The organism is Lysinibacillus sp. GW823-FHT02G10 (assembly GCF_058797135.1).
This window is the reverse complement of the sequence record NZ_JBXAJI010000004.1, coordinates 1-230,686: the sequence shown is the minus strand read 5'-3', so window position 1 is coordinate 230,686 and position 230,686 is coordinate 1. Positions and strand designations below refer to the sequence as shown.

Below are 230,686 nucleotides of genomic sequence, written 5' to 3'. Positions count from 1 at the left end.
GATTAGAAGAGCTAGCTGTACAGTTGAATATTCAGTTAGTTGACATTGATATTTTATATTATGAAGCCATCGAATGGGCAGAAAAATCATTTTAAACCAAATCAAAAAAGCTATCTTATTGAATACTGTAAGATAGCTTATTTTATATCTTCCTCAATCTAGTATCCCTTCATCATGATGAAGTTCTCAATGCTAAAAGTATTTGCTATAATCATCTCGTCTTTAAAAAATTCTGATAGTTGAAGTGGGCGTGGGGAAATGAAACATGATGTGAGAGATAGCATTGTGGAGTATGTGTATGTCATTGTAGGAGCGGCAATAATTGCTATTGGTTTTAATGTCTTTTTATTACCAAATCAAGTCGCTTCAGGTGGGGTAAGTGGAATAAGTACGATTTTGCATGGTTTATTTGGTTGGAATCCGGGAATTGTTCAGTATGCATTTAACATTCCGCTTTTTATTGCTGGTGTTTTATTATTGGGCAAAAAATTTGGAATAAAATCCTTTATTGGGACAATTACATTACCTTTTATCGTCTTATTAACAAATAGCTGGGAGCCGTGGACTGATAATCCTTTATTGGGTGCTCTTTTTGGTGGAATTGTTGTTGGCCTAGGAATAGGACTGGTCTTTAAGGGGAATGCTTCAACTGGTGGCACTGATTTACTGGCGCAAATCATTACGAAGTTTACAGGATTGTCGCTTGGAACAAGTGTGCTGTTAATAGATGGCGTTATCGCAATTAGTGCAGCAATTGTTTTTGACTTAGAAAAAGGTTTGTATGCTCTGATTGGACTTTATGTTACCACAAAAACGATTGATATTATTCAGCTAGGTTTTAGTCAGTCAAAAATGGTCTATATCATTACATTGAAACAAGATGAGGTAAGGGAAGCCATTTATGCTGAAATTAATCGTGGTGTAACGAAGTTACCAGCAATTGGAGGGTATACAGGAGAAGCACGACCAGTTCTGATGGTTGTTGTTTATCAAACAGAATTCACAAAGCTGAAACAACTCATTAAAAGCGTTGACCCATCAGCGTTTGTTATCGTTTCTGATGCATATGAGGTATTAGGAGAAGGTTTCAAACGTGCATAATTTTGGTATAATGGCGGCGTAAGATATTTATTATGAGGAGGGGTACTAATGAAAAAAGCAATGTTAACATTAGTGTTCGGATCAGCAATCTTCTTAGCAGCATGTGGCGGCGGAGATAAAACTGCATCTAATAATGGTAATGAAACTGCTACAGAGCCAGATGGCGAAGCAATAGCGATGAAATCTTGTGTTACTTGTCATGGTGGCGAGCTACAAGGTGCAAATGGTCCAGCATTAAATGATGTAGGTTCACGTTTGTCTGAATCAGAAATTTTAGATATTATAAATAATGGTAAAAACGGCATGCCTGCAGGATTAGTAAAAGGTGCAGATGCTGAAGCTGTTGCTAAATGGTTAGCAACTCAAAAATAATTGCTTTTTAAAAACTAGCGGGCTGGAGAGCCGCTAGTTTTTTTAGTGCAAGTAAACGCTGTATTGAGAGTAAATACATTTCTTTTACACATAGACATGCTAAAATAAGATGAACCTTATCCATTGATTGGAGGCTTTTTCATTGGTCGTAGTATTAACAAGAGATGTTATGGAGAAATTTAAATTAGAGTTATTAGCTGGTGAAGAAGGAATAGGCAGGACAATTGTGACAAGTGATATCTCAAGACCAGGGCTTGAGATGGCAGGATACTTTACTCATTATCCAGCAAATCGAGTACAATTGCTTGGCAAGACTGAACTTTCCTTTTTTGAAATGCTACCAGCGGATGTTAAGCTTGAGCGTATGCGTTTACTTTGTTCACAGGATACACCTGCTATTATTATTTCTAGAGATTTAGAAGTACCAGAGGAACTTATTCAGGCCTCAAACGAAAAGCATGTACCTGTGTTTAAAACACATATGACAACAACCAAATTTTCGAGTAGATTGACGAACTACTTAGAGGGGCGCTTAGCTCCAATGACAGCAGCACATGGTGTACTTGTCGATGTGTATGGCATTGGTGTGCTTATAATCGGTAAAAGCGGCGTAGGTAAAAGTGAAACAGCACTTGAGCTTGTAAAAAAGGGTCATCGTTTAGTTGCTGATGATTGTGTTGAAATTCGTCAAGAATCAGAAAACCTATTAATTGGAAGCCCTCCACCTTTGTTAGAGCACTTATTGGAAATACGAGGCATCGGCATTATTGACATTATGACACTCTTTGGTGCAAGTGCAGTACGCCCCTATAAACGTATTACCCTCATCATTGAGCTCGAAATATGGGATCCACAAAAAGTTTATGATCGATTGGGCTTAGAAGAAGAAAAAATGAAAATAATTGACACGGAACTAACAAAACTAACAATTCCAGTAAGACCTGGACGCAATGTCTCCGTTATTATTGAAGTGGCAGCGATGAACTATCGTTTAAAGAAAATGGGCGTCAATGCGGCAGAGGAATTTTCAAGACGTTTAGATGAAGTGATTTCATCAAATGATGTGTTAGACGATTAAAAAGCGAACAACATTGTTCATGACATATTGAGAGGAGTAGAAGATGGATTTATTACTATTGCAAATTGACCCGATTGCCTTTCATTTAGGACCAATTCCAGTTCGTTGGTATGGATTGCTAATTGTGTCGGGAATCATTTTAGCCTATATTGTTGGGCAAAGAGAGGCCGTTAAGCGAGGTCTGCCTGAAGACTTTCTTGCAGATTTATTATTATGGGCAGTTCCTATATCCATTATCTGTGCACGTATTTACTATGTGTCAATGCGATGGGATTACTATAGTGAAAATCCAGGCAAAATCATAGAGATATGGAATGGTGGTATTGCCATCCATGGTGCACTCATCGGGGCATTTGTCACAGCTTACATATATACTCGTATAAAAAATGTAAGCTTTTTACGAGTAGCAGATATTGCAGCACCTAGTATTTTAATCGGGCAGATTATTGGTCGATGGGGCAACTTTATGAACCAAGAGGCCTATGGTGGCGAGGTATCGAAAGCATTTTTAGAAAACCTAATGCTACCAGACTGGATTATTAATCAAATGTATATTGAAGAATTAGGTTCATATGTTCATCCCACTTTTTTATATGAATCGATTTGGAACCTAATTGGGCTTATTATTCTATTAGTTTTGCGTAAAGTGAACTTACATCGTGGAGAAATATTCTTTAGCTATTTAATTTGGTATTCAATTGGTCGTTTCTATATCGAAGGAATGCGCACAGATAGCCTTTACTTAGTGGGAGATTTACGTTCAGCACAGGTTGTATCCATTATCGGTATTGTAGTTGGTCTAGGTGCAATTATTTATCGTAGAATAAAGGTGAAACCAGCCGTAAAATACTTGGATAATAAATAAGGGGTTGTAAAAGATGGCTGTTAAGGCACTACTATTTGATTTCGATGGGACTTTACTAAATACAAATGATTTAATCATTCAAACATTTATGCATGTATTAAATGAGCGATTTCCCGGGCAATATTCGCCAAAAGATTGCCTGAAATTCATTGGTCCATCATTGAAACAGACATTTAATGACATTGCACCAGGTGAAGAAGACGATTTGATAGAGATGTATCGCGCTTGGAATATTGCACACCATGATGACCTAGTCAGCCAATATCCTGATGTTGTGTCAACTCTAGAGCAGTTAAAAGCTCAAGGTATAAAATTGGCTATTGTTTCGACGAAACGTAATGAGACCATCGATCGTGGACTTGCTATTCTTGGTGCAACGCATCTATTTGATGTGCGTATTGGTACAGATGATGTGAACAATGTGAAGCCTGATCCAGAGCCAGTATTGCTTGCGTTGGAACGATTAGGGATAGAAAAAGACTATGCGATTATGATTGGTGATAATTCGCACGATATTGAAGCTGGACATCGTGCTGGTGTAAGAGCAGCGGGTGTTGCTTGGGCAATTAAGGGAGAGGCTTACTTACAGCAGTATCAACCAGAATATATGTTGCAGCATATGTCAGATTTATTTGATATTGTGAAAGAGGGGTAAGGTAGATGGCGCGTAAGACAGAACGTTACCGTGTCGAAGGAGCCAATTCACTTTGGAATATATATGACACGGTGTCCTTTTGGAAGGTGATGAAGTGTTTCATTATCATTCAAATTGGACGCTTCACACCATTTTTACGTGTGAAAAACTGGCTATATCGTACTTTTTTAAACATGACTATTGGTAAGCAAACGTCATTAGCCTTAATGGTCATGCCAGATACCATGTTTCCTGAACGTATTTTCATTGGAGACAATACTGTGATTGGTTTTAATACTACCATTTTAGCGCATGAATATTTAATAGAGGAATATCGCTTAGGTGATGTTCATATCGGAAAAGAAGTAATGATAGGGGCAAATACAACTATTTTACCAGGTGTAACAATTGGTGATGGTGCCATTGTTTCAGCTGCCACTCTTGTACATAAGGATGTGCCAGCAGGCTGTTTAGCAGGGGGTAATCCAATGCGAATAATATATACTGCTGAACAAATGGCTGAGCGCAAACGTAATGAGGCTGTAGAGTGGTGTACACCAAAGAAATAATAAAAACTCACGTAGTATAGTGATATACTTCGTGAGTTTTTTGCATAAAAAGCTACTCCCAAAAACACTAGTTTTTGGAGTAGCTTTTACTGTTTAAGCATGAGCTGCGTCATAATCTGATTTGAATTCACAAGTGTCATGATCACCTAAGCAAGTTGTTTCAACAAAAGTTGATTTAATTGCAGTCCCATCAATGTCTTCAATTGTGTGAAGTGTTACCTTGTCACCAGGATAAAACTCGCCTTTACAAATACTAACGATCATTTGCTCACTAATTTGTACGAATGGACATGCCATAATAAATCCCTCCAATGCGTAGTGTATGTGGTTCTTTTTGTTATTAATGCTATTCTATATTAAGTTTTTTGAAATGTAAAAAGTAAAATAGAATGAGAGTAATAATCAATAAATGTATTGATATAAAAGTATTATTGATGATAATGAGATTGAGAATCATTTTAAGTGATTGGCTAAAAATAATTATATAGATATAATTATTGGATTTCGATATTGAGAATACTCTATTGAAAACTCTTTATTTTTATCAATGATTTGTTAAGAGAGAATCATTATCAATTTTTAGCGAATACTTAAAGTGATTAAAAATTGGTTTGTCACAATTTAGACATATTCTCATTGTCACTAAAGTATTTTGTCAAATTATAAGTAAAATGAGTCATGCTTTTTTTGGAAGTCTTTGCAATTCAATGTGTATAATTAACAGAATAATAAGTATTTAAAGATTTCGATAATTAATAAGGATATCGTTGACTGTATTAATGAAATAAGTTAAAATTCTTTCATAATCTAATTCTCTAATACTCTAGTGAATTAAAGTGAAATGTGAGGAAGTGTCCATATGTCGTCGATAAAAATGTTTGAAAAGCCACTTGGAATGCGCGATACATTCCCGCAAATCTATGAGAAAGTTGAAGCAGTTAGACATGCGGGCAGAGACTTTTTATATAAAAGGGGTTATGAGTTTATTAAAACGCCTGCGGTGGAGTATTTCGATACAGTGGGGAAGGCTTCAGCGATTGCTGATGCTCATTTATTTAAGCTAGTGGATAGCCAAGGAAATACGTTAGTGCTGCGACCTGACATGACTACACCGATTGCTCGAGTAGCTACATCGAAACTATTAAAGGAAATGATCCCACTACGTCTTGCCTATTTTGCAAGCGTTTTTCGAGCTCAGGAAGCAGAGGGAGGCAGGCCTGCTGAGTTTGATCAAATGGGGATTGAGTTAATAGGTGATCAATCAGTTTTTGCTGATGCAGAAGTTATTGTAACAGCAATGGAGCTATTAAAGCATTTTAAATTGGAAGAGTTTAAAATCACAATTGGACATGCTGGTATATTAAATTGCATTTTACAAGATTACACAGAGAGTATCGAACAGCAAACAACGCTTAGAACATTGCTTGTCCAACGAAATTACGTAGGGTTTGAAGAAGCAGTAGAGTCATTTCATCTGCCTAAAGCTAAATCCGATGCCCTCTTACAATTTATTGAAGAAGCCATGAATGTCAGAGATATACGAGATATTGAAAAATATGTCCGCAAAAATGATGCATTAGAATATATGCAACAACTTGCTCAACTACTTGAAATGGCTGATTTAGCTGATTATGTAGCTTTCGATTTCACACTTTCGAGTCATATGAGTTATTACACGGGTATGCTATTTGAAGTATTTGCTGTGGGAAGTGGCTTTTTATTAGGAAATGGTGGTCGTTATGATGGCTTGTTAGAAGTTTTTGGTTCAAAGGTTGGTGCTACAGGATTTAGTATTCGTGTGGATCGTTTATTAGAAACATTAAACGGGCAATCAGTGAAACGACAGGAAGCAACAGTTGTTCTTTTTGAAGAAGAACAATTTGAGGAAGCTTTACTAAAGGTTAAAAATTTACGAGCAGCAGGAAAATTAGCTACTTTGCAGTTACGTAGTAGTCTAGTCGATGAGGCGGCCTTTTTAGCATACTTTACAGAAGTGGTGGTAGTTGGACAGGAGGAAGTTGGCGGTGAATGAATTAACGATTGCAATGCCCAAAGGAAGAATCTTTGAAGAGGCATATCAAATGTTGTTAGAGGCAGGTTTTAATTTACCAGAAGAAGTAGAAATGTCACGTAAATTAATGATTGAAATACCAGAGGAAAAAATTCGCTTTATTTTATCAAAGCCAATGGATGTTCCTGTCTATGTTGAACATGGTGTTGCTGATATTGGTATTGCTGGTAAGGATGTTTTGTTAGAGCAACAGCGAGAAGTGCACGAATTACTTGATTTGAAAATTAGTAATTGCTATATCGCTTCTGCAGGCCTACCAAACACCTCCATGAATGAGATTGCGCCTAGAATTGCTACGAAATATCCGAATATTGCCATGAAGTACTACAAAGGCATTGGAGAGCAAGTGGAAATTATCGAGCTCAACGGTTCTATTGAATTAGCACCAATGATTGGCTTAGCTGATCGAATTGTCGATATTGTTTCTACAGGTCGTACATTAAAAGAGAACGGCTTAGTAGAATATGAATTTATTACTGCTGTCTCTTCTCGATTAATTGCAAACCCTGTAAGTTATCGTATGAAAGGTGAGCGTATTATTGATCTTGTGAGGCGGTTAAAGAAATGTGTAAATGAGCAGAAAAAGTAATCATTTGTAGCTACATATGAAGGACTAAAGGGGATTAATCCTATGAAAATAACAAAGCTTGAAAAAGGCATTTCCTTAAAAAGACCACTTGAAGGAGGAAATGAAGAACAAATAAAAGTTGTACGACAAGTGCTTTCGGATGTTAAGACACAGGGAGATGCGGCTTTACGCACCTATACTGAGCGATGGGATGGCTATGTCCCTAAAAATTTACGTGTCTCTGAAGAAGAAATACAAGAAGCAGTAAGTGAACTCGATCCTCAACTATATAAGGACTTAGCGGAAGCAGCAGAAAATATTCGTTTTTATCATGAACAACAGATACGTTCAGGGTATCACCTAGAACTGGGAGATGGTTCTTGGTTAGGCCAACGGGTAACAGCTTTAGATGCAGTAGGACTATATGTTCCAGGTGGTACAGCTGCCTACCCTTCATCAGTCTTGATGAATGTAATACCAGCGCAGGTTGCAGGGGTGAAACGTATTGTTATTACTTCACCTGCAGGGCCAAATGGGAAACTACCAGCAGGTGTACTTGTGGCGGCTCACCTTTTAGGGATTGATGAGATTTATAAAGTTGGTGGGGCACAAGCAATAGCTGCACTTGCCTATGGCACGGAAACAATTCCCCCAGTCGATAAAATAACAGGTCCAGGAAATATTTATGTGGCACTTGCCAAACGAGAGGTATTTGGAGAAGTAGCCATTGATATGATTGCGGGACCGAGTGAAATTGCTGTGCTGGCTGATGACACAGCCTATCCTGATGAAATTGCTGCAGACCTTTTATCACAAGCAGAGCATGATCCACTAGCTTGTTCAATTCTTGTCACAACCTCAGAGCAATTAGCCAAAAAAGTAGCTGAGGAAGTAGAGAAGCAGCTGCTGAACTTACCGCGTCAAGAAGTAGCTCGTGCTTCCATAGAGAAATTTGGGGTAATTTATGTAGCTGAAACATTGGCAGATGCAGTGGAAGCCATTAATTCATTAGCACCAGAGCATTTAGAAATTGTGATGGAAAATGCGGAGGCGTTAGCTGAGCAAATAAGACATGCTGGTGGTATTTTTATAGGTCGGTATAGTTCTGAGCCAGTTGGTGATTATTTTGCAGGGACCAATCATGTACTTCCAACTAATAGTACGGCTCGTTTTGCAAGTGGCTTAAATGTTGATGATTTTGTGAAAAAATCAAGTATTGTTTACTATAGTGAAAAAACCTGGAGAGACAACGCACCAAAAATTGCACGTTTAGCGCGTATGGAAGGCTTAGAGGGCCATGCTCGTGCAGTGGAATCACGTGGATGGGAGAAGGAATAGGACGATGGCAGAAAAGAAACGATATGCAAAGATAGAGCGTACAACGAATGAAACGCAAATTTCTGTAGCAATTGATTTAGATGGTGAAGGCAAGGCAGATATCCAAACAGGCGTGGGGTTTATGGACCATATGCTTGACTTATTTATTAAGCATGGACTATTTAACGGCATAATACATGCAAATGGCGATACTTATATTGATGATCACCATACAACAGAGGACCTTGGTATTGTATTAGGACAGGCTGTTCGAGAAGCACTTGGTGATAAGAAAGGCATAAAACGCTATGGTAACGCCTTTGTACCGATGGATGACGCACTAGCTCAGGTAGTGGTCGATTGCTCGAATCGACCTCATCTAGAGTACCGTGTGCCAGCATTAAAAGAAAAAGTAGGAACGTTTGATACAGAATTAGTGCATGAATTTTTATGGAAATTTGCCCTTGAGGCAAGGATGAATGTTCATGTAATTGTACCTTATGGACAGAATACACATCACATTATTGAGGCAATTTTCAAAGCATTAGCACGTGCGATTGATGCCGCAGTGGAAATTGACCCGCGTGTTAAAGGCGTACCATCGACTAAGGGGCTGTTGACATGAAAATAGGTGTCATTGATTATGGAATGGGTAATTTATTTAGTGTGGAGCAGGCATTAAAAAGGCTAGGCTGTGAAGTTATTATAACTGCTGATGAGAAGGCATTAGATACAGCTGATGCACTTTTATTACCAGGGGTGGGTGCATTCCCTGATGCCAGAAAGCGTTTAGCTGAAACAAACTTAGATCAATATTTACAGAAGGCACAAAGAGAAAACCGTCCACTTTTAGGAATTTGTCTAGGTATGCAATTATTATTCGAGCAAAGTGATGAAGTAACCCCAACAAAAGGGCTAGGGTTTTTCAAGGGGTGTATTAAACGCTTTAGTGGTAGCCAAGAGGGCCAAGCATACAGAGTACCACATATGGGGTGGAATGAACTAATTGTGACAAATCGTCCTGCATGGTTACACAATGAAGTATCAGCGAAGCATGTCTATTTTGTTCACTCCTTTTATGCAACAGATATCGTAGAATCAGAGCTTGTTGCCTATGCTGATTACTTCGGCATTCAAGTACCTGGTATTGTGATGAATGGTTCTGTGACTGGCATGCAATTTCACCCTGAAAAATCAGGGGAATTAGGTGTTTATTTATTAGAGCAATGGTTGGAAGGTGTGAAGGCATGCTAACAAAACGTATTATTCCATGTCTTGATGTGAAAGAAGGTCGTGTTGTAAAAGGTATACAATTTGTCTCTATCCGTGATGCAGGAGATCCAGTGGAGCTTGCGAAGTTCTATGATGAACAAGGAGCAGATGAGCTTGTATTTTTAGATATTTCTGCATCACATGAAGGTCGAGAAACGATGGTAGATGTGGTTCGTCAAACAGCGGCTACGCTTGCCATACCCTTTACTGTTGGCGGAGGTATTCGTACGTTGGATGATATGAAGCGTATTTTACGAGCGGGTGCTGATAAAGTTTCAGTGAATACATCCGCGCTGGAAAGACCTGCCCTTATACAGGAAGGCTCTGATTACTTTGGCGCACAATGCATTGTTGTAGCAATCGATGCTCGCTATAGTGAGGAAGATAGCACATGGATGGTTTATACACATGGTGGTCGCAACAAAACCCCTTGGTCAGCCATTGAGTGGGCCAAAGAGGCTGTACGCTTAGGAGCTGGTGAGATTTTATTAACAAGTATGAATCAAGATGGAGAAAAATCAGGCTTTGATTTAGCCTTAACCAAAGCAGTGCGTGAAGCTGTGACAGTCCCTGTGATTGCTAGTGGTGGAGCGGGACATGCCGAACATTTTTACGAAGTATTAGCACAAGAGGTAGATGCAGATGCTGCACTAGCAGCCTCTATCTTCCATTATAAAGAAACAAGTGTAGCGCAAGTAAAGGAATACTTACGTGCAAAAGGAGTGGCAGTAAGATGATAGAGAACATTCAATTTGATGAGAGAGGTCTTGTTACAGCTGTAGTACAAGATGCCAATACAAAAGAGGTATTAACAGTAGCTTATATGAATAAGGAGTCATTAGCTAAAACAATTGACTCAGGGGAAACTTGGTTTTATTCTCGTTCCCGTCAAGAGCTTTGGCATAAGGGAGCAACAAGTGGCCATACACAACAGGTGGTTTCAATCAAAGCGGATTGCGATCAAGATGCTTTAATAGTGGAGGTTCTACCGACAGGGCCAGCATGTCATAATGGGACAATTTCTTGCTTCACTGAGGTTATTCAGCAAAAAGAGAAGGTAGGCTCTGTGGACATCGTTTCTAAACTTGCTCGTGTCATCGAAAAGCGAGAGCAGGAAATGCCAGAAGGAGCGTACACTACATATTTATTTGATAAGGGCATTGATAAAATCTGTAAAAAGGTTGGGGAAGAAGCAACAGAGGTGGTCATTGGTGCCAAAAACCGAGATGCTGAGGAAGTAAAATGGGAGGCAGCTGATTTAATTTATCACCTACTCGTATTATTACAAGAACAAAAAGTAAGCATTTATGATGTTCTGCATGTGTTGGAAAAACGTCACGAGGAGAAATAACAGCATATTATTGATTGTGTGGTATAATAGGAGTTAATGTGTAAAGGAACGTAGAATACGTTCCTTATTTCTTGTTTCGGAGGAAATATATTGGAAAAGAAACGTCAAAATGAGACTCAATCGAATATAGTGTCGTTCATTCCAACAGGCGACTATTATTATAAGAAATCAATTCAAGCAATGAACAGTGGACAAATGAATAAAGCCTATAAATATTTACAGCGTGCGGTAGATTTAAGTCCCGACGATCCAATGATTATCTTGCAGTTAGCCATAGTAGAGTTAGAAGGTCAACGTTTTGAGGAAGCGTATGACCTACTTCGTCGCGCCTATCAAATTGATCCAGATAATCCAGAAATCATATTTTACATGGCAGAAGTATCAGGGTGTGTAGGAATCATGCATGATGCAAAACGCTTTGCAGAAGAATATTTAAAGCTAGAACCTGAGGGTGCTTATGCCGATGAAGCAGCAGAAATATTAGAGTTTGTCGCTTTTGAGCAAGATGATTTTGAAGAGCTTGAAGGCTCTGGTGAGGATTTATATCGTCAGGAGCAAGCTCGTCGTTGTATGGAAAAGGGAGATTTTCCTGAAGCTATTACTATTTTAGAAGATTTAATTGAAGATCGACCAGCATTTTGGTCAGCCTATAATAATCTAGCACTCGCTTATTTTTATGTTGGAGAAGAAGAGCAAGCAAAGGCTCTCTTGCATACAGTGCTACGTGAAAATAAGGGCAATCTACATGCATTATGCAATTTAACGGTAATTGCGTATTATGAAAAAAATGAAGATGATTTACAAGAACTGTTAAATGTTCTTGTTAAAATTCAACCCTATACTTGGGAGCATCGTTATAAACTTGGTGCTACCTTAGCCTTAATCAGCCAATATGAATTAGCCTATAAATGGTTGCGCAGCATGCAAAAGAGAGGCTATGTAGGAGATGCAGGATTTTACTTTTGGCTGTCACATGCTGCTTATTTCTCAGGACATGAGGAGATTTCGAAAAGTGCGTGGGATCAGCTTCTAGAGCTAGACCCAGACAAAGAGGGCTTCGAACCTTGGCGCCAACAAGAAAATGAATTTGGACTTGATGCATTGGAGCATGATCGTGATTTTATCGTTGAAAAATTAGAGAGCACTTATACGAGTGAGCGCATTTTTGGTTTATTTTTACTGAAAGGTACAGCGCATAAGCAAGAAATTATCGCCCATCCGAAATGGATTAATATTGAACAATTAGGCTCTTTTGAAAAATTGTTTTTAGCTTATGCACTTGGACATGAATTTGATAAGAAAAATAAAGTAGAAGCAAGCTTTTTACGATCAGTACAGGTCTCAGAAATTTTATTGGAACAATATGGAAAGCTATCATCATTAATTGTACCGCTGTTTCAAATGTGGTTTGTGCTATGTGAACAAGCTTTAATAGAAAATTATCGTTTTACAAATCCAACAGCAATTGCAGGAGCAAATGATTATTTATTCAGATCTTCACAAATGCTTAAAGTGACAAAAAAGGAAATTGCGCAGCAATATGGAGTTTCTGTATCTACTTTATCAAAGTATATTGACGAAATCTTAACGTTTTTGCCAAACAGTCATGATTAATGTGTGAGCAACATAGTTGAATAACTTTATACTTTCACATACGATGAACATACTAACGCTATCACCAATTTTTCCTTAGCGTCATTGATCTTCTTCTATAGATGACGTTATATGTATTGGTTGAATGAAGATAAAAAGTATTCTGTTTAGGGGGAAGTATTTATGTCGGAAGAAAAAATTTATGATGTAGTAATTATTGGTGCAGGTCCTGCTGGGATGACTGCTGCTGTTTATACATCTCGTGCAAATTTGTCTACTTTAATGATTGAACGTGGCATTCCTGGTGGACAAATGGCAAACACAGAAGAAGTAGAAAACTACCCAGGTTTTGAGACAATTTTAGGACCAGAGCTTTCTACAAAAATGTTTGAGCATGCTAAAAAATTTGGTGCTGAATATGCCTATGGTGATGTAACGGAAATCATCGATGGAGAAGAATATAAAACAATTAAATCAGGTGCAAAAGAATATAAAACACGTGCCATTATTATCACCACTGGTGCTGAGTATAAAAAAATGGGTGTGCCTGGTGAAAAAGAGCTTGGTGGCCGTGGTGTCAGCTACTGTGCAGTATGTGATGGAGCATTCTTTAAACAAAAAAATCTAGTTGTCGTAGGTGGCGGAGATTCAGCTGTTGAAGAGGGTGTTTATTTAACTCGCTTTGCTGATAAAGTGACAATTGTCCACCGTCGTGATAAATTACGTGCACAAAAAATTCTCCAAGATCGTGCCTTTGCCAATGAAAAAATTGATTTCATTTGGAATGCAACTGTAAAAGAAATCAATGAAGCAAATGGTAAAGTTGGCAGTGTAACACTACAATCAACTGTCGATGGTACAGAATCTGAATTTGCTACAGATGGTGTTTTCGTCTATATAGGTATGCTTCCTTTAACGAAACCATTTGAGTCATTAGGTATTTTAAATGAGGCTGGCTATATTTTGACAAATGAAACGATGGAAACAAAAATTCCAGGTATCTTTGCAGCTGGAGATGTTCGTGAAAAATCACTTCGTCAAATTGTAACAGCAACTGGTGACGGTAGTATTGCCGCGCAAGCTGTTCAACATTATGTAGAAGAGCTATTAGAGAAAATTAATGCCTAATAGGGCTATTTTAAGGAAAAAAATACAATTTTAATGTGGTTTTAATATTGCTGTAACTTGAATGACATATAAAAGGTGTATGATTAAAAATGTAATTAGCAATCCCCCTTTTATTTTGTTTAGTAGGTTGTTTCCGCCTCCAATAGGTGGGAGCAACCTATTTTTTTATGTGTAAAAAATCAAATAATAATATCACGATAAACGTAAATTTCGCCCAAGATGAAATGGTTATCTTTGAATAGAACTAAATTGTTAATTGTCTGCGTACAAGAGTTGTAAATGAGGACAAAACTTACAAGGTCTTGTTATAATGAAGAGTAGAATGCAAAAGTGATTAGAGGTGTGCCTATGCAAAGAATTGCAAATTTAATTGCCGTAAAAGACGGTAAAGTATTATTACTTCAGAAACCAAGACGAGGCTGGTATGTAGCTCCAGGAGGGAAAATGGAGAGTGGCGAGTCAATCTTCGAGGCTGCTATTCGAGAGTTTCAAGAAGAGACAAACGTCATACCTTTACATGTTCATTTAAAGGGTGTTTATACGATGATCATTAAAGAAAACAATGACGTAGTGGATGAATGGATGCTCTATACATTTGTTGCAAAGGATGTAGATGGAGTACCATTCGAAGAAACAAGAGAAGGCAAACTTGCATGGCACCCAGTAGAGGATTTAGCACATTTGCCAATGGCTGAAGGAGATCGAACTAATTTACAATTTGCTGTTTCGCAATCAGGCATTCAGTATGGCACGTTTGACTATACAACGAATTTTGAATTACTTCATCAGAAAATACAAATTTCAAAAGAACAATAAAGGAGTTGCATGACAGTGGTGGTTGAAGGCCAACAAAGTACACATGAATTGGTTATTATTACAGGAATGTCTGGGGCTGGGAAAACAGTAGCTATTCAAAGCTTTGAGGATTTAGGGTATTACTGTATTGATAATTTACCACCTGCGTTACTTACAACTTTTTTAACCTTATTAAGAGATTCTGGTAAAAACAGTACCCGAATTGCAGCAGTAATGGATATGCGCGGAGGCGACTTTTTTGATGCTCTAATTGGCGCATTAGACCATATACTAAAAGAAGGCGATATTGTTGCTCGTATTTTATTTTTAGATGCAGATGATGCCACATTAGTCAGACGGTATAAAGAAACGAGACGTGCACATCCATTAGCAGTGAATGGTTTACCTCTAGATGGAATTAAACAGGAACGAGTACTTTTATCTGAAGTAAAGGGTCGTGCCAATTTTGTTTATAACACATCTAACATGAAACCAAAGCAATTACGTGAGAAAATCGTCAAAGAATTTGCAAGTGAGGCAGATAATATTTTTACCGTTAACATTATGTCCTTTGGCTTTAAACATGGTATGCCGATTGATGCGGACTTAGTGTTTGATGTTCGTTTTCTTAAAAACCCATACTATGTGGAGGAGCTACGTCCAAAAACGGGTCTTCAAACAGAGGTATCTTCTTATGTGTTAGCGTTGGAAGATACGCAAATCCTTATACAAAAACTGACGGATTTATTAGACTTTATGATTCCTCTCTATCGACAAGAAGGTAAATCACAGCTTGTTATTGCTTTTGGTTGTACTGGGGGCCAGCATCGCTCCGTGACATTAGCAGAATTTTTTGGTGCATATTTTGCGGGCAAGGAAAATACGGTTATTACGCATCGTGATATTAATCGTAGAAAGGAATGAGTGAATGGGGAAAAAGCAAACAAAGCTTGTGGTAATTGGTGGTGGCACAGGGCTCTCCACGTTACTTCGCGGTCTGAAGCATCACCCATTTGATATTACTGCTATTGTAACAGTAGCAGATGATGGTGGATCTTCAGGTCGTTTACGTGATGATTACGATATCCCACCGCCTGGCGATGTACGTAATGTGATTGCAGCATTATCAGATATTGAGCCCCTTGTAGAGCAAATGTTTCAATACCGTTTTTCGGCATCTGAAGACTTACGAGGTCACTCCTTAGGGAATTTAATGCTTACAGCCCTTACTGATATTACTGGTGATTTCAATCATGCTATCAGTGAGATGGGAAAGGTTTTAAAAGTTCATGGTCGAGTTATTCCAGCAGCTAATAAAAAAATCACCTTACATGCTGTGCTTGAGGACGGTTCAATTATCGAGGGAGAATCAAAAATCCCGACAGCGACGAAACGCATTAATCGCGTTTTTTTAGTACCTGAAAATGTGCAACCGTTGCCAGAAGCTATTCGTGCAATACTTCGTGCAGACTATATTTTAATAGGACCAGGAAGCTTATATACAAGTATTATTCCGAATTTGCTTGTTAAGGAAATAGGTGAAGCAGTTGTTAAGGCTAAAGGAAGAAAAATATATGTTTGTAATTTAATGACACAAAAGGGTGAAACCATTTCCTATACAGCAGGCGATCATGTAACAGCCATACATAAGCATGTTGGCCATGATTTTATCGATTCCATTTTAGTAAATGATGAAGAACTCCCTAACCCTGTAAAAGAACTGTATAAAGAAGAAAGAGCGGAACCAGTAACATTTGACGTAGCAAAGCTTGAAAGTATGGGTTTAGAAGTTATCAAACGAGACATTGCTACAATTCGACCAGATGGAACGGTTCGACATAATGCTACAAATGTTGCAGAATGGCTGGTAGATTATGCTGATATTTACCATCAAAAAGTAAGAGGACCAATAATAGAAACATAATGGCTTTATTGTATATGGTAAGATGAACATATACATAGAAATCATGATTGAAAGGGGGGCGTGATATGTCTTTTGCTTCTGAAACAAAAAAAGAATTGACACAAATAGAAGCGGACAATCATTGTATGAAAGCAGAAGTTTCTGCCCTAATTCGTATGAATGGTTCATTATCCTTTGCAAATAAACAACTAAGCTTAGACGTGCAAACCGAAAACGCTGCAATTGCCAGAAGACTATATACGATTATGAAAAAATTGTATCCGTACAATGTTGAATTACTTGTTCGTAAGAAAATGCGATTGAAAAAAAATAATGTGTATATATGCCGTGTAAGAGAAGGAGCGCGTGAGCTATTAATTGATTTAGAAATCATCTCAGACGACTTTCAATTTAACCATACTATCTCAAGAAAGCTCATTCAAAAGAGCGGCCAAAAAAGAGCTTATTTAAGAGGAGCCTTTTTAGCAGGAGGTTCCGTCAATAATCCAGAAACATCGGCTTATCATTTAGAGGTTTATTCTTTATATAAAGAACATGGTGAGGCATTAATGGATTTGATGAATGAATTTGAACTCAATGCCAAAACAATTGAACGTAAAAAAGGCTTTGTAACTTACTTAAAAGAAGCAGAAAAAATTTCAGATTTCCTTAATATTGTTGGAGCGCATCAGGCTATGATGAAATTTGAAGATGTTCGGATTTTGCGAGATATGCGTAATAGTGTCAACCGTATTGTGAACTGTGAAACTGCCAATTTAAATAAAACCATTGGAGCAGCATTACGGCAGGTTGAGAATATTCGATTTATTGAAAATTCAATTGGTCTTGATCAACTACCGGAGAAGCTTCGTGAAATAGCACGTCTCCGTGTTGAATACCAAGATGTGACATTAAAAGAGCTTGGTGAAATGGTATCTAGTGGAACGGTTAGTAAATCAGGTGTTAACCATCGATTGAGAAAAATTGATGAGATTGCGGATGCATTAAGGCGTGGTGAAAAAATAGGTGGTTAAGTTATCATACTTTTCAGGTATGAATGTCATGCTAATCGCTTATTGTTCTTTTGCCAGTAAGTAAGGTAAGATAAAACTAATAGACGAACGGTAGTGAAGGGGAGTTTTGAGAATGATTGAGAGAAGAGTCCAGGTTAAATTAAAATTAGGACTACAAGCTAGACAAGCAGCACTATTTGTGCAAGAAGCAAATCGTTTTAGTGCTGATATCTTTCTAGAAAAAGATGAGAAAAAAGTAAATGCCAAATCCATTATGGGTGTTATGAGCTTAGCAGTTGCTAAAGGTACCGAAGTGACTTTAAGCAGTGAAGGTAACGATGCTGAGCAAGCGGTTACAGCATTGGCAACAATTATTGAAAATGAAGATTAACATTCATTAAATACAAAAGGCATCACAGAGCAATTCTGTGATGCCTTCTATTTTTTATTTATTATCGCTACGGTGCATAATATGATCGATTAAACCGTATTCTTTTGCACGTTCAGCAGTCATGAAGTTATCACGATCTGTGTCTCTTGCAATGACTTCAAGTGGTTGACCAGTGCGTTCAGATAAAATGCCATTTAATTTCTCACGTAAGAATAGAATACGTTTAGCAGCAATTTCAATTTCTGTCGCTTGACCTTGTGCACCACCTAGTGGTTGGTGAATCATGACTTCAGCATTTGGTAAGGCAAAACGTTTACCGGGTTCTCCAGCTGCAAGTAGGAAAGCACCCATTGATGCAGCCATACCAATACAAATTGTTTGTACCTGTGGTTTAATGATTTGCATTGTGTCATAGATAGCCATACCAGCCGTAATGGATCCGCCAGGTGAGTTAATATAAAGAGAGATATCTTTATCTGGATCTTCTGCTTGTAGGAAAAGAAGCTGAGCGACAATGGAGTTAGCAACATTGTCATCAATAGCACTTCCTAAAAGGATAATACGGTCTTTAAGTAGACGTGAATAAATGTCATATGCACGCTCACCACGACTAGTTTGTTCAATAACTGTAGGAATTAAATTCATGTTAAATCCTCCTTAAAAAGCTAAATTCGAATACCTTTGCTGAAAATTTTCCTTTGTATTTCAGCTGTATCCTTATCATACACATTATAGTCAGGGAAGGTCAAATATTAACCCTGCTAAAGTGAAATTAAAAAAAATAAATTGTTTTTGCATTCTATGGTTGAATTATATAGGATAGGCTTGTATAATGATTAAGGTTATAAGGTTTAAAGTACAGGACACTATTTTGCAGGTATGCTTCAAAAATGAGGGTTATCTACATCATGCTTTTCGTAAGCCTAGAGTGAGTACTTTTTTTTTGTGTCTTTTGCCCTCGTGGTGTAATGGATAACACGTAAGATTCCGGTTCTTGCACTGGGGGTTCGATTCCCTCCGAGGGCGCCATTTTACTGATCAATTGATATACTGTTATAGCTCATCTCCTAATAAGTAGTTTAGCAGCCTGCTTACTGGAGATCGAGAGGAAGAATAAAGGGAATACTGTCCTAGTTGGCATTATTCCCCTATTTATTCCTTTCAAACCTTCAAAAAAGCAACAACTCCAAATTATTTTTTAGTGAACATACTGTACGTGAGACTAGTAATAGTCGAAAAAAAAGAATCCTATCTGAGGGGATTCTTTTTTTTTGCCTAAATTTATCGAAATTTGGCATGGTTCTTATTGTATATATATTAGTTTTAGGTTAATTTTCTTGTTATTTATACATGTTTTTTCAAATTATATGAATTTATTATAAATTTATATGAAAAAATATTTAATTTTATGCGAAAAGTTGTTGTCTAAATACTATAATGTTAATATAATTGACCTAATAGTCTAACATTTCCGAATTGCGAAAAATAATACGTAATTCGGAAAATTATCGAACTAGGGGGAAATACAATGAAAAAAACAGGTTGGATGTTACTGATGATTATTGCAGCTTTAACATTAGCACTTGCAGGTTGTGGTACAAAAGATGATGCATCTTCAGGTAGCTCATCTTCAGAAGATGGTGGAGATGGCAAAAAAGTTTACAAAGTAGGTACTGAGGCAACTTTTGCACCATTTGAATCTGTTGACGATTCAGGGAAAATTGTAGGGATTGATGTCGATATTCTACAAGCTATCGCAGATGAGATGGACTTTGAGGTTGAGTGGAATAATATTGGATGGGAGCCAGTGTTCCAAACAATTAAGAACGGTGAAACAGATATCGGTGCTTCTGGAATCACAATTACGGAAGAGCGTAAAGAATCATTTGATTTTACAGAACCGTATTATGAGTCTCAGTTATTAATTGTTGTGAAAGAAGATTCAAAGATTAAATCTCTTGATGAATTAAAAGATAAAAAAGTATCTGTACAAATCAATGCAACTGGTCATATGGCAGCGAAAAAGCTACAAGGGGAAGCAAGTACAAATATTATGGCTTTTGAAAGTCAGCCAATCGCTATCCAAGAGATGCTAAATGGTAATGTTGATGCAGCTATCGGAGATAATGCAGTAGTTTATGAATATATCAAAGCTCACCCAGATCAAAAACTAAAAGTAATTGAAGATGATGCATTCGAAAAAGAATACTATGGCTTCATGGTTCAAAAAGGGAATAAAGAATTGCTAGATAAATTAAACGAAGGTCTTAAAAAGATTAAAGAAAACGGTAAATTAAAAGAAATTACAGGCATTGATTTTCAATAAAAATGAATGAAATGATGCTACTAACATAGTAACTTTGCTAACAGCTCATTTATTAATTGTAATTTAAAGGGGAATGGGGTTTTCGGATGGACATCTTTGACTTACGCTGGGACATTGTCTGGAACTACCGAGATATGTTTATACGAGGTATTGGCGTAACACTTATTTTGACACTTAGTGGTTATTTTGGCGGTATTCTATTAGGACTATTTTTAGGCCTTGGAAAATTATCGAGTAAAAAATGGATTTATTGGCCATCTAAACTATATATCGATTTATTCCGTGGAACACCGATGCTTGTACAAATCTTGTTAATTCACTTAGCAGTTATTCCAACAATTTTTGGTCATTCTTTAGGTTATATGGTATCAGGGATTACAGCGCTTATTTTAAACTGTGCTGCTTATAATGCGGAAATTTTCCGTGCAGGGATTCAAAGTATTGCAAAAGGGCAAATGGAGGCTGCTCGCTCTCTTGGATTAACGCATAACCAAGCGATGCGTAAGGTCATTTTACCTCAAGCATTTAGACGTATGATTCCGCCATTGGGCAATGAATTTATTGCATTATTAAAAGATTCTTCACTCGTAACTGTAATTGCAGCACCAGATATTTTATACGCTAGTAAGGTCGTAGCTGGTGCAAGCTTCCGCTTCTGGGAACCGTATATCGTTGCAGCATTATTATATTTAGTGTTGACATATGGTGTAACGAAGATTGTAGCATTTATCGAGAAACGATTTAGCAATAGCTATGTCCCTCGTAAAGCTAAGGTAGAAGGGCGGGAAGCTAGATGATAAAAATTGAAAACCTACACAAATACTTTGGCAAGCTTGAAGTATTAAAAGGAATCGATTATGAAATTCAAGAAAAACAAGTTGTCTGTGTTATTGGGCCGTCTGGTTCAGGAAAAAGTACATTTCTCCGTTGCATCAATATGTTAGAAGAAGTAACGGATGGTGCTATTTATATTGAAAATGTAAAAATTAATGATCCTAAAACGAATATCAATGAAATTCGCGCTGAAGTGGGTATGGTGTTTCAACAATTTAACTTATTCCCGCATATGACAGTTATCGATAATGTCACGATGGCACCTATGCAAATTCGTAAAATGAATCGTACAGACGCAGAAGCTTTAGGACATGAGCTATTAAAAAAGGTCGGGCTCGACAGCAAGGCCTATAATTATCCTGAGCAGCTATCAGGTGGTCAGCAACAACGTGTGGCGATTGCTCGTGCCTTAGCAATGAAGCCAAAAGCTATTTTATTTGACGAGCCAACTTCAGCACTTGACCCTGAAATGGTAAAAGAGGTGCTAGATGTTATGAAAAATCTAGCAGCTGAAGGGATGACAATGGTAGTTGTGACACATGAAATGGGCTTTGCTCGTGAAGTAGGTGATCGAGTAGTCTTCATGGATGGGGGCTATATTGTAGAAGAAGGGTCTCCAGAGGAACTATTCGGCAATCCCCAAAGCGACCGTACGAAAGCGTTTTTAGGAAAAGTATTATAAAGCTGAAAAAGCGAACGACATGCTCGTTCGCTTTTTTTGTGCTTTTCTTATTTAATGAAGGGGATTAGATGTTGTGTCGAATGCATTCAGCATCGTTTGCATATCCTGTTGGGAATACTGAGGCACCTGATAATAGCCGTGTTTATTTTGATAAATGGATAATTCGTATCCCATTTCAATACAGTTAGGAATACTATCCGCAACAACGCGACGAACTACAGGGTTTGTTGTCTCCAACGCAGCAGTTGTCATACATTTCGCTGCTCCTTTTTGAGCTCCAAGTAAAAATCCAGAAATAGCTTCATCATTAATTTCATTAGCGTTTTGCATCGGCTTTTTTGGTTGACCAGGATTTAGGCCATATTTGAAATCATTTCCTGTTTCCATTTGGTAGCGTCCTGTTGGAACAGATGGATCGTGTCCTGTTTTAAAGGACTCTACGATCGTATTGTACATACCAAGAGTGAAATTATATTGGCGATCCAAAATGTTGAGTAATTCAGGATCTTTTACATGGGGACGCAAAATAATCGCTTGGTTCATACTTGCAATAATTTCGCCAATTGTTTCATGCATGTCCATCATTTCATGTCCACCATGATTTAGGCTATGTTGTTGATTTAAATTTGTTTGGTTTGATGATTCATTGTAAAACGATTGTGACAAAAAAAACGCCTCCTCAATAATTTTTTGTTGCAGTATTTAGTATGTCGTGTCAATTCAATTTCATACGGTATAAATGTAAAGGTAAAAATGTAGACTAAAGATAGAAGGAAAAGCAAGTCAAGGAGGATTAAAATTGAAAAAGTTACTTGGACCAATTGGAATAATTGTCATCATTCTTGTTGTAATCGCCTTATTATTTATACCTAAATACAATAGTCTGGTGACAGCCGAGGAAAATGTTGATTCTAAATGGGCACAAGTTGAAAATCAGCTCCAACGTCGCTATGATTTGATTCCCAATCTAGTGGAATCTGTGAAAGGCTATGCGAATCATGAGCAAGAGGTGATAGCGAATATTACGGAGGCACGTGCACAAATGGGAAGTGCAAGCTCACCAGAGGAGCAAGCTGTTGCCAATGATGCTTTAACTGGCGCTCTTAGTCGTTTACTAGTAGTTGTAGAAAATTACCCAAACTTAAAGGCAGATGCAAACTTCCGCCAGTTAATGGATGAGCTAGCAGGTACAGAAAATCGTCTGGCAGTAGCACGTGAGGATTACAATAATGAGGTGCAGCAATTCAATAAACATGTTAAACGTTTCCCGGGGAATTTGATGGCAGGGATGTTTGGCTTTGAACAAAAAGAATACTTTAAAGCCACAGCAGGAGCGGACAAAGCACCATCTATCGATTTTAGTCAATCGGGTACACAATAATGAAACGTTGCATTGTACAGATGATCATCGTTTGTTCGTTGCTTCTTTTTTTCTCGAATCTAGCAGAAGCAACAATGCCATCACCGATGAAAAATACGTATATACATGACTTTGCCAATGTAATTTCTGCGAATGTCAAAGAAGAGATAAATCAATATTCTGAGCAGTTGGATCAAGGCACGGGTGCTGAAATCATAGTAGTCACAGTTGATAGTCTTCATGGACAAGAGCCGAAAATGTATGCGACAAAATTGATTCGGTCATGGGGCATTGGTGACAAGGAAAAAAATAACGGTGTCCTGATTTTAGCTACCTTAGGTCAAGGGGAAGGAAATAACGACGTTGTAATTGCCGTGGGTCAGGGATTAGAAGGAGCATTACCAGATGGTAAATTAGGACGCATTTTAGATAATGCATTTTATCCCTCAGCAAGTGCTGGTAATCTAGACCAAGCTTTTCAAGCAACCTATTCTGAAGTTTTCCGCGCTGTTGCCCAAGAGTATAATTGGAACGGTGATTTGCCAGCGCAAACAAAAGAAGAGGATGACATACCCACTTGGTTAATTATCCTAATCATTATCGTTGTTATTATTATCTATTCATTCTTTTCGAAAGGCGGCGGAGGTCCTCGCTCTGGAGGCTATGGCGGTTATCCAGGAAGTTTTGGTGGAGGTTCGAGTAGAGGGGGCTTTGGCGGATTTGGTGGCGGATCTTCTGCTGGTGGGGGAGCAAGCAGGAAATTTTAATAGAGGTATGGCGAACTATTCTATATAGTTCGCTTTCATTTTGGCGTAATTAAAAACCTCTCAATTATTGACAATAATGATAGAATTGTTATAATTTAAATATATCGACAAACGATATAGCGTAAACTGATATAGGGAGGAATCATTTTGAAAAAAAGATTTTTATCTGCATCGTTAGCAATTATTTTAACAACCTCTGTAGTTATTCCTGCAACAATGCAAGAAGTCCGTGCTGCAAATGAAACTAATAGCACAGTAACAGCACAAGAAGAACGTGTGTCAGCGCAGGAATTTTTGAATTTAGCTGTAACAACTTTAACATTCCAACACGGTTCAGATTCAATGCGTCAACAAATTATTGATAAATGGGTCAAGGCTGGAGAATTCACAGATTTAAGTTTGACAATTAAACGTGATGAAGCGGCTCGTATTTTAGTTAGAGCGTTAAATAAAGAAGAAAAAGAGACTTCACTTGCTGACTATTTAGAGAAGGCCAATAAGATTGGCTTATTTAATGGCTTATCATTAAATACAGAAGCAATTTCAAAACAAGATGCAGTAAAAATTTTAAACAATGCGAAACAAATAAAAAATGGTTCTAATCATGAAGGTGTAAAGGAAATTTCAGTTGAAGACTTTATGAAAAATCCTGGTAATTTCGGTTATGAACTTTCGCCAGATGGCAATTACATTACTTTTTCCTCTGCTTGGGAGAATAGATCCAATGTTTTCGTGAAAAAGATGAATGATGATAGTGAGCCTGTTCGTGTTTCCAATTCAAAAGATCGAGACGTTGCAGGATTTTACTGGAAGGATAATAATTTACTCTACGTAAAGGATAAAGGTGGAGATGAGAATTTCCATATTTATTCTACAACATTTAATGGCTCTGAGGAAAAAGATCTAACGCCATATCCAAACGTCACAGTTGGGATATTAAGTGGTCTACAGGGTGTTAAAGATGAAATTCTTATCATGATGAATAAGGAAGATGCAACAGTTTTTGATGTCTACAAGTTGAATGTAAAGACTGGGGAAACAACTCACGTTGCAAAAAATCCGGGTAATATTACGAGCTGGCTAGCAGATCGCAATGGAAATGTACGAATTGCCGTAGCCTCAGATGGTGTGGAAGGAACGATTCTTTATCGAGATTCTGAAAAGGATGAATTCAAGCCATTTATTGAAATGGAAGCTGGAGATGAAGTAATGCCACTAGCTTTCTCAAAAGACAATCAATACATTTACGCTACATCTAACAAAGGTAGAGACAAAGTAGAAGTTGTGAAATACGACTTAAAAGGTAATGAAGAAGTAATTATGTCTAATGATCAAGTAGATGTTTCTGGTGTCTTATATAGTGCCGAACACGATAAATTGCTATATGGTGCGTATATAACAGATAAACCACATTACCAATTCTTTGACGAGAACTTTGAAAAGCTTTTCCGTAAAATCCAAAGCAAGCTGAATGTGCATGAAAGTGAGCTTGGTATCAATGATTACAATAAAGAAATGACCAAATTTATTGTGAGTGTTTCAAGTGATACTGTCTATGGAAAATATTATTATTACGATTCTACGACAGATGAATTAACCGAGTTGGCCACTTTAAGCCCTTGGTTAAATCCGAATGAACTGGCAGAAATGCATCCAATTTCATATAAGAGCCGAGATGGTTTAACGATTAATGGCTATTTAACTTTACCGAAAAATAAAGAAGCAAAAGATCTCCCTCTTATTGTTAATCCTCATGGTGGGCCTTGGGCACGTGATATGTGGGGCTTCAACCCAGAAGTACAATTATTAGCTAATCGTGGCTATGCAGTGCTACAGGTGAATTTCCGTTCGTCAACTGGATATGGTAAAGAATTCCTTCAGGCTGGTAATAAGCAATGGGGTCTGAAGATTCAAGATGACATCACTGATGGTGTCCAATGGGCAATTGACCAAGGCATTGCAGACCCTGATCGCATCGGTATTTATGGGGCATCATTTGGTGGTTATGCAACATTAGCGGGTATTACGTATACACCTGATTTATATGCTGCTGCAGTTGATTATGTAGGGGTATCTAACATATTTACATTATTAAATACCATCCCTCCTTACTGGGAAACTATGCGTAACATGTTTTATGAGCGCGTAGGTCATCCAGAGAAAGACAAAGAATTGTTAACTGCTGTTTCACCAGTTTTCCATGCAGATAAAATCAAAACACCATTATTTGTCGCACAAGGAGCAAATGACCCACGTGTAAACAAAGCAGAATCCGATCAAATTGTGGAAGCCTTACGCGCTAGAGGTGTGGATGTAGAGTACATGCTAAAAGATAATGAAGGACATGGCTTTGCAAATGAAGAAAATAGAATTGAATTCTATAATGCCATGGTAAAATTCTTCGATAGTCATTTAAAATAATTTAAAACGAAAGGCATTGATGTGTAGCTTGCTCACAATCAATGCCTTTTTTTATTACAATAGGTGAATGGGATTTGGATAGCGCATTTTACGTTCAAATGATGAAATGCACAGTGCTAGTTCCTCAATACCAGTATAAATTAATGGTTCATCTACCTGAGAAATACTTAAACGAATAAGATTATCCTTTTTAAATTCTGGTAGATACATTCTAGCAGCGTCATCCATCAATATATTTTTTTCCTTTAATAAATGAACCACCTGCCTAGCACTTACATTATCAGGAAGAATAATGGAAAGATAAAAGCCTGATACTGGTTTCGTATAGTTAGTAGAGGTGGGAAGTAATGATTCGCAAGCCTCCTGTAAAACGCTCATTTTTCTTACATAAAGCTCTTTAATCTTTTTAATATGACTATTAAACATACCGCTTTTTAAATAAATGTCTAAGGCACCCTGCGAGAGCACAGAGCTATTGAAATCAGCACTAAATTTATAACGTAGAAAATGATTTGTCATTATAGTGGGAAGGACGACTGTCGCTACTCTTAAACCCGGAAGAAATACCTTTGAAAAGCTTTTAATATAAATAACCCTGCCAGTGGGATTAAAAGAAAAAAACGGATCCGCTTTTTTATTAGGATCTAAATCTCCTAAAAAATCATCCTCCACAATATAAACATCATATTTTTCTGCTAATTCCACAATCTTTCTTTTTTCGTCATTTGTATAGCTATGACCAAGAGGATTATGGAATCTCGGCACAGTATAAAAAAACTTAATGTCATTATTGCGAAAAATATAGTCAAGACGATCTAAATCAATGCCCTCCATTGTTAAATCAATCCCAAAAGTTGTAGCTTGTTGCAGATGGACAGATTCTATAAAACCAAAATAGGTAGGCTGTTCTATTAATATATTATTTTTACCATTCGGAAAAGGCATTGCCGCTAGTAAATGTAATGCTTGCTGTGAGCCCGAGACAACAAATAATCGATCAGGTTCAGTAAAGACCTGTAAGTCCTGTAGATACTTAGCCAATTGTACACGCAGCGAGTAAAGCCCTTGCTGATCACTATAACTAAATAATTCTTCTTTATATGTGTCAATAGCTTGATTGATGCAATGCTGAAATTCAATATAGGGCATAATGCTTTTGTCTGGGCCAGCTGATAAAAAATCAATAACTTGTTGGTTTGTAGTTGGTTGCTCTATGTTATTCACAACATAATAGCCACTTTTGGGTTTGGAAAAAATAAGATGCTCCTTTTCTAATTCATTATACGCTCTTATCACTGTATTTTTACTGCAGGAAAATTGCTCAGACAGTTGTCGAACGGAAGGTAGTTTACTGCCTGCAAGGAGCACACCATTAGCAAGCTGCTCTTTAATGTCCTCTACAACTTCTAAATATTTTGCAATCATCATCCTTCCTCCTTTATCTGTACCAGGACAGTTGGTAGAAAATTCTGTTTATTTTTGAGATAGCGCCACTTACTATGGATTATACCAGGGACAGATGGAGAGGAAAATGAAAGGATGAGAACATGCAGGATAAAAGAAAAGAAAAAATAGGTTTGCTGTTAGGATTTGTGGGCGTAATTTGCTTTAGTCTAACGTTACCCGCAACAAGTACAGCTGTACCATATTTTGGAGCGACGATTGTAGGATTGGGGAGAGCTGTCATTGCGGCGTTCATCGTAGCCATTGTTTTACTTGTAAGAAAAGAAAGACTACCGACTGCTAGACAATTTAAAAGCTTGATAATAGTATCCTTTGGCGCTGTATTAGGGTTTCCTTTACTTACATCTTGGGCAATGATAAGGTTACCAGTTTCTCACGGAGCGGTAGAATTAGCACTTTTACCTTTAGCGACTGCGGGCTTTGCTTTATTCAGAGCAGGTGAACGTCCCTCATTTAAGTTTTGGTTATCGAGTGTTATTGGGGCTATAGCCGTTATTATTTATGCTAGCTTTTTAGGCTTAGGCCAATTACATATGGCAGATCTAGCATTATTAGCAGCAGTTGTAATATTAGGTCTTAGCTATGCAGAAGGAGGACAGTTAGCGAAGGAATTAGGGAGCTGGCAGGTGATTGCTTGGGCTATTTTGATGGCGGCTCCCTTTTTTATTGTCCCTGTCATTTCCCAATTTTCCTTGGAAATGCTACATGCCCCTCTTACAGCGTGGGTTAGCCTGTTATATTTAGCTGTTGTCAGTCAGTTTTTAGCATATGTTGCTTGGTATGGGGGAATGGCTTTAGGAGGTATTGCAAGAGTTAGTCAGATCCAATATTTACAGCCATTTTTAATGATTCTTTTTGCTACGCTATTTTTAAATGAATCCATCTCTTGGTTTACGATCGTCGTGGCAATGATTGTCGTGATTTCCGTCATTGTTGGCAAAAATACAACCATTACAAAGAAGGATGCTAAGACAGCTCAAATAAACATCATCAAAGAATAGTAGCCATTTCTACATTGCCACATCGTTTATAATAAAGGAGGAGGTGCTATCTATGAAGATTCAATTTTTTAGTCGGGCGAATTGTCCTTTATGTGTAGAAGGATTACAGACATTAAAGCTTGTTCAGGAAGATGTTCTATTTGATATTGAAATAATTGATATAGAGCAGGATGATCGTATACATGAAAAATATATGCTAATGATTCCGGTAGTTGAAAAAGAGGGTGTCGTCATTCAGTATGGTCATTTAGATTATGCCACGTTAATGGAGCGATTAGGCAGTTAATCTACTGAAAGTATAAAGAATTATTAACGGTATAAATGACTTTATTATTAGCTGTCATTCTCACAATTCACAAATTGTTCAATGAAAGCGGTTTGAATTTGAACAGTTTGTGAAGACCTTCACATTAGACTTTCTTTTCCTAAAAATCGGAGTAGAATAGGTATCAAGTAAGAAGTTGTTATAAAACAGTTTAGCAAATGTATCACAAATTTTAGTGGTTGTTATATTACAAAAATGAATGATGTGAAGGGAGATTTTACAATGTGGGTTATTACAGTATTTGAGAAAAAGGACGTTCGTATTTTTGAATTTACAAATAAAACTGAAGCAACAAAAGCTTTAGAAGGTTTTAAAAAGAATGCGATTTTATCTTTCACTAAATAAGTTCAACAAAGTCTTGTAGCTGTTTTTAGAGCTATGAGGCTTTTTTTTATCCAGAACAATACAACTACTTGCACTTTAAAACAATGCATATTATAATAAAAGCATAAGTGGGACACAAAATAATTAAGTGGGTTAAAAACAAACCCACCACTATTAATTAGGGGAGTAGATAGATATGTTAACTGTTCCAGAGGCACAGCAAAGGCTACTTCCTGAAATGTATCCGCTTCTGCAAGCAAGATATCGAATATTGCAAGCCGTTCAACTTATGCAACCAATCGGGCGACGTACACTAGCTGATTCACTGAAAATGACAGAAAGAGAAATACGCAAAGAAACTGATATTTTACGTGAACAAGGGTTATTAGATGCGCAAAAGTCGGGTATGGTATGTACAGATGATGGTGATATAGTCATTGAAAAATTAAGAGCTATCGTTTATGAATGGTCTGGTTTAACCCAGCTTGCAAAAGTGCTTGAAAGCCACTTTGGCATTCAACGTGTAGTCGTAGTTCCTGGTGATTACAATGAGGATCATACAATCCTAAGCATGCTAGGCAAAGAAGCAGCATTGCAATTTATGTCGGCTGCTTTTGATGAGCAAGTTGTAGCTGTCACTGGTGGAAAATCTGTTGCCTCACTTGCACAGTTTTTACATCCTTTAGACGGACAAAAGGATATCACTTTTGTAGCTGCACGTGGGGGGATTGGACATGAAATGCAAATGCAGGCCAATACACTTGTTGCAACATTTGCCATGCAAATGGAAACACAATACCGTACTTTATTTTTACCAGAGCATTTAAGTGAGCAAGCTTATCAAGCGATGCTAACAGAGCCGATGGTAACAGAAATGATGGCCTTCTATGATCAAGCAGATTGCGTCATTCATGGGATTGGCTCTGCAGAGGAAATGGCGATTCGTCGCAACTCATCTCCTGAGGATTTGCGAATTCTTGAGGAAAAAGGCGCTGTGAGTGAGGCTTTCGGTTATTATTTCAATGCCGATGGAGAAATAGTACATCGTATACGGACAATTGGTATCCAGCTTGAGCAGGTACAAAACAGTGAGCAGGTCATTGCTGTTGCAGCAGGAAAACAGAAGGTCAATGCAATGCTTTCTTATTTCAAAGTAGCACCTAAGCAAACCATATTTGTAACAGATGAAGCAGCGGCCAAAGCAATTGCTGCTAAAATATCTTCTATAGAAAATAAGCATCTTGAATGATGGCAAAGTTGTAAACATGTCACTCGATCTCAGAAAGTGCTAAAGCATTTTTTGAATGAGCATAAAGTAAATTTTGATGTCTCTATTCATAGAGACAGACATCACACATTATTGGAGGAATTAACAATGGCATTAAAATTAGCGATTAATGGATTTGGACGTATTGGACGTTTAGTATTTCGTGAGGCAATGAAGCATGATGAATTTGAAGTAGTAGCCGTAAACGACTTAACAGATGCTGGTCAGCTTGCGCACTTATTGAAATATGATTCAGTACACGGTATCTATGATGCTGAAGTCAATGCAGATGAAGATTCTTTCGTAGTAAATGGTCAACGTGTAAAAGTATATGCTGAAAAAGATCCTGCCCAATTACCATGGGGCGAATTAGGCGTAGATGTAGTGCTTGAATGTACTGGTCGATTCCGTTCAATGGAAGAAGTAGGCAAGCATATTGAAGCAGGGGCGAAAAAAGCGATTCTATCGGCACCAGCAAAAGGCGCAATGCCTACATTTGTTATGGGTGTAAACCATGAGGATTATAACCCAGCAACTGATGATGTGATCTCCAATGCTTCTTGTACAACTAACTGTCTAGCACCAGTAGCTAAAGTGCTTGATGAGAAATTTGGCATTGAACGTGGTATGATGACAACAATTCACTCTTATACAAATGACCAACGAATTCTAGACTTCCCACACTCTGACCCTCGTCGTGCACGTGCTGGAGCGGTGTCTATGATTCCAACAACAACAGGTGCAGCAGTAGCTGTATCAAAAGTATTACCACAATTAAAAGGTAAGCTAGATGGTTTCTCTATGCGTGTGCCAACACCTAACGTATCATGTGTTGACTTAGTTGTAGAGCTAAAAGCAGATGTATCAAAAGAAACAATTAATGCAGCATTAAAAGAAGCTTCTGAAAATGAATTAAAAGGCATTTTAGATTACAATGAGCTACCATTGGTATCAATTGATTATAACGGTAACCATTATTCTTCTACGGTAGATGGCCTTTCAACAATGGTGTTAGAAAACAAAATGGTGAAAGTTTTAGCTTGGTATGATAACGAAATTGGTTACTCTACTCGCTTAATGGACCTAGCTTTATACATTGCTGAACAAGGCTTAAACCATAAATAAGTATCATATTTCGACATTTTGAGTAAAAAGTGTGACATATTACTGCTTTTTATGCACAAAAAGTATAGCCTTTATAATATCGAATAGATATAATATACAAGGGTATTGGGAGTAAGGGATAACCCTTACTCCTTTTTTTCTAGATTCAGCAGAAAACCCCACCTCTATAGGTAATGAGATGATTACACAAATGACTCTCTTGATTCATTGGTGTTCAATCACCGACTGAATCAAGATAAAAGCCTCAGCGAATGTCACAGATTTTGAAGAGGAATGTTTCGAGCAAGTTCAAAAAAATCTGGACGCAATTACGCTGAGGCGTAATTGATACATGTTGATTGCAAGACATAACAGTTAACTTTTGCTACTATAAAAACAAGTATTAGGGTTCATTATCAAAAGTTGGAGAATCATACTTACACGAGATAGTGACGCTGAAAAATTACCAAAATGACTATTCAATTTAGTAAGCATGGTGTAGAGCCAAGATGGGTAAAACACAAGGGTGTAAGACTAAAACAAACTTTGAAGGGAGTTTCTTCATGTTAAATAAGAAAACAATGAAAGATATTGATGTTAAGGGTCAACGCGTTTTTGTACGTGTAGATTTTAATGTACCAATGGCAGACGGTGCTATTACCGATGAGACGCGTATTCGTGCAGCTATTCCTACAATTGAGTATTTAGTAGAGCAGGGTGCTAAAGTTATTCTAGCTTCTCACTTAGGTCGTCCAAAAGGTGAAGTAAAAGAGGATATGCGTTTAACGGCTGTTGGCATTCGCTTAGCGGAATTAATGGGCAAGCCTGTTACGAAGCTTGATGAATCCATTGGGCAAGCGGTGGAAGAAGCCGTTGCAAACATGCAAGATGGAGATATTCTACTGCTTGAAAATGTACGCTTCCATGCTGGTGAAGAGAAAAATGATCCTACATTAGCACAGCAATTTGCTCAGCTAGCAGATATTTATGTTAATGATGCTTTTGGTGCAGCCCACCGAGCTCATGCTTCTACAGAAGGAATTGCTAAGCATATTCCAGCTGTATCTGGATTCTTAATGCAAAAGGAATTAGATGTACTAGGTAAGGCATTGTCTAACCCTGAGCATCCGTTTACAGCCATTATTGGTGGTGCCAAAGTAAAAGATAAAATTGGTGTTATTGAAAGCCTTTTAGAAAAAGTAGATCACTTAATTATCGGTGGTGGTTTATCCTTTACATTTATTAAGGCACAAGGCCACGATATCGGTAAATCATTGCTAGAGGAAGATAAAATTGAGCTAGCAAAGTCCTTTATTGAGAAGGCAAAAGCAAAAGGTGTGCAATTACATATGCCAGTCGATGCTGTTGTGGCAAATGAATTTTCACAGGATGCTGAAACACAAATCGTTGATGTAGATGCTATTCCAGCTGATTGGATGGGTCTAGATATTGGACCTAAAACGGCTGCAAACTATGCAGAAGTTATCAAAAACTCTAAATTAATCATTTGGAATGGACCAATGGGTGTCTTTGAAATGGACAAATTTGCAAACGGCACAAAAACAGTTGCTGATGCAATGGCAACAACAGCTGGCTACACAGTAATCGGTGGCGGTGATTCAGCTGCAGCAGTTGAAAAATTTGAAGTAGCAGATAAGATGGATCACATTTCTACAGGTGGTGGTGCTTCCTTAGAATTAATGGAAGGCAAAGAGCTTCCAGGGATTGTAGCACTAAACGATAAATAAGCTAATCGGAGGCAAAATGATGCGTAAACCAATTATTGCAGGTAACTGGAAAATGTTTAAAACATTTGAAGAGGCTATTCAGTTTGTAGATGCTGTACAAGAAAAACTTCCTTCCAATGACAAAGTAGATGCTGTTATTTGCGCACCAGCTCTTTACCTACCTACACTTGTGCAAGTTGCTAGTGAGTCAGAGCTGGCAATTGGTGCACAAACTATGCACTATGAAAATGAAGGTGCTTTTACGGGTGAAATTAGTCCAGCACAGCTAGCAAGTGTGGATGTTGACTATGTCATTTTAGGACACTCTGAACGTCGCGAATACTACAATGAAACAGATGAAGCGATTAATAAGAAGGTAGCAGCAGCACTTGCACATACTATCGTACCTATTATTTGCTGTGGCGAAACACTAGAAGAACGTGAAGCAGGCACAACAGAGCAAAAAGTGGCTGGTCAAATTAAAGCGGCACTTGCTGGGTTTGAAGCACAGCAAGTTGAGCATATGGTCATTGCGTATGAACCGATTTGGGCGATTGGTACCGGTAAAACGGCTACGGCAGACGATGCAAATCAAGTATGCGGAGCGATTCGAGCAGTAGTAGAAGAGCTATATAATGCTGAAACTGCGAATGCTGTGCGCATTCAATATGGTGGCAGTGTTAAGCCTGATAACATACAGGAGCTTTTATCTAAAGAACATATTGATGGTGCTTTAGTTGGTGGAGCAAGCTTACAACCAGAATCTTATTTAACATTATTGGAGGCGGCAGCAAATGCCTAAAAAGCCAGTAGCATTAATTATTTTAGATGGCTTTGCATTTCGAGATGAAACATTCGGGAATGCAGTAGCACAGGCGAATAAACCAAATTTTGATCGATATTGGCATCAATTTCCTCATGCGACATTAACAGCTGCAGGAGAAGCCGTTGGATTACCTGAAGGACAGATGGGGAATTCTGAGGTGGGGCACTTAAATATTGGTGCAGGACGTATCGTCTATCAAAGCTTAACACGCTTAAATAAATCTATTCGTGATGGAGATTTCTTTACGAATCAAGCCTTTTTAGATGCAGTAGCACATGTGAAAGCTCATCAGTCAAAGCTACATGTTATGGGCTTATTATCAGACGGTGGTGTTCATAGTCATTATGAGCATATGTTTGCACTATTAAAGCTAGCTAAACAGCAAGGGTTAGAGGAAGTTTATGTACATGGCTTCTTAGATGGTCGTGATGTTGGTCCAACAACAGCATTAGACTATATCGAAGAAACGGAAATGCAAATGGCTGAAATAGGCATAGGGCAATTTGCTTCTATTCATGGACGTTACTATGCAATGGATCGCGATAAACGTTGGGATCGTGTGGCACTGACTTACAATGTACTGGTGGATGGCGTCGGTCAAACAGCAGAAAGTGCTAAAAGTGGTGTAGCAGCATCCTATGAGCGTGAGGTAACAGATGAATTTGTCATCCCATTTAGCATTCAAGAGCATGGTGAGCCAGTAGCAACAATTGGCGATCATGATGCAGTGATTTTCTTTAACTTCCGTCCCGATCGTGCCATTCAGCTATCAACAGTTTTTACAAATGAAGCATTCGATGGCTTTGCTATATCTGCAAATCATCCAAAGAATTTAAAATTTGTGTCCTTCACACACTATAGTGATGAAGTCAACGCACAGGTTGCTTATGAAAATGACAACTTGAAAAATACAATTGGTGAAGTATTAGCGACGAATGGGAAAACACAGTTGCGGATTGCGGAAACTGAAAAATATCCACATGTTACATTCTTTATGAGTGGTGGACGTGAGGAAAAATTCCCTGGTGAAGAACGTATTTTAATTGCTTCTCCAAAGGTGGCGACATACGATTTAAAACCTGAAATGTCTGCCTATGAGGTGACAGAAGCCTTACTTGCAGAAATTGCGGCTGAAAAATTTGATGGCATTATTCTTAACTTTGCCAACCCTGATATGGTTGGTCATAGTGGAATGCTGGAGCCAACAATTAAAGCCATTGAAGCAGTAGATGAATGCTTAGGGAAAGTAGTAGACGCACTCCTTGCAAAAGGTGGTGCAGCTATTATTACAGCTGACCATGGCAACTCTGATGAAGTGTTAACTTTAGCAGGTGAGCCAATGACAGCTCATACAACAAATCCTGTTCCAGTAATTGTGACAAAACCAAATATAATGTTAAGAAATGGTGGTATTTTAGCCGATTTAGCGCCAACCATGTTAGAATTATTAGAGGTGTCACAGCCTACTGAAATGACAGGACAATCATTAATTGAAAAAGAGGAGAATTAATTATGCCATTTATTACACAAGTTTATGCGCGCGAAGTTTTAGACTCACGTGGGAACCCAACAGTAGAGGTTGAAGTATTTACAGAATCAGGCGCATTTGGCCGCGCAATCGTACCATCAGGTGCATCAACAGGTGAATACGAAGCGGTAGAATTACGCGATGGTGACAAATCTCGTTACCTAGGCAAAGGTGTATTAAAAGCAGTTGAAAATGTAAACACAATTATTGCGGAAGAATTAGAAGGTAACTATTCTGTTCTTGATCAAGTAGTCATCGACAAAGCTTTAATCGAGCTAGATGGCACGGAAAACAAAGGCAAGCTTGGTGCCAACGCAATTCTAGGTGTATCCATGGCAGTTGCACATGCTGCGGCAGATTATTTAGATGTACCTCTTTATCAATATCTGGGTGGGTTCAATTCTAAGCAATTACCAGTACCAATGATGAACATCCTAAACGGTGGTGCTCACGCTGATAACAATGTAGACATTCAGGAATTCATGGTTATGCCTGTTGGTGCAGAATCATTCCGTCATGCATTACGTATTGGCGCGGAGATCTTCCATAGCCTAAAAGCTGTTCTAAAAGCAAAAGGCTACAACACAGCAGTAGGTGATGAAGGTGGTTTTGCACCAAACCTAGGCTCTAACGAAGAAGCAATTACAGTGATCTTAGAAGCGATTGAAAAAGCAGGCTACAAACCAGGTGACGAAGTGAAACTTGCAATGGACGTAGCATCCTCTGAACTATTCAATAAAGAAGATGGCAAATACCACTTAGATGGTGAAGGTGTTGTCAAAACTTCTGAGGAAATGGTGGATTGGTACGAAGAGTTAACAAATAAATACCCAATCATTTCAATTGAAGATGGCTTAGACGAAAACGACTGGGCTGGACACAAGCTATTAACAGACCGTATCGGCAATCGTGTACAATTAGTAGGTGATGACCTATTTGTAACAAATACGAAAAAATTATCAGCAGGTATTGAGCAAGGCGTAGGAAATGCAATTCTGATCAAAGTAAACCAAATCGGTACGTTAACTGAAACATTTGAAGCGATCGAAATGGCGAAACGTGCAGGCTACACAGCGGTTATTTCTCACCGTTCTGGTGAATCAGAAGATGCGACAATTGCTGATATCGCTGTTGCAACAAATGCTGGTCAAATTAAAACAGGTGCTCCATCACGTACAGACCGTGTAGCTAAATACAACCAACTTCTTCGCATCGAAGATCAACTTGGTTCAACAGCAGAGTATCTTGGTTTAAATTCATTCTATAACTTAAAATAAGTATTTGATTGAAGAGAAAATACTTTGAACTTAGTAATACACAGCTTTTATATTTGAACCATGTTGTACATTTAGGCAATACTTATGTATTGCTTAAACCTCTGATTTATAAGTGTAATAAAACACTTGTAGATTGGGGGTTTTTTATTTGCTTATCTAATTACAGAGTAAGCTTATTCAATTAGAACAACCGAAAGCGGCGGACATTAAGTATCTAACCATTGAAACCTATTACAACATTCTGTTATTATTTAACCTAATTAACTAATATCAACCATATTTACATAATGATAAAAAATTACTGAGGGGTAATAACATGAAGAGAAAAACCAAATCGGTTATTAGTATCATTGTAATATTAATTATTTTCGGTGGAGCATTTAGTTACATCAAATTCACTGAGCATATGAATAAATCTACTCCCGAGGAAGAAAAAACAATCGCTGGATATGTTGAAGTAACTTCTAAGGATGGAACTGTTCTAAAAAAAGAAAATGAATTATATCCAGATGACCTAATAGAACACAAAATGAACGAAACCATTCATAGTATGTCTCATCAGAAGGTTGAAGCGGAAATAAAATGGGGTCACGAGCAAATAACACAAGAAAAGGTTGACCGATTGTTAGCTATAGCCAAAGAAAGCAATTATAAATATAAAGAGCTTTACATTTCAATATTGGAAAGATGGTCGAAGGGTGATTTTTCAAATGCAGTTGACGACCACAATTCCATATGGGAAATGCAAGGTGGCGATGAAGAAGCTTCAGGGAAAGCAATTCGTCTATTAACTCCATCTGAAGAGCAAGCTTATATTCAACACAATTTAGAATATGACTTATATTGAATACCATTTTGCGAAAGATAAATAGGCGAATTTCAAAAAATGCCTCAAAGTTAATTCAAACTTTGAGGCATTTTAACATATAAAAAAGATTAACGTGAAGCGGCATGAGCAGGCCAATACGGTACAGGTTTCAACATCGTAGCGCTAGAGGTAAGGAAGCTTTCTAGTGAGACAGCTACAGCAAGCAACAGAACAAATTGTAACCTCACTTAAAACGATCACGAGTAATATTCAAGCACTTATGGAAAGCATGGAGCAAATTGAAGCAGCCTCTAATGATCAGGCAGAGCAGGTTCAACAATTTAGTGAAGCTATTGAAAAACCTGAATGAGATATAAGTGAGCAAATGGCACTTTACATAAAAGGTCTCTTACGATAATAAGAAAAGACAGTCTACTAATATTAGACTGTCCTGACTATTGTTATGGCTGTGACCAATGCTGATCTAGTTCTTGATCGAGATAGACCCAGCCCTTCCAGGCAATATGAATCGTATCCATAATAAAGTAAGGATCATATTCATGATCTGAAAAATCAACATAGGCAACATTTGCATCCTTTAATACTTGCTCCATTTTATCGTAATACTTTTGACGACGTTCCTCAGGATAGCCATTATAATCATACCAATAGCCATTAACTGGAATGGAGACGAATAGTGGTTTGGCACCTGCATCCTTTAAAACATCGATAACTAGTTGGAAATCCTCATATTCAGGAGAGTTTGTATAATCCTCTTTTTTTCGTATATCTTTAAACTTTGAAAATTTAGCATTTACAAGTCGCTGATAGGCGCGATCTTCAATCATATAGTCGTTGGATACACGCTTCTCCCCATATGCCTCTGCATGCTGCAATTGTTGCTCAAAGCTTTGATTGGCAATGAGCTTGTCATTACTTTTTAATGCATGACCTTTACGTGGGAAAAGGGAATAATATAAATCCTTCTTTTCTAGTAACTCCTTGTGGAAACGCCCCGCGACCATGGCCATACGTCCAGTAATTGGTTTTTCCTTGCCGTTAGACATTTGATATTGGTACATGGTCTTTAAGAGGCGATCTCGTTTGACAGTATCAAATTCAAGTAGGCGCTCCATAGCTCTTTTACGAAGGTTGGCATCCATCTCCTGATTAAAGGCTAAATCATAAGCATGTAACATGGAATAATTCGGTGAAAAGTGAAATTCACCCATGCCCTTCTCTGTAAACCACTGCGGGGAGATGATAAAGACCACTTTTTTATCCTTTAAATTCTTTTCTTGTGCTGCGAAATTCAAGAAGTGGGTAATGGACTGCATGCCTCCACGCCCAATCATAAATGTCGAATACGGAGCATCAGTTGCTCGCGTATAATTGTATGGATGGAACGGATCAAAACGGTTTAATTCCGAGGAGCCATAAAGTGGCATGGAACTAGGCTCCTGCAACATTCGCTCCTGTAAATAGGTTCCCTGAAATACAAGTGGAGACATGTTCGTTTTGGCTTGCTCCACATCCTCATTGGATATCCATGCTTTAATCCAAGCATTAGGAAAAAAGACAAAGCCAGTAAAAAGAGCAAATGCAATAAATAAAGAAAGAAAGCCTTTTTTGATCATTGTCTTTCAGCTAATTTCCCTGCAATTCGATTAGGCGTATTCCATTCTTCACGATTGAAATCAGTAATAGGGACAGAAATATTAAAACGATTTTCAATTTCAACCAATAAATTAATTGTCCCAAACGAATCTAGTAAACCTTCTTCAAATAAATCAATATCTGGGTTTTCTACAATAATTTCATCTTCACATAACTCGACTAGCATTTCTAAAACTTGTTGTTGATCCATTAATAATTCTCCTTTAGTGAACAGGCTCTTATAGCCCTTTGTTTAAAATAATGTGCCAGAAAAAATATAGAAGCCAAAGCATACAGCATGAAACGTAATGATTACGCCAATAGCATGCGTCCATTTATTTTTTGGCCAACGCTTATGCTTTTTATTCCAGCGTTCAAATTTATCAAAGCTGATAATCAATAGGGCATGATAGAGTCCATAGACCACAAAGTGCCATTCCAGACCATGCCAAATACCCATTAAAAAGAATAGTAAAAAGAAGCCTATATACGAAATAGCAAATTTATTTTTTAGCCATTTTTTCTTTGTCATCCAAAGGACAAAGCGCATATAGACATAATCCCTAAACCAGAAGGAAAGGCTCATATGCCAACGATTCCAAAAATCTTTAATATTGCGGCTGGCGAAAGGGCGATTAAAGTTAATCGGTGTTTGGATACCCATTATCCGGCTCACACCAACAGCAAATGCACTGTAGCCAGCGAAATCAAAGAATAAGTAAAAGCTATACATATACATATACGCTAGCTGTCCCTGAAAGGGTGTCAAATAGTTATACGTATGGTTAGGTAAATAAATAAGCGTGTAGTTGTAAATTAAATAAGCCAAAATAAACTTATATAAAAAGCCAACAAAAATATAGTTAATGCCACTCAATAGCAGCTTTTGGTAATCCTCCGAGGAAGGTACGGTATGAAAATCCTTTGTAAAACGACGCCAACGATCAATAGGTCCCGATGATACGGTAGGAAAGAATAATAAGAAATAGACTAGCTCTACTACCGAAATTTTCTCTTTCATCAAGCCATCACGAGTTTCTAAAATCATTTGCACCGCTTTAAACGTAATGTAGGATACACCTAGGAAGCCAAATACATGATGTAACCCGAGAATCGGCAAAACCTTCACAAGAATCAGGGGTAATATGGATAAAAGCACTGCTATTATAAAAATGGTTCCACTATTTTGCTGAAGTCGGTAACGCTGATAAGCCACAATAAGTACTACCTGAAAGACAGTAAATAATACGAGCGAGATGGTCCCATTCATTGAATGTCCGAAGATTAATGCTAAGACAATGACCGAAACAAAAAGATTATAGCGTTTCGAAGATTTGCCTCGTAACCCTAGGAGGATGGTAGGTAGTAATAAAAGTCCGATGATCACAAAAAATGCTATATTTCCATAAGGCGTCATACTGTCTCCATAACCGCCAATCCTTTACGATCTACCTTACCATTTGGATTTAGTGGTAAAGCGTCCATATATTTAAACGTTTTCGGTATCATATAGGCAGGTAAGTACGCCGATAAAAGTGCCTTCAATTGCTTTGTTGTTTTAAAAGCAGCGTCTGTTAATGGCTCACGTAAAACAATATGGGCACTAAGAGAAATGATTTCCTTCTCTTTATAAACAGGTACAACAACACAACTTGAAACAGGTGGCAGGTTATTGATTTGTTTTTCAATCTCTTCAATCTCTAAACGATAGCCATGTAATTTCACTTGGAAATCCTTACGACCTGAAAAGAACAAATAACCATCCTGCTCATAGCCTATATCACCCGTTTGATAGATGCGATCGCCATCCACGATCGAGAAAGCCTTCGCTGTTAATTCAGGCGCTCCCAAATACCCTGCGCTAACGGTTGGCCCTGAAATAATAATTTCTCCATCTTCTGCTACAGAAACGTTTGGCTCCGTTATAGGGGCAATTGGTAATTGTTCGAAGTGTGCTGCTAGCTCTTTTGTTACTTTTACATAGGATACAGCGACGGTTGTTTCTGTAGGACCATATAAATTATAAATTGTTGCCTGTGGAAAACGAAGCATTAACTCGTTACATACCGCTATCGGTAAAACCTCTCCGCAAAATAAAAAAGTATCCAATGCAGGCATGAGTTTTTGATCCCATTCTTTGTTCATCAAACACATCTTGGCAAAGGAAGGTGTAGAAGTCCATACACGAGTATTTGACATCGCTAATGAATCAAACAATACTTTTGGATTAGCAATTTCTTGCTGTGTAATCGCATAAAGCGTGTGTCCACCAACAAGAGCTGGGTAGAGATCCATAACAGATAAATCAAAGGAATAAGGTGCTTGATTTAAAAATACGCCTTCTTGCTGTAAAGGGAAGTGCTCCTGCATCCATCTAACAAAGTGTGTTAGATTACTAGCTGTAATTTGCACCCCTTTTGGTTGACCTGTTGAACCAGAAGTGTAAATAATATAATGGATATCCTCATCTCGAACCCATGTTGCGGATGATAGGATCACGTCCTTTGAGGAGGCATCCAGAATATCATGCACTGCCATAACTGGCAGGTTCAACTGCATCTGTAATAGCTCTGTTGTCAATACTAAACCTGCTCCAGAAGCTTCTGTAATGAGCTGTAATCTTTCTGATGGTGTTGACAAATCAACAGGCACATATGGATGGCCAGCTTTTACAGCTCCGATAAACGCAACAATTTGTAAGGGGGACATATGTCCATAAATGACAATAGGCTGTTGTCTCCGCAACTTAAGCTTCATTAAATAATCGGCAAGACGATCTGATAATTGCCAAAGCTCACTATAAGTTAAGGAGGCATTGTGTGTCTGATAAGCAGTTTTTTGTGGCTGCTGGAGGGCCACACGTTCAATAGCTGCCAAAATACTTAACATATTTTAATCTCCTTTATTTAAAATTCCGTATATATAAATGGTCCGGCGTTCATATCATGGAAGCCATGTATAAGAAACAACAGTACCAAAACAATCAAATAAAACAACGTGAAGCCAATGAAGCGTAGATACTCATTATTTTTGATGGATTGCATTTGTCCACCTCCAATGAAAAAAAGTATAGGATTAAATTTTCAAAAAATAGTAATTTACTAGTTAAAAATCCTTACCTTATGTTTTTAACACTGATTTGACGGAATGTGGAGAAAAATGTTGCTGAATTAAGATGAATTCAGTAAATCATAAGATTAATTTAAGGTAAATTTAAGGTTTTGGGGGGATATATAGAGTTTACAAATTATTGGCTGGTTTAGTTATGTAAAAAAAGCACGAACATAAGGGAATAATCTCAACTTATGTTCGCGCTATTATTTTTATTTCACTTCATTAATAACTTTTTTAGATACATAAAATTCAGAGCCATTGTAGACATTGATTGTATCAAATGTATGAGTCTTTGCCGTGTTTGTTGAAGTTTGTTCATAGATCATCGTGTTTTTATTGACTGGAATTTTCACTGTAATATCTGCTTTTTGTGCAATAAATGTTGGGTTTTCTTTATTCGATAAGTCAATTTTTGTTGTAAATCCTTTTTCCGTAAATGCCTTCGTTGCAGGCACATATAAATCATTTGTTAATGTGTTTAAGTCAAAGCCCATAAAGCGTGCCATTGTATGGGCTAAATCAGTGTTTTCTACTAATCCTGTCAATTTAGAAGGACCAAATGAATATAAGAATACATCTTCACCCGTATGGCCACCTGTTGTATAACCAATGTTTGCACGATTGGCTAGCATTTTTACCATTTCATTGCCTAAGTCTTTAGCAGACTGTAATGTTTTAAGTTCGTCCTCCGTTAATGAATCTAAGCCATAAAGAGCAGCGACCTCAACTAAATTCGAGCGATCTTCTTTTAGTTGGCTTAAAGCTCCTTCAATGGTCATTGTAGCTTTTTTTAACGGGTCGATGTACGCAGAGACTGGAATGCTGGAATAGGTACTAGTTGTGTTAGCGTTCCCCATCGTAATGCCACTATTTCCATGATCAGTTACTGCGATGACTAAAGTATTACCATCTTCCTTCGCAAAATCAACCGCTTCTTTCACTGCATCATCAAATGATAAAATATCGCTAATGATACCAATAGTATCGTTGGCATGTGCAGCCCAGTCAACCTTACTACCTTCTACAAAGAGGAAGAAGCCATCCTCATCCTTTTTCAGCGTATTGATTGCTTTATTTGTCATTTCAGCAAGTGTAGGCTCAGATGCTCTTGTTTTGGCACGATCTAAATCATAAGCAAGTGCACTTGACGCAAAGCTTCCCCAAATTTTTGAGGATTGACTATTAAATAGCTCATCGCGCGTTTTAACGAGATCATAATTTTTTTCATTCAAAACCTTGATTAAATCCTCGCCATCTTGACGAGCGTTTTTCGTTGTGCCTGGTGAGAGTGATTCCAGTCCACCACCTAAGACAACATCAATATTTTGGTAAACCTGCTGCTCTGCTATATCACCATATTGACTTCTATTGTTGACATGGGCAGAAAAACCAGCTGGTGTAGCATGTTGAATTTCGGAAGTAGAAATTAATCCAGTGGCCTTACCTTGCTGCTTAGCTCCTTCTAGCACATTGGCTACAGGTCGGAAGGCATCTTCCTTAGCGATTTGCGTTAATCCAGGGGAGTTGATCACAGAGGGCAGCACACCTATATATTTATCGTTCGATTTATGCCCAGTTGCTAATGCTGTCGCAGCAGGCGCGGAATCGGTAATGGCAGATTCAGCAGAATATGTGCGCATAGCACCCGATAAAATTTCATCCATTGCTAGGCTTTCACCTTTATACCAGCGAGAAAGGGTGACAGCATTATTACTGCTACCATCCATCACAAGCATAATGACATTTGTCGGTTTCTTTACTTCGGCTGCATGTACCTCTTGCTGTGGGATACTAACTGCGGATAAAGTCACTGCACTTGCTAAGAACAATGAAGTCCATTTTTTTGCGTATTTCATGATTTTCCTCCTTTAGGTGAATTCAATTGTAAGTGTAAAGGAATGGTGTAAAGCTAGCGTTAAAGGTTTGTTAATGGGATATGGTAATTATGTAAATATTGGGGAAGGAAAGAATCTGTGTAAAAGTCACACAGATTCTTTTGGGGCATTACAAATTTTCCTGATGTTGTGCGCCATCAATTGTTTCATAATATAAAATGTCTTCTTCAATGTACAAATTGAGGACTTCATCTTCAAGTAAGACTTCTTCCGAACCGTCCTGGACATTAATTTTTGTTAAATAACCAGCATTGTCATAGTCACTGCAATAAATGAAATCATCATAAGTAGCTAAATAATAGCATGCCGTTTCTGTAATTTGATTGTTTTCATTTGTGTCTAAATTATAGGAATAGACCATATTATCATTGATACTATTATAATAAATCACATCATCCACAGTACTGGCATACCACATATCATGCATAAAATCATAATTGTTATTTGTAGCAGTAAAATAATTTTCATTTACCCATAAATGATCTTGGCTTAGTTTTTCATCACTGACTAAAAAGTATTCATAGGAAATCGCATAAGGCTCCGCTGAATCCACATCATTCCACGTTGTATCAAGATGATACCAATTGCCATCGATACTGACTAAATTCCAAGCATGCAGCTGATCCTCACTATAGCCATATACGTATTTAGCTTCTACATTCGATGCTAATAGTAGGCGATAAGCTAGTAGAGCATAGGCTTGACATACCGCAGTTTCCTCGTCTATCAGCTCAAAAACCGTTTGTCCCTCAGTAGAGCCTTGTTCTGTATAAGTGGCTAACTGTACAACCGTATCATTAATGATTTTAGTACGTTCAAAATCTGTCATATCTGTCGTAATATACTGGTCAGCAAAAGCCTCTACATATTGATCGACCTTTTGCTCCTTTTTGGCATCTGTTAAGTAATCAATCGACAACTCTACCAAATAGCCATCCTCGGTTTCCCAAGCCGTCCATTCATATGTAAGAAAATAACCAGCTGTATAGGGATCAACGAAAGAAAGCAGGCTATTTAAGTCATTCAGCTGCACCTCAAAATCTTCGAAGTTTAGCTTCCCGGTATAAGGGACTTCAAAGTGCTGTTCAAACTTTGCTACTTGTTTTTCGACTTTTTTAGTGAATTGTAGTAAGGCAGGATCATCCTTAAATAATGAGGTTGAAAAAAGATCATTAGGTGAAAAAGAGGCAGATAACGCTTTACTTTCTGGCTTCTTCATATCATTCTCTGTTTCTTCTGCTAAGGTCGTAGTTGTTACATCCTCTTCCTCAAGAAGTAGGTCAATGGCCTTTGAGCATGCAGTAAGAAACGGAATCATGCAGCATAGCACAAGCAGCGCTGCTATTTTTTTATTCATTTTCCCACCCTCCAAAAAAATTCATTTTTGCCATTATAGTTTAAATTATAGGGAGTGACATCCACAAATAGTAGCATAAGTCGACAAGGATGGAAGCATGAGGCGGAAAATTTCCAGCAAAACATAAAGCGAAGTTTGTCATCGTAACCTTTTTTTGTTATAATGTAGTCTGTTGTGATGTTTCAAAGTTCGGGAGGTGCAGTGAATGCATACAGTAGTATTAGTTTCATTAGTTATCGTATCATTAGCGTTAATCGTTGTGGTATTACTTCAATCTAGTAAAAGTGCAGGCTTATCAGGTGCCATCTCGGGTGGAGCTGAGCAACTATTTGGAAAGCAAAAAGCACGTGGTATGGATTTAATCCTTCACCGTGCAACAATTGTGTTAGCTATAGTGTTCTTTTTATTAGCAATCGCTATTACAAAAATCTAATAGTTGAAGATATATCGCCTAACCGAATTGGTTGGGCGTTTTCTTTTATCATTGTTAAATGGTAAATTCTCTCTCTGGAGTAAAAAATGAATGGTAATGCAATAACCAATGTCATCCGCTGGGCATCATTGAGATGACGAGAATGGGTATAGTATGTATAAGTGTTTTAGAATGAAGGAGTGCTTACAGTGAACAAATCATTATCACAGCCATTTTTCTTTCAGGCAGGACCACGTGCTGTTTTATTATTACACGGCTTCACAGGAAGCTCTGCAGACGTACGAATGCTTGGTAGATTTTTAGAGAAAAAAGGGTATACTACATTAGCACCTCACTATAAAGGTCACGGTGTGGAACCAGAAGAACTAATCACAACAGGTCCAGCAGACTGGTGGCAGGATGTTATTGCCGCCTACAAACAGTTACAGGATGCTGGCTATCAGGAAATAGCCGTTGCTGGCCTTTCATTAGGCGGTGTTATGGCATTAAACGTTGCATTAAATAATCCTGTTAAAGGAATTGTGACAATGTGTGCCCCTATGACAATGCGTACAACCGACGTTATGTTTGAGGGTGTCTTGAAATATGCAAGGGACTATAAAAAGTTCCAAGGGAAACAGGAAGAGCAAATTGAAGCTGAAGTTGCAAGCATTGCTGACAAAGGCATGCCATCTCTACAGCAGCTACGAGAATTTATAGCTCGCACTCGTCAAGAAATTGACATGATTTACGCGCCTATTTTCGTCGTACAAGCTACAAATGATGAAGTAATAGAGACAGAATCTGCCAACATTATATATAATCAAACTGAGTCACTTGAAAAGCACATCAAGTGGTATGAAAACTCAAAACATGTTATTACATTAGATCAAGAAAAAGATCAATTACATGAGGACATTTATCGCTTTTTAGAAAGCCTAAATTGGGCACAATAATTATAAATAGGATTTTCTCATGAAGGAGGGAATATGTATGAAAGATCAAAAAGATACACTACAAAGTCGTTTACTCGATTTTTTCAGCAAAGATGATTATAAACCACTAACCGTCGGTGAAATCGAGGATGAATTCGGCTTTGAGGATGCGGAGGAGTTCAAGGAGCTTGTGAAAACACTTGTCCGCATGGAAGGGCAAGGCTTAGTTGTACGCTCTCGCTCCAATCGCTATGGCCTACCAGAGCGTATGAATTTGCTAAGAGGTAAATTTATCGGACATGCGAAGGGCTTTGGCTTCGTGACACCTGATGTCGAGGGCATGGATGATGTGTTCATTCCGCCGCATGAAATTAACGGTGCCATTAACGGAGACATCGTTCTGATTCGTGTTTTAAAGGAATCATTTGGTGATCGACGTGAGGGTACGGTTACAAAGGTCGTTGAGCGCGGTCAAACAAGCTTTGTCGGCACATTTCAGGCTAACCGTGGCTTCGGCTTTGTTGTCCTAGACGATAAAAAGCTACCAATGGATATCTTTATTGCCAAAGGAGATACATTAGGAGCTGTCGATGGACATAAGGTTGTTGTTGAGGTAGCAACATGGCCAGAGGATTTAAAATCCGCTACAGGCTATATTACAAAAATTTTAGGGCATAAAAATGATCCAGGTGTGGACATTTTATCCATTTTATATAAGCATGACATTCCACCTGAATTCCCAGATGAAGTCATTGCTGCTGCACAGCGCGTGCCCGATGAAATTACCGAGGCCGATTTAGTAGGTCGTCGTGATTTACGTCATGAAACGATTGTGACAATTGATGGGGCAGATGCAAAGGATTTAGATGATGCAGTAACCGTAACGAAAAATGTAGATGGTACGTATAAGCTTGGCGTACATATTGCAGACGTAAGTTATTATGTAACACAAGGCTCAGTCATTGACATTGAAGCTTACGATCGTGCGACAAGTGTTTATTTAACAGACCGTGTCATTCCAATGATTCCACATCGTTTATCAAACGGCATTTGTTCATTAAATCCACAGGTTGACCGTTTAACACTATCCTGTGAAATGATTATTGATGCGAATGGTAATGTGGTTGCACACGAAATTTTCCAAAGTGTCATTAAAACGACTGAGCGTATGACGTATAAGGACGTTTACAAGATTTTAGAGGAGCAGGATGAGGCACTAATTGAACGCTATGAGCCACTTGTTCCAATGTTTAAAAACATGGCTGAGCTATCTGGTATTTTACGCCGTAAACGCGAAATGCGAGGAGCTATTGACTTTGACTTCAAAGAATCCAAGGTGATCGTAAACGAAGAAGGATGGCCCGTTGATATTGAATTACGTGAACGAACAGTAGCGGAGAAATTAATTGAAGATTTCATGCTAGCTGCCAATGAAACAGTGGCAGAGCACTTCCACTGGATGAATGTACCGTTTCTATACCGTATTCACGAAGATCCAAAGCCTGAAAAGCTTCAACGCTTCTTTGAATTTGTCACGAATTTCGGGATTTTAATTAAAGGTACTGGTAATACCGTTCATCCTAAGGCATTACAGGATGTTTTGAAGGCAATTGAAGGTATGCCAGAGGAGCCTGTTATCTCAACGATGCTCCTACGTTCAATGCAGCAGGCGAAGTACTACCCAGAAAGTCTTGGACACTTTGGCTTATCAACGGATTTCTATACACACTTCACATCACCAATTCGTCGTTATCCTGACTTAGTTGTACACCGTTTAATTCGTACGTATTTAATTAACAAGGATACTTCGAGAGAAACCATTGCACAGTGGAGTATGGCAATGGATGAAATTGCTGACCACACATCTGAGCGTGAACGTCGTGCAGTTGATGCAGAACGTGATACAGACGCACTGAAAAAAGCACAATATATGTCCGACAAAATTGGCGAAGAATTCGAAGGAATTGTTTCATCCATTACAAACTTCGGTATTTTCGTGGAGCTACCAAACACCATCGAAGGACTTGTCCATATTAGTAATATGACTGATGATTACTACCGCTTCGATGATCGTCAAATGATTATGATCGGGGAACGAACAAATCGCCAATTCCGTATTGGGGATGAAGTGACAGTTCGTGTGGCAAATGTCATTATTGAGGAGTCATCCATTGACTTTGAAATCGTTGGAATGGTAACTTCATATGGACGAACACGCAAAGCAGCACCAACTGTTATTCATGCACGTAAAAATTACAGCGATAACAAAGGTGGACGCAGTCGCCGAAGCACACGCAATGATGAGGAAAAAGGCGGACGTGGTGGCAATCGTAGAGGCGGCCGTCAAGAGGATGATCGTGGAACTCGTAGCTCATCAAAGCAAGGTGAACGACGCGAAAGTGACCGTGATCCACGTGGACGCCGCAAAGATGACTCAAGCCCAGGTCCAAAAAAACGCGTGAAGCAAAAGCAAAAGTTCTATGAGGGCATTGCCAAAAAAGGCAAAAAGAAAAAAACAAAACGTAAATAAGCCTAAGCGAAAGTATCCATTGAAAGGGTGCTTTTGCTTAAGCTCAACCTTTTAAGTAGAGGGTGAAAGATATGGCAAAAGGTTCTGGTAAAGTATTAGCACAAAACAAAAAAGCAGGCCACGACTACTTCATCGAAGAAACAATCGAAGCAGGCATGGTCCTAACAGGTACAGAAATCAAATCCATCCGTGCAGGCAAAGTTCAACTGAAAGACTCCTTTGTCCGCGTCCGCAATGGCGAAGCATGGATCAACAATATGCACGTTAGCGCCTTTGAACAAGGCAACCGCTTCAATCACGATCCACTACGCACCCGCAAGCTGCTGCTCCACAAAAAGCAAATCGGCGAGCTAGTCGGTGCCGTAAAACGTGATGGCTACACAATCGTTCCACTGAAAATGTACATCAAGGATGGCTACGCCAAGCTTCTAATCGGCATTGGTAAAGGGAAAAAAGACTACGACAAGCGCAGCGACATGCGCAAAAAAGAAGCCAAACGCGAGATGGAACGTGTCTTCAAGGAACGCCAGCGTTAAAAAGGCAGATGAGAAAGCAGGCAAGTGCCGAACTTTCTCATCTGTTTTTTTCTATATTGAAGCAAATTTGTTAGAAGCTGTTTGGATCTATCCAACAGCTTCTTTTTTTGGTCCTATAACACAAAAAAATTAAAATATAATCCCCTTTTTTATCTTCCAAGACATATGTTTAGAAAATTCAAACAATTAAAATTGTAGTAACTACATAATTCATTTCGAGGTGAGTCTTATGAATAAAACAGTTATCGAAAAAATTACGCACATTGTTGGTGAAAAATACATTAAAAACTCAACTGCACAGCTTTTAGCATATTCCTATGATGCAACGGCAAATTTTCAGCGCTTACCTGATCTTGTCATTTCACCAGGGAATGCAGAGGAAATTGCAGAGGTAACTAAAGTATGTAATGAATATAGAATTTCAATTATTCCGCGAGGTTCTGGAACAAATCTTGCAGCAGGAACGGTGCCTTACGATGGGGGCGTAGTGATTTTATTTAATAGAATGGATCAAATTTTAAATTTCGATAAGGAAAATTTAACGATTACAGTCCAGCCTGGCATTATATCTGAGAATCTTTGTACATTCGTCGAAGCACATGGTTTATTTTACCCTCCTGATCCAAGCTCCATGAGAATTTCTACGATTGGTGGCAATGTTAGTGAAAACTCAGGTGGCTTGCGTGGCTTAAAATATGGTGTAACAAAGGATTATGTCAAAGGTCTACAAGTTGTTTTACCAAACGGGGATATTTTAGAAACAGGTGGCAAACTAGCAAAGGACGTAGCGGGCTATGACCTCACATCATTATTTGTTGGAGCAGAGGGAACATTGGGTGTCGTAACAGCGATTACTTTAAAGCTTATTCCGTTGCCACAATATAAAATGACGAGCATCGCATACTTTGAATCCTTAGAGGATGCTGCGAGAACAGTCTCTAGTATTATTGCCAATAAAATCATTCCCGTAACGCTAGAATTTCTTGATAAAAAAACAATTAGCGCCGTCGAGCAATATATGAAAATTGGACTCTCAACAGATGTAGAAGCAATGCTATTACTTGAGCAGGATGGTGAAATGCATCAAGTAGAACAAGATGTCAAAGAAATGGTACGAATCGCTGAAGAAAGTGGAGCTCTCTTTACGCAAATTGCAAAAGATGCACAGGAAGCGGAGCAAATTAAAACAGCAAGACGTGTCGCATTATCAGCATTAGCAAAATTAAAACCGACAGTTATTTTAGAGGATGCCACAGTACCACGATCAGAGCTGGCCAAAATGGTGATGAGAATTAATGATATATCCGAAAAGTACAATGTCAATATTGCCACATTTGGTCATGCAGGGGATGGAAATTTGCATCCTACATGTTTAACAGACTTGCGAGATGAAGAGGAGATGCACCGTGTGGAAGCGGCATTTTCGGAAATTTTTGAGGCAGCACTGTCGCTAGGTGGCACGATTACAGGGGAGCACGGTGTAGGTGAAATGAAAGCACCTTATTTAGAATGGAAAATTGGTCCTATCGGTATCAATGTAATGAAAAACATTAAGCAAACTTTCGATCCTAACCATATTATGAATCCTGGCAAAGTCTTTGCTAAAGAAACGAAGAAAAGAGTGGTGGTACATGGTGGTAACTAACGTACAACAGCAAATGCAGCAATCCTTCCAGACACATGTCGATGAAAATCTATTGCTCGACTGTATGAGATGTGGCTTCTGTTTGCCAAGCTGTCCGACCTATCTTCACATGGAGCAGGATGAGGCACAATCACCACGTGGACGCATTGCCTTAATGAAGGCAGTACGTGACGGGATTGTACCTTTCGATGCATCTGTAGAACAATCATTCGATTTATGTTTAGGATGTCGCGCATGTGAGCCGGCATGTCCAGCTGGTGTACAGTATGGTGCTTTAATTGAGCAAACCCGTGAAGCCGTACAAGAAGTGAAGCAATCTTCCTTCGTAGAAAAAACAACAAGAAAAATTGTTTTCAATCATCTTTTCGTCAAGCAAAAAAATATGGAGCATGCAGTTAGTCTAGTGCATCTTTATCAAAAAACAGGTCTACAAAAAGCTGTACGGAAAATTGGCTTTTTAAATTTATTCCCAAAGCATTTAAAAACAATGGAGGCATCTTTACCTCCCGTAGCTAAAAAGGTACAGCCATTAAAGAAGGTAAAAACAGCTTCGATGAAGGTGGCCTTTTTTACAGGCTGTCTAATGGATACACTTTATAAGGAAACAAATGAAAAAACGGTGTCCTTGCTACAATTGCTTGGTGTTGATGTCGTTATTCCAGATAATCAAAGTTGCTGCGGAGCACTCCATGGACATAGTGGTGAACTAAAGCGTGGTAAGCAAAACTTAATTCGTAATGTAGAGTTATTTGATTCAGATGATTATACCTATATTGTTAATAACGCAGGTGGTTGTGGTGCTTTCTTAAAGGAATATGAAAAGCACTTACATAGTGATGAACGCTATCGTGAAAAAGCAGTTCGATTTTCAAAGAAGACAATTGATATTTCAAGTCTGCTTGTCAAAGCTGGGCTACTGGATTATTTAGCAACCTTGCCACAACAAGTAAACAAGACTCTTGTAACCTATCAGGATTCCTGCCATTTACGCAATGTTAATAAAATCTTCAATGAGCCAAGAATGATTTTACAGGCCCTACCGAATGTGCACTTTAAAGAGCTGCCAAATGCCAATACATGTTGTGGTTCAGCAGGAATATATAATTTATTGCAGCCTGCATCAGCAGATAATATTTTAACTACAAAAATGGCTACGATTAAGGCGCTACAGCCTACAGTGATTGTCACAGCCAATCCTGGTTGCTTGCTGCAAATTCAATCTGGTATCCATAAAGAAAATCTAGAAGCAAGCATGCAAGCCGCACATATTGTTGATTTTATCTACAAGAGCATAGAAAACTGTAGTAAAATAGCTAAAATATACTAAATTTTCGGCATAATCAGTATATTAATCTTTATGGGGGGTGGCACAATGTTTGATTTGCAAATAATTGGCACAAAAATTGTAAGAGAGCTTGGTGAGTTGATTGATCAAAATGTTGTTGTAATCGATCATAATGGATTTATTATTGCCAGCACAGACATGTCGAGGATGAATCAATTTCATGAGGGTGCTTTAATAGCCATGAAAAACAAAGAAGTCATGCATATGACGAAGGAACTGTCGGTTCAATTGAAGGGTGTGCGTGAGGGTCTTGTCATGCCATTAGTTATTGAAGATACATCAATCGGAGTAATTGGTGTTACTGGACAACCTGTGGAAATAGAAAAATACGGGAAGCTTGTTCAGAAAATTACACAGTTTTTTGTGGAAGATTTTTTAATGCACCGTAAAAAAGAACGAGAGACTAAAATGTTTGAGCTCTTCCTGCTAGATTTATTAAATGGTCAGGTAAATCAATTGTTGCTAGAGCAACGAGCAGAAATGTTAAATATTGATACAGAGCTCTACAATCGAATTATTATAATTCAATTGAATAGGAGAATCGATGAGAAGGGGGTGGATTATTTGCGTGCAATTCAAATAATCCATCCTCAATTACATATTTTTCAATGGAGCTTTGATAAGCTAGTGCTGCTTGTCCCCAAAATAACGCGTATTCATTTAGAGCAAACACTTCATTCATTTAACCGTAAACTGATAAAGCTATATGATGACGATATATTTATAGGCGTCGGCAACTCACATTCCTTCTTTGAGCTAAATGCATCCTATAATGAAGCAAATATAGCGTTAACGGTTGCTATAGAAAATAGACAAATAGTATTTGAAGAGGATTTGAAATTAGAGTTACTATTGTCCGACCTTGATGAACAAAAGGTTGGCCATTTCATCGGCAGAACAATTGGTTCTTTAATAGAGGAAGAAGAACTAATATACAATCTAGAAATGTGGCTAAAAAGTAAAGGAGGCTTACAGGAAATTGCTGATGCCCTTCATATTCATAAAAATACATTAAAATATCGCTTAAAAAAAATAGAAAAGCTTTTAAAGATTGATATTAATAATAATGAAAACAAACTGGAATTAATGATTGCTATTTTGCTGTTTCGAAAAAGAAAAAGCATCTAATTAAATACTTAAAAATGCTGTTATTTGTATGTTTTTTATTTATTAGAGACAAAAATCACTCAATTATCATGTAACTTTTTATCCCCTAAGAATATATATTTAGATTTTTCGGAATTATAAAATAATTATAGAATCTAATATAAAAAGAGTAGGGGGATATTTTATGAGGAAATTTTTAAAAGGGAGAAATCTTCTCTTGGCTATGCTCTTGATCGTATCAGCAATACTAGCTGCCTGTGGTGGTAGCAGTAGCGGGGATGCTGATGATAAAGAAAAGTCATATAAATTAAAAATGTCTGTCACAGTATCAGATTCATCAACATGGTATGAGGCAGCAAAAAAACTGGCAGATGATATGGATAAAGAAACAGATGGTCGCATTAAAATTGAAGTATTTACGAATGAACAATTATCTGGGGGAGATTCTGGTAAGGCTGTTGAAGGCTTAGCAAAGGGTTCAATTGATTTAACATTTAACTCTACGATTATTTATTCGATTTTAGATCAACGTTTTGGTGTGACAAGTGCACCTTTTTTACTTAAGGATCATTCAGAGGTAGATAAAGTGTTTAATGGAGAAGGGGGAGAAAAGCTTAAAGGACTTTTAGCTGAAAAGGGAGTACAAGCTTTAGGCTATGGAGAAAATGGTTTCCGTCAAATAACGAATAGTAAGCGTGAAATTAAGCTACCAGAAGATTTAAATGGATTAAAGATTCGTATACCTGGTATTACCATGTACACAGATTTATACCGTTCATTAGGAACAGATCCTGCAACAATGACATTCTCAGAAGTGTTTACAGCATTGCAGCAAGGAACGATTGATGGGCAAGAAAATCCTATTGATGTTATTGCTTCGTCAAAGCTAGATGAAGTTCAGGATTACTTAACATTGTGGAACTATTCATATGATCCATTAGTGTTAGGTATGAATAAAAAGCTATATGATTCTTTAAGTGATGCAGACCGTGAATTATTTGATCGACTAGGTAAAGAGGCAGCTGCATATCAAGTGAAAATTGCACGTGAAAAAGAAGCATCACAAATTGAAGATTTAAAAGGTAAAGGAATGAATGTTTATACGCCAACAGATGCAGAATTGGAAGCGTTTAAAAAAGCTGTTCAGCCTATTTATGATAAATACACAGATATTTGGGGAGAAGATTTACTGAAAGCGTTTACGCCATAAGGGGGAAACATATGAAATTCTTAGACTACTTTGAAGAGATTATATTAAGCGTTACATTTGCAGCGATTACATTTATAACATTTGTAAACATTGTTTCTCGTAATTTAGTCAACTTATCCCTTTCTTTTACAGAAGAAATCACAGTTAATTTGTTAGTATTGCTTACATTTGTTGGGACAGCATTAGGTGTGCGGAGATACGCACACCTTGGTTTTACCTTATTGTTCGATAAAGGGAACAAGCTGACAAAAAAGGCGATTGTCATTATTTCATCAGTAGCGAGTGGTGTATTGTTTGCAGTATTACTTTATTACGGCATTGATATGGTATTGTTCCAAATGCAGATTAATCAAACAACACCAGCCTTAGGGATGCCGCAGTGGATTTTATCTTCGGCATTACCACTAGGTGCATTACTGTGCTTAATTCGTACAGTTCAAGCAATGTTAGAAGAGTATAAAGCAGTGAGTAATGAAGGGAATGGAGCGAAAGGGGATGAGCTCGTATGATAGCATTATTACTTTTTGGCTCCTTTATATTGCTCGTATTTTTAAGGGTACCAATCGCTGCTTCCTTAGCGGTAGCCTCAATGGTAGTCCTATTTACATCACAAGGACTATCTGGTTTTGAGGCATTAACAGATATTATGTATACGAGCGTGGCAAAGTTTACGCTATTAGCGATTCCATTCTTTATTTTAGCTGGTGTCATTATGGACCATATCGGAATTTCTAAGCGTTTAATCGACTTTGCACAAACATTAGTAGGACATCGTAAAGGTGGAATTGTACTTGTAACGGTATTAGTAGCGATTTTCTTCGCTGCTATTTCAGGGTCTGGTCCAGCCACAGTTGCTGCAATTGGAGGTATTCTCATTCCAGCAATGGTGAAAAACGGCTACCGTAAAGAAACTGCTGGTGGATTAGTGGCAAGTGCGGGTGCGATAGGTATTATTATTCCCCCATCGATTGCATTCATTATTTTTGCAGTAGTAGCAGGAGATCAAATCCCAATTACAATTAACCGTCTTTTTATGGCAGGGGTTATACCAGGTATTTTAGTAGGTATCGGTTTATTTATTGCTGGGATGTATGTCCGCAAACGTGATATTCAAAAGGGTATTTTTAATGACTCTGTGGAAGCAACTAAGCAAAAAAGTACAGGAAAAGAACGTTGGGATGCATTTATAAAGGCACTACCAGGATTAATGATTCCTGTCATTATCTTAGGTGGTATCTATGGAGGGTTTTTCACACCAACAGAAGCGGCAGTTATTGCGGTTGTATATGGACTAATTGTCGGACTGTTCATTCATCGAAAAGGCTACATAAAAATGATGTATCGTATTTTTATTGAGTCGGCGTTACAAACAGCTGTTGTAATGATTATCGTAAGTGCCGCCTCTGTCTTTGCCTATATTGTCACAACAGAGCAAATCGCCTCTACTATTTCAAATACGGTTTTAGGTTTAACAGATAATAAAATCATTATTTTACTACTAGTAAATATTATTTTATTAATTGCGGGTGCATTTATTGATGCCATTTCTGCGTTTTATATATTCGTCCCGATATTACTTCCAATTATGTTAATGCTCGATGTAGACCCAGCTGTATTTGGCGTGTTTATGACAATTAACTTAGCAATCGGCTTATTTACACCACCTGTTGGCTTGAATTTATATGTTGCAGCAAGTATGTCAAAGGCTAATATCATTCAAATTTCCAAAGGAGTGGTCCCGTTTATTGTTGCTTCGGTTATCGTTTTATTACTTGTAACCTATATACCTTCTCTATCAACATTTTTACCAGATTTATTAAATATTAAATAGCAAAGGGGAAAACTATGATGACATTAAAAGATGATGTAGCGATTGTTACAGGAGCAGCAAGTGGGATTGGACAAGCAGTTGCGGTCCAGCTTTCAAAGCAAGGGGTACATGTTGTTTTAGTTGACTTAAATTCATGTGAGAAGACAATTGAAAAACTAGCACATGATAGCTATTTAGAATGCTTAGGAGATATTCGTGATGCAGAGTTTGTGAAAGCAACAGTCAATCGCACAGTTGAAAAGTATGGAGAGATTCATATTTTGGTGAACAATGCTGGGACATGTAGTCGCAAAAATATTGAAACAATGACTTTTGAGGAATGGTCGCGTGATCTTGATACGAACTTAAAAGCAACATTTATGTTTACCCAGGCATGTGTGTACCCACATATGAAGGATGCTCAATATGGTCGGATTATTAATATTAGCTCAGTTTCAGGTTTAAACGGTGGTGTTACATCTGGTGAAGATGGTACAGGTCGATCAGGTCCAGCTTATGCTGCATCAAAAGGAGGGGTAATTGCCCTTACGAAATGGGTAGCAAAAGAGCTTGGCCCACTTAATATTACTTGTAACTCCGTGGCACCAGGCGCAACCTTAACAGGTATTACAACAGGGGTTCCATACAATTTAGATCAGCAGGTTATTAAGCGTATCGGCACACCTGATGATATTGCAAGTGCTGTCTTATACTTTGCATCGAGGGAGGCTAGCTATGCAACTGCTCAGGTGTTAAAGGTAGATGGAGGGATTAGTATTGGATAATTCTCGTTGGCAAGCTTTGTATGACCGACCTACGGATAGAATTATCGGAAGATTGAAAGCAGGAACAGATTTATTTACTGGGATGAAAGAGGTTTGCAATCACTTTGGGGTAAAGGGAGGGCAATTTCAATGCATGGGATCCCTAAAGCAGGCTACCTATGTCCAAGTTCAAAGAGGTGAAAAGCAAGGGACCATTGTTTATTCACCAAAACGGCAAACTACCTCTCCGGTCGAACTTATTTCTGGTTTAGGGTTTATTGGGATAGATATGGAGACGAATGATTTAGATATTCATTTCCATGGATCTTTTGTCGATTGTGATCAACATTTTACTGGTGGTCATTTTCTTGAAGGAGAAAATGAAATCGCTATCACAGTCGAATTCATCCTCTATCCATTAAGAGAGGCGATACCGAAAAGACGGAAGGATCAACAATTTGGGGTTCTAATTTTTCATTTTGATGAATAGGGGGAAGATAAATGAGTACAATTGGCCAATTAGCACTGAAATCGGCTCGAGCGTATCCAGATAAAATAGCAGTTAAATTCAAAGATCGTGCGATTTCCTATGCCGATTTGATGGAACGGGCCTATGCTCTAACAGCTTATTTTAAAAGCCTTAACTTACAAAAAGGAGAGCGCGTAGGTATTTTAATGTCAAATAGATTAGAGCATATAGAACTTGATGTAGCTGTTTCTTTATATGGTCTTATTAAAGTCCCACTTAATTACCGCTTGCATCCGAAAGAACATGAGTATCAGGTGAAGGATTCAGGTATGAGTCTGATGATTGGTGAAAAATCATTAATTGATCCGCTACAAATTGACTTTCCTATTCTTTATTGTGGAGAACCGTATGAGCTAGTAGTAAAACAGTTTAAAGGGCAGTCCCATGAAAATGAAGTGGAAGAAAATGATACGATGGCCATTATGTATACTTCAGGAACGACAGGTAATCCGAAAGGTGTTATGCTGTCACATCGCAATATGGTTAGTGGAGCCCTATCCTTAGCAATAGCGTGTGAAGTTGACTATACGGATATGCTCGGTCACGTCGCACCACTGACACACGGGGCAAATTTTTTAAGTCATGTGGCATGGCTCTATGGCTTAACACAAGTTATTTACGATAAATTTGAGCCAGAGCAATTTGTTCATTTATTAGAGCAGGATCGTATTTCAATCATTTTCCTAGTCCCAACGATGGTCAACCTTATGATTCAGCACGATCAGTTCGACCCGCAGAAGCTTCGTACCATTAAATCGATTAATATGGCAGGCTCACCGATCGCTGCTGCTAAGTTGCAAGAGGCACTAGATAAAGTAGGAACAAAATTTGTAGAAACCTATGGTCAAGTAGAGGGACCGATGTGCATTTCGATGATGCCACGCGAGGATTTACCATCCCGCCTTGATTCATGTGGTAGAATTGGACCTTTTGTTGATGTGAAAATCGTGGATGCTGAGGGCAATGAATGTCCAGTAGGAGAAATAGGCGAAATTACAGCAAAGGGCCCGCTTATTATGCAGGGCTATTGGAATAACGAAAAGGCGACAGCAGAAACATTGCGTGATGGCTGGCTTCATACAGGCGATTTAGGCAAGCTAGATGAGCATGGCTACCTATCGATCGTGGACCGTAAAAAGGAGGTCATTATTTCAGGTGGTGTAAATATCTATCCGCGAGAAGTAGAGGAAGTGTTGAACAAGCATGAATTCGTCAAGGAAACATGTGTGATTGGTATTCCAGATGACAAATGGGGCGAATCCATTGTCGCCTATGTCGTGCCAAACGGCCGTGGGGAAATTGAGAAGGCTGCCTTAATCGAGCTTTGCCAGCAACATTTAGCAAGCTTTAAAAAGCCAAAAGAAATTTTCGTAGTTGAAGCCCTACCAAAAAGCTCCTACGGGAAAATATTAAAGCGTGAGCTAGTAAAACAGCATATGGAGGTGACGCAATGACGGTATATGTTCATAGTGTAAGCATGACGAAGTTCGGTAACAATGAAAATGCTTCATTGAAGGATTTAATGCTCACTGCTAGTAAAGAGGCGCTAGATGAGGCAAGAGACTTAAAAATCGATGCGGTTTTTGTTGGTAACTATATGGGAGGTAGCTTAGCCAATCAAGAAATTCTAGGTGCGATCGTAGCAAATGACCTAGGGCTCGGACCCATCCCTACAGCCAAATTAGAGGGTGCCTGTGCATCAGGTGGTATTGCATTACGACAAGGTATTTTAGGTATATTAAGTGGCGAATATGAAAGCGTTTTAGTTGTTGGTGTAGAAAAAATGAAGCATGCCCCAACCGCCACTGTCACGCAATTTATTAACTCTGCAATGGATCAGACGACAAACGAACGTTATGCGGGTCTAACTTTCCCAGGATTTTTTGGCGTAGTCGCAAACCGCTACTTCCATGAGACAGGTGCAAATAAATCCCATTTAGCAAAATTAGCGTTGAAAAACCGTGAAAATGCATTGCAAAATCCATTAGCCCAATTCCAAAAACCAGCAACACTCGAAGAAATAATGAACGCACGCATGATTACAGATCCACTTGGCTTATTCGATTGTTCACCGATTACAGATGGCGCAGCAGCAGTTGTGTTATCTCGTAAGCCATCGGATATTAAAATAGTAGCATCTGCACAGGCTTCAGGACCGACAATGATGCAGGATGCCATTGATTTACTATCATTACCAGCGATCCGCATTTCAGGTCAGCAAGCCTATGAAAAAGCAGGGGTTGGTCCTGAGGATATTGATGTTGTGGAAATTCACGATTGCTTCTCTATGACAGAAATGCTGGCTATTGAAGAGCTTGGTTTTTTCCCGAAATTAGAAGGCTGGCTGGCTATTGAGCAAGGAAAAACGCGCGTGAACGGAGAAAAGCCTGTCAATACAAGCGGAGGGCTTTTATCAAGAGGACATCCTATTGGCGCAACAGGTGTGGCGCAGTTTTACCAATTAGTACTACAATTACGCGGACACGCACCAAACCAGCTAGAAAAACGACCGCGATTAGCACTTGCACAAAATTTAGGTGGCACTGGTTCTTATTCGGTTGTCCACATATTAGAAAGGGTGTAGCAGATGAAGGTTTATGAATGCTGTGGTGTAGAGTCAGTAACGAAAAAAGTGTATTGCAGCACCTGCCGCCAAGAAATTAAAAACGAACGAGAAGTCCCAGATGAGGGAACCGTGTACAGCTTTACGGTCATTCATATTGCACCAGCAGAATATGCCCATTTGGCACCGTATACTGTTGCACTAGTACAGTTAAAGGATTCAACAGCCAAGCTAACAGTGCGCATTCAAGAAAATGTCCAAATCGGTGACCCCGTACAGCTTGATGAAATGAAAGATGGAACATACATTTATCAAAAGGTGAGAACTGCTTAAGGATGGGTATGAAGTATGGTAGGCTGTTTGGAAGGCGATGTCTTTCCTAGCGGCCTACTTTCTTATGAATAGTCTACTAGACTTATTATAAATGCTCCATTATTGAGGCAAATTTCAATATGGGTCCTGCTGCAGATGTTAGCCTGTTGTCCCATTGAACATAGAAAGGCTACTTATCTTGCGATCGAATAAAACAGGAGGTGATGACTTGGCAAATGCAAAGGTTTATTCCATTTTAGTTTTCGTTATGTTTCTTTGGGGCATGAATGTTACATGGTTGAAAGTAATTGTTTCCAATGGCGATCCATTAACGATACAAACGGCGCGTATTTTTCTTGCAGCTATTACGATTTTTATTATTTTAAAGCTAACGAAGCAACCGCTTTATGTAAAAGGAATGCCATTTAAGTACATATTCATTGGTTGTTTTTTCGGCGTCATTTGTCACCATGTCTTTTTAGCATATGGCATCGTTCAAACAACAGCCATGAAAACAGCCATTATTAGTGGCTTAAGTCCACTTTTTACGGCACTCATTGCCGTACTATTTAAAGACACGGTTATGACAAAATCTAAATTAATTGGCTTTGCACTTGGTGGAGTTGGCGTGCTATTCGCAGTGGTGGACGACATTACCGAGCTAACGAATTTACAGCTAGGTGATTTTCTCGTCTTTATGTCATTCTTTTTGCAGGCCTTTAGCTTTCTTGCCATTCGCCGTGCCACGAAAGTCATCTCTCCCATGCTGATGACAGGCTGGATGCTTCTCATAGGCTCATCACTCTTATTAATTTTCACATTCGCTACAAGCTTCCGAAGCTACTGGGCATTTTTATCATTCAGTCCGTTCATATGGCTCGTATTTTTCATGTCTGCTATTTTAGCTACTTCCATCGGACATACACTATATAATTTATGTATAAAACACATTGGTGCAGCGGAATCCGCTATTTTTGTGAATTTCAATACCATATTCGCACTCATTGGAGCGGCCTTATTTTTGCATGAAATCATTACACTGCAACAATTTATCGGCAGTTTAATTATTATTTCAGGCGTTATAATCGGCACAAGCAATTTAGAGGAAAGACTTCTTCAAAGGAAAAAAAATCGCGATAAACTAGAATGTTAGAAAAGTAGAGATGCTTAACTTTTCCTAGGCTTCTATAAGAACGCTGATCCAACTTATAAAGTGTCTCTACTTGATGTTTTAAGCTATTTATTTTATAATAGTAACACATGCCAGTGAGCATCTACTCATACGATGTTCATTTACAACCTGCACTATGCAGCGTTGTCCGAACGGTTTATAACCGGATTATATCCGGGGACGTTACGGATTCGACAGGGATGGTTCAAGCTTTGGTCGCGCGTCGGAGGGCTCGGCTCCGTCATCAACGACAGTTATATAATAACTGGCAAACAACAAAACTTAGCTTTCGCAGCCTAAGCTCGTAAGCGCTCTGCCTCTCTATCGCCCATGTAGAGAACGTGGGGCCCAACTTTAGTGGGATACGGTCGATGGTGCCACCTGAGTCATCGGCAAGAGATTTCCAGGTTAGCGTACAGGACGCCTGTTTGTCGGCATAATGTTACGTGAATCGTAAATAGGCAAACTACACGCGTAGAAGCTGAAGTATTGGAGTTTCTGGACGCGGGTTCGACTCCCGCCGTCTCCATATACTTAATTTCATTTAGTCTTATATAGGCTCAAATGAATGTCTCAAACCCTTGTGTATCAAGGGTTTTTTATTTTGTACTCGCAAATAACCTCATACATCCTCAGTATAAAAGTTGCCAATATAGTTGCCAAAAAGTTGTCACGGTTTTTGACAACTTTTATTCATTAACATCGCTCTTAATGAAGTTCAAATAGTTTTTCGTACTATTCGCGAGTGATTGTCGAGTAACGTGTGTATAGATCTTCATCGTCGTTTCTAAATCCGTATGACCTAATCGTTCCATCACTTGTGCTGGTGTAAAGAAGTCAGATTCGAATAACAATGAACAGTGAGTGTGACGTAGGCCATGAGTAGAGATTTCTCGAAGATTATTTTTCTTCTGCACATTACGAATCCAAGTACTCGTTTTAGATGGATGCATCAGTTCATTTTGACCATTCGGGAATAATAGCTGCTTGTTATCAGCTTTAACCTTCAGCCGCTCTTTAGAAAGTTCTAATCGCTGCGTTTCAGCCCATTTACGCAGGATGTTAAGCGTTTCCTCATCTAAATCTACAACGCGCGGTTTTGACGTCTTTGTGTTCTTTATATGCAACCCTCGAGTTTTAGAATATCCGACTGCTTTATTTACGCGTAAAACAGCCGTTTCAAAGTTCACATCGGCCCAAGTCAGCGAGAAACATTCACCTTTACGTAATCCACTATGAGAAGTAAATGAAATGTAGTATATTTTAGTGGCGACAAATCTTTTTTACAGCAAGCTAGAAATTCTGTTAATTCCTCACGGCTATAATAATTCTCTTTAAAAACCTCATTCTCATGCTCGAACTGATTTTTCTTTTCAGAAGGAAGCTCAACACCAGACATCGGATTTTTCGGAATCAGATCCATTGTCCTCCAATTGTGCTTGTGGAGCAAGCAGTATGGAGATTTTTAAATTATATACCAAAAAATCTATTAGTAATTCAATACTTTTGTAATTATAAGTTATAGTTGTTTTAATTTATAATAAAAAAAATTGAACGAAAGTATTTTAAGGTTTAGGCATCATTGTATTAATAAATTATTTATTAGCCTATATATATTCAATGTGCTATCTGTATAAAAAACCATTTTAGTTTTACAGTATAAGGAAGTATAATGTGACATAATGTGTATGTAAATGTAATTAAATAATGTTAGGAGTTGTGACAATGTCAAAAGAAAATATGAATTTATTTTTAGAAAATATAGACGTCGAAGGCACATTGGATTTTGATGAGTTAGAAAGTAAATTAGAACACGAAATTGAACTGCATATGTCTGATTTACATTTATTAAAAGAAGAACAAAAGAAAATAGGTAATGAGGATAATTTAGGGGAAATTATTAAAGGCGTAGTTTGGGAACAATTTATGAATCAAATTGCAGCAAAAGCTGGAACAGATTTTATTGGTGAAAATCATGATTTAACGCTAGATCTTCGTAAAGATGCGCATATCCAAACGACTGAAAATTTTGAAAAGGGTAAAATTGCAACACATAACAAACAAACGATAAAAGTTGAGATAAATGGAAAGATACAGGAAGAGACACTTGATTATCAAAAACGGTACGACAATTATCAAGCTCGCTTTCAAAAAGATGAAAATGGAAATGTAAAAACAAGAATCGACTCAAGAACAGGGAAAGAAATAAAAGTTTTAAATAAAGATGCTCGTGATGATTTTGATAAAGGGCGAGATAAAGGCTCAGCTAGCGTTCATAAAGACCATACTATTCCTACTGCGGAAATTAACCGTGATGCTGCAGCTAATGCACATTTAAGTCGAGAAGAACAGGTTGCATTTGCAAATAGTGACAAAAACTTAAATGATTTAGACTCAGCTGCTAACCAGTCAAAAAATGATAGTTCTATGAAAGACTGGTTAAAAAGTGAGAGGGATGGGAAAAAACCAGAGGAACGATTTAACGTAAATGGGGATGAATTAAGAGAACAAGATAAAGTTGCTCATGAAGAATATGAAAAAAGAAAGAAAGAAGGAGAGCAGAGATCTATTGAGGCAGGAAAACAGTCTCGAAAGGAAGAAGCTTTCCGCATTGGAGGCAAAGCTTTAAGATCTGCCATTATGTTGCTGTTTGCTGAGTTCACTAAAGAGGTTATTAGTAAGCTAGTAAAATGGTTAAAGTCAGCACAAAAAAGTTTAAAAACTTTAATGGAGTATATTAAAGAAGCTGTAAAATCGTTCATTAGCAATTTAAAGTTACATTTAAAAAATGCGAGTAACAATGTATTAACGACAATAATGACGGCGATTGTTGGACCAATTTTCGCAACTATAAAAAAAGTATGGATTTTTTTAAAGCAAGGTTGGAAGTCTCTTAAAGAAGCTGTGAACTATTTAAAAAATCCGGATAATAAAGATCAACCTCTTAGTATTCGTCTATTAGAAACGGGGAAAATTGTCATGGCTGGATTAAGTGCTGTAAGTGCTATAGTGCTTGGTGAAATAATCGAGAAAAGCTTAATGACTATACCGTTCTTAGCTGTAGAAATTCCTCTTTTAGGAAGCTTAGCAAATCTAATTGGTTTATTTGCAGGTGGTTTGACTGCTGGAATAATAGGTGCTATTGCGATAAATATAATTAATAAAGCTGTTGAGAAAAAACAAAAAGAGATCAATTTAAGTGATCAAATCGAAAAGAGTAACGAAATATTAGATACGCAAGCACAATTGATTATGGTTAGTGGAGAAAAGTTTTCCAACAAAAAAAATTCAGTAAGAGATTCAATAGCTAAACGACATGCTATGGCTCAAGATGAAATGGAGAATTCATTAAAAAATATTTTTAGTGAAGGTGAAGCAGATTCCAATAATAATGATGATTCATTTGATGAAATGGACCAAATTATTAAAGGCCTTTTAGATTAAGTCTTATTGAAGGAGCTATTGACGATGAAATTTAAATCATTTGTAAAGTTTATAACTGGAACAGTTGTAATTGGCGCAGCAGCTATAACATTGATGAATACATTACAAAAAAAGAGTGAGTTAAATAACCAACACGATGTAAAAAACACCAACGTAAATGTTGTTAACCGATTAATAAGTGAAGAAAAATATAACGAAGAGCAAAAAAAGACTACACTGTTAAAGAAACAGTGGGAATCGTAATTGTAGAGCGACATGAAAAAGTCTCTGAAGTTGTTAAAGAGGCTCTATTAAATATTAATAGTATGGAAAACCAAAGCAATGACCGTGCATTCGAGGATTTAACAAAAGACATTGAATCATTAATGAGATAGAGGTAAAACATGACGAATATAGTTATTAAAAAACATAATTTTGACAAAGCAAAAAATAATATTAAGCAATTTTCTTTAACGAAACCAGACCAACTAGCATTAAAACAAGTAGATGTGAGTGGGGGATTATTTAATTGGTTTGACCATAAAGTAACTGGTGCTGAGTTAAATAGTTTAACAAGCCAAGTACAAGATTACTTAATTAAATTTAATAACTTAAATTCTAAATTTATTAAAGAGTTTGGTGAAGTTTATAATGCATTAGAAGCTTTAGACAATGAATATATTCAAGGTATTTTAGTATCTGTAAAAGCAGCTGAGAAGGCAAGTATGAAAGCGAAAGAAGCTCAGAAAGATATAAAAAAAACGATTGAAGTTCAGAAAAAGACTCTTAAGATATTAGGGGATTTTAAAGACAAGCTCGATAAATTTAAATACCTAGAGAATATTGACGAAGTTTGGGAGGATACACAGAGATTTAGTAAAGAATTAAGGACTATTATTAGTAAAATCCAAAAACTGGATGATGACGCTTTGCAACAAAGTGAATCTGTTAAAGGTTTAATGAAATTTAAAGCCGACTTGAGTAAACAAAGGCATTTAAATTCCATCGATGTATTATGGGACAACGCACAGGAAGCTAAGCGAGGTATTAAATCTATCGAGCAGACGTTGAGTAGCTGTACTATTTCTATTGAATCTCAAAATAAAACGATTAGTAAAATTAAAAGTTTTACGGATAATTTAAATAAGCTTGAGCATGTTTTACAAATTGATGAGGTATGGGAAAATACTCAAACTTTTAAAAGTGATGTAGAACAACTAGGCGAACAAATTATTGAAATAAATAAAAATGATTTAACAAATGGTCATCGTATTGATTTATTAATTAATTTTGTTGATTCATTAAAAAAACTTCAACATCTTTATGATATCGACCAAGTGTGGGAGGATATCGAAGAATCAAAAGAAAAGTCGAGCGTACTACAAGGCGAAGTAAAATCTTTGGAAGAAAAGCTTGTTGTAATTAATACGCAAATGAGTGATCAAAAGAAACAATACGAAAATGAAATACAACTATTAACGAAAAAAAATAAAAATACTATGTTATTAGGTGGATCTTCATTGGGATTAGTAATTATTTTGTACGTCTTAAATATTTTAGGGATTGTATAAATGAGTAATAAATATGTAAAAGAATTATTAGATTTTGCTTCTAAGTTAGATGCAATTGTAGGTGACAGTGGTGAAATTACAAAGTTAGCTTTAATTGTAACTGAAATTCAGGATGAAGTTGCAACGATTGCTCTATTGAAAAAAATAAATGCTGTAGTCGATTCGAAAAATTATAGCTCTGAAGTAAAAATGATGTCGAAAGTACTAAAAGAACATTTGATAAAATATTACGGATACTTAACTGTTTTAGATATTTGTAATAACGAAATTCAAACTGAAGATAAGCGTTCACTGCAAGAACTATTATCTGACTTAGAAGCATTAATTGGACTTGGAAAAGTAAAATCACAGGTAAATAAATTAATTGCTTATCAGAAAGTGCAGCAAATGCGTAAAGCTCACAATCTAGTACAAACCAAAAATACACTGCATTTAGCATTTTTAGGTAATCCTGGTACTGGGAAAACTACAGTTGCTCGTATTGTCGGTCATATTTATAAAAAAATTGGATTACTTTCAAAAGGCCACTTTTTAGAAGTATCAAGGACAGATTTAATAGCAGGTTATCAAGGTCAAACAGCAATTAAAGTTAAAAAAGTTATCGAAAAAGCAAAAGGTGGCGTACTCTTTATCGACGAGGCATACAGTATTACGGAAAATGACCAGAGTGACTCATATGGTCGTGAATGTTTAACTGAACTGACAAAAGCGTTAGAAGATTATCGTGAAGATTTAGTAGTAATAGTAGCTGGTTATATAGAGCCGATGAACAAATTTTTTGAATCAAATCCAGGATTAAAATCACGCTTTAATACATTTATTGAATTTGAGGATTATTGTATTGAAGAACTAGAAGCAATTTTAATTTCAATGTGTAATGAAAATGAATATATTTTACACTCAGAGGCTAAAAATAAAATTAAAATTACTTTAACAGAGTTAGTAGAGAAGAAAGATGAAAGTTTTTCAAATGCCCGACTTGTTCGTAATATATTTGATGAATTATTGATGAATCATGCTAAAAGAGCTGCGCAAATTGAAAACCCTACTAAAGATGAATTATCAATTATCCTTGCAGAAGATTTCCAAGGTATTTGAATAAGAAGTAAAGAATAATTCTATAGAATAGTAAATCAAGTTCAATAATCCAGTTGGAAATGTATTATTAAATGCAGCTGAATTTAGGCTGCATTTTATTTTTTTTATTGTTTCGCTACATAGAAACTGTGCTGGTTTAATACTCCACATACATATCTGCATTCTTCTCCATCGATTCCGCTGTGACATGGGTATAAACTTCCAACGTTACTTTAATATCTTTATGCCCTAAACGATGTATCACTTGCTGAATCGTAAACTTTTGGCTTTCAAGCACTAATGTGCAGTGAGTGTGTCGAAAACTATGGGTAGTAATTTGTATGCTACTTCTTAAACATTTAATTCGTAAATCTGAAAATTGTAGAAGGAGTTCTTACTTACCCCTAAATATTTAGCAGTTGTTTTTAAGTTCAACCATTCTTCATTAACGAGGTTTGTATTATGATTCTTCTTCAAGGGCTATGAGTAGAAGTTTAATGGAGCTAGGGAAAAGAAGTACGTTTGATTTTCGTTATAGGCACAAAAAATAGTGGTCAAAAGATAAATTTAAGAAGATACAATTATACGCTTTCTTCCATATGAATAAAGCGTGTTTGCTTTGGGGGTAGAAAAATATACGGCAACAATCAATAAAGTAGAGGATTATTCAGCATCAAAATTGAAATATAAAAAAGAGCAATATAATAAATTATATAGGTGAATTTAATGGTGAATAAAAATCATAATGTATTGGATGCATGGATTACTGTAGAACAGCTTTCAGAAGGCTCTATAAGTAGAAAAGATAAATCGTACAACTTACTATATAGACCAGAGCAAGATTGGAAACAATTTTTTACTACGTATATAGAACAACAAATAAGAAAAGATCCATTTGCTAGATCGAAAAAGTTTAAACCAGGCATAGTTATGTATTTTGGAATATTTGACTTTGAGGAAGTCGTTGAAATTTTACGTAAAAAATATAAAATCAAAAAAACAAATGAGGATATAGCTAAATCTGAAAAATTTACAATTGCGCTTTATTTTAATCATGAATTGCAATTTTTAGATGATTTTTTATTTCTAACAAGTAGTGGGTATATTCGCAATAAAAGAGATTTCCCTGAAGACTTACGTAAAGTTGAGAATGAATTTAAAGAAATTTTGAGCCGTCGTTTTGAAGAAAACTTTAACGGGATGTTTAATGAGCTTTATACTCGATACAATGTGACGCAAGATAATTTTCGTTATAAATATTTGACGGATATCGAAAATGGGGATACTAACCTTCATTCATTTTTTATTTCAGATTTAAACCGTGCAAAACAGCTTAATAATCGTAATTTAAATCAATATATAAATGGCTTTACTGGCACAAAAATTAACTTAGATAGTAACAAGAATTCGGATTTGTTTAACCCAACAGTTTTTGAAGAAGAGGTTATGCAGCCGAAGTATTATCCATTAGGGAGATTTCCAAGTAATACAGCGTTTGCTCTATCTTTTATGCAGCAGGCGGCGGTTAATTTAGCACTTAACCAAAAAAATTCAATTTTAAGTGTAAATGGCCCACCTGGTACTGGTAAAACAACGCTGTTAAAAGATATTTTTGCGGATTTAATTGTTCAACAGGCAATTGATATCGTTTCAAGTGCTATGAAAAACGTAGATCGAACGATTGTTTACAAAGATAAATATAAATTTGGTCGATTACCAACATCAATTGCCTGTAAAAATATTATTGTAGCTAGCTCCAATAATGGTGCCGTGCAAAATATCGTAAATGAGCTGCCAAAAATAAAAGAAATCGATGAAAAGTTTATTGAAGAGATACAAAATGTAAATTATTTTACGTATATTTCAAATTGTCATCTTGAGAAAAAGTATGTCGACAATAGGTATGAAGTGAACCCGACATTTAAAGGACAAGATAACTGGGGTACGTTCTCTATAGAAGGTGGCAAAGCTTCAAATATGGAGCAGTTAAATTTAACAATTGAGCTAATCACCAAGGACTTAAAGGAAAACTACATTCCGGAGCCACAAGTATATGAGGAATTCAAAAATTTGTATAAAACTGCAAGTCTTGAACGTCAAAATATGCAGCATCTAAGTGAAAAATATTATAAGCTTCGTAAACTAAAGCCGGAATTAACACAAAAGGAACAACACCTAAAACAAAGAGAACAAGCGAAAAAACAAGTGCTTGATGAGTTTTTAAACGACACAGACCGCAAAATGGATGAGCTACAAGTGGAGCTAAATAACCTTAATAACGAGCATCTTGTCACAGCTAACCAAATTGCTGAATTAGATTTAAATCGTGCGCAAGCAGAACGAAATTATGCGCTAATCCAGTCTAAAAAACTGAGCTTCCTGTGGCTACAAAAACTATTATTTAGAGCTAAAGTCGAGCGCTATTTTCTACAATTAACGAACGCAAATGAAGAGCTTAAACAGTTACTAATAAACCGAAACAGCCTTCTTAAACTGAATCAACGAAATGAACAAAATATTCATTCAATCAAAAATGTATTACAAAAGTTGACGAACGAAAAGCAGTCTAAAGTTGTACAATTTAATAATTGGATTACTGCTGAAACAGAAAAATTAAACAAACTAAAAAAACAAATTTGTGATTTAGAAACCGAATTAGCTAAGCATGATATAAAAGGTTTACAATTCGATTTGCCGTATGAGGAATTACAAAAATCAAATCCATGGTTTACTGAAAAATTCCGTGAACTGCAAACGAAGCTTTTTATTCAAGCTTTGAGAGTACGTAAGCAATTTTTATATGACAACGTCGATCATCTATTCGCCTCCAAAATTATATGGAATAGTCGTGGTGAATATGAAGGTAGAGAAACAGGTCAACTAATAGTTAGAGAAGCTTGGTACTGGATAAATTTTGCGATTCCTGTAATTAGTACAACCTTTGCGAGCTTTAGCCGGATGTTTCATTCAATTGACGAAAATAGTCTTGGTTATTTATTTATCGATGAGGCAGGTCAAGCACTCCCACAAGCAAGTGTTGGCGCCATTTTTAGAAGTAAAAAAGTAGTGGTTGTTGGCGATCCATCACAAATCAAACCTGTATTAACCTTAGATTCCAATGTTTTAAATTTAATTGGTCGTCATTACAAGGTGAATAATAAATACGTATCATCTGACGCCTCAACCCAAACATTAATGGATACAGCAAGTCAATTTGGCTACTACAAAACTGAGAACGATTGGGTAGGTGTTCCACTTTGGGTTCATAGAAGATGTAATGAGCCAATGTTTTCAATATCAAACACAATTTCCTATAAAGGTCTTATGGTACAAGGGAAGGAAAAAAACGAAGCAAAAGGAAAAGCGGTTTGGATTGATGTGAAAGGAAATGCACGCGATAAATACGTAAAAGAGCAGAGCGATATCCTTAAAAGTTTAATTAATCTTCAATTAACGAAGACGCCTGAATTAGCAAATGAAATTTATGTCATTACACCGTTCCGGAATGTAGCTAACCGTTTAATTAAAGATTTAGATCAAATCCATTTTACTAAGCGTGAAGAAGGTAGAGTTATAAACGTAGGCACTGTGCACACATTCCAAGGTAAAGAAGCAAAAATTGTTTACTTAGTACTCGGTGCAGATACAAATAGTAAAGGTGCAGCTACTTGGGCAGTGTCAGACCCAAACATCATGAACGTAGCTGCAACACGTGCCAAAGAAGAATTTTATATCATTGGCGACAAACAACTGTACGCATCCTTAGGTAGTAGGGTAGCGGATGAAACAATTAAAATTATTGATGCGTACCAAGTTCAAACAATTGAAAAATAACAATATCATGCAAAAAAACGCGTTTTTCAACCTCGAAGAATGTGTTTTTTTGTATCTATGAAAGTTTTATGAGAAACAGATATTGTATATGATGTAAGATATAGAGAATAGGCTGTAGAACGGATTAAGGGGGTACTTTAAAGTGAGTAATTGGAAGACGATTGATGATTTAAGAGCTATTTTTATTGAAAAATATACAGATTCAAAATTGAACAATGAATTAGAAAAAGCTTGTAGCGAAGAGTTTGAGCTAATGCGAGATTATAACGGTCGACAAATTTTGGAGCTTTTGCAAAACGTTGACGATGCATATGGGGAACTAAAAAAGCTTGGAAATATTCATCATAATGAAGGTGTAGAAGTTCAAATTACATATAAAAATCAAATTTTAGAAGTTGGAAATACAGGTACAACTTTTACAAAAGAAACGATCGAGCGATTATGTCTTGGTAGGGCAAGCAATAAATCTAGTCAAAATATCGGAAATAAAGGAACGGGTTTTCGATCTTTATTAAATAATGCAGAATGGGTTAAGTTATATTCGGGGGAGTTTGCCATTCGATTTAGTGAAGCCTTTTCAAAAAGTTGTTTTAATCAGTTTCGTCATAATGAACTTTTGGTAAAACAGCTCTTATCATGGAAAAAGGAATATCCGTTATGCTTTCCAGTTATGAATTGCCCTGAGCAAATTGAACCTATTGAAACAAATTTTGATACACTCATTCGAATAAAACTTAAAGACAATAGCACCCAAAATGAAAATAGTATAAGTCGCCAGCTAGAGCAGCCATTTTATAAATCACTGCTATTTTTACCAAATATAAGTAAAATTTTGATAACTGTGGATGGAGAGCAACGAATAGCTGAAAAAATAGGTACTTCTAATAATGTCATTATTCAACAAACTGTTAATGGAATAATTGAACATAAAATGCATTATTTTGTGGCAAATAAAGTAGTGCAAATCGGAAACAAAGACGCAACGCTTGCGATTGCTGTGCCAAAATATAAAGATTATGATTTTAAAAAAGAGAAGCTATATTGCTATTTTCCAATTCGAGAGTTTCCAACACCAATTAATGCTTTAATTCATGCTCCTTTTATGACGAACAGTTCGCGGGATAATATATCGAGTGATAGTGAAGGTATAAATAAACGAATATTTAAGCACGTTCTCCACTTTATTAAAGAAATTGCAGAACAATTAGCGCAACCTGAATACGGGGATTTAGCACTTAATTTTGTTATACCAAAAAGTGAGCATCGTTTATGGATGGGTGAGCTGTTTGATTTATATGACGACTATTTACAACTTTTAAGTGAAGCGAAAATTTTGCCGACAATAAATGGCGAATTTTTATCGATTCAAGATAACCCAAAAATAGTAAGCAAAGCGCCTAAAGAATTTAAAGGTAGGCATTTTAATGCATTACTCAATTTAAAGGAAGCTGACCATTTCGAATTCGTAAATGAATTAGCGGCTTTCATTGACTATACGGAAATAGAATATACTCCTGAGCAACTTGTCGATAAAATAGATACACTAAAAGTTGATTGGGATATTGCGACAATTATAAAAATCTTTTTATGGTGGAGTAGGGACTTTTCGGATGCAGATGTAATGCCAGAGCTGTTACTTGATACAAGAAGTAACTATATTCAAAAAACAGACAAAGTATTTTTACCAACGGAAGGCGGGGTATCGTACCTGCCAGAAGAATTAAATTGGGTAAAGCTTTGTGTCATAGAGCAAATGTACGTGGATGAGCTAATTAACCAAATAAAAGCGAATTATCCTGAGGAATGGCATAACATCAACGAAAAATTTAAGGCCGAAAAAACAAGTGATAAACGTTTACTAGCTGCTTATAGTACGAATTATTTAGCTGTAGAATTTACCGAACAAAGCAGCTCGGATTTAATTATCGGGACAATTAATCGCCAAATTGATACGGCAGGAAAAGCAAAATCGTTCATAAGTTGGTTTTTCAAAAAATATGAACATAGACTACAAAGAGGTAGTGAGCTTTCAAAGCTTTCGTATCAGTTGCCAGATGTACACGGCGAAATTAAGCCTGCCAATAAACTGTTTTTTGGAGAACATTATGGCCATCCATTAGGTGAAAAGTTATTTGATAACACTACATATACAGCGTTACCGGAGCCAGCAAAGCTTTACGTTGGACACGATCTTGAAAGTTTTAAGACGTTCATTGAAAGATGTGGTGTTTTAAAGTATCCACTCATTGTTACAGGTGAACCTTTTAACCGTAAACAATTTAATGATTTCCTAAAGCTAAAATATCTAAAAGAAATCGATTTTAATATTAACTATATTAAAGTGAAAAAAATCGAAAATTTTGAAAAAATATTGAACGAATTAACAACTGCTGAAATTGTTGAATGGATAAATCATGATGAAAATTTACTAGAGCTACTTCATTCTGTACGCAGAGAATCAAATGTTAGTCAGCAATCAAACTGGACGGGCTTCAATTTCAAATCAAATGAGTATTTAATTTATCTCCTAAATATAACAGCTTGGATTGAGTTGGGCGGCCATAAATACACACCGCAGCAAATCGTGATGTATGACAAATTAAAGGCGAAAATTCCTTCATTATATGGGATTAGTGCACAGGAATTAACGGAAATTGTCGGCGACACAGTAATTAAATTACTGGATTTTAAGGAATCAATGGCGCAATTAAAGGATAAAGAGATTAAGCAAATTTTAATGAAGTTACCGAAGTTCGATAAAGGTGAGATTAGTCGTAAATTATACGCGGATCTTATTAAGTACAAACGTGATCAAACACCAACGTATACATTGGATGATATTCAGGTGCTTGCTACTGACGGCAATTTTTATTTGAACAAAAACGTGAAATACGCGGATCGTAAATTGCCGAAAATTTTAGAGAAAGAGCATCATCTTATTCATATTCACGTGAAGCAAAATATTATGACAATCAAAAATTGGCTTGGTGTTGAGCGCTTTAACGTTCAATTTAAGCTGCTAAATAGTATTGGAATTGAACAGAGCGTCGAGCATTTCACTGACGAAATAAATGATATTAAAGTGGCGGTTTTATCGACAATTGATTTAAATAAAACGAATGTTGATAAAGTGAAACGAATGCATATTATTCCTTGCCGCGAAGTAGAGGTAGAAGATATTGAACGGAATCACCAAATCTTTTATTTAGAGGACTTTTATTTTGTAGAGGATACGAGAGATTATTATTTAAAGCTCCCAAGCACAATCCAATCTGTTGAGAAATTGCGAGTTTCTGAGGGCTTTGCTAGTGCAATTATTGAGATGTTTAAACAGCTATTAACGCTTGAAATTGACTCTAACTTAATCGAACTATTAATTTCTAAGGACATAATTCATAAACGGGAAAAAATTGCTGAAGCGTTTGGCATCGATCGCTGGAATGAAGCGTACGAATTATTATTCAAGGAAAATGCTACGACAAAACTTGTGCTAAATTATTTCGATAGTTTAGGCACTAGTGAAGACACTTTAAAGGCATTAAATATGATTGATTTCACCTATGTTAAAAAGGATTCAGAGATTGTAATGATTATGAATGCGTTGAAAGAAGTTAAGAAGGATGTTGAACAATTAAATAAACAATCCGAATTAATTCGCATTGACGTTCGAGAATATTGGCAAAGAAAAATAAAAGACCACATTGGAAAAACAAGTGAGCAGTATGCGAATAAATTGTTCAGTAAGCTTGCTGCAGCAGGGGATATTGGAGAGCAAAATACTTACTTAGAAAATTTTTATACTTATCAACAATTTTCGCTTGCGTTAAACGACATTCCTAATTCATTGGCCTTTGATTATGTAAAAGTAATTGAGGAGAAATTCCCTGTATTAACTGAAAAACTCGTTGAGAGAATTGCAAAAGCAGAATATAACTCGAACTATGATTCAATGAATCCTCAAAATGAATGTATAGATGAAATTGCGAATAATGACAAAGTTAAATTAATGATTTATTTTAATCGAAAAAATGAATTTACAAATTGGTTAGCGGAAATGAAGCAGAAATTGAAGCAAGCTGAAATGAAGAGCGGAAATAATATTTATCAAAAATTTGTAAATGTTGTTCCGAAAAAAGTGAATATTACTTTTAGTGAGCAAAATTCATCCACTACACCTCCAACTACAAGAAAAGGAAAATTTTCGTCATTCACAAAAAGTGGCGAAGAGAAAATGAACGCGGCTAAAAAAATTGCAGGTAACAAAGGCGAGCTACTTATTTACAACTTACTATGTAATGATTTTGGCACAGAAAATGTCTCTCCTATATCAGAAGCGTTTGTTGATTTAGGTATTTTAAAGCCAGGCCAAGCTATTTCAGGGCAGTATGATTTAAGCTATAAAGATAAAAGCAACAACTTGTTTTACGTAGAAGTGAAAACGAGTTCTGGTAATTCATTTATTATTACTCCTGGAGAATTAGCATTCGCTAAACAAAACCCAGATAAGTTTAAATTATACTTAGTAACAGATATAGACAGCGATGCGCCAAGCTGTATGGAATTGCCATCACGATTTTGGGAACAGCCATCAAAATTCAAAATGAACGAGGTTATTTCTAGGATTGAAGTAGAGTTTTGGTTGAAGTGAAATAATTGAAGATTTAGCTATAAAAGATTTGAGTGTTTTGTAGATAATGAGTATGTTTTCTAATCAATCAGTATAAATTCTTTGGAAGTAAGAAAGGTGTGCAATTTTGCACACCTTTCTCATTAAAAATTATCTATTTAGTGACCGCCAATTACAGGCTGCATTTTGCTTTGTTTAAACTACTCTTTGAGTAAAGGTGAACTATTCGCTTTTAAGTAATCTAAATATAAATCTGTATTATTCTCCATCGTATCCGCAGTAACATGTGTATACACCTGCATCGTTATTTGAACATCTTTATGGCCTAAACGGTGCATGATTTCAGGGACAGAGAACTGACGGCTTTGTAAGGCTAGTGTACAGTGAGTGTGCCGGAATCCATGTGCCGTTATTGGTCTTAGATTACTTGCTGAATAAATAGAAGAAAGCCAATCACTTGCTCTAGAAGGATCGGAAAATTCGTTTTTCTGATTCTCGAAAATAAATTGTTCATTATCAGCTTTTACAGAGTTGTTACTATACGATAATTTCATTCGTTGAGTAGCCTTCCAATGTTTTAACTCGTCCATAGTATCTTGATCCACAGGCACTTTTCTACTTTCATGATTTTTAGTAGCTTTAAGGTGGAGCTTCTTTTCTGTTGAATAAGCAACAGATTTATTAACCCGGATAACCTTCTTATCAAAATCAATATCACTCCATTTTAGTGCAAAAGCTTCGCCCCGACGGAGTCCTGAATGAGCGAGTAATAAGAAAAATGTATGAACCTTTTGAGTACAATATTTTTTTGTGTATGCAAGAAATTGCATTAGTTCATCAATATTATAATAATTTGAGAAGAATACATCTTCTTCCCCCGCGATTATCTGTTTTCGTTTCACATCATTATTAGTAGGAATACGAACCTTCTCCATTGGATTTTTCTCTAGAACGTCCATATTAACTGCGTCTTGTAACATTGCTTTAAAATAAACTAAAACTTGCCTAGATGATGAATGGATTTTCTTAGATAAAGGTTCTGCAAAGTTCCTACACATTAGCGGAGTTAAATCTTTTAATTTAGTTTCTCCAAAATGAGGTAGTATATGATTCTTAAAACAGTTAAACGTTTTATCGTTAGTTGTAGATTCATTGCCTTTAGCTTTGTAAGTTTCCCAATAAATTTCGAAATATACCTTTACTGTTACATTGGCATTAATAACTTCTTTTTCAGTGTCCTGTCGTTTATTAACTATTGTTCAGGATAGATACCCTCTGCTGCGCGGCTTTTTAAAAGCATATATTCAGCCATTGCCGCTTTTCGCGTTTTAAATCCTCTTCTTCTAGTTACAATAGATTTGTCCCAACCCTCTGGTTTGCCTAAATTAATAGCAAATGCATACGTAGTAATTCCAGTTTTCTCATTAAAGATTTCTTTAATATAATTTTTCATTGTTATATCCCCCGAATTAATTTGAATTCTTTTTAATAAAGCGATCTAAATCAGTTTTACTGACGCGCTTTACATTATCGATTTCTAGTATTTTTAATCCTCGAACACGGAACTTGTATAGAGTGTTTTCACTTACTCCTAAATATTTCGCGGCTGTTTTTAAATTCATCCATTCTTCAGTTGTAGCGGCAGTTTCAATTGGTGGTAGCTCAATTTTTTCTTGAACAGCTTTTACAATTGCTGATACTAAGCGTTTTTCGAAGCTTGAGTAGATTTGATAAATGAGTTTTTCCATGATGATATCTCTCCTGTTGTTAAAATCTAACTAAATTCATCTTTAAGGCGATGAAGTAAAAGTATTATATTCGGCAATTCTCAGAAGGCAATAGTTTTGAATAAAAACTTATAAAAAAATTTGACTAAAGCGAAAATCTAGCTATATTTTAGTTGCTCTTGAAAGGAGTGATTAGATGTATATAGATTATGAAAGCGCTAATGAAGTCAATGGATATATAGAATTGGAAGATGATGAAGTTGTTGCGATTCTAAACTTTATTAATGAGAAGGAATTAATTTATAATGGCGAATGCTATAGCTATTCAATGGATTATGAAGAAGCATGTTCAATCTTTGATAAGCTAGATACAGAAGCAGATATATTAGTAAATACTGAAAAAGAATTTGAATATGAAAAGGTACTTTCAAAAGGAACATTTGAGTATACAACGACTATTTTAGAGCTTGTAGAACATTTTTCACATTTAGTGAACGAGAATATTACGTTCGCAACGCTTTATATTTCAACAGAAAATTTTGTAGTGGAACCTGCACTTCAACTAAAACGAAAGGAAGCGACTGAACAACAGCGATTAGTAAGTGAGGTAATAGATGCAAGTTATTATGATCATTCAATAGATTTACCTTTTTCTGTAGAGAAAGATTACTTCGATAAAATTCGGTTTCAGCCTGGATGGGGAATCGCATATCTACAGGCGAAAGAAAAACATTTAAATAAGTACTATATCCCTTTAAAAGGTTATGAGGTAAGTGTTGAAACAACTGTAAAGTCTTATTTTACAGGTGCTTGTGAAGTCACATATAGTGCGTATCATATTTATCGAAATCAAAAGGATCATAGATATTCGTATAAAGTGAAACGAGCGCAGCGAATTGTTCCTTTCCTTATTAACGAAGGGATTGTTGAGTATGTAAATTTAAAAAACGAAGAAGAATATTTCAAACGTGTGCAGAGAGCGAATGAACTATTAGAAGCATCGTGTCAACAAGCTGAAAAAAGCGTGGAAAGATTATATAAATTGAATGAAGCAATTGTGAAGCCATTTCTAAAGAATCAAAATTATTATGATCGAATGACATCGGAAGTAGCAAATTTTTTAGAAAGTGACTATGCAACGATTTTAGAAACATATTTCTTATTAGGGATTATTTCTTCAGATGAATATTCGTTTCATCATCATTTACAAGATAGATTACGAAAAATGATTTCAGAGATTGAAGTCATAAAACAACTAAATGATGGAGAACGACTTATTACAAAACAAGCATTATTATTGCGTTCCTTTTTAGCAAATACAGAGCTTGCGCCAATAGCGGGAGTAATTCGTGATGGTAACTGCATCCAACGATCGCTAATACAAATTGAGAAGGAACGTTGTTATTCAGAGGAATTCAGAAATACCTCCTTCAAAATATGCATAAGATAGGACGCGCGAATTTTTCGAGTAAACATTTTGAATTAGATGTTTTAAATAGAAATTTAAAATCCATTTCTAGTAGTCAGCAGATGAATGCAGTAATTGAAATGTATCTTCAGCTCGAAAGCAACTTACAATTATTTAATTTAGACAACTTGTTTAATTTAAATTAAAATGTTGATTTTAAAGAGGAACGAATTGAATTATATCAAAGTACTTTCCAAAATATTTATAAGGAAGAAAAGAAAAAGATACCTGAAATATTGCAAAATCCTCGTCAACTATTTTTAGACGATAAAATTATAGATGTATCAAAGTATTCATTTCCAGAATATGAGTTACAATCTCCTACACCTAAAAAGGTGGTAGCATAACGGTTACTCTTGATGACTTATTTATTGCAGCTCAAGAAATGGATGAAATACTTGAACGTCAAACGATCGAAAAGCCCCAAAACTATAAAGACCGCATAGCTAAATTTAAAGTTAGTTTAAACAACAAATACGGAATACATGAAGTTGATTCCATCACAATAAATGAAGTTTGTAACATTATTGGTATGGTAGGTACAGGGAAATCTAACACTCATTCATGTTTTAGTTTATTATTTATCCAAAAATGGATATCGCTCGATGGTACTTTTTGAAACGGTAAAAGATGTGTTAGATAATGTGTCTTTGTTTGAAGCTTTAGGTATTGATTCAACAGCTATAAACGGGCAAAGAGATCAACAAAATCGAATTCAAAAAGTAATCGCATATGATGAAATGATTATATCTGAAAAATACGCAAAACACTTAACAGGAAATTGCTATATTACAACTATCTGATGGAGCATATGATGGATTAGACATGTATGGGAATGAGCCTTGTTATAAATTGAAATCAAATAATAAACCAATACTTTGTCCATTTTATTCATTATGCCCACGTAAAAGAAATATAAGAAAATTTACAGATGCATCGGTCATTTTTTCAAATATTAATAGTTTCCTTTCTAGTAAAACTGGATTAATTCAAAATAAAGGTCAGATGCCTTTACTTGAATATGCATTAGAATATATGGATGTTGTAATTTTTGATGAAGCAGATGCAATTCAAATTAAATTGGACTCGGTAATGAATGAATCAGATTATTTAGAGGATATATTAAATCGAAATAATAATGAAATTCAAAATTATATTAATGAGGTAATAAGAATTCAGGACTACGATACAATAAGGGATTTAAATCTACTTCAAGATTGTTATGAGTTCCTTATCGAATATAAAAAAACTCATAAATTATCATGTGATTATCGAAAAGTTTTCTGCCATAAAATATGGGCAGTGGTTTTCTGCTTTTGTTTTAATCAACTCTGTTGATTTTTTACCTCAAAAATTCAAAGAAGATTATCTTGAATATGTACAAAATAATCAACCAACATTTTCTGAGCTTGAAAACGCATTAACATCAGATGTTCAAAATTTATGAATAAAATATGAAAAATTATTTGAAAAGTATGGGATAAATAAAGATTTACAATTAATCGTTAAATTTTTATTAGCATTAGTTTTTGCAGAAAAATACATCTTTAAACTGCAATATGAACTTGAACAAGTACAGTCAAAATCAAAATCACTACCTAATATTTTCAAAAAAATAAATGAAAGTATTTCAAGTCTCTTACCTAAATCACCAACTAACAATAGATTCGGATTTTTGTACGACAAAGAATTAAATACAATTCAGATTTTTAGACAGCAAGCAATTGGTCGCAGTGCAATGATAGACTTGCCTTATTTAAAATTAGATGAGAAAGGTAACCCACTTGGCCCACATGCACTTTTATTATCTGGGTCAAGTTTCTCACCAAATAGTCAAGCTGGGCATATATATCGTCCGGTTAACTACATTTTAGAACCTACAGATCAAATGAAGGAATTTATAAATAACATTTCAATCAAGTATGAAAAGAAACAAATTGCTGTTTCAGGAATTTCTAATAAAAAGCGAGCGTTAATAGAATTATGTAGTGCATATAAAGATTTGTTTTTAAGTGCACTAAATGCTGAAGGGCGTTCTTTAATAATTGTGAACAGTTATGAACAAGCTGAATGGGTTCAAAATGAATTAAATCAAATTTTACCTACAAAAGTTTGGAGATTAGTTCCTGACTCATCTAAAGGCACAAGTTATTGTCTTCAAAGAAGTAAAGTGAATCAATCTGTTGATATAAACTATAAGTTGTTAGTTGCACCTGCAACCGCTATATCAAGAGGTTTTAATATTGTTGATAAAGACGGCCACTCACTATTTCAAAAATTATTAGTTTTAGTAAGACCTATGACCAAACCTAAACAAGTGAGCGAAGCTGTAGCAATTGTAAATGGTATTGTAACAGAGCGTCTTAGTAAGATGGGAAATACTCAATATACATTTAATGAGTTAGAACAAATTAAAGCAGTTAGGAACTACTCACAAAAAGTATGGAATGACGTACTACGTGATTATTATAGTATTAATCATTCAGAAGAAATTGTGAAAAATAATAATAGTAGCTTCTCGCTTAGTTTTATTAATGCAAATTATAGGTCGATTGTTACGGATAAAAAACTTTACAGCTAAACCTCCTGAAATATTATTGTTAGACCATGCCTTTGCAGCCCAAAAATCCAACTCATTTAATTTATTGGATGAAATGGAAATATATCTTAATAAAGAAGTGAATAATGAAATACATGGCGTTTTGATGGAGAAATTATATGGACCATTTTTAACAGGTCTAATGAGGGGGAAAACAATTGTTTGATACATTAAAACTACAAGCTTATAAACTACAACCTAATTTAAATATCGAATTATATCGATACACATATCCGCAGCAGTGGATTAAAAGTTTTCAAAAAGTTAGTTTTCAATTAAATAAAGAAAAGAAGCACATGCCATTTAAACATATAAAAGAATTTTTGTTTAGTTGGGATCCAGATATTGTGTATGTAAATGATTTAACAATTAATGAAAATGGTGAGATACACGAAAATAACCTGGCATTTGAAATTCTTCCTCGCCTAGTGTATCGAGAGTTAAAAGATTCGCCTTTAAAAGTTCAAGAAAAAAAAATACCGTTTTATGTAACATCCGAAGGGCTACTTTCACAACCAGACCAATTATTTTATGAATATAAAAACAAAAAATATTATTATTCAGTAAAAATTTTTGCGCAAATTCAAACTATTCCTCATACAAGAATTCCGATGCTGCAGTTTAAGTTTAGCGTTTCTCGTTGGATGAGAAACACATTACCAATAATGAAAGACACATCAAATACCGCAACTTATATTCAAATGAATGAACGGTTGATGAAGTTAGCGATAATCAACGATGGTAAGAGTTGCTATTGGGATAAAACTGAATTCGAAATGTTTAAATCTAGGAACTAATAGCGACGCCACATTCATTTTCGAATGTTTTTGTGGGGCATAGATTTAATTTTGGAAAAATAGCAACTGGTGCTGGTGAAACAATAAAGATCGAGAGCTATTAAATAATTGGATTTCACAGGTGATTAAGGGATATGTTCAACCAATGGTACCCGTCATTAAAGGTACAAGTGTAATTGGTCAAAATAGTAAAGAAAAAATAGCGTTAAACTTACAAGACTCTGAAAAAATAATAGAAGTTTTATCAAAAGCTACGGGAAGAAATCAATTAAATATTGAAGTTTTTTATATGGGTAAACAAGATAAATTAATTGAGGAACTTAAAGGAATTTCCTAAATATTTTTGGGATAACAGAAGGCGAAATAGAAATTAATGATTTCAAAATAACAATTAATTATACACAACAAAATGAAATATTATCAGCTCTAGATAAAAATTTGAAAAAAATTGAACGTCATGAACAAAAAATACAACAAATTGCAAGTCGTTTAAACCCAGTTACAGAAATAACGATGTGTTTAGTATTGTTACCGTTTTTAATGGAAAATGAAAAAAATTACTATTCTAAAAATGAGGATCCTAAAAAAGCTATTCGAGCTGGACTAGCGACAACAGGAAGGTTATCACAATTTATTGATTGTACATTTCCTGAGAACGTCGAACATCGCGTAAGAGTCGCAGTGTTAGATTTATTAAGACAATTAGGGTACGTTGATCCATTTGAAACAAGAAAATATAAGACAATTAATTATGATACAGCTATTTCAGCTATTCATATTGTAAATTCAAAAGACACACCGTATGGAAGAACAAAAAGAGCATTTGTATATATTGAACGCGAAGAAGGACAAGGACCAATTAAAGTTAAATGCCCGGCATTATGGTCGGGTAAAAAGTATTATTGGGAGGCAAGTTTAGCGTTTCAAAACATTGCCACATCTGAAGGATTAAAATTACTAAAACCAGATCGTGTGATTCGAGACATTAAGAATAAAATATTTGAATTAAGTTATCAAAAAAACAAACCACATTTATTGTTAATTTTTGGAGATGGAATTACGAGGGTTGAATGGCCATTTATTACTGATAAAAACTTATCTTCTACTCAAAAAAAAGAGCAATATACGCTAAAGTCAATTTGGTTTGAAAAGGGTTAAGAAGATGATGGGTTAAATTTAGATGATTCTAATCAATTGCGTATAATAAGAGTACGAAATAACCAAGAAGTCCCAGATTATTTAACCCCAAGAAATTCTAAAGGGGACTTTCAATCAAAAACAGGTATTTTCATGTTAGATGGGGTTTTTTATAGTATTGGACAAAAGCCAAATGATAAAGAATACAACAATACACGTTATGCCTCTAATAGCAAAGTATTAATGGAATTTCCAAATAAAACATGTAAAGTTCCAAATATGGTAGAATTATATCCAATACACTTAAATCCCTCAGATGATCCGAGTGAATGGATTAGTTTAGTTCATAATTACCGAGAATTTGCTCATCAATATAAAGGAACATTACAATCTCCTATATTATTACACATGGCTACGCAGTTAGAAGAGTATATTTAATATTGCAAGATTTCCAGGTTAGTATTAATTATTGTGAACTATAGATGGAACTTTACAGATATAAAGAATACAGTTTATCGGATTATTAGTTAATATACTTTCATGAAGTATTAATACTGTAAAATGTATATTAATTAATTTTAAACTAGTTTAAGCGCTGCTACTAAAGAATAGCAGCGCTTAATTAGTTATTTGAGTTAAAAGCTTTTCGTAACATCTCCAATTTTGATTCTTTATCAGACTGATGGTAGCGGCTATTTTGTAGAGATTTCTGATACTCTGCTCGTTTAGCTTGAGCTTCGATTTGTAATCGCTCTTGTTCAGCTAGGTATTTTTCTTTATTTTTCAATAAATGCTTCTTGATACTGCTGTTCAATAACTTTATTAGCAAGTAAAAGTTGATCTTTTGTAATTTTAAATGCTTCTGAGAATGTTAATGTGTAAGGTGTTGCAAAAAAATACGCTTTTGGCGGCCCGAACGATGATAGAGGGATTACATGAAATGTTTGGACCGCGATGTTTTGATCTGCTGGAGTAATATACATGATGCTTTTAATTTTTATAGGAACTTCAGGGATGTTTAAGAATTTGTTGAGATCTTCTGGGTTTGCTAGTTTATTAAAAATTCAAGCCATTCTAAATCGGTAGGTTGTGTAGTTAATGCTTCTTTTTCAGATGACCACAATACTAAAGATTCTTTATCTATATCGATAGCTAAGTTAGAACGTTCAATAAAGAATAGTGGTTCATAACCTAAGGATGTATAATAATCTCGCTGTTTTTGAATTGCTTTAGATTTAGTTTGTTCTGAAGCAGGTGTGATATTTGTGGAAATGGTAATAGCGTATAACCGTTCGTGAATTTTGAGGGTAATGTCAGGGATGTATTTTGAAAAGTCAGGGTTCAGATAACCGCGAGTACAAGTGATATTTTCATATGTTTTAGCAATGACTTCAAGTTCGTCCAACATAATAGCAAGAATCTGAGGGTGACGGGGTGTGTCATCCTTTTTCTGTTGCTCATATCTACTATACCGAGCTTCACTTTGCTGAGATGGCTCACAACCTTCTCCATGCTTGTGTTTAAAATAATTGCCACGCTCTGGACCACTACTTACACTTAATTTTGCGTGGCAATATGGACAAATAAATGTCCCTTTATTCGCATTTTATTTATGGTTTTGTATTTCTTGGGGGGATATGTTTTGTGGAATGAAATAAACTTGTTGATTATTTACGTGAAAGGCTTCTCTCATATTATAACCTCCGTAGTTAATTTTATTTATATACGATTCGAAAAGTAGAAAGTTTCATTTATAAAATATTACTAAAAGTTCTTTATAGTAATAGTCATAATAATTAATGTGATATACATCAAAGAATATTTAAATAATCCGAGAAATTAGTGTGTATAAAATGAATTTAATATTCGTTAGAAATGGTACAATAATAATTACTATTTGTAGTTTAACTTATATGTGAAAATTAAAATTTTAGGAGTGAAATTATGTTGCAAGATAATATTAACAGTAATGAAAAAGTTAAGCCTAATACGGCATTTTTAAGAGAATTAAAAAGTAAATTACCTGAATTTTTTACAGCTGATAAATATAATGACGACGGAGAAATTATTGAAGATGGAAGTTTTGATTTAGAAAAATTTCAACGTTATTTAAAAGAAAATAATATTGAAGAATTAACAAGTGGATATCAATTAGATTTTATAGGAAAGGATTATGCAAAAAAACAAGCTGGTGAATTTGCAAAAACAGTTTTAGTACCTGATTTACAACGAAATCATTCAGCAGAGAATAAAGATAGTAAAAATCTGTTTTTTACGGGTGATAATTTAGAAGTTCTACGTCATTTACAAAATAACTATAATAATTCTGTAGATATGATTTATATTGATCCTCCATATAATACGGGATCAGATGGATTTGTATACCCAGATAGTTTTGATTACAGCGATGAAGATTTAAAAAATATGTTTGGTATGTCAGATGAAGAATTAAAAAGATTAAAAAGTATTCAAGGTAAAGCGACACACTCTGCTTGGCTTACATTTATGTATCCAAGACTTTGGTTATCGAAACGTCTTTTAAAGGAAAAAGGTGTAATTTTCATCAGTATTGATGACAATGAAGTAATGAATCTTAAATTAGTATGTGATGAAATATACGGAGAATCGAATTTTATTACAATTATTCCTTGGCAATCTAGACAGTCTGTTCAAAATGATACTGATTTTAGTATCAATCATGAATATTTAATTTGCTATGCGAAAAATCGTAGAAGTGAACACCGTCGTTTAAAAGAGTCCAATAAAAAATTGTGGTATGAGTTGGAAAGTTTTGCATTTAAACCGTTACCATTAGATAAATCAAATTTTAGTAATCCAGATAATGACCCTCGTGGACCCTGGAAAGCAGATCCTTTCGATGCACCGAACATTCGACCAAACTTAACTTATGAAATTGTAAACCCGAACACAGGCATAGCTTATTTACCGCCAACTGGTAGATGTTGGAGAACTGAAGAATCAAGTTACCAAAAATTACTTGCAGACAATCGCATTGTTTTTGGTAAATCAGGGGAGTCTAAACCGCAATTAAAGGTGTTTTATGAAGAGAAAAAAGAATTTGGTTCGGTCGAGAATTCTTGGTTTACGGGTGAAAAGTTAGGTACTACTACTCAAGGTACAAAAGAATTACAAACTTTATTCGGTGGTAAATCATATTTTGATACACCAAAGCCAACAAAATTGATTAGAAAATTAATTGAATTATCGACAAAAAATGATTCAATTATTATGGATTTTTTTGCTGGTTCAGGAACGACAGCAGATGCAGTAATGCAATTAAACGCTGAGGGTGGAAATCGTAAATTTATAATCGTTCAAATTCCTGAAAAAACTTACGATTTAAATGAAGATGGTACGAAACAGGCAATTCGAAGCAACCAACTTACATTTAAAGATGGTTATATGTCGATTGATGAGATTACTAGAAAACGTATTAAATTAGCAAGTGAAAAAATTCAAGAAGAGGCAGGTTTAACTTTGCCAGAAAATTTCGATGGTGGATTTAAACATTACTATGTTGTTGAGCCCAACCAACCTGTGTTAGATGACTTAGAATCATTTGATATTGAATCTGGGCTATTCAAAAATAGTCAAGGACAATTAGTACAGTTATCTGAAAGTGGTTTTGATGATATGATTCAACCATTTTCTTCTGAAGGTTTAAATGTAGGCGGGAATGCCTCAGGTAAAGATACAATTGTGACTACATGGATTGCATTAGACGGATATAAATTTGATGTAGAAATTAATAATATTGAATTTGTTGGTTATAACGCATATTACGTTGATAATAGTAGATTATATTTAATTGATTCAAGCTGGGGCCCACAACAAACGCAGCAATTATTAAATACTATAGGGACAAACAAATTAAACGTACAAACTATTGTACTGTACGGATATTCCTTTGATTTAGAAAGCATGAAAGAAATTGAAATTGGTTTAAAACAACTAGATAATAAAGTGAATGTAATAAAAAGGTATTAAGGGAGGTAAAACTTTTGAAAATTTTATTAGAAGAACTCCCTCACCAAGAAGAGAGTTTACAAGCGATAATAGGAAGTTTTACAGGGATAGATCATAATCAATCAGGTCAAGAAGTCGATACTGTTTATGCTAATCCATTTATTCGTGGGCGATATACAGAGTCTGCAAATATCGATGTAAAAATGGAAACTGGTACTGGTAAAACATATGTTTATACGCGGTTAATGTATGAATTGCATAAAAAATATGGACTATTTAAGTTTGTCATTGTAGTACCTACACCTGCAATAAAAGAAGGTACAAAGAATTTTATTCAAAGTGATTATGCTAAACAACATTATTCTCAATATTACGAAAATGTTCGTATGGAATTAAATGTAATTAATGCAGGAGACTTCAAGACAAAATCGGGTCGCAAAAATTTTCCAGCACAGTTATTGAATTTTGTTGAAGGTAGTCGCTTAAATTCGAACACCATTGAAGTTTTATTAATTAATGCAGGTATGTTAAATTCGTCAAGTATGAAAAATAATGACTATGATCAAACATTAATTGGTGGAGTAACGAGTCCAATTGAAGCGCTTCAAAATGTACTTCCAGTAGTCATTGTCGATGAGCCACACCGTTTCCCAAGAGATAAAGCACTTTATAAAGCGATTGAATCAATAGAACCTCAAATGATTGTGCGTTTTGGGGCTACCTTCCCAGAGGTCATAGTTGGGAAAGGGAAAAATAAAGTTACGAAAAAAGATTATTACCGTGGTAAACCACAATTTGATTTAACGGCTGTAGAAAGCTTTAATAATGGATTAGTAAAAGGTATCGACATTTATTATCCAAAATTAACGGAAGAACAGGCAAAGAATCGTTATGTTATAGAAAGTGTAAGTGCCAAAGAACTAACATTAAAGCAACAAAATAAAGTGTGGACTCTTAAAGTTGGCGATAAATTAGCAGATGTAGACTCGGCCTTCGAAGGTGACGTTGAATATGCAGGTGCAAAATCATTAAGTAATGAACTAGAGTTGGAAAAAGGGATGAGCTTAATTCCAGGCACTTATCAATCCTCGTATCAAGAGCTCATTATTAAAGATGCAATTGATAAGCATTTTGAAATTGAACAAAGTAATTTTTTAAGACATAATCAACGCGAAAATAATGCACCGAGAATTAAAACGTTAAGCCTATTTTTTATTGATAGTATTAAAAGTTATCGACAAGAGGATGGGTGGTTAAAAGCAACTTTTGAACGTCTATTAAAAGAAAAATTAGCGCGTTTAGTATCAGAATACGAATTTAAACGTTTACCTAGAGAACAGGAATATCTAGAGTTTTTAAAAGCAACACAAGCAAGTTTAGCTAGTGAAAATCAAAATGTTCATGCCGGTTATTTTGGAGAAGATAGAGGCAGTGGAGATGAAGCAATACAATCTGAAGTAAACGATATTTTAAATAACAAAGTAAAACTATTAAGTTTTAAAAATGAAAATGGGAATTGGCAAACGAGACGCTTTTTATTTTCAAAATGGACATTGCGTGAAGGCTGGGATAATCCAAACGTATTTGTTATTGCAAAGCTACGTACATCTGGTAGTGAGAATAGTAAAATTCAAGAAGTAGGTCGTGGTTTACGTTTACCGGTTGATGAAACTGGTCATCGTATTCAGCAGCAGGAATGGTCATCAAGATTAGCGTTCCTTATCGGATATGATGAGAAGGATTTTGCTAAGAAGCTAGTCGGAGAAATTAATAGTGACATGAAGGTTGAGTTGAATGAATTAAAGCTTTCAGATGAAATGATTCAATTAATTGTTACAGAAAGACAAAAAATACAGTCGAATTTCACAGATGAAATGCTGTTGGAGCATTTAGATCATTGTGGAATTATTAATCGTAAAAATGAGTTTAAACAGGATGTAGAAATCGACGGTGTGAAGAAAAGCGGATTTGAATGGTTGTTGGATTTATATCCAGAAATCAATTCTACTCGTTTGAAGGAAGATAAAGTTAGAGATGCTACAAATAGTAATGTAAAAGTTCGTGTAAAGCTTAAAAAAGAGAATTGGGAAAAAGTAAAGGATTTATGGAAAGAAATTTCCATACGCTATATGATTGAATTTAAGCGAATTCCAGAGCAAATTCAGATGGTTGCAGAAGAAGTAATGACAAATGTTGATTTATATGAAAGAGAAGCACCAATTCAAATGAAAGAAGCATTACATGCGAGCGATGATAATAAAACTGTTGCAATTAAAGAGCAGGAATCTGAGTATCGTCGTGAATATTTACCTGGAATGGCCTACGGGAAATTTATAAGATTATTAAATCAATCTACTAATATTTCTGTACAACAAATTCATAAAAGTCTATTTAACATGATGAAAACATCATTAAAAGGGGATTCGAGATATTTAAGCGAATTGTCATTACAAAATATTTCTAGCGAATTTAAAAGAAGGTTTGATGAGATATTTGCTCAATCTTACGAATATAAAAAATTACAATTCCAAGCACGTACATCGATTTATAATCCAGAATCAGATCAGTTCATAGGAGACATTAACGCTGAAGTGATTGGTACAAATATTGATAACCAGGCTCGTGAAGATAGTCGATATTTATATGAGACGCCTCCTATGCGTTATGATAGTGTCTCACCAGAAAGAGAATTGTTGCGTTATGGTTATAACGAGAAAGTTACGGTATTTGGCAAATTACCTAAACGTTCGATTCAAGTTCCAAAATATACAGGTGGAACAACTACACCTGATTTTATTTATATGATTGAAAAAGAAGATGAGACAAATGTGTATTTATTAGTTGAAACAAAAGCTGACAATATGCGTGAGGGCGATAAACGAATTGTAGAAATTCAAAAGAAATTTTTCGAGCAATTAAAACATCTAAATATCGAGTATGAAGAAGCAACGAATGCGAGACAAGTATATTCTGCAATCAAAAAATTAGCAGGGGAATGAGGTTCGATAAATGACAACAAAAATTTCATTGATAAATTTAATTGAAAATGAAGAGTTAATTAAAACAGGGGCTAAGCCTAAATTACCTATACAAATTCCGAATGTGGTGGATGGAATGTTAGATGTTTATCGCATCCCTTTGGATTATCTTTATTACAATGATGAGAATGGCCGAATTGCTTCGGCTATTTCTCGTCAAGAAATTCGAGTAACTCCAGCTTTAGATAGAGAAAATCCAGAATTTAATTTATTAATTGAACAAATGATTGTAGAAGATAACCCGTCGAAATTAAATCAAACGAAAAAATCTATTAAGGAATCTGGTCAGAAAGTATTTGGATATGTTTTAGCAGATGGGCGTGTTATTGATGGAAATAGACGGTTTACTGCGTTAAGACAGTTAGCAAAAGAAACAGGAAATACGTATTATTTTGAGGCAGTAGTATTACCCTTTACATATGCCTCAAAAACTGAACGAGTTGAAATTAAACGTCTTGAGTTAGCAATTCAAATGGGTACAGAAGAGCGTCAGGCATATGACCCAGTAGATTTATCTGTTGATATCTATCAAACAGTTGTGATTGATCAATTAATGACAGATAAAGATTATGCAAAAGAGGCTAATTTAACTTCAGCAGAGGTGAAAAATCGTATTGAAGTAGTTGTAATAATGCGTGAATATTTACAATTTATTAACGCAGATCAACATGCTTATCATATAATTAAGGACATTAAATTATATACTCCGCTTTATGAATTAGCCAAAAAATTAAATAAACAATTTCCTAGAAAAGGGCCGAATTATGAGCAAAGTAAAATTACAGCATTTGCATTATTAACAAAAATGTTTGCGACTGCTGCAGATACAGGTCGTGAAATTCGAGAATATTTTACAAATGTATTAAGTAGTTCATATAATGAAGAATTTAATGAATCTATTGAAGAAGCAGTAGATGATTTACGTGACAATTTTGAAGCAACAAAAATTTCAACAGCAACCGATTTAAGAAGAAGGCTTGAAAAATCAACACCTGAAATTCGAAAAATCAATGAAGAATATATTCGTGTAAGCAATCGTGAAAGCCGTGGAAAAAATGTTGAAAGTTTTATTTTGAATGTTAAAGAAACATTGAATACTTTAAAAGATATGCAAAAAGGAGACGGGTTAACAGGTAACCTGAATTTCGCTAATTTTAGCAAAGATCAAATTAATGAGATTCGTGAATATTTAATTCAAATAAACTTAGTTAGTAGAGAGTTGATTGATATTTATGAAGATGAAATCTAATCCCAAAATATTAGCCGTTGATATTGAAGGCGAAACATATTTTCAACTGCAAGATTCAGATGAATTTTATTTCTCACAAAGTAAAGTAAGAAGAGTTTTAGAAAGATTCCAAAGTTATTTTGTAAACTTCGAAAAATTATTAATCCACCCAGAAATTAATTATGTCTCATTACAACAACTTATAGATAAAGTTAACAAAGCTTTAAATCGTGTTGATAATGCATTCATAGAGTTAAGTCCAGAAGTTCAACGCTATATTGAAAAAACAAGCTACGCAATAAATGAACAGCGCATTGCAGGAAGTACGATAAAGGCTTTGGACAATCGCTGGTCTAATGAATTGGTGCATTTTACCGAGATTTTAGATGAAGAAATCACTCGTCCATTAAAGGTACAACAATTGCAGGCTAGTTTTTATTTAGCCACAATGAAAAGAGCAGCTAATTTTTCTGTACCAGGTGCAGGAAAAACGGCAATGATGTATGGTGCATTTGCATATTTGAGTAGTAAAAAAATTGCTCAAGCTCGACAAATGCTTGTCATTTGTCCAATTAATGCATTTGAAGCTTGGCGTACCGAATACCTAGAAGTATTTGGTTCAAAACGAACATTGAATTTTATTAATTTAAGAGAAAATAAATACCGTGATTTTGGTAAGCTTCGTTCGGATTGGGGTACAGCTGATGTTATCGTTATAAATTATGAAGCACTTGAAAGTAAATTAACGATTTTAAATGAGTTAATTGATGACAAAGTAATGATAGTATTCGATGAAGTACACCGTATAAAGGGGATAGGTGGAAAAAGATCCACAGCAGCTTTAAATTTAGGGCAACAAGCAAAGTTTCACTATGTTCTTACGGGTACACCAATTCCAAATAGCTACAAAGATATTTATAACTTTTTACATTTACTTTATGACAGAGAGTATGATTCATTCTTTGGGTGGGAAGTAAATGATTTAGCTAATCCACGGGTTGAAGAAGTAAATGAGTTAATACAACCATTCTTTTGGCGTACGAATAAATCTGATTTAAAAGTACCTCTTGCTGAACCAGATTATTTAATTTCTGTTAAACCAAATGCAATGCAACAATCGGTAGTTGAAACAATTTATGAAAATGAAAGTAACGTATTATCACTTTATTTAAGACTTTTACAAGCCTCTACAAATCCTGAGCTATTGTTAGATAATATTGATTATAGAGAATTAGGATTTTTAAATGATGAAGTAGAGCTAAATCAGCTCAATGCATTAAATGATGAAGAGCGTACACTTGCTAGAAGAAGAGCCTATGAACAATTACAAGTAGATAAAATCCAATCTAGTAAATTTGATAAAGGTATAGAGTTAATCGAGAAATTAGTAGGTGAAGGTAAAAAGGTAATAGTGTGGGGAATGTTTGTTAAAACGATGCAAAAAATAAAGAAAACGTTAGAGACGAAGGGAATATCTGTGAATTTAGTCTACGGGGGCACACCAAAAGAGGAACGTGTGAATTTAATAAATGATTTCCGTGATGGTGATATATCAGTAATGATTTCTAACCCAAACACTTTAGGTGAATCTATTTCTTTACATCAAACTGTACACGATGCGGTTTATTTTGAATTTAATTTTAATCTAACATTTATGTTGCAATCTAGAGATCGTATACATCGATTAGGCTTAAAAGAAAATCAATATACAAGGTATTATTATTTAATGTCTGAAGGAAACCGTGCACATGTAGGGTTTATTGATGAAGCTGTATATAAGCGTTTAAAAGAAAAAGAGAAATTAATGTTAAACGCAATTGATGGAGAATTATTGATTCCGGAAGTAACGGATGATTATTTAGAAGATGTTAAAAAAATAGTCTTTAAATAAAAGATGAAATTGCTCCACAAGCACATTCATTTAAAAAAGTTGCCAAAAAAGTTGCCACGCGCATTTTTGTTACAAAAAATGCGCCGCATACCTTGATATGACGGGGTTCTGGAAAGAAACCTTCCAACCCCCGCCGTCTCCATACATAAAGATGAGCAATATTGTAGCGGTAAATAATGATAAAAGTATCATCATCTAAAAATGGCGGATACAAATATTTTAAATACATTTGGCAATGAATTATTTACTAAGCTTTTACTGAATTTAAAGTTAAGCAGCACACCAATATAGTAAAAAGGTTTACATCAGCAAAATAAGGTATACTATATTGGTTGAATAGATTTCTTTAAAGGCAGGAAAAGTAGGTGAACCAAAGTGGGGAAATATCAATTGGATACTAAAGGTAAGGCGGCTGTGACGAAGTATCATGAAAAAAACAAGCCAGCCCAATTTGATAAAAAGCAGCAACTTGAGAAAATACGTGCGGCGTATTTGAAAAAGAAGCAAGAACAAACAGATCAATAATTTGAATGAAAACATAGGAAGACTAAATCTCCCTATGTTTTTCAAATTGCGGCAGATATTATTATTCTCCTAAATGGCAGATTCGATGACAGAAAACTTATTATCAGATATCCATTGCTCTTAACATTCCTTGTACCGTACTACCCTAGAATTTTACTCCGTCTTCAGTTCAACTTAAGCTGATTTTGGCCTCTCAAAGTATTTATTGTGGAGCATAATGCAACAATTCCAAAAAAATACGATTCGCGGGATTCAGCCTAAGAAGATGTGAATCTCATCACTGTAATGGTAGAAGGGTGTGCTAAAAGTCGAGAAACTTTCAGCACACCCTTTTTGTATTTAATTGAACAGACGACAATGAAGGAGTAATATACTCCCGTATTTTTCGATCCATCATTTAAATATATAGTATAGTTATTGTAAAAACCGAAATGATTGAGGGGACTGGAAGAAATGAACTTACTAGAAGTTGGAGTAAAAATAAAGCAGATGCGGAAGAAAAATAAAATGTCTCAGGATGATTTAGCTTCGCAGATTAATTTAACGAAAAGTCATATTTCAAAAATAGAAAATGGTAAAGCGACACCGAGTCTGGTGACATTGTCCAAGATTGCGGAAATATTTGATGTGCCAATGGCTTGGTTTGTTATTCAGGATCAATTTGATGGCATTTCGATTGTATCGAAAAAAGAACGCAATGAGACTGTTGAGACGAATGAACTTGGCTATCAATATGAGCTGTTAGCGAATAAGAGCTATATGAGCAATATCAATCCTTCTATTGTTACTGTACATAATGGGGCGGAAAATTTAGCTCCTTATACACACGATAATGATGAATTTATTTATGTCATTTCGGGTAGTATCGTCTTGAAATACGATCATAAATTTTACCATTTAGATGAGGGGGACTCTGCGTATTTTTCTGGGAAAAAGGAGCATATCTTTATTAACAATTCTATAGAGAATTCAAAGGTATTAACGATTTATGTTGAGGATTAAATCTTTCCTTTAAACGTAAATATTATCGAAAATACAAATTTCTTGTTTACAATACTATTCAGACAATTTACAATTGGTGTAATGTTATTCAACTAAGTTGAATTATATTACACTTTTTTAATTTTGGGGGTATGGGGATGACTTCACGTATTAAGGGATTTTATTTACTTTCAGTAGAAGAGCGAATTAAGTTAATCGCTGAAAAATCAAATTTAACCAACGAGGAAGTTGAAGCTTTAAAAAGTGGAATTTCATTAGAGCTTGCTGATGCAATGGTTGAAAATGTTATTGGACATATTTCAGTGCCTCTAGGGGTAGCGGCCAACTTTAAGGTGAATGGCAAAGAGGTATTTATTCCGATGGCTACTGAAGAGCCGTCAGTAATTGCTGCGGCTAGTAATGCTGCCCGTGCAGCATATGAGTTAGGGGGTATTTTTACTTCCAGCTCGGGAACAGTTATGCGCGGACAGATTCAGGTATTAAATATTGAGGACCCTCATGCAGCGAGGGCGAAAATTTTTGAACATAAAAATGAGATCATCGAGCATTGTAATGAAAAGGATCCAACGTTAGTCAAGTTAGGCGGTGGAGTGAAGGATATAGAAGTGCACTTAATCGACACAGCAAAAGAAACAATGGTTGTCGTTCATTTAATCGTAGATACGAAGGATGCAATGGGGGCAAACGCAGTCAATACGATGGCGGAATCTGTGTCACCATTAATCGAACGTATTACAAATGGACGAGTTGTGCTACGGATTATTTCAAATTTAGCAGATAAGCGTATTGTTCGTGCGCGTGGAGAATTCTCGACAGAAATGCTCGGGGGGATAGAGATTGCGAAAAATATTGTAAGTGCTTACGAATTTGCAGATGCTGATCCGTATCGGGCTGCCACACATAATAAAGGGGTTATGAATGGTATTACTGCTGCAGTATTAGCATCGGGTAATGATACACGTGCTGTTGAGGCTGGTGCTCATGCCTATGCTGCTCGTTCTGGTAGATATCGTTCTTTAACAACGTGGGAGCTGAATAAAGCAGGCAATCTTGTTGGGACGTTGGAATTGCCATTAGCTGTTGGTATTGTGGGAGGGGCTACGAAGACTCATCCTGTTGCAAAAGCAGCGCTAAAAATTATGGATGTGCAATCTGCAGAGGAGCTAGCTAGCTACATTGCAGCAGTAGGATTAGTAGAAAATCTAGCAAGCTTACGCGCACTTTCAGCAGAGGGTATTCAATCTGGTCATATGCGTCTGCATGCGAAAAACTTGGCTGTAATGGCTGGGGCAACAGGCGATATTATTGATCGTGTTGTGCAGCAGGCGGTAGAAGAGAAGGATTTCCGTTATGATCGTGTTTTAGAGATTACAAACTCTCTGCGAGGTGAATAATACATGGCGAATACTCCATACAATGAGCAAAAAAATGTAGAGGAAAAGAAGTTTATTGAAATTTTAGGAGACACGGTTTCTGGCAATCAGTTAATTATTTCAATTATTTTAAGCGTTGCCGCAAGCTTTTTAGGCTATCAGTTTGGTCAGTGGGTTTTTCCGAAGTTTGCAGACCCTCAGATGATTAACTCTTATTCACTGTTAACAGGAATCACGGGTATTCTGATTGTTGTTGCTATTAATACGATTCTTTTTAAACCAAAGCGTATTTTAGTAGAGGATGAAGCATCTAGTCATTCTTTAAAGGAAGCATTTGAGGATTTACAAATTGATATAGACGAGGAAATACGCTTAATCGAGGAAGATCCGGTGACAAAAAAGGAGCTTGAGGATTTTGGTATTCTTTCTAGCTTACAAGGCTTGAAGGGAGCGGATAAAAAATGAGTATTTATGTAATAGCTCTTTTATTTGCATTTCTTGGTGCAGCAATCTTTACTATAATTGGACTTATTTCAGGTACAGATGAAACAGCAATTATGGTACCAATTACATTGCTAGTTATTTTGCTGGGAGCGCCTCCTGAAGGGGTATTCGCCTTTTTCATGGCGGGCGTGTTAGCTAAGCATTTAACACATGCTGTCCCAACTGCGTTATTAGGAATTCCAGGGGATACAACGGCTGTACCGTTAATCGATCATGCCAATACATTACGCCGTTTAGGCATGCCGCACGTTGCACTACGTAAAATGATTTCTGGCGGTGTTATCGGTGCATTTATCGCCCTACCAACCGCTGTATTGTTAGGTCAGTTTTTAGGTCAATTTGCCGACTTTTTTAAATCTTCATCAGGCATCATTTTTACACTTGCCGCAATTTTAATCGCATTCTTTTCAAAGGGAAAATGGGCAAGTATTTTAATCATTGTTCCATTTGCATTTTTCATTAAAGCTTTAGATAGCGTTAGCTTTGCGATGCTGGATAAACATTTAAGTATTACATTCTTTTTAGGAATTGCGATTGGACCGATGTTTTGTAATATTTTAATGGCGGCTTCTTCTGTTGCTAAAAATGATCTAGCACGCAGTAAGCCAAATCAATATAATCTTGCTCCCGAAACGAAATCATGGAAAGGCTATTTCCCGAATCCATTTAAAATTTTATCGAAAAGGCAGACCATTTTTACGAGCATTACAACGTTTCTTTCCTCCCTTACATTTGTCTTCAGTCCTGTTGGGATGACGTCATTGATGGGAGAAATTGTAGGCTCTCGTACAAAAGGTGCCTATAAAAAATCAACAACGAGTCTTACTGTTATGAATGGTGTAACGGAATCGACATATATTGCTGAAGCGATTATTCCATTAATTGCATTCGGTATTCCGTTAAGTCCAGTAGCACTTGGACCAGCATCACCTTTATTTAATGCACCACCGATTTTTACAGTAGATCCAGTTAACAACCTACACACGCTAATGTCTTCATGGGACTTTTTCATTTTTGGGTTAATCGGTATTAGTGTAGCCGCTTTAATTGCTTATCCATTTGCGATGAATTATGCACGTAAAGCATCTGTATTAGTATTGAAATATATTAGCCAGGAAGCAATCGTAGCGATGTTTATCGGATTAGCATTTTTGCTTGCCTATAACGAGGCACAATTGCTAGGAGTAGTGTTAACATTTACAGTCGCAACTGTGGGTGGTTTATTAAATCGTATTTTAGGTGTAGGGGCCGGTGTGCAATTCATGGTATTCTACGCATCAAGCTGGATTATGCTACAGCTGTTCGGCATTTAATTAAAGGAAGTGTATCTTGATGACTTTACCAAAACAAGTGGAAATAAGAGAAGTAGGTCCTCGTGACGGCTTACAAAATGAGAAAATTTTTATTCCAACTGATTTGAAAGTGCAATGGATTAATTTAATAAGTGAAACAGGTGTCCGTCATATCGAAGTATCCTCTTTTGTTAGTCCCAAGTGGATACCAGCTTTAGCCGATCATCATGAAGTGTTTGAGCAAATCGCACGTGATGAAAAAATAACGTATGCAGCGCTTGTGCCTAATTTGAAAGGGGTAGAAGGAGCCATTCAACAAAAGGTTGATGAAATTGCGTTATTTATCTCCGCCTCTGAGGAGCATAATCAAAGTAATGTAAACGCTTCAATTAACCAATCTTTACAGAACTTAAAAGCTGTAGCTGAAGCAGCAAATCGTGAAGGTATATCGTTAAGAGGCTATATTTCAACTGTATTTGGCAGTCCGTTTGGTGATGAAGTAAAGCTTCAAACAGTGAAGGATATCATTGATGCCTATCTAGCAATGGGCGTTTCTGAAATTTCACTAGGTGATACAATTGGGGTAGCGGATCCTGTACAAGTAAAGGCTATTTTATCAGAGCTACTCACTCAATACGATAGTGATTTGTTTGCCCTTCATTTTCATGATACGTATGGCCGTGCTTTAGCCAATATCTTTGCAGCACTTGAGCTGGGGATTACAAAATACGACAGTGCTATTGGAGGTTTAGGGGGTTGCCCCTATGCCCCTGGTGCAAGTGGCAATGTGTCAACAAATGATTTAGTAAATTTCCTGCATCGTTTAGGTGTGCAAACGAATATTGATGAAGAAAAACTATTTACCGCCACACGATTTTTACAGCAGGCAATAAATAGACAGCTTGATAGTAAAGTGTATAAAGTGCAAAGTAATTAAGTAAAAGAGCACCTCTATAGTTAGAATTAAAATGAGAACTGCCCCACCAATTGTTAGACACACTCTACCAATTGGTGAGGCATTTTTTTACATAGGAAAAATAGTTTTATGCCAATTAATCAGCAAATTAATCATACTACCTTTGAATTCAATAGATGACCTTACTAAACATGATCACTATACTTCAAACACTTTGACAGCAGTTGGGTACGATTGGTTACTTGAAATTTTCTATATAGATTTTGAAGGTGTTTTTTAATTGTATTTTCACTGACGAATAATTGCTTGGCGATATCTATGTTTTTCAAGCCTTTGAATACAAACTTTAAAACTTCTCGTTCTCGATCTGTCATTTCCAACACGATGGAGGGCTGTGAAAAGTGATGTAAGGAATACATGTTTTCGATATTTCTTTTCAAATACACTAACTTTAAAATATCTTTTTCATTAAATAGCTTCTCTCCGGTTTTCCTTAAAAAGCCAATAACGGCTACGAGCCTATTGTCTATTCTTAAATACATGGCCATTTCATCTTCATAGCGATTTTCTTTCAAAAATACTTCTTTATAGTGGGTTTGTTTTTGCAGGCACATAACTTCATTCCTACTCATTAGCTGAATGGAAGGCTGTGTATTTATATTTTGGGGGTGCAATGGATCAAAGTTTTTATATCTTTGTAAATAGTCATTAATCGTGTGACTCTCTATATTAAAAAGCACAGGGGCGGTTAGCTCATTATTTGCTATTTCCCAAAATAACATATGGTGATAGCCGAGATGCTGACTAATTGTTTGCAATAGTTCATGTTTAAAACATTCATTGCTTTGTTTCACATTCATATTTGAAATATGATAGCTTGCTTTAAGAATGTTTTCTAAATCATTTTCTAAAAACATGAAAACACCTCATTTCTCTATTATGCATTTATATTCTACTTAAAACAGAATTATCCTTTCGGGTAATATCTTAAATTTAGAATATTCAGTACATTATAGTTGCAAGATTACTACTATACGAGGTGATAATATGAATTTACAAGAGTATGCATCCTATGACGGTATTGGGTTGGCAGAGCTAGTAAAATCAAAGGAGGTAACACCACAGGAGTTAAAGGAGCTAGCGTTAGAAGGAATAAAAAAAGTCAATCCATCCATTAATGCAGTTGTTAGTGTGTTAGAAGAGCAGGCTGATAAGGCCATTGAGAAGGTTGATGAAAATGCGCCGTTTGCAGGTGTTCCGTTTTTAATTAAGGAGCTTGTGTTACATGCAGAGGGTGTTCCGCATAGTATGGGGAGTCGTATTGGAGAAAATACGGTTATACCCGTCGATAGTGAATTAATGGCGCGCTTTAGAAGGGCTGGCTTGATTTTAGCAGGTACTACGACAACACCTGAGTTTGGCTATAATGCAGCGACTGAAGCAGTTATTTATGGTGCAACGCGCAATCCGTGGAATTTAAATCATAGTCCAGGCGGTTCGAGTGGTGGGTCAGCAGCGGCTGTTGCAAGTGGTATTGTGCCAATCGCTCATGCCAATGATGGTGGAGGTTCTATTCGTATCCCCGCTTCCTGTAGTGGGTTAGTGGGATTAAAACCTACACGTGGAAGAGTTCCAGCTGGTCCATTCAATAGCGAGCCTTTAAATGGTATTGCCATTGAGTTCGCTGTGACTCGTACAATTCGTGATACAGCTGTTTTATTGGATCAAGTAGCAGGCCCTGACTTAGGGAGCTATTCCAAATTAGAAGTAACACATGCACCGTATGGACAACTTATCCAGGAAACAGTGCGCCCGCTAAAAATTGCTTGGACAACTGAAACAAATTCTGGGGCATTTGTCGATCCGGAATGTATAGAAGCGGTTCATAAAACAGTTCAAGTATTAAAAGAACTAGGACACGAGGTAGTAGAGGCGCGTCCGAAATATGAACAAGCATCATTCACAAAGGCGACGGTCGATATTTGGACAGCGAATATTTATCAAATGATTAAGGGGGCTGCAGCAGGCACTGGTAAAGCAGTTTCTCCAGACTATATTGAAGCAGCCATTTGGAAATGCTATGAATATGGTGGTCAATTAAAGGCGGCTGATTTATTGGAAGCTATTCATACAAATGCGGTCGTTTCACGTCAAGTAGCAGGCTTCTTTGAAGACTATGATATTTTATTAAGTCCAACAATTGGCACACTTCCTGCTAAAATTGGTGAATTAAATGCCAACAATCCTAACGTTTCAGCTGTTGAATGGACAGAGCAAATTTTCACGTATGCACCGTTTACAAATTTATTCAATGCTACAGGTCAGCCCTCCATATCATTGCCTTTAGCCGAAAGTAAATCAGGTCTACCAATTGGTCTACAAATGACAGGTAAATTTGCAGATGAATTGACGTTATTACAGCTAGGTAGACAGCTAGAGGAAGCCATGCCTTGGAAAGACCGTCAACCAGCAGTACATGTCAGTGAACAGCCTCAGCCAGCGGTATAATCTAGCATGAACGCACTTAGTGTAGACTGGGTGCGTTTTCTTTCTGTCGTAATTTTAAAGCTTCCTCAAAAGCAGGTTTTATCCTGGCCTCGAACTCATATACATAACATAAAAGCTAATAGGAGTAGTGATTATTGGACAAACAACAACATAAGTACAGATGGATTGTGTTTGTTGCTGTATTGTTTACCTATTTGTTAATGGCAAGTCAGCGAACTGCTCCAGGGTTAATTACAGATCAATTGATGGAGGATTTTGGGGTAACGGCTTCGACAATTGGCTTATTGACGAGTATTCAATTTTTTGTGTACACGAGTTTGCAAATTCCGATGGGGATTTTAGCTGACCGATTTGGGCCAAACCTTTTCCTCATCATTGGTGCCATCCTTACAGGTATAGGAACCATTCTTTACAGTCTAGGTACACATGAATTCATTCTATTCTTTTCTAGAATGCTTACTGGTGTAGGAGATGCCACCATATGGGTGAATATGGTGCTTATTTTGGCACAATGGTTTCATAAAAAGGAGTTTGTCCGATTAATTGGCTTTGCAGGTATGACAGGGAGCTTAGGCTTTTTATTGGCAACAGTGCCTTTTGCTACATTGATTCTTTTATTAGGTTGGCGAATCACCTTTTTCTCTACAGGACTTTTACTATGCTTATGTGGTGTACTTCTTTATTTTGTGCTCGTACAAAACACAAAACGCATTTTTTCAAAGGAACCTGTAAGCATAACTAAAGAACTAAAACGTGAAAAAAGCTCCAAATTATTACGAAGAATATTTTCAAGCAGGCAAGCATGGGCTTTATTTTTTTGTCATTTTGGCGTTGTGGGCGGGTATGTTGGCTTTATTAGCTCGTGGGCAGTACCATATGGGATCAATATGTATGAGATGTCACGATCCGAGGCTAGTCAGCTAATTATGATTGGTCTAGTCGGAGCGCTTATAGGAGCACCTTTAATGAGCTGGATTGCTGGCTGGTTAGGTACGATTAAGAGACCCTATATTGTAGTGCATATTGCGGTTTTAACGAGTTGGTTTGCCTTTCTTTTATTGAAAGGGCATCCGTCCATTTTCATGCTCATTGTCCTGTTCTTTATCATCGGCTTTGGCTATGGTGCAAGTGCTTTAACCTTTGCGGCAGTTCGTCAAACTTTTCCTTTAGCTGAATCAGGCATTGTTTCTGGATTTGCCAATACAGGGGGCTTTCTAAGTGCCGCATTGCTGCCCATTATTTTTGGGTTTATTTTAGATTACTTTCAAGCTGCCACAGGCAATGTAAGTGATGGGTACTACTATGGCTTCATCTCGCCAGTCATATTTTCTATCATTGGCTTGATTGGAGTTATGATGTTTAAGGAAAAGTTTTTAAAAGTGATGGATTAAGCCATGCTATAAAATATAAGCATAAAGGGATACCTGCAATAGAGGTATTCCCTTTTTAACGTTGAACGTATTATCCCATATATACACTTGCACAAGTATCTGGAGCAGGTTCATAAAAGCAATGATTCTTAAATTGTCCTGTAAACGGCTGACCATACCATGTTGGGGGACATGGTGCATATGGATTGAAGTACCAGAGTGCGTATTTTGCTGGATGTTCTCGCCAGAAATCTAAGTTTTGTTTCGCTAATCTTTTTTCCGTTTCTCTTGCTCGTTGGTAAAACATATTGCCTTTTTGAACAGCTTCGAAAGAATAGTTTCCGCCTTGTACCTGGTAAATAACCTGCTCAATCGTTCTTACATCATTGAAGTCTAAACAGGACGCCACTGCACGATTCACAATGACATTGCCCACGTAAAGCATACCTTGTTGACCTTCACCCTCTGCTTCTGCTCTCATCATCCTTGCCATTAAAGCAACGTCTGCATCACGGTATTTTACTCTTGGCATTTTTCCACCTCCACCTTATAGTATGAAAAAGAACAAGGCTAGTTTCACTTTATCTTGAAATTCGTTGTTTTTGTATATCACTCCATAAAAAACACCATCTTTACTGTTCAACAGCAAGATGGTGTATTTTCATTAAAAATTGTTTTTGAAGTATGGCGTTTTTTTCAGTACAACACATACCGGGATGGCGATAACTAAGCCTACGATGTTTTGAATGACGTCCCCAGGAATGGATGCCAGCGGGGCAATCCAGCTGTTGAACATAATGGCTTGCCCAACATAGTAAACAGCGATCATCACGGGCATTGATACTACTGCTCCTAAAATATTCAGCCCAAGATTATCACCTTTATGTCCTTTTGACCAAGCAATTTTACCGACAATGAAGCCTTGTAATGCGCGTGAAATAATGGTTGTGGGTGCCCAAATTAACCAGCCACCTACGATATCGAATAAACCCATTCCAATAGCTCCAGCAAGTGCTCCTTTTTTAGGCCCGAATAGAATAGCGGAGATAAACAGCATAGATGTTCCTAAGTGGATAAGGCCCCCTTGCCCAATCGGTAGCTTAAGATTGATAAACATTGTAGCAACGAAAACAAGTGCTGCTAAAATCGCTGTAATGACTAAATCAAATGTTTTTGTGCGTGATTTTGTATAGGATGTTGGCCTTTGTATATTTTGCATTTGTCTCTTCCTCACTATGATGAATATTTTGATGATTTTTACTTTAACAAAGGACTGACTATTGTAAAAGTGTCAATTTCATAAAAAAGTTAAGGGTCAGTTTGGGGTTATTTTCGCATCTTTCGAATTGTGATACGATGGGGAGAGTAAAAGCAGGATGAGTTAGGTGGAATGTATGATGAAAAAAGTTGCTGTAATTCAAGATATGTCGTCCTTTGGAAAGTGCTCATTAACGGCTGCGATGCCTGTACTCTCTGTGATGGGTGTGCAAGCAGTCCCACTACCAACAGCTATTTTAACGGCTCAAACAGGATATTCAAGCTTTTATTGTGAAGATTTAACATCAAAGATGGACTCTTTCATAGATGAGTGGAGTAAGCTTGGAGCTACCTTTGATGGTATTCACACAGGCTTTGTTACAGGTAAGGAGCAAATCGATAATATATTTCGCTTTTTAGACGTGTTTCACTCCAATAAGACGACGTTGCTTGTTGATCCAGTAATGGGTGATCATGGTGAGGTTTATAAAATGTTTACGGGTGAATTGCTTGATCGTATGAAAGAATTAGTAAAGTGTGCTGATATTATTACGCCAAATGTTACGGAATGTTGCTTGCTTACAGGTTTATCCTATGAAAGGCTATTGAGCTATAAAAATGATACAGATTATATTCATGCCCTTAAGGAAGCAGGTCAGCAGCTACAGCAAACAACTGGAGCAAACGTCATTATTACTGGTTTGAATCCCCCAGCAGGTGATAGGGACAAGCGTTATGTTGGGAATATGTTTGTCGATTCTGAGCGGTCTTTTCATAGTATCCGCAACTATAATGGTGAGAGCTATTCAGGCACAGGCGACCTCTTCGCATCCATCATAATGGGCGGCATGATGCGCGGACAAGATTTAATGGAATCAATGACACTGGCAGAAACATTTTTAGCCGCTGCAATTGAAGCTACTTCGAAGGAGCAAGTACCTCGTGAGGCAGGCGTGCATTTTGAAAAGTTTTTACGTATGCTGCTTTAGAAACTATAGAGTGACCTAAAATGTTAGCATCATTTTAGGTCACTTTTCTTTTAACAGCAATCTCATAGTGATGTCTCTCATGAATAGCCAGCAACTGAATAGCTTGAATGAGATTAGGATAATGCGCAATGGGATCAGGAAAAACAATATGCCCTGCAACATCCTCGTCTATATTTTGTACTAACTTTTGCAAAGCAAGTGTCTCGTTGATAAGTAATTGCTCGATATCATAACTGTTTAATACAAAGCGTATTTTCTTAGGTGGAATCAAAATACTGGGTGCTCGCATTCCATGTCCTTTTTTGGATTGATATTCTTCATAAATATCATGTATTTCAGTAGAGAATGGCTTGTTTCTTCGCATTTTAGCGATAGGCGTAAGGAATAAAGAATATTTGGTTGCTGTGTGGAGCATTTTGAGAATCAAATAAAGGTGATAAAAGTGTTCACCAATGGACCATTTTCCCTCGCTTGTTACTCGCCATAGTTCTTCCTGTGAAAGTGAATGAATAGCTGGTAGGTAGTGTGCTCGTTGTGCCTGTAATGTAAGAAAGTGTTTTGACATATTAGTAGATTCCATAGATTTTCAGCTCCCTTATTTCCATTTTAAGGATTACTGTTGGAAAAGTACATCAAATGCCAATCGTTATGGCCGATAAATAGGAAAAGTATGATAGGAGGAAAAGGCATGGAAATTAGACAATTAACAGCTGCAGATGCTGAGGTATATAGAGATTTAAGATTAGAGGGATTGCAAACAAATCCAGAAGCTTTTGGCGCTAGCTTCGAGGAAGAAAAGAATTTGTCAATTGGGTCGTTTGCAAGTAGGCTCGAAGGACAGGGAACATTTACGTTTGGGGCATTTGACCAGGAGGATTTACTCGGTGTGGCGACATTGGTGCAAGCAAATAAAATGAAGCTAAAGCATAAAGCGAGTATTTTTGCCGTTTATGTTTCTTCAAAAAAACGGGGATTGGGCATAGGAAAACAACTAATGGTAGAGATCATCAATCAAGCAAAGACACTAGTAGATGTCGAGCAAATTAATTTAACAGTTGTTTCTTCCAATGAATCAGCAAAAGGATTATACAAATCGTTAGGTTTTCACGTTTTTGGAACAGAACGAAACGCCTTAAAAATAGGGCAGCAATATTTTGATGAGGATTATATGGTGCTGTATTTCTAAAAATGCTAAAAAGCCTTTGAAGTATTCCATCTTCAAAGGCTTCAATTTATTAGGATGAGTAACAATGGAACAATGAAATTAAAGCAAGGAATAAAAGAATCCCCGTAATAAAAAGAATAAGTAAAGAGCTAACAATGCCCACTTTTTTTATAAGTAACCATAGACTTAGCAAGATAGTAAGGACCGATAATGGGAGTGCCAGCCAAAATCCAAGATTCCCCAAGTATTCAATCATAATGGGGAATGAATGGTGAAAGTAATTGTAGGGAATATCTAGCATGAGAAAAATGGTCAATATAAGCTCCATAAAATCCCCCCATCTACATATTTGTTATTACATATATGGTATGCAGAAGCATCTTTAAGTCACACGGCAGCATCCTTTTTAAAGGATGCTGCCGTAAATTTTTTTATAGGCTTATTAATTTTCCCTTTTATCTAACAATTTCAAGATGATTGCTTCCAAATTTTCTATTTTCTTCTCAAAACGCATAAAGAGATAGATGGTAATGGCAATAGGGAAACCTGAATTACCTATTAGGTGAACCCACATTTGTATAGTTTCAATTGGTATCATAACATCTTCCTCCCTCATTATTGTGATGCTTACAGTTATGAAAAGTGAACGTACGATTAATAAAATCAATACGAATGAATAAAACAGGGAACATTTGTTCTGTTTTTGGTTTATAATAGATATATGATATTCACTTTAAAGAACAAGAAGGCGAATATATAGGAGTGATGCGAATGTGTAATGAGTACAAAATAATAGAAGAGTTTTTTTACAGAAATAGAGAACAGGTTAAAAACCCAATTATCAGGAGTTTTTTGGCAGATGCACAAAATCTTTATTTGGTACAACATGCAATCTTACATCCCAATGATTGTAATTTGAAAATGGTTGATGAAACATTTCAAGCTCATTATCAAAGGGTACAGAAAATAAAATATATCAGCAATTTAATTTATTTCTTTAGCTTGGATTTCGATAAAAAAAAGAGAAGATTGCAAAATCGCTTTTTATTAGTCGCAGATAGTGGTCTAATGGACGACGGTATAAGTTACGAAGAGAGAGAAGAAGAAGGATTATTAGAAAAAATTGAAAATGAACAGCTCTTTAAAGGCTTGCAAAAATTAACAGACAAGCAACTGCAAATTTTAGAAATGATTTATGTCAAAGACTATTCTATAAAAGTAATCGCTGAAACATTAAAAACAACACCACAGAATATATCCAACCTGCATCGAAAGGCTTTAAAGAAGCTTCATCATATTATTAGAAAGGAGGAGATTTAGTCAATGCAGAACAATATGAATGAGGAGATGCTAATAATTATTGAAAATTTTACGCCAAAAATTAAGCAGTGTCTTCATCAAACAAGTTACCAGGATAGAGAAGACTTAGAGCAGGAGATTAAGCTGAAAATTATTGAAAAGCTGACAACGAAGGAATTTGAAAACACACCTAGTTTTTGGAATTTTTTTGTATGATAAAAAAAGAGCAATGCCCTTTTAAGAAGGACCATTGCTCTTTTTAATCATTAACCCTTTAAGAAATCTGGTTTCGCAAAGCTTGGATTTGGATATGTGTAGAAGCCTTCACCTGTTGCACGGCCCAATTTGCCTTTTTCGATGTACTCTGTTTTTAAGAGGTTAGCTAATTTTTTCATGTTTTCATCACCAGTGGCAGTTGCTTTCGCTTCCACAATGTTATAGGCAGTGTTAATGCCAACGATGTCTAGAATAGCAAATGGTCCAAGTGGAGCGCCTGTACCAATCATCCATGTTTTATCAATTGTTTCTGGATCGGCCACTTCTTTTACAAGTAAAGATTCAGCTGCATCTAAAAACGGAACTAGTAATGAGTTTAAAATATAGCCAGGTTGCTCTTTATGCAATGGTAGTGGTACCATGCCAATGGCGCGTGCAAATTCAATCACTTCATCAAATACTTTCATATCTGTACCAGGGTGTTTCATAATTTCCGCAGTATTGTTTTTCCAAATTGTATTAGCAAAGTGAAGAGCTAAAAATTTATCAGGACGGCCAGTTGCTTCAGCAAATTGGCTTGGTAGTAAAGTAGACGAGTTTGTTGCAAAAATTGTTTTTGCTGGTGCTACTTTTCCAAGATTCGTGTAAAATTCTGTTTTGATGCTCACAACTTCAGGGATTGCTTCTATAACAAGGTCAGCATTGGCAACGGCTTGCGCCAAGTCACTATTAAAAGTAAGACGTGCATAGGCTGCATCCACTTCTTCTTGTGTAGCACCTAAATCTTGTTGATAAAATGGTTTTAATTTTGTAATACGATCCTGTGCATTTTTTAACGCCTCATCGTTAATGTCATACACTGTTACATTAAAGCCTTTGAAAGCAGATTGATAAGCAATTTGGCTTCCTAATACACCACTACCTGCAACCGTAATGTTTTGATAATTCATCGAAATTCCTCCTTTGAAATTGTTACATCAATATAATAGTGTGGATATGTAGATCAATCCTTCGTTACAATTCCATACTACTTCTACCTACGAATAAAAATCAAATGAAAGCCCTTAATATTATATAAGTATAAAAAGTGTGGGTAGTTAGTTAAAACCCTTATTGAAGTATGTGCGAATTTACATTAAAAATAAGTGCATAAAAAAATTGTCACCCAATTGAGTGACAAGCTTAGTCTATAAAATGTGTTACTTTTGTCTTTTTCGTTAATTATTGATTTTTGATTGAGAAATTATAATGTAACCTTAAAACTAATAGCTTTTCCGATAATTTTTGCAGGATTATTCTCATCCACTATATACGGTTCGTGTTTGGGGTTATCTGGCATAAGTAAAATCATGTCACCTTGTTTTTTTACGCGTTTAAGAGTCGCTTCGGTATCACCATTTACAAGTACAGCCGCTATTTCACCGTATTCAACTTCACTCTGCTCTCTTATAAGAACTTTAGAGCCGTTTGGTATGGTCGGTTCCATTGAATCACCTTTCGCCACAAGAGCGAAAATATTACCTGTTGGCAGTAATTCTGAAAACTCGTACATATATCCTTCTACATTTTGTTGTGCAATGATCGGCTCTCCACAAGCAATCACACCTAAAATTGGAATTTTTACAAAGTTAGGCTGTACTTCTATCAAATTTGTTGGTTGCTCCTCTGTTAAATCGGAGCGTTTTATACTAAAATAATCTGCCATTAACTGAATTTTATCGTGTCTAGGGTATGTACTAGCTTTCATCCAGTTAGATACAGTTGTTTCAGGTATATTTAGTTCCCTTGCCATGTCCGTTTGATTTAAACCTTTCTTCTCTAATTGAAGTTTTAAGTTTTTTGAGAAAACCCTCTTTAATTTATCCGAGTTATCCATATGTCATCACCTCCATATGATGATAATACCGATAAAAAGTATTTTTGTAAATCATTTAATACCTTTTAAAAGTATTTTTATCTTGACTGTACCGTTTAAAGGTACTATATTGGAAATAACTTGTTAAATGGTTAACAGTATTAAGAGAAATAAAAGGGAGGAGTTTCGAAGTGTAATTCAATAAATATCATTGTAAAAAAAGAAATAAGAAGTAAATTATTAACAGTGGAATACCGTTTTAAGGTGTTTTAGAAGATGTAAATAGTAAGAGTAAAATTAGAGACAAAAATTCAGAAAGCTAAAAGGATGGTTGTTATATATGTATGAATGGTTACTAGATTATCAGCAAATTGAGGATGAAATTGCTTATTTAGAATATAACCTTGAGCGCTCACAAAAAGAATTAAAACGATGGGTTACTGGGGATTTGGCTGGGGTAAAACTCACTGCTGAATCGGATGGAGCAAAACTGGAAGAGCGAATTGAAAGAATTGAGCGAGAGTTGCAAGTAAAACTTGTGGAACAAAAAAATTTCTTAGGTCTTATTGGGAAATTTAGTGGACTGAATCATAAAATATTAAAATTGAAATATGTGGATGGAATGACATTAGAAGAAATAGCTGAGATATTAAATTATAGTGCTAGTTATATTTACAAAAAGCATGCTGAAATTGCAAAGATGATAAAATTTGCACATGAAATTAAACTAACAAATTGATCTAGTTTGTAGAAATAATAACATATAATGCCATGACCACTTTTATTAAAGGTGGTCTTTTCTATTGCTTCAATTGTAAGCTTTCACTTAATTGACACCAACTAGATTGTATAGAAATGATTGCTAAACCATAATATGATGGTAATGTAAAAGTTCGGCTAATTGAAGAGCTATATTAACAGAAGATTTTTTAGTATCTTTCCTTTTACTGACACTCAGATGATTGAATAGAAGGTATAGAAATTCCGTTATATGATGTTAATGTAGAAGTTTGTTATATGAAATCGTAACTTTACATGAATTGTGTTAGGTGAAGGCCACTCAAAATTGAGTGGTCTTTTAAAATACACATAATAAGGGGATGATTGAATGGAAGCAATATACGCAAAATGCAATAAATCATGTGGTTATAAATTCTATGTTCAGTCTTTCAAGAAAGAGATAATGAACCATACGATTGAAAAAAACTATTTTACTTGCCCTAATTGTGGTAAGGAATATGTTTGTTTTTACACTGATGATAGTATACGAAAACTTCAAGCGGAATTAAGGAAACTATATCTTGAAATGAGAAGGGTTAATGGTTTTCAGTATGGGAAATTAAAAAAAATAGAGTCTGCTTTGAAACAAAGTATTTTTAACAGTATGACGGATATTAAAAATACGGTTGAAAGATAGCTAATAAAAATAAAAGATAAATATTTTGAAAGGAGGTGAAAAATAGTGATCAAGGGAGAACGAATGAAAACGTCTACTGAGTTATTGTCAGTAGGCGTTTTTAGCTTGCAAAAAATCCACAATTGCAGGATTACTGTAGTTGAAATGATTCTTTATTTTAGGAGTTCAATATTTCATTCACTTAAGGGAAAAATGTTCAAAATCTAGCCTGGATTTTTTATCACATTTCAAAGAGTTAGGAGAAATAAATATGAGGGATTTAATGCATCATATTCCTATCATTTTAGAGCCATTAGGTCTGCCTATCATCTTTAACGGATTTCCTCATGAATCCGAAAAACCAAATCAATTCATCACTTTTCTAGAAATAAGTGCAAAGCCAATCTTTGTAGCTGGTGGAAATGAGATTGAAACTGAGAGAATTATCCAGATTAATGTATGGTCCAATCTGAACTATCACCAGCTAACAGAGAGTATCAAACATTTGATGGGAAATGCAGGTTTTGAACGGATTCTAGAATATGATGAGCCTTATATTGTAGGCGAATCTCATTATAACAGGGTACTTCAATTCGCCTTGTGCGATGAAAAATAAAAAATATGGAGGTCATGTAAATGACAATTTTAAATGAAAAACCACAAAAACTGAGCTTAAAACGAATTCATTATGCACTAATGACAAATGAACAAACAGAAACATGGGGTGAAGTTAAAACATTAACAATGCCTATTTCTATGACACTTACACCTAACTTTTCAGAAGCACATTTAGATGCAGGGGATCGTGTTGTTGATCAGGAAGCACAATTGGATTCTATTACAATTGCAGGGGAAACAGCTGACTTACCAACTGATGTCCTAGTAGATTGGTATGGGCATAAGAAGTCAGCAGAAGGTGGTATCATTACAAATGCAAATGATACACCAAATCCAATTGCAATTGGATTTGAATCGGGTACTAAGCTTGTTTGGCTATTAAAAGCAAAATTGAAATTAGGTGAAGAAACAAATTCGACTCGTAAGAAAGGAGAAACAGGTTACAAAGTATATCCATTCGGGGGTGAAGCATTACCATTAATCGATGGTGTAATTAAACATACAGTAGATACACGAGATGCAGGGGTAACGGTGACAGCTGAAACATTCTTTGATTCTGTTGCAAAACCAAGTGAAACTGTTGTAACTCCTTAAATGAATAGGTAGGACATAACTAACTGAGACCTTCATATAAGCTGAGTAATCTACAAATTAACGGAAAATGGTAATTTAAAAACCGAACTATTCGAAACACTTCGCGGGTGTTTCAATGGATAGTTCGGTAATTTTGTAGGTTAAAACACTTTTGTCCCAACCTCTTTTCCTAATATAGAAAGGATGAATAATAAAATGCAAATTACATTAAAAATTGATGGTCAGGAAAAACAATTTTCAAATAACTTTGTGAAAGCCCGGGTGTTTCGCAATGCTTTAAAAATGAATGAGAAAATGAGACAAGAGGGAAATGAAATTTCTGTTGAAACTTTTGATGAAATGATTGCCTTTGTTGTCAATGTGTTTGAGAACCAATTCACAATGGATGATGTTTGGGATGGGTTAGAGGCAGGAAGATTGCAAGATGAAATTATGCGAGTTTTTAATAGTGTTCTAAACATTGGAGGACTAGAAACAAAAACCATCGTAAGTGATGAAGAGGGAAAGTAAGCGAAATAACTCCTTATCAACATATTAAATTATTTTATAGAAAATTGATAAAAGAGGGTTATAAACTACATGAAATTGACGAAATGGATATTCATTTTTGGTTCGAATTGTTAGTTGATAATGATGAAATAGAGGAAGTTACAGCTGATGAAATTTCCTGGTTGTGATGAAACAAAGGCGGTGATGAAATATGGCAGAAATCAGTGCTGTTGAGCTTACTTTAAATACATCGAATTTTAATGGCTCTATAGAACAATTAACTCGTAATTTGACAGTAATGGGAGCTGAATTAAGAGCATTACAAGCACTAGGTAATGAATATGAAAGTTCGGTGGAAGGTTTAACAAATAAACACAATATTCTTACACGATCAGTTGAAACTGCAAACCTAAATTTTACTGAGCAACGTAGAAAGTATGATGAATTAATAGCTTCAGGTTCAACAAATACCGAGGAAATAGAAAAACAGGCAATTGCTGTGAATGAAGCTCTTGTTGAATACAATCGTTTAAATACACAGCTAACAGAAGTCGGTCAGCAATTAAGTGAGCAATCATCAAAATGGAACAAATTTCAGGAGCTTGGTGGAAAGTTAAAGACTGTTGGGGAAAGTATGTCCACTATTACAGCTCCTATCAAAGCTTTTGGTGTGTATGCCCTAAATGCTGCTGTAGATTTTGAAAGTGCTTTTGCCGGTGTACGTCAAACTGTGAACACTAGTGAGGAAAATTTTAAGAAGCTTGAAAGTGGAATCCGTAGTATGGCTAAGGAGCTTCCAGTAAGTGCTACTGAAATTGCAGGAGTTGTTGAATCAGCTGGACAACTGGGAATTGCGGAAGAGCATCTTATTTCCTTCTCACGTGCTGTTATTGATATGGGGAATTCAACGGATATGACACGTGAACAGGCAGCAAAAGAGTTCGCTGAGTTTGCAAAAATTGTAGGAATGGGGCAAGGAGACTTTGATCGATTAGGCTCCTCTATTGTTGAATTGAGTACTACTATGGGTGTTGCTGCATCTGACATTATGAAGATGGGAATGGGATTTGCTGAGCAAGCTTCTAAAATTGGTTTAACCGAATCTCAAATAATGGGACTAGCTGCTACCATGTCGAGCTTAGGGATTAACGCTGAAACTGGGGGAGCGGCTATGACTTCAGTTTTGCAAAAGATTCAAAAAGCTGTAGGAGATGGCGGTGAAAGCTTATCTGGTTTTGCTCAGGTAGCTAACATGACTAGTGCCGATTTTAAAAAGGCATTTGAAACAGACGCGGCCTCTGCTTTAGATGCATTGGTTAAAGGGTTAGCAAAATCATCAGAAGGTGGAGCTAACTTAAAAGATGTGCTTGCTGATTTAGGGGTTAATGGTGATGAAACTGATGTACTTTTAAGTATGGCTGGTGCTTCGGATTTACTTACATCAGCTGTTAATTCTTCTACTGATGCTTGGAAGGAAAATACGGCTTTATCTGATAAAGCAGCCGAGCGTTATCAAACGACAGAGTCTCAAATGGCTATAATGAAAAATCAGCTTGTAGATGTAGGTATAAGCATCGGAAATGTATTAATTCCCATTGTACAAAAAGTGCTTGATATTTTTGTGCCCTGGATTGAGAAGTTCAGCAGTTTATCTTCTGAAACACAAAATACAATTGTTATTATTGGTGGTTTAGCAGCGGCTATTGGCCCTTTATTAGTAGTTGGAGGAACATTGATTTCAAGTATTGGATCAATCGTGACTGCAATCGGTGGGTTTTCCATGGCAATTGGAGCAGCAGGTGGGGCTACGACGGCGTTAGGTGCTACATTAGCATTAATAATGAATCCTGTAGGCATAGCTGTTGCTGCGTTTGCAGGTTTAGGAATCGCAGCATATGCAGTAACTAAGAATCTTAATGAATCATCTATCCAAGTAGAAGATTGGAAAGGTAAAGTATCTGAAGCCACTGCCGAGTCAGTAGGGAGCTTTTTGGAGTTATCAGATCAAGCGACAGTGGCACTTAATCAACTAGCGTGGTCTGGTCAAACAGTCACACAAGAAATGGCAACAAATATGGTAGCCATTTATAGTGAGATGGGTGATCAAGTGTTAGCCGAAATGCAAGCTGATCATGCTCAAGAACTAGAGACCATGCAGAACCATTTTGCTTCAAGTAATGCTCTAACTGAAGAACAGGAAGCAAATATATTAGCTCGAGTAGCACAAAGTCAAGCAGAGCAACAACAAGCTATTACAGATGGAAAAGCACGAATTACAGAAATTTATCAAAATGCTGCTGCTAATAATAGAACCATAACTGAAGCAGAACAACAGGAAATTAATCTGATTCAACAAACGATGAAGGAGAATGCAATAAAGCATCTTTCAGATAGTGAAGTAGAGCAAAAGATTATTTTAGAAAGCTTAAAAAACGAAGCCTCAAAAATTTCAGCAGAACAAGCTGCTGAAGTTGTCCAAAACTCCTTGAAACAAAAAGAAGATGTGATTCGAGATGCTGAAGATCAATACAACGAAACATACAAGTGGGCAGTTAGACAACGGGATGAAACAGGTGCAATGTCTGCAGAAGAGGCACAGGCTGTAATTGATGAAGCCGGACGTAAACGAGATGAAACCATTAAAAATGCCGAGTCTATGCATCAAAAGGTTGTTAATGAAGCAAAACTCCAAGCTGAAGAACATGTGAATAAAGTAAATTGGGAAACTGGAGAAGTCCTTTCCAAGTGGGAAGTTTTTAAAAATAATGCTTCAAAAAAATGGGATGATATTAAAGTAGGTGCTTCAAATAAATGGGAAGAAATGAAAGCAGACACTATTCGGATTTGGGAAGAGATAAAGGCTTGGCCTGGTAGAAAAATAGAAGAGATGAAATCCACAGTCGAAGACAAAATGACAGACGTCAAAAATAAAATCGAAACAAAGTGGAATGAGGCACAGTCATTTTTGAAAAATATTGAGCTCTCAAGTATAGGTAAAAACATTGTCTTAGGTTTGGTTTCTGGAATAGGTGATATGTTTGGTAATGTCCGTAGGAAAATTGAAGAATTGGCAGGACTTATTCCAAACTGGGCAATGGAAATCCTAGGTATTAAATCTCCTTCGCGAGTATTTATGGCTATTGGAAGAAATACAATTGAAGGCTGGGAAATTGGTATGGCCGAGAGGAAAGAAAATCTAAAAGGAGTAATGAACGATTTAACAGATAATGTTGAAAATACAGTTCGAAAAAACTTAGGTATTCATAGTCCCTCAAATGTTATGCGTAATTTCGGCATTAATCTGGGCCAAGGATTAATTTTAGGCATTGATGATATGGCAGATAGAGTTGCAAATGCAGCACAGCGCTTAGCTTCCAATATGGATGGTCATCAAGGCATAAGTTCTTCCCAGGCAACGTCGATTGATAGATCACGCACTTATACTAGTGGAGATACAAATATTTATATATATGATAGTCACCCTTCTCCATCAGAAATAGCTCGAAAAAATAAACAAGTGCAACGTCAATTAGCAATGGAATGGGGGATGATCTGATGATTGAAGAAGTTATATTTACAAATGCTCGGGGACAATCTATTAAATTCTCCAATCAGAAGCCCTTCTTATTACAGTCAATAGAGGGGAAGGCAGATGTTAGTGCTGATATCCAAACACAATCAGCGCCATTTCAAGACGGTAGTACTTATATAGACAGCTACCTACAACAGCGTTCTATAGCTTTAAATGTGTCGATATTAGCAGAAAATAATTTATCAATGTTAGAACAACGGCAGTTACTTGTTTCTGTTTGCAACCCTAAATTTGGTCTTGGAAAGCTCACTTACATTAAAGGAAATACAAAACGCGAAATTCAAGCTGTAGTTGAAAATGTACCCGTTTTTGGTGTTGGGAGAGAGAATAATGGAATAAGATTCCAACGCACTATTATTAATTTTCTTTGCCCCTCACCTTTTTGGCAGGAATTTTTTACTGAAAGTTATAAGTTGGAAGACTTTGTTAGTAACTTTAGATTTCCTTTTTATTTCCCAGTACGTTTTGCAACACGAGGAGACTCGAAAGTGCTAATTAATAATGGTGATGTACCGACACCAATCGTAGTTGAGTTCAGAGGACCGGTAGTAAATCCCCAAATCACCAATATAACAACAGGTGAATTTATTCGTGTAAATCGAGAAATACCTACAGGTTACAAACTTTTTCTTGATACATCGTTTGGCAATAAGCAAGTTGAAATAGAGAGTCCCAATGGAGTGAAAGAAAATGCATTTCACTATATTGATTTACAATCCACCTTCTTTCACTTAAATGTTGGTGAAAATAGGGTTGCTTTTATAACAGATAGTGGAAATCCAGAGGTTTACGTAAAGTTTAAACAAAAATATTTAAGCGTATAAGGATGTGATGGAATGGCTGAAAAATATAAATTTTTTGATCCAGTACAAAGAGAAGATGGAACATACGATAGGGAATACAGTGCGCAAGAGTTTACTGATTATTTTAAAACATTAATAAATACAGGCATTCTAAAGGCGGCCGGTAATCAATTAAATGTTGCAGCAAATGGATCTAATATGATGACAACTATTGACACAGGGGTGGCATTTATATTAGGACGCTATTATGAAAATGATAGTTTAAAAGAATTACTTCATGATACAGAATCACTTGGTAATAGTCGTATCGATAGAATAGTTATTAGAATGGATTTAAGTACAGAGGCAAGATATGTGAAAGCGTTTATTAAAAAGGGAGTAGCTTCCGCAAAACCAGTTGCACCGGCTTTAACCCAAACGGCCAACTTTTACGAGATTTCATTAGCACAAGTTAAAGTGATAGGTGGGCAAACTTATATAAATGCTAATGATGTGACGGATGAGCGTGGTAAAGATACGCTTTGTCCATGGGCAGGGTCTAACATTTTACCAAGCTTTAATGACAACGCTTTGACTATGCATATTAATGATGATACGTTGCATATACCTTATGCCATTACAAGTGGTTTAACAAATACCTATACAGTACTAATTCCTAACGTTAATCAATACACAGAAGGTATGGCGATGTCTGTGAAGATTAACATTCAAAATACAGGGGCATCAACTATAAATGTTAACGGATTAGGTGCTAAAAACATAATAAAAGCAAATGGGAGTCTTCTTTCAGGTGGAAATCTCAGAACAAATAGTGTTTACACATTAAGATATAATGGGACGGCTTTTATATTACAGGGTGAAGGGGGGGGTGGGACGGCAACCTCAACAGATGTACTTGCAGGAAAAACATTTACCAATGATAATGGTGAAGCTACAGGGTCTATGATTAATCACGGTTCGAAAGGAACTATTATACCTGGTACTTTTAATCAAAGCATGGCTGCAGGTTACTATAACGCTTTTAACATTGCTGGAGATGGGAACCTGATTGCAAGCAACATAAAAAAAGGTGTTAATCTTTTTGGTATAGCGGGAACTTCTGAAACTAAAATTGCGTATACTTCAGCAAATAGAACTGTATCATCTGGCAACCCCACTATGCAAACATTTACTATAACACTAAACGCAGGTTTTACAATTAAGGCATATATAATCGTAATTAATTCCATAAATTTCGGACCTTATACTCTTAGTGGAATCGGAGTTTTGGTAGACGGAGTAAAAAGTGGGACACTACCATTAGGTGGGATGGGATATAACAATCAAAATTGGCTATACGTTAGCAATGGGAGTTCTATTTCTGGAACTACATTAAACGGGTCTATTACTGTTAATGCAAACTACTCTGGGATAACAAGTGGACAAACAATTTCTTTAGAAGCTATAGCTTGGGGGTTTTAATAATGAGTTTAAATAGTTAGGTTGAAGAATATATTATTCAGTCTCAAACGGTACGCTTATATTGGATACAGCAGAATATGCTGGATATGATCAAACAAAAAGAACAACTAAAGAAGAGGATTTTTTACTACATCCTGAGCTTAGTAAATATGTAATTAATGAAATAGAGCATATAGATTTTTTGGTGAGTTTAGAGAAGAATTTACAACTTGCCTCTCGTTTAAGAGTAAATCCCCAAACCAAAAAAAATGAATTTGCTTATCAAAAACCAGATTTATTTGAAAAGCCTATGATAGAAGAATTAAAAGAATTAAAAGATTTAGAGAGAACCAGATCAACAACGTATATTAGATTTAGAATTAATGCTTGCAAAAGCAAAAAAACTTTAGCAAGATTCTTTTTAGAGTAACACTATTGTATATATTTGTATCAGAAATAGAGGTGAGTAACTATAAAAAAAAGCATTCGCATATTATCCCTAAACATGGACATCCTAGCTGAAATTGATAACTACGAATCCATGTTTTTCAATCGTTCATGGTATGATGTAGGAACAATAGAATTGCGAATAAATCGCCATATAAAATACGCTAACACTTTATTAAAAGATAACCTTATTCTCATCGGAACAGATTTGAATAAGGTTTTTATTATTAAACATCGTGAAATTGAGTTAGATGCAAGTGGTAAAATTACAGAAAACTGGTTAATTAAAGGTTATTCTCTAAAATCGATTGTTGCTCAGCGTATTACCATTCCACCTACAAATAATGCATATGATAGTAAGACAGGTGCAGCTGAAACTGTAATGAAACATTATGTGTCTCAGAACCTTGTGAATCCATTTAATAGTAAAAGAAAAATACCCCATTTGTTCATAGGAACGGATCTGCAACGGGGTATGCATTTAAGTTATTCAACTAGATTTAAAAATTTAGCAGAAGAGATAAGCATTCTTTCTTTATCGAGTAAGTTAGGTTGGGATATAACTCTTGATTTAAAAGATAAAAAGTGGATATTCGATGTGATGGAAGGAAGGAATTTAACAGTAGGGCAATCAATAAATCCACCGGTCATTTTTTCGCCTCAATTTGAAAGTTTAAAATCATTGCATTACACAGAAAGCGAATTAAATTACAAAAATCTAGCAATAGTTGCTGGACAAGGTGAAGGTGTGGATCGTCGAATCATCGAGGTAGGTGACTATACATCAACAAAACGTCATGAAGTTTTTATTGATGCCAGAGATATTGCAGAAGTTGATGATAATCAGCAATTAATATCACAAGAGAAAATTACTGAAGCTTTAGTTGCTCGTGGAAAGCAACAGTTAAAAGAATTCATGCAAGAAGAGTATTTGGAGGGACAAATACTAACGAATAGTCCATTTAAATATCAAAAGGATTATGACTTAGGAGATGTGATAACAATCCAAAATTCTGATTGGAATATTTCAATGGATGCACAAATAACAGATATAAAAGAGATTTATGAGACCTCAGGATTTAGTATTGAAGCAACGTTTGGAAACAACAGACCTACACTTATACAAAAAATTAAGCAAGAGTTTACTCAAATAAGTGGAGAGATAAGAAAATAACTGATATGAATAACTATTTTAGTACTTATCTTAAGGCCTTCCATACTTTTGTGTATGGGAGGCTTTTTCTACAAAAAGGAAGTGGTGTAGTGGAAAAATGGATAGCAACATGGGGTGGCTTTATTGGAGCACTTATTTCATATTCAGTAAATGGTTTAGGAATCGCAGTAACTGTTTTGATCGGATTTATGACTATAGATTATATTACGGGGATACTATCAGGAATAGTCAATCACAATTTAAATAGTCGGATTGGTGTTAATGGTATTATTCGAAAAATCTATTATTTGATGTTGGTAGGCTCTATTTACTTGCTTGCTTTTGTGATTCCAGGGATTGAGTACGCAGGTGATGGAGCAGCTATTGCCTTTTGCGTCCTTGAATTTATTTCAATAACGGAAAATGGAACAAAGATGGGGTTGCCAACACCAAATTTTATCAAAAATATTTTAGCAATTGTAAAAGATCATTCTGGAGAGGAAGACAGCAAATGAGCATAAATATTACAAAGGCTTGTAGAGATTTAGATCAGTTGCTATCAGTAGCCCAAATAGCATGTCGATTATTATTTCAAGAATGCTATAAAGAAGGGATTAAAAATATTTTTATTACTGAAACATATCGTTCTCAAGAAAGACAAAATTACCTATACGCACAAGGTAGAACTAGACCAGGGCAAATTGTAACTTGGACATTAAGTAGCAAACATACATCACGACTTGCTTGGGATATTGCAATTGGTCCACCACAATCTTTGTATGATGAGACGACGTTAAAACGAGTAGGAGGTATTGCTCGTAAATTAGGTATAGTATGGGGGGGTGATTGGACAGGTAGTATAGATAGGCCTCATTTTGAAGTACCAATAACTTGGAAGTTGCCAGCTAATTATAATTTAGAAGGACAAGTCATTGTACCTAGCAGTAGTAAAAAGAAAGTCCAATTAATTAACGTAGAAAACAAGGAGGAGACGAAAGTGGCTCAAGCATGGAACCCACATTCAACAGCAATACGTACAGCAACGGAGAGCTATATAGCTCATGCCATCAAAGAAGGGGTTATTCAAGAATCGCATTTAAAAGATTTAAGGAACGGTGTGATGACAACTGATCACTTATTAGGTCTATTTATTACTATTCAACAACGACGTGCCAAGTAGTTAAAATACCGCCAACTACATGGCGGTGTTTTAACAGTAATAAACCAAGGTAAACCACCATTACCCTTAGGAACTCTCATTGTTTGTAATATGATGGGGTTAGACCATATGGAATAGCCAGCTACTAGTTTCTGAAGGACAATATCTATTTAGGTAAGCACTTGGGACCAAGCTAAATAAAGTGTACACTTCAGTGAACTAATAATGATATACATACATAAACGATTAATAGGATAACCACAATGGTAAAACCGAATAGCCAGCTGATTAACATGATATCTAACTGCACTCGCGACCATTAAATTGAGAAACTTGAAATTTGTTGGGTAGATCTCAGCTTCCTCATTTATTAGTCAGTTACAAGCCATGCCCTATCAAGATATTTATAAAATGGTTTTTTTATCCAAAATAGGCTTTGAAAATAACGAAGTCTCGATTGTTATAAAAAAAAGAGGTTTCTAAAATTTTAACGCTTACTTTAATGCTAGTTAGTGAAGAAGAATAAAAGAGGAAAGGGATGTCTCATGCGCGGAGACATCCCTTTGTTATTCAACAAGTATATGGAAAATATAGCTTAGGAAATAACCTAGAAAGAGATACATAAAAAATGCTTTAAATGAGACTTTCTGTAGCTGATGCAAAATGAATTCAGAAATACTAGCTGTAGCAATCAATCCTATCGAAATGCCCATTAAGATCCCTTGTGCTTTGTCTGGTAAGGCCCAATACTGACCAAACCAGATGAAAATACTAAAGAAAATAGAGAAGATGAAGAAATAAATGAAAAGTCTCCAAAGCCTTTCACCTTGAGAGATGAGTGCAGTAGATAATGCAAATCCCTCTGGAACATGGTGGAGAATAATGGAGGCTGTGAGAGAAATACTTAATGCAGCATTTCCAAGTAAATTTCCAACAGTGAGACTAATAGGTATTGTATGGATAATCATAGCTAGTGTTAATAGAGAGACAGAGGGATTCTGTGCATGAGAAGCATGAAATAAGGTATCTAGTAGTTGGAAGATGAAATAACCAATAAAAATACCTAATATAATCCCAAATGATTGATAGATTTGAAAGGAAGAAGGGATGATATCTAGCACAAGTAAGCCTACTAAAAAGCCTCCGCACAATAATGATAATCCCTGTGTTGTATGCTGAAATAGCTTAGAGAAAATCCAGGCAATCGCGCCCCCAATGCTCACACTGAAAAATAGAAAACCGCCAAGTATCATTGCACTCACCTGTAAAATTCCTCCGCCCTATCATCAACTTAATGCCTTTTTCAAACTATATGCTAAGTAGAAATGAATATGCTTGACATTGAATTGCCTGCATAAAAACGATAATGACAAAGATGTACATACTGCAGGTTAGTGAAGGAAAGAATAGAGTCGAAAATATATGCTTGTTGTGATGATACTATGCAAAGGGAGTGTTGTCGTGAAGGCTGTAACCTATCAGGGAAATAAAGATATTAGAGGGTCCAACTGTTAAAAGAAGGACGATATTATTGTGAAAATCACTTCTACTGCTATTCGTGGAACTGATTTGCATATTTCCAAGGCGCTATTTCTTCACATAAGAATTATGTAATAGGTAAGAGCATGTGACAAAAGTGAAAAAGGGTGACTGTGTCCTCTTGCCTTTTAATGTATCGTACCATTACATATCAATTGCCATTAGAAGAAGCAAGTAGCCTATGAAATAATTTGTGGACGGGAAGATAACTGTATAAAGTTGATTCTAAAACCTTAAATCGAGTGAGTATGCTCCTTTTTTTGTGGAAATATAGGGAATGGTTTAAATTGACTGAATATTGGTTTAATTCTATACTTTTTAATAGAAAGGACAGATTCATCGATTTAGCTCATATAGGGAGGAATGGTTGAATGAAATGGGATGCTAGTTATGATGTAGTAGTAGTAGGCTCTGGTGCAGCGGGATTGACAGCAGGTTTAACAGCAAAGTTACAAGGAATGAAATCATTAGTGATAGAAAAAACAGATCGCTATGGTGGTGCTTCTGCTATTTCAGGCGGTGCTTTATGGATTCCTAATAATCATATCATTAAAGGTGCAGGTGTCCCAGATACACATGAACTTGCACGCCAATATCTAGATTCAACAATCGGTGATCGTGTGCCAGAAGAGCTAAAGGAAGCTTATATTACGAGAGGGCCTGAAATGTTACGCTTTTTATACAATAAAACAAAGCATATGCGCTTCCAATATGCAAAAGGCTACTCGGATTATTATCCAGAAAAACCAGGTGGGTTGTCACAGGGACGCTCTATTGAACCACTTATTTTCGATTTAACAAAAATGGGCTCTTTAGCAAATTCTATGCGTCGTGCAACTCTATCAACAAAAGGCTTCACGATGAATAGCTACGAGTTTCATAAAGTGAATATGATTACCCGGACACTAAAAGGTAAAACTACTGCACTGAAATTAGGGGCGCGTTTAGTCAAGTCAAAGGTAACTAAGAGCGATCCGGTAGCCTTAGGAGAAGCATTAATTGCACGTTTACGCCTCTCCCTTGCAGAAGCAAATGGTGAGCTTTGGCTATCAACGGCCTTTAAAGATTTCATTATGGGTAAAGGAAGAGTAATTGGAATTATTGTGGAACGAGATGGACAAGAGCTTAAAATTGAGGCAAAGAAAGGTGTAGTTCTGTCATCAGGTGGCTTCTCACATAATCAGACACTTCGTGAAAAGTATTTACCAAGTCCTACGAATGCTGCATGGACTTCTTCTCCAGAAGGTCAAACAGGTGACATCCTTGAACCTGGCGTAAAAATTGGTGCAACGTTGGATTTAATGGATAAAGTATGGGGAGCCCCTTCTGTTATTGATCCACAAGGACATCCATTCTTCCTTGTGGCAGATCGTGGCGTGCCCAATATGATTGTAGTGGATAGTGCAGGGCAACGTTTTGTCAATGAAGCGGCTCCATATCATGAATTCGTGGATACGATGTATAAGCATCAAGAGGTCACACAGCAGGCAGTTCCTTCCTGGATATTAATTGATGCTTCAGCTAAAAGCCGTTATATTTTTACAGGATTGTTCCCAGGACAGGCATTCCCGAAAAGTTGGTTTGAGCATGGAGTTGCAAAAAGTGCGGAAACAATTGAAGAGCTTGCCAAACAAATGGAAGTGCCAGCGGAGAACCTAGTAGCAACGGTGAATCGTTTTAATGACTTTGCCCGGAACGGACATGATGATGATTTTTATCGAGGAGATAGTGCCTACGATAATTACTACGGGGACCCGACACTACCAAATCCAAATTTAGCAGAAATCAAGAAAGCACCATTCTATGCATTGCGTCTATATCCTGGAGACATCGGCACAAAAGGTGGCCTCGTAGTAGACGAATATGCTCGTGTAATAAAGGAGAATGGCGAACCCATTGAGGGGTTGTATGCTTCTGGCAATTGTTCAGCGTCTATCATGGGGGAAACGTATCCTGGCCCAGGCGCAACCATTGGACCTGGTATGACACTAAGCTTTGTGGCGACAGCACATATGGCCAATGCAGTGACAAAAGATGAGATATCACTTGTAAACGTGTAAATGAAACGAAGCCCTTCCTTTCTAATAAGGAGGGGTTTTTACGTTGGTGTAATGTTCTAATACTTTCTTGCTAGGAATATAGTGGCTACTAAATGTATGGCGATAATCATGTGAAAAGGAGCGATTTAGTTCATTGCTAGCTTATAAACTCATAACGACTATCGAAGAGTTAGAGCCCTATCGGAGCATTTGGTCAGAGATTCTTGAAAAAGAGTATAATAATAACCCTTTTATTGAGTATGAATGGATTTCAACTTGGTGGACAACGCTCGGGATTCATGACAATGTCAAAATTTACATAGTGGAGCATCAAGGTATAGCAGTGGCCTTTTTTCCGTTAGTGCATTCTGTACGATTTGGTACAATCCATTATTTCAGCTTTTTAGGACAAGGTTTTGCGACCTATATGGAAGTGATTGCTGATAAGGAGTGGTTAGAACCTTCGATTACGTTTCTTTTGAAGGAGTTTTCACGAAAATATAAGCGTTATTTAATCGTGTTACATGGATTATTAGAAAGTAAAAATACCTCTCAAGTATTAGAAAAATATGCGATTGAATATCAGATGCCTCATTCGATTTTTCGAACTGTCACATCTTATATTGATTTCCAAACCATTCCTATGGAAACATTTCTAAAGATGCATCGTAAGAAATTCAAAAGCCTTAAACGGCGTGAAAACAAATTAAAGTCTCTTGGTCATGTCGCCTTTCAGGAAGTGAATCACAATCATCTACAAGACATGTTTACGTTATTCAAGAGAAGATGGCAAAAGAAAATTGATAAAAGTGGCTTTACTGAAAAGCAAACTCGTCTATTTTATGAGCAGCTAGCTAAAACCAACAGTAAGGAGCTTCGCGTAGAAGTCGATAGCTTACAATTTGAAGGGCAGTGGATTGCTTTTACAATTGACCTATGCTGTAGAGAGCGCAATTTTTGTCAGGCAATGGGCCATGAGCCAGATTTTAATCTATTTGGTCCAGGTCGCCTCATTGAAAAAGAAAATATGCTAAAAGCACATCAAGCTGGCTATCGTTATTATGACTTAGGAAGTGGCTATGAGCCATATAAGTTTGAATGGTATACACATATTGATTTTACTAGGAAATTTGTGATGAGTACAAAAGGAGTTAAAGAGCGTAGTATTCGATTATGGATGGTCATACGTGATCGCCTAAAAGGGCTATTAACGAATAATCATCAGCTAGTAAAATTGAAGCGAGACCGATTAGGAGAACTGCGTTATTTTCTGAAGCATGCAAGCACGAAAGATTGGCTAAGAGCTTTTACAAAAATGTTCCAACGAATGCTAGCCATTCATATTTTAGATGTTTATATTGCAAAGCAACAACAGAGTAAAGGAAATGTGAGATTTCAAGAATTATCAATGAAAGACATCATGACAACGAAGGATCGAGCGAAAAATGTTACAGATTTCTATAAGGGCTATCGACTCTTTGCAGATAGCGATCATGTCATCTATAAGCGACACGATCAAACGGTATCCGAAGAAACGGTTAACTATTCCTATGAGCTGTCAGACAATATGTCGTTTATAAAAGAATATGATAGCTTGCGACTAAAGGAGATCGTTGCAGATGTGCAGCGGGAAGGGAGAGCAGTCTGTACAATAGTCCCTTGGTATAAGAGAACCAGACGAAGAAAGCTCATGCAGGCAGGCTTCCATAAAGTAGCTAAAATTAATATAATAAAGATTTTCAAGTGGCAAAAAATATACGATATCTAAATAACAACACCCTCAGCATATTTGCTGAGGGTGTTTGATTAAAAATGAATACCAGGTTTATCAATTAGCTTACAGCCTGTACCATACTTGGCTTTTAAGGCACCTTTGAAAAGAGTGTGCTCCAGCTCTGGGAATGTCTGTTTCCAAAGTTCAAAGACATTATGGCTAGATGCTTTGCCGTCCTTTGTTAATCGCGCAATATGGAAGCCATATTCATCATTACAGCGAGCCAATGGGCGGTTTTCTCTTACTGTAATAATTCGACCACTTGCCGTCATTTCATATAAGCCTTCATAGCCAGCAATCGCACGGCTTTCTTCTTGTCCTTCAACTAAAGGCTTTTCTTCATGTGGTGCTACTTTTTCCTCTGTCGTTGCTTCTTGTTCAGAAGATTGAGTTTCTTTAGCGCTGTTTCCTGCTGGTAGTTGTTCAACAATCACAAAATCTTTTTTAGAAGCTTTATCGCTCATTGTCGCCATCACGTTCATGATAGAGCCTACATAGCGTAATGGTTTTTCTCTTCCTTCTTCGAAAACAAAAATATTATACTCGGTTTTATTAATCTTTTTCATAATAATATTACCCGTTGTAATAGTAAAACCGATGAATTTGTTCTTTTTAAGTGCTTGTATTGCTTCTTGCTTTGTTAAAATCATTTTGAAAATCTCCTAAAGAATTATTTATTCTATTCTACCATAAAAATTATCACATTGTTTTTCGTAAAATAATGGATGATTTTGTACAATGCAGGGAAATATCCCTATTTTCTCAAAATTAATAATGGTACTATTAAGAATGTTTGGGGAATAAAACTCCTTTAAAAAGGAGCTTTCATAATAGAGATACAATTTTAGTAGGGAGTGTTGATAGGTTGATCAATGTGCTTGGGGGCATAGGTTTATTTTTACTTGGAATGACGATGCTAACAAACGGTTTAAAGGAATTGGCAGGAGATGCCTTGAAAAAATGGCTCAATCGTTTTACAGGTGGGACCATTAGCTCGGTACTATCTGGTACATTTATGACAATGCTTGTACAATCCTCCACGGCCACGACCTTGATTACGATAGGTTTTGTCAGTGCTGGACTTCTTACATTTGTCCAATCGATTGGCGTTATTATTGGCGCCAATATCGGGAGTACGAGTACTGGTTGGATTATTTCATTAATCGGCTTTAAAATCAATATGCAGACAATGTCACTACCTTTTATTGCGCTTGGTGTATTTGTCCAATTGCTCGCACCACGTGATTACAAAGCAATTGGAGGGCTAGTGACTGGTTTTGGCTTATTATTTTTAGGTATTGATGTTCTTCAGGGAGGAATGGCTGCGGTACAAGATAAAATTCCATTCGATTCATTTAGTGCAAATTCTATTAGTGGCAAGCTAATTTTAATTGTTTTGGGTCTTATCATGACGGTTATTATGCAGGCTTCTAGTGCTGCAATAGCAGCCACTTTAACAGCTTTATATGCAGGTGCTATTGATTTTGAACAGGCTGCTTATTTAGTCATTGGTCAAAATATCGGGACGACAGCTACAGCGTTATTTGCTGCGATTGGTGCATCAACAGCTGCAAAACGAACAGCTGTGACACATGTAATGTTCAATGTTGTCACTGCTATACTAGTGACATTCGGTGCAAGGTTTATGTTTGCTCTTACAGAGTTTGTCACGAAATCCATCAATGGTAGCTTTGATGAAACACTCGGCATTGCTGTTTTTCATACATTATTTAGTGTGATTGGCGCGATACTCTTTGTGCCATTTGTTCGTCCTTTTGCAAAGGCCATTGAAAAAATGATACCTGAAAAAGGAAATTATTTAACTCGTAATTTAGATAGTAGTGTTGCCAAACTACCTGGAGTTGCTGTAGAGGTATCCTTTAATACATTGCAAGATATTACTAAGGAAATGACGACAGTACTCGTTTCCCTTATTCAAGGAAAAAAACGCACAGCTGAAACAGACAGTAGATTGGCTCAAATAGATGAGGCAATCGAAAAAACACGTTTATTTATGGATGCTATTCAATCTTCCTCTCAAAAAGAACGGTATAAGCATATTGCCCTTTTACATGCTTTAGACCACTTATATCGTTTGTCAAAGGCATTACGTGAGCAACATCCAAATGCCTTTCAATTACAGGAGACATTAACCCAAAAGTGGTTAGAGGTATTGGAAAAAGTACTACTAATCATTGATGAGGATGAACGTCTACCTGAGATTGCTACCTTGCTTGAGGTTACTTCCTCTGAAATGGCTACGGTGCGTCGTGATAAACGAAACGCATACTTTGAGCACACTGTTGAAAATGTGGTAGAGTTAGAGACAGCTGTATCGAAAGTGGAGACTTTGCTGTGGATTGATCGACTTGTCTATCACTATTGGCGTACGACCGCTCGTCTTGCAGAGTACCAAACCGTGACTAAGAAAGGTCGTCATATTGACACAGAAAAAAATACAGTAACAGTTGAATAAATGGAATGCTCGTCTTACGTTTGTAAGCGGGCATTTTTCTTCGCTTTACAAATAAAGGAGGATCTAGAATGGTTCAGCATAAATTTACAATGGACTTAACTTGGTCAGAAGGAAGAAACGGTACAGGAAATATCCAAGCTAGTAATTTGCAAACACAAATTTCTATTCCTCGGGAAATGAATGGACCTGGCATTGGTACAAATCCAGATGAAATGCTTTTAGGGGCAGCTGCAACCTGTTATTTAATTACACTAGCTGCTTTATTCGAAAGGTCAGAAATAGATGTACTGGAATTATCCATGCAGGCCCATGGATTTGTTAGTGTAGAAAATGGCATTTTTACGTATGAAAAAATTGTCCATAAACCGACTATTATTGTGCAAGAGCGAACAGAACATCTTGAAAAAAGGCTTCTACGCTTAGCACACAAGGCTGAACAAACATGTATGATCAGTAAAGCATTAAAAGGTAATGTTGTAATTGAATGTGATGTTCAAATTTTTGAAGCAAGCATATAATAAGACAGCAAGAGTTATTCAGCAAGTAACGCTGATATAACTCTTTTTTTCATAAAATAAGCACTTTTTCTAAAATAGTTCTAGAAATGTTCAAAATGAATATATAGAGTTAAGTGCTAAAAAAATGCAAAGGATGATGTATTGCACGTTCAGACAGCTCAGAATCTCACATTCTATGGTCAGTACGGCAAAAGAATATTCGATATTATTGGGGCATTATTTTTGCTTTTTATAACAATTCCTCTAATGCTAGCTATATTCCTCATTTTACTCATAACGACAGGTCGCCCCATTTTTTTTAAACAAATCCGAACTGGCCTCGATCATCACCGCTTTGTGATTTGGAAGCTACGAACAATGTGTATTCAGGCAGTTCCAGTCAATATGCCGACTATTTGTGCTGATGGTATCCCTGATGATTATTATTTTAAAACAGAGCAAGATACACGCATCACAAAAGTGGGCGCTATTCTTCGAAAACTCAGTATTGATGAAATTCCACAACTTTTAAATGTGTTAAAAGGTGATATGAGCATTGTAGGTCCACGTCCTGAAGTACCAACGATCACGAATGCATATAATTCCTTACAGGCTCGGCGTTTGGAGGTAAAGCCAGGATTAACAGGCCTCGCTCAAATTAATGGTAGGTCGAATATTTCACATGGACAAAAAATATCATATGACATTGAATACGTTGATCATTATTCCTTTTGGTTGGATGTCCAAATTTTGTTGAAGACAATTTATGTTGTTGTTGCACGAACAGGTGCTTATTAAAAAATAAGGAGTGGCCATACTGAAGATCGTTCAGCTTATTACACGAATGGATAAAGTTGGAGGTGCGCAAAAACATGTGGAGGCACTTGCTATCCACTTAAAACAGGATGGGCATGATGTCACAGTAGTGACGGGCTCCTATCAACCATCACTGTGGCACTTACAAGAGCATAAAATCCCTGTTATCAGTATATCTGCTCTTCAACGGGCTATTCATCTAGCGAAAGATTTTCAAGCATTTTGGCAATTAAGAGCCGTTTTCAAACATCTACAACCAGACGTTATAGCCACCCACTCCTCTAAGGCTGGTGTGATTGGTCGCATAGTTGGTAGGTTGTTACAAATTCCAACTATTTTTACGGCACATAGCTGGAGCTTTACAGAAGGTGTTCCTTACAAGAAAAAGCTATTCTATCAACGGATGGAAAGATCAATTCAGCCATTTACGACAAAAATTATTACAGTGTCTGAATATGATCGGGAACTAGCACTAATGAAAAAGGTCGCTCCTGCTCATAAATTGCTGACTATTCACAACGGCATTGACCCTATCGAGAGAAATAAGACAACTGAAAAGATATGCATGGAGCAGCCAGTCATTGTCATGGTTGCTCGTTTTGAAGTGCCTAAAAGACAAGATGTCCTGTTAAAGACTTTAGCGGAACTGACAGATATCCCTTGGCACCTTCAATTGATTGGAGATGGTTCTCTGCGTCCAGCTCTAGAACATTTCGTTGAACAAAATCGATTATCCAATCGTGTAACATTTTTAGGTAATCAATTAGACGTTCATTCTTATCTTGAGAAAGGCCACCTATTTGTTCTGTTATCAGATTGGGAAGGCTTGCCGATTTCGATTATTGAAGCGATGCGTGTAGGACTTCCTATTATTGCAACAAATGTAGGTGGTGTGAAAGAGCTTATTATTGATCGTGACAATGGGTTTTTAGTGGAGCGAGAGAATAATGAATTATTGAAGAAGAGGCTGCATCAATTATTAATGGATGCTCCTTTAAGAGGAGAGATGGGGACGGCAAGTGAGCAGCGTTATTTACAGTACTTCACCTTCATCCCCATGTATCAAAAAACATTAATGGTTTATCAACAGGCTGTTTCAGAACTAGTAAAGAAAGGGGATTAAATTGCAATTAATTCGCATTAGAACTGATGATGAACTTATGTGGTACAAGGAAATTTGGGATGCCATTTTAGAAGAAGAGAACAATGATAATCCATTTATAGAATTTGCTTGGTTTTATAATTGGTGGCAAATTGTAGGACGGAAAGAGCGTGTAGAGCTTTACGCCATTGAACATGAGGGGACAATTAGGGCCTTTTTTCCTTTTACAGTGTCTATTCGTTGGGGGGTAAGGGTGTATGCTTTTGCGGGAGAAAACATCGCCAATTATACAGGGGTTGTGGCTAAAAAGGAATGGTTACAGCAAGTTACAACCTTTGTTTTTGATGAGCTCATTAAAAAGCATCGGCATATTCTTTTTTCCTTGCATGGGTTATTAGAAAGCAAGGTGTCTACTAAGATCTTAGAGCAATACTTTGTAGAAAGACAATTACGTACAAGCCTGTTCCGAGTTGTGACACCCTATCTTGCTTTTTCAGAAATTGATTTTCATCGCCATTTCAATCAACGTCGAAAAATGCATGGCGTTGATCGACGAGAACGAAAACTAAGAAATTTAGGCTCCTTAGAAAGACGTGAGGCTTCACAGGACGAGCTTTGGCAAATGTTTCGGTTATTTGATCGACGTTGGGCAAAAAAACTAGATACAAGTGGCTTTACAAAAGGCAAGAAAAGAGATTTTTTTGAGCGTTTAACGATGCTTAAAGGTGAGGCGTTACAGGTAGAGGTCGATGCACTTGTCTTTGAAAACCAGTGGATTGCTTTTACCTATGGATTATACTGTCGTGGCCGCTATGTAACCTATGCTCTTGCACATGAGCCAACTTTTAATTTATTTGGTGCTGGTCGGATAGTCACTCAGGAAGCCATCCAGCGAACGTTTACTGCTAACTATCGCTTATATGATATGAGCATAGGCTATGAGTCTTATAAATTTGATTGGCGTTCAGACATTGATTTTACAAGACAGATGCTTGCTAGCAGCGGTACGAAACGTACAAATCTACTGGCAGGTTTTTTATCGTTAAAGCAAAGGCTCAAAGAATTTATGAAAGGGAACCAACGAGTCGTAGATTGGAAGCGTAACACACTGGGCCATTTACGATATTTAGTAAAGTATGGAAAGGTAAAAGATTGGCTAGAATATGGACAACAATTCGTAGAAAAATTTATTCGTTTGAAACAAGTGGAGCTGTATGAATTATCCCCATCAGATGACGTATCACCACAGCAACCTGTCGGAAACTTATTTGAAGAAATGTCGATTCAGGAAGCGATGCAACTTGATCAGGAAGAAGTCATGGCCCTCCTTTATAAGGGCTATACGATTTATAAAGACTCCTTTGCGGAAACGAATAAGCTGGCGTTTGCATTACATGCCACAAACTGGCGAGTGGATTCAATGCAAATTGTAGAAGCCTTACCGAAGCAAACCTATTTTGTAGCCTATGATGTTTTCAAACAAATCGACATTATTACAGCTTTTTTACGGAAAATAAAACCAGCACAAACATTGTGGGTATCGGTAAGTTTTTGGCAATGGCGCAAGCGCAAGCGCTTAGTACAACTAGGCTATAAACCTATTTCTCGAATGAAACATTATAAACTTGCTCGTTTTGAGCGACACCGTGTAGAAAAATATACAGAGAGTGGGGGCGATGTACATTCTGTCCATTAAAAGTAAGCGATGGAATATCGCAATGCAGCATTTTTATTTTCTCGAAAAGCCAGCCAATTTTCGAAAGTCAATGAAAGTTGTAGGCTATACGCATTCATTAGTACCAAGTCGGAAGCTTGTAAAAAGCGAAACGATTCACATTTATTTGCAAGAGCATGAGCTTTCATTGTATTTAGCACTGTCTGAAGGTAATCGTAAAATCTTACGACGTGCCCAAAAAGAATCCTATCAAGTCATTTTGTATAAAGAGCCATCCATAGAAAATTTGAAAGCCTTTCAGCAATTTTACAATCAATTTGCCAAAAGAAAAAAAATTGAAGCAATCGGCAAGTCGCAAATGGAAACCATTCTGCTCCTCAATGAACAGGGTGCCTTATTATTATCGGAGATCCAGAGTTTTTGTGGACAGACATTATGTTATCGATTAGATATTGTGCATGAGAAAAAAGCGATGTCTTATTTCGAGGCAACATGTCATGCAACCGCATTGCCTGCACAATTAAAACGTCCTTTCCGTTATGCAAATCGGTTTTTAATTTGGCATAACCTGCTACACCTAAAGGAGCAAGGTTTTGTCTTATATGATATGGGAGAATTAACGGACAACCGAAATGTACGAGCCTTTAAATTAAGCTTTGGTGGCCAGGTTGTTCATGTTTACTCAGGCTACATTATCCAATCAAAAATACGTGCACTTTTACTAGGTGTGCAAAAATGGAGGAAGTAGCAACATGAATGGTGGGGGTCTCGTTATTTCATTAGATTTTGAGCTGAATTGGGGTGTCCATGACGTATTTCGTTATGGCCAATACAATAAAAACCTATATGGTGTCCGTAAAGCCTTGCCCAGGATACTAGCGTTATTTGAGCAATATGACATCCATGCAACTTGGGCTACAGTTGGATTATTGTTTGCTGAATCAAAGGCAGAAATGGCTCATTATTTGCGAGGTATCCCTGTGAAATATGAAAATATGCGCTTTGCAGCACATACACAGCTTGCAAAAGTTGGCGAAAATGAACAAGAAGATCTACTGCATTTTGGTAAATCTTTAATAGAGGAAATTAAACGTACACCACATCAGGAAATAGGAAGTCATACCTTTTCTCATTTTTATTGCTTGGAGAAGGGCCAAACAGAAGCTGCCTTTTGTGCAGATTTACATGCAACCAAAACAATTAGTGACGGTTATACTGCGCCTATGAAATCGATTGTCTTTCCTCGTAATCAAGTAAACAAAGACTATTTTACAGCATGTTTAGAAGCGGGGTATGTTTGCTATAGAGGCACCGAAAATCATGAGCTATATGACGCACAAAAGTTTACGAAAAAGGGAAGACTTTTAGGTGCTAAGAAGTGGTTAGATAGCTATTGGAATATAACTGGTCATCATATAGCCACCCTGGAAGAAATGCAAGAGGAGCAACTGATTAATATTCGATCAAGTGCTTTTTTAAGGCCATACTGTAGTCCATTACGTATATTCGAAAATTTAAAAGTAAAGCGAATAAAGGAAGGCATGCTCAAGGCTGCACAGGCACAAGCCTTTTATCATTTATGGTGGCATCCTCATAATTTTGGTAAGCATATTGATAAGAATTTGGCGATGCTAGAAGAACTATTAAGTTATCATCAAGAGCTGCGTAGTCAATATGATTTCCAAAGCTATTCCATGTATGAGGTAGCAGAACTTTGCGAAAGCCTTTCGAAACAGCAGAAGTAATAATGGAAGAGCTCTCTGTACGAAGAGTTGGTAAAAAAGAGGTTTGCTCTCTGAAGAGTAATTAAAGTGCTTGCAAACGAGAGAAAGTCATTTATTAAGAGTGTCAAAGCGCTCAAGGTAGGTGAACAACACTCAAAAAGTTGAGAACAGCCACAATCTCCTAACAAAAGAAACATGTAATTTCTAAGCAAACTGATTTCACGTTTGCTTTTTTTGTTTATCAAAAGAATATTTTCAATATAAGAGAAAAAAAGAAAAACTTTGACGAAAATCATTGTACGAATGGTACTATTACTATAAAGAAAATATGTTAGGACATTTACAGGGGAGCACCAATTGATTTAGGTCAATTGAACTTGAATGGAAAAGAGAAGAAGGTGGTAGATGAATATGTTTATACAATCAGAATGCCAATGGAAACAGGAGAATGGATCAGCTATGCATCAGTGGATAAAGCAGCAAACAAATCCGAATCCGAATGAGGTGGATATTGTCGTATATGGAGCGCTTTTATCATATACCAATGATGCGTCGTCAAAAGCGCAATACCCAACAGCCTTTCGTAAGGCTTGGCCAGGTTTTCAATCATATAATTTAGATGAGCAGGTGAATTTACGTGCCCTTTCAGTTGTGGACATTGGGGATGTGGCGATTCTAGAAAATGATCGAATGCTTTCGGAATCTGCCATCGAGGCTGCTGCAGAAAATTTAAGTATAGCCTTTCAAAGAAGTTTTACTTGTTTGATTGGGGGAGATCATACTATTACAGCGCACTCCATAAAAGGTATAAAAAATGCCTTCCCACAGGATCGCATTGGCATCATTCAGATTGACACGCATTTAGATGCAAGAAACCAAGAGGAAATTGGTTTAGCACAAGATTCTCCAATTCATCAGTTAATTGCAGCAGGGGTTGTGGAGGGGAGACATGTCTATAATGTCGGTTTGCATGGCTTTTTCAATTCACCCGAAATGATTCATTATGCTAAAGAACAAGGCATTCATATGATTACGTTAAAGCAAATGCGGCGTGATGGTATTCAACTCACAATACGTGAAATGCTGCGTCAGCTTATGTATGAAGTAGATCGCATTTATGTGTCTGTGGATTTAGATGCACTTGATATTGTATTTGCCTGTGATGTTCCTGCAGCTTCACCTGGTGGTTTAACGGCTTATGAGTTATTCGATATCCTCAAGATTATTGGCGAAAATGAGGGTGTTCGTCATATTGATTTTGTTTATGCTGATCCTAAAGAAGGTATACTACGTCCAGAAACTGTTAAAATCGGTGTAACTGCATTTTTACAATGGTTGACAGGCATTCAACTAGATCATCGCAATCGTATCTCGAAAAAAGGAAAGGTTATGTTGTAAAGCAAGTGTATTTCCGAGTATTAACAATGCTGATTTTTAAAAGTTTGCTATAATGTTTAAATAGAAAACAATAAATAAATACAAACTTTGTATTGTAATAGAGAGGAAATTTATGATGACAACAAAACCAAGATTATTGATTGTCGACGGTATGGCACTGTTATTCCGTTCTTTTTTCGCTTCGGCTGCCATGGGGCATTTTATTCGCTTGGCAGATGGAACACCTACGAATGGGGCCCAAGGATTTGTGCGACATGTTCTAACAGCACAAACTATTATGAAGCCAACACATATGGCTGTTTGCTGGGATATGGGCGCACATACATTCCGCAATGATTTATTTGATGGCTATAAAGCGAATCGCCCAGCACCTCCAGAGGAAATGCTACCACAATTTGATATGGCGAAAAATTTATCGCAGCAAATGGGTTGGCAAAATTTCGGGGTGAAGGGCATGGAGGCAGATGATTTAATTGGCTCCATGATAACGAAATGGCAGGACGAGGCAGACATTACGGTCATTAGTGGTGATAAGGATTTACTTCAGCTTTTAAGGCCATCTACAGAAATTGCGTTTATGAAAAAGGGCTATACAGAATACGATATTTATACACATGCTCGCTTTAAAGAAGAATATTGTATTGAACCTTCACAGTTTGCACAGGTGAAAGCCTTTATGGGTGATTCAAGTGATGGCTATCCAGGTGTGAAAGGGATTGGCCCAAAACAAGCGTTAACGCTTATTCAAACATATGGCTCAATAGACAAAATACTGGCATCACTCGGTGAATTGAAGCCAGGTCAAAGAACAAAAATTCAAGATAATTTAGATATGTTGCAGCTATCACATGAGCTTGCAACGATTCAAACCAATGTACCAATTGACGCTGATTTTACAAGCCTTGTGTTACCAACTTACGAACCACATATTTTTAAAGCAATAGAAGAGCGTGGCTACACACTAATTGCCAAGCACGCCCGTTCTTTGTATTCGCTTATTTAATCAATCATCGCAGAGTATAGTCATATGCTCTGTTTTTTTTATTGTAAGGAAAAGAATAGAGAGCAAAAAGAAGGCTAATCGATATTTGCTCTAGTAAGGAACCATTTTCACGAAGGATAATACCTTTTCGTTGTCTTTATAGAGAGCCTGACGAATTTGGCTATCACGTTGTGGACCACCATTATCATGGAATATTAGCCATAGCTCATCATTTTTTATCTCATAGCCTATAAGCGGTACCCAATGATAAGCAAAGGTTGATTTTTTATCACGCCACTGAAGGCTAAAATAGCGATCAAAACGCATAGCAACTGGTCGACCTGCGTCAATTTCCTGTAGAGCTTCCTTTAATGAACATGTTCGAATATCCCAAGTTGGAAGCAATTGACGAAGATTGTGAATCAGTCTCCATTTGAATAAGCCAATTTTTGTACCACCAAGCAGTTTATATAGCTCATTAATTGAAGGAGCTGACTCATTTAAAAATTTTAAGATGACATGAATCGTAGTAGGTCCACAGGCAGAATTGCGATAGCTTGGTGCAATGGAAATCTCATATTGTGAAGCCCCTCGTAGTGCCAATTGTTGACGCATAATAAACTCCTTTCAAAAAGAGCTGCATTTCAAGAAGAAATGCAGCTCTCTCGCCATTATTGTTGAGCAGATAAAAATTCTGTTACTTGCTGAGGTGTTTTTGCATTTGCACTATGTAAGTGTGCAAGTTTTTCACCATTTTGGAAAATCAATAGACTTGGAATTCCCATAACATCGTACTTATCAGCGATTTCTGGAAGCTCGTCTCGGTTTAGCTCATACCAATCATATTGGTTGTACTCTTCAATGATTGGATCGATGAACATATTCATACGTGTGCAATCAGGACACCAGCCAGCATAAAATTTCACTAAAACTTTTTGGTCGCCAGCGATTAATTCGTTAAATTGTTCTGCAGTAGTAATAGTTTTCATTAAGTATTCACTCTCCTTGCTTTCCATTCTACACATTTTTCTCGCAATCTGAAAGTTTTCTGTTTGGCCGTTTCAATCGCTACTTCTTGTCCTTTTTTAGCTCGTTAAAAACAAAAAAAGATGTATACTGCAAAAATAATTCTTGAAAAAAGATTGCTAAATTAGACAAAATAATCTACACTAAAAACAGAAAAGTAGTTTTATCTTCATTCATTGAGAAGTGTCATTTTGAAGCGAAGATAAACCTTAGTCGTGCTTGGTTGAGTGGAGGGAATCTCATTCAACAAAAGGACAAAAAATTCACTAAGGAACACTTGATATTTTTTTGGCCAAAAAATGAATGGCTATTCATTCAATGGGAGAATAAGGGGGAATTGCTTGTGACTTACAACATTAAAAAAGCAGCTGTTCTAGGTTCTGGGGTGATGGGCTCTGGAATTGCAGCACATTTAGCAAATATCGGTATACCAACATTACTATTGGATATAGCACCGAAGGAACTGACGCAAGAGGAAGAAGCAAAAGGCCTTTCTTTAGAGCATCCAGCTGTTAGAAATCGTATTGTAAACGGAGCTTTGCAAAAGTTATTAAAGCAAAAGCCAGCACCACTTACTTCTAAGAAAAATTTATCACTACTAACGGTTGGCAACTTTGAGGATGATCTAGGGAAACTAAAAGACGTCGATTGGATTATTGAGGTTGTTGTAGAAAATTTATCAATTAAACAAAGTCTTTACGAAAAAATTGATGCTGTTCGTACACCAGGAACAATCATTAGTTCAAATACATCAGGTATTAGCATTAATGCGATGGCAGAGGGGCGCTCAGATGATTTCCAAAAGCATTTTCTTGGCACACATTTTTTCAACCCACCTCGCTATTTAAAATTATTAGAAGTGATTCCTGCCAATACAACTGCACCTGAAGTAGTTAGCTTCATGAAAACGTTTGGGGAAGATGTGCTTGGTAAAGGAGTTGTACTTGCAAAAGATACACCAAACTTTATTGCCAACCGCATCGGAACATATGGTTTACTTATCACTTTACAGGAAATGTTAAAAGGTGGTTACTCTGTTGGTGAGGTAGACTCTGTAACAGGTCCGCTTATCGGCCGTCCAAAGTCTGCAACTTTCCGTACGCTAGATGTAGTTGGTTTAGATACATTCATTCATGTAGCGAAAAATGTTTACGATCAAACAACAGGTGAGGAGCAGCAAGTATTTGCAGTACCTGAATTTTTACAAAAAATGGTCACAAACGGTTGGCTAGGAGCAAAATCAGGTCAAGGTTTCTTCTTAAAACAAGGAAAAGAGATACATGAGATTGATCCAGCAACCTTAACGTATAGTCCAGCCAAAAAATTAAAAACACCTTCTATTGAAATGGCAAAACAAACTCGTGGATTGGCTAATAAAGTGAAGGCGTTAACCTATGCAAAGGATCGTACAGGCGAGCTATTATGGGGGATTTTTGCACCAACGCTCCTTTATTCTGCACAGCTACATGGGGAGATTGCAGATGATATCGTAGCCATTGATAACGCGATGAAATGGGGATTCGGCTGGCAACAAGGGCCATTTGAGATTTGGGATGCTATAGGCGTAAAAGATTCTGTGGCGAAAATGGAGGCTGAGGGCCGAGAGGTGCCTGCTTTTGTCAAAGAGATGTTAGCAAATGGCGTGGAGACATTCTATACAGAATTAGACGGAGATTTAGCTTACTATAATGGTTCACAATATGTGAAAGTGCCAGTCAATGAAAAAGAGATTAATTTAAAACGTTATAAGAAAAAGCATGGTGTGATTAAATCAAACACAGGTGCTAGTTTAATAGATTTAGGGGATGGAATTGCATTACTGGAGTTCCATTCGCAATCCAATGCAATCGGCTTGGATATTATTCAAATGATTAACTTTGCGGTAGATGAAGTAGAGGCTAACTATAAGGGCTTAGTCATCGGTAATCAGGGGAAAAACTTCTGTGTTGGGGCAAATCTAGGAATGATTTTGGTAGAAGCACAGGATGATAATATATTTGAGCTAGATTTCGTCATTAAAGCATTCCAAGATGCTATGCAGAAAATTAAATATTCACGTAAGCCTGTTGTAGCAGCACCGTTTGCCATGACATTAGGCGGGGGAGCAGAGGTTTGCTTACCAGCTGCACATATTCAAGCAACAATGGAAACATATATGGGCTTAGTGGAAGTAGGGGTTGGATTAATCCCAGGTGGTGGCGGAAATAAAGCACTCTATCAGAAATTCCTAAAGGGCTTACCAAACGGCGTAGAGGTAGACTATCAACATATTGCTAATAAAGTATTTGAAACAATTGCGATGGCGAAGGTTTCAACATCTGGTGAGGAAGCACGTGAAAATAATTTCCTAAACTTTGCGGATGGTATTTCAGTTAATCCAGATCATCAATTGTATGATGCGAAGCAGGCGGCATTAGCACTTTACGAAGCGGGCTATCAACCACCTGTACCAACAAAAGTGCCAGTGGTCGGTGCATCAGGCTATGGTACATTACTCATCGGTGCGCAAGGGATGTTTGAGTCAGGCTTTATTAGCGAACATGATTTAAAAATTGCTAAAAAATTAGCTTATGTTATTGCAGGTGGAAAGGTTCCGTACGGCACATTAGTCGATGAGCAATATTTATTGAACTTAGAGCGTGAGGCATTCCTTAGTCTTGTTGCTGATCCACTATCACAGCAGAGAATGCAACACATGCTGTTAAAAGGTAAACCACTTCGTAACTAATTGACGAAATAGATCAATCTTGCACATGAAACAAAGGGGGATTAATACGATGCGTGAAGCCGTTATTGTAGCAGGAGCACGAACTCCAATTGGAAAAGCAAAAAAAGGTTCTTTAGCAACAGTAAGACCAGATGATTTTGGTGCTGTTGTAGTCAAGGAAACATTGAAAAGAGCAGGCTATGAAGGGCCAATTGATGATTTAATTTTAGGCTGTGCAATGCCAGAAGCAGAGCAAGGAATGAATGTAGCACGTAGTATTGGGGCACTTGCTGGATTACCAGATACAACGCCTGCTCTGACAATCAATAGATTTTGCTCATCAGGTTTACAGGCAATTGCTTATGCAGCAGAGCGAATTATGCTAGGACACTCAAAGGCTATTCTTGCTGGTGGTGTAGAATCCATGAGTATGGTGCCGATGGTAGGGAATACACCACGTTTAAATCCGACTTTAGCAGAAACGGCTCCACAGTATTATATGGGCATGGGGCATACAGCTGAGGAAGTAGCTCGTCAATATAATGTTAGTCGTGAAGACCAAGATGCTTTTGCTGTTCGCTCGCATGAGCTTGCTGAAAAGGCAATTAAAGAAGGTAAATTCAATGATGAAATTGTACCAATTGAAGTGGAACAGCATTACGTAGACGATAACAATAAACCACAAGTGAAAAAATTCACATTCAGTATGGATGAAGGTGTACGTCCAGGTACATCAGTTGAAGGTTTAGCCAAACTACGTCCAGCTTTCCACGTAAAAGGCAGTGTAACGGCGGGCAATGCCTCTCAAACTTCTGATGGTGCAGCAGCTGTACTAGTAATGGATCGTGAAGAGGCTGACAAGCAAGGACTGACACCAATGGCAAAATTCCTAGGCTTTGCAGTTGGCGGTGTACCTCCTGAAGTAATGGGTATCGGGCCTATCGTGGCAGTGCCAAAAGCGTTGGAAATTGCAGGTTTATCCATCGAAGATATTGATTTATGGGAAATCAATGAAGCATTTGCTTCACAGTCATTACAGGTGGTACGTCATTTAGGCATCGACCAAGAGAAAGTCAATGTCAATGGTGGAGCGATTGCATTAGGTCATCCACTAGGCGCAACGGGAGCTATTTTAACATTAAAGCTAATTCATGAATTGAAGCGTCAAGGGAAGAAATATGGTGTAGTGACAATGTGTATTGGTGGCGGCATGGGTGCTGCTGGCGTATTTGAAATTCTATAATTTTTGCTAGATCAGCTTGAGGTGTACTGTTTACGGTTGCCTCCGAACATTGTATACGTCAAGCTTTTCTATACATGATCATTAGGGGAATCAACTAACAAAAAGATATATTGGGAGGAATTAATCATGACTGAAAAAACAACTGATTTCATTAAAGGCGGCGGATTTCTTATTGAAGATGTGGAATTAGATCGTGTATTTACACCGGAAGATTTCACTGACGAGCATAAAATGATTGCTAAAACAACAGAGGAATACGTTACAAATGAAGTTTTACCAGTAGTGGAAAATTTAGAGCACCATGAATTTGAGCATTCAGTGCGTCTCCTAAAAAGTGCAGGCGAATTAGGCTTACTTGGAGCAGATGTGCCTGAAGAATACGAAGGGCTAGGATTAGACAAAGTTTCTTCAGCTTTAATCGCTGAAAAAATGTCTGTTGCAGGTGGTTTCTCTATCACACATGGTGCTCACGTTGGTATTGGGTCATTACCAATTGTTCTATTCGGTAATGAAGATCAAAAGAGAAAATATTTACCTAAGCTTGCTTCAGGTGAATTAATCGCTGCCTATGCATTAACAGAGCCAGGTTCAGGTTCAGATGCTCTAGGTGCAAAAACTACTGCAAAATTAAACGAAGCTGGCACACATTATATTTTAAATGGTGAAAAACAGTGGATTACGAATGCAGGCTTTGCTGATGTATTTGTGGTCTACGCAAAAATTGATGGCGATAAATTCTCCGCCTTTATCGTAGAACGTGCCTACAATGGTGTTTCAGTTGGTCCTGAAGAAAAGAAAATGGGGATTAAATCATCATCAACTCGTACATTAGTATTGGAAGATGCCGAAGTACCTGTAGAAAATCTATTAGGCGAAATTGGTCGTGGGCATATCATTGCGTTCAATATTTTAAACATTGGTCGATATAAACTAGGCGTGGGCACAATTGGCGGATCGAAACGTGCATTGGAGTTAGCTATTCAGTATACAAACCAACGTCAGCAGTTTAAGACAAAGCTTTCTGATTTCAATCTGACAAAAGAAAAATTATCAACGATGGCTTCTCAATTGTATGCTTCAGAATCATTAAACTATCGTACTGTGGGCCTATTTGAGGATCGCTTAAGCCAATTAAGCCTAGAAGAGCAAAAGCAAGGTAAAGTAATTGCAGGAGCGATTGCTGAATATGCCATTGAATGCTCTATTGCTAAAGTATTCGGTTCAGAAACTTTAGACTATATTGCTGACGAAGCTGTCCAACTTCATGGCGGTTATGGCTTTATGGCTGAATATGAGGTAGAGCGTATTTACCGTGATTCTCGTATTAATCGAATTTTTGAAGGTACAAACGAAATTAACCGCATGATTGTACCTGGCACATTTATGAAAAAGGCGCTAAAGGGTGAGCTACCATTATTACAAGTTGCCCAAAATTTACAGCAAGAGCTGCTTATGCTAATGCCAGAGGATATCGGTACAGAGCCGTTAGCACAAGAAAAATATTTAGTGAAAAATGCCAAGAAGATTGCTGTATTAGCTGCAGGATTAGCAGCACAACGCTTTGGTGCAAAGCTTGATCAAGAGCAAGAAGTATTGGTAAACATTGCGAATATAGCTAACCAATTATTTGCAATGGAATCAGCTGTCTTACGTACAGAAAAAGCAATTGCTCGTGACGGTGCTGAAAAAGCACATCAAAAATTGCTATACACACAAATTTTCTGCCAAGAAGCATTCGCAGAAATCGAAAAAGAAGCAAAAGACACAATTCTTGCTTCAGCGGATGGCGATGCAGCCCGTATGACATTATCTGCACTGCGTAAGCTAACGCGTAATAATCCATACAATTTAATTGCGAAGAAGCGTGAGGCTTCCGTTAAATTAATTGATGCTGAAAAATATATTGTATAATAGTGCAAATTTAACCTAGCTATCTGCAAAAGATAGCTAGGTTTTTTATATGAGATGGATAATCGTAAAAGGAGCGGATAAATTTGCACAACTGGTGGATAAACTTACAAAAAAGAGTGAAGTTCACCATTGAAAACAACTATGATGGTATACTACAGAAAAAGACAGAAGAGGAGCATTGTAATGACGATTCAATTTTTCCATTATCCGAAATGTACAACATGTAAAAAGGCACAGAAGTGGTTAAATGAGCATGAGGTTTCCTATGAAGAGGTACATATCGCAGAGCAACCTCCGACTAAAGAAGAACTAACAGCTATTTGGCAAGCTAGTGGACAGCCTTTGAAGAAATTTTTTAATACCTCAGGCATGAAATATCGTGAGCTTGGCTTAAAGGACAAGTTAGCGGAAATGACGGAGGATGAGCAGCTTGAGCTACTTGCTTCAGATGGCATGTTAATGAAACGTCCCATCGTGACAGATGGAAAAAAAGTTACTTTAGGTTTTAAAGAAGTAGATTTTGAGCAAGCTTGGAAATAACCGTATTAAACCTTGTATTTATAGGAGAAGTATGGCACACTGAAAGTGAATATATTACATATTTATGGAGGGGTTTTTTGCATGAGCACACCTAAAGACTTACGATACTCTGAAGAACATGAATGGGTAAAAGTAGAAGATGGAAAAGTACGTATTGGTATTACTCACTTCGCACAATCTGAATTAGGAGATATCGTATTCGTTGAGCTTCCACAAGTTGGCGACGAAATCAAAACAGATGATCCATTCGGTAGCGTAGAATCAGTAAAAACTGTTTCTGAATTATATGCACCAATCTCAGGTACTGTAGTTGAAGTAAATGCAGATTTAGAAGATAGCCCAGAATTCGTTAATGAATCACCATATGAAAAAGCATGGATGATCGTTGTTGAGCCTGCTGACGCATCAGAAGTTGAGAAACTAATGACAGCAGAGCAATACGAAGAAATGATCGCTGAATAAGACAAGCCATAATCGAAAAACGTCGGAAACTACCGGCGTTTTTTGTTATATAATGACTTATAAGTGGGGATCTCTAAATGGAGGTGGCGTAATGTTCGAGGGAAAATGCTTGATAGTAGAAGGGCGCTCAGATAAGCTACAAATTGAGCCTATTTTGAATGAGAATGTTACAATACTATGTACGAATGGTACAATTGGTGTGCATCAATTAGAAGAACTACTGGATCCCTATGAGGGCTGTGAGCTATTTACTTTTTTTGATGCAGATACTTCTGGTGATAAGCTACGTGCATTAATGGACAGACATTATCCAGAGGCTGAGCATCTGCGCACAATGCCAACATACAAGGAAGTAGAAACGACACCAAGAAAAGTGCTAGCAATGATCTTACTGCGTGCACATTTTTCAATCCATAATGAATATATTTTGTAAGGTTGCGTGAGTAAATGGAAGAATGGTCAATAGAGCAGTGGGAAGCGGCTAAACAGTCGGGAGAGAAAACTGCATTTTATTTATATACACCGATGTGTGGAACGTGTGCAGTGGCATCTAAAATGATGTCCATTATTGAGCAATTACTGCCACAGCTACAAATTGGTAAAGCAAATATCAACTTTTTGGAACACATAGCTTATGAGCATCAAATTGAAAGTGTTCCATGTCTACTCATCAGTGATGGCGGAAAAGTGACAGAAAAGATTTATGCTTTTCAATCCGTACCATTTTTATATGAATTGTTAAAAAAATCAATTGACTGAACTTTACTAGCGTGGTAAAGTATCAAATATATTACTAAAACATTAAATATATCGAACTCTTATGAAGAGTGGCGGAGGGAAGTGCCCTATGAAGCCCGGCAACCATCACAATGTGAAAAGGTGCCAAATCACCCAAAGATTTTTCTTTGAAAGATGAGAGAACGGTTTAACGTATCATACGTGACCCCTTCTACTTGTCTGTGAGTGAAGGGGTTTTCTATATGAGAAAAGGAGTATTCGCTATGATCCAGCTTCAAAATATTACAAAGAAATACAAAACAGCAAATGGCGAATTAACGGCAGTCAAAGACGTCAACCTTACTATTAATAAAGGTGAAATTTTTGGCATTATCGGCTATAGTGGTGCTGGTAAAAGTACCATGATTCGTTTATTAAACGGTTTAGAGAAACCGACAGCAGGAACAGTAACGGTGAACAATCAAGAATTTTCATCGATAAAAGGGCAAAAACTTAGAGCAGCTAGACAAAAGGTAAGTATGATTTTCCAGCATTTTAATTTACTTTGGTCAAGAACAGTTGCCGAAAATATTGCATTCCCTTTAGAAATCGCAGGCTTCCCAAAGGCTCAACGTGAAGCGCGTGTGAAGGAATTAATTGCCCTTGTAGGCTTAGAAGGGCGCGATAAGGCATATCCATCCCAGCTTTCTGGGGGACAAAAGCAGCGTGTAGGAATTGCACGTGCATTAGCGAATAATCCAGAGGTTTTACTATGTGATGAGGCGACATCCGCACTCGACCCTGAAACAACGGATGCCATTCTTGATTTACTCGTAGATATAAATGAACGCTTAGGCTTAACAATCGTCCTGATTACCCACGAAATGCATGTCATCCGCAAAATTTGTCATCGTGTAGCGGTGATGGAGGCAGGCGAAATTGTGGAACGTGGTGAGGTATTACAAGTCTTCCAAGCCCCACAGGCGGCTATTACTAAGAAGTTTGTATCTCAAATTACAGACACTAAGGAAACACAGGATACGGTAGCACAAATTAAAACAAACTATCCAACTGGACAACTTGTCAAATTGATTTTTGTTGGTGAAAAAACAGAACAGCCTGTCATCTCACATCTTGTGAAACAATTTGATGTAGAAGTAAGTATTGTTCACGGAAATATTTCGCAAACAAAAAATGGTGCATATGGTACATTGATTGTGCAAATTGATGGCTCTCAGACAAACGTCACTGAAGCCCTTCGTTATTTAAATACAGTGGAAGTACAGACGGAGGTGATTGAAAATGCTAACTAATCTCTTTCCGAATGTAGACTGGGAAAATATGTGGCAAGCTACGTATGAAACTTTATACATGACAGCTATATCAACGGTTGTGACATTTATTCTTGGGTTAGTCATTGGTATTGTTCTATTTTTAACTAGCCCCAATCAGTTATGGGCAAATAAAATCGTTAACTTTTTAACAGGATCACTCGTTAATATTTTCCGTTCCATTCCATTTATCGTATTAATTATTTTATTAATTCCATTTACGAAGTTTTTACTAGGTACAATTCGCGGTGCCAATGCGGCGTTACCTGCTTTAATTATCGGTGCAGCACCGTTTTATGCTCGTATGGTATTAATTGCGTTACGTGAAATTGATAAAGGTGTGATTGAAGCAGCCCGTTCAATGGGAGCAAAAACTTCTACGATTATTTGGAAAGTATTGGTTCCTGAATCATTACCAGCTTTGATTTCTGGTATCACTGTAACGGCTGTTGCTCTTGTAGGATATACAGCGATGGCAGGAATTATTGGTGCAGGTGGTCTTGGTAACTTAGCTTTCTTAGACGGCTTCCAGCGAAATCGCCAAGATGTGACATTAATGGCAACTATTTTGATCTTAGTAGTCGTATTTATTATTCAATGGATTGGTGATTTAATTACCGAGAAAATTGATAAACGCTAGCAAGAAAAAGGGGTTATTCCGGTTTTTACCGCTAACATATTTTAAACAAATAAAAGGGAGTGTCATAAATGAAAAAGTTATTAGCAGGATTATTTTTATCAATACTTGTACTAGCATTAGCAGCTTGCGGTACAGATAAAAAAGAAGATGAAAAATCAGCATCTGGCGATCAAACAGATAACAAAGAAAACGTAACATTAAAAGTAGGTGCTTCTAATACACCGCACGCAGTTATTTTAGAAAAAGCAAAACCGATCTTAGCTAAAGAAGGCATAGACCTTAAAATTGAAACGTATACAGATTATGTTCTACCAAACCAAGATTTAGAGTCAAAAGATATTGATGCAAACTATTTCCAGCACATTCCTTACTTAGAGCTACAAATTAAAGACAATGGCTATGATTTCGTTAATGCAGGTGGCGTTCATATTGAACCAATCGGTATTTACTCTAAAAAATATAAAACGTTAGAAGACCTGCCTGAAGGCGCAACAATTTTACTTTCTAACTCAGTATCTGACCATGGTCGTATGCTGTCATTGTTAGAGGCTAAAGGCTTAATCAAATTAAAAGAAGGCATTGATAAAACAGCAGCAGAATTAAAGGATATTGAAGAAAATCCTAAAAACTTTAAATTCGATGCAAATACTGCCCCAGAAATGCTTGTACAAATGTACGAAAACGATGAAGGCGATGCAGTACTTATCAATTCTAACTTTGCCATCGATAACGGTTTAAACCCAATTGAAGATGCTATTTCTCTTGAAGATAAAGAATCTCCATATGTTAACATCATCGCTGTACGTGCAGGTGATGAATCAAAACCTGAAATTAAAAAATTATTAGAAGTATTAACATCTAAAGAAATCCAAGACTTCATTTTAGAAGAGTGGAAAGGTGCAGTAGTACCGGTAAAATAAGAATTAAAAATTTTATAAAAGGGTACATAAGTTTAACGACTTATGTACTCTTTTTTATTTGTAGTTAAATTGATGAGAAACTATGTATTTTTTATGACGTCTATTTATGTTTAGATATTGTTTAGTCATATTTATTACTATAGTAATGTTGTTAATCTATGAAATAAATGATAGAAAGTAATAATAAGAAAAAACTAGATGGAGTGATTCTAATGAATGATATAAAATTCACCCATGACATCATGCAAGAACATGAAGTAGAGCGCTACTTTAAAATATGGCGAGAAAGTGTTATTAGATCACGCCTTACTATAACAGCAGTCTTTTTAAAAACAGCTAATGCTACACAACTGAATGAAAATGTGAATGATCAAGTTACCTCGTTTTTACAATCAAAAATACGCAAGACAGACTTGCTTTTTCAATTATCCGACGGGGATCATTGGGGCATCTTCTTTTTACAAAGTAGTGATGTAGAAGCTAGGGCGTTTTTAAAACGAATATTTGCCATCTTAAAAGCAGAACGGAAGTTCCAACAGATTGCATTAAAGGCCTCTATAACAGAAATAAGAAATAATAACGTTATTTTTGAAGAGCTGTTAAATAAAAATAAACAGATGTTATCAGGGGATGAGCAATTAACATGGAGTATAGCAGAGGTAAAGGATTACTGTGAGCAACCAACTGAATTAGTGAAAGTTAGTATTATTGAGCAAAACGCCATTTTTAGACAAGTATTAGAGTCAACGCTTAAGCAAATAAATATCCCTTATTTTTCTTTAGATGTAAAGGTTTATGAGGATGGCTATAGCTTTTTGCAATCGGATGATTATAAATCAGGGCATATGCATCTAATTCTTATGAATGATATTTTACCGCTGAAAAATGGCTTAGAAATATTGCATATCTTACGACATATGCCAAATGAAAAGAAATTTATTATTTATATGATGTCAGAACGCAATTCTGAAGGGGCAGCGCTTAATGCTTATGAGGGCGGTGTTGATGAATATATTGTCAAACCATTTAATTTACGTTTGCTAGAAGCCAAAATTAAAAGAACGTTTGCGAGGTTTTGGCAATGATCAAGCTGACTGTTTCGACAATTTTAGCAATAATTTCCTTTTTATTAGTTGTGCTCTTTATCTTTTTTATGTATTTACTTGTTCAGCGACAGCGTGAAAGCTATTTTGAAAAAGTTCGTGACCGTTATTTACAAAATTATTCTCAATTTTGGTATGATTACTTATTCAATAACGCATTATTTAGTATCGTATTGGTACCTAGAGGAAGCGCCCAAGTAGAAGCTATTGAAAAAATTTTTTCATCCTATTTAAAGAATATAAGGAATGAACAGGTGGAACTAAAAATTAAACAATTCTCCAATCAATATTTAAAAGCATTCTACGAAAAAGATTTATCCAGTAAACGATGGAGTATTCGAATGAATGCCCTCTATCGAATTGCAGACTTACAAATAGATGAATTGCTAACGAAGTGCCAAGAATTCGAAAAAAATAACATTACAGATGAAGAACATTTCCAGTTATTGAAAATATACTCGCTTTTCCAACCAGATTTATTTATGGAGAAAATAAAAAATTCCAATGTAAATTACGCTGAAAGTGAATATAGAAGACTATTTATATTATTAGATGATAATGTATTTATTCGATTTTTCCATGATTTTAATAGTTTGTCGGCCAAAATGCAATTTGCTGTTATTGATACTGCTGCTGTAAAAAGAAATATGGAGTATTTGGATGAATTAAAAAAATTATTACAACATGATACACCGGAAATTAACATCAGAGCATTAAAAGGGCTATATGAAATAGGAATTATTGATGAGATGGATCCCTTTGTCCCTTTTGTGACCTCAGAAATGTGGGAAGCCAGGTTAATGGTTGCAAAAATTTTTAAACATGTACCGCTTACTTATACTTATAGTTATTTAGAGCAGCTTCTTCAAGATGAGAATTGGTGGGTACGTTCCCAATCGGCAAAAACGATTGTAGAAGATCGACATGGTATTGCCAAATTACAGCAATTCATTGAATCCTCAAATGATCAATATGCAATTGAAATGGCCCAAGAAATTGCAGCGAGAAAAGAGGGGAAGTAAATGAAAATAATTGATTATTGCATGATGTTTTTTGGGGGCATTATTTTATTTTATATGCTGTTCGTTATTGTTTCATATTGTACAATGTTCATCATTGCTATGCTGGATTTAAGAAAACGCTATCGTCTCGATCTATCAGAGTATGATGATGCACATATCGATGCCTTTTATTCAAAACCGGTATCGTTACTTGTTCCTGCTTACAATGAAGAAGTAGGAGTTGTAGATACAGTATATTCATTATTGAATTTACGTTATCCTCAAACTGAAATTATCATTATTAACGATGGATCTACAGATCAAACCCTTCAAACGGTCATCGAACATTTTCAAATGAAGCCAATCAATAAAATTGTTCGAACTAACATCCCTACAAAAGACATTAAACAAATATATGAATCTGAAATCTATAAAAATTGTATTTTAGTAGATAAAGAAAATGGTGGTAAGGCTGATGCGCTAAATGTGGGTATTAATGTATCTCAATATCCGTATTTTTGCTCCATTGATGGGGACTCCATTTTAGATGAAAAATCCTTGCTGCGGGTGATGAAGCCTATCATTTTATCTGATGGTGAGGTCATTGCAGCAGGAGGTAATATTCGTATTGCAAATGGTGCAAAGATGCAGTTTGGCTCTATTTATGAGACTCAATTACCTAGTAATTACCTAGTAATCATGCAAGTAATCGAATATTTGCGGGCATTTTTAATGGGGCGAATAGCGTTAAGTAAATTCAATTTAGTCCTTATTATTTCAGGAGCATTTAGTGTTTTCTCTAAAAAATGGGCTGTTGAAGCAGGTGGATATTCAACCAATATTATTGGGGAAGATATGGAACTGGTGGTGAATATCCATCGACTTATAAAAGAAAAAAAAGAAAATAAGCGTATTGAATTTGTACCTGACCCAGTTTGCTGGACGGAAGCACCTCAAACATTAGGAGTACTACGCAATCAACGAAGAAGGTGGCATCAAGGGTTATTTGAAAGTCTATGGAAGCATAAAAAAATGACCTTGAATCCTAGATATGGAATGATTGGATTTCTTTCGTTCCCGTATTTTTGGCTAGTGGAATGTCTAGGGCCTCTTGTCGAGTTAGGCGGATATATTTATATTGTCATAGCCTTTTTCTTTGGGAAAATTTATTATGAAGTTGCGCTCATGCTGCTACTACTATTCGTTATTTATGGTGTTATTTTTTCAATAGCGGCAATATTATTTGAATCGTGGAGTATGAATACGTATCCGAAAAAAAGAGAGTTGTTACGCATGATTCTTTTAGCGTTTACAGAAATTTTTTGGTATCGCCCACTAACATTATTCTGGCGCTGTGAGGGATTACTTCGTTTTGTCTTAAGAAAAAGTGACTGGGGTAATATGAAACGTGTCGGCATTGCTGAAAAGGAGAAAAGTGTATGAAACGAATCTATATAGGGGTTATGGTCGTACTAGTCCTCATGATAATCCCTATTACATGGTGGTACTTAGAAGATGAAAAACAGCTAAATGTGGCCATTATAGATAAAACTGTTCCGAATGAGTCTTACCGAGAGCACTTAGGGGTGAATTGGTTTTTAAACCATTATAAATATAGATTAAATAATGAACCTTATTACGTAGAACGCGATTATTATGGTACGGTCCCAAATGATGAAACTAAAAGTGTTGTAGAAAAGAATTTGCCAAATGATTATAGTGACTATGATGTCATTTATTTGGCAGATACGTACGGAGTTTATAAAGATGATTTACAACAAACAAAACGTTTAGGTGAACGTTCTGAAAAAATTGTTGGGGGACTTGAACAAAAAGAATGGCAGGCAATCGTCGAACGCTTAGCCAGCAAAAAAAAGAGCATGTTAATAGCTGAGTATAATACGTTTGCTTCACCAACATCAGGGGAAGTTCGTAAAGAATTACAGGATTATTTAGGAATCACATGGTCTGGCTGGATCGGGCGTTATTTCGAAGAGCTTGATTATCATAAAAATTTAGAAATACCGCAATGGGTGATCGATGAACATGGCGACAATTGGTCATATAAAGGTGGAGGCTTTTTACTATTTAACGAAATAACTGAGGAGCTACTTGTTCTAGAAATGAACAAGCATGTTAAATCTGAAGGTATTCAAGTGCAGTTTACTGAAAATGGGAAAAAATTCTTTCATTCATCTGCAAGGGCGCAATACGATTATTGGTTTGATATTATTACACCTAAATATGCTGAAGATGCTCTTGCAAATTATAAATGGGATTTAACAAAAAAAGGAACAGAGCTGTTAAAGGCTAATGGAATTCCTGAACAATTTGCAGCAATTGTAGGCCAAGATAAAAGCTACACATCTAGTTATTATTTTGCGGGAGATTTTAATGATATCGCACGGGTACCGAATATTTATAAAATAAAAGGGTTACCTACAATCTATAAATATGCTGAGAAGTATGCGGACAGTTCGTTTTATTGGTCCATTTACATCCCAGTAATGCATAAAATATTTGATTCATTTGAGCACAAAGAGGTTCAGGATACTGTAAATCATGAGAAATTAAACTATAATGCAAGGATTCAGGGACAATCTTTTGAGGTGCTAAGAGATGGCAAATGGGAACCAATCGTATTTAAGGGTGTCAATATCGGAATGGGGAAACCTGGCGCCTTTCCTGGAGAAGCAGCAATTACTGAAGAGGAATATTATCGATGGTTTAAACAAATAGCAGACATGAATGCTAATACGATACGAGTCTATACATTACATCCACCAGGCTTTTATAGAGCACTTGCTAAATATAATGAAGAACATCCAAAAAAATCATTATATGTTTTACATGGAGTTTGGATTAATGAAGAGGGCTTAGCAGGTTCATTGGACGCCTATGATAAAGATACGTTAGAAGATTTCCAATTAGAAATGAAACAAATGGTAGATGTCATTCATGGAAATATCTATGTGGAGCCTCGCCCAGGACATGCATCTGGCTTGTATGATGTAGACGTATCGAAATATGTTATAGGATGGGTACTAGGAATTGAATGGTATCCACACATGGTTGTGGGAACGAATGAAAAACATGCAAATATTGGTCAATACAACGGTACTTTTTTTGAAACAAAGGGTGCCTCTCCGTTTGAGCATTGGCTAGCAGAACAAATGGATGTGGTGTCAGTTTATGAAAAGGAAAAATATAACTGGCTACGTCCAATGAGTTTCACGAACTGGGTCACAACTGACATTCTTGAACATCCGTCAGAGCCATCAGAGGAGGAAGATTTAGTAGGGGTCAATCCAAATGTTATTTATACAAAAGGAGAGATGACCGCACCAGGACAATTTGCTTCCTATCATGTGTATCCTTATTACCCTGACTTCTTTAATTTCGATAAAGATTATTTAAATTATGTCGATTTCCGAGGGAACAAAAATAGCTATGCAGGTTATTTAAAAGAGCTCCATGAAGCTCATACTATGCCTGTTCTTATTGCGGAATTTGGTATCCCAGCATCACGTGGTAAAACACATGATAATGTATATGGTTGGAATCAGGGGCAAATGTCAGAGCAAGCACAGGGAGAAACACTTCAACATTTATTTGAGGATATTATGCATGAAGGGCTCATGGGAGGACTTGTTTTTACATGGCAAGATGAGTGGTTTAAACGAACGTGGAATACGATGGATTATGATGATCCGAATCGTCGACCATTTTGGTCCAATGCTCAAACAAATGAGCAACAGTTTGGATTATTAAGCTTCGATAGACTTAAGGTAAAAGTAGATGGAGAGACAACGGAATGGACGGGTAAACAGCTATATGATACTGCACCAAACAACCCAACAGATTTTGCAGTAGACTATGATGAGCGCTATTTGTACATTAAATTAAAAAGTGAGGAGTTAGCCAATACCTCCCCTCGCATTTTATTAGATGTTGTACCAGGTCAAGGAAATACGTCAGCTACATCTATAAAAAATATGACGTTTTCCAATGGTGTTGATTTTATAGTTGAGCTTAATAAAAACGGTCAATCTAGGGTTGTTATTGATGAATACTACGATTTCTATGATTATTTATATGGCCACCGTTTAAATTTAGTTGCTCCCCGAATGGCAAATGCCTTGAAAAATAGTGGAAAGTTCGCCCCTATTTACTATGTGTTAAATAAACAACTATTTTTACCTGAGCAAAATAGAACGACTGATTTTAGTATCTACGAAACAGGAAAATTACTTCAAGGAAATGCTAATCCAGAAGCAAAAGATTATGATTCTTTAGTTGATTATACTTGGACCGATGACAATGTTATCGAACTTCGCATCCCTTGGTTATTGATTCAAGCTAAAGATCCGAGTCAGCGTGAGTTTATAGGTAACCTGTATAAAGATGGCGATAAAGCGGCGGTTAAAGTAGACAATATTTATATTGGTGCTTTATTTGTAGATAAAGAGAACAACGTTGTTCAATCTATGCCAGCAGCTTCTAATGGTGTTTTACCACCACTCTCTACTTATACATGGGAAACATGGCAAGTACCAAAATATGAAGAGCGCTTAAAACAATCCTATTATATTTTACAAAAATTATTTAAAGCATATTAAAGGAGCTAAGGGTAGATTGTTCTGCCCTTAGTTCTTTTTTATTTACCAATCCCCTTAAATGTCGGTGGACAACCGAGGCTTAAGGGGATTTTTAGAATTGTAGAAAGAAAAATTTTTCTAAACAAAAAAAATTACAGTTAATGGTTAATATAAAAAACGTCGTAAATAGACGTTTTTATAATGAAAATTTGATTTATTTTTTAGAGGAATAGGTTTTTATTACCTTGGATGTAATTGTTTAGAAATTGTTTAGCTTCAATTAGTACTATATAAACGTTAATAAACTTATTTTGAGTGATGTGTAATCCTACTGATCTATTTCGACTAAAGAGTCCTGTGTAAGTTTGAATGTTGAAGGGGGTTTTTACAAAAGATGACGAGAATTGAACCATTGCTTTATGGAATGCGTTCCTCAATTAAATAAAGAAAAAACAATGAAAATACAGATTAAATAAAGGAGTAATTTTAATGACGAGCGAAACGAAATCACTAAGTACAGCTTTATTGAAAAAAATCCAAACAAAAAAAGCAACAATTGGAGTGATTGGACTTGGCTATGTAGGTTTACCGTTTGCTGTGGAAATGGCTCAAAATGGATTTAAGGTAGTTGGCTTTGATAAGAATCAAGGAAAAATCAGACAATTGCAAAATGGTGAAAGTTATATTGCTGATTTACCGAGAGAAAATATAGAGCAAATGATCGAAAGTAAACATTTTGTAGCAACTAAAGATTTTTCTATGCTTTCACAAGCAGACGTTGTGATTATTTGTGTACCTACACCTACTACTCCTGATGGAACACCTAATATTTCATATATCGAAGAAGCAACGCATGCCATCGGTCAAAATATTAACGCCAATGCGCTAGTTATTCTTGAAAGTACGACTTTCCCTGGGACAACAGAAGAAATGGTCCAGCCTATTTTACAAAAATATGGTTTTACTATTGGTCATGATTTGTTTTTAGCGTATTCACCAGAACGTGTTGATCCAGGAAATAGCAACTTTTCCGTGTCGAATACACCAAAAGTGATTGGGGGAATAACAGCCACATGCCTAGAATTATCAAAGATTTTTTATGAAACAGTTCTCCATACCCATGTGTGTACTGTGACAAGCCCTAGAGTGGCTGAAATGGAGAAATTACTGGAAAATACTTTTCGCCAAATTAACATAGCCCTTGTAAACGAGTTAAGTCAGATTTGCTATAAGATGAACATTGATATTTGGGAAGTTATTGATGCAGCTTCTACAAAGCCGTATGGTTTTATGCCATTTACACCGGGGCCAGGAGTGGGAGGGCATTGTATTCCAGTCGATCCTAAATATCTACTATGGGCTGGGCAACAACATGGTATCTCTGCAACGTTAATTGAAGCAGCTGATAAAATCAATGACTCAATGCCCAACTTTGTAGTCGAGAGACTAAGTAATTACTTACGTATTCAAAATAAAGAGCTGTATAGAGCCAATATTGTTGTCATCGGTGTCACTTATAAACCTAATATAAACGATTCACGTGAATCGCCAGCACTTCATGTTATTCAGCAACTACTAGATAAACAATGTCAATTAACAATCATTGATCCTTATATACAAACATTCTCTATCGAACAATCACATTTCAATACGGTTGCATTAACAGCACCAATAATCCAACAAGCAGATGCAGTATTAATTTTAACGAATCATTCAACTATTGATTACTCTTTAATTGATCAACAAGCTTCTTTAATTTTTGATACACGTAATACCCATTTTTTGTTCAAAAATAAAAATTATTACAAACTATAAGGGGGAATTCATAGGAAATGAAACTACTAAAACTATGTGGTCTGCTCATCATGCTGTTCTTAGCAGGCTGTCAGTCAGCGACACAAGAAACGATTCATCCAGTTGATTCTTCTATAGAGGTCAAAAAATCTGATGGTACTAAAAGTGAATTAATTAGTCATGCCAATATTGTGGTACCAAAAGTATCGTTAACATTTAATGGGTTAGCAGATAACGACACAATGAAATTGCTATTAACGAAACTAGATGAATCGAATATGAAGGCTACCTTTTTTCTAGAGGGAATGCGTGTTGCTCAAGAGCCAGAGCTTGTGAAAGATATCTTAAAAAGGGGACATGAGGTGCAAAACGGTACATTGACATTTCCAGATGTAACGTCTTTGGATTATGACCAAACGTATGAAGAAATCATGTTAACCAATCAAATTTTTGAAGAGCATTTAGGCTATTCACCGAAATTTGTTCGTAGTCGTTCAGGCGATGTTACCGATAATATGCGCTTAGCAGCAAAGGCGCTTGATATGAAAGCTGTTATTGGATTATCTATTAACCCACTTGATAGAAAAATGCAAAGTGCTCAGGAGCTGATTAATTATATCAGTAAATATATTGATAGGGGCTCTATTATTCATCTCAACACATACATTAATCCTGCCATTATTGATGCTATACCATTATTAGCTCAATTAGCTAAAGAACGCGAGTATACCATTACTACTTTGAGTGATCTATTGGATAAACGTTATTTAACAAAGTCCGTGGAAGAAATTTCAGGATATGATGCTGTCAGTCCAAATGTAAATTATGAGCAAGCCAAGCCGAATTTATATTATCGAAAAGAGACAACAAAAAAGGAAATAGCTATTACTTTTGATGATTGGGCACATGAAAAACGAGTAAAAGAAGTGTTGGATGTTTTACGTAAATATAATATCAAAAGTACCTTTTTCCTAATAGGAAGTGGTGTGGAGAAGAATCCACAATTAGCGAAGATGATTGTAGAGGAAGGTCATGAGGTAGCGAGCCACTCCTATTACCATTTAGATGTTACAAAAATGACACCCGAAGAATTACAAGATGATTTAGTGAAGGCACATCAGGCATTAACCTATGCTTTACAAGAGCCCCCGCTTCTATATTTCCGACCAGCCCAAGGAATAATGGATGAGCGAACGGCCAAGATCATTACTGCTGCGGGAATTAAAACGATTGCTATGTATGATATCGCTTCTTTTGATTGGAATTTAGATTACTCAGCACAAGACATTTACGAACGGGTGATTTCTAGGGTTGGGCCCGGCAAGGTCATTGTCATGCATATCCTAGATGGAACAAATACGGTAGAAGCACTTCCACTCATTATTGAAAAACTTCTAGAAGATGGTTATAGCTTTAGCAAAATGTCTACTTGGATTGAAGAAGATTCAAATAGGGATGTGAATGAACAATGAAAACAAAAAAAGAGATCTTAACGATACCACGCTCTGACCGTCGGATTCTTTCAAATATTCCCGATCCCGAAAATGTAAGGAGCCTTGTGAATCGTCGTGGCGCCTCCTATCAGAAAGAGGAAATTGATCCGACAGATGTGAATGAAATCTATCGACTTCAACAATTAAGTTTACGCTACGAAACTCATTTTGAGGTTCATATTAAAAGGGCAAAACGCCAAGTGAACGCAGAAAAACTTTTTGCAGAGGATATTTCGGTAACGGGTATCCTCGTTTACTCTAATCAACCTCATGAATTTTTAATAAATGAAATTTTAACAATGAATTTCAACATACCGGGTGGTGCAATGCCTGAGGGCTATGAAGCCAAAGTGAAGTTAAAGGCTAAGGTTGTCCGTTATTTTACGAAAGAAGTGGATAGAGAACTACGTTATTATGCTGCCTGTGAATTTTTACAGCCTTTAAACGAATATATGACAAAAAAACGTTGGGGCATTTCTATTTTTATGGCTAGTTTATTTTTATTGGTCGTATCGATTATTGTCATGTTAATGAGAGCAGAAAGCGTGATTTACTTTAGGTTTAATAAATTTTTATATCTTTATAGTATTATTGCAGCAACATTTCTGTTAAGTAGATATTTATTTGGTATTTTCTATAAAAATGTACCGATCAATCCAAAGTTTGAACCAGGTGTCTCCATTATTATTCCAGTCTTTAATGAGGAAGAGTGGATTCATCGCACGATTTCTAGTTGTATCAATCAATATTACCCAGTAGATAAATTAGAAGTAATCGTTGTAGATGATTGTTCAACAGATCGTACAGAGGAAAAGGCATACGACATGATTAACCTTATTCATCAAGAGGGTGAACGATTTAAGACGAATGATCGATTAAAGTTTTATAAGCTTCCACAAAACGGTGGGAAACGGGAAGCGTTAGTTGCGGGTGTTCATCAAGCGAAGCATGATTTAGTTGTTTTTGTGGATTCCGATAGTTTTTTAGAGCCACATGCAATCCGTAATTTAGTGCAACCTTTTCAAGATCCCAAAATGGGCGGTGTGGCTGGCCGAACAGAGGTTGAAAATAAATTTACTAATGCGCTAACTAAATTACAGACGGTTCGTTATTATATTGCCTTCCGTATCATGAAAGCAGCTGAAGCATGGTTTGATACGGTTACTTGCTTATCAGGACCACTAGCCTGTTACCGGAAAGAGCTAATTTTAAAAAATGAAACAGCATGGCTTAATCAAAAATTTCTTGGTCAGCCAGCAACTTTTGGTGATGACCGTAGTATGACAAACTATATTTTAAAAACACATCGAACAGGCTATCAGGACAATGCCATTTGTTCAACAATTGTTCCATCTGACACAAAAGTTTTTCTATCCCAGCAAATGAGATGGAAACGTTCTTGGCTTCGAGAATCTTTGCGTGCATTTTTATTTATGTGGAAAAAAGAACCGTTTATGTTCCTTTTCTTCATTATTGGTTTAATTGTGCCGATTGCAGCACCAATTGTCGTTGTTTATAACTTAATTTATGTACCAGTCATGTATGGTATTTTTCCTACAACGTTTTTAATAGGTTTACTATTAATGGCCATGCTTATGAGTTTGGCTCATCTATTCTTTAGAAAAAGTAAACTATGGGGATTTGGTTTTATCTTTGTCCTCTATTATGAATTTATTTTGCTATGGCAGATGCCAGTTGCTTGGGTGACTTTTTGGAAATCTACATGGGGGACAAGGGAAACACCTCAGGATGTTCTAGCGAAGGAAAAGAAAATGGAAAAGCAAAAATTACGAAAATCCCGATTTTCGATGTTGAAAATTAGAAAAAAGGGTGAGAAGGAATGAACGGAAAAAGTGTAGAGCTTCAGCCAGCTAAAAAAAATCGTCGGAAAATCATCCGTTCGATCGCTCAATTAATTATAGTAGTATTGTTAGCTGTCATTTTAATTAAAGCTGTTTTTCTAACAGAGAAAAGGGGAGCTGAAACAGTTCCATTAAATAATAAAGAGGGTTTTATTGCTCTTTCCTATTTTGGTGTCAGTAGAAATGAATCACCTAAATATGTGTCTAAAAAGAATTTAGAAGAACAATTAACTTTGTTAGAAAAACAAGGGTATCAAACCATTACTCAAAAGGATATTTTAGACTTCTATCAGCATGATAAACCATTGCCAGAAAAAGCTTTGTATCTATCATTTGAAGATGGACGTACAGATTCTAGTATTTTTGCTCAAAATATTATGGAAAAATTAAATTATAAGGCAACGATGTTTACTTATGCCAATAAAATGGATACAACCGATAATAAATTTTTAAAGCCCAAAGATTTAAAACTGATGGAAAAAAGCGGTTATTGGGAAATGGGCTCCAATGGATATAGGTTAACCTATATTAATATTTTTAATGATAAAGGACAGTCCTTAGGCGTCATAGATGAAAATAACGTACCTAATAAAACAACAATAGAATACTATAATCATTATTTAATGGATTTTATTCGTAATCAATATATGATACCAAGTGAAACTCGACAAGAGATGGAGGCTCGTATTAAGAAGGACTACAATTTAATGCAGGATATCTATCATGAAGAGTTGGGGGAAGTCCCTAAAGCCTACGCAATTATGCATGCAAACTCACTTTATAACAATATGGATCCTCTCGTAGAAAGTGTGAATAACAAAGAAATTAAAGACAAGTTTCGTATGCATTTTAATCTAGAATTAGGAGCCTACAATGATAAAGAGGCAGATATTTATAATTTAAGCAGATTACAAGTATCACCATATTGGTCAACTAATCATGTGATGATGAAGATCAGACAGGCCAGTAGGCAAAACATACAATTTAAGATAGGAGATCAGGAAGTAGCACAACACTGGAAAGTGATAAATGGTGCGGCAGAATATGAAAATAATGAGATCACCTTAACTTCAGCACCATCAAGTGAAGGCAGAATTCTTTTAAAGGAGGAACTGCCAGATCAATATAATGTGAATTTTGCGTTTAAAGGGAATGTGGTTGGCCAACAAGCTTTCTATGTAAATTACGATGAAAAAACAAATAGTTATTTACGAATTGTACTAGTCGATAATGAGATTGTAATAAGTGAAAAATTACCAGGCGGGGGAATTGTTGAAAAAGAACGCTTTCCATTAAATGAAATTAAGTGGAATGAAGAAGAATACGCATTTAATAAAGCAACAGTTTACACTTACCATGATACGCAAAAAGGGTCACGTATAGATGAAGAAGAGTACCCAAGAAACTTAACGGAAAATAGAGTATTTAACATTGCTATAAATAAGGATAAAATAGAAATAGATGTAGATAATGTATTATCCGAGACCGTTCAAATAAATCCGAAATTACAAGGGGCACAGATTGGATTTGGTGCGTTGTACAGTAATAAGAACACTTCACACGAACAGTATGCAGATGATATTTACGATACATTAATTGAAGATATTTTGATTACAGATAAAAACAATCAAACTATTTTTACGAACCAATATACGAATTTCGAGAAGGTTAAGTATAAATCCACTGAGTTATTTAATCATGTCGTTGATTTCTTTATCGAGACCTTCTAAATCGGGGTGAAATTAGAGTCAAGTGAAGAACATTATGTTATTTATTTGTATTGCGCTACTATTTATTACAGCTTGTAGTAATAGTAAAGAACAGCCAGCTAAAGCAAAGGAAGAATTTAACGATAAGGAGAAGCTCCGATTATCTATTTGGTTACCAGAATGGCAAAATAAATCCGCCATGAAAGATGTAGAAAATTCTCAGCTTGGATTACAAGATATACGTGTTTTTGGCGCATATTTTAATAGCAATGATGAACTATTGTTAACAGAAAATGCCGTAGATATGTTGCAAAAGACCAAGCAGCAATTTAATGATTCCCATCATGTGATCCTAACACTCATCAATGATTATGTAACAGAGAATGCTCCATCTGTTCAAAAGGATAGCACGCTTTTGCATAGATTATTGCAGGATTCCTCAGCAAGGCAAAAGCATATTGGAAATATTTTGCGGGTTGTGGAACAATATCAAGTAAATGGCATTGAGATTGATTATGAAAAGGTGGCTAAAGATGACCTTCAAAACTATATCCTATTTTTAGAAGAGCTTTACCAAGAGTTTTCCAAAAAGGATGTTACATTGCATGTTGTACTCGAACCACGCTTTCCATTTGATGTGAAATTACCAGATGGACCTCACTATACAGTAATGGCCTATAATGTTCATGGTTACCACAGTGGGCCAGGTGCTAAAGCTACTTTTTCTTTTCTAGATGATTTAGTAAAAAAAATGAAGAAGTCTAATCAAGATTTAGCTATCGCCTTTGCCACTGGAGGTTTTGATTGGGTAGCTCAGGGCAAAATAGTCGCTTTAACAGAGCTTGAGGCCGAACAATTACTAGCCGATAGAAAAGCAGCTAAGCAGCGTGATCAAGCAAGTGGAGCCGTTTATTTTTCATATGTAGATGACAATAATGTCAGCCATGAAGTTTGGTATGCTGATCAAGAAACGCTAGAAAAATGGGTTACTTACGTTCAAAAGAAAAGCTATCATGACGTTGTATTATGGCGTGCAGGAGGCTTAGGAGAGAAAACAATAGAATGGATTGCTGAGCAATCAACAGAATAATAAAAAAATCGCCCAAAAGGCGATTTTTTTATTGGAATTGTGAAAGGCGAGAAAAAAAGTTTTTCACAAAGTCTAAGAAAATGATTTCTGATGGTGCAATTTCTCGATTTACGGGTGAAATAATACCAACAGTTCTAGGGATTGTAGGAGATTCAATAGGAACCTTAATGGTAAAGCGAGCTGCTGAATCATAAAGAGAACTTTCTGGTAATAGACTAACACCTATGCCAGCGGCGACTAAGCCCTTTAGTGCATCCAAATCTTCTCCCTCTGAAATGACATTTGGTAAAAAGCCTGCAGCTCTACAAGCATCCATCGCTACCTTATGCAAAATGTAACCATCTGGAAATAATACGAATAAATCATTTTTCAACTCTGCAAGCTGTATGCTTTCTCTTTTAGCTAATGGATGATTGGCTGGTAGGAGTGCGGCAATATTTTCAGTAAACAGAATGGTTGATTGAATGGATTCGTCCTTCGGGGGCAGGGGTCCCAAAAAGGCGAGGTTCAACTCCCGATTTTTAACTGCATCAATCAAAAATCGATAAGACCCTTGACGGAGTTGAAATTGTAAATCAGGATATTCGCGTTTAAAGGCTGAAATAACGGTTGGCAGAACATAGCTAGCTAAACTTGTTGGAAAGCCGATTTTAATTGAGCCCTTTGCAGGATCAAGATATTCTTCTACTTGCTTTGCTGCAAAATCGATGGCCTTTAATGCCGTAATGGTATGCTCAAGAAATGTCTTCCCTATTGGTGTTAATTTGACATTTCGTCCCACTCGTTCAAATAACGGAGTGCCTAACTCATCCTCAAGATTTGCGATTTGCCGACTAATGGCAGATTGGGCTACATGAAGATGCTCAGCAGCCTCTGAAATATGCTCACGTTCAGCAACCTCTACAAAATAGCGTAATTGACGTAACTCCACTAACATTTCACCTCTATTAATCTAAAAATAAGATTGATTATACCTTAATTATATATTATTTAAGATGAAAAATGACTGTTTATGTCAAAATAAAAATTATAAGCTGTTAGATATTTGAGAGTTCGCTATTGTAAGATGAGGAGGAGGTGGGATTCATGATAAAAAAAAGTTTAAGTTGGTTATTTATTTTAGTAGCCATCACGATGCTAACTTATTTAATTTTTAACGATCAAGATACAAGCAATACTAAGTTACAGGCGGTGGATGGTCAATTAGATTTATCAGAAATAACAAAAGAGGAAGAGATTGTAGCATTGTCTGGAGAATGGCGTTTTATAGGCAATAATTTTCTTGAACCTGCTAATTTTCCTGATCATGCTCCAATTGAAAAGGTTCCTGGACCATGGCAGGCCGATGCAGAGTATGGTACTTATCAACTTAAAATTAAGCTACCACCTCATTTCAAAAAAATAGGTATTCGGGTACGAAATATTTGGTCATCTCATCGACTTTTTATAAATAATGAGATCGCTGCCTCCTATGGTAAACTTGCTACTGCTCGTGAAGCATCGAAACCAAGTAATCCTGTTTATGAAGTGTATTTTTCACCTTCTTCAGATTCGGTGATCCTAACAATACAAGTTGCAGATTTTCATAATGCAAGGCATGGCATTATATTTCCTATAGATATAGGAGATGCGGATGCTCTTGCAAAAGATGTCATTCAAGATGTGTACTTAGAAAAAACAACGATTATCATGTTATTAATATTTTCAATCTTTCATTTTAGTTTGTATTTATTAAGAATAAGAGACAAAGCGTTTTTTTATAGTGCAATGTATTTTTTTACGTTGGCAATTTTGGTATGTACAAGAGGCGAACGAACTCTTTATAGAGAGTTTCCTACTATAGAATTTGAATTTTATTTTCGTTTGCAAGATTTTATAACGTATATAAATGCAGTGATGCTATTCCTGTTCTTTGCCTATACGGTAACAGCTATGATGAAACGTAGGACAGCTTTATTATTTGTGTCACCACTACTATTATATGGCGTTGGAACACTGCTTTTACCAGCAAGATCTTTATCAGAGCTACAATATATATTTTTTACCTATATAAATTTCCTAGCATTTTTTATAATAGGACGATTATTGTATTTGATCATGAAGAAAAGTGCTCATGTTCCGAAAAATGAACTGATAATATTAAGTGCAACAATTATATCTCTATTAATTTTTAGCATAAGTGGAACATTTGATCAGCTTTTTTTCTCTGGGCGAAATGTTTTTAATCGTATTGGTCTGCTATTCTTTGTAGTATGTATGAATATTTATTTGGCAATGCGACTAATTAATCGAACAAGAGACGCTGAATTATATAGTCAACGTCTGGAAAAGGCGACAATCGGTAAGGATTCCTTTTTAGAAGTGACAACAAATGAATTAGAACAACCTCTTTATCATGCATTAAATATTACAAAATCCTTATCAACTCAATCTATGACGGATAAGCAACAACTACTAGAACAACAATTAGAACGTTTATTATATCTAGTAAATGACTTAAAAGATTTCACTAGAATAAGGTTTCAGGATTTTAAAATAGATGTACACCCAGTTAATATTCAAATGATTATTCAGCATGTATTAATTATGCACGAAAAGAAAATAAAAAAAACGCATATTCGTTTATACAAGCACACCAATCCAAAATTATTAGTTCAAGCTGATGAGCAACGTCTAGGTCAAATCTTATACAGGGTACTTGAAACAGCTATTGCTCATGCTGGGAATGGGGATATGATTCTAACTGTTTTACATCTTGATACAGACGTAAGAATCTTGGTAGAAGGAGCTGGCCCTGAGCCTATACAGCAAAAAGCAGCAGATGAGACTGGACAGTCGATAGGGAAAGCCATCATTGAGCAGATGGGTGGTACATATTCGGTAGATTTATTACAAAATGGCATTCGATTTATCATCACCTTGCCATTCGGTGGCTATGAGCAAGTGCTAAAAGACAATGAGATGATTATCATTATGAATGATCAGCCACTGTTCAATGAAAATTTGCCAAGATTACTCATAGTTGAGGATGATGTCATTCATGCAGAGGTTTTACAATCGTTACTACAAAGCCACTACGCTATAGAGGTAGTGCATTGCCCTGAGGAGGCACTCAACGTTATTCAGCAAAAAAGACCTGATTTTTTATTGATAGATGAAGTGATGCCTGGAATGGGAGGCATTGCCCTAACCAAATATATACGTCAGTATTATAGCTATATAGATTTACCGATTATTATGTTAGTAGCCAATGAATATCCTACGAATATTTCACTTATCCTGGAATCAGGGGCCAATGATTATATCCGTAAGCCAGCTACAAAAGAAATGTTACTTTCACGTTTATCGGCTATAGCATTAACGAAAGAGGCTATGGGCAAAGCGATACAGCATGAAATGGCTTTTCTACAGGCACAAATCAATCCTCATTTTTTATACAATGCACTCAGCAGTATTATTTCGTTTTGTTATACAGACGGAGAGCGAGCAGGGCATTTATTAACGATGCTTTCTACCTATTTACGTTATATTTTAGAATCAGGTAAGGATGGGCAACGCGCAACGTTAGAGAAAGAGCTTGAAATTATACGTGCCTATGTAGAGATTGAACAAGCACGCTTTGGTGATAAGTTAACGGTTATTTTGACAATAGAAGATACATTAGATGCTGAAAAGATAGAAATCCCAAGTTTACTGATACAGCCTTTAGTTGAAAATGCAATTCGTCATGGGATTTTTGAAAAGGATGGAAATGGGACAGTCTTTATTGAAATTAAAAGGCAGCAAAATAATTTAAGCATTCAGGTGAGGGATGATGGCGTTGGTATGACTGAGGAACAGGTAAAAGCTTTAAACAATGGAGAAAATATATTTTCAAATGGCATCGGATTTACCAATGTTCTACGTCGAGTAAAAGAAATGCCGAGTGCTACTCTTTCTATTACTTCTAAGAAAGATGAAGGTACAACAATGGTATTCATACAACCTTTAAAGGAGCTTCAACATGTGGAAAATTATTATGGTAGAGGATGAACAGCCAATTTTAGATTTGCACAAACTATTACTTGAAAAAGAGGGGCTTTTTCAAGTTATTGCCACCTTTACATCACCTTTAGAAGCAATAACTCAAATTTTGTCCATTAAGGGTGAATATGATGCGCTAATTTTAGATATTGAAATGCCAAAGATGAATGGATTAGAGCTTGCAGCTATTTTAGTAGAAGAAGGCATTGATGTCCCTATTATTTTTTCAACAGCCTATGCAAAATATGCTGTAGATGCATTTCGAGTCCAAGCACTAGATTATGTATTAAAGCCCATGACACCAAGTATTGTACTACAAGTAAATGAAAGACTTACAAAATATTATGGGCGTCAAACACAGCGAAACACTACAAAGTTGGAAGTTAGTTTAAAAGGTGAGGTTGGAACAAGGATACATGACAAAGCTATTAAATGGCGAACAAAGGTTACGGAGGAGCTTTTTTATTATTTATTAGTCCATGAAGGAATCGTAGTATCGAAGTATCGTATTTTAGATGATATTTGGCCTAATATAGATGAGAAAAAAGCGTTAGCTAATCTTTATAATACGATTTACCGTCTACGTCAGCTTTTTATAGAGCTAGGTTTACCTATTCAAATAGAACGCGTGAATGAAGGCTATGAGCTGAAGACAAATGATGCAATTGTTATCACTACTACCTCAGAGTCAGATACTTTTTTACTGGAATCAAAAGGATATTTATGGGCATATCATCTAAATTAATGGAGAAATGGCAGAAATGTTGGATACAATCTACGTTTCTGTCTTTTCATTTGCCTAAAATTACTTTCTTTTGAGGAGACAATCCATTAATTTTTATAGCAAAATTTCTTTCTTCCAATATGAACTTAAATTGATTCCATTTTAATGAAATAGGTTATAGTATAGATATGTTGTTTATGCTAATTTGTCACAAAACCGCTACAATTAGCACTTTTCTCGAGGTTTTCACTATGTAGCTAGATGAAATTAATTCTCAATTAGGGAGATTTTATTGAAAATGAAGAAAGTCTATTCTCATTGTTTAGGTGAAGTAGTAATAATCTGAAAATGCTTACAAAGTCTTTATTTTTAAAGATTTTATTTAAGGAATGGGAAAGTAATTGAAATGGTTTGCATAGAGAACGATTTTCAGTTAAGATTAGAATGATGATAATTAAGGAATGGTTGACCCATTCACTGAACACTATGGAGGTATTTTCATGTCAACTTTAGTTATTAAAGATCTTCACGTTGCTATCGACGGAAAAGAGATTTTAAAAGGCGTAAATCTTACAATTAATACAAACGAAATTCACGCAATTATGGGACCAAACGGAACTGGTAAATCAACACTAGCTTCTGCTATTATGGGTCATCCAAAATATGAAGTAACTTCAGGTACTGTTGAGTTAGATGGCGAAGATGTGCTTGAAATGGAAGTAGACGAGCGTGCTCAAGCTGGTTTATTCCTAGCAATGCAATATCCATCTGAAATTGCTGGTGTTACAAATGCTGATTTCTTACGTTCAGCAATTAACGCGCGTCGTGAAGAAGGCGATGAAATTTCATTAATGAAATTTATCCGCGAATTAGATAAAAACATGGAATTCCTTGAAATGAACGAAGATATGGCTCAACGTTATTTAAATGAAGGTTTCTCTGGCGGGGAGAAAAAACGTAATGAGATTCTTCAATTAATGATGATCAAACCAACATTTGCAATCTTAGATGAAATTGACTCTGGTCTTGATATCGATGCATTGAAAGTTGTCTCAAAAGGCATCAACGCAATGCGCGGTGAAGGCTTTGGCTGCTTAATGATTACACACTATCAACGCCTATTAAACTACATTACACCAGACCATGTACACGTAATGATGCAAGGACGTGTTGTAAAATCAGGTGGTGCAGAGCTTGCACAACGCTTAGAAGCAGAAGGTTATGACTGGATTAAAAAAGAATTAGGAATCGAAGAAGAAACAGAAGAACAAGAAGCATAAGAAGGAGGACGAACTAGCATGACAGTGGAACTTAACTTGCCTGTAACAGTACAGGACGTGCGCTCGTTCTCAGAAGCAAATGGTGAACCTACTTGGTTTACAGAACTTCGCGCGGCAGCACTAGACAAAGTAGCTGGTTTAGATTTGCCAAAACCAGATAGAACGAATATTACAAAATGGGATTTCATGAACTTCCCAGTGTTGGCAGTTCATAGTGAGGCATTCCCTTCATTGGATGCTCTACCTGAAGAAGCAAAAGGTTTAATTGACCTTGAAGCACAAGAAAACCTATATATTCAACGTAATAATACACCAGCATATATTAAGGCATCACAAGAACTTGCTGATAAAGGTGTTATTTTTACTGATATTTTCACAGCAGTTCGTGAACATGGCGAACTTGTACAAAAATACTTTATGACAGAAGCTGTTAAAGTAGATGAGCATAAGTTAACAGCACTTCATACAGCACTTGTTAATGGTGGAGTGTTTGTATACGTACCAAAAAACGTGATCATTGAGCAACCACTTCAAGTTGTTTTCCTTAATGACAATGCGGAAGCTTCATTATATAACCATGTTTTAGTAGTAGCAGAAGCGAATTCAGCAGTAACATATGTGGAAACTTATGTTTCAACAGTTGAAGAGGCAAAAGGGCAAGCGAATATTATTGCGGAAGTCGTTGTTCAAGATAATGCACAGGTGACATATGGTGCAGTAGATGTCCTTGCAAAAGGATTTACGACATATGTTAATCGTCGTGCACGTTTAGCGCGTGACGCAAAAGTTGACTGGGCTCTTGGTCTAATGAATGATTCTGATACAATCTCTGAAAACATTACGCATTTGATTGGTGACGGTTCTCATGCAGATACAAAAACAGTCGTAGTTGGTCGTGGAGAACAAAAACTTAACTTCACTACTGAGGTTCGTCACTGGGGTAAAAACTCAAACGGGCATATCTTAAAGCATGGTGTAATGAAAGATGCAGCTCAGTCAATCTTTAACGGTATTGGCTATATCGAGCATGGTGCGACAAAAGCCGATGCACAACAAGAATCACGTGTATTAATGCTGTCAGAAAAAGCTCGTGGGGATGCAAACCCAATTTTATTAATTGACGAAGATGATGTAACAGCAGGACACGCAGCATCTGTTGGTCGAGTAGATCCATTACAGCTTTATTATTTAATGAGCCGTGGTATCTCGAAAGCAGAAGCAGAGCGCCTTGTTATCCATGGATTCCTTGCGCCAGTTGTTACGCAATTACCAATTGAAGGCGTTCAAAAGCAACTGACGGAGGTTATTGAAAGGAAAGTTCGCTAATGATGAATAAAGACATTAAAAGCTATTTCCCAATTTTAAATCAGGATGTAAATGGTCATAGACTTGTATATCTTGATAGTGCAGCGACGTCTCAGAAGCCTGTTCAAGTGATTGAAGCGATTAAAGCTTATTATGAATTTGATAATTCCAATGTTCACCGTGGCGTGCATACACTAGGAAACCGTGCAACAGATAAATATGAAGGTGCTCGTGAAAAGGTTCGTAAGTTTATTAATGCGCAATCAACACAGGAAATTATTTTTACGCGTGGTACAACAACCGCTTTAAATACAGTTGCGACAAGTTATGGTCGTGCAAATGTTGTTGAGGGTGATGAAATTGTCATTACTCATATGGAGCATCATTCCAATATTATTCCTTGGCAACAATTAGCCAAAGAAAAAAATGCAACTTTAAAATACATTGAGCTTGAAGCAGACGGCACTCTTAGCCTAGAGAAAGTACGTGCGACAGTCACACCTAAAACAAAAATTGTTTCGGTGTCTATGGCATCAAACGTACTTGGAACAATAAATCCAATTAAAGAAATTGCTCAAATTGCACATGCTAATGGTGCTGTCATGGTAGCCGATGGTGCACAAGCTGCGCCACATATGAAAATTGATGTGCAAGATTTGGATGTAGATTTCTTAGGTTTCTCAGGGCATAAAATGTGCGGACCAACTGGAATAGGTGTACTATATGGTAAAAAGGAACACCTTGAAAAGATGGAGCCAATTGAGTTTGGTGGCGAAATGATTGATTTTGTTGGGCTTTATGAGTCAACGTGGAAGGAATTACCGTGGAAATTTGAAGGTGGAACGCCTATTATTGCAGGTGCAATAGGTTTAGGAGCCGCTATTGATTTCTTAACTGATATCGGGTTAGATAACATTCTAGAGCATGAGCATAAGCTTGCAGGCTACGCAATGGATCAACTTGAAACAATTGACGGTTTGAAAATTTTTGGCCCACGTGACCCTATGAAGCGTTGTGGATTAGTAACATTTAATCTAGATGATGTACATCCACATGATGTGGCAACGGTGCTTGACATGAATGGTATTGCTGTTCGTGCAGGACATCATTGTGCACAGCCACTAATGAAATGTCTTCAGCAAGTAGCGACAGCACGAGCAAGCTTCTATCTGTACAATACAGAGGAGGATATTGACCGTTTAGTTGCAGGGTTACGTTCTGCGAAGGAGTATTTTGGCGATGTCTTTTAATAATTTAGATCAACTATATCGTTCAGTCATTATGGATCACTATAAGAATCCTCGTAATAAAGGATCTTTAGATGATAATGCTGTAACGATCGATATGAATAATCCGACTTGTGGCGACCGTATTCACTTAACATTGAAAGTGACAGACGGTGTTGTAGAGGATGCAAAATTTGATGGTGAAGGCTGTTCTATTTCTATGTCCTCTGCATCAATGATGACACAGCTCATCAAAGGAAAAAAAGTAGAGGAAGCTATTGAGCTTTCTGATATTTTTTCTAAAATGATGATGGGTGAGGAGTACAGCGATAAATATGACCTTGAGGATGTTGAGGCACTGCAAGGTGTTTCACAATTCCCAGCACGAATTAAGTGTGCAACATTGGCTTGGAAAGCAATGGAAAAAGGTGTGAAATAAATCTTACTTCCTTGTTCTTGAGTGAAAGCTACTATGCCTTCACTCAAAGCAAGGGATGATTACCTAGAAAAATACATCTCAATGAACGGAGGAGAAACGATGGCTAAAAAAATGCCTGATATCGGCGATTACAAATACGGTTTCCATGACAAGGACGTATCAATTTTCCGTTCAAAACGCGGTTTAACTGAAGAAATCGTCCGTGAAATTTCAAATATGAAACAAGAGCCAGAATGGATGCTAGAATACCGTTTAAAAGCTCTTGAAACATTTTATACAAAACCGATGCCACAATGGGGTGGCGATCTTGGAGATTTAGATTTTGATGAAATTACGTACTATGTAAAACCATCAGAAGCTACTCAAAAATCATGGGATGAAGTACCTGATGAAATCAAAGCAACTTTTGATAAATTAGGTATCCCAGAAGCTGAACAAAAATATCTTGCAGGTGTATCTGCACAATATGAGTCTGAGGTAGTTTATCACAACATGAAAAAAGACCTTGAAGATCTTGGTATTGTGTTCAAAGATACTGACTCTGCTCTACGTGAAAATGAAGATATTTTCAAACAATATTGGGGCAAAGTGATTCCTTACACAGACAATAAATTTGCTGCTTTAAACTCAGCAGTATGGTCAGGTGGATCGTTTATTTATGTGCCACCAGGTGTTAAAGTAGAAACACCGTTACAAGCTTACTTCCGTATTAACTCAGAAAATATGGGTCAATTCGAACGTACTCTTATTATTGTAGATGAAGGCGCTCACGTACACTATGTTGAAGGTTGTACAGCTCCTGTTTACACAACAAACTCTTTACACTCAGCAGTTGTAGAAATTGTTGTTCGTAAAGATGCATATTGCCGTTATACAACAATTCAAAACTGGGCGAACAATGTTTACAATCTTGTAACGAAACGTACAGTTGTAGAAGAAAACGGTACAATGGAATGGATTGATGGTAACATCGGTTCTAAATTAACAATGAAATACCCAGCATGTATCCTAAAAGGAGAAGGTGCTCGTGGTATGACATTATCGATTGCATTAGCAGGTAAAGGACAACACCAACATGCTGGCGCTAAAATGATCCATATGGCACCAAACACATCTTCAACAATCGTTTCTAAATCGATTGCTAAACAAGGTGGTAAGGTAACGTATATGGGACAAGTTCGTTTCGGTCCTAAAGCAAGTGGTGCACGTGCTAACATCGAATGTGATACGCTGATTATGGATAATCAATCGACTTCTGATACAATTCCTTATAACGAGATCTTTAATGATAATGTATCTTTAGAGCACGAAGCAAAAGTTTCAAAAGTATCTGAAGAACAATTATTCTATTTAATGTCTCGCGGAATTTCCGAAGAAGAAGCAACAGAAATGATCGTAATGGGCTTCATCGAGCCATTCACAAAAGAACTACCAATGGAATACGCAGTAGAAATGAACCGTCTGATTAAATTCGAGATGGAAGGTTCTATCGGTTAATTTATTAGCCACCCCTAGTCACAACATAAATTGTGACTAGGGGTTTTTTGTGTTTTTACGTCGTGAAAGAAAGTGGATAATTATAATATATCGAAATAGTACTGGATTTATTTAAGATTACATACTAAAATGATAATGAGAATCAATATCAATTGAAAAGGGGGATGGTAAATCTAGAAGATGTTCAGTACTTCAATAAGCAAGATGAGATAGTTAATCATCATAACAATCATCATTCAAAGGAGAATAGGTAAATGAAAAAGAAATTTTTATTTATTAGTTTCATAGCATTATTTATGCTCATTCTCGCCGCATGTGGAGAGAAGAAGGCAGTAGAAGAGGAATCTTCCACTGATACACCAAAAGAAGAAGAAGTGACACAAACAAAAGAAGAATCAACAAATGAAAATGGCACGAGAACGATTGAATATCTTGGTGAAAGCTATGAAGTGCCAGAAAAAGTGGAAAGAATTGTTGTAACAGGAGCTATGGAAGCAATGGAGGATATGGTGGTGCTGGATGTTCACCCAGTTGGAGCTATTGCTATTGGTGGCAAGTTCCCTGAGCTCTATGCTTCTGTAACAGACAAAGCAGAATCTATTGGTGAGAAGATTAAACCAAACTTTGAAAAAATATTAGAATTAAATCCAGATGTCATTTTAGGGTCCACAAAGTTCCCAGAAGAGGTACAAAGTAAATTAGAGAAAATTGCACCTACAATTTTAGTTTCACATATTTCGACGAACTGGGAATCTAATTTGAATTTACTAGCAGAACTAACTGGTAAGCAAGCAGATGCTGAGAAGATCTTATCTACATATAAAGCTGATATTGAAGCTGCTAAGTCCACGTTAACTGAAAAACTACAAGATCAAAAAGTAGCGGCTATTCGTATTCGTGGGGGACAAGCGTATGTTTATCCAAAAGAAGTATTTTTAAATGCAGTTCTTTATGGCGAGCTTGGTTTAGCAGTACCTAATGAAGTTGCTAAAGCTAAATCTCAAGAGGCCATTTCTGTGGAGCAACTTGCAGATATGAATCCTGATTATTTATTTGTGCAGTTTTCAACAGATGAAAATGCGGACGCGCCGAATGCTTTAGAAGACTTTAAAAAGAATCCAATCATCCAAAATATTACTGCATTTAAAAATGACCGAGTATTTGTTAATGTACTAGATCCACTAATGGAAGGTGGCCCTGCATATAGCCGAATTAAGTTTTTAGAGGCTATTCAGCAAAATCTTGTGAAATAAACGTCGCCTGTTATAGTAGCATGAGTTCAATGGAAGATGGACTCATGCTTTTTCTTTGGCATAATTAAGTGATAAAAAAAGGTATATTTTTTACATGATGTTTATTTGTAGTGACATACTGTGTGCTATGATTATGTACATAGAGGAGGATGTCACATGATTGTAGTAGGATTAACTGGTTGGGGCGATCACCCTTCACTTTATAGTGGAGTGACTACTTCAAAGGATAAATTATTTGATTACACAGGTCATTTTTTAACGGTTGAAGTAGATACTTCTTTTTATGCCATACCAGCCAAAGAGCATGTTCGGAAATGGTGTGAGGATACACCTGAAAACTTCCGTTTTGTTGTGAAAGCTTACCAAGGAATGACGGGTCATTTACGTGGAGAGATTCCCTTTGAATCAAAAAATGATATGTTCAATGCATTTATTGAATGTGCCAATGAATTTAAACGTTATGGAAAGCTAGCCATGGTATTAGCACAATTTCCACCATGGTTTGATTGCCAAGGAAAAAATGTGCAATATTTATTGTATATCCGACAGCAGCTAAAGGATTTTGAAGTAGCGATTGAATTTCGAAATCAAACATGGTATGCAGAAAATGTTGTCAAGCAGACGATAGATTTCTTACGAGAACATCAATTTATCCATACGATTTGTGATGAACCACAGGCTGGTGTAGGATCTGTTCCTTTCTACCCTGTAGTGACTGCAAATAAAGCGTTGATTCGTCTCCATGGTCGCAATATACATGGATGGCGGAACACAGGAAATGCAGAAAATTGGCGTAAAGTTCGCTTCTTATATGATTATAATAAAGAAGAATTACAGCAGCTTGGGGATAGCATGAAAAAGCTTGAACCAGAGGTCAATGAACTCTTCGTTTTATTTAATAATAATTCTGGTAATCATGCAGCGAAAAACGCAAAAGAGCTACAAGGTATGTTGAATATTAACGATGTCGGGTTGGCACCTAAACAATTAAACATGTTTGAAGGGGAACTATAATGGAGTTTATTTTATTAGTCATCATTGCCTTGCTTGCTGGTCTAATTGGCTCATTAGTTGGGCTAGGTGGTGGTGTAGTATTAGTACCAGCAACATTATACATCGGCTTAAATTTAGGAATGATCCCAGATATTACACCACAAAAAGTAGTCGGTTTATCAGTGGTGATGATGATTTTCACGGGACTTGCCTCCACGCTAAGCTATATGAAATCTAAAACGGTGGATTATAAAAGTGGTTTTATATTCTTTATTGGAAGTATTCCAGGAACAATCCTTGGCGCATGGGTCAATAAAGGATTAGATTTACCATCCTTTAATTTATATTTCGGTATTTTACTTATTATTTTATCGATTATTTTGCTTGTGAGAGACAAACTGAAGCCTGTAAAATGGTTTGTAAAAAATGGTATGCAGCAAGAGTTTACTGACTCTGAGGGAAAAACCTATGTATATGGCTATCCCATTTGGTTTGCTATTACATTAACATTTGGTATTGGCTTTGCTTCTGGTTTATTTGGAATAGGTGGCGGCTCCATGATCGTGCCAGCAATGATTATTTTATTCTTATTCCCCCCACATGTCGCGGTGGCAACATCGATGTTTATGGTATTTTTAACGTCCATTGTTAATTCTGCAAGCCATGTTTATTTCGGTCATGTACCCTGGCTTTATACTATTCCAGTTATTCCTGGTGCTTATGTTGGAGCAAAGCTGGGTGCTGCGTTAAATAAGAGGATTAAATCCGATACACTTGTACTAGCTTTAAGGATTATTCTATTATTACTAGGAATTCGATCTATTATAGAAGGCATATTAGCTTAATTTGAAGTGAGGTGGCTTTAATGCTTGAAAAGATCCATATTTTTCACACAAATGATTTGCATAGTCATTTTAAGTATTGGCCACGAATGCAAAGCTATGTGAAAGAAATGCGCAATAAATTAGAGAATATCGGGGAAACAAGCTATTTGTTTGATGTTGGAGATCATTTAGATCGTTCCAACATTTATACAGAAGCAACAGTTGGGAAAGGTAATGTGCGATTGCTAAATGAGGCGGGTTACGATGTGGTGACAATCGGCAACAATGAAGGCATTACATTATCCCATGAAGAGCTCTTCCACTTATATGACAATGCTAATTTTGATGTTGTAGTTGCAAATGTATATGCCTCCCACGGGAAGAAGCCAGCATGGATGAAGCCTTATGTAATCTTAACAACAGCAATGGGTACGAAGATTGGCGTCATTGCAGCCACGGCCATGTTTGAAGTATATTATGAAGAATTAAATTGGCATATGGACGACGCTAGAAGTACACTGCTACGTTTAGCGCATCAACTACGTGAAGAAGTAGACATTGTTGTATGCTTATCCCATTTAGGCATTACAGAGGATGAGCTCTTAGCGGATGAGTGTCCAGAAATTGATGTTATATTCGGCTCTCATACTCATCATGTCCTACCAGAGGGCAAAGTGATTAATGGGGTTTTACTGACAGGTGGAGGTAAGTTTGGCCAATATACTGGACATCTTATCATAGAATATGATAAAAAATTGAGGAAAATTGTTGAAAAAAAGGATACTTTAATTCATAATAAGGATTTGCCAATTGTTAAAAATGAACAGAAAGTGGTACAGTTTTTGGAGGATGAAGGAAACAGAATATTGGATACTCCAGTTTTTACAACAAAGAAAGCCTACAACAAGGAATGGTTCCATTATTCACAGCTATCTGATTTATTTGCACATGCAATTTTGGAAAAAAGCGGAGCGGACTGTGCATTATTCAATGCAGGGATATTTTTAGATGGTCTTCCTAAGGGAATAGTGACTGCCTTAGATTTGCACCGAATTTTTCCACATCCAATTAATTTATGTACAATTGAATTATCCGTCGCTGAAATGAAAGAAATTTATATGCAATCTAAAAATGAAGAATGGCCTTATATCGAACTAAAAGGACTAGGGTTTAGAGGCGTCATTTTTGGAAAAATATTGACATATGGATTTTCCATGAATGAAAATCGGCAATTGTTAATTAATGGTAATCTAGCAGATCAAAATCACATTTATAAACTGGTCACATTGGATCTGTTTACATTTGGTTATTTTTATCCAAGTTTTAAATATGCAAAAAAACAATATATTTTACCTGAATTTTTACGAAACATTATGATAGATTATGGTCAAAGATTCTTTAAACAATAGAGAGAGTTTAAAGAATGGAATGGGGAAGAAGTCATGCGATTAATTTCAATCGATGTATTAAAAGAAGGAATGGTATTAGGAAGAACCATTTGGAATGAGGCAGGTCATCCGCTTTTAAAGAAAGATGTTGTCATTAATGACCGTATTATTCAAAGACTTCAACAGTTAAATACACATTATTTATATATTGACGATGAGATTTCTGAGGGAATAGAAGTAGAAGAGACCGTTCCACCTGCTATGCGAAATAAAGTCATCAAAACTATAAAGGATTCGTTCCAGTCCATTGATGGTTTGAATCCAGTAAATGCTTCTTATATATTAGATCAGCAATCAAAGACAATTGTTTCGATCATAGATGAATTACTTTCAGCAGTTACTGGAAATAATGAAATTCTAACCATTTTAACAGATGCTTATTTATTTGATGAATATTTATATCAACACTCTTTCCAAGTGACATTGTATTCTATTGCCATTGCCAAAGAACTAGGCTACTCTGCTGAGGATTTACGTTTGATCGGGATAGGTGCGTTATTACACGATGTCGGTAAACTAATGGTACCGAAAGATATTTTAACAAAGCCAGGACGTTTAACGAATGATGAGTTTGAAATGATGAAGATGCATGCTCGTTACGGTTTTGATTTATTACGGAATTTACATTCAATCTCTCTGCTTGTGGCGCACTGTGCTTTCCAACACCATGAACGTATTGATGGAAGTGGCTATCCAAGAGGACTTGTTGACTTTGAAATTCATCCATTTGCCAAGATAATTGGTGTTGCAGATGTTTTTGATGCGGTGACAACGAATCGTGTATACCGGGAGAAGATGCTCCCTTCACAAGGACTAGCTATTGTTGAAGCTGGCTCGGGCACTCTTTATGATGCTCGAATTGTAAAAGCTTTAAAAAGAGCTGTTGTTCATTATCCAAATGGTGTTATTTTAAAATTATCAGATGGACGCCGTGGGATTGTATCTAGACAAAACACGTTGGATGCAGCATTACCATGGATTCGTATTTTTGAAGAACAAGATCAATTGCTGGCAGCTACATATGAAATTAATTTAGTGGATTATCCTGATGTAACAATTGAAAATGTTGAGACGGATTATGTGGTTCCCGCAAAAGTAGAATAAATTACTCCTCCTGTTCATACGTTATGGAACAGGAGGAGATTTTTTTGTTTTTCCCTCGAAAAAGAATGAAATTACGCTCATATGGTAGAAGGGGAATGCGTCTTAATAAATTAACGATTTTAATTGTTAGTATGGTTGTTTGCCTTATATTATTTATTTATTATTTAAATGAACGGCTCATGCCAACCTATTTGCAATATGCGGAAGTGCAAACTACGAAGATTGCCTCATATGTTGTGAGTAAAGCCATTAATTCACGTACCTCTAATGTATTAGATGTAAATGATATCATTGAAGATATTCCTCCAGGTACGTCTGAAATGATGACGACTAAGTTTAATACAGAAATCATTAATCGTGTTCGAGCAGAGACATTAGAGCTTGTTAAAATGTATTTGGAGCAAGCTGAACAGGGAGAGCTATCCCATTTACCTGAATTAGATAATGTTGAATATGATATTAACAGGATCCAAGATGGTGATGGCATTGTCTTTTTTGTACCGCTTGGTCAAGCAGCCAATATTCCCTTGCTTGGAAATTTGGGGCCAAAGATCCCGATTCGCTTCCATGTGATTGGGAATGTTCATAGTAATGTGACATCCTCTATTCAAGAATTTGGAATCAATAGTGCTTATGTGGAGGTAGGTATTCATTTAGAGGTAAATGTTCAGATTATTGTTCCTTTCGCTAGTAAGTCTTCTACCGTTGCACAGGATATACCTGTAGCGATGGGCCTAACAAGGGGACCTGTTCCAAACATTTATACCAATAGTAGTGATGCGCCACAACCGTCCATAGAAATACCTGTCCCTTATAAATAGAAATGTTTGTTGTGATAGTTGTTGGAGTGCCTTTAATATGTTACATTGACAACAGTGAAGATAGTTAATATTAAAAAATGTATATTTTTGATAGGGGCGATATTCGTATGACATCTTGTAAACCTACAAGTAAAGAAGAACATGTAAGAAAACCAGATTGGCTAAAAATAAAACTAAACACGAATGATGAATATAAAGGGCTTAAAAAGCTGATGCGTGAGAAAAATCTGCATACAGTATGTGAAGAAGCTCGTTGTCCAAACATCCATGAATGCTGGGGAGAGAGACGTACTGCTACCATGATGATTCTTGGTTCCGTTTGTACACGTGCTTGTCGTTTCTGTGCAGTGAAAACAGGTTTACCAAATGAACTAGATTTGGCAGAACCAGAGCGCGTTGCAGATTCAGTAGCCATTATGAATTTAAAGCACGTTGTTATTACAATGGTCGCACGTGACGATTTAAAGGATGGCGGAGCGCAAGTTTTAGCAGAAACAGTACGTGCAATTCGTCGTAAAAGTCCTTTCACATCTGTTGAGGTATTGCCATCAGATTTAGGCGGGATGAAGGAAAACCTTCAAATGTTAATGGATGCAAAACCAGATATTTTAAATCATAATATTGAAACAGTACGCCGTTTAACACCTAGAGTGCGCGCTCGTGCAAAATACGAACGCTCTTTAGAGTTCCTGCGTTTAGCTAAAGAGATGCAGCCTGAAATTCCAACGAAATCATCACTAATGATTGGATTAGGCGAGACACATGAAGAAATTTTAGAAGTCATGGACGATTTACGTGCAAATAATGTAGATATTATGACGATCGGTCAATATTTACAGCCAACGAAAAAGCATTTACCAGTTAAAAAATACTATTCACCAATAGAATTTGGTAAACTGCGTAAGATTGCCATGGAGAAAGGCTTTAAGCATTGTGAGGCTGGCCCACTTGTACGTAGTAGTTATCATGCAGACGAACAAGTAAATGCTGCAACGAAAGAACGTCAATTACAAGCGGAAGTGTAAACGTCAAGGCTGAACGAAAAGGGTGGTGTCACTTTGATCATAGTTGAAGGATTAGAATATGAACTAATAGAAGATTATCGCGAGGCCTTTCAGGAGGAAGTTTTTCAGGAAAGATACTCAGATATCTTAGCCAGATACGATTATATTGTAGGTGATTGGGGCTACAACCAGTTACGTTTAAAGGGGTTTTTTGATGATAAAAATCAAAAATCCACTTTTGATACAAAAATAAGTACGCTTCAAGATTATCTATACGAATACTGTAATTTTGGCTGTGCTTATTTCGTATTACGTAAATTGGGGAAAGTTATGAAACAGCCAGAAGTAGTGGATATGAGTGAAGTAACAAAGCCAACAGACCATGAACCTTTAGCAGAATAAACTCTTATACAAAAACCTGATGTGATAGGCATCAGGTTTTTTTTCATGATTGTTAGCTTTTGTGTAATTGGGGAAAACTAAAGCACAAAACAGCTTATCGAAGGTGTGTTGCAAATGAAAAGAGCCGTATTTTTAGATCGTGATGGTGTTATCAATGAAGTACTGACCAATCGTGTGAAGTTTGTGAATAAGCCTAAGGATTTGTATTTTTTACCGCAAGTGCCTGAGGCAATCAGAAAGCTAAATAAGCATTTTGATTATGTGTTTGTCGTGACAAATCAAGGTGGGGTTGGTTTAGGCTTTATGAAGGAAAGTGGCTTACAGAAAATACATGAACATATGGTGAAGGAGTTAAAGAAAAAAGGGGCAGTAATCCATGAAGTCGTTTATTGTCCGCACAAACCTAAGTCAGGTTGTGCCTGCCGCAAGCCCAATAGCAAATTAATTGTGGATTTAGGAAAGAAATATAACATTGATTTATCAAAATCCTATATGGTTGGCGATACAGATACGGATATTATTGCAGGAAAACGGGCAGGAACAAAGGGTGTTTTCCTAGGAGAACAAGATCCATTAGCAGATGCTGTCTTTCCAGATTTAATAAGCGCTGCCCAGTGGATTATTAAGGATGTCACAGCTTAAATGTATTGAGAAAAAGGGCGTATAAATCATTAAAAAAGGGATAATTTATGAATGGAGGTGATGATGTTGGCAAAAGAAAAACGCAATAAAAAGCCATTAGATCGAGAGGAATATGGGTATGGTTTTGATATTAGTGTAGACGATTTAGCTGTGATTGGTCAAAATCAGCAAGCGAAAAAGCAAAATGATAATGAAAATAAAGACAAGCCCCATAATAAAGATAATCCATCCACTTTAAATAAATAACAATACGTAAAAAGATTTCGCAATCGCTCAGGGTTAGCGAAATTTTTTTATGTTATATAAAAAAACACCCAATAAAATGGGTGTTAGTTCAATAATTCACGCAAGTATTCCCGTAATTCGATTGTTTCTTCCTCTGTGCGATTGTACACATGTTCTAAGTAACCAGGCTCTTCTACATCATCAGGACCAATAATAGCAAAGCGACCGAACTGGATATCCATGACAAGCACTTTTCCAAAGAAGCGGCCAGATTGTAATATAGCTAAATCATAACGTAGCTTTTGTCCAGCAAAACTAACAAATCTTGTTTTCGTATCTTCTACATCATCATATAAAAAAAAACGTTCCATCTTTTAATCTCCTTCCAATCCTATAGTTATGGTACTATAGAAGAGAAAAGACTATCAACTTTTAAAGATTTGAATGGGGGCTTTCCTTGTGTATTTTGTAGATCGTAATAAAATCACAAAAAATTTACAGTACTTAGATGGGCTATTAACTATTTTGGAGACAGAGGATAACTGGCTTCAGAATGATATAAAGAAATTAGCTATCGAGCGAATTGGACACAACATTATGGAGTCAATGATGGATGTAGGAAATTTAATGATTGACGGTTTCATTATGCGCGATCCAGGAAGCTACGAGGATATTATTGATATTTTAGTCGATGAAAAAGTTGTAGCTGCTGATTTGGAAGCACCATACAAAGCAGTTGTTGGCTTACGTAAAATGCTAGTGCGTGAGTTTATAGAGGTAGATATCCAAGAGGTTATCCATGTATTAACAGCCAATCTAATGGCTTTAAAGCAGTTCTCGCCAGCAGTTCATAATTATTTAACAAATGAATTAGGACCTGTTTCAGCATTTTTGCCAGAGGATCATCAATGAAACAATATAAGGCCTATTGCTTTGATTTAGATGGTACTGTCTACCGTGGGAAGGAAGGTATTCCTTCTGCGGTAGCTTTTATTCATCGTTTACAGCAAGCAGGAATTGAGCCATTCTATGTAACGAATAATTCTTCGAAGACGCGAGAACAACTGCAAGAAGCTTTACTGTCTATTGGCGTGAACGCGCCATTAGAGCATATTTATTCAAGTGCATTGGTCACAGCAAAGTATGTGGCCCTACATTTTCCAAGTAAAAAAGTAGCGATGATGGGTACAGATGGTATTCGTCAGGCACTACTCAATGAAAATATTGTGCCTGTTGAGGATGAGCCCGATGTATTTGTTATGGGGATTGATCGTACGCTTGATTATATGGCACTTGCTAGGGCAACGGTTTTTGTTCAGCAAGGAGCGACCTTTATTGCCACGAATCAGGATATTAAATTCCCAACAGAATACGGGTTCTTACCAGGCAATGGTTCTTTTGCACGCTTGGTAGGAGAAGTTGCAGATGTTGAACCAATCTATATTGGTAAGCCATCGCCAGCCATGCTGGAAGTAATTGCGACCGAACATGGAATTGCGAAAGAAGACATGGTAATGATCGGTGATAATTATGATACGGACATTATGTGTGGCATTCGATTTGGCTGTGACACCATTCATGTGAATACTGGGGTGACGCCTACAAAGACTGTCCTCGAAAAAGAATGCCAACCTACATATGTAGTGGACGTACTTAAGTAATAAAAGGATGTTTATGCTAATTTTCAGCATAACATCCTTTTTATTTGTTCAAATTTATTCATATAGGCATTTTAGAAAACTACCATAAAGGATTTTCTTCAATAAATTGATAAATGGCTTTCGTTAATTCATCAGGAGAATCTGCTTCTACTAATTCACCGTTTACTATTGCATAAAAGGATTCTGAGCACTTTGTACAATAACTGAGGCAGCCATATTCCAAAACGTCGATGTTTGGATCGCGTTCGAGTACTTCATAAGTTGCTTGAGAGCCATTTGCTAAATTACTTATACAAAATTCAACCATTGGATTCATCCATGTCACCTCACCAAAGTAATGCTACTCGGTTTTACGATTTTCGTCAATTATTTATGTTTAAGAGAAAAGAAACGTTTTTTAATAAAAGATAAAGGGAATTTGTTATTAATGGTTTAAAAATCAATAGAAATGAACAGGTTCTCGTTTATTTTGTGAAATCTTTCACAAAATTTCATTCTGATATTGTGAAACTTCTCACAATCGGTTATACTCGTTTGTGGATACTTTGTGAACAATTATTAAAAGAGATATAAAAGGAGACTATTATGGGAAAATTAGTACTTTTAGGTGGCGGCTACGGCAATATGCGTGTCATGCTTCGTCTATTAAACAGCCTACCATTAGACAGAGAGGTAGTTATAGTAGATAGAGCCCCTTTCCATAGTTTAAAAACAGAGTTTTATGCATTGGCGGCAGGGACAGCAACAGATAAAGAAATTCGTGTAAGCTTCCCAGAGCATGAACGTTTAACAGCCGTATATGGAGAAGTCGTTGAAATTAATCGTGCGGAAAAAGTAGTCATTCTTGAAGACGGACAACGAATAGAATATGATGATTTAGTCATTGGGCTTGGCTGTGAAGATAAATATCATGGTGTACCAGGTGCGGAAGAGTATACGTACAGCATTCAAACAATGGGTAAATCACGTGCAACATTCCAAGCACTTTGTGGGTTACCAGCTGGGTCTACAGTTGGAATTATAGGGGCTGGCCTAAGTGGAATTGAGCTTGCAAGTGAGCTACGTGAAAGTCGCTCAGATTTAAAAATCAAGCTATTTGACCGTGGTCAACGTATATTGAAAGATTTTCCGGAGAAACTCAGTAAGTATGTGAAGGATTGGTTTGTTAAGCATAATGTTGATGTGGTTGCCAATTCAAATATTACAAGAGTAGAGCCAGGTAAAATTTTTAATCATGATGATGAAATTTTACTCGATGCAGTGGTTTGGACTGCGGGGGTTCAGCCAGTCAAAATTGTGCGTGATATGGATGTTGAGAAAGATAAACATGACCGTCCACTTGTCACACAGTATTTTAATTTACTCGATGATGAACATGTCTATGTTGTAGGAGATTGTGCTTCATCAGATTTAGCCCCAACAGCACAATTAGCAGAGGAACAAGCGGAGCAAATTGTGAAAGTACTTCGTATGCGTTGGAAAGGTGAACATTTACCAGAGAAGATGCCAGATATTAAATTAAAAGGCTTTATGGGAGCTCTTGGTAAAAAACAAGGCTTTGTATACTTAGCTGATACAACAGTAACTGGGCGTATCGCTCGCTTAATGAAATCAGGATTATTATGGTATTACAAACGTCAAAATGATTAATTAGCTGAAAGGGATTGTTTCAAAAATCATTTTGAAACAATCCCTTTATTTTTATTAAACCGTTTCGTCTGGGACAAACCCTAAATTTTCAAGGGCTGTAAATACAGGCTTTAATTGGACATAGCCCTCTCCAACTACCTCATTGTTAATGAGGACAAGGGGGTAGAAAAATTCATCGTCTTGAATACGTGACGCATACTCTTGGTCGCGTTCATTCTCAATTGGACCTTCAATATCGATATAGCGAATATCATATGCTTGATCTGGATATTTGCGATTGATGGCTGCTTGTAGCCACTCATATGTATCCTTGGAAGATGGGGCATTGACACAACTAGCACAGATGACAGCTGTTCCATAAATTTCAATCATAGGTTTTGTTGATGGCATAGTATTTTCTCTCCTTGTGATTCAATATTGGATTTTTTCTGTTGCTAACATTATAATCATTATAAGGAAAGGAGTCGAGATAAATGGCAGAAGCAACAATTAACGACCAAGTTCAAGAGGTATTAGATAAATTACGTCCATTCTTACTACGTGACGGTGGAGACTGTGAATTAGTAGATGTTGAGGATGGCGTTGTGAAATTACGTTTATTAGGTGCTTGTGGCAGTTGCCCAAGTTCTACGATTACATTAAAAGCTGGTATTGAACGAGCATTATTAGAAGAAGTACCAGGTATCGTCGAAGTAGAGCAAGTATTCTAAGCCTTTTTAAAAAGTTCTAGCTGTTTGCAAGCTAGAACTTTTTTATTTACCTATTTATGACGCGCATGTTCTTTTTCTTCACGAATAATGGCCCACTGTTCTTTCGCCATATCTATAATTTTTGCCTCACCACCGACACTTTGTTTTTCAATGACTCTAGAAAAGAAGCGTGTCGCATTTTCAATATCTCCAATACGTCTAGATAATTCAGCAATCATATACATAATTCGGACAGCTGACATTTGTGTAGAGCTGTAGTCCTCGGTAGAATAAGATTCCATATAATAATCACGTGCTAATTTCATAAAGCGCTCTTCTTGTCCACTATTGTTTAAGGAACGATAAAGCCATGCAAGACGTAGAGTTAGTCCAGCAATCGCTACATTTTTTTCTTTTTTAATCGTGCCACAAAGAAACGCTAACTTATAGGCTTGAATCGCTTGAAATACGGTACGTTCACCCTTGAAATCATGATGCACCCATTTTTCTGTAATTTGTGTACGTATATCATCTTGGATACCCGGTGCAAAATATTTTGTAAAGTCTTCTGTAAAGGAAAAGCCACAATGCTCACATACAAAAACATTATAATAGAGAGCATTCACTTCATCTGCATAAATAGGTTGAAAATCTGTTTCCGTATGATCTACTTTAATAAATTTTGAACGCACTTTTAATGTTGGAAATTCTTTTTTGCAATTTAAACATTGAATTTTTTTCTCATAATATGGTGAAATCTCCATATATATTACCCCCTGCCAAGAATTCGTTGTAACTATTATACCAATGATGTTTTTATTAACATGAATAAAAAATACTATTAATGTGAAAAATATGAGAATTATAACTTATAATCGACTTGAAGCTGAATGTTTGTCATACAATGGTCAAAATTGTTATGATAATACGTAAGAAGGAAGGTGATTGGGATGACAAGTACAAAGCAAATTATAGAAGTGACACAGGCTGCTGGCTTTCATATTAATGAAATGATGGAGCATAATGAAGAACAAGGTTCTTTTTTACGTGTAGTGGTGAATGGTGGCGGCTGTAGCGGGCTATCCTATGGTATGCATTTTGATAAAGAGAAAAAAGATGATGATTTTGAAGATGTTCAGCATGGTTTAACAATTCTTGTTTCCCGTGAAGATGCGCCGATTTTGATGGGAACAAAAATTGACTATAAACAATCGCTAATGGGCGGTGGCTTCACAATCGATAATCCAAATGCCATTGCATCATGTGGCTGTGGTACGTCTTTCAGAACAGCAAAGCGTGAAGGTACGCCTGAGGTTTGTGAGTAAAAGTAAATAAATCCATTCGAATAATGGGCTAACAATAATAGGCTTCTTTGATTGATGATGTTGCAAAACATGATGAATGAAAGGAGCTTTTTTCTTTCTTTTTATTTACCTGTTTGTAAGTAACTATGTTAAAAATCATCTGACACTTCCAACAAATTTTTATGACCTTATTTAGTGAAATTCAAGGCAATGTATAATAGCTTCTTTTATTGAGGTTGAATGAAAGAAGCATTTTCACTGTGGATTAACTGTAAAATTCAGAATAAATGCTTCATTCCATAGAAAGTGAGCAGGTATAATAGGTAGATAGAGGTGAAGGTTATGAGAAAAGATCGAGGGAAAATATGGTTGGGTGTATCAGGTGTTACGGTGAATGAGCTTGGGCAATGGTTGGTTGTAAAGAAGGCTTATAGTGGCTTGAAGGGGCGTTGGTCATTGCCAGCAGGTTTTGTTAATGCAGGAGAAACGGTAGATGAAGCGGTTATTCGTGAAATCAAAGAAGAAACAGGCATCGATTGTAGAGTCTCAGGCTTAATTGGATTTAGAACAGGTGTCATCCGTGATGATATCAGTGATAATATGGCGATTTTTTATTGTCGAATGCTAGATGAGCAGCAGCAGGTTTCCATTCAAGAAAAAGAAATTTTAGAAGCTAAATGGTTGTATCCACAGGAACTAGCACAAGATGAAACAACCTCTGTGATGTTAAAGGAAATGGCTTCCAATCAATTTGAAAGACATCAATTAGAGGCGATAGAAGGGATTAATCCTGGTGATATTTTTGGTTATACCTCTTATCGTTTATTCTTTAAAAAATAATATGACTTTTAGGAGGTGACCTTTGATGGAGCTGTTTTTATTTATGTTAGAGCGAGTTGGGCTGATCATTGTGTTTGCCTTTTTAATGTCAAGATGGCGACTCTTTCGAGAAAAGCTGTTTCAGGAGCAAGGAACGAAAGAGAAAATATGGCTCATTATTATCTTTAGTAGCCTATGTATTATCAGCAGTTATACAGGGATTAAAATTGAAAGTGGGACAATCCATCCTTTAAATCAGATGATACATAGTACGATCAATGCGGAGGAGGCCATTGCTAATACGAGATTAATTGGTGTCGCCATTGCAGGAATTTTTGGTGGACCACTTGTTGGTGTATTTGTAGGAATTATTGCAGGTATTCACCGAATTACACTTGGTGGTTTTACAGCAATAGCCTGCGGTGTTTCAACGATTCTAGCTGGCTTTATTACAGGTGGTTTAAGTAAACGCTTTAAAATACGTCAAACTTTTTCCTATAAGAAAGCAGTTCTTATCGGCATCTGTGCAGAAACGATTCAAATGCTGGTGATTTTAGTAGTCGCGAAGCCATTTGAGCAGGCCTTGCAGTTAGTTTCATTAATTGCAATGCCGATGATTTTAATGAATGCCTTTGGGATATTTTTATTTTTCATGATTATTAAAACGTTTATTGATGAAGAGGAGCGAACAAAGGCATTACAAACCCATCAAGCTTTTTCAATTGCCCAACAAACAATTGAGCATTTTCGTAAGGGCTTGAATGAAGAATCATGCCAAACGGTTGCAGAAATTATTAAAAGAGAAATAAAAGTAGATGCGGTCGCTATTACCGATAAAAATGGGGTGTTAGCACATGTTGGCGTTGGGGAGGATCATCATTTAATTCATCGAGAAATCATGACAGCTTTGACAAAACGAGTATTAGAGGAAGGCAAAATTTTAATGGCTACATCTCAAAAGGAAATTCAATGTCCACACGCTAGCTGCCCATTAAGTGCTGCCATTGTCTTGCCCTTGAAGGTACAGCATCGAACAGTGGGAAGCTTAAAGCTTTATTTCACTAAAGCGGATTCTTTGACAGGGGTGAAGAAGGAGCTAGCAGAGGGTTTGAGTAGACTATTTTCCTCTCAGCTTGAATATGCTGAAATTGAGCAACAGCGTAAATTATTAAAGGATGCTGAAATCAAGGCATTACAAGCACAAGTTCATCCACATTTCTTCTTTAATAGTCTGAATACTATTTCAAGCTTGATTCGGACAGATGCAGATGAGGCAAGAGCATTATTAATCAAGCTTAGTACATTTTTTAGAAGCAATTTGCAGGGCGCACGGCAAATGCTCATTCCATTGAAAAATGAAATAGATCATGTTGAAGCTTATTTATCTATTGAGCAAACACGGTTTCCAAATCGTTACGAAGTTGAATTTATCATGGATGAAACACTCTTTGATGTGCAAATTCCTCCATTTACCTTACAGCCTCTTGTCGAGAATGCTATTTATCATGCCTTTAAAAATCGTAATGAAGGCAAAATCTATGTCAAAGTACAACGTGTGAATGATAAGCTGGTCCTGTTAACGGAAGATAACGGCTGTGGTATGAGGAAGGAGCAGGTAAAACAACTTGGCAAGCGTATAATGCAATCCGAACAGGGGACAGGAACCGCTCTTTGGAATATTTATCAGAGGATCCATGAAATTTATGGTTCTGAAGCGGATTTTCATATAACAAGTACGTTAGATGTGGGCACAAAAATTATGATTCAACTGCCGTTAAAGGCGACTAGATGGGAGTAGAAAAATTTGAATGTATATATTGTGGATGATGAACCCTTAGCACGCGCGGAACTGCGATATTTATTAGAGCAAACAGCATTAGTGAATGTTTGTGGTGAATCTGAAAATCTTGAGGAGTTGTGCAAAGCGTCACAGCTTGAAGAAGTCGATTGTATATTTCTAGATATTGAATTAGGCATGAACAATGGACTTGACTTAGCTAAACAATTATTACTGAATGCACAGAGGCCTGAAATTATTTTTGCTACAGCCTACGATGACTATGCTTTGCAGGCATTTGAAGTCAATGCATTTGATTATATATTGAAACCCTTTGAGGCAGAAAGGGTACAAACAGCTGTGGAAAAACTGTTAGCTAAAAAAAGAGCTGCGCAAGCAAAAACAATGGAGGAGTTAAAGGCATCTCAGTTGGACAAGCTCGATAAGTTAACAGTTTATGTAAACGATCGAATTTTATTATTGAAAATACAGGATATTTTGTATTGTACCTCTGAGGATAGTAAAACGGTTGTTGTGACAGAGCAGGGGCGTTTTTTTGCTTCTGAATCATTGGCCGCGTTAGAAAAAAGACTTACCTTAAAAGGCTTTGTACGTGTCCATCGCGCGTATATTGTCAATTTAGAGCATATTGTGGAATTAGAGCCTTGGAGTAGTTCTAAATTTAATTTAATTGTGCATAACAGACATTCCATTCCAGTAAGTAGGCTATATATGAAGGATGTACGGAAAATTTTTGACCTATCGAAGTAGTTGCATTTCAACGGACAACTACTACCTTTCAACTTTAATTTCTGACATTTCAGTTATTTTACGAATAATATGGACATTCCTTTGCTATGATGTGGAAAAAGTAAAAGGGGTGTTTGCATGAATGCGATTACAATAGTGATAGGGTCTATTTGTATTTTGATGATCAGCTATCGTTTGTATGGCATTTTCTTTACAAAGAAGGTACTTAAAATAAAAGATGATACGCCCACCCCAGCCCACGCTTTGGAAGATGGTAAAGACTATGTTCCGACGAATAAGTGGGTAACCTTTGGGCATCATTTTGCAGCGATTGCAGCAGCAGGACCTTTAGTTGGACCAATCCTAGCTGCACAATTTGGGTATTTGCCTGGACTTATATGGCTATTAATCGGAGCAGTAATTGGTGGGGCAGTTCATGATGCTGTTGTTTTATTTGCTTCCATGCGTCATGGTGGTAAATCCCTATCGGAAGTGATGAAGGAGGAGTTAGGCCCTATCGCAGGTTTCTGTACAGGCCTTGCGATGCTATTCATTATTACGATTACAATGGCAGGTCTCTCGATGGTGGTGTTAGGTGCTTTAGAGCGCAATCCATGGGGAACGTTTGCTGTAGGTATTACGATACCAATCGCCATGCTTGTGGGTATTGCCTATCGTAAAACAGGCAATTTAATTGTTACATCTACTGTAGGCTTTATTTTATTAATGATTGGGGTATTTATCGGACCGCTTATTCAAGGCACAGCATTCGGTGATTTTTTAACATTTGATCGGGATACATTAGCTATCATCTTACCAATCTATGCCTTTTTTGCCGCTGCATTACCTGTGTGGCTTTTATTAGCACCTCGTGATTATTTAAGTAGTTTCATGAAGATTGGGGTATTTATTGCACTAATTATTGGCGTGTTCTTTGTTAATCCTGCTATTCAATTCCCACCATTGACAGAGTTTATTCATGGTGGTGGACCAGTAATTGCCGGTCCTGTGTGGCCGTTTGTTTCTATTACAATTGCCTGTGGTGCCATTTCTGGCTTCCATGCTTTTGTAGGCTCAGGAACAACGCCTAAGATGATTGATCGTTGGGAGGACATCCGTATTGTAGGCTTTGGTGCTATGTTAGTAGAGTCACTAGTAGGTGTGATGGCTTTAATCGCAGCTACTGCTCTTCATCCAGCCGACTATTTTGCGATTAACTCAGCACCAGCTGTATTTGCTACATTAGGAATGGAGCCCGTTCATCTACAAGCATTGTCTCAAAGTATCGGCATGGACTTGGAAGGACGAACAGGAGGTGCTGTAACGCTAGCAGTTGGTATGACAGATATCTTTACAGGTATTCCTTGGTTCGCAGAGTTATCTTCGTACTTCTATCAATTTGTCATTATGTTTGAAGCGGTTTTCATTCTTACAGCCATTGATGCTGGAACAAGGGTAGCTCGTTATTTAATACAAGATTTTGGTGGCAATGTTTATAAACCACTGAAGCGTACCAATTGGGTACCAGGTACAATTTTTGCTAGTGCACTTGCCTGCTTTATGTGGGGCTATTTATTGTATTCAGGGGATATAAGCTCAATCTGGGTATTATTTGGTGTATCCAATCAGCTAATGGCAGCCATTGGTCTAGTATGTGGCGTGACGATGGTATTGAAGGTCGCAGATAAACGCATCTATGCATTGACATGCTTTATCCCATTGGCTTATTTATACATTACGGTCAACGTTGCAGGCTATTGGATGATTAAAAATGTATACTGGAATCCAGCCGCTGCAGGCTTTAATATGTTAAATGGGATTTTATCTGTTATCATGTTAATGCTTGGCTTCTTAATTGTGCTGACAGCATTTAAAAAATGGGCACAGCTTTGGAAATCACCAAAGTTTTTAGTAGCTCAATCAACTTCATAAAATCATAGAAACTATTGAAGATAAGCATTTGTCTTCAATAGTTTTTTGGTGAAAAAAGCATCTACGACGAAGGAGAAGCAAATACCCGCGGAAGAAGCATCTACCCCTAAATTCAAAGATCAACCATAGATGATCGATTGATGATTTTCCTAAATATGACGAACAAGCGAAAACAAGGATATGTTCATTGAAAGCGGTGTCGTAATCATGTAAACTAATGAGAGGAAAACGGAGGTTATACATACATGGATGGTCCAGTTTCATTAGTACAGTTAATCATTTCTATTTTGTTATTTTTCGTCATGTTCTTTGGTATCGGATTCTTGTTAAATATGCTGTTACGGATGACATGGTTAATGGCAATTGTGTATCCAATTGTTGTCATCTTTATTGTAGATGAAGTAAGCTTCTTAGATTATATTTTTAAGCCAGGCTCTGCATTCCCAGCATTAATTGATAAATTACAGGCACTTCAGTTTGTGGATATTGCTATTTTATCAGGTGGCTTTGCGGGTTCTATTGTGGCTGGTATCGTGATGATTTATTTACGTAAAAGTGGCTATCGAATGTTCTAACGTGCTTAGTATTCTTTCTTCAATTGAAGAAAGAATACTTTTTTTATACAAAAAAACACAGCCTCCTCTAGAGGATGTGTTGATGTCTGTTAGATGAAAAACTCGTAGGCTATGATGGCGATAAAAATACCCGTTAGAGCCCCAAAAAATACTTCACTTCGTTTATGGCCTAATAATGTTTTTAATTCCTCCATTTTTTCTTGTCCGTCCATCTGTGGCCATTTTTTTAAATCATGAAGCAATGTTTGGAAATCCTTACGCAGTTGATTTAAAATGGCTGCATGCTGACCTGCTTGGTAACGAACACCACTAGCATCATACATCACGATAATGGAAAACATTGCAGCTACCGCAAAAATGGGGGATTCCAAACCCGTCTCATAGGCAATTGAGGTTGCCAATCCAGTGACAGAAGCAGAGTGAGAACTAGGCATTCCACCTGTTGAGGTAAAAAGTCCCCATTTTACTTGTCTAGTCATTAAAAAATGAATGGGGATTTTAACAAACTGTGCAAAGAGAACCGCAAAGAGGGCAATTAGTAATGGGGTATTGTGGAGTAAACTCAATTTCATCACAACCTTCGCAAATAATTGCTTTTATTATAACATTCATTATTTTCTAAAAGAAGATATAGGCAAATATTACGCGCTTTTCAGAAACTTCGTTATAATAGTATATGGAATGGAGGAATTTACATGCATATTGTAAAAGAAGCAAAAACATTTGAAACGATTTCTACTGAACTATTAGTGGTAGGAGTCACAAAACATCGTGAACAAATGCAGGACTGGGCAAGCTTTTCATCTTTTTACGGTGAAGCCCTTGATACATGGATTAGTGCAGGAGACGTCTCAACTGAATTAAAGAAACTAACGAAATTACCATTTGTGAAAGACCATGCTAACCTGAAACGTATTGTATTTGTAGGTTTAGATGAGCGTAAAAACCTCACAGAAGGTGATATTCGCACAGCATTTGGTTTAGTGGGAAAAGAATTAAGATCTTTAAAAGTAAAAGAGTATTCCATCTGGCTTGAATCATTTACAACAGAGTCAATTTCAACTGCAGATGTAGCATTTTTAGCAGGTGAAGGAATTGGCCTTGGCTATTATGCTGTCCCACATTATAAAACAACTTCAAACGAAGTAGATAAACGTATTGATGCTGTTCACCTTGTGACTACAGCAGATGATTTAGATGAAGTGGTGGCAAGCTTTGAGGTAGGTGTGATTTATGCAGATGCTGTCAATGAAGCTCGTAGCTTAATTAATTTACCTCCAAACCTACTAACAGCTACGGATTTAGCTAACTATGCACAATCTCTTGCTGTGGAATACGATTTTGAAGTAGAGATATTAGATAAAGCACAATTAGAGGAACTAGGTATGGGTGGTATATTATGTGTTAACCAAGGCTCTTATGAAGAACCACGATTAATTACCTTAAAATATAAAGCGACTGAAGATTTTGAAGATCCAATTGGCCTTGTTGGTAAGGGTGTAACGTATGATACAGGCGGCTATTCTTTAAAACCAAAGGACTCTATGGTTGGTATGAAAGGTGATATGGGCGGTGCCGCTGCTGTACTTGGTGCGATGAAAATTATCGGTGAATTACGTCCAAATAAAAATGTTGTAGCCGTTATCGGTTCTACAGATAATATGGTGTCTGATACAGCGTTTAAACCAGATGATGTGATTACGACGTACAGCGGAAAAACGGTAGAAGTATTAAATACGGATGCAGAAGGGCGTTTAGTTCTGGCAGATGCAACTACATATGCTAAACAGCAAGGGGCTACATCACTGATCGATGTTGCTACTTTAACTGGAGGCGTTATTACTGCACTAGGTATGGATAAAACAGGTGCTCTTGCAAATGATGATGCATTTTTTGAAGCATTTATGGAAGCTGCAAAAGAGACCGATGAATTTGTTTGGCGTATGCCTTTAACAGAAAATGATAAAAAACGAATTCGAAAATCAGATGTAGCTGATTTAAATAATTCACCTGGTCGTGATGGTCATATGATTTTCGGCGGCGGTTTTGTGGGCGAATTTGTTGGTGATACACCATGGATTCACCTGGATATAGCAGGCACATCTGATGCAGTAGCTGTACATGATTTAGGACCTAAGGGTGGTACTGGTGTTATGGTCCGTACACTCGCGAATTTTGTCCAACGTTTAGGGGAAGAAAAATAATAAAGCGTGTCAATCAGCGGGAGTTTATTCTCGCTGATTTTTTGTGATTTATGCACTAATCCCGATAGAATAGGCATTCTACATATGATAGATGTATCTTCCTTCATACGATAGAGTAAAAAGGGGAGGTAGCATATGCGCAATTTCGGAGGTTATCCAGGCGGAGGATTTGGAGGCTTTATTTGGCCATTTGGCGCACCGTTTTTTGGTGGTTTTTTAGGCAGTTTCCTTGGCTCTCAATTTAATCAATATCCTTACAATCCATATTATCCAAACTATCGACCATATCCACCAGGTCCATATTTTCGACCAGGTCCGCGATATCGTAGACCATGGTAAGCACATAATTAGATCAGCCAGTTGTCGATCTTGATATCGACAACTGGTTTTTATTGTGCCTAACGAAGTATCAAAATTAGTGTTGACAGAATATACTAAATTATTTATTATTCTTATTATATTACTAAGAATTAAATATGTGGCTGACTAGCAAACTAGAGGCTTTTATTATTCATAGGCATTTTTGTGTCTAAGGATAATATTAGCCTTTTTTCTTTATCTTAATTTAGTAAAGGTTTTTGTACCGAAAGCAAAGTGTCAGGTTTAGAAAATCGAGGACCCTTATTAGTAAGTTTAATCAATCTGAAATGCCATGACAACGAGGCGTAATTGACAGAAGGAGTGAGATGAAATGGGGAAAGTTTATATTGTTGGTGCAGGTCCTGGAGATGTTGACCTCCTTACGATTAAAGGATTACGTTGCATTGAATGTGCAGATGTCATTTTATATGACAGACTCATTAATAAAGAGCTATTAGCCTATGCCAAGAAAGACGCTAAATTAATCTTTTGCGGGAAATTGCCTCAGCAACATGCCATGATTCAGGAGCAAATCAACCAAACGCTTGTTGATTATGCCCAACAAGGATATGTTGTCACAAGATTAAAAGGAGGAGACCCATTTGTTTTTGGTAGAGGGGCAGAGGAGGCAGATGTGTTAGCGAAGCATCAAATTCCCTTTGAAATTGTGCCTGGTATTACGTCAGGTATAGCAGCTCCAGCATATGCAGGTATTCCTGTCACACATCGTAACTTAGGTTCAAGTTTTGCTATGGTTACTGGGCATATGCAGGATGGAAAAGAAGATGCTATCCGTTGGGAAAGTCTTGCAAAAGGAATTGATACGATTGCCATTTATATGGGTGTTGGTAATCTTCCGTATATCCGTCAACAATTACTCAAATATGGCCGTGATGAAAAAACGCCTGTGGCTGTTATTCACTGGGGAACAGTTTCTACTAAGCAAAGAACTGTTACGGGGACTTTAGCTACAATTGAGGAAATTGTGCGTACAGAAAATATTCATAACCCTAGCATTATATTAGTAGGGAAGGTTGTGACCTTAAGAGAAACCATTCATTGGTTTGAGCAAAACCCCGCACAGCCAATCCAAATAACGGGATAAGGTTGTGGGATTATGCAGGCTATTTTATATATTGCACATGGCAGTCGTGTCAAGGAAGGTGTAGAGCAGGCCGTAAACTTTCTTCAAGGCGTACAACAAGAAGTGACAGTAGCTATTCAGGAAATATGCTTTCTAGAGCTGGCAACACCAACCATTGCAGAAGGCATTGCTAGCTGTATTCGGAAAGGGGCAACAGCGATTGCCGTAATGCCTATTCTCCTACTAGCTGCTCAACACGCAAAGCATGATATTCCGAAAGAAATGGCAAAAGCTCAAAAACTATACCCATATGTAAAGTTTACATATGGTGAGCCTCTTGGCATTCATGAACGATTAATTGACACATTACAAGCTAGGATAATAGAAAAACAGCAACCTAACAGCAATGCGAGTATTTTACTCATAGGACGTGGGAGTAGTGATCCAGCCGTCAAGAGGGATTTAGCCAAAATTGCCAAAAGGCTACGTACTAAATATCACTATAAAGCCGTTGATACATGCTTCTTATACGGAATGGGACCAACCTTTGAAGACTGGTTACTGCAAGTTAAAGGGAAGCAACAGCAAATTTTTATTGTCCCTTATTTATTATTTACAGGCATTTTAAGACAAAGTATTGCCAAGCGATTACAAGGCTTTGACAGTCAAAACATTATGTTATGTGAAAGCTTAGGCTATGACGACAATGTGAAAAAAGTATTAGTGGAACGTATTGATGAATTACTACATTTTAAAGAGGAAGGTGTTTCGTAATGGTAGATAAAAGAACTGAAAATATAAATCTAGCATTAGATAATGTCCGCCAAATGTTAAATACTGTGAACCACGGATCAATTACATTGATTGTTCAAAATTCCTATGTGGTTCAGATTGAGAAAAAGGAAAAAATAAGGCTTCGATAAATTAAAAAATATGAAATGAAGAAGATTCGTGAGGTGGCAAAGATTGAAATTACAAGTAATAAACAGTCCATTTAATGAAGAGCAGGTGAAGTTATTAAACGAGCTTCTCCCTAAATTAACAATTGAACAAAAATTTTGGCTAAACGGTTACCTAAGTGCTCCCCAAGCAACTCTTGAAGCAATTGTTGAACAGGCACCACCAGCAGCCCAGCCGATTACCAAAACAATAACAATCTTATATGGTTCCCAAACAGGCAATAGTCAAGGATTAGCTGAAAAGTATGCAGCAGCTTTAAAAGAGCAGCAGGTAGATGTAACTGTCTCATCATTAGGGAAATTTAAAGCTAGTAATTTAAAAAAGATCACCAATCTATTACTTATTGTGAGTACACATGGAGAGGGAGATCCACCCGATCAAGCGATACAATTCTATGAATTTTTGCATAGCAAGCGGGCGCCTAAATTAGAACACCTACAATATTCGGTTCTTGCTTTAGGGGATAGCTCCTATGAATTTTTTTGTAAGACAGGTAAGGACTTCGATGAGCGATTTGCGCAATTAGGTGCAACAAGAATTGTTCCTCGTATAGATTGCGATGTAGATTATGATGACGCAGCTGCACAGTGGTTCTCCGCGGTTCAACAGGAATTTCTTCAGCATACAACTTCAGCAACGTCTACTTCAGCACACACCGAAGGGGCGCAAGTACTTGAAGAATCTACATATTCAAGAAAAAATCCATTTTACGCTGAAGTACTTGAAAATATAAATCTAAATGGTCGTGGCTCCAATAAAGAGACGCGTCATCTTGAATTATCGATTGAGGGAGCTAATTTTCATTTTGAACCTGGCGATAGCATTGGCATTCTGCCAGAGAATGATGAACAATTAGTCAATGCATTGCTGACAGCACTTCAATTTGATTCGGAGACAGAAGTGACTGTTTTTGATGAAACAATAACAATAAAAGAAGCACTACAGAAAAAATTAGAAATTACGGTGTTATCTAAACCGTTACTCGAAAAAATTGCTGCTTATACAGAGCATAAAGAATTTTCTAAGCTATTTGAAGAACCAAAAGCCTGGAAGGACTATGCAAAAGGAAGAGACTTGCTCGACCTAGTAGAGGAATTTACACCATTTACTTGGAGTGCACAGCAATTTGTAGAGTTACTGCGTAAAATTCCAGCTCGACTTTATTCTATTGCTAGTAGCCAAAAGGCCAATAGCGAAGAGGTTCATTTAACGATTGGCAAGGTAAGCTATGAAACAGCAGGTAGACAACGTCTTGGTGTTTGCTCTGGAAGTGTGGCAGAACGAATACAAATAGGTGATACATTACCAATCTATGTTCATAAAAATCCGAATTTCAGATTGCCAGAGAATAATGAAAAGCCAATTATTATGATTGGTGCAGGCACAGGTGTTGCACCATATCGAGCTTTTCTAGAGGAGCGAGAAGAGTTAGGGATTGAGGGGAAAGCATGGCTCATCTTTGGTGATCAGCATTTTGTTACGGATTTCCTCTATCAAACGGATTGGCAACGTTGGCTAGCTGCTGGCACATTAAGTCACATGCATGTAGCCTTTTCACGTGATACAGACCAAAAAATCTATGTTCAACATAAATTGCATGAAAATGCCGCAAGTTTTTATGAGTGGCTGGAGCAGGGGGCTGTCATTTATGTATGTGGTGACGAAAAATCAATGGCATCTGATGTGGATGCAACCATTCATCAAATTATTGAGCAGCAAGGACAGAAAACACCAGAGGAAGCAAAAGTCTATGTGAATGAATTAAAACAGCAAAAACGCTACCAACGTGACGTTTATTAATGGAGTTCAACACAAATTTCTCGAAAACCTTCCCTTATTAATGAGTTGATCTCTTTGTTAGCAAGTAAACCCTCAGGTATGCCCAATACGCTGAGGTGTAATGGATTAAAGGAGCGATAAAGAATGACTGAAAAAATAGTGTTACCTCCACAGCCCGGGAAACCAAGTGATGTAGAGCGTATTAAAACCGAAAGTAATTACCTACGTGGAACACTCGAACGTACCATGAATAATCCATTAAGCTCTGGTATCCCAGAGGACGATAATCGCCTTATGAAATTTCATGGCAGTTACTTACAGGACGATCGAGATCTTCGGAATGAACGTCAGAAACAAAAGCTGGAACCGGCCTATCAATTTATGGTACGTGTACGAACACCAGGTGGAGCAGCTACCCCAGCGCAATGGCTTGTGATGGATGAAATGGCTAGAAAGTATGGCAATGGCTCTTTAAAATTAACAACACGCCAAGCATTTCAAGTACATGGCATTTTAAAATGGAATGTTAAAAAATATATGCAGGAAATCAATGAGGTGTTATTGGATTCTCTTGCTGCATGTGGAGATGTGAACCGTAATGTAATGTGTAATGTCAATCCAAACCAGTCTGCATTACATGAAGAGGTTTATAATTGGTCTGCAAAACTAAGTGAGCATTTACTGCCGAGAACACGCGCTTATCATGAATTATGGTTAGATGGAGAAAAGGTAGTAGATAGTCAGGATGTAGAAATTGAACCGATTTATGGAGCTCAATATTTGCCGCGTAAATTTAAAATTGGTATTGCGATTCCACCAAGTAATGATGTAGATGTTTTTTCACAAGATATAGGACTGATTGCCATCGTTGAAGACAATCAGCTTGTTGGTTTTAACGTAGCGGTTGGTGGAGGCATGGGCATGACACATGGTGATCATGAAACCTATCCACAGCTTGCTCGTGAAATTGGCTTTATAACGCCAGATAAATTACTAGAAACAGCAGAAAAAATAATAACGATACAGCGTGATTATGGGAATCGCTCTGTCCGTAAAAATGCACGATTTAAATACACGATTGATGCGAGAGGACTTGAATGGTTCCAAGAAGAATTAACGCGTCGTCTAGGCTGGGAAATTCAGCAGGCTCGTCCTTATACTTTTGAGCGTACAGGTGATGAATTTGGCTGGATTAAAGGGGCAGATGGTCATTGGCATTATACGTTATTTATTCAAAATGGCCGTATAAAAGACTTTGAGGATTATCAGTTGTTAACTGGCTTACGTGAAATAGCTAAGGTGCACACGGGTGATTTTCGTTTAACACCGAACCAAAACCTAATGATTAGCAATGTAACACCCCAGAAAAAGAAACAAATAAATACGCTTATTGAACAATACAAGCTAACAGACGGTGCGCATTATTCTGCCTTACGCCGCAATTCCATTGCCTGTGTCTCATTACCGACATGTGGCTTAGCCATGGCAGAAGCAGAACGCTATTTACCTTCTCTTATAACAAAAATTGATGCCATTATTGATGAGGCTGGCTTAAATGAAACAGAAATTGTTATTCGCATGTCTGGTTGTCCAAATGGCTGTTCACGTGCAGCAATGGGTGAAATCGGCTTTATTGGCAAAGGGCCAGGTAAATATAATATGTACCTTGGTGCAAGTTTTACAGGCAATCGCTTAAATAAAATCTATCGTGAAAATATTGGTGAGGAGGAAATTTTAGCAGAGCTACGACCAATTCTTCTGCATTTTTCAAAGGAACGTTTAGAGGGCGAACATTTTGGAGACTTTGTCATTCGTGCTGGGTATGTCACAGCTGTCTATGATGGGAGAGAATTTCATTAAAAATAAAAACCATGTAGCAAAGAAAAATTTGCTACATGGTTTTTTATATAGAATAATCCTCAGGAATAAATACCTTTAATTGTTTCGGCTTTACAAATACCTGATCGCCCACCTTCAGTTGAAGAAGATGAAATTGTTCTTTTGATAACTCCGCTTCTAAAAATTCATCAAGATCCTCACGTCGTAGTTCAATTTGAACGATAGGTCCTAGCAAATGAATGTGGCTGATTTTAACAGGAACTGTACCTGAAATACTTGTTTTCTCAATCTGAATATCATGTGGACGTACATAGCCTATCGCATTGTCCTCTGAATGTGTTAGGGCCTCAGGTACATCAAGTGCAACTTCACCCTGCATGAGCTTACCATTATGTAAGCGACCTTTAAATAGATTAACATTGCCCAAGAAGTCATAGACAAATGGACTTTTGGGATTTGTATAGACCTCATCTGGACTACCAATTTGCTCGATTTTGCCATTATTCATGACCACAATGCGATCTGCAACATCGAGAGCTTCCTCTTGGTCATGTGTCACAAAAATACTTGTAATATGAAATTCATCATGTAACTTTCGAAGCCAGCGACGTAACTCCTTGCGTACTTTTGCATCGAGAGCTCCAAATGGTTCATCTAGTAACAGTACCTTTGGCTCTACAGCAAGCGCTCTTGCCAGTGCGACACGTTGTCGTTGCCCACCTGAGAGCTGTGTTGGATATCGATCTGAGAAATTTTCAAGCTTCACAAGTTGCAATAATTCCATCACTTTATCTTTGATTTGTTGTTTTGAAGGTCTGCTTTTTCGAGGACGTACCTTCAGGCCATAAGCTACATTGTCAAAGACCGTCATATGGCGAAAAAGCGCATAATGTTGAAAGACAAAGCCCACATTGCGTTCCTTTGGATGACGATCTGTGATGGATTGACCATCAAATAAAATATTGCCGACATCCGTTGTTTCAAGCCCAGCAATCACACGTAATAATGAGGTTTTTCCTGATCCAGAAGGGCCAAGCAGTGCTACTAGCTCCCCAGACTGAATATGTACGGATATATCCTCTAGTGCCTGAAAGGACCCATATTTTTTGGATACGTTTTGAATTTGTATACTCATTGAGACCATCTCCTTTTAACTAGATTTTGATTTCCAAGCAATAATGTCTTTCACAATTAATGTAAAGATGGCCATTACGCTCATTAAGGAAGCAACTGCAAAGGCTGCTGCAAATTGATATTCATTATAGAGAATTTCAATATGAAGGGGCATCGTATTTGTCATGCCACGGATATGACCAGATACCACAGACACAGCCCCGAATTCTCCGATGGCTCGTGCATTACATAAAATCAAACCATAGAATAGTCCCCATTTAATATTGGGTAAAGTGACATACCAAAAGGTTTTAAAGCCACTTGCCCCCAATGAAATGGACGCTTCTTCCTCAGATATACCTTGGGTTTGCATCAGCGGTATTAATTCACGTGCAACAAAGGGCAATGTGACGAAAATTGTGGCAAGGACAATGCCAGGTAGTGCAAAAACAATTTTAATATCATGTGCAAACAACCATTCACCAAATAGTCCCTGTGAGCCAAACAATAAAATAAACACTAAACCTGCGATAACAGGTGAAACTGCAAAAGGTAAATCTACCATAGTAAGTAATAGATTTTTCCCCTTAAAATTAAACTTTGTAAGTGCCCAGGCAGCCATTACGCCAAAGATCGCATTGAGGGGTACAGTAATGGCTACGACGATTAATGTAAGCTTAATAGCAGCTAATGCATCTGGATGTGTAATCGCAGCAAAGTAAACATCGGATCCTTTTTGAAAGGCTGTAATAAAAATAGATACTAAAGGTAGTACGATAAAGAAAGCTAAAAAAGCTAAGGCAATAAATATTAACGTATAGCGAATAATACGAGGCTCCTGTAAGGCAGCAGTCTGTGTAGCTGCTTTCCTTTTTCCTGTACTAGCCTGCTGAATAAAAGTTGATTGTTCCATATAGTACCTCCTAATGTACAAACCGACGATTGGCTAGCCATTGTATCAAGTTAATGGTGAACAACAAAATAAAGGATGTCACAAGCATGACAACAGCTATGGCAGTTGCCCCCGCATAATCATATTGCTCAAGCTTTGTCATAATAATTAACGGCGTAATTTCCGTTTTCATCGGCATATTTCCTGCAATAAAAACAACCGAGCCATATTCACCTAAAGCGCGCGCAAAGGCCAAGGAAAAGCCAGTTAAAATTGCTGGTACTAGCTCTGGTAAGATGACTTTACGGAAGGTTTGTAAACGATTGGCTCCAAGGCTTGCCGAAGCTTCCTCCACCTCAGCACTGATATTTTGTAAAACGGGCTGGACCGTTCGTACAACAAATGGTAGCCCGATAAAGGTTAAAGCAATAATGATGCCAAGAGGTGTAAAGGCAATTTTAAAATCAAAAAATTGACCAATCCAACCATTGGGTGCATAAAGAGATGTTAAAGCAATTCCAGCGACAGCAGTAGGCAATGCAAAAGGTAAGTCTACAAGCCCATCAATGATTCGTTTAAAGGGAAATTGATAGCGAACGAGAACCCATGCAATAGTCGTACCGAAAAAAACATTTAGTAAGCCTGCAATCAGTGCAGTGCTGAAGCTCACTTTGTAGGAAGCAACAGCACGGGGATCTGTAATGATATCTATAAATGCTGACCAGCTTAAGGACATGGTATGAATGAAAATCATGGAAAGTGGTAGTAACACTAGTAAACTTACGTAAAGCATTGTATAACCAAGAGATAAATGAAAGCCTGGAATAATTCGACGCGATTTTTTAGGAATGATTAAACTGCTCATCAAAACGCTCCTTATTGTGGTACGTATATTTCATCAAAGGTACCACCATCTTTAAAATGGGTTGCTTGTGCTTGTGACCAACCACCAAAATCATCGATGGAAACAAGTTCAAGCTGAGGGAATTGATCTTTATACTTTGCTAGAATCGTTTCACTACGTGGTCGATAATAATTTTTCGCCGCAATTTCTTGCCCTGTATCACTATATAAATGCTGTAAGTAAGCTTCAGCGACTTCACGTGTCCCTTTTTTATCTACGATTTTGTCTACAACTGCAACTGGTGGCTCTGCTAAAATACTTAATGAAGGCGTGATGATTTCAAATTCATCCTTACCTAATTCATTGAGAGAGAGGTATGCTTCATTTTCCCACGCAATTAAGACATCACCAATTTTACGTTCTACGAATGTTGTTGTAGCTCCACGAGCGCCAGAATCAAGTACTTCTACATTGCTGTAAAGTGATTTCATAAATTCCTTTATTTTTGTCTCATCATTGTTATATAACTTTCCGGCATAAGCCCAAGCAGCTAAGTAGTTCCACCGTGCACCTCCAGATGTTTTGGGATTAGGCGTTATGACAGATACATCATCTTGAATCAAATCATCCCAATCTTGTATGTTTTTTGGATTGCCCTTGCGAACTAAAAAAACAATTGTAGATGTATAGGGAGTCGAATTAAGATCAAATTCGGTTTGCCAATCTTTATTCAGCAGCTCACGAGTTTGAGCAATTTCATCAATATCGTAAGCGAGTGCGAGTGTCACAACGTCGGCTTCAAGACCATCAATAACTGCACGCCCCTGTTTGCCAGATCCACCATGTGATTGATTGATTGTGACGTCTTGGCCAGTATCATCCTTCCATTTTTTTATAAAATCTTTGTTGAACTCATCGTAAAGCTCCCGTGTTGGATCATAGGAAACATTTAGTAGCTCTACAGACTTCTTGTCTTCTTGACCGCTTGTTTTTTCATCTGAGTTAGCACTTCCACAGCCAGTTAAACTAAGCGTTAGAATAGTTAATAATGCCAAGGATTGTAGAACATAGCTCTTTTTTTTCATAGTTAATCCGCCCCTTTTCTGTCTTAAGAATGCAAAAAGCCATCACCCACAATGACATGACAACATTGGGTAGATGGCCTTCAGATCCTCTGATCAGCGTTTTTTTAGGTCAAAGCTTTAGTAATACATTAAACATATATTTCCTATTAGTCAACAAGGAATTATAAAAAAGATTATTTATTTTGAAAATTAATAAAAGTGTCCTTAGATACCACTCATCATATGCAGCAAAGAGCAAAAAAAATGGGTGTATGGAAAAGATATTTAAAAAACCTAGTTGACTGCTTGGTGTACTTTAGTATATATTTGGTAATAAGAAGAATGATTGTAGTACGAGGTAACAACTACTAGTGAACAATCATTAAATATAGAGCTGGCTAGTCAAACTAGAGGCGTTTTAACAAAGACCTGTTTTTCCTATGTCTTTTGTTAGAACGCCTTTTTTGTTATGAGGGGGATTCGATGTTAACTTACGAAAATTGGCAAGAACCGATCATTGATTTTCAGGTTGATGATATGTATAAGGCTGCACTAGAGGTTTTACAGTGGAGCTATCAAGAATATGGAGATGAAATCGTCTATGCATGTAGCTTTGGTATTGAGGGCATTGTCTTAATTGATCTCATTTCAAAGGTAAAGCCTAACGCTACGATTGTATTTTTAGATACAGATGTACACTTTAAAGAAACATATGAAACCATTCATAAAGTCAAAGAAAAATATCCACAACTCAACATTGTCATGAAGAAGCCAACCCTTACACTTGAGCAACAAGCTACACAACATGGTGACGAACTATGGAAAACCAACCCAAATAAGTGCTGTGATATTCGTAAGATAAAACCTTTACACGAAGCCTTATCAGGTAAAAAGGCTTGGATATCAGGTTTACGTCGTGAGCAATCACCAACACGTCAACAAACAAACTTTTTAAATCGTGACGATAAATTTAAATCGATTAAAGTTTGTCCATTGATTCATTGGACTTGGAAGGATGTCTGGCGTTATGTTTCGAAGCACAGTTTGCCATATAATCCGTTACACGATCAAGGCTATCCAAGCATCGGCTGTGAGCATTGTACGAAACCAGCATTTACAATGGAGGATTTACGTTCAGGTAGATGGCAAGGTTCTGGTAAAACCGAGTGCGGGTTACATGAATAAAGGAGTTCTGCCATGCTTGAATATTTTGCAATAGCTATTAGTTTATTTTTTGCGATGAACATAGGAGCAAGCGGTGCAGCAGCCTCAATGGGTGTTGCTTATGGGGCAGGTGCCATCAAAAAAGCGTGGCAAGCATTGCTTTTATGCGCGATAGGCGTCTACAGTGGAGCTGTATTAGGCGGAGGAGAGGTAGTTAAAACGATAAGCTCAGGCATTATGCCCCAGGAATATATTACGGTAAAGGTTGTCATCATTATCTTGATTTCTGCGACAAGCTCGTTATTTTTCGCCAATCTTTTAGGCATTCCCTTATCAACGAGTGAAGTAACAGTGGGTGCTGTCGTGGGTGTAGGAATTGCCTATAAAGTACTATTCGTCAATTCGCTGCTTGTCATTATATCATTTTGGGTGATTGTACCGCTTGTTGCCTTTGTCATTGCTCTTGTATGTGGAAAGTTATTATATAAGTTACAAAACACAGGGTTGCTGAAAGATCGGCCAATTTTAACTGTTCTTCTCGTTTTAGCAGGATTTTTCGAAGCATTTTCAGCGGGGATGAATAATGTTGCCAATGCAGTTGGACCCTTGGTGGGAGCAGGAATGATGGATGTGACAACGGGCATTGTGCTTGGCGGTGCATTTGTCGCAATAGGTGCTCTGCTACTTGGTAAACGAGTGCTTGAAACAAACGGTAAAAAAATAGTGCGCTTTCAAAAGGCAGAGGGCATTCTCATTTCAAGTACAGGTGCACTGCTTGTTGGCGTAAGCTCAATTTTTGGGCTTCCAGTACCCTTAACACAAGTCACTTCTTCATCCATCATTGGGATGGGGATGGCGAAAAACGGAAAGCAAATCTTCCATAAGCATATTGTGAAAAAAATTATACGTATTTGGGTTGTATCACCCATCTTTTCATTAGTCATTTCTTATTTTTTAGTGCAGTTATTTTTAGAAAAAGACCTTTATGCCATTATTTTAAATGGCAGCATTATTGTTGGGACGCTAGGGGTCATTAGTCTGATGCGTACGATGCGTGAAGAAGAGCAGTCTATCTATGATGCAGGGGAAGGCATTTAAATTGAATCATATCATCACTATCTTTTGACTACAAAACTTAGTATTTAACTAGAATTAGGAGGAGATTTTTATGAGTCTACAACCACATGGTGGACTACTTGTGCAAGCATTTAATCCGGAAAAAAAAATCACAACTATTCATAAGGAAATTGAGTTGGATGCAATTTCGTTGAGTGATTTAGAGCTAATTGCTATAGGGGGGTATAGCCCAATTGAAGGTTTTTTAACACAAGTAGACTATGAGTCAGTCGTGGCACAAAGTCGTTTAGCATCAGGTGTAGTATGGAGTATTCCGATTACCTTACCTGTTACAAAAGAGAAAGCGTCCATTTTACAGCCTGGTGACGAGGTGAAGCTGGTTTATGGTGATGAAGTATATGGCGTTATTGAAGTAGCAGATATTTATGAGCCGAATAAACGAAAAGAGGCTTTACTTGTCTATGGAACAGAGGATTTAGCACATCCGGGCGTTCAAAAGCTTTTTGATCGTCCTGCCATTTATGTTGGAGGGAAAATTACGTTAATTAAACGTCTTACACAAAAGTTCCCTGCTTATTCATTTGATCCAATAGAAACGCGACAATTATTTGCTGACAAGGGATGGAAAACTATTGTTGGCTTCCAAACACGTAATCCAGTCCATAGGGCGCATGAATATATTCAAAAGGCAGCACTTGAAACGATTGATGGGTTATTTCTAAATCCACTTGTGGGTGAAACAAAGTCAGATGATGTGTCAGCTGCTATACGTATGGAGAGCTATGAGGTTTTATTAAAAAACTATTATCCTGAAAGTCGTGTACAATTAGGTATTTTTCCAGCCGCTATGCGGTATGCAGGACCAAAGGAAGCTATTTTCCATGCACTTGTTAGAAAAAATTATGGCTGTACTCATTTTATTGTTGGTCGTGATCATGCAGGTGTTGGTGATTATTATGGCACATATGATGCACAAAAGATTTTTGAACAGTTTACTGAAGATGAATTGGGAATTGTCCCACTGAAATTTGAGCATAGCTTTTATTGCCAGCAATGTGAAGGCATGGCGACGACAAAGACGTGTCCACATGATAGCTCTGCCCATGTCATTCTATCAGGAACGAAGGTACGTGAGATGCTACGAAATGGAGAAGTACCACCAAGTACATTCAGTCGTAAAGAAGTCGTAGACATTTTAATTAAAGGCATGAGTAAGGAGGTAGTGAAATGAGTTCAAACATTGTTTGGCATGAAGCCTCCATTACAAAAGAAGAACGCCGTTCAAAAAATAAACATCAAAGCTTTATTTTATGGTTTACGGGTTTATCTGCTTCAGGAAAATCATCAGTGGCTAATGCATTTGCCCGTCGATTATTTGAAAGGAGCAATCAAGCCTTCGTATTAGATGGTGATAATGTGCGTCATGGCTTAAATAGTGACTTAGGATTCGATGAGGCAGGGCGCAAAGAAAATATTCGTCGAATAGGTGAAGTCTCAAAGTTATTTATAGAGAGCGGTCAAATTGTGCTAACGGCTTTTATTTCACCTTATCGAGAAGATCGTCAGGTAGTCCGTGAACTTGTAGAGGATGGTGAATTTTTAGAGGTCTTTGTAAAGTGTTCAGTAGAAACATGTGAAAAAAGAGATCCTAAAGGTTTGTATAAAAAAGCAAGGAATGCTGAAATTGCTAATTTTACAGGGATTAGCGCTCCATATGAAGAACCGATTAACCCAGAAGTTATTTTGGATACAGAACAGCATTCCATTGAAGAATGTGTGGAGCAACTGACAAATATTTTAACTGCCAAGGGATATATTTAACTAAAAAAATCTGCTCGATTTAGTAATCGGGCAGATTTTTACGTTTATTTTACACCTTGTTCCTTTTTCATTCTGTCAATTTCAGGACCTAGTTCATCACGTACGGTACCTTTCCAAGGCTTAACACCAGCAATATAGGAAGAACGCGTCATAATGTGTCCGCCAACAGGACCAGTAATAAAGAGGAAGAGTATCCCCAGTAAAATACGAGGGTTGAAATGATCTTCAATCAGCCAAAAGTGAAAGAATACACCAATCAGTACACACATGACGCCAAGTGTTGCACTTTTTGAAGCGGCATGTGCACGTGTATACAAATCAGGTAAGCGGACAAGTCCGATAGCTGTCACGACAATAAAGAGTACTCCAACAGTAATGAAAAAGATAACTAAACTATTAGCGAGAATTGTCACGTTTGATGATATCTCCTTTCTCTATGAATTTAGAGAAAGCCATCGTACCGATAAACGATAAAATTGCTAGCAATAAAATGATTTCAAGAAAGAAGCTTGTTTCCACTAAAATCGAAAATAGTCCGATTAAGGAAATGAGTGAAACACCAAGTGAATCCAAAGCTACAACACGATCGGATGCGGAAGGACCTTTTACCATTCGATAAATGACCGCTATCATTGATAAGCAAATCACTACGATTACAGCAATAATAAATGTTGTCATGATTTACTCACCTCCAAAATCGCTTTTTCAAATGAATCTCGAATGGAAGCAATGGCTTCATCCACATCGTTAATATCAATTGCATGTACATACAATGTTTTCGCATCATCCGAAACATGCACTACAACTGTTCCTGGTGTTAAAGTAATAAGACTTGATAATAACGTAATTTCCCAGTCTTGTGTTAAAACAGTTGGATAAGCAAAAAAGGCTGGTTGCATGTCCAGTTTAGGCTTCAACACTACTTTTAACACTTGAACATTTGCTAAAATTAATTCTTTAAAGAACAACAACGTTAATTTTAGCAGGGCCCATAATCGATAGACATAAAGACGGGACTTGAAAAACCTCCGCATGAGAATAAGTAAAAGTATCCCCATCATGAATCCTATGATAAAACCAGTTGCTGTGTAATTAGAGGAAAGGAACATCCAGACAAAGGCAAGTACAAAATTTAAAATCATTTGAAATGCCATAGTGCTAATCCTCCTTCATCACAGCATCTATATAGATAGATGGATCATTTAATAGTTTTGCAGCATCATCCATAAATGGCGTAATCCATTCAGAACCCACACCATATGCGACCGTAATAAGTACTAACAAGGCAGTAGGCATAAACAGCATTTTATAGGTAGATTTGTCGACGGTACCTTGTGTTTCTTTTTCCTCACCCCAAAAGGCATAGAGGAAAATACGAATCACGGATAGTAAAACAAGCAGTGAAGATGCTAAAATGAAAATACTGCTCCACATACTTCCAGCCTCAAAGCCTCCCTGAACAATTAACAGCTTTCCAACAAACCCGCTAAGTGGTGGAATTCCAGCTAAGCCAAAAGCTGCTATTAAATAACACCAACCCAGTGCAGGGTATTTTTTCATAAGTCCACCCATTTTACGCAAGTCAGATGTACCAGTAATGTAGATGACAATGCCGATTAACATAAAGAGTGCTGCCTTAATCAGCATATCGTGAATTAAATAAAACATCGCTCCTTTTAAAGAAGCCTCATTCATTTGAGAGACACCAAATAAAATGACACCTACTGCAATGACAATGTTATAGATAATAATGAGCTTTACATCAAAATAAGCGAGTGCTCCAATACAACCAGCCACAATTGTTGCAATAGCTAATGCCATTAGTAAATCATGCGTATAGGATAAATCATGTACAAAAAATAGTGTGTAGGTACGTGTAATGGCATAGACCCCAACCTTTGTGAGCAGAGCGCCAAATAGAGTTAAGACAGGGATCGGGGCTGCTGCATACGAAGTAGGAAGCCAAAAGTATAATGGGAAAATAGCTGCTTTTAGTCCAAATACCATTAAAAATAGTACAGCAATAACAGTAATAATCCCTGGTTGATTAATTTCAGCAATTTTTACCGCAATATCAGCCATATTTAATGTTCCTACTACAGAATATAAATAGGCCACGGTTATAACAAATAATGCCGAAGAAATAACATTAATTAAAATATATTTAATTGACCCTTTCAGTTGCCCCTTCTCACCACCTAAAACGATGAGTAAATAGGAAGCCATTAACAATACTTCAAAGAACACAAATAAGTTAAAAATATCACCTGTTGTAAAGGCACCATTGACCCCAGTTAAAATAAACATAATACCAGGGTAATAAAAGAAGCGTTCGCGTTCCTTCGTGATAGAACCGAAGCCATACCAAACAACAAATAGTGCAATAAGCAATGTCGTTGTAACGAGCAATGCAGACACCATATCAGATACCATTGTAATACCGTAAGGAACAGGCCAATTTCCAAATGTGACCTTTTGAATACCATCTTCTTTCACTGTTAAAAGCAGTGAGAGGGCAGAGAGGAGGGCTAGTCCAATCCCAAGTAATGAAAATGATCGCTGATAAGTTAGATTTTTTTGTCCAAACATTAAAATCATACCGAAGAAAAACGGGATGATAATGGGTAATAGTAGGAAGTTATTCATCCTCATCACTTCCTCTCATTAAGCTAATATCATCCGTGTTAAGCTCTTGATAGGAACGGTAGGCAAGTACAAGGAAGAATGCTGTCACCCCAAAACTTATAACAATTGCAGTTAAAATAAGTGCTTGGGGTAAGGGATCAGCAAATGTTTTGGCTCCTTCGTTTAAGACAGGTGGAGCTTCACCACCAAGACCACCCATTGTTAAGATGAGTAGATGAGCACCATGACTTAACAGACCTGTTCCAATAATAATGCGCAATAAACTTTTTGATAAGATTAAATAGACCGCTGCCATAAAAAGAAAGCCGATCACAAAGGCCATAATTATTTCCATTATTCATCCTCTCCAATCGTTTGAATAATGGTCATCGTAACGCCGACAACAACCAAATAAACCCCGCTATCAAAAAGCATAGCCGTGTGTAATGACTGTTTGCCTAGAAGCGGTAAATCGAAATAATCAAAGAAATGTGTGAAAAACGGTTTGCCCACAAACATTGGGTATGCCGCAGTAGCAAGGGCTAATAGTAAGCCAATGGCTGTTAAATATGTGTAATTAATAGGTAGAATATGGCGGACTGTGTTGATATCATAGGCTAACACTAAAAGAACAAGTGCACTTGATGTTAACAGCCCTCCAACAAAGCCTCCACCAGGTGTATAGTGACCAGCTAAAAAAATATGAATGGAGAAGAAGAAAATAATGAAAAATACAATTTTAGCTGTAAATTGTATTATCACATCATTTGTTTTCATGAGTGTTCTCCTTTCTATTCATACGTAACTTAATCATAGCTAAGATGGCCATGCCAGCTATACCGAGTACTGTAATTTCAAACAATGTATCGAAACCTCGATAGTCTACTAAAATTACGTTTACAATATTTCCACCACCAGCTAAAGAATAGACGGTTTCCTCGTAGTACTTAGCAATAGAGGGAATTAGTTTTTGGGAATGAGCTGATAGCGCAACAAGTGTTACCATCACACCAACTGCAATGGAAACAATGGCACGATTTAACTGGAACCTCATTCGCTCCTCGCGTTTACCAAGCTTAGGTAAATGGTAAAATGCTAATAAAAATAGTGCTACTGAAATCGTTTCTATAACGAGCTGTGTCAGCGCTAAATCAGGTGCGTTAAAAATGACAAAGAATAAGGCTACTGTATAGCCTACAGTACCAAGCCCAATAATGGCTGTTAAACGTGATTTGGCCAAGATGGTGATGGCAGTACCAATTAATAAAACTACGATCAAGATAATTTCATACAAATTAATTGGTGAGGCTCCTTGGAATGAAATACTAAATGCATCTTTCACGAATAGAGAGCCGATAACAATAATAGTTATTCCGCTAAACATATAGAGTAAATAGTGACGCATAGAACCTGTCATATAGCGTCGGGAAATACGATTTAAGCCAACATCTAATCCCTGCATGATTTTGTCATAGGCATTGTTTAATGTTAACGCTTGCGGGAATCGTTGATACATCCCTTGCCATTTTGGTAAGGCAACAAATAACAATACCCCAACTATTATAATTCCAATGGTCATCAGTAACTCTGGGGTAATGCCATGCCAAGCAGATACATGAATATCAACAGCTTGAGGTGAATCATACAAAAATGGCTGTATCGCTTGAACGGCTGGTTTTACAAAGGTATTACCGATAAAGTTTGGAATAAAGAAGATTGTCACAACTAAAGCTGCTAAAAGAATAGGAGAAATTAGCATACCAATCGGCGCCTCATGTGGTTTATGAGGTAACTGCTCTGGTTTGTAATTCCCATTAAATGTTCGGAAAACAAAATAGAAACTATAGATAAATGTAAAAATACTAGCAATCCACGCAACAATAGGGAAGAGTGCTCCCCATGTTTCAAAGCCGAAGAATTCAAACTTTTGAAGTGCAAGCATCGCTGTTAAAAACATTTCTTTACTTAAGAACCCATTAAATGGTGGAAGACCAGCCATTGATAAACTTCCTATTGCAGCCACTGTAAAACTAATTGGCATAATACTCATTAAACCACCGAGTTTACGAATATCTCGAGTTCCAGTTTCATGATCCACAATGCCTGCAATCATGAAGAGACTGCCTTTAAATGTTGCATGATTAATAAGGTGGAAAATGGCAGCAAATGCAGCAAATTTTATGGTATCGATTGAGCCATTTGCATGAAAAGCAACAGCATTTGCCCCGAGTAGTGACATAATAAGCCCAAGCTGACTGACTGTAGAGAATGCTAGAATACCTTTTAAATCAGTTTGCTTCACTGCAAAGAAGGAACCCCAGAATAAAGTTAAGATACCTACACCTGTTACAAGCCACACCCAAAGTTCAGAGGCTGCAAATATCGGCGTAAATCGTGCAACTAAATAGATACCTGCTTTGACCATTGTAGCTGAGTGAAGGTATGCACTTACTGGTGTTGGCGCCTCCATGGCATCTGGTAACCAAATGTAGAATGGGAATTGCGCGGATTTTGTAAATGCTCCCAAGAGTAATAGGACAAGTGACCAAGTGAATAAAGGTTGGTCTACTAAATTTGGTGCCATGACTATCAATTCTCGAATCGAGTAGGTTCCTCCCATTAAATAAAGAAGAACGAAGCCACCTAACATCATTAAACCGCCGCCAACTGTAATCATCATAGACTTTAATGCACCGAAGCGTGAGGCATCCCGATTATACCAATAGCCGATGAGTAAAAATGATGATATGGATGTTAGCTCCCAGAAGAAATAGAGAGTAATTAAATGATCTGACTGTACTACTCCCAGCATGGCTGACATAAATAACAGTAAGTAAACATAAAAGTTATGTAATTTTTCTTTATGTTTATCTAAGTAAAAAATGGAGTAAAGCACAACTAACGAGCCAATTCCAGTAATGAGTAATGAGAATAATAAGCTAAGTCCATCTAAATATGAGATGATGGAAATATCAAGCGATGGAATCCAAGGTAGCTCTGCAGTAAATACTTCACCTTTAGCAACTTGAGCAATATATGTTGTATAAATAACAGCAAGCGTAACAGGTACAGCAAGAACAAACCAACCTGTGTGAATATTATTCATGCGTTTATATAATAATGGCACTAATATTGCAACAAGCATTGGAATAAAAATATAAAGTACTTGTAACAAAAAAACCCTCCTTTATGCAGGTAAGTAAATCAATTATAACGTACTTTAATTGGGAATGCATATGTACTATTGGGATTTAGCTTGCGGTCGTTGGAGAATTTTCGTTATATTATAAATAGGAAGTTATCAATAAAAATAGAGGAAAAAAATTTTTTATGAAGAACCCATATATCTATGGTTATCTACCATTAATTACAATTTTATTGTTTAGTTTGACATTTGGGATGTATGCTGTTGGTAAATCTTTACAGATTTTTCAAGCCATCGGTGTGTATTCAGGAATGCGAGAGTTTTTATCAGATTTTGAGTTACGTGTATTTCTTCTCATCGTCTTTGCCATTGTTTTTTTTATGTTATTTTCTGCCCTTAAACTAGTAGGCGAAACCATTCATGAAGTAGGAATGCTGTTCTTTTCAAAGGACAACGAAGGAGCCACAGTTAGTCAGGCTCGAGGTGGCTATATTATCTTATTTGTAGGTGCTATGTGTTCTGCATTTGCCATCCAATTTATTTATGTTTTAATAGGTATTTTCGTCATAACGATATTTACCTACTTTATTTATCTGATTTATAAAATGAGTCATTTTATATCAATGGGCGGCACAATCGGTCTATTAATCTTTGAGCTTTTTATGTGGACGATTCTTTTAACATTAGTTATTTATGTCGTATTAAAGCTATATAATGGCATTTTGGCAAGTTTGCCGTTTGCAAATTAATACATACTATTAAAATGGTGATGTTAATAGTAGAAAAAGAGAGTTTGAAAGGCGAGGGGTTGATTTCCGTTCTGCCAGCGTCCTTTCCAGGGGGAGTTCGATGAGCCGCTTCACTCCTTTACATTCGCTCCAGGGTCTCCTCTGTGACGTTAAATCCCATGGATAGTGAGCCCCTGTACGGAGCGGAGGAAGCGGCTCGGCGCTCGTCCACAGGAAAACAAGTAGCCTGTAACGGAAAACCATTTACATCTTTAATAAAAATTTAATTGATGGTTTTGTTTTTTTACACTTTAAAAAGGTAGTAGTCTTAGCGACTACTACCTTTTGCATGTTTCACTACTCAAGCAACACGTTAAATAATTGGTGATGAATTTTGTACTCTTCTAATTGCTGCATCGATTGAGGTTTATCATACCCTAGCCATACAGCAGCAGTATATTCATTATTGAGTCCAGCAAGCCAGTAGTCACGATAGTCATTCGTTGTCCCTGTTTTTGCACCAACGTAGCTGCTATTACTATAGACACCTTGACCCGTACCGTTTGCTACAACATCTGCAAGGAGTTCACGCATGTATTTTACTGTTTTAGGAGACCAAATTTGATCACGCTGTGTATCCCAACTATAAAGCTCTGTTCCATCTAATGCTGTGACTTTTCGAATACTATGTGCAAGTACATAAGAGCCATCAATAAAGCTAGTATAAGCATCTGCTAGTTCTAATGCTGTTACACCATAGGTTAGTCCTCCTAATGATGCAGCATAATTATAATCTTTCTCTACAATCGAGCGGAAGTGAAAGCGATTAAGGTAATGAAAGGCTGTCTCGACGCCAACGGTTTGAAAGAGACGAAGTGCAGATGTATTATAGCTATGTCGAAAAGCAGTACGAATTGACACATCACCATACGTATAGCCCCCATAGTTTTGTGGGCAAAAAGAGCCCACACAATAACGCCCACCATTGACAATCGAATCAGGTGTATGAGATGTTGTTTCGAAGAATGGTGCATAGACTGCTAGAGGCTTAAAAGCTGAACCAGGCTGACGTGTTCCTTGGAATGCACGATGGAAATCAAATTTTTCATAGTTCTTTCCTGCATACAGACTGACTATTTCTCTTGATTGGTTTTCAATGGCTGCACCTGCAGCTTGCCATGGGCTAGTACCTAAAATAGCTGACATTTTTTCCTCATCATGTTGCTGTTTAGTAGGATCAAGTGCTGTGTGAATGATGAGTCCATTTTGAAATAGTGTATTGAGTCGAATGTCTAATTGTGCTTTAATTTTTTTCTTTTCTTCCTCATTATCTGTAGAGCTTAGTCGATCCGCATAACCTTCTTTTTCTGCAATAAGCCATTTTAGCTCTTGAAGAACATAAGTGCTATACATTGGATAACTTTGAATTTTATCTTTCACATTTAATGTAATGGCATCAGCCTTATAGTTTTTTGCCTCTCCCTCTGTAATAGCCCCATTTGCTGCAAGGGTATCTAACAAACGCTCCTGCCTTGCTTTAGTTTGATCATAATTCTTTAAAGGATTATAAAGGGAAGGGTTATTTGGGATGGCAGCAATGAAAGCTATTTCAGCGATGGATAATTCTTTGAGTGGCTTTTGAAAATAATAGGTGGCTGCTCCGCCAATGCCATAAACTTGATTGCTGAAATAGGACTCATTTAGGTACATCGTTAAAATGGCTTCTTTATCAAATTCTTTTTCTAATTCATAGGCATAAAAAAGCTCTGTTAATTTCCGTTCATATGTTTTTTCTTCGGATAAATAACGCATCCGAACAAGCTGCTGCGTAATTGTACTACCACCTTGAGAGGTTGTGTTGCTATTTGAATTGGCTACAACTGCACGAATAATAGCACTTAAATCAAAGCCAATATGCGTATAAAAATCAGCATCCTCACTGGTAATGAATATTTCCTGGGCAATTTGTGGAATTTCTTGTAAACTTAGTGGCTGCCGCCATTCGACATATTCCTCACTAAATGTTTGCCCATTTCGATCAATAAGGGTAACAGGTAGTTGGGCCTCTACCTCGGGTAAATGTATTGCATTAGTCATTTGTTCCTCATGTGCTTGTGCAATATTGAATTCTGTTTTAATGTTTGTGCTAATCCACCATAAAGCAGGAAGGGATAGAACGATAATAAAAAAACCAAAAGCCTTTTTCATGTGTGCCTCCACTCTTTCTATAAATCCTTCATCAGAATAACATATTTTGGATTGATTCCAAATACTCGCTCAGACCTATTTACATAGTTTTAAACATGAATAGTAAAAGTGCAAAAATCGTCAATACTTAGAGGGAGAAAACCAGTAGGAAGTATGTTAGACTAAAATGAGGTCAGAAAAGATGCAAGGGCATCTTTTTCATTGAAACTGAAATTTATCATTAAAGGAGAGACTTCCATGTTTCCACAGTTAACAACAGACGTACAAGCAGGCGAAGTGCTTGTAGAAATGAACACAACATTAGGTGCTATCAAAATTAAATTATTTCCTGAGCACGCACCGAAAACGGTTGAGAATTTTTTAGGTCATGCTAAATCAGGCTACTATAACGGCATTATTTTCCACCGTGTTATTCAAGACTTCATGATTCAAGGTGGCGACCCAACTGGTACTGGTATGGGCGGAGAATCAATTTGGGGTAATTCCTTTGAAGATGAGTTCTCAGAGCAATTGTTTAACCTACGTGGAGCGCTTTCAATGGCAAATGCAGGACCAAACACAAATGGTTCTCAATTCTTTATTGTACAAATGAAGCACCTTCCAAGTGATATGCTTCGTCAATTACAAGGGGCGGGCTTCCCTGAAGAGATCATCGAAGCTTATGCTCAAAACGGTGGTACACCTTGGTTAGACCATAAACACACAGTATTCGGTCATGTAGTAGAAGGTATGGACATTGTGGATAAAATTGCAGATGTGGAAAAAGATTTCCGAGACAAACCATTAGAAGATGTGAAAATTGAGTCAATTACAGTCTTTGAATAATACGTATAAGGACGTGTAGAACATGCAGAACTTTATGTATCAATTTTTATATTTCCCAGAAGACAAATCAGGTTATATTCCAGCAGCATTTGAATTTTTAATTATGCTTATTTTATGTATTATCGTGTTTACGCTTTTTAGAAAAATTTCTAAGAAACAAGAATTAAAATCAAAAGAAATTGAAGCACGTATTTTAGCAGAAAAGAAAAACACAAACAATCAACAGAATGTCTAATAAAAAGAATCCGCTTGCCATAGAGGGCGAGCAGATTCTTTTTTATTGTATCAATTTTTTTTAAAGCGTCGAATAGTATTTTGCAGGGCCTTGATGGCAGTGAAACAAACCAGTACAAGTGACAAGCCAATCCCACTCAATGCAGTAATAAAGGCTACCCATTCAAAGAGTGTATAACTACCGATGCTATCGAAATCACTGCTATCTTTCCACCCTTCAATGACTAAGTTCATCCCATAAATGCCCGATACCACAGTAAAGACTGTTAAAATAAATAGTAAATTATTACTTCGATTATCGGATTGATCTTCCTGTGTTCGATACAAACTATTCAATGTTTCTTTCGTTTCTACATAATGTTCATTTATACGGAAGAACTTTCGTAGCAATTGAGCAATTTCTCTGCCTTCTGTTCGTACGATGACTTCTTCAAAATAATAGCGTGCAGAAAACTTTGTAATCAGCTCGATTAGTTCATTGACAACCTGTTTATCTTTGCCCCACTTTATTTCACTATACTCATAGGAAAGCTTTAAGAGCATCATTTTATAAAAATAATGAATGAACAAATTGTAATAGTGCGTACCCATAAATTCTTGAATACTATGTGTACATTTGGCAAACGGCCTATTTGTAATCGTTATTTGTGCTTGTGAGGAGGTGATAATATAACTGTTAGGAGCCCAGCGTGTATGGGCATGCTCTTGTACATAATTAGAGATATATGAAGGATTAGTGCTAGAAATAAAGGGTTTGCCAGCAGGTGTCCTACCGTCTACTTGTCCTAAGCGAAATAAATGCTCAGGTATAATTTTAGCTTCTTCCTCTGCAATTAAATAAGCTGAGGCAAACATTCTCTCATCTTCAAAGAAAGGTAAGCCTTCATAGCTATGGTCTTGTTGATGTAATAGAAAGGGTTTTAAATAAGGTATAAAATACTTAAATAATAATTCACTCGTAGAAGAACAATGACCAAATGAAAAATGATGACTTGCACCTTTTTCCTCTCTTAGTTTAGCCTCTAATACTCTAAAATAGTGGATAAAATTTAAGATATCACTTAGATCATGCGATTGATCTGTAATATTTGTTCTGACTGTTATAATCCCATTCCCAAAAGGACATAATGTCACATCAATACTCATCACTTCGTAATCATAATTGATTTGACTTTCTTGCAGATGTAAGGTGCCTTGTGTATAAAAAGCTTTCGAAAAACGAATAAAGTCAGGGTTATTCATTTTGTTTGGAAATAATTTATCCTCCAAAAAAGGATAGAAAAATTGGGCAAGTTCCTCATGTATAATCGTCATATCACCATAAAAAGCGTCTTCAAGAGATGTATTGTTTAAGGTGAAAAAGGAAAAGCCCTCGTTTAGTAGTATATCACTGATTTTTTGACGATTTTTTTCGGAATAGGCGAAGGGAAATAGGAATGTCATATAAGCACGTTTAATCGTTAATGGGACAATGTCCATGTAAAATCACCTCTGTATAAATCCGATTGATAAGAACCTTTTCCACAAAATTTTGTTTTTAAACATAGAAAAAGGATAGCTCTAAGGGGAGAGATATCCTTTCAACCATTTTATTGCGCAAAGACCTTTTTAAAACGCTCGACTCCATCTTTCACAGTATCAAATGAACAAGCAACATTCATACGTAGGAAGCCACGACCTTCTTCTCCGTATTTTGTCCCTGGTTCTAGAGCAAGCTTTCCGATTTCAAGTAAGCGGTTCATGATCTCCTTCTCTTCAAGCGCTAGTTCTCGGTAATCAATCCAGATTAAATAAGTGGATTGAGGAATCGTAACACGAATACCTGGAATCTGCTCTAACTCCGTTTTCACATAATCCATGTTGGCAGAAATATAAGGAAGTAATTCATCTAACCAAGGAGCCCCTTCTGTGTATGCTGCATGAAGGGCAACAGAGGCAAATGTATTTAATGAGCCTTGACCACTTGCCATATTGATGGCCTCTAGCTTCAAACGTTTTTTCTTATCTGTTACGATCATATATGAAACTTGAATTCCTGCTAAGTTAAATGTTTTAGTAGGAGCCATACACGTAACAATGCGATTGATTTCATCACCTGCAACTTTAGCTAAAGGAATATGTTTATCCCCATTAATCATTAAATCAGCATGGATTTCATCAGAAATAATGATGACATCATATTTAGCGCAAAGTCGTACAATTTCCTTTAAAGTAGCTTCATCCCATACATAGCCTCCTGGATTATGCGGGTTACATAGTATGTAGGCTTTCACATCTTGAGCTAAAGATTGCTCGAAGGCTTCAAAATCATAGACAAACAATCCGTCTTTTTCAATTAATGGGCAGCTCACAACTTCACGACCATTACTTTTTGGTATGTTAAAGAATGGCGGATAAACTGGAGGTGAAATGAGTACTTTGTCCCCAGGGTTAGTTAGGGCAACAATGCTGTTAGCTAATGCAGCCACAACACCATTACAGAATAGGATGGCTTCTTTCTCTATGTGCCAGTCATGGCGAGTACTTTGCCAGTCTACAATGGATTGTATCGCTTCTTCACTCATATAACTATAGCCAAAAATAGTATGTTCAGCATGTTGTTGTAAAGCCTTTGAAACGGCTATTGGAGCAGGAAAATCCATATCGGCTACCCACATTGGTAAGATATCTGAGGCATCGTTTAGGCCATAAACCTTTTCCATTGCGTCCCATTTTACTGAGTTTGTACATCGACGTTTGATAGTTTGATCAAAAATAGACAAGCAAATCACTCTTTTCTTTTTTTTTTACTATGGTATCATACGAGTATGATCAAAGGATAATAGGTGAGTATTTTGGAAAATATAAAAATGAATCAAGCAGCTGTCCATCTGCTAGAGGAGTGGGATCCATTCCACTTAGGTCCAGACCATTATGATACAGAAACAGCAGATGTAGTTGCAGCATTGCAAGGGATTGATGATCCATCAACACTTGCAAAAGTTATTCAAGAAACATATGAGCATTCGTTTGAGCAATGGATACCGTTTGAAGATTGTGTAGCCATTTCTTACAAACTAATTGCCATTAAATTTGAAGCGAAATGTATTATTTAAAATATTTTGCATATTCCTTATAAAAAAAGGGGTTGTCAATGGACAACCTCTTTTTTAATGCATCATGAGGCTATTACTTATTTAAATAAAGGCAAAATCCCCTGAATGAAAATAATAAAAATGGCGAGTGGGGAGACGTAGCGAATTAAAATGTACCAAATATTAAACATGAAGCTAGACGCAGCTAATTCTTTACGTGAAATATCCCTTGTATAATAATAACCTGCAAAAATTGAAATCAACAAAGCTCCAATCGGCATTCCGATGCTATTAGTCATAAAATCCACAAAGTCAAAAATAGAGCGATCTACTATTTTTACATCTGCTAATATGCCAAATGAAAGGGCACTTGGAATACCAAAGATGAAAATAATGATTCCACCAATCCAAGCAATTTTTCTACGTTTTTCTGGTTTATCACCAATAGCAATTGCCACGACTATTTCTAACATGGAAATGGAAGAAGTGACTGTAGCAAAAAGCAATAGAATGAAGAAAATAGTTAAGAATAAGCCACCAAGAGGTAACTGCTCGAATACAGCTGGCAAAATAATGAATACTAAGCCTGGCCCTTGATCAGGCGTATAACCAAGCGCAAATACTGCTGGGAAAATAACAAGTCCTGCAAGTAAAGAGATAATAATATTCATAGATGCTACATTAATCGCAGAGTTACCAATCTTCTCTGTTTTAGATAAATAGGAAGCATATGTAATCATAACCGCAATACCTACACTTAATGAGAAGAATGCTTGTCCTAAGGCCATTAAAAATGTTTCAGCATTTAAATAGGACCAATCAGGTACAAACATAAATTTAACGCCTTCCATAGCCCCGTCTAAAGTTAAAGAGCGAATAACTAGGACAATAAAGAAAATAAAGAGGAGAGGCATCATCCATGTGCTGGCTTTTTCAATTCCGCCCTTAATACCTGCTGACACAATGACTACTGTTAATAACATAAATAGTCCCTGTACAAGTACTGCTTCAAAAGGGCTTGAAATAATATCGCCAAATAAATCAGCGTAGTTGATGTCAGAGCCAGCATTCGTTAGCTTAAATGTAAAGGCACGACCTAAATAGCTTAAAATCCATCCACCAACAACGCTGTAGAATGATAAGATAAGGCCTGCAATTACCATACCGCCCCAGCCAATCAAATACCATGGCTTTCCTGGTGCTTGTTCCTTAAAGGAAGTGACGGCATCCTTTTGACCTCGACGACCTATCATGAACTCAGCAATGAGGACGGGTAAGCCAATAAAGAAAGTACATAAAATAAATAATAAAATAAAGACACTACCGCCATTCGTACCCGCCATATAGGGGAATTTCCAAATGGCTCCTAACCCTATAGCACTTCCTGCGGCAGCTAAAATAAACCCAATTTTTGTTGTAAATTGATCCCTCGATGACACGAAAATAAATCCTCCTTATACTAAAGTATTATTTTACCTCAATATTCTCATAACACAAGCAAATATCAGAAAATTGATGATAGCAAGAAAGACATTTGATGGAGTAAAAATATAGAGAGATGACATATGAGGAAGGACATTTAAATTATGTAACAATTAGGTAGAATACTTCGTTTCATTATCAAAAAGGGGGGAGAGCTATGACGGAGGTTGAACTAATAGCAAGGGCGCAGCAAGGAGATAAAGAAGCCTATATCGAGCTTATCCGCATACATCAGCAAACCGTTGAAAAGTTTGCCTTTCAATGTGGCGTACATACAAATGATTTAGCTGATGTTTCACAGGAGGTATTTGTTAAACTATATCGCTTTTTACACCAATTTAAACAGGATCGATTTACCACGTGGCTCTATAAAATCACATTAAATGCTACGCGTGATTATTATCGTAAGGAACAACGGCAGCAGGCTAAAGAGGACAAGCTACAAGCCCAACAGCAGAAGACTCATTCATCTGCTGAAGATGATGTTCTTTTGTTTGAAGAGGACAGGCATCTACATCGTGCTATTCAGGCACTTGACGAAAAATACCGTTATCCTCTCGTGTTGTATTATTTCCACGAATTAAAATACGAAGAAATCGCTGAAGTTTTAAATATTTCGTTATCGACGGTGAAAGTGCGATTATTACGAGCGAAGGAAAAGCTAAAGGCAGCATTAATGCAAGATGGGAGTGTTGAAAATGGATGATAAGCAATTTGACCAACGTATGGCACTACTGAAAAAATCCTATGAACGAATGGAAGCGAAGCTTGATCCTGATACTGTCTTTAAACAAATTGAAGAAGAGGATATATCCAAGGAATTATCTTTTGAAATCATCAATAAAGTTCATCAGCGCCCCTCAAGATGGCAAAAGTCGGTTGTTTGGTTTGTAAGTATTGCGAGCGTGTTAATAGTGGGTTTATTAGGAACTTCATATATGATTAGACAGCCTGAAACATACAATAACAGTGATAAACAGATTTCCCAAGAAAATGATGACAAAACGATAGGGACGTATGAAAAATGGGTAGAGCGAATCACCAAGAAATATAAGAGAGTGAAAGAAGATATAAGTAGAGAGTTGAAAGTTTCAGTAGAAGAACTGAATACTTTTTCATATATTCAAAATGCAGATTCCATGTTGGCCTTCTATACGAGTTACGAACGTCCGATAGAAGAGGATTGGGAATTGCAAATAATGGAGAAAGAAATTTTAGACGGATTAATGACCCCAAGACGAGCCTTAGAGACAATCAAAGGATATGGGCCATTATCCTTTAATGAATCCTATGGAATCTTTAGCTTATATAAGCAATCGCTTAATGATATAGAAATGTATTTTAATTCTTTACTTGAACCTTATGAACAGTTTTTCAAGAAAAAGATAGATCGTAGTCAGTATCCATCAGATTTAAAAGCAATCATTGAAACAGCAAGCAAGCAATATATGGAACTTCATTTGGATACGGATGGTTCCTATTATTTTAAAGCTAATCCCATCGATGGGGAATTTGCTTTTGAGCCTATAAAATACATGCACCCTGATATTTTTGGTTACTTTGAGTTTTTACAAAAAGGATTTTTAGTAGGAGAAGAAGGCTTGAGGTATACACGAGAAGAAACAGCTGAATCCTTGAAAATTATGGAGCGTTCATTGTTGTTTGATATCAATACGGCGAATGTTACTTATAAGGAATTAAAGGCAGTATTTGAAAATACTTGGTTAGCTCTAATGAAAGGATCCACTAATTATCAAGTGTATGCTGAAAAGGGAATCGTTAATAAAGAATACCTGAATTTTTTACAAAAAGTAGCTAATGGAAAGTATGGGGAGGTAATGACAAAGAATGCGGCAACTATTTTAAATGAATTACACCAATATAACAACTCAGAAACGTTAGTAGGGCTGTCAATACAAGATATTTCAGCGGCCATTTTGCAAGTTAGGAAAGATACGGCAGTTGAAGAATTTAATATTGTAGACATCGATGATGCAGAGATTGCACAAATTAAGAGAATTTATGATCAGTATTTGAAAAGTGACCCTGAACCATTTATTAATCAGCTCAGTCCTTTAAATATGGTATCCCTTTATTTATATGCAATTTCTATTGGAGATGAATCATTGCAAGAGAAAGTAATCCTATCAAATGTAGAAATAGAGTTTGATTTTTTAAACAAAGTAAAAGGATTATCCATAATTAGCCAAATATCGCAATACAATGGAATTTATCCAATGGTGGCTGTACGACTTGATGAAGAACATCAAAAAGAGTATGGCAAGCAGATTTTGTTTAGATTATCTCAAAATGAAGATGGTTTTTACCGTATAATTGGTATCATGGATTGATGAGATGATTTTTTGCCCCGTTTTTACACGTATGTTATAATTTAAGCGATATATACGTAGCAAACAAAAGAAAGTGGGCAAAGGTTATGGTAAAAAAATATGAATTAGGAGACGTGTTGACCGGAAAAGTTACAGGTATTCAACCATACGGTGCATTTGTTGCACTAGATGACAATACGCAAGGCCTTGTGCATATTTCGGAAATAACATACGGCTTTGTGAAGGACGTTAGTGAATTTTTAGCTGTTGGGCAAGAAGTTGAAGTCAAGATTCTTGAAATCGATGAAGAGGCCGAAAAAATTAGTTTATCGATGAGAGCGCTACAGGATCGCCCAGCAACAGTAAGAAAAAAAGATGCACCACCACGTAAATCATTGCAGGACCGTGTAGATGAATCGGATGCAAATGGTTTTAATTCCTTAAAAGATAAATTGCAGGACTGGATTGAACAATCTGGTCAATAAAGAAACGAGGATGCTTTCGAATGAAAGTATCCTCGTTTTTTCTATTGCTTTTTTATTTTGCGGATTCGATATTGCAGGTTTTGTCTGCTCATACCAAGTGCATTCGCTGCCTTTGTAATATTGCCCTCATATAAATTTAAGACATTTTGCACATAATATGATTCGGCTTCACGCAAATAGGCATCGAGTGGCATGACATTGTGATTTTGATGGAACATAAAAAATTCTGGTTCACGATTATTTGTATCTTGCTGCTGCACTTTGAAGCGGAAATGTAAAGGTAATAAATCTGAAGTAACAGTGGATTCCGTTGTCATAAATGAAACAATTTCATCCAGTAGTAGCTCAAGCTCTTTTAGATTTCCTGGCCAATCATATTGTAAAAATAATTCCTGTACATCTGGTGCAAGATCAGTGACTTGTGAAGCAAATCGTTCTCGATGTCGACTAAAATAATCTTCTACAAATGGAAGAATGTCTTCTTTTCGATCCGTTAAATTAGGAATGGTAATGGCCATTGTAGCAAAAAAATAATATAGAGATTTTGACAGCTTCTTTTCGGCAATCAATGTAATGGGATCACTGCCCACACTGCCAATTAGCATATATTTGGACTGTGGAAGTGAATGTAGTATATCCAAAAGTTGCTCTTGAATGTCTAAGCTTAAAAAATCTATACGTTCGAAGAAGAAGGTGTAATCTTTATCTTCTTCTAATAATTGCTGTAATTTATCAAGCACCGATTGAGCTGAACGGCGACTAACGAGTGTCACAAAGGCATCAGGATCAGGTGAAGCGGCGTGGTGAATGCCCTCTGCTACTAAGTCTTTCCCTGTGCCAGATTCGCCAATTAATAATACTGGTAATTTTACAGCAGCTGCTTTTTTAGCGTTGTCGATAACCTGCTTCATGGATTCAGAATCAGCTTTAATCATATCAAATGTTAATGGTTCATCGTAACGACGAAGGGGTTGATAAACAAGCTTTTCCAGAGAGGTAATATCACGTGCAAATTCAATTGCGCCAATCAGTTTGCCTTCAACAAAAAGTGGAAAAGTATCATTGATTGTTGTAATTTCATGACCATTTTTATTCCAGTAGGATTGTTTAACGTTAATTTCTTTTTTTCCCGTTTGTAAAACACGCATTAACGTACTTTCATGTTGACGGAAGGAAAACATTTCAATAATGGAACGATCCGCAAGTTCATCAAAATGAAATCCTTCAATTTCTTTCATTTTCGTATTGTAAATAATCGTTTTGCCAGATAGGTCTACTGCATGAATACCAACGGATACATTTGTTGCAATAAACTCATAAAAAGGTAGTAAAGGTTCAGAATTTTTCATAAAAATGTGCACCTCAAAAATTTTTTACTTGAAATATGCAACGAAATTTTGCATTATAATAAGTGTAAGAATATTTTATACGCAAAGATATTTTGCGTCAATGTTTTTTGCATACCCAAACACATCTCACAAGGGAGGATTAAGT

223 protein-coding genes, 1 tRNA gene, 1 other RNA gene, 2 pseudogenes and 1 riboswitch (1 of these 228 cut by a window edge) are annotated in these 230,686 nt (G+C 36.7%); of the genes and pseudogenes, 174 read left to right on the top strand and 53 right to left on the bottom strand.

Annotation, left to right across the window (positions count from 1 at the left end):
- From AC1RFD_RS15150 to AC1RFD_RS15120, 7 genes are all read left to right on the top strand, one after another.
- Positions 1-95: the 3' end of an EAL and HDOD domain-containing protein gene (locus AC1RFD_RS15150; protein ID WP_326141242.1), read on the top strand. The gene continues 1,135 nt to the left of window position 1, outside the view; 95 of the gene's 1,230 nt are visible here — the last part of the coding sequence; its start codon lies off the left edge, out of view; it ends in the stop codon at positions 93-95.
- A gap of 163 nt (positions 96-258) precedes the next feature.
- Entirely contained in the window at positions 259-1,101 is an 843-nt protein-coding gene (locus AC1RFD_RS15145; RefSeq protein WP_004227970.1) for a YitT family protein, read from the top strand.
- A 48-nt stretch (positions 1,102-1,149) separates the two neighbouring features.
- On the top strand, positions 1,150-1,473 hold the full coding sequence (gene cccB, locus AC1RFD_RS15140; protein ID WP_048390832.1) for a cytochrome c551: 324 nt from the start codon (positions 1,150-1,152) through the stop codon (positions 1,471-1,473).
- Positions 1,474-1,615: 142 nt separating this feature from the next.
- The gene (gene hprK, locus AC1RFD_RS15135; RefSeq protein ID WP_004227974.1) at positions 1,616-2,551 is read left to right on the top strand and encodes an HPr(Ser) kinase/phosphatase; all 936 of its coding nucleotides are present in this window, start codon (positions 1,616-1,618) and stop codon (positions 2,549-2,551) included.
- A 43-nt stretch (positions 2,552-2,594) separates the two neighbouring features.
- Entirely contained in the window at positions 2,595-3,416 is an 822-nt protein-coding gene (gene lgt, locus AC1RFD_RS15130; RefSeq protein WP_054549573.1) for a prolipoprotein diacylglyceryl transferase, read from the top strand.
- A 13-nt stretch (positions 3,417-3,429) separates the two neighbouring features.
- Complete coding sequence (gene ppaX, locus AC1RFD_RS15125; RefSeq protein WP_048390836.1) at positions 3,430-4,071, top strand: pyrophosphatase PpaX; 642 nt, start codon at positions 3,430-3,432, stop codon at positions 4,069-4,071.
- A 5-nt stretch (positions 4,072-4,076) separates the two neighbouring features.
- Complete coding sequence (locus AC1RFD_RS15120; RefSeq protein ID WP_326141186.1) at positions 4,077-4,619, top strand: acyltransferase; 543 nt, start codon at positions 4,077-4,079, stop codon at positions 4,617-4,619.
- 93 nt (positions 4,620-4,712) lie between these two features.
- On the opposite strand, the gene AC1RFD_RS15115 is transcribed toward AC1RFD_RS15120, so the two are convergent.
- Complete coding sequence (locus AC1RFD_RS15115) at positions 4,713-4,916, bottom strand: hypothetical protein (RefSeq protein WP_048390840.1); 204 nt, start codon at positions 4,914-4,916, stop codon at positions 4,713-4,715.
- A 562-nt stretch (positions 4,917-5,478) separates the two neighbouring features.
- Here AC1RFD_RS15115 and AC1RFD_RS15110 point away from each other — a divergent pair.
- The 14 genes from AC1RFD_RS15110 to AC1RFD_RS15045 all read left to right on the top strand — a co-directional run bounded on the left by AC1RFD_RS15110 (position 5,479) and on the right by AC1RFD_RS15045 (position 18,021).
- Positions 5,479-6,651: an ATP phosphoribosyltransferase regulatory subunit gene (locus tag AC1RFD_RS15110; RefSeq protein ID WP_054549570.1), complete on the top strand. Its 1,173-nt coding sequence runs from the start codon at positions 5,479-5,481 to the stop codon at positions 6,649-6,651.
- Positions 6,644-7,279, top strand: coding sequence for an ATP phosphoribosyltransferase (gene hisG / locus AC1RFD_RS15105; RefSeq protein WP_048390844.1), 636 nt, complete (start codon positions 6,644-6,646; stop codon positions 7,277-7,279). Before AC1RFD_RS15110 ends, hisG begins: the two co-directional genes overlap by 8 nt.
- A gap of 42 nt (positions 7,280-7,321) precedes the next feature.
- A complete protein-coding gene (gene hisD, locus AC1RFD_RS15100; RefSeq protein WP_492475034.1) occupies positions 7,322-8,596 on the top strand; it encodes a histidinol dehydrogenase in 1,275 nt (424 codons plus the stop codon).
- Positions 8,597-8,600: 4 nt separating this feature from the next.
- On the top strand, positions 8,601-9,200 hold the full coding sequence (hisB, locus tag AC1RFD_RS15095; RefSeq protein WP_492475033.1) for an imidazoleglycerol-phosphate dehydratase HisB: 600 nt from the start codon (positions 8,601-8,603) through the stop codon (positions 9,198-9,200).
- On the top strand, positions 9,197-9,829 hold the full coding sequence (gene hisH, locus AC1RFD_RS15090; protein ID WP_048390850.1) for an imidazole glycerol phosphate synthase subunit HisH: 633 nt from the start codon (positions 9,197-9,199) through the stop codon (positions 9,827-9,829). Before hisB ends, hisH begins: the two co-directional genes overlap by 4 nt.
- Entirely contained in the window at positions 9,823-10,584 is a 762-nt protein-coding gene (hisF, locus tag AC1RFD_RS15085; protein WP_259949819.1) for an imidazole glycerol phosphate synthase subunit HisF, read from the top strand. Before hisH ends, hisF begins: the two co-directional genes overlap by 7 nt.
- Positions 10,581-11,198 (top strand): bifunctional phosphoribosyl-AMP cyclohydrolase/phosphoribosyl-ATP diphosphatase HisIE, encoded by a 618-nt coding sequence (hisIE, locus tag AC1RFD_RS15080; RefSeq protein WP_048390853.1) that lies wholly within the window; start codon positions 10,581-10,583, stop codon positions 11,196-11,198. Before hisF ends, hisIE begins: the two co-directional genes overlap by 4 nt.
- Before the next feature lie 90 nt (positions 11,199-11,288).
- A complete protein-coding gene (locus AC1RFD_RS15075; RefSeq protein ID WP_048390855.1) occupies positions 11,289-12,812 on the top strand; it encodes a tetratricopeptide repeat protein in 1,524 nt (507 codons plus the stop codon).
- 162 nt (positions 12,813-12,974) lie between these two features.
- Positions 12,975-13,919: a thioredoxin-disulfide reductase gene (gene trxB, locus AC1RFD_RS15070; protein ID WP_054549567.1), complete on the top strand. Its 945-nt coding sequence runs from the start codon at positions 12,975-12,977 to the stop codon at positions 13,917-13,919.
- Between the two features lie 348 nt (positions 13,920-14,267).
- Positions 14,268-14,735, top strand: a complete 468-nt coding sequence (locus AC1RFD_RS15065; RefSeq protein WP_048390859.1) for an NUDIX hydrolase — start codon at positions 14,268-14,270, stop codon at positions 14,733-14,735.
- A gap of 9 nt (positions 14,736-14,744) precedes the next feature.
- Positions 14,745-15,638 (top strand): RNase adapter RapZ, encoded by an 894-nt coding sequence (gene rapZ, locus AC1RFD_RS15060; RefSeq protein ID WP_112116616.1) that lies wholly within the window; start codon positions 14,745-14,747, stop codon positions 15,636-15,638.
- 4 nt (positions 15,639-15,642) lie between these two features.
- Positions 15,643-16,638, top strand: coding sequence for a gluconeogenesis factor YvcK family protein (locus AC1RFD_RS15055; protein ID WP_054549565.1), 996 nt, complete (start codon positions 15,643-15,645; stop codon positions 16,636-16,638).
- Positions 16,639-16,703: 65 nt separating this feature from the next.
- Positions 16,704-17,651 carry a DNA-binding protein WhiA gene (gene whiA, locus AC1RFD_RS15050; protein ID WP_004228019.1) on the top strand — a complete coding sequence of 316 codons (948 nt, stop codon included), beginning with the start codon at positions 16,704-16,706 and terminating at the stop codon, positions 17,649-17,651.
- A gap of 112 nt (positions 17,652-17,763) precedes the next feature.
- The gene (locus AC1RFD_RS15045) at positions 17,764-18,021 is read left to right on the top strand and encodes an HPr family phosphocarrier protein (RefSeq protein WP_004228023.1); all 258 of its coding nucleotides are present in this window, start codon (positions 17,764-17,766) and stop codon (positions 18,019-18,021) included.
- Between the two features lie 54 nt (positions 18,022-18,075).
- Here the strand turns inward: AC1RFD_RS15045 and clpP are convergent, their stop codons facing one another.
- A complete protein-coding gene (gene clpP / locus AC1RFD_RS15040; RefSeq protein ID WP_004228025.1) occupies positions 18,076-18,666 on the bottom strand; it encodes an ATP-dependent Clp endopeptidase proteolytic subunit ClpP in 591 nt (196 codons plus the stop codon).
- Positions 18,667-18,975: 309 nt separating this feature from the next.
- Here clpP and AC1RFD_RS15035 point away from each other — a divergent pair.
- The 4 genes from AC1RFD_RS15035 (at position 18,976) to AC1RFD_RS15020 (ending at position 21,863) form a co-directional block, all read left to right on the top strand.
- Positions 18,976-19,050 (top strand) — tRNA-Arg (locus tag AC1RFD_RS15035).
- A 499-nt stretch (positions 19,051-19,549) separates the two neighbouring features.
- A complete protein-coding gene (locus tag AC1RFD_RS15030) occupies positions 19,550-20,347 on the top strand; it encodes a basic amino acid ABC transporter substrate-binding protein (RefSeq protein WP_004228033.1) in 798 nt (265 codons plus the stop codon).
- A gap of 86 nt (positions 20,348-20,433) precedes the next feature.
- The gene (locus AC1RFD_RS15025) at positions 20,434-21,144 is read left to right on the top strand and encodes an amino acid ABC transporter permease (RefSeq protein WP_004228035.1); all 711 of its coding nucleotides are present in this window, start codon (positions 20,434-20,436) and stop codon (positions 21,142-21,144) included.
- Positions 21,141-21,863 carry an amino acid ABC transporter ATP-binding protein gene (locus tag AC1RFD_RS15020; RefSeq protein WP_048390865.1) on the top strand — a complete coding sequence of 241 codons (723 nt, stop codon included), beginning with the start codon at positions 21,141-21,143 and terminating at the stop codon, positions 21,861-21,863. Before AC1RFD_RS15025 ends, AC1RFD_RS15020 begins: the two co-directional genes overlap by 4 nt.
- A gap of 51 nt (positions 21,864-21,914) precedes the next feature.
- On the opposite strand, the gene AC1RFD_RS15015 is transcribed toward AC1RFD_RS15020, so the two are convergent.
- Positions 21,915-22,529 carry a spore coat protein gene (locus AC1RFD_RS15015; protein ID WP_492475032.1) on the bottom strand — a complete coding sequence of 205 codons (615 nt, stop codon included), beginning with the start codon at positions 22,527-22,529 and terminating at the stop codon, positions 21,915-21,917.
- Between the two features lie 133 nt (positions 22,530-22,662).
- Between AC1RFD_RS15015 and AC1RFD_RS15010 the strand changes: the two genes are divergently transcribed.
- The 3 genes from AC1RFD_RS15010 to AC1RFD_RS15000 all read left to right on the top strand — a co-directional run bounded on the left by AC1RFD_RS15010 (position 22,663) and on the right by AC1RFD_RS15000 (position 26,411).
- Positions 22,663-23,244 carry a LemA family protein gene (locus tag AC1RFD_RS15010; protein WP_259949813.1) on the top strand — a complete coding sequence of 194 codons (582 nt, stop codon included), beginning with the start codon at positions 22,663-22,665 and terminating at the stop codon, positions 23,242-23,244.
- Positions 23,244-23,990, top strand: coding sequence for a TPM domain-containing protein (locus AC1RFD_RS15005; RefSeq protein WP_492475031.1), 747 nt, complete (start codon positions 23,244-23,246; stop codon positions 23,988-23,990). The genes AC1RFD_RS15010 and AC1RFD_RS15005 overlap by 1 nt, the downstream gene beginning before the upstream one ends.
- 147 nt (positions 23,991-24,137) lie before the next feature.
- Positions 24,138-26,411, top strand: a complete 2,274-nt coding sequence (locus AC1RFD_RS15000; RefSeq protein WP_048390870.1) for a S9 family peptidase — start codon at positions 24,138-24,140, stop codon at positions 26,409-26,411.
- 54 nt (positions 26,412-26,465) lie between these two features.
- On the opposite strand, the gene AC1RFD_RS14995 is transcribed toward AC1RFD_RS15000, so the two are convergent.
- A complete protein-coding gene (locus AC1RFD_RS14995) occupies positions 26,466-27,836 on the bottom strand; it encodes an aminotransferase-like domain-containing protein (RefSeq protein WP_492475030.1) in 1,371 nt (456 codons plus the stop codon).
- A gap of 122 nt (positions 27,837-27,958) precedes the next feature.
- On the opposite strand from AC1RFD_RS14995, the gene AC1RFD_RS14990 reads away from it, so the two are divergent.
- The 11 genes from AC1RFD_RS14990 (at position 27,959) to AC1RFD_RS14940 (ending at position 38,432) form a co-directional block, all read left to right on the top strand.
- Positions 27,959-28,876 carry a DMT family transporter gene (locus AC1RFD_RS14990; RefSeq protein ID WP_054549561.1) on the top strand — a complete coding sequence of 306 codons (918 nt, stop codon included), beginning with the start codon at positions 27,959-27,961 and terminating at the stop codon, positions 28,874-28,876.
- 52 nt (positions 28,877-28,928) lie between these two features.
- Positions 28,929-29,162: a glutaredoxin family protein gene (locus AC1RFD_RS14985; RefSeq protein ID WP_048390876.1), complete on the top strand. Its 234-nt coding sequence runs from the start codon at positions 28,929-28,931 to the stop codon at positions 29,160-29,162.
- 261 nt (positions 29,163-29,423) lie between these two features.
- Positions 29,424-29,546 carry a hypothetical protein gene (locus tag AC1RFD_RS14980; protein WP_004228055.1) on the top strand — a complete coding sequence of 41 codons (123 nt, stop codon included), beginning with the start codon at positions 29,424-29,426 and terminating at the stop codon, positions 29,544-29,546.
- Between the two features lie 175 nt (positions 29,547-29,721).
- Positions 29,722-30,774, top strand: coding sequence for a sugar-binding transcriptional regulator (locus AC1RFD_RS14975; RefSeq protein ID WP_048390878.1), 1,053 nt, complete (start codon positions 29,722-29,724; stop codon positions 30,772-30,774).
- Positions 30,775-30,900: 126 nt separating this feature from the next.
- A complete protein-coding gene (gene gap / locus AC1RFD_RS14970) occupies positions 30,901-31,917 on the top strand; it encodes a type I glyceraldehyde-3-phosphate dehydrogenase (RefSeq protein WP_004228061.1) in 1,017 nt (338 codons plus the stop codon).
- A gap of 542 nt (positions 31,918-32,459) precedes the next feature.
- Positions 32,460-33,644, top strand: a complete 1,185-nt coding sequence (locus AC1RFD_RS14965; RefSeq protein WP_026023505.1) for a phosphoglycerate kinase — start codon at positions 32,460-32,462, stop codon at positions 33,642-33,644.
- 19 nt (positions 33,645-33,663) lie between these two features.
- Positions 33,664-34,425: a triose-phosphate isomerase gene (tpiA, locus tag AC1RFD_RS14960; protein WP_048390882.1), complete on the top strand. Its 762-nt coding sequence runs from the start codon at positions 33,664-33,666 to the stop codon at positions 34,423-34,425.
- Positions 34,418-35,959: a 2,3-bisphosphoglycerate-independent phosphoglycerate mutase gene (gene gpmI / locus AC1RFD_RS14955; protein ID WP_490761794.1), complete on the top strand. Its 1,542-nt coding sequence runs from the start codon at positions 34,418-34,420 to the stop codon at positions 35,957-35,959. Before tpiA ends, gpmI begins: the two co-directional genes overlap by 8 nt.
- Positions 35,960-35,961: 2 nt before the next feature.
- On the top strand, positions 35,962-37,254 hold the full coding sequence (eno, locus tag AC1RFD_RS14950) for a phosphopyruvate hydratase (protein WP_048390885.1): 1,293 nt from the start codon (positions 35,962-35,964) through the stop codon (positions 37,252-37,254).
- A 316-nt stretch (positions 37,255-37,570) separates the two neighbouring features.
- Positions 37,571-38,101, top strand: coding sequence for a DUF6241 domain-containing protein (locus AC1RFD_RS14945; protein ID WP_066037095.1), 531 nt, complete (start codon positions 37,571-37,573; stop codon positions 38,099-38,101).
- Between the two features lie 166 nt (positions 38,102-38,267).
- A complete protein-coding gene (locus AC1RFD_RS14940) occupies positions 38,268-38,432 on the top strand; it encodes a hypothetical protein (protein ID WP_492475029.1) in 165 nt (54 codons plus the stop codon).
- 91 nt (positions 38,433-38,523) lie between these two features.
- Here AC1RFD_RS14940 and dltD read toward each other — a convergent pair whose 3' ends face one another.
- The 7 genes from dltD to AC1RFD_RS14905 all read right to left on the bottom strand — a co-directional run bounded on the left by dltD (position 38,524) and on the right by AC1RFD_RS14905 (position 46,084).
- A complete protein-coding gene (gene dltD / locus AC1RFD_RS14935; protein ID WP_048390889.1) occupies positions 38,524-39,699 on the bottom strand; it encodes a D-alanyl-lipoteichoic acid biosynthesis protein DltD in 1,176 nt (391 codons plus the stop codon).
- The gene (gene dltC, locus AC1RFD_RS14930) at positions 39,696-39,929 is read right to left on the bottom strand and encodes a D-alanine--poly(phosphoribitol) ligase subunit 2 (RefSeq protein WP_016994756.1); all 234 of its coding nucleotides are present in this window, start codon (positions 39,927-39,929) and stop codon (positions 39,696-39,698) included. The genes dltD and dltC overlap by 4 nt, the downstream gene beginning before the upstream one ends.
- 42 nt (positions 39,930-39,971) lie before the next feature.
- The gene (gene dltB / locus AC1RFD_RS14925; RefSeq protein ID WP_036078787.1) at positions 39,972-41,135 is read right to left on the bottom strand and encodes a D-alanyl-lipoteichoic acid biosynthesis protein DltB; all 1,164 of its coding nucleotides are present in this window, start codon (positions 41,133-41,135) and stop codon (positions 39,972-39,974) included.
- Complete coding sequence (gene dltA, locus AC1RFD_RS14920; protein ID WP_492475028.1) at positions 41,132-42,607, bottom strand: D-alanine--poly(phosphoribitol) ligase subunit DltA; 1,476 nt, start codon at positions 42,605-42,607, stop codon at positions 41,132-41,134. The genes dltB and dltA overlap by 4 nt, the downstream gene beginning before the upstream one ends.
- Positions 42,608-42,624: 17 nt before the next feature.
- Positions 42,625-42,762, bottom strand: a complete 138-nt coding sequence (locus AC1RFD_RS14915) for a teichoic acid D-Ala incorporation-associated protein DltX (RefSeq protein ID WP_004228095.1) — start codon at positions 42,760-42,762, stop codon at positions 42,625-42,627.
- A gap of 279 nt (positions 42,763-43,041) precedes the next feature.
- Positions 43,042-44,688 (bottom strand): alkaline phosphatase, encoded by a 1,647-nt coding sequence (locus AC1RFD_RS14910; protein WP_492475027.1) that lies wholly within the window; start codon positions 44,686-44,688, stop codon positions 43,042-43,044.
- Positions 44,689-44,836: 148 nt separating this feature from the next.
- Complete coding sequence (locus AC1RFD_RS14905; protein WP_492475026.1) at positions 44,837-46,084, bottom strand: transglutaminase domain-containing protein; 1,248 nt, start codon at positions 46,082-46,084, stop codon at positions 44,837-44,839.
- Between the two features lie 205 nt (positions 46,085-46,289).
- Between AC1RFD_RS14905 and secG the strand changes: the two genes are divergently transcribed.
- The 17 genes from secG to ssrA all read left to right on the top strand — a co-directional run bounded on the left by secG (position 46,290) and on the right by ssrA (position 63,485).
- Entirely contained in the window at positions 46,290-46,517 is a 228-nt protein-coding gene (gene secG, locus AC1RFD_RS14900; RefSeq protein ID WP_004228101.1) for a preprotein translocase subunit SecG, read from the top strand.
- Between the two features lie 188 nt (positions 46,518-46,705).
- Positions 46,706-47,452: an alpha/beta hydrolase gene (locus AC1RFD_RS14895; RefSeq protein ID WP_004228103.1), complete on the top strand. Its 747-nt coding sequence runs from the start codon at positions 46,706-46,708 to the stop codon at positions 47,450-47,452.
- 37 nt (positions 47,453-47,489) lie between these two features.
- The gene (rnr, locus tag AC1RFD_RS14890) at positions 47,490-49,961 is read left to right on the top strand and encodes a ribonuclease R (protein ID WP_054549540.1); all 2,472 of its coding nucleotides are present in this window, start codon (positions 47,490-47,492) and stop codon (positions 49,959-49,961) included.
- Between the two features lie 71 nt (positions 49,962-50,032).
- On the top strand, positions 50,033-50,497 hold the full coding sequence (smpB, locus tag AC1RFD_RS14885) for an SsrA-binding protein SmpB (RefSeq protein ID WP_054549539.1): 465 nt from the start codon (positions 50,033-50,035) through the stop codon (positions 50,495-50,497).
- Positions 50,498-50,726: 229 nt separating this feature from the next.
- Positions 50,727-52,142, top strand: coding sequence for an FAD-binding oxidoreductase (locus AC1RFD_RS14880; RefSeq protein ID WP_492475025.1), 1,416 nt, complete (start codon positions 50,727-50,729; stop codon positions 52,140-52,142).
- Positions 52,129-53,469: a (Fe-S)-binding protein gene (locus AC1RFD_RS14875; RefSeq protein ID WP_259949782.1), complete on the top strand. Its 1,341-nt coding sequence runs from the start codon at positions 52,129-52,131 to the stop codon at positions 53,467-53,469. The genes AC1RFD_RS14880 and AC1RFD_RS14875 overlap by 14 nt, the downstream gene beginning before the upstream one ends.
- A gap of 45 nt (positions 53,470-53,514) precedes the next feature.
- On the top strand, positions 53,515-54,615 hold the full coding sequence (locus AC1RFD_RS14870) for a CdaR family transcriptional regulator (RefSeq protein ID WP_054549536.1): 1,101 nt from the start codon (positions 53,515-53,517) through the stop codon (positions 54,613-54,615).
- Between the two features lie 163 nt (positions 54,616-54,778).
- Positions 54,779-55,804, top strand: coding sequence for a DctP family TRAP transporter solute-binding subunit (locus AC1RFD_RS14865; RefSeq protein WP_054549535.1), 1,026 nt, complete (start codon positions 54,779-54,781; stop codon positions 55,802-55,804).
- Positions 55,805-55,815: 11 nt separating this feature from the next.
- Positions 55,816-56,313 (top strand): TRAP transporter small permease, encoded by a 498-nt coding sequence (locus AC1RFD_RS14860; protein ID WP_054549534.1) that lies wholly within the window; start codon positions 55,816-55,818, stop codon positions 56,311-56,313.
- Complete coding sequence (locus AC1RFD_RS14855; protein ID WP_054549533.1) at positions 56,310-57,635, top strand: TRAP transporter large permease; 1,326 nt, start codon at positions 56,310-56,312, stop codon at positions 57,633-57,635. The genes AC1RFD_RS14860 and AC1RFD_RS14855 overlap by 4 nt, the downstream gene beginning before the upstream one ends.
- Positions 57,636-57,649: 14 nt before the next feature.
- The gene (locus tag AC1RFD_RS14850; RefSeq protein WP_009373217.1) at positions 57,650-58,399 is read left to right on the top strand and encodes an SDR family NAD(P)-dependent oxidoreductase; all 750 of its coding nucleotides are present in this window, start codon (positions 57,650-57,652) and stop codon (positions 58,397-58,399) included.
- Positions 58,392-58,868: a PCC domain-containing protein gene (locus tag AC1RFD_RS14845; protein ID WP_054549532.1), complete on the top strand. Its 477-nt coding sequence runs from the start codon at positions 58,392-58,394 to the stop codon at positions 58,866-58,868. The genes AC1RFD_RS14850 and AC1RFD_RS14845 overlap by 8 nt, the downstream gene beginning before the upstream one ends.
- Positions 58,869-58,879: 11 nt before the next feature.
- A complete protein-coding gene (locus tag AC1RFD_RS14840) occupies positions 58,880-60,361 on the top strand; it encodes a class I adenylate-forming enzyme family protein (protein WP_054549531.1) in 1,482 nt (493 codons plus the stop codon).
- Positions 60,358-61,491 (top strand): thiolase C-terminal domain-containing protein, encoded by a 1,134-nt coding sequence (locus AC1RFD_RS14835; protein ID WP_009373209.1) that lies wholly within the window; start codon positions 60,358-60,360, stop codon positions 61,489-61,491. The genes AC1RFD_RS14840 and AC1RFD_RS14835 overlap by 4 nt, the downstream gene beginning before the upstream one ends.
- Before the next feature lie 3 nt (positions 61,492-61,494).
- Positions 61,495-61,803, top strand: coding sequence for a Zn-ribbon domain-containing OB-fold protein (locus AC1RFD_RS14830; protein WP_054549530.1), 309 nt, complete (start codon positions 61,495-61,497; stop codon positions 61,801-61,803).
- A 208-nt stretch (positions 61,804-62,011) separates the two neighbouring features.
- Entirely contained in the window at positions 62,012-62,935 is a 924-nt protein-coding gene (locus AC1RFD_RS14825) for a DMT family transporter (RefSeq protein ID WP_492475024.1), read from the top strand.
- Positions 62,936-63,129: 194 nt separating this feature from the next.
- Positions 63,130-63,485, top strand: a transfer-messenger RNA (tmRNA) gene (gene ssrA / locus AC1RFD_RS14820).
- Positions 63,486-63,642: 157 nt separating this feature from the next.
- Here the strand turns inward: ssrA and AC1RFD_RS14815 are convergent.
- Together AC1RFD_RS14815 and AC1RFD_RS14810 are read right to left on the bottom strand one after the other, a co-directional pair.
- On the bottom strand, positions 63,643-64,158 hold the full coding sequence (locus AC1RFD_RS14815; protein WP_492475056.1) for a site-specific integrase: 516 nt from the start codon (positions 64,156-64,158) through the stop codon (positions 63,643-63,645).
- Positions 64,155-64,376 carry a hypothetical protein gene (locus AC1RFD_RS14810; protein ID WP_492475023.1) on the bottom strand — a complete coding sequence of 74 codons (222 nt, stop codon included), beginning with the start codon at positions 64,374-64,376 and terminating at the stop codon, positions 64,155-64,157. The genes AC1RFD_RS14815 and AC1RFD_RS14810 overlap by 4 nt, the downstream gene beginning before the upstream one ends.
- A gap of 302 nt (positions 64,377-64,678) precedes the next feature.
- Between AC1RFD_RS14810 and AC1RFD_RS14805 the strand changes: the two genes are divergently transcribed.
- The 4 genes from AC1RFD_RS14805 (at position 64,679) to AC1RFD_RS14790 (ending at position 69,045) form a co-directional block, all read left to right on the top strand.
- Positions 64,679-66,397 carry a cation diffusion facilitator family transporter gene (locus AC1RFD_RS14805; protein ID WP_492475022.1) on the top strand — a complete coding sequence of 573 codons (1,719 nt, stop codon included), beginning with the start codon at positions 64,679-64,681 and terminating at the stop codon, positions 66,395-66,397.
- 24 nt (positions 66,398-66,421) lie between these two features.
- Complete coding sequence (locus tag AC1RFD_RS14800) at positions 66,422-66,640, top strand: hypothetical protein (RefSeq protein WP_492475021.1); 219 nt, start codon at positions 66,422-66,424, stop codon at positions 66,638-66,640.
- Between the two features lie 140 nt (positions 66,641-66,780).
- Positions 66,781-67,947, top strand: coding sequence for a hypothetical protein (locus AC1RFD_RS14795; protein ID WP_492475020.1), 1,167 nt, complete (start codon positions 66,781-66,783; stop codon positions 67,945-67,947).
- Positions 67,948-69,045 carry an AAA family ATPase gene (locus AC1RFD_RS14790; RefSeq protein WP_492475019.1) on the top strand — a complete coding sequence of 366 codons (1,098 nt, stop codon included), beginning with the start codon at positions 67,948-67,950 and terminating at the stop codon, positions 69,043-69,045. It abuts the gene before it with no gap.
- Between the two features lie 136 nt (positions 69,046-69,181).
- Here the strand turns inward: AC1RFD_RS14790 and AC1RFD_RS14785 are convergent, their stop codons facing one another.
- Positions 69,182-69,361 (bottom strand): tyrosine-type recombinase/integrase, encoded by a 180-nt coding sequence (locus AC1RFD_RS14785; RefSeq protein ID WP_492475055.1) that lies wholly within the window; start codon positions 69,359-69,361, stop codon positions 69,182-69,184.
- A 392-nt stretch (positions 69,362-69,753) separates the two neighbouring features.
- Here AC1RFD_RS14785 and AC1RFD_RS14780 point away from each other — a divergent pair, with 392 nt between their 5' ends.
- Positions 69,754-72,858 carry an AAA domain-containing protein gene (locus AC1RFD_RS14780; protein WP_492475018.1) on the top strand — a complete coding sequence of 1,035 codons (3,105 nt, stop codon included), beginning with the start codon at positions 69,754-69,756 and terminating at the stop codon, positions 72,856-72,858.
- A 142-nt stretch (positions 72,859-73,000) separates the two neighbouring features.
- Positions 73,001-77,506, top strand: a complete 4,506-nt coding sequence (locus AC1RFD_RS14775) for a protein NO VEIN domain-containing protein (RefSeq protein ID WP_492475017.1) — start codon at positions 73,001-73,003, stop codon at positions 77,504-77,506.
- Positions 77,507-77,685: 179 nt separating this feature from the next.
- On the opposite strand, the gene AC1RFD_RS14770 is transcribed toward AC1RFD_RS14775, so the two are convergent.
- Genes AC1RFD_RS14770 through AC1RFD_RS14760 form a run of 3 tightly spaced genes read right to left on the bottom strand, consistent with a single transcriptional unit; the run spans position 77,686 to position 79,233 of the window.
- Complete coding sequence (locus AC1RFD_RS14770) at positions 77,686-78,705, bottom strand: tyrosine-type recombinase/integrase (RefSeq protein ID WP_492475054.1); 1,020 nt, start codon at positions 78,703-78,705, stop codon at positions 77,686-77,688.
- 32 nt (positions 78,706-78,737) lie between these two features.
- Entirely contained in the window at positions 78,738-78,938 is a 201-nt protein-coding gene (locus AC1RFD_RS14765) for a hypothetical protein (protein ID WP_492475016.1), read from the bottom strand.
- A gap of 16 nt (positions 78,939-78,954) precedes the next feature.
- A complete protein-coding gene (locus AC1RFD_RS14760) occupies positions 78,955-79,233 on the bottom strand; it encodes a helix-turn-helix domain-containing protein (RefSeq protein ID WP_492475015.1) in 279 nt (92 codons plus the stop codon).
- 175 nt (positions 79,234-79,408) lie between these two features.
- On the opposite strand from AC1RFD_RS14760, the gene AC1RFD_RS14755 reads away from it, so the two are divergent.
- The 8 genes and pseudogenes from AC1RFD_RS14755 to AC1RFD_RS14720 all read left to right on the top strand — a co-directional run.
- Positions 79,409-80,662: a hypothetical protein gene (locus AC1RFD_RS14755; RefSeq protein WP_492475014.1), complete on the top strand. Its 1,254-nt coding sequence runs from the start codon at positions 79,409-79,411 to the stop codon at positions 80,660-80,662.
- Between the two features lie 623 nt (positions 80,663-81,285).
- Positions 81,286-81,483, top strand: coding sequence for a hypothetical protein (locus AC1RFD_RS14750; RefSeq protein ID WP_492475013.1), 198 nt, complete (start codon positions 81,286-81,288; stop codon positions 81,481-81,483).
- A gap of 22 nt (positions 81,484-81,505) precedes the next feature.
- Entirely contained in the window at positions 81,506-82,018 is a 513-nt protein-coding gene (locus tag AC1RFD_RS14745) for a hypothetical protein (RefSeq protein ID WP_492475012.1), read from the top strand.
- 337 nt (positions 82,019-82,355) lie between these two features.
- Entirely contained in the window at positions 82,356-83,261 is a 906-nt protein-coding gene (locus AC1RFD_RS14740; RefSeq protein WP_492475011.1) for a hypothetical protein, read from the top strand.
- Between the two features lie 176 nt (positions 83,262-83,437).
- Complete coding sequence (locus tag AC1RFD_RS14735; RefSeq protein ID WP_492475010.1) at positions 83,438-84,076, top strand: pPIWI_RE module domain-containing protein; 639 nt, start codon at positions 83,438-83,440, stop codon at positions 84,074-84,076.
- 121 nt (positions 84,077-84,197) lie between these two features.
- Complete coding sequence (locus AC1RFD_RS14730) at positions 84,198-84,413, top strand: hypothetical protein (protein ID WP_492475009.1); 216 nt, start codon at positions 84,198-84,200, stop codon at positions 84,411-84,413.
- Positions 84,414-84,415: 2 nt separating this feature from the next.
- On the top strand, positions 84,416-85,234 hold the full coding sequence (locus AC1RFD_RS14725) for a hypothetical protein (RefSeq protein ID WP_492475053.1): 819 nt from the start codon (positions 84,416-84,418) through the stop codon (positions 85,232-85,234).
- A gap of 33 nt (positions 85,235-85,267) precedes the next feature.
- Positions 85,268-85,651: pseudogene (locus AC1RFD_RS14720) on the top strand (RNaseH domain-containing protein); the annotation flags it as partial.
- Positions 85,652-85,835: 184 nt separating this feature from the next.
- On the opposite strand, the gene AC1RFD_RS14715 reads toward AC1RFD_RS14720, so the two are convergent.
- From AC1RFD_RS14715 to AC1RFD_RS14705, 3 genes are all read right to left on the bottom strand, one after another.
- Positions 85,836-86,000, bottom strand: coding sequence for a hypothetical protein (locus AC1RFD_RS14715; RefSeq protein ID WP_492475008.1), 165 nt, complete (start codon positions 85,998-86,000; stop codon positions 85,836-85,838).
- Positions 85,990-86,196: a hypothetical protein gene (locus AC1RFD_RS14710; RefSeq protein ID WP_492475007.1), complete on the bottom strand. Its 207-nt coding sequence runs from the start codon at positions 86,194-86,196 to the stop codon at positions 85,990-85,992. Before AC1RFD_RS14710 ends, AC1RFD_RS14715 begins: the two co-directional genes overlap by 11 nt.
- Positions 86,197-86,261: 65 nt before the next feature.
- On the bottom strand, positions 86,262-86,621 hold the full coding sequence (locus tag AC1RFD_RS14705; protein WP_492475006.1) for a hypothetical protein: 360 nt from the start codon (positions 86,619-86,621) through the stop codon (positions 86,262-86,264).
- Positions 86,622-87,157: 536 nt separating this feature from the next.
- Between AC1RFD_RS14705 and AC1RFD_RS14700 the strand changes: the two genes are divergently transcribed.
- The 10 genes from AC1RFD_RS14700 (at position 87,158) to AC1RFD_RS14655 (ending at position 100,990) form a co-directional block, all read left to right on the top strand.
- Positions 87,158-89,221 (top strand): site-specific DNA-methyltransferase, encoded by a 2,064-nt coding sequence (locus AC1RFD_RS14700; RefSeq protein WP_492475005.1) that lies wholly within the window; start codon positions 87,158-87,160, stop codon positions 89,219-89,221.
- Between the two features lie 14 nt (positions 89,222-89,235).
- A complete protein-coding gene (locus AC1RFD_RS14695) occupies positions 89,236-92,199 on the top strand; it encodes a type III restriction-modification system endonuclease (protein ID WP_492475004.1) in 2,964 nt (987 codons plus the stop codon).
- Between the two features lie 10 nt (positions 92,200-92,209).
- On the top strand, positions 92,210-93,487 hold the full coding sequence (locus AC1RFD_RS14690) for a hypothetical protein (protein ID WP_492475003.1): 1,278 nt from the start codon (positions 92,210-92,212) through the stop codon (positions 93,485-93,487).
- Complete coding sequence (locus AC1RFD_RS14685) at positions 93,471-95,357, top strand: DEAD/DEAH box helicase (RefSeq protein WP_492475052.1); 1,887 nt, start codon at positions 93,471-93,473, stop codon at positions 95,355-95,357. The genes AC1RFD_RS14690 and AC1RFD_RS14685 overlap by 17 nt, the downstream gene beginning before the upstream one ends.
- Before the next feature lie 375 nt (positions 95,358-95,732).
- A complete protein-coding gene (locus AC1RFD_RS14680; RefSeq protein WP_009373145.1) occupies positions 95,733-95,882 on the top strand; it encodes a hypothetical protein in 150 nt (49 codons plus the stop codon).
- A 453-nt stretch (positions 95,883-96,335) separates the two neighbouring features.
- Positions 96,336-96,884, top strand: coding sequence for a helix-turn-helix domain-containing protein (locus tag AC1RFD_RS14675; protein ID WP_048394311.1), 549 nt, complete (start codon positions 96,336-96,338; stop codon positions 96,882-96,884).
- Positions 96,885-97,021: 137 nt separating this feature from the next.
- Positions 97,022-98,278: a hydroxymethylglutaryl-CoA reductase, degradative gene (locus AC1RFD_RS14670; RefSeq protein WP_048394314.1), complete on the top strand. Its 1,257-nt coding sequence runs from the start codon at positions 97,022-97,024 to the stop codon at positions 98,276-98,278.
- Between the two features lie 3 nt (positions 98,279-98,281).
- Positions 98,282-98,722: a hypothetical protein gene (locus AC1RFD_RS14665; protein WP_048394316.1), complete on the top strand. Its 441-nt coding sequence runs from the start codon at positions 98,282-98,284 to the stop codon at positions 98,720-98,722.
- On the top strand, positions 98,719-100,074 hold the full coding sequence (locus AC1RFD_RS14660; RefSeq protein ID WP_048394318.1) for a tripartite tricarboxylate transporter permease: 1,356 nt from the start codon (positions 98,719-98,721) through the stop codon (positions 100,072-100,074). The genes AC1RFD_RS14665 and AC1RFD_RS14660 overlap by 4 nt, the downstream gene beginning before the upstream one ends.
- A gap of 19 nt (positions 100,075-100,093) precedes the next feature.
- The gene (locus AC1RFD_RS14655; protein ID WP_387256166.1) at positions 100,094-100,990 is read left to right on the top strand and encodes a hydroxymethylglutaryl-CoA lyase; all 897 of its coding nucleotides are present in this window, start codon (positions 100,094-100,096) and stop codon (positions 100,988-100,990) included.
- 164 nt (positions 100,991-101,154) lie between these two features.
- Here AC1RFD_RS14655 and AC1RFD_RS14650 read toward each other — a convergent pair whose 3' ends face one another.
- Entirely contained in the window at positions 101,155-101,886 is a 732-nt protein-coding gene (locus AC1RFD_RS14650; RefSeq protein WP_492475002.1) for a response regulator transcription factor, read from the bottom strand.
- Positions 101,887-102,016: 130 nt separating this feature from the next.
- On the opposite strand from AC1RFD_RS14650, the gene AC1RFD_RS14645 reads away from it, so the two are divergent.
- Positions 102,017-103,477 (top strand): amidase, encoded by a 1,461-nt coding sequence (locus tag AC1RFD_RS14645; RefSeq protein ID WP_281115497.1) that lies wholly within the window; start codon positions 102,017-102,019, stop codon positions 103,475-103,477.
- A 134-nt stretch (positions 103,478-103,611) separates the two neighbouring features.
- On the top strand, positions 103,612-104,868 hold the full coding sequence (locus AC1RFD_RS14640) for an MFS transporter (protein ID WP_485600437.1): 1,257 nt from the start codon (positions 103,612-103,614) through the stop codon (positions 104,866-104,868).
- 70 nt (positions 104,869-104,938) lie between these two features.
- Here the strand turns inward: AC1RFD_RS14640 and AC1RFD_RS14635 are convergent, their stop codons facing one another.
- The gene (locus tag AC1RFD_RS14635; RefSeq protein ID WP_004228176.1) at positions 104,939-105,379 is read right to left on the bottom strand and encodes a cell wall hydrolase; all 441 of its coding nucleotides are present in this window, start codon (positions 105,377-105,379) and stop codon (positions 104,939-104,941) included.
- A 132-nt stretch (positions 105,380-105,511) separates the two neighbouring features.
- Positions 105,512-106,066: an ECF transporter S component gene (locus tag AC1RFD_RS14630; RefSeq protein ID WP_004228177.1), complete on the bottom strand. Its 555-nt coding sequence runs from the start codon at positions 106,064-106,066 to the stop codon at positions 105,512-105,514.
- Between the two features lie 178 nt (positions 106,067-106,244).
- On the opposite strand from AC1RFD_RS14630, the gene AC1RFD_RS14625 reads away from it, so the two are divergent.
- The gene (locus AC1RFD_RS14625) at positions 106,245-107,093 is read left to right on the top strand and encodes a pyridoxamine kinase (protein ID WP_492475051.1); all 849 of its coding nucleotides are present in this window, start codon (positions 106,245-106,247) and stop codon (positions 107,091-107,093) included.
- Positions 107,094-107,127: 34 nt separating this feature from the next.
- Here the strand turns inward: AC1RFD_RS14625 and AC1RFD_RS14620 are convergent, their stop codons facing one another.
- Entirely contained in the window at positions 107,128-107,673 is a 546-nt protein-coding gene (locus AC1RFD_RS14620) for a DinB family protein (RefSeq protein WP_492475001.1), read from the bottom strand.
- A gap of 108 nt (positions 107,674-107,781) precedes the next feature.
- Here AC1RFD_RS14620 and AC1RFD_RS14615 point away from each other — a divergent pair, with 108 nt between their 5' ends.
- On the top strand, positions 107,782-108,279 hold the full coding sequence (locus tag AC1RFD_RS14615; protein WP_492475000.1) for a GNAT family N-acetyltransferase: 498 nt from the start codon (positions 107,782-107,784) through the stop codon (positions 108,277-108,279).
- 421 nt (positions 108,280-108,700) lie between these two features.
- Here AC1RFD_RS14615 and AC1RFD_RS14610 read toward each other — a convergent pair whose 3' ends face one another.
- A complete protein-coding gene (locus tag AC1RFD_RS14610) occupies positions 108,701-108,856 on the bottom strand; it encodes a YvrJ family protein (protein WP_082148167.1) in 156 nt (51 codons plus the stop codon).
- A 173-nt stretch (positions 108,857-109,029) separates the two neighbouring features.
- Here AC1RFD_RS14610 and AC1RFD_RS14605 point away from each other — a divergent pair, with 173 nt between their 5' ends.
- Positions 109,030-109,578, top strand: a complete 549-nt coding sequence (locus AC1RFD_RS14605) for a sigma-70 family RNA polymerase sigma factor (RefSeq protein WP_281217218.1) — start codon at positions 109,030-109,032, stop codon at positions 109,576-109,578.
- A 3-nt stretch (positions 109,579-109,581) separates the two neighbouring features.
- The gene (locus AC1RFD_RS14600) at positions 109,582-109,773 is read left to right on the top strand and encodes a hypothetical protein (RefSeq protein WP_004228187.1); all 192 of its coding nucleotides are present in this window, start codon (positions 109,582-109,584) and stop codon (positions 109,771-109,773) included.
- A 50-nt stretch (positions 109,774-109,823) separates the two neighbouring features.
- Here AC1RFD_RS14600 and AC1RFD_RS14595 read toward each other — a convergent pair whose 3' ends face one another.
- Both AC1RFD_RS14595 and AC1RFD_RS14590 read right to left on the bottom strand, forming a co-directional pair.
- Positions 109,824-110,723, bottom strand: coding sequence for a 3-hydroxyacyl-CoA dehydrogenase (locus tag AC1RFD_RS14595; RefSeq protein WP_054549488.1), 900 nt, complete (start codon positions 110,721-110,723; stop codon positions 109,824-109,826).
- Positions 110,724-111,016: 293 nt separating this feature from the next.
- Positions 111,017-111,649 (bottom strand): LexA family protein, encoded by a 633-nt coding sequence (locus AC1RFD_RS14590; protein ID WP_054549487.1) that lies wholly within the window; start codon positions 111,647-111,649, stop codon positions 111,017-111,019.
- Positions 111,650-111,968: 319 nt separating this feature from the next.
- Between AC1RFD_RS14590 and AC1RFD_RS14585 the strand changes: the two genes are divergently transcribed.
- From AC1RFD_RS14585 to AC1RFD_RS14530, 12 genes are all read left to right on the top strand, one after another.
- Positions 111,969-112,367 carry a hypothetical protein gene (locus AC1RFD_RS14585; protein WP_054549486.1) on the top strand — a complete coding sequence of 133 codons (399 nt, stop codon included), beginning with the start codon at positions 111,969-111,971 and terminating at the stop codon, positions 112,365-112,367.
- Positions 112,368-112,736: 369 nt separating this feature from the next.
- Positions 112,737-113,045: a hypothetical protein gene (locus tag AC1RFD_RS14580; protein WP_054549485.1), complete on the top strand. Its 309-nt coding sequence runs from the start codon at positions 112,737-112,739 to the stop codon at positions 113,043-113,045.
- A gap of 250 nt (positions 113,046-113,295) precedes the next feature.
- Entirely contained in the window at positions 113,296-113,640 is a 345-nt protein-coding gene (locus tag AC1RFD_RS14575) for a hypothetical protein (RefSeq protein ID WP_054549484.1), read from the top strand.
- A 20-nt stretch (positions 113,641-113,660) separates the two neighbouring features.
- Complete coding sequence (locus AC1RFD_RS14570; RefSeq protein WP_054549483.1) at positions 113,661-114,236, top strand: major tail protein; 576 nt, start codon at positions 113,661-113,663, stop codon at positions 114,234-114,236.
- 195 nt (positions 114,237-114,431) lie between these two features.
- Positions 114,432-114,746 carry a phage tail assembly chaperone G gene (gene gpG / locus AC1RFD_RS14565; RefSeq protein ID WP_054549482.1) on the top strand — a complete coding sequence of 105 codons (315 nt, stop codon included), beginning with the start codon at positions 114,432-114,434 and terminating at the stop codon, positions 114,744-114,746.
- 190 nt (positions 114,747-114,936) lie between these two features.
- A complete protein-coding gene (locus tag AC1RFD_RS14560; protein ID WP_492474999.1) occupies positions 114,937-118,281 on the top strand; it encodes a phage tail tape measure protein in 3,345 nt (1,114 codons plus the stop codon).
- Positions 118,281-119,141: a phage tail family protein gene (locus AC1RFD_RS14555; protein WP_241489984.1), complete on the top strand. Its 861-nt coding sequence runs from the start codon at positions 118,281-118,283 to the stop codon at positions 119,139-119,141. Before AC1RFD_RS14560 ends, AC1RFD_RS14555 begins: the two co-directional genes overlap by 1 nt.
- Before the next feature lie 12 nt (positions 119,142-119,153).
- Complete coding sequence (locus AC1RFD_RS14550) at positions 119,154-120,581, top strand: autotransporter outer membrane beta-barrel domain-containing protein (RefSeq protein WP_485600415.1); 1,428 nt, start codon at positions 119,154-119,156, stop codon at positions 120,579-120,581.
- A gap of 61 nt (positions 120,582-120,642) precedes the next feature.
- On the top strand, positions 120,643-120,990 hold the full coding sequence (locus tag AC1RFD_RS14545; RefSeq protein WP_492474998.1) for a hypothetical protein: 348 nt from the start codon (positions 120,643-120,645) through the stop codon (positions 120,988-120,990).
- 42 nt (positions 120,991-121,032) lie between these two features.
- A complete protein-coding gene (locus AC1RFD_RS14540; RefSeq protein ID WP_492475050.1) occupies positions 121,033-122,181 on the top strand; it encodes a siphovirus ReqiPepy6 Gp37-like family protein in 1,149 nt (382 codons plus the stop codon).
- A gap of 89 nt (positions 122,182-122,270) precedes the next feature.
- The gene (locus tag AC1RFD_RS14535; RefSeq protein ID WP_054549477.1) at positions 122,271-122,675 is read left to right on the top strand and encodes a phage holin family protein; all 405 of its coding nucleotides are present in this window, start codon (positions 122,271-122,273) and stop codon (positions 122,673-122,675) included.
- Positions 122,672-123,340, top strand: a complete 669-nt coding sequence (locus tag AC1RFD_RS14530) for a M15 family metallopeptidase (protein WP_054549476.1) — start codon at positions 122,672-122,674, stop codon at positions 123,338-123,340. Before AC1RFD_RS14535 ends, AC1RFD_RS14530 begins: the two co-directional genes overlap by 4 nt.
- A 545-nt stretch (positions 123,341-123,885) precedes the next feature.
- On the opposite strand, the gene AC1RFD_RS14525 is transcribed toward AC1RFD_RS14530, so the two are convergent.
- Positions 123,886-124,572, bottom strand: coding sequence for a ZIP family metal transporter (locus tag AC1RFD_RS14525; protein WP_231595704.1), 687 nt, complete (start codon positions 124,570-124,572; stop codon positions 123,886-123,888).
- A 208-nt stretch (positions 124,573-124,780) separates the two neighbouring features.
- Between AC1RFD_RS14525 and AC1RFD_RS14520 the strand changes: the two are divergent.
- From AC1RFD_RS14520 to AC1RFD_RS14510, 3 genes and pseudogenes are all read left to right on the top strand, one after another.
- Positions 124,781-124,997 (top strand): annotated as a pseudogene (locus tag AC1RFD_RS14520) (glutathione-dependent formaldehyde dehydrogenase); the annotation flags it as partial.
- A gap of 232 nt (positions 124,998-125,229) precedes the next feature.
- Complete coding sequence (locus tag AC1RFD_RS14515; protein WP_319839525.1) at positions 125,230-126,918, top strand: FAD-dependent oxidoreductase; 1,689 nt, start codon at positions 125,230-125,232, stop codon at positions 126,916-126,918.
- Between the two features lie 133 nt (positions 126,919-127,051).
- Positions 127,052-128,665, top strand: a complete 1,614-nt coding sequence (locus tag AC1RFD_RS14510) for a GNAT family N-acetyltransferase (RefSeq protein ID WP_492474997.1) — start codon at positions 127,052-127,054, stop codon at positions 128,663-128,665.
- Positions 128,666-128,703: 38 nt separating this feature from the next.
- On the opposite strand, the gene AC1RFD_RS14505 is transcribed toward AC1RFD_RS14510, so the two are convergent.
- Entirely contained in the window at positions 128,704-129,321 is a 618-nt protein-coding gene (locus tag AC1RFD_RS14505) for a 3-ketosteroid-delta-1-dehydrogenase (RefSeq protein ID WP_259949670.1), read from the bottom strand.
- 224 nt (positions 129,322-129,545) lie between these two features.
- On the opposite strand from AC1RFD_RS14505, the gene AC1RFD_RS14500 reads away from it, so the two are divergent.
- The 9 genes from AC1RFD_RS14500 (at position 129,546) to AC1RFD_RS14460 (ending at position 139,362) form a co-directional block, all read left to right on the top strand.
- Positions 129,546-131,147 (top strand): Na/Pi cotransporter family protein, encoded by a 1,602-nt coding sequence (locus tag AC1RFD_RS14500; RefSeq protein ID WP_241489987.1) that lies wholly within the window; start codon positions 129,546-129,548, stop codon positions 131,145-131,147.
- Between the two features lie 68 nt (positions 131,148-131,215).
- Positions 131,216-131,665: an SACOL1771 family peroxiredoxin gene (locus tag AC1RFD_RS14495; RefSeq protein ID WP_115672950.1), complete on the top strand. Its 450-nt coding sequence runs from the start codon at positions 131,216-131,218 to the stop codon at positions 131,663-131,665.
- 141 nt (positions 131,666-131,806) lie between these two features.
- Positions 131,807-132,442, top strand: a complete 636-nt coding sequence (locus AC1RFD_RS14490) for a sugar transferase (protein ID WP_048394351.1) — start codon at positions 131,807-131,809, stop codon at positions 132,440-132,442.
- Between the two features lie 10 nt (positions 132,443-132,452).
- Positions 132,453-133,583 carry a glycosyltransferase family 4 protein gene (locus tag AC1RFD_RS14485; protein ID WP_199768277.1) on the top strand — a complete coding sequence of 377 codons (1,131 nt, stop codon included), beginning with the start codon at positions 132,453-132,455 and terminating at the stop codon, positions 133,581-133,583.
- Between the two features lies 1 nt (position 133,584).
- Positions 133,585-135,258, top strand: a complete 1,674-nt coding sequence (locus AC1RFD_RS14480; RefSeq protein ID WP_492474996.1) for a GNAT family N-acetyltransferase — start codon at positions 133,585-133,587, stop codon at positions 135,256-135,258.
- Positions 135,239-135,985 carry a GNAT family N-acetyltransferase gene (locus AC1RFD_RS14475; protein ID WP_231595696.1) on the top strand — a complete coding sequence of 249 codons (747 nt, stop codon included), beginning with the start codon at positions 135,239-135,241 and terminating at the stop codon, positions 135,983-135,985. Before AC1RFD_RS14480 ends, AC1RFD_RS14475 begins: the two co-directional genes overlap by 20 nt.
- Before the next feature lie 4 nt (positions 135,986-135,989).
- The gene (locus AC1RFD_RS14470; RefSeq protein WP_492474995.1) at positions 135,990-136,982 is read left to right on the top strand and encodes a polysaccharide deacetylase family protein; all 993 of its coding nucleotides are present in this window, start codon (positions 135,990-135,992) and stop codon (positions 136,980-136,982) included.
- A 390-nt stretch (positions 136,983-137,372) separates the two neighbouring features.
- On the top strand, positions 137,373-138,359 hold the full coding sequence (locus tag AC1RFD_RS14465; protein ID WP_492474994.1) for an agmatinase family protein: 987 nt from the start codon (positions 137,373-137,375) through the stop codon (positions 138,357-138,359).
- A 115-nt stretch (positions 138,360-138,474) separates the two neighbouring features.
- Positions 138,475-139,362, top strand: a complete 888-nt coding sequence (locus AC1RFD_RS14460) for a 5'-3' exonuclease (RefSeq protein WP_004228212.1) — start codon at positions 138,475-138,477, stop codon at positions 139,360-139,362.
- 90 nt (positions 139,363-139,452) lie between these two features.
- Here AC1RFD_RS14460 and AC1RFD_RS14455 read toward each other — a convergent pair whose 3' ends face one another.
- Both AC1RFD_RS14455 and AC1RFD_RS14450 read right to left on the bottom strand, forming a co-directional pair.
- Positions 139,453-139,956 carry a C39 family peptidase gene (locus tag AC1RFD_RS14455; RefSeq protein ID WP_054549466.1) on the bottom strand — a complete coding sequence of 168 codons (504 nt, stop codon included), beginning with the start codon at positions 139,954-139,956 and terminating at the stop codon, positions 139,453-139,455.
- A 56-nt stretch (positions 139,957-140,012) separates the two neighbouring features.
- A complete protein-coding gene (locus tag AC1RFD_RS14450; protein WP_081010969.1) occupies positions 140,013-140,357 on the bottom strand; it encodes a thioredoxin family protein in 345 nt (114 codons plus the stop codon).
- Between the two features lie 353 nt (positions 140,358-140,710).
- Between AC1RFD_RS14450 and AC1RFD_RS14445 the strand changes: the two genes are divergently transcribed.
- The 19 genes from AC1RFD_RS14445 (at position 140,711) to AC1RFD_RS14355 (ending at position 165,488) form a co-directional block, all read left to right on the top strand.
- Complete coding sequence (locus tag AC1RFD_RS14445) at positions 140,711-143,095, top strand: 3-hydroxyacyl-CoA dehydrogenase/enoyl-CoA hydratase family protein (RefSeq protein WP_281217208.1); 2,385 nt, start codon at positions 140,711-140,713, stop codon at positions 143,093-143,095.
- Between the two features lie 49 nt (positions 143,096-143,144).
- Complete coding sequence (locus tag AC1RFD_RS14440) at positions 143,145-144,317, top strand: acetyl-CoA C-acetyltransferase (RefSeq protein WP_054549464.1); 1,173 nt, start codon at positions 143,145-143,147, stop codon at positions 144,315-144,317.
- A gap of 126 nt (positions 144,318-144,443) precedes the next feature.
- Complete coding sequence (locus AC1RFD_RS14435; protein ID WP_066037171.1) at positions 144,444-146,228, top strand: acyl-CoA dehydrogenase FadE; 1,785 nt, start codon at positions 144,444-144,446, stop codon at positions 146,226-146,228.
- A gap of 183 nt (positions 146,229-146,411) precedes the next feature.
- On the top strand, positions 146,412-146,768 hold the full coding sequence (locus AC1RFD_RS14430; protein ID WP_054549462.1) for an arsenate reductase family protein: 357 nt from the start codon (positions 146,412-146,414) through the stop codon (positions 146,766-146,768).
- Between the two features lie 81 nt (positions 146,769-146,849).
- The gene (gene gcvH, locus AC1RFD_RS14425; protein ID WP_004228227.1) at positions 146,850-147,230 is read left to right on the top strand and encodes a glycine cleavage system protein GcvH; all 381 of its coding nucleotides are present in this window, start codon (positions 146,850-146,852) and stop codon (positions 147,228-147,230) included.
- A 91-nt stretch (positions 147,231-147,321) separates the two neighbouring features.
- Entirely contained in the window at positions 147,322-147,663 is a 342-nt protein-coding gene (locus AC1RFD_RS14420; RefSeq protein WP_004228229.1) for a toprim domain-containing protein, read from the top strand.
- 14 nt (positions 147,664-147,677) lie between these two features.
- The gene (locus AC1RFD_RS14415) at positions 147,678-147,989 is read left to right on the top strand and encodes a thioredoxin family protein (protein ID WP_054549461.1); all 312 of its coding nucleotides are present in this window, start codon (positions 147,678-147,680) and stop codon (positions 147,987-147,989) included.
- Between the two features lie 56 nt (positions 147,990-148,045).
- A riboswitch (SAM riboswitch) is annotated at positions 148,046-148,149 on the top strand.
- Between the two features lie 82 nt (positions 148,150-148,231).
- A complete protein-coding gene (locus AC1RFD_RS14410) occupies positions 148,232-149,260 on the top strand; it encodes a methionine ABC transporter ATP-binding protein (RefSeq protein WP_004228232.1) in 1,029 nt (342 codons plus the stop codon).
- On the top strand, positions 149,250-149,918 hold the full coding sequence (locus AC1RFD_RS14405; protein ID WP_004228234.1) for a methionine ABC transporter permease: 669 nt from the start codon (positions 149,250-149,252) through the stop codon (positions 149,916-149,918). Before AC1RFD_RS14410 ends, AC1RFD_RS14405 begins: the two co-directional genes overlap by 11 nt.
- Before the next feature lie 68 nt (positions 149,919-149,986).
- A complete protein-coding gene (locus tag AC1RFD_RS14400) occupies positions 149,987-150,838 on the top strand; it encodes a MetQ/NlpA family ABC transporter substrate-binding protein (RefSeq protein ID WP_485600400.1) in 852 nt (283 codons plus the stop codon).
- Positions 150,839-151,050: 212 nt separating this feature from the next.
- The gene (locus AC1RFD_RS14395; protein ID WP_054549458.1) at positions 151,051-151,923 is read left to right on the top strand and encodes a response regulator; all 873 of its coding nucleotides are present in this window, start codon (positions 151,051-151,053) and stop codon (positions 151,921-151,923) included.
- A complete protein-coding gene (locus tag AC1RFD_RS14390; RefSeq protein ID WP_485600398.1) occupies positions 151,920-152,963 on the top strand; it encodes a HEAT repeat domain-containing protein in 1,044 nt (347 codons plus the stop codon). The genes AC1RFD_RS14395 and AC1RFD_RS14390 overlap by 4 nt, the downstream gene beginning before the upstream one ends.
- Positions 152,964-154,385: a glycosyltransferase family 2 protein gene (locus tag AC1RFD_RS14385; protein ID WP_259949643.1), complete on the top strand. Its 1,422-nt coding sequence runs from the start codon at positions 152,964-152,966 to the stop codon at positions 154,383-154,385.
- Positions 154,382-157,561, top strand: a complete 3,180-nt coding sequence (locus AC1RFD_RS14380; protein ID WP_485600395.1) for a hypothetical protein — start codon at positions 154,382-154,384, stop codon at positions 157,559-157,561. Before AC1RFD_RS14385 ends, AC1RFD_RS14380 begins: the two co-directional genes overlap by 4 nt.
- Positions 157,562-158,029: 468 nt before the next feature.
- Positions 158,030-159,355 carry a nucleotide sugar dehydrogenase gene (locus tag AC1RFD_RS14375; RefSeq protein ID WP_492474993.1) on the top strand — a complete coding sequence of 442 codons (1,326 nt, stop codon included), beginning with the start codon at positions 158,030-158,032 and terminating at the stop codon, positions 159,353-159,355.
- A gap of 17 nt (positions 159,356-159,372) precedes the next feature.
- Complete coding sequence (locus AC1RFD_RS14370) at positions 159,373-160,806, top strand: polysaccharide deacetylase family protein (RefSeq protein ID WP_485600391.1); 1,434 nt, start codon at positions 159,373-159,375, stop codon at positions 160,804-160,806.
- Positions 160,803-162,671 (top strand): glycosyltransferase family 2 protein, encoded by a 1,869-nt coding sequence (locus AC1RFD_RS14365; protein WP_115672961.1) that lies wholly within the window; start codon positions 160,803-160,805, stop codon positions 162,669-162,671. Before AC1RFD_RS14370 ends, AC1RFD_RS14365 begins: the two co-directional genes overlap by 4 nt.
- Positions 162,668-164,419 (top strand): polysaccharide deacetylase family protein, encoded by a 1,752-nt coding sequence (locus tag AC1RFD_RS14360; protein ID WP_115672962.1) that lies wholly within the window; start codon positions 162,668-162,670, stop codon positions 164,417-164,419. Before AC1RFD_RS14365 ends, AC1RFD_RS14360 begins: the two co-directional genes overlap by 4 nt.
- Before the next feature lie 22 nt (positions 164,420-164,441).
- Positions 164,442-165,488, top strand: a complete 1,047-nt coding sequence (locus tag AC1RFD_RS14355; protein WP_485600388.1) for a glycosyl hydrolase family 18 protein — start codon at positions 164,442-164,444, stop codon at positions 165,486-165,488.
- 28 nt (positions 165,489-165,516) lie between these two features.
- On the opposite strand, the gene gltC is transcribed toward AC1RFD_RS14355, so the two are convergent.
- Complete coding sequence (gene gltC, locus AC1RFD_RS14350; protein ID WP_048394390.1) at positions 165,517-166,419, bottom strand: glutamate biosynthesis transcriptional regulator GltC; 903 nt, start codon at positions 166,417-166,419, stop codon at positions 165,517-165,519.
- 155 nt (positions 166,420-166,574) lie between these two features.
- Between gltC and AC1RFD_RS14345 the strand changes: the two genes are divergently transcribed.
- The 17 genes from AC1RFD_RS14345 (at position 166,575) to AC1RFD_RS14265 (ending at position 184,719) form a co-directional block, all read left to right on the top strand.
- A complete protein-coding gene (locus AC1RFD_RS14345; protein WP_281217198.1) occupies positions 166,575-169,520 on the top strand; it encodes a histidine kinase in 2,946 nt (981 codons plus the stop codon).
- Positions 169,492-170,256 carry a response regulator gene (locus AC1RFD_RS14340; RefSeq protein ID WP_054549450.1) on the top strand — a complete coding sequence of 255 codons (765 nt, stop codon included), beginning with the start codon at positions 169,492-169,494 and terminating at the stop codon, positions 170,254-170,256. The genes AC1RFD_RS14345 and AC1RFD_RS14340 overlap by 29 nt, the downstream gene beginning before the upstream one ends.
- Before the next feature lie 479 nt (positions 170,257-170,735).
- Positions 170,736-171,515 (top strand): Fe-S cluster assembly ATPase SufC, encoded by a 780-nt coding sequence (gene sufC, locus AC1RFD_RS14335; protein ID WP_016994918.1) that lies wholly within the window; start codon positions 170,736-170,738, stop codon positions 171,513-171,515.
- Between the two features lie 18 nt (positions 171,516-171,533).
- Entirely contained in the window at positions 171,534-172,841 is a 1,308-nt protein-coding gene (gene sufD / locus AC1RFD_RS14330; RefSeq protein ID WP_048394394.1) for a Fe-S cluster assembly protein SufD, read from the top strand.
- The gene (locus AC1RFD_RS14325; protein WP_048394396.1) at positions 172,841-174,070 is read left to right on the top strand and encodes a cysteine desulfurase; all 1,230 of its coding nucleotides are present in this window, start codon (positions 172,841-172,843) and stop codon (positions 174,068-174,070) included. The genes sufD and AC1RFD_RS14325 overlap by 1 nt, the downstream gene beginning before the upstream one ends.
- Complete coding sequence (sufU, locus tag AC1RFD_RS14320) at positions 174,060-174,485, top strand: Fe-S cluster assembly sulfur transfer protein SufU (protein WP_054549449.1); 426 nt, start codon at positions 174,060-174,062, stop codon at positions 174,483-174,485. The genes AC1RFD_RS14325 and sufU overlap by 11 nt, the downstream gene beginning before the upstream one ends.
- 99 nt (positions 174,486-174,584) lie before the next feature.
- Positions 174,585-175,982: a Fe-S cluster assembly protein SufB gene (gene sufB, locus AC1RFD_RS14315; protein WP_016993620.1), complete on the top strand. Its 1,398-nt coding sequence runs from the start codon at positions 174,585-174,587 to the stop codon at positions 175,980-175,982.
- A 254-nt stretch (positions 175,983-176,236) separates the two neighbouring features.
- Positions 176,237-177,235: an ABC transporter substrate-binding protein gene (locus tag AC1RFD_RS14310; RefSeq protein WP_103118721.1), complete on the top strand. Its 999-nt coding sequence runs from the start codon at positions 176,237-176,239 to the stop codon at positions 177,233-177,235.
- A gap of 156 nt (positions 177,236-177,391) precedes the next feature.
- Positions 177,392-178,249 (top strand): DUF72 domain-containing protein, encoded by an 858-nt coding sequence (locus AC1RFD_RS14305; protein WP_054549447.1) that lies wholly within the window; start codon positions 177,392-177,394, stop codon positions 178,247-178,249.
- On the top strand, positions 178,249-179,073 hold the full coding sequence (locus AC1RFD_RS14300) for a sulfite exporter TauE/SafE family protein (RefSeq protein WP_054549446.1): 825 nt from the start codon (positions 178,249-178,251) through the stop codon (positions 179,071-179,073). Before AC1RFD_RS14305 ends, AC1RFD_RS14300 begins: the two co-directional genes overlap by 1 nt.
- Before the next feature lie 20 nt (positions 179,074-179,093).
- Entirely contained in the window at positions 179,094-180,461 is a 1,368-nt protein-coding gene (locus AC1RFD_RS14295; RefSeq protein WP_387256130.1) for a bifunctional metallophosphatase/5'-nucleotidase, read from the top strand.
- A gap of 33 nt (positions 180,462-180,494) precedes the next feature.
- Positions 180,495-181,604, top strand: coding sequence for an HD-GYP domain-containing protein (locus AC1RFD_RS14290; RefSeq protein WP_054549445.1), 1,110 nt, complete (start codon positions 180,495-180,497; stop codon positions 181,602-181,604).
- Positions 181,605-181,627: 23 nt separating this feature from the next.
- Positions 181,628-182,425 (top strand): sporulation protein YunB, encoded by a 798-nt coding sequence (gene yunB / locus AC1RFD_RS14285; RefSeq protein WP_048394406.1) that lies wholly within the window; start codon positions 181,628-181,630, stop codon positions 182,423-182,425.
- A 107-nt stretch (positions 182,426-182,532) separates the two neighbouring features.
- Entirely contained in the window at positions 182,533-183,450 is a 918-nt protein-coding gene (gene lipA / locus AC1RFD_RS14280) for a lipoyl synthase (RefSeq protein WP_004228269.1), read from the top strand.
- A gap of 33 nt (positions 183,451-183,483) precedes the next feature.
- Positions 183,484-183,831, top strand: a complete 348-nt coding sequence (locus tag AC1RFD_RS14275) for a YutD family protein (protein WP_004228271.1) — start codon at positions 183,484-183,486, stop codon at positions 183,829-183,831.
- A 114-nt stretch (positions 183,832-183,945) separates the two neighbouring features.
- Positions 183,946-184,473: a D-glycero-alpha-D-manno-heptose-1,7-bisphosphate 7-phosphatase gene (locus tag AC1RFD_RS14270; RefSeq protein WP_054549444.1), complete on the top strand. Its 528-nt coding sequence runs from the start codon at positions 183,946-183,948 to the stop codon at positions 184,471-184,473.
- 51 nt (positions 184,474-184,524) lie between these two features.
- Entirely contained in the window at positions 184,525-184,719 is a 195-nt protein-coding gene (locus AC1RFD_RS14265; RefSeq protein WP_175400780.1) for a hypothetical protein, read from the top strand.
- 83 nt (positions 184,720-184,802) lie between these two features.
- On the opposite strand, the gene AC1RFD_RS14260 is transcribed toward AC1RFD_RS14265, so the two are convergent.
- Entirely contained in the window at positions 184,803-185,069 is a 267-nt protein-coding gene (locus tag AC1RFD_RS14260; protein WP_009371988.1) for a DUF3055 domain-containing protein, read from the bottom strand.
- An 88-nt stretch (positions 185,070-185,157) separates the two neighbouring features.
- Here AC1RFD_RS14260 and AC1RFD_RS14255 point away from each other — a divergent pair, with 88 nt between their 5' ends.
- Positions 185,158-185,610, top strand: coding sequence for a DUF86 domain-containing protein (locus AC1RFD_RS14255; RefSeq protein ID WP_048394413.1), 453 nt, complete (start codon positions 185,158-185,160; stop codon positions 185,608-185,610).
- Positions 185,607-186,359, top strand: coding sequence for a TIGR01457 family HAD-type hydrolase (locus AC1RFD_RS14250; protein ID WP_048394415.1), 753 nt, complete (start codon positions 185,607-185,609; stop codon positions 186,357-186,359). The genes AC1RFD_RS14255 and AC1RFD_RS14250 overlap by 4 nt, the downstream gene beginning before the upstream one ends.
- 79 nt (positions 186,360-186,438) lie before the next feature.
- Here AC1RFD_RS14250 and AC1RFD_RS14245 read toward each other — a convergent pair whose 3' ends face one another.
- Entirely contained in the window at positions 186,439-186,675 is a 237-nt protein-coding gene (locus AC1RFD_RS14245; protein WP_004228286.1) for a YuzB family protein, read from the bottom strand.
- A gap of 269 nt (positions 186,676-186,944) precedes the next feature.
- Here AC1RFD_RS14245 and AC1RFD_RS14240 point away from each other — a divergent pair, with 269 nt between their 5' ends.
- Positions 186,945-188,009, top strand: coding sequence for an NAD(P)/FAD-dependent oxidoreductase (locus tag AC1RFD_RS14240; RefSeq protein WP_004228288.1), 1,065 nt, complete (start codon positions 186,945-186,947; stop codon positions 188,007-188,009).
- A gap of 54 nt (positions 188,010-188,063) precedes the next feature.
- Here AC1RFD_RS14240 and AC1RFD_RS14235 read toward each other — a convergent pair whose 3' ends face one another.
- Entirely contained in the window at positions 188,064-188,399 is a 336-nt protein-coding gene (locus AC1RFD_RS14235) for a YuzD family protein (protein ID WP_054549443.1), read from the bottom strand.
- Positions 188,400-188,482: 83 nt separating this feature from the next.
- Here AC1RFD_RS14235 and AC1RFD_RS14230 point away from each other — a divergent pair, with 83 nt between their 5' ends.
- The gene (locus AC1RFD_RS14230) at positions 188,483-188,719 is read left to right on the top strand and encodes a NifU family protein (protein ID WP_004228295.1); all 237 of its coding nucleotides are present in this window, start codon (positions 188,483-188,485) and stop codon (positions 188,717-188,719) included.
- Between the two features lie 50 nt (positions 188,720-188,769).
- Here the strand turns inward: AC1RFD_RS14230 and AC1RFD_RS14225 are convergent, their stop codons facing one another.
- The gene (locus AC1RFD_RS14225; protein WP_048394419.1) at positions 188,770-189,462 is read right to left on the bottom strand and encodes a DUF2225 domain-containing protein; all 693 of its coding nucleotides are present in this window, start codon (positions 189,460-189,462) and stop codon (positions 188,770-188,772) included.
- A 186-nt stretch (positions 189,463-189,648) separates the two neighbouring features.
- Here AC1RFD_RS14225 and AC1RFD_RS14220 point away from each other — a divergent pair, with 186 nt between their 5' ends.
- The 6 genes from AC1RFD_RS14220 (at position 189,649) to AC1RFD_RS14195 (ending at position 195,855) form a co-directional block, all read left to right on the top strand.
- On the top strand, positions 189,649-190,023 hold the full coding sequence (locus AC1RFD_RS14220) for a HesB/IscA family protein (RefSeq protein ID WP_048394421.1): 375 nt from the start codon (positions 189,649-189,651) through the stop codon (positions 190,021-190,023).
- A 321-nt stretch (positions 190,024-190,344) separates the two neighbouring features.
- The gene (locus AC1RFD_RS14215; RefSeq protein ID WP_036078588.1) at positions 190,345-190,842 is read left to right on the top strand and encodes an NUDIX hydrolase; all 498 of its coding nucleotides are present in this window, start codon (positions 190,345-190,347) and stop codon (positions 190,840-190,842) included.
- Positions 190,843-190,867: 25 nt separating this feature from the next.
- Positions 190,868-192,619 carry a sensor histidine kinase gene (locus AC1RFD_RS14210; protein WP_319839511.1) on the top strand — a complete coding sequence of 584 codons (1,752 nt, stop codon included), beginning with the start codon at positions 190,868-190,870 and terminating at the stop codon, positions 192,617-192,619.
- Between the two features lie 6 nt (positions 192,620-192,625).
- Positions 192,626-193,369 carry a LytR/AlgR family response regulator transcription factor gene (locus tag AC1RFD_RS14205; protein WP_054549438.1) on the top strand — a complete coding sequence of 248 codons (744 nt, stop codon included), beginning with the start codon at positions 192,626-192,628 and terminating at the stop codon, positions 193,367-193,369.
- Positions 193,370-193,486: 117 nt separating this feature from the next.
- A complete protein-coding gene (locus AC1RFD_RS14200; protein ID WP_485600374.1) occupies positions 193,487-195,280 on the top strand; it encodes a carbon starvation CstA family protein in 1,794 nt (597 codons plus the stop codon).
- A gap of 245 nt (positions 195,281-195,525) precedes the next feature.
- Positions 195,526-195,855: a YuiB family protein gene (locus tag AC1RFD_RS14195; protein WP_004228336.1), complete on the top strand. Its 330-nt coding sequence runs from the start codon at positions 195,526-195,528 to the stop codon at positions 195,853-195,855.
- A gap of 89 nt (positions 195,856-195,944) precedes the next feature.
- On the opposite strand, the gene AC1RFD_RS14190 is transcribed toward AC1RFD_RS14195, so the two are convergent.
- On the bottom strand, positions 195,945-196,427 hold the full coding sequence (locus AC1RFD_RS14190; RefSeq protein WP_048394429.1) for a divergent PAP2 family protein: 483 nt from the start codon (positions 196,425-196,427) through the stop codon (positions 195,945-195,947).
- Positions 196,428-196,550: 123 nt separating this feature from the next.
- Between AC1RFD_RS14190 and AC1RFD_RS14185 the strand changes: the two genes are divergently transcribed.
- The 7 genes from AC1RFD_RS14185 to cysI all read left to right on the top strand — a co-directional run bounded on the left by AC1RFD_RS14185 (position 196,551) and on the right by cysI (position 204,102).
- A complete protein-coding gene (locus tag AC1RFD_RS14185) occupies positions 196,551-198,059 on the top strand; it encodes a leucyl aminopeptidase (RefSeq protein WP_054549437.1) in 1,509 nt (502 codons plus the stop codon).
- Between the two features lie 135 nt (positions 198,060-198,194).
- Complete coding sequence (locus AC1RFD_RS14180; RefSeq protein WP_016991509.1) at positions 198,195-198,398, top strand: hypothetical protein; 204 nt, start codon at positions 198,195-198,197, stop codon at positions 198,396-198,398.
- 352 nt (positions 198,399-198,750) lie between these two features.
- A complete protein-coding gene (cobA, locus tag AC1RFD_RS14175) occupies positions 198,751-199,524 on the top strand; it encodes a uroporphyrinogen-III C-methyltransferase (protein WP_054549436.1) in 774 nt (257 codons plus the stop codon).
- A 12-nt stretch (positions 199,525-199,536) separates the two neighbouring features.
- Positions 199,537-200,277: a sirohydrochlorin chelatase gene (locus AC1RFD_RS14170; RefSeq protein ID WP_492474992.1), complete on the top strand. Its 741-nt coding sequence runs from the start codon at positions 199,537-199,539 to the stop codon at positions 200,275-200,277.
- Positions 200,277-200,426: a YezD family protein gene (locus tag AC1RFD_RS14165; RefSeq protein WP_115672973.1), complete on the top strand. Its 150-nt coding sequence runs from the start codon at positions 200,277-200,279 to the stop codon at positions 200,424-200,426. The genes AC1RFD_RS14170 and AC1RFD_RS14165 overlap by 1 nt, the downstream gene beginning before the upstream one ends.
- A gap of 43 nt (positions 200,427-200,469) precedes the next feature.
- Positions 200,470-202,263, top strand: a complete 1,794-nt coding sequence (locus AC1RFD_RS14160) for an assimilatory sulfite reductase (NADPH) flavoprotein subunit (RefSeq protein ID WP_492474991.1) — start codon at positions 200,470-200,472, stop codon at positions 202,261-202,263.
- 123 nt (positions 202,264-202,386) lie between these two features.
- Entirely contained in the window at positions 202,387-204,102 is a 1,716-nt protein-coding gene (gene cysI / locus AC1RFD_RS14155) for an assimilatory sulfite reductase (NADPH) hemoprotein subunit (protein WP_054549433.1), read from the top strand.
- Positions 204,103-204,145: 43 nt separating this feature from the next.
- On the opposite strand, the gene AC1RFD_RS14150 is transcribed toward cysI, so the two are convergent.
- Genes AC1RFD_RS14150 through AC1RFD_RS14135 form a run of 4 tightly spaced genes read right to left on the bottom strand, consistent with a single transcriptional unit; the run spans position 204,146 to position 208,015 of the window.
- A complete protein-coding gene (locus AC1RFD_RS14150) occupies positions 204,146-205,216 on the bottom strand; it encodes a sulfate/molybdate ABC transporter ATP-binding protein (protein ID WP_048394440.1) in 1,071 nt (356 codons plus the stop codon).
- A gap of 15 nt (positions 205,217-205,231) precedes the next feature.
- Positions 205,232-206,107: a sulfate ABC transporter permease subunit CysW gene (gene cysW / locus AC1RFD_RS14145; RefSeq protein WP_048394442.1), complete on the bottom strand. Its 876-nt coding sequence runs from the start codon at positions 206,105-206,107 to the stop codon at positions 205,232-205,234.
- A gap of 10 nt (positions 206,108-206,117) precedes the next feature.
- Positions 206,118-206,951: a sulfate ABC transporter permease subunit CysT gene (gene cysT, locus AC1RFD_RS14140; RefSeq protein ID WP_048394444.1), complete on the bottom strand. Its 834-nt coding sequence runs from the start codon at positions 206,949-206,951 to the stop codon at positions 206,118-206,120.
- Positions 206,952-206,962: 11 nt separating this feature from the next.
- Positions 206,963-208,015: a sulfate ABC transporter substrate-binding protein gene (locus tag AC1RFD_RS14135; RefSeq protein WP_054549432.1), complete on the bottom strand. Its 1,053-nt coding sequence runs from the start codon at positions 208,013-208,015 to the stop codon at positions 206,963-206,965.
- Positions 208,016-208,477: 462 nt separating this feature from the next.
- Between AC1RFD_RS14135 and AC1RFD_RS14130 the strand changes: the two genes are divergently transcribed.
- The 4 genes from AC1RFD_RS14130 (at position 208,478) to cysC (ending at position 212,056) form a co-directional block, all read left to right on the top strand.
- Entirely contained in the window at positions 208,478-209,179 is a 702-nt protein-coding gene (locus AC1RFD_RS14130) for a phosphoadenylyl-sulfate reductase (protein ID WP_054549431.1), read from the top strand.
- 12 nt (positions 209,180-209,191) lie between these two features.
- Entirely contained in the window at positions 209,192-210,256 is a 1,065-nt protein-coding gene (gene cysP / locus AC1RFD_RS14125) for a sulfate permease (protein ID WP_048394449.1), read from the top strand.
- A 70-nt stretch (positions 210,257-210,326) separates the two neighbouring features.
- Positions 210,327-211,466, top strand: a complete 1,140-nt coding sequence (gene sat / locus AC1RFD_RS14120) for a sulfate adenylyltransferase (protein ID WP_048394451.1) — start codon at positions 210,327-210,329, stop codon at positions 211,464-211,466.
- A complete protein-coding gene (gene cysC, locus AC1RFD_RS14115) occupies positions 211,463-212,056 on the top strand; it encodes an adenylyl-sulfate kinase (RefSeq protein WP_048394453.1) in 594 nt (197 codons plus the stop codon). The genes sat and cysC overlap by 4 nt, the downstream gene beginning before the upstream one ends.
- A 44-nt stretch (positions 212,057-212,100) precedes the next feature.
- On the opposite strand, the gene mnhG is transcribed toward cysC, so the two are convergent.
- The 7 genes from mnhG to AC1RFD_RS14080 are packed head-to-tail and all read right to left on the bottom strand — an operon-like array spanning position 212,101 to position 217,856.
- Positions 212,101-212,469, bottom strand: a complete 369-nt coding sequence (mnhG, locus tag AC1RFD_RS14110) for a monovalent cation/H(+) antiporter subunit G (RefSeq protein WP_004228373.1) — start codon at positions 212,467-212,469, stop codon at positions 212,101-212,103.
- On the bottom strand, positions 212,453-212,734 hold the full coding sequence (locus AC1RFD_RS14105; protein WP_004228375.1) for a Na(+)/H(+) antiporter subunit F1: 282 nt from the start codon (positions 212,732-212,734) through the stop codon (positions 212,453-212,455). The genes mnhG and AC1RFD_RS14105 overlap by 17 nt, the downstream gene beginning before the upstream one ends.
- Positions 212,731-213,210, bottom strand: a complete 480-nt coding sequence (locus AC1RFD_RS14100) for a Na+/H+ antiporter subunit E (protein WP_048394455.1) — start codon at positions 213,208-213,210, stop codon at positions 212,731-212,733. The genes AC1RFD_RS14105 and AC1RFD_RS14100 overlap by 4 nt, the downstream gene beginning before the upstream one ends.
- 4 nt (positions 213,211-213,214) lie before the next feature.
- On the bottom strand, positions 213,215-214,702 hold the full coding sequence (locus tag AC1RFD_RS14095) for a Na+/H+ antiporter subunit D (protein ID WP_054549430.1): 1,488 nt from the start codon (positions 214,700-214,702) through the stop codon (positions 213,215-213,217).
- Positions 214,695-215,036, bottom strand: a complete 342-nt coding sequence (locus AC1RFD_RS14090; protein ID WP_004228379.1) for a Na(+)/H(+) antiporter subunit C — start codon at positions 215,034-215,036, stop codon at positions 214,695-214,697. Before AC1RFD_RS14090 ends, AC1RFD_RS14095 begins: the two co-directional genes overlap by 8 nt.
- On the bottom strand, positions 215,036-215,458 hold the full coding sequence (locus AC1RFD_RS14085; RefSeq protein WP_004228380.1) for a Na(+)/H(+) antiporter subunit B: 423 nt from the start codon (positions 215,456-215,458) through the stop codon (positions 215,036-215,038). Before AC1RFD_RS14085 ends, AC1RFD_RS14090 begins: the two co-directional genes overlap by 1 nt.
- Complete coding sequence (locus tag AC1RFD_RS14080) at positions 215,445-217,856, bottom strand: Na+/H+ antiporter subunit A (RefSeq protein WP_485600361.1); 2,412 nt, start codon at positions 217,854-217,856, stop codon at positions 215,445-215,447. The genes AC1RFD_RS14085 and AC1RFD_RS14080 overlap by 14 nt, the downstream gene beginning before the upstream one ends.
- A gap of 155 nt (positions 217,857-218,011) precedes the next feature.
- Between AC1RFD_RS14080 and AC1RFD_RS14075 the strand changes: the two genes are divergently transcribed.
- Positions 218,012-218,575: a DUF5366 family protein gene (locus tag AC1RFD_RS14075; RefSeq protein WP_048394459.1), complete on the top strand. Its 564-nt coding sequence runs from the start codon at positions 218,012-218,014 to the stop codon at positions 218,573-218,575.
- Between the two features lie 336 nt (positions 218,576-218,911).
- On the opposite strand, the gene AC1RFD_RS14070 is transcribed toward AC1RFD_RS14075, so the two are convergent.
- Positions 218,912-220,762, bottom strand: a complete 1,851-nt coding sequence (locus AC1RFD_RS14070; RefSeq protein ID WP_485600359.1) for a transglycosylase domain-containing protein — start codon at positions 220,760-220,762, stop codon at positions 218,912-218,914.
- A gap of 237 nt (positions 220,763-220,999) precedes the next feature.
- Between AC1RFD_RS14070 and AC1RFD_RS14065 the strand changes: the two genes are divergently transcribed.
- Together AC1RFD_RS14065 and AC1RFD_RS14060 are read left to right on the top strand one after the other, a co-directional pair.
- A complete protein-coding gene (locus AC1RFD_RS14065; RefSeq protein WP_004228389.1) occupies positions 221,000-221,587 on the top strand; it encodes a peptidylprolyl isomerase in 588 nt (195 codons plus the stop codon).
- Between the two features lie 22 nt (positions 221,588-221,609).
- Complete coding sequence (locus tag AC1RFD_RS14060; protein WP_066038174.1) at positions 221,610-221,822, top strand: hypothetical protein; 213 nt, start codon at positions 221,610-221,612, stop codon at positions 221,820-221,822.
- A gap of 50 nt (positions 221,823-221,872) precedes the next feature.
- On the opposite strand, the gene AC1RFD_RS14055 is transcribed toward AC1RFD_RS14060, so the two are convergent.
- Both AC1RFD_RS14055 and AC1RFD_RS14050 read right to left on the bottom strand, forming a co-directional pair.
- Positions 221,873-223,300, bottom strand: a complete 1,428-nt coding sequence (locus tag AC1RFD_RS14055) for a magnesium transporter CorA family protein (protein ID WP_131522563.1) — start codon at positions 223,298-223,300, stop codon at positions 221,873-221,875.
- Positions 223,301-223,410: 110 nt separating this feature from the next.
- Entirely contained in the window at positions 223,411-224,583 is a 1,173-nt protein-coding gene (locus tag AC1RFD_RS14050; RefSeq protein WP_048394465.1) for a MalY/PatB family protein, read from the bottom strand.
- 72 nt (positions 224,584-224,655) lie between these two features.
- On the opposite strand from AC1RFD_RS14050, the gene AC1RFD_RS14045 reads away from it, so the two are divergent.
- Complete coding sequence (locus AC1RFD_RS14045) at positions 224,656-224,916, top strand: DUF1871 family protein (protein ID WP_004228396.1); 261 nt, start codon at positions 224,656-224,658, stop codon at positions 224,914-224,916.
- A 77-nt stretch (positions 224,917-224,993) separates the two neighbouring features.
- Here AC1RFD_RS14045 and AC1RFD_RS14040 read toward each other — a convergent pair whose 3' ends face one another.
- A complete protein-coding gene (locus AC1RFD_RS14040) occupies positions 224,994-226,334 on the bottom strand; it encodes a sodium-dependent transporter (protein ID WP_054549427.1) in 1,341 nt (446 codons plus the stop codon).
- 200 nt (positions 226,335-226,534) lie between these two features.
- Between AC1RFD_RS14040 and AC1RFD_RS14035 the strand changes: the two genes are divergently transcribed.
- From AC1RFD_RS14035 to yugI, 3 genes are all read left to right on the top strand, one after another.
- Complete coding sequence (locus tag AC1RFD_RS14035; RefSeq protein ID WP_492474990.1) at positions 226,535-227,083, top strand: RNA polymerase sigma factor; 549 nt, start codon at positions 226,535-226,537, stop codon at positions 227,081-227,083.
- Positions 227,076-228,728: a hypothetical protein gene (locus AC1RFD_RS14030; protein ID WP_485600353.1), complete on the top strand. Its 1,653-nt coding sequence runs from the start codon at positions 227,076-227,078 to the stop codon at positions 228,726-228,728. The genes AC1RFD_RS14035 and AC1RFD_RS14030 overlap by 8 nt, the downstream gene beginning before the upstream one ends.
- Positions 228,729-228,814: 86 nt before the next feature.
- Positions 228,815-229,192 (top strand): S1 domain-containing post-transcriptional regulator GSP13, encoded by a 378-nt coding sequence (gene yugI, locus AC1RFD_RS14025; RefSeq protein ID WP_004228409.1) that lies wholly within the window; start codon positions 228,815-228,817, stop codon positions 229,190-229,192.
- Between the two features lie 41 nt (positions 229,193-229,233).
- Here yugI and AC1RFD_RS14020 read toward each other — a convergent pair whose 3' ends face one another.
- Entirely contained in the window at positions 229,234-230,541 is a 1,308-nt protein-coding gene (locus tag AC1RFD_RS14020; RefSeq protein ID WP_048394476.1) for a sigma-54-dependent Fis family transcriptional regulator, read from the bottom strand.
- Positions 230,542-230,686 lie beyond the last annotated feature (145 nt).

Bases quoted from the DNA above. Each gene is read 5' to 3' on its own strand.
- AC1RFD_RS15145 (WP_004227970.1), top strand. From the start codon at position 259: ATGAAACATGATGTGAGAGATAGCATTGTGGAGTATGTGTATGTCATT.
- cccB (WP_048390832.1), top strand. From the start codon at position 1,150: ATGAAAAAAGCAATGTTAACATTAGTGTTCGGATCAGCAATCTTCTTA.
- lgt (WP_054549573.1), top strand. From the start codon at position 2,595: ATGGATTTATTACTATTGCAAATTGACCCGATTGCCTTTCATTTAGGA.
- ppaX (WP_048390836.1), top strand. From the start codon at position 3,430: ATGGCTGTTAAGGCACTACTATTTGATTTCGATGGGACTTTACTAAAT.
- AC1RFD_RS15120 (WP_326141186.1), top strand. From the start codon at position 4,077: ATGGCGCGTAAGACAGAACGTTACCGTGTCGAAGGAGCCAATTCACTT.
- AC1RFD_RS15115 (WP_048390840.1), bottom strand. From the start codon at position 4,916: ATGGCATGTCCATTCGTACAAATTAGTGAGCAAATGATCGTTAGTATT.
- AC1RFD_RS15110 (WP_054549570.1), top strand. From the start codon at position 5,479: ATGTCGTCGATAAAAATGTTTGAAAAGCCACTTGGAATGCGCGATACA.
- hisD (WP_492475034.1), top strand. From the start codon at position 7,322: ATGAAAATAACAAAGCTTGAAAAAGGCATTTCCTTAAAAAGACCACTT.
- hisB (WP_492475033.1), top strand. From the start codon at position 8,601: ATGGCAGAAAAGAAACGATATGCAAAGATAGAGCGTACAACGAATGAA.
- hisH (WP_048390850.1), top strand. From the start codon at position 9,197: ATGAAAATAGGTGTCATTGATTATGGAATGGGTAATTTATTTAGTGTG.
- hisF (WP_259949819.1), top strand. From the start codon at position 9,823: ATGCTAACAAAACGTATTATTCCATGTCTTGATGTGAAAGAAGGTCGT.
- hisIE (WP_048390853.1), top strand. From the start codon at position 10,581: ATGATAGAGAACATTCAATTTGATGAGAGAGGTCTTGTTACAGCTGTA.
- trxB (WP_054549567.1), top strand. From the start codon at position 12,975: ATGTCGGAAGAAAAAATTTATGATGTAGTAATTATTGGTGCAGGTCCT.
- AC1RFD_RS15065 (WP_048390859.1), top strand. From the start codon at position 14,268: ATGCAAAGAATTGCAAATTTAATTGCCGTAAAAGACGGTAAAGTATTA.
- rapZ (WP_112116616.1), top strand. From the start codon at position 14,745: ATGACAGTGGTGGTTGAAGGCCAACAAAGTACACATGAATTGGTTATT.
- AC1RFD_RS15055 (WP_054549565.1), top strand. From the start codon at position 15,643: ATGGGGAAAAAGCAAACAAAGCTTGTGGTAATTGGTGGTGGCACAGGG.
- whiA (WP_004228019.1), top strand. From the start codon at position 16,704: ATGTCTTTTGCTTCTGAAACAAAAAAAGAATTGACACAAATAGAAGCG.
- AC1RFD_RS15045 (WP_004228023.1), top strand. From the start codon at position 17,764: ATGATTGAGAGAAGAGTCCAGGTTAAATTAAAATTAGGACTACAAGCT.
- clpP (WP_004228025.1), bottom strand. From the start codon at position 18,666: ATGAATTTAATTCCTACAGTTATTGAACAAACTAGTCGTGGTGAGCGT.
- AC1RFD_RS15030 (WP_004228033.1), top strand. From the start codon at position 19,550: ATGAAAAAAACAGGTTGGATGTTACTGATGATTATTGCAGCTTTAACA.
- AC1RFD_RS15025 (WP_004228035.1), top strand. From the start codon at position 20,434: ATGGACATCTTTGACTTACGCTGGGACATTGTCTGGAACTACCGAGAT.
- AC1RFD_RS15020 (WP_048390865.1), top strand. From the start codon at position 21,141: ATGATAAAAATTGAAAACCTACACAAATACTTTGGCAAGCTTGAAGTA.
- AC1RFD_RS15005 (WP_492475031.1), top strand. From the start codon at position 23,244: ATGAAACGTTGCATTGTACAGATGATCATCGTTTGTTCGTTGCTTCTT.
- AC1RFD_RS14995 (WP_492475030.1), bottom strand. From the start codon at position 27,836: ATGATTGCAAAATATTTAGAAGTTGTAGAGGACATTAAAGAGCAGCTT.
- AC1RFD_RS14990 (WP_054549561.1), top strand. From the start codon at position 27,959: ATGCAGGATAAAAGAAAAGAAAAAATAGGTTTGCTGTTAGGATTTGTG.
- AC1RFD_RS14985 (WP_048390876.1), top strand. From the start codon at position 28,929: ATGAAGATTCAATTTTTTAGTCGGGCGAATTGTCCTTTATGTGTAGAA.
- AC1RFD_RS14980 (WP_004228055.1), top strand. From the start codon at position 29,424: ATGTGGGTTATTACAGTATTTGAGAAAAAGGACGTTCGTATTTTTGAA.
- AC1RFD_RS14975 (WP_048390878.1), top strand. From the start codon at position 29,722: ATGTTAACTGTTCCAGAGGCACAGCAAAGGCTACTTCCTGAAATGTAT.
- gap (WP_004228061.1), top strand. From the start codon at position 30,901: ATGGCATTAAAATTAGCGATTAATGGATTTGGACGTATTGGACGTTTA.
- AC1RFD_RS14965 (WP_026023505.1), top strand. From the start codon at position 32,460: ATGTTAAATAAGAAAACAATGAAAGATATTGATGTTAAGGGTCAACGC.
- tpiA (WP_048390882.1), top strand. From the start codon at position 33,664: ATGCGTAAACCAATTATTGCAGGTAACTGGAAAATGTTTAAAACATTT.
- gpmI (WP_490761794.1), top strand. From the start codon at position 34,418: ATGCCTAAAAAGCCAGTAGCATTAATTATTTTAGATGGCTTTGCATTT.
- eno (WP_048390885.1), top strand. From the start codon at position 35,962: ATGCCATTTATTACACAAGTTTATGCGCGCGAAGTTTTAGACTCACGT.
- AC1RFD_RS14945 (WP_066037095.1), top strand. From the start codon at position 37,571: ATGAAGAGAAAAACCAAATCGGTTATTAGTATCATTGTAATATTAATT.
- dltD (WP_048390889.1), bottom strand. From the start codon at position 39,699: ATGATCAAAAAAGGCTTTCTTTCTTTATTTATTGCATTTGCTCTTTTT.
- dltC (WP_016994756.1), bottom strand. From the start codon at position 39,929: ATGGATCAACAACAAGTTTTAGAAATGCTAGTCGAGTTATGTGAAGAT.
- dltB (WP_036078787.1), bottom strand. From the start codon at position 41,135: ATGACGCCTTATGGAAATATAGCATTTTTTGTGATCATCGGACTTTTA.
- dltA (WP_492475028.1), bottom strand. From the start codon at position 42,607: ATGTTAAGTATTTTGGCAGCTATTGAACGTGTGGCCCTCCAGCAGCCA.
- AC1RFD_RS14915 (WP_004228095.1), bottom strand. From the start codon at position 42,762: ATGCAATCCATCAAAAATAATGAGTATCTACGCTTCATTGGCTTCACG.
- AC1RFD_RS14910 (WP_492475027.1), bottom strand. From the start codon at position 44,688: ATGAAATACGCAAAAAAATGGACTTCATTGTTCTTAGCAAGTGCAGTG.
- AC1RFD_RS14905 (WP_492475026.1), bottom strand. From the start codon at position 46,084: ATGAATAAAAAAATAGCAGCGCTGCTTGTGCTATGCTGCATGATTCCG.
- secG (WP_004228101.1), top strand. From the start codon at position 46,290: ATGCATACAGTAGTATTAGTTTCATTAGTTATCGTATCATTAGCGTTA.
- rnr (WP_054549540.1), top strand. From the start codon at position 47,490: ATGAAAGATCAAAAAGATACACTACAAAGTCGTTTACTCGATTTTTTC.
- smpB (WP_054549539.1), top strand. From the start codon at position 50,033: ATGGCAAAAGGTTCTGGTAAAGTATTAGCACAAAACAAAAAAGCAGGC.
- AC1RFD_RS14880 (WP_492475025.1), top strand. From the start codon at position 50,727: ATGAATAAAACAGTTATCGAAAAAATTACGCACATTGTTGGTGAAAAA.
- AC1RFD_RS14875 (WP_259949782.1), top strand. From the start codon at position 52,129: ATGGTGGTAACTAACGTACAACAGCAAATGCAGCAATCCTTCCAGACA.
- AC1RFD_RS14870 (WP_054549536.1), top strand. From the start codon at position 53,515: ATGTTTGATTTGCAAATAATTGGCACAAAAATTGTAAGAGAGCTTGGT.
- AC1RFD_RS14865 (WP_054549535.1), top strand. From the start codon at position 54,779: ATGAGGAAATTTTTAAAAGGGAGAAATCTTCTCTTGGCTATGCTCTTG.
- AC1RFD_RS14860 (WP_054549534.1), top strand. From the start codon at position 55,816: ATGAAATTCTTAGACTACTTTGAAGAGATTATATTAAGCGTTACATTT.
- AC1RFD_RS14855 (WP_054549533.1), top strand. From the start codon at position 56,310: ATGATAGCATTATTACTTTTTGGCTCCTTTATATTGCTCGTATTTTTA.
- AC1RFD_RS14850 (WP_009373217.1), top strand. From the start codon at position 57,650: ATGATGACATTAAAAGATGATGTAGCGATTGTTACAGGAGCAGCAAGT.
- AC1RFD_RS14840 (WP_054549531.1), top strand. From the start codon at position 58,880: ATGAGTACAATTGGCCAATTAGCACTGAAATCGGCTCGAGCGTATCCA.
- AC1RFD_RS14835 (WP_009373209.1), top strand. From the start codon at position 60,358: ATGACGGTATATGTTCATAGTGTAAGCATGACGAAGTTCGGTAACAAT.
- AC1RFD_RS14830 (WP_054549530.1), top strand. From the start codon at position 61,495: ATGAAGGTTTATGAATGCTGTGGTGTAGAGTCAGTAACGAAAAAAGTG.
- AC1RFD_RS14810 (WP_492475023.1), bottom strand. From the start codon at position 64,376: ATGGATCTGATTCCGAAAAATCCGATGTCTGGTGTTGAGCTTCCTTCT.
- AC1RFD_RS14805 (WP_492475022.1), top strand. From the start codon at position 64,679: ATGTCAAAAGAAAATATGAATTTATTTTTAGAAAATATAGACGTCGAA.
- AC1RFD_RS14800 (WP_492475021.1), top strand. From the start codon at position 66,422: ATGAAATTTAAATCATTTGTAAAGTTTATAACTGGAACAGTTGTAATT.
- AC1RFD_RS14795 (WP_492475020.1), top strand. From the start codon at position 66,781: ATGACGAATATAGTTATTAAAAAACATAATTTTGACAAAGCAAAAAAT.
- AC1RFD_RS14790 (WP_492475019.1), top strand. From the start codon at position 67,948: ATGAGTAATAAATATGTAAAAGAATTATTAGATTTTGCTTCTAAGTTA.
- AC1RFD_RS14765 (WP_492475016.1), bottom strand. From the start codon at position 78,938: ATGAAAAATTATATTAAAGAAATCTTTAATGAGAAAACTGGAATTACT.
- AC1RFD_RS14760 (WP_492475015.1), bottom strand. From the start codon at position 79,233: ATGGAAAAACTCATTTATCAAATCTACTCAAGCTTCGAAAAACGCTTA.
- AC1RFD_RS14755 (WP_492475014.1), top strand. From the start codon at position 79,409: ATGTATATAGATTATGAAAGCGCTAATGAAGTCAATGGATATATAGAA.
- AC1RFD_RS14750 (WP_492475013.1), top strand. From the start codon at position 81,286: ATGGTACTTTTTGAAACGGTAAAAGATGTGTTAGATAATGTGTCTTTG.
- AC1RFD_RS14745 (WP_492475012.1), top strand. From the start codon at position 81,506: ATGTATGGGAATGAGCCTTGTTATAAATTGAAATCAAATAATAAACCA.
- AC1RFD_RS14710 (WP_492475007.1), bottom strand. From the start codon at position 86,196: ATGTATATTACTCCAGCAGATCAAAACATCGCGGTCCAAACATTTCAT.
- AC1RFD_RS14705 (WP_492475006.1), bottom strand. From the start codon at position 86,621: ATGTTGGACGAACTTGAAGTCATTGCTAAAACATATGAAAATATCACT.
- AC1RFD_RS14700 (WP_492475005.1), top strand. From the start codon at position 87,158: ATGTTGCAAGATAATATTAACAGTAATGAAAAAGTTAAGCCTAATACG.
- AC1RFD_RS14690 (WP_492475003.1), top strand. From the start codon at position 92,210: ATGACAACAAAAATTTCATTGATAAATTTAATTGAAAATGAAGAGTTA.
- AC1RFD_RS14685 (WP_492475052.1), top strand. From the start codon at position 93,471: ATGAAGATGAAATCTAATCCCAAAATATTAGCCGTTGATATTGAAGGC.
- AC1RFD_RS14675 (WP_048394311.1), top strand. From the start codon at position 96,336: ATGAACTTACTAGAAGTTGGAGTAAAAATAAAGCAGATGCGGAAGAAA.
- AC1RFD_RS14670 (WP_048394314.1), top strand. From the start codon at position 97,022: ATGACTTCACGTATTAAGGGATTTTATTTACTTTCAGTAGAAGAGCGA.
- AC1RFD_RS14665 (WP_048394316.1), top strand. From the start codon at position 98,282: ATGGCGAATACTCCATACAATGAGCAAAAAAATGTAGAGGAAAAGAAG.
- AC1RFD_RS14660 (WP_048394318.1), top strand. From the start codon at position 98,719: ATGAGTATTTATGTAATAGCTCTTTTATTTGCATTTCTTGGTGCAGCA.
- AC1RFD_RS14655 (WP_387256166.1), top strand. From the start codon at position 100,094: ATGACTTTACCAAAACAAGTGGAAATAAGAGAAGTAGGTCCTCGTGAC.
- AC1RFD_RS14650 (WP_492475002.1), bottom strand. From the start codon at position 101,886: ATGTTTTTAGAAAATGATTTAGAAAACATTCTTAAAGCAAGCTATCAT.
- AC1RFD_RS14645 (WP_281115497.1), top strand. From the start codon at position 102,017: ATGAATTTACAAGAGTATGCATCCTATGACGGTATTGGGTTGGCAGAG.
- AC1RFD_RS14635 (WP_004228176.1), bottom strand. From the start codon at position 105,379: ATGCCAAGAGTAAAATACCGTGATGCAGACGTTGCTTTAATGGCAAGG.
- AC1RFD_RS14630 (WP_004228177.1), bottom strand. From the start codon at position 106,066: ATGCAAAATATACAAAGGCCAACATCCTATACAAAATCACGCACAAAA.
- AC1RFD_RS14625 (WP_492475051.1), top strand. From the start codon at position 106,245: ATGAAAAAAGTTGCTGTAATTCAAGATATGTCGTCCTTTGGAAAGTGC.
- AC1RFD_RS14620 (WP_492475001.1), bottom strand. From the start codon at position 107,673: ATGGAATCTACTAATATGTCAAAACACTTTCTTACATTACAGGCACAA.
- AC1RFD_RS14615 (WP_492475000.1), top strand. From the start codon at position 107,782: ATGGAAATTAGACAATTAACAGCTGCAGATGCTGAGGTATATAGAGAT.
- AC1RFD_RS14610 (WP_082148167.1), bottom strand. From the start codon at position 108,856: ATGATACCAATTGAAACTATACAAATGTGGGTTCACCTAATAGGTAAT.
- AC1RFD_RS14605 (WP_281217218.1), top strand. From the start codon at position 109,030: ATGTGTAATGAGTACAAAATAATAGAAGAGTTTTTTTACAGAAATAGA.
- AC1RFD_RS14600 (WP_004228187.1), top strand. From the start codon at position 109,582: ATGCAGAACAATATGAATGAGGAGATGCTAATAATTATTGAAAATTTT.
- AC1RFD_RS14595 (WP_054549488.1), bottom strand. From the start codon at position 110,723: ATGAATTATCAAAACATTACGGTTGCAGGTAGTGGTGTATTAGGAAGC.
- AC1RFD_RS14590 (WP_054549487.1), bottom strand. From the start codon at position 111,649: ATGGATAACTCGGATAAATTAAAGAGGGTTTTCTCAAAAAACTTAAAA.
- AC1RFD_RS14585 (WP_054549486.1), top strand. From the start codon at position 111,969: ATGTATGAATGGTTACTAGATTATCAGCAAATTGAGGATGAAATTGCT.
- AC1RFD_RS14580 (WP_054549485.1), top strand. From the start codon at position 112,737: ATGGAAGCAATATACGCAAAATGCAATAAATCATGTGGTTATAAATTC.
- AC1RFD_RS14575 (WP_054549484.1), top strand. From the start codon at position 113,296: ATGAGGGATTTAATGCATCATATTCCTATCATTTTAGAGCCATTAGGT.
- AC1RFD_RS14570 (WP_054549483.1), top strand. From the start codon at position 113,661: ATGACAATTTTAAATGAAAAACCACAAAAACTGAGCTTAAAACGAATT.
- gpG (WP_054549482.1), top strand. From the start codon at position 114,432: ATGCAAATTACATTAAAAATTGATGGTCAGGAAAAACAATTTTCAAAT.
- AC1RFD_RS14560 (WP_492474999.1), top strand. From the start codon at position 114,937: ATGGCAGAAATCAGTGCTGTTGAGCTTACTTTAAATACATCGAATTTT.
- AC1RFD_RS14555 (WP_241489984.1), top strand. From the start codon at position 118,281: ATGATTGAAGAAGTTATATTTACAAATGCTCGGGGACAATCTATTAAA.
- AC1RFD_RS14550 (WP_485600415.1), top strand. From the start codon at position 119,154: ATGGCTGAAAAATATAAATTTTTTGATCCAGTACAAAGAGAAGATGGA.
- AC1RFD_RS14530 (WP_054549476.1), top strand. From the start codon at position 122,672: ATGAGCATAAATATTACAAAGGCTTGTAGAGATTTAGATCAGTTGCTA.
- AC1RFD_RS14525 (WP_231595704.1), bottom strand. From the start codon at position 124,572: ATGATACTTGGCGGTTTTCTATTTTTCAGTGTGAGCATTGGGGGCGCG.
- AC1RFD_RS14515 (WP_319839525.1), top strand. From the start codon at position 125,230: ATGAAATGGGATGCTAGTTATGATGTAGTAGTAGTAGGCTCTGGTGCA.
- AC1RFD_RS14505 (WP_259949670.1), bottom strand. From the start codon at position 129,321: ATGATTTTAACAAAGCAAGAAGCAATACAAGCACTTAAAAAGAACAAA.
- AC1RFD_RS14495 (WP_115672950.1), top strand. From the start codon at position 131,216: ATGGTTCAGCATAAATTTACAATGGACTTAACTTGGTCAGAAGGAAGA.
- AC1RFD_RS14475 (WP_231595696.1), top strand. From the start codon at position 135,239: ATGTACATTCTGTCCATTAAAAGTAAGCGATGGAATATCGCAATGCAG.
- AC1RFD_RS14470 (WP_492474995.1), top strand. From the start codon at position 135,990: ATGAATGGTGGGGGTCTCGTTATTTCATTAGATTTTGAGCTGAATTGG.
- AC1RFD_RS14465 (WP_492474994.1), top strand. From the start codon at position 137,373: ATGTTTATACAATCAGAATGCCAATGGAAACAGGAGAATGGATCAGCT.
- AC1RFD_RS14460 (WP_004228212.1), top strand. From the start codon at position 138,475: ATGACAACAAAACCAAGATTATTGATTGTCGACGGTATGGCACTGTTA.
- AC1RFD_RS14455 (WP_054549466.1), bottom strand. From the start codon at position 139,956: ATGCGTCAACAATTGGCACTACGAGGGGCTTCACAATATGAGATTTCC.
- AC1RFD_RS14450 (WP_081010969.1), bottom strand. From the start codon at position 140,357: ATGGAAAGCAAGGAGAGTGAATACTTAATGAAAACTATTACTACTGCA.
- AC1RFD_RS14440 (WP_054549464.1), top strand. From the start codon at position 143,145: ATGCGTGAAGCCGTTATTGTAGCAGGAGCACGAACTCCAATTGGAAAA.
- AC1RFD_RS14435 (WP_066037171.1), top strand. From the start codon at position 144,444: ATGACTGAAAAAACAACTGATTTCATTAAAGGCGGCGGATTTCTTATT.
- AC1RFD_RS14430 (WP_054549462.1), top strand. From the start codon at position 146,412: ATGACGATTCAATTTTTCCATTATCCGAAATGTACAACATGTAAAAAG.
- gcvH (WP_004228227.1), top strand. From the start codon at position 146,850: ATGAGCACACCTAAAGACTTACGATACTCTGAAGAACATGAATGGGTA.
- AC1RFD_RS14420 (WP_004228229.1), top strand. From the start codon at position 147,322: ATGTTCGAGGGAAAATGCTTGATAGTAGAAGGGCGCTCAGATAAGCTA.
- AC1RFD_RS14415 (WP_054549461.1), top strand. From the start codon at position 147,678: ATGGAAGAATGGTCAATAGAGCAGTGGGAAGCGGCTAAACAGTCGGGA.
- AC1RFD_RS14410 (WP_004228232.1), top strand. From the start codon at position 148,232: ATGATCCAGCTTCAAAATATTACAAAGAAATACAAAACAGCAAATGGC.
- AC1RFD_RS14405 (WP_004228234.1), top strand. From the start codon at position 149,250: ATGCTAACTAATCTCTTTCCGAATGTAGACTGGGAAAATATGTGGCAA.
- AC1RFD_RS14400 (WP_485600400.1), top strand. From the start codon at position 149,987: ATGAAAAAGTTATTAGCAGGATTATTTTTATCAATACTTGTACTAGCA.
- AC1RFD_RS14395 (WP_054549458.1), top strand. From the start codon at position 151,051: ATGAATGATATAAAATTCACCCATGACATCATGCAAGAACATGAAGTA.
- AC1RFD_RS14390 (WP_485600398.1), top strand. From the start codon at position 151,920: ATGATCAAGCTGACTGTTTCGACAATTTTAGCAATAATTTCCTTTTTA.
- AC1RFD_RS14385 (WP_259949643.1), top strand. From the start codon at position 152,964: ATGAAAATAATTGATTATTGCATGATGTTTTTTGGGGGCATTATTTTA.
- AC1RFD_RS14380 (WP_485600395.1), top strand. From the start codon at position 154,382: ATGAAACGAATCTATATAGGGGTTATGGTCGTACTAGTCCTCATGATA.
- AC1RFD_RS14375 (WP_492474993.1), top strand. From the start codon at position 158,030: ATGACGAGCGAAACGAAATCACTAAGTACAGCTTTATTGAAAAAAATC.
- AC1RFD_RS14370 (WP_485600391.1), top strand. From the start codon at position 159,373: ATGAAACTACTAAAACTATGTGGTCTGCTCATCATGCTGTTCTTAGCA.
- AC1RFD_RS14365 (WP_115672961.1), top strand. From the start codon at position 160,803: ATGAAAACAAAAAAAGAGATCTTAACGATACCACGCTCTGACCGTCGG.
- AC1RFD_RS14360 (WP_115672962.1), top strand. From the start codon at position 162,668: ATGAACGGAAAAAGTGTAGAGCTTCAGCCAGCTAAAAAAAATCGTCGG.
- AC1RFD_RS14345 (WP_281217198.1), top strand. From the start codon at position 166,575: ATGATAAAAAAAAGTTTAAGTTGGTTATTTATTTTAGTAGCCATCACG.
- AC1RFD_RS14340 (WP_054549450.1), top strand. From the start codon at position 169,492: ATGTGGAAAATTATTATGGTAGAGGATGAACAGCCAATTTTAGATTTG.
- sufC (WP_016994918.1), top strand. From the start codon at position 170,736: ATGTCAACTTTAGTTATTAAAGATCTTCACGTTGCTATCGACGGAAAA.
- sufD (WP_048394394.1), top strand. From the start codon at position 171,534: ATGACAGTGGAACTTAACTTGCCTGTAACAGTACAGGACGTGCGCTCG.
- AC1RFD_RS14325 (WP_048394396.1), top strand. From the start codon at position 172,841: ATGATGAATAAAGACATTAAAAGCTATTTCCCAATTTTAAATCAGGAT.
- sufU (WP_054549449.1), top strand. From the start codon at position 174,060: ATGTCTTTTAATAATTTAGATCAACTATATCGTTCAGTCATTATGGAT.
- sufB (WP_016993620.1), top strand. From the start codon at position 174,585: ATGGCTAAAAAAATGCCTGATATCGGCGATTACAAATACGGTTTCCAT.
- AC1RFD_RS14310 (WP_103118721.1), top strand. From the start codon at position 176,237: ATGAAAAAGAAATTTTTATTTATTAGTTTCATAGCATTATTTATGCTC.
- AC1RFD_RS14305 (WP_054549447.1), top strand. From the start codon at position 177,392: ATGATTGTAGTAGGATTAACTGGTTGGGGCGATCACCCTTCACTTTAT.
- AC1RFD_RS14300 (WP_054549446.1), top strand. From the start codon at position 178,249: ATGGAGTTTATTTTATTAGTCATCATTGCCTTGCTTGCTGGTCTAATT.
- AC1RFD_RS14295 (WP_387256130.1), top strand. From the start codon at position 179,094: ATGCTTGAAAAGATCCATATTTTTCACACAAATGATTTGCATAGTCAT.
- AC1RFD_RS14290 (WP_054549445.1), top strand. From the start codon at position 180,495: ATGCGATTAATTTCAATCGATGTATTAAAAGAAGGAATGGTATTAGGA.
- yunB (WP_048394406.1), top strand. From the start codon at position 181,628: ATGGAACAGGAGGAGATTTTTTTGTTTTTCCCTCGAAAAAGAATGAAA.
- lipA (WP_004228269.1), top strand. From the start codon at position 182,533: ATGACATCTTGTAAACCTACAAGTAAAGAAGAACATGTAAGAAAACCA.
- AC1RFD_RS14270 (WP_054549444.1), top strand. From the start codon at position 183,946: ATGAAAAGAGCCGTATTTTTAGATCGTGATGGTGTTATCAATGAAGTA.
- AC1RFD_RS14265 (WP_175400780.1), top strand. From the start codon at position 184,525: ATGGAGGTGATGATGTTGGCAAAAGAAAAACGCAATAAAAAGCCATTA.
- AC1RFD_RS14260 (WP_009371988.1), bottom strand. From the start codon at position 185,069: ATGGAACGTTTTTTTTTATATGATGATGTAGAAGATACGAAAACAAGA.
- AC1RFD_RS14250 (WP_048394415.1), top strand. From the start codon at position 185,607: ATGAAACAATATAAGGCCTATTGCTTTGATTTAGATGGTACTGTCTAC.
- AC1RFD_RS14245 (WP_004228286.1), bottom strand. From the start codon at position 186,675: ATGAATCCAATGGTTGAATTTTGTATAAGTAATTTAGCAAATGGCTCT.
- AC1RFD_RS14240 (WP_004228288.1), top strand. From the start codon at position 186,945: ATGGGAAAATTAGTACTTTTAGGTGGCGGCTACGGCAATATGCGTGTC.
- AC1RFD_RS14235 (WP_054549443.1), bottom strand. From the start codon at position 188,399: ATGCCATCAACAAAACCTATGATTGAAATTTATGGAACAGCTGTCATC.
- AC1RFD_RS14230 (WP_004228295.1), top strand. From the start codon at position 188,483: ATGGCAGAAGCAACAATTAACGACCAAGTTCAAGAGGTATTAGATAAA.
- AC1RFD_RS14225 (WP_048394419.1), bottom strand. From the start codon at position 189,462: ATGGAGATTTCACCATATTATGAGAAAAAAATTCAATGTTTAAATTGC.
- AC1RFD_RS14220 (WP_048394421.1), top strand. From the start codon at position 189,649: ATGACAAGTACAAAGCAAATTATAGAAGTGACACAGGCTGCTGGCTTT.
- AC1RFD_RS14215 (WP_036078588.1), top strand. From the start codon at position 190,345: ATGAGAAAAGATCGAGGGAAAATATGGTTGGGTGTATCAGGTGTTACG.
- AC1RFD_RS14210 (WP_319839511.1), top strand. From the start codon at position 190,868: ATGGAGCTGTTTTTATTTATGTTAGAGCGAGTTGGGCTGATCATTGTG.
- AC1RFD_RS14200 (WP_485600374.1), top strand. From the start codon at position 193,487: ATGAATGCGATTACAATAGTGATAGGGTCTATTTGTATTTTGATGATC.
- AC1RFD_RS14195 (WP_004228336.1), top strand. From the start codon at position 195,526: ATGGATGGTCCAGTTTCATTAGTACAGTTAATCATTTCTATTTTGTTA.
- AC1RFD_RS14190 (WP_048394429.1), bottom strand. From the start codon at position 196,427: ATGAAATTGAGTTTACTCCACAATACCCCATTACTAATTGCCCTCTTT.
- AC1RFD_RS14185 (WP_054549437.1), top strand. From the start codon at position 196,551: ATGCATATTGTAAAAGAAGCAAAAACATTTGAAACGATTTCTACTGAA.
- AC1RFD_RS14180 (WP_016991509.1), top strand. From the start codon at position 198,195: ATGCGCAATTTCGGAGGTTATCCAGGCGGAGGATTTGGAGGCTTTATT.
- cobA (WP_054549436.1), top strand. From the start codon at position 198,751: ATGGGGAAAGTTTATATTGTTGGTGCAGGTCCTGGAGATGTTGACCTC.
- AC1RFD_RS14170 (WP_492474992.1), top strand. From the start codon at position 199,537: ATGCAGGCTATTTTATATATTGCACATGGCAGTCGTGTCAAGGAAGGT.
- AC1RFD_RS14165 (WP_115672973.1), top strand. From the start codon at position 200,277: ATGGTAGATAAAAGAACTGAAAATATAAATCTAGCATTAGATAATGTC.
- cysI (WP_054549433.1), top strand. From the start codon at position 202,387: ATGACTGAAAAAATAGTGTTACCTCCACAGCCCGGGAAACCAAGTGAT.
- AC1RFD_RS14150 (WP_048394440.1), bottom strand. From the start codon at position 205,216: ATGAGTATACAAATTCAAAACGTATCCAAAAAATATGGGTCCTTTCAG.
- cysW (WP_048394442.1), bottom strand. From the start codon at position 206,107: ATGGAACAATCAACTTTTATTCAGCAGGCTAGTACAGGAAAAAGGAAA.
- cysT (WP_048394444.1), bottom strand. From the start codon at position 206,951: ATGAGCAGTTTAATCATTCCTAAAAAATCGCGTCGAATTATTCCAGGC.
- AC1RFD_RS14135 (WP_054549432.1), bottom strand. From the start codon at position 208,015: ATGAAAAAAAAGAGCTATGTTCTACAATCCTTGGCATTATTAACTATT.
- AC1RFD_RS14130 (WP_054549431.1), top strand. From the start codon at position 208,478: ATGTTAACTTACGAAAATTGGCAAGAACCGATCATTGATTTTCAGGTT.
- cysP (WP_048394449.1), top strand. From the start codon at position 209,192: ATGCTTGAATATTTTGCAATAGCTATTAGTTTATTTTTTGCGATGAAC.
- sat (WP_048394451.1), top strand. From the start codon at position 210,327: ATGAGTCTACAACCACATGGTGGACTACTTGTGCAAGCATTTAATCCG.
- cysC (WP_048394453.1), top strand. From the start codon at position 211,463: ATGAGTTCAAACATTGTTTGGCATGAAGCCTCCATTACAAAAGAAGAA.
- AC1RFD_RS14105 (WP_004228375.1), bottom strand. From the start codon at position 212,734: ATGACAACATTTATTATTGCTGTAATCGTAGTGATTTGCTTATCAATG.
- AC1RFD_RS14100 (WP_048394455.1), bottom strand. From the start codon at position 213,210: ATGGCATTTCAAATGATTTTAAATTTTGTACTTGCCTTTGTCTGGATG.
- AC1RFD_RS14095 (WP_054549430.1), bottom strand. From the start codon at position 214,702: ATGAATAACTTCCTACTATTACCCATTATCATCCCGTTTTTCTTCGGT.
- AC1RFD_RS14090 (WP_004228379.1), bottom strand. From the start codon at position 215,036: ATGGAAATAATTATGGCCTTTGTGATCGGCTTTCTTTTTATGGCAGCG.
- AC1RFD_RS14085 (WP_004228380.1), bottom strand. From the start codon at position 215,458: ATGAAAACAAATGATGTGATAATACAATTTACAGCTAAAATTGTATTT.
- AC1RFD_RS14075 (WP_048394459.1), top strand. From the start codon at position 218,012: ATGAAGAACCCATATATCTATGGTTATCTACCATTAATTACAATTTTA.
- AC1RFD_RS14070 (WP_485600359.1), bottom strand. From the start codon at position 220,762: ATGAAAAAGGCTTTTGGTTTTTTTATTATCGTTCTATCCCTTCCTGCT.
- AC1RFD_RS14065 (WP_004228389.1), top strand. From the start codon at position 221,000: ATGTTTCCACAGTTAACAACAGACGTACAAGCAGGCGAAGTGCTTGTA.
- AC1RFD_RS14060 (WP_066038174.1), top strand. From the start codon at position 221,610: ATGCAGAACTTTATGTATCAATTTTTATATTTCCCAGAAGACAAATCA.
- AC1RFD_RS14055 (WP_131522563.1), bottom strand. From the start codon at position 223,300: ATGGACATTGTCCCATTAACGATTAAACGTGCTTATATGACATTCCTA.
- AC1RFD_RS14035 (WP_492474990.1), top strand. From the start codon at position 226,535: ATGACGGAGGTTGAACTAATAGCAAGGGCGCAGCAAGGAGATAAAGAA.
- AC1RFD_RS14030 (WP_485600353.1), top strand. From the start codon at position 227,076: ATGGATGATAAGCAATTTGACCAACGTATGGCACTACTGAAAAAATCC.
- yugI (WP_004228409.1), top strand. From the start codon at position 228,815: ATGGTAAAAAAATATGAATTAGGAGACGTGTTGACCGGAAAAGTTACA.
- AC1RFD_RS14020 (WP_048394476.1), bottom strand. From the start codon at position 230,541: ATGAAAAATTCTGAACCTTTACTACCTTTTTATGAGTTTATTGCAACA.